Origin of the sequence: Colwellia sp. 5_MG-2023 (genome assembly GCF_030547795.1) — a bacterium.
Lineage (GTDB): Bacteria > Pseudomonadota > Gammaproteobacteria > Enterobacterales > Alteromonadaceae > Colwellia.
This window is the reverse complement of the sequence record NZ_JAUOPW010000002.1, coordinates 115343-346028: the sequence shown is the minus strand read 5'-3', so window position 1 is coordinate 346028 and position 230686 is coordinate 115343. Positions and strand designations below refer to the sequence as shown.

Annotated in this window: 198 protein-coding genes, 2 pseudogenes and 2 riboswitches (1 of these 202 only partly in view); of the genes and pseudogenes, 106 read left to right on the top strand and 94 right to left on the bottom strand. The window is 36.6% G+C overall.

Going from position 1 to position 230686, the window contains the following annotated elements; all coding sequences use genetic code 11:
* The 4 genes from gyrB to dnaA form a co-directional block, all read right to left on the bottom strand.
* Positions 1 to 1082, bottom strand: the beginning of a protein-coding gene (gyrB, locus tag Q4496_RS03080; RefSeq protein WP_215971633.1) for a DNA topoisomerase (ATP-hydrolyzing) subunit B. Its footprint begins 1363 nt before the window's first position; only the first 1082 of its 2445 coding nucleotides appear in the window; its start codon is at positions 1080 to 1082; the stop codon falls past the left edge of the window.
* 9 nt (positions 1083 to 1091) lie between these two features.
* Positions 1092 to 2285, bottom strand: coding sequence for a DNA replication/repair protein RecF (recF, locus tag Q4496_RS03075; protein ID WP_215971634.1), 1194 nt, complete (start codon positions 2283 to 2285; stop codon positions 1092 to 1094).
* A 25-nt stretch (positions 2286 to 2310) separates the two neighbouring features.
* Positions 2311 to 3414, bottom strand: coding sequence for a DNA polymerase III subunit beta (dnaN, locus tag Q4496_RS03070; protein ID WP_215971635.1), 1104 nt, complete (start codon positions 3412 to 3414; stop codon positions 2311 to 2313).
* 86 nt (positions 3415 to 3500) lie between these two features.
* Complete coding sequence (dnaA, locus tag Q4496_RS03065) at positions 3501 to 4868, bottom strand: chromosomal replication initiator protein DnaA (RefSeq protein ID WP_303601067.1); 1368 nt, start codon at positions 4866 to 4868, stop codon at positions 3501 to 3503.
* Positions 4869 to 5445: 577 nt separating this feature from the next.
* On the opposite strand from dnaA, the gene rpmH reads away from it, so the two are divergent.
* The 7 genes from rpmH to Q4496_RS03030 all read left to right on the top strand — a co-directional run bounded on the left by rpmH (position 5446) and on the right by Q4496_RS03030 (position 12267).
* On the top strand, positions 5446 to 5580 hold the full coding sequence (gene rpmH, locus Q4496_RS03060; RefSeq protein WP_033080930.1) for a 50S ribosomal protein L34: 135 nt from the start codon (positions 5446 to 5448) through the stop codon (positions 5578 to 5580).
* Between the two features lie 84 nt (positions 5581 to 5664).
* Positions 5665 to 6000 (top strand): ribonuclease P protein component, encoded by a 336-nt coding sequence (gene rnpA, locus Q4496_RS03055; protein ID WP_252727341.1) that lies wholly within the window; start codon positions 5665 to 5667, stop codon positions 5998 to 6000.
* Positions 5967 to 6215, top strand: a complete 249-nt coding sequence (gene yidD, locus Q4496_RS03050; RefSeq protein ID WP_215971638.1) for a membrane protein insertion efficiency factor YidD — start codon at positions 5967 to 5969, stop codon at positions 6213 to 6215. Before rnpA ends, yidD begins: the two co-directional genes overlap by 34 nt.
* 151 nt (positions 6216 to 6366) lie before the next feature.
* Positions 6367 to 8001: a membrane protein insertase YidC gene (yidC, locus tag Q4496_RS03045; RefSeq protein WP_215971639.1), complete on the top strand. Its 1635-nt coding sequence runs from the start codon at positions 6367 to 6369 to the stop codon at positions 7999 to 8001.
* A 145-nt stretch (positions 8002 to 8146) separates the two neighbouring features.
* Positions 8147 to 9565: a tRNA uridine-5-carboxymethylaminomethyl(34) synthesis GTPase MnmE gene (gene mnmE, locus Q4496_RS03040; protein WP_215971640.1), complete on the top strand. Its 1419-nt coding sequence runs from the start codon at positions 8147 to 8149 to the stop codon at positions 9563 to 9565.
* A 253-nt stretch (positions 9566 to 9818) separates the two neighbouring features.
* Positions 9819 to 11522 carry a DUF4158 domain-containing protein gene (locus Q4496_RS03035; RefSeq protein WP_368411050.1) on the top strand — a complete coding sequence of 568 codons (1704 nt, stop codon included), beginning with the start codon at positions 9819 to 9821 and terminating at the stop codon, positions 11520 to 11522.
* A 325-nt stretch (positions 11523 to 11847) separates the two neighbouring features.
* The gene (locus tag Q4496_RS03030) at positions 11848 to 12267 is read left to right on the top strand and encodes a hypothetical protein (protein WP_215971641.1); all 420 of its coding nucleotides are present in this window, start codon (positions 11848 to 11850) and stop codon (positions 12265 to 12267) included.
* A gap of 44 nt (positions 12268 to 12311) precedes the next feature.
* Here Q4496_RS03030 and Q4496_RS03025 read toward each other — a convergent pair whose 3' ends face one another.
* Both Q4496_RS03025 and Q4496_RS03020 read right to left on the bottom strand, forming a co-directional pair.
* The gene (locus tag Q4496_RS03025) at positions 12312 to 12599 is read right to left on the bottom strand and encodes a flagellar protein FlhE (RefSeq protein ID WP_368411049.1); all 288 of its coding nucleotides are present in this window, start codon (positions 12597 to 12599) and stop codon (positions 12312 to 12314) included.
* A 271-nt stretch (positions 12600 to 12870) separates the two neighbouring features.
* Positions 12871 to 13593 (bottom strand): autoinducer binding domain-containing protein, encoded by a 723-nt coding sequence (locus tag Q4496_RS03020; protein ID WP_303609908.1) that lies wholly within the window; start codon positions 13591 to 13593, stop codon positions 12871 to 12873.
* 263 nt (positions 13594 to 13856) lie between these two features.
* Here Q4496_RS03020 and Q4496_RS03015 point away from each other — a divergent pair.
* Positions 13857 to 14324: pseudogene (locus tag Q4496_RS03015) on the top strand (acyl-homoserine-lactone synthase); the annotation flags it as partial.
* A 113-nt stretch (positions 14325 to 14437) separates the two neighbouring features.
* Positions 14438 to 14623 (top strand): hypothetical protein, encoded by a 186-nt coding sequence (locus Q4496_RS03010; RefSeq protein ID WP_215971646.1) that lies wholly within the window; start codon positions 14438 to 14440, stop codon positions 14621 to 14623.
* Between the two features lie 77 nt (positions 14624 to 14700).
* On the opposite strand, the gene Q4496_RS03005 is transcribed toward Q4496_RS03010, so the two are convergent.
* Positions 14701 to 14937: an RNA-binding protein gene (locus Q4496_RS03005; RefSeq protein ID WP_215971647.1), complete on the bottom strand. Its 237-nt coding sequence runs from the start codon at positions 14935 to 14937 to the stop codon at positions 14701 to 14703.
* A 570-nt stretch (positions 14938 to 15507) separates the two neighbouring features.
* Here Q4496_RS03005 and Q4496_RS03000 point away from each other — a divergent pair.
* The 19 genes from Q4496_RS03000 to Q4496_RS02910 all read left to right on the top strand — a co-directional run bounded on the left by Q4496_RS03000 (position 15508) and on the right by Q4496_RS02910 (position 33377).
* Entirely contained in the window at positions 15508 to 15975 is a 468-nt protein-coding gene (locus Q4496_RS03000) for a flavodoxin domain-containing protein (protein WP_215971648.1), read from the top strand.
* A 425-nt stretch (positions 15976 to 16400) separates the two neighbouring features.
* Entirely contained in the window at positions 16401 to 18293 is a 1893-nt protein-coding gene (gene mnmG / locus Q4496_RS02995) for a tRNA uridine-5-carboxymethylaminomethyl(34) synthesis enzyme MnmG (RefSeq protein WP_215971649.1), read from the top strand.
* 27 nt (positions 18294 to 18320) lie between these two features.
* Entirely contained in the window at positions 18321 to 18947 is a 627-nt protein-coding gene (gene rsmG, locus Q4496_RS02990) for a 16S rRNA (guanine(527)-N(7))-methyltransferase RsmG (RefSeq protein ID WP_215971650.1), read from the top strand.
* Positions 18948 to 18999: 52 nt separating this feature from the next.
* On the top strand, positions 19000 to 19815 hold the full coding sequence (locus tag Q4496_RS02985) for a ParA family protein (protein WP_215971651.1): 816 nt from the start codon (positions 19000 to 19002) through the stop codon (positions 19813 to 19815).
* 35 nt (positions 19816 to 19850) lie between these two features.
* The gene (locus Q4496_RS02980; RefSeq protein WP_303601071.1) at positions 19851 to 20765 is read left to right on the top strand and encodes a ParB/RepB/Spo0J family partition protein; all 915 of its coding nucleotides are present in this window, start codon (positions 19851 to 19853) and stop codon (positions 20763 to 20765) included.
* Between the two features lie 563 nt (positions 20766 to 21328).
* Positions 21329 to 21712 (top strand): ATP synthase subunit I, encoded by a 384-nt coding sequence (locus tag Q4496_RS02975; protein WP_303609907.1) that lies wholly within the window; start codon positions 21329 to 21331, stop codon positions 21710 to 21712.
* 46 nt (positions 21713 to 21758) lie between these two features.
* Positions 21759 to 22613, top strand: coding sequence for a F0F1 ATP synthase subunit A (gene atpB / locus Q4496_RS02970; protein ID WP_215971654.1), 855 nt, complete (start codon positions 21759 to 21761; stop codon positions 22611 to 22613).
* A gap of 74 nt (positions 22614 to 22687) precedes the next feature.
* Complete coding sequence (gene atpE / locus Q4496_RS02965; protein ID WP_086745850.1) at positions 22688 to 22915, top strand: F0F1 ATP synthase subunit C; 228 nt, start codon at positions 22688 to 22690, stop codon at positions 22913 to 22915.
* A gap of 40 nt (positions 22916 to 22955) precedes the next feature.
* Positions 22956 to 23426, top strand: a complete 471-nt coding sequence (gene atpF / locus Q4496_RS02960; protein ID WP_215971655.1) for a F0F1 ATP synthase subunit B — start codon at positions 22956 to 22958, stop codon at positions 23424 to 23426.
* 12 nt (positions 23427 to 23438) lie between these two features.
* A complete protein-coding gene (gene atpH / locus Q4496_RS02955) occupies positions 23439 to 23972 on the top strand; it encodes a F0F1 ATP synthase subunit delta (RefSeq protein ID WP_215971656.1) in 534 nt (177 codons plus the stop codon).
* A gap of 15 nt (positions 23973 to 23987) precedes the next feature.
* A complete protein-coding gene (gene atpA, locus Q4496_RS02950; protein ID WP_215971657.1) occupies positions 23988 to 25529 on the top strand; it encodes a F0F1 ATP synthase subunit alpha in 1542 nt (513 codons plus the stop codon).
* Between the two features lie 38 nt (positions 25530 to 25567).
* Complete coding sequence (atpG, locus tag Q4496_RS02945; protein ID WP_215971658.1) at positions 25568 to 26431, top strand: F0F1 ATP synthase subunit gamma; 864 nt, start codon at positions 25568 to 25570, stop codon at positions 26429 to 26431.
* An 86-nt stretch (positions 26432 to 26517) separates the two neighbouring features.
* Entirely contained in the window at positions 26518 to 27903 is a 1386-nt protein-coding gene (atpD, locus tag Q4496_RS02940) for a F0F1 ATP synthase subunit beta (RefSeq protein ID WP_215971659.1), read from the top strand.
* 58 nt (positions 27904 to 27961) lie between these two features.
* Positions 27962 to 28384: a F0F1 ATP synthase subunit epsilon gene (locus Q4496_RS02935; protein WP_215971660.1), complete on the top strand. Its 423-nt coding sequence runs from the start codon at positions 27962 to 27964 to the stop codon at positions 28382 to 28384.
* Positions 28385 to 28674: 290 nt separating this feature from the next.
* Positions 28675 to 29310 (top strand): histidine phosphatase family protein, encoded by a 636-nt coding sequence (locus Q4496_RS02930; RefSeq protein WP_215971661.1) that lies wholly within the window; start codon positions 28675 to 28677, stop codon positions 29308 to 29310.
* 94 nt (positions 29311 to 29404) lie between these two features.
* Positions 29405 to 30457, top strand: coding sequence for a nicotinate-nucleotide--dimethylbenzimidazole phosphoribosyltransferase (cobT, locus tag Q4496_RS02925; RefSeq protein ID WP_303601072.1), 1053 nt, complete (start codon positions 29405 to 29407; stop codon positions 30455 to 30457).
* Between the two features lie 27 nt (positions 30458 to 30484).
* The gene (locus Q4496_RS02920) at positions 30485 to 31300 is read left to right on the top strand and encodes an adenosylcobinamide-GDP ribazoletransferase (RefSeq protein WP_303601073.1); all 816 of its coding nucleotides are present in this window, start codon (positions 30485 to 30487) and stop codon (positions 31298 to 31300) included.
* Positions 31300 to 31872 (top strand): bifunctional adenosylcobinamide kinase/adenosylcobinamide-phosphate guanylyltransferase, encoded by a 573-nt coding sequence (gene cobU / locus Q4496_RS02915; protein ID WP_215971664.1) that lies wholly within the window; start codon positions 31300 to 31302, stop codon positions 31870 to 31872. Before Q4496_RS02920 ends, cobU begins: the two co-directional genes overlap by 1 nt.
* A complete protein-coding gene (locus tag Q4496_RS02910) occupies positions 31869 to 33377 on the top strand; it encodes a cobyric acid synthase (RefSeq protein ID WP_303609906.1) in 1509 nt (502 codons plus the stop codon). The genes cobU and Q4496_RS02910 overlap by 4 nt, the downstream gene beginning before the upstream one ends.
* Before the next feature lie 112 nt (positions 33378 to 33489).
* On the opposite strand, the gene cobD is transcribed toward Q4496_RS02910, so the two are convergent.
* The 3 genes from cobD to Q4496_RS02895 form a co-directional block, all read right to left on the bottom strand.
* The gene (gene cobD / locus Q4496_RS02905) at positions 33490 to 34542 is read right to left on the bottom strand and encodes a threonine-phosphate decarboxylase CobD (RefSeq protein ID WP_215971666.1); all 1053 of its coding nucleotides are present in this window, start codon (positions 34540 to 34542) and stop codon (positions 33490 to 33492) included.
* A 100-nt stretch (positions 34543 to 34642) separates the two neighbouring features.
* Positions 34643 to 35647, bottom strand: coding sequence for a CobD/CbiB family cobalamin biosynthesis protein (locus Q4496_RS02900; RefSeq protein WP_303609905.1), 1005 nt, complete (start codon positions 35645 to 35647; stop codon positions 34643 to 34645).
* A 7-nt stretch (positions 35648 to 35654) separates the two neighbouring features.
* Complete coding sequence (locus Q4496_RS02895) at positions 35655 to 36248, bottom strand: histidine phosphatase family protein (protein ID WP_215971668.1); 594 nt, start codon at positions 36246 to 36248, stop codon at positions 35655 to 35657.
* Between the two features lie 144 nt (positions 36249 to 36392).
* Positions 36393 to 36638: riboswitch (cobalamin riboswitch) on the top strand.
* Positions 36639 to 36906: 268 nt separating this feature from the next.
* Here Q4496_RS02895 and Q4496_RS02890 point away from each other — a divergent pair.
* Entirely contained in the window at positions 36907 to 37254 is a 348-nt protein-coding gene (locus tag Q4496_RS02890) for a hypothetical protein (RefSeq protein WP_303609904.1), read from the top strand.
* Between the two features lie 169 nt (positions 37255 to 37423).
* Positions 37424 to 38074, top strand: a complete 651-nt coding sequence (gene cobO / locus Q4496_RS02885) for a cob(I)yrinic acid a,c-diamide adenosyltransferase (protein ID WP_303609916.1) — start codon at positions 37424 to 37426, stop codon at positions 38072 to 38074.
* Positions 38075 to 38149: 75 nt separating this feature from the next.
* On the opposite strand, the gene Q4496_RS02880 is transcribed toward cobO, so the two are convergent.
* Both Q4496_RS02880 and Q4496_RS02875 read right to left on the bottom strand, forming a co-directional pair.
* Positions 38150 to 39115: a DUF4862 family protein gene (locus Q4496_RS02880; protein ID WP_215971670.1), complete on the bottom strand. Its 966-nt coding sequence runs from the start codon at positions 39113 to 39115 to the stop codon at positions 38150 to 38152.
* A 155-nt stretch (positions 39116 to 39270) separates the two neighbouring features.
* Entirely contained in the window at positions 39271 to 40206 is a 936-nt protein-coding gene (locus tag Q4496_RS02875; protein ID WP_215971671.1) for a PhzF family phenazine biosynthesis protein, read from the bottom strand.
* Positions 40207 to 40582: 376 nt separating this feature from the next.
* Here Q4496_RS02875 and glmU point away from each other — a divergent pair, with 376 nt between their 5' ends.
* The 4 genes from glmU to glmS all read left to right on the top strand — a co-directional run bounded on the left by glmU (position 40583) and on the right by glmS (position 45891).
* Entirely contained in the window at positions 40583 to 41953 is a 1371-nt protein-coding gene (gene glmU / locus Q4496_RS02870) for a bifunctional UDP-N-acetylglucosamine diphosphorylase/glucosamine-1-phosphate N-acetyltransferase GlmU (protein WP_215971672.1), read from the top strand.
* 59 nt (positions 41954 to 42012) lie between these two features.
* Positions 42013 to 42765, top strand: a complete 753-nt coding sequence (locus tag Q4496_RS02865; RefSeq protein ID WP_303609903.1) for an ABC transporter substrate-binding protein — start codon at positions 42013 to 42015, stop codon at positions 42763 to 42765.
* Positions 42766 to 43269: 504 nt separating this feature from the next.
* The gene (locus Q4496_RS02860; protein WP_215971674.1) at positions 43270 to 44040 is read left to right on the top strand and encodes a DeoR/GlpR family DNA-binding transcription regulator; all 771 of its coding nucleotides are present in this window, start codon (positions 43270 to 43272) and stop codon (positions 44038 to 44040) included.
* An 18-nt stretch (positions 44041 to 44058) separates the two neighbouring features.
* Complete coding sequence (gene glmS / locus Q4496_RS02855) at positions 44059 to 45891, top strand: glutamine--fructose-6-phosphate transaminase (isomerizing) (protein WP_215971675.1); 1833 nt, start codon at positions 44059 to 44061, stop codon at positions 45889 to 45891.
* Positions 45892 to 46050: 159 nt separating this feature from the next.
* Here glmS and Q4496_RS02850 read toward each other — a convergent pair whose 3' ends face one another.
* Complete coding sequence (locus tag Q4496_RS02850; protein ID WP_303609902.1) at positions 46051 to 46644, bottom strand: glutathione S-transferase family protein; 594 nt, start codon at positions 46642 to 46644, stop codon at positions 46051 to 46053.
* Positions 46631 to 47062 carry a VOC family protein gene (locus tag Q4496_RS02845; protein WP_215971677.1) on the bottom strand — a complete coding sequence of 144 codons (432 nt, stop codon included), beginning with the start codon at positions 47060 to 47062 and terminating at the stop codon, positions 46631 to 46633. Before Q4496_RS02845 ends, Q4496_RS02850 begins: the two co-directional genes overlap by 14 nt.
* Before the next feature lie 116 nt (positions 47063 to 47178).
* Here Q4496_RS02845 and Q4496_RS02840 point away from each other — a divergent pair, with 116 nt between their 5' ends.
* Positions 47179 to 48090 (top strand): LysR family transcriptional regulator, encoded by a 912-nt coding sequence (locus Q4496_RS02840; protein WP_303609901.1) that lies wholly within the window; start codon positions 47179 to 47181, stop codon positions 48088 to 48090.
* A 248-nt stretch (positions 48091 to 48338) separates the two neighbouring features.
* Here the strand turns inward: Q4496_RS02840 and Q4496_RS02835 are convergent, their stop codons facing one another.
* The gene (locus Q4496_RS02835; RefSeq protein ID WP_252727357.1) at positions 48339 to 50333 is read right to left on the bottom strand and encodes a S9 family peptidase; all 1995 of its coding nucleotides are present in this window, start codon (positions 50331 to 50333) and stop codon (positions 48339 to 48341) included.
* Between the two features lie 440 nt (positions 50334 to 50773).
* Between Q4496_RS02835 and Q4496_RS02830 the strand changes: the two genes are divergently transcribed.
* The 6 genes from Q4496_RS02830 (at position 50774) to cyoE (ending at position 56313) form a co-directional block, all read left to right on the top strand.
* Entirely contained in the window at positions 50774 to 51184 is a 411-nt protein-coding gene (locus Q4496_RS02830; RefSeq protein ID WP_215971680.1) for a hypothetical protein, read from the top strand.
* Between the two features lie 355 nt (positions 51185 to 51539).
* Entirely contained in the window at positions 51540 to 52466 is a 927-nt protein-coding gene (gene cyoA, locus Q4496_RS02825; RefSeq protein ID WP_215971681.1) for a ubiquinol oxidase subunit II, read from the top strand.
* 2 nt (positions 52467 to 52468) lie between these two features.
* The gene (cyoB, locus tag Q4496_RS02820; protein ID WP_303609900.1) at positions 52469 to 54457 is read left to right on the top strand and encodes a cytochrome o ubiquinol oxidase subunit I; all 1989 of its coding nucleotides are present in this window, start codon (positions 52469 to 52471) and stop codon (positions 54455 to 54457) included.
* Positions 54454 to 55071, top strand: a complete 618-nt coding sequence (gene cyoC / locus Q4496_RS02815; protein WP_215971683.1) for a cytochrome o ubiquinol oxidase subunit III — start codon at positions 54454 to 54456, stop codon at positions 55069 to 55071. The genes cyoB and cyoC overlap by 4 nt, the downstream gene beginning before the upstream one ends.
* Positions 55071 to 55400: a cytochrome o ubiquinol oxidase subunit IV gene (gene cyoD, locus Q4496_RS02810; protein WP_215971684.1), complete on the top strand. Its 330-nt coding sequence runs from the start codon at positions 55071 to 55073 to the stop codon at positions 55398 to 55400. Before cyoC ends, cyoD begins: the two co-directional genes overlap by 1 nt.
* 34 nt (positions 55401 to 55434) lie before the next feature.
* Positions 55435 to 56313 (top strand): heme o synthase, encoded by an 879-nt coding sequence (gene cyoE / locus Q4496_RS02805; protein ID WP_215971685.1) that lies wholly within the window; start codon positions 55435 to 55437, stop codon positions 56311 to 56313.
* 171 nt (positions 56314 to 56484) lie between these two features.
* Here cyoE and Q4496_RS02800 read toward each other — a convergent pair whose 3' ends face one another.
* From Q4496_RS02800 to Q4496_RS02790, 3 genes are read right to left on the bottom strand one after another with little or no spacing between them, the layout of a single operon-like run.
* Positions 56485 to 57552, bottom strand: coding sequence for a DUF2955 domain-containing protein (locus tag Q4496_RS02800; protein ID WP_252727342.1), 1068 nt, complete (start codon positions 57550 to 57552; stop codon positions 56485 to 56487).
* A gap of 25 nt (positions 57553 to 57577) precedes the next feature.
* Complete coding sequence (locus Q4496_RS02795; protein WP_303601082.1) at positions 57578 to 58642, bottom strand: HlyD family secretion protein; 1065 nt, start codon at positions 58640 to 58642, stop codon at positions 57578 to 57580.
* Between the two features lie 2 nt (positions 58643 to 58644).
* The gene (locus Q4496_RS02790; protein WP_303601083.1) at positions 58645 to 59127 is read right to left on the bottom strand and encodes a MarR family winged helix-turn-helix transcriptional regulator; all 483 of its coding nucleotides are present in this window, start codon (positions 59125 to 59127) and stop codon (positions 58645 to 58647) included.
* A 247-nt stretch (positions 59128 to 59374) separates the two neighbouring features.
* Here Q4496_RS02790 and Q4496_RS02785 point away from each other — a divergent pair, with 247 nt between their 5' ends.
* Positions 59375 to 60355 carry a methylenetetrahydrofolate reductase gene (locus tag Q4496_RS02785; RefSeq protein WP_215971695.1) on the top strand — a complete coding sequence of 327 codons (981 nt, stop codon included), beginning with the start codon at positions 59375 to 59377 and terminating at the stop codon, positions 60353 to 60355.
* Between the two features lie 145 nt (positions 60356 to 60500).
* Here the strand turns inward: Q4496_RS02785 and Q4496_RS02780 are convergent, their stop codons facing one another.
* Positions 60501 to 61283: a haloacid dehalogenase type II gene (locus Q4496_RS02780; protein ID WP_215971696.1), complete on the bottom strand. Its 783-nt coding sequence runs from the start codon at positions 61281 to 61283 to the stop codon at positions 60501 to 60503.
* 263 nt (positions 61284 to 61546) lie between these two features.
* Between Q4496_RS02780 and zigA the strand changes: the two genes are divergently transcribed.
* From zigA to Q4496_RS02765, 3 genes are all read left to right on the top strand, one after another.
* Positions 61547 to 62749 (top strand): zinc metallochaperone GTPase ZigA, encoded by a 1203-nt coding sequence (gene zigA, locus Q4496_RS02775; RefSeq protein WP_303601084.1) that lies wholly within the window; start codon positions 61547 to 61549, stop codon positions 62747 to 62749.
* Positions 62749 to 63492, top strand: a complete 744-nt coding sequence (locus Q4496_RS02770) for a DUF1826 domain-containing protein (RefSeq protein WP_215971697.1) — start codon at positions 62749 to 62751, stop codon at positions 63490 to 63492. The genes zigA and Q4496_RS02770 overlap by 1 nt, the downstream gene beginning before the upstream one ends.
* Positions 63493 to 63678: 186 nt before the next feature.
* Entirely contained in the window at positions 63679 to 64698 is a 1020-nt protein-coding gene (locus Q4496_RS02765) for a hypothetical protein (protein ID WP_215971698.1), read from the top strand.
* A gap of 73 nt (positions 64699 to 64771) precedes the next feature.
* Here the strand turns inward: Q4496_RS02765 and Q4496_RS02760 are convergent, their stop codons facing one another.
* The 3 genes from Q4496_RS02760 to Q4496_RS02750 all read right to left on the bottom strand — a co-directional run bounded on the left by Q4496_RS02760 (position 64772) and on the right by Q4496_RS02750 (position 69402).
* Positions 64772 to 65227: a Fur family transcriptional regulator gene (locus Q4496_RS02760; protein ID WP_303601085.1), complete on the bottom strand. Its 456-nt coding sequence runs from the start codon at positions 65225 to 65227 to the stop codon at positions 64772 to 64774.
* A gap of 344 nt (positions 65228 to 65571) precedes the next feature.
* On the bottom strand, positions 65572 to 66945 hold the full coding sequence (locus Q4496_RS02755; RefSeq protein WP_303601086.1) for a 5-methyltetrahydrofolate--homocysteine methyltransferase: 1374 nt from the start codon (positions 66943 to 66945) through the stop codon (positions 65572 to 65574).
* A gap of 42 nt (positions 66946 to 66987) precedes the next feature.
* Positions 66988 to 69402 (bottom strand): TonB-dependent receptor, encoded by a 2415-nt coding sequence (locus Q4496_RS02750; protein WP_303601087.1) that lies wholly within the window; start codon positions 69400 to 69402, stop codon positions 66988 to 66990.
* Between the two features lie 229 nt (positions 69403 to 69631).
* Between Q4496_RS02750 and Q4496_RS02745 the strand changes: the two genes are divergently transcribed.
* Positions 69632 to 70012, top strand: coding sequence for a VOC family protein (locus tag Q4496_RS02745; protein WP_215971702.1), 381 nt, complete (start codon positions 69632 to 69634; stop codon positions 70010 to 70012).
* A gap of 79 nt (positions 70013 to 70091) precedes the next feature.
* On the opposite strand, the gene fghA is transcribed toward Q4496_RS02745, so the two are convergent.
* The gene (gene fghA, locus Q4496_RS02740; protein WP_215971703.1) at positions 70092 to 70931 is read right to left on the bottom strand and encodes an S-formylglutathione hydrolase; all 840 of its coding nucleotides are present in this window, start codon (positions 70929 to 70931) and stop codon (positions 70092 to 70094) included.
* Positions 70932 to 71004: 73 nt separating this feature from the next.
* Complete coding sequence (locus Q4496_RS02735; RefSeq protein WP_215971704.1) at positions 71005 to 72135, bottom strand: S-(hydroxymethyl)glutathione dehydrogenase/class III alcohol dehydrogenase; 1131 nt, start codon at positions 72133 to 72135, stop codon at positions 71005 to 71007.
* A 121-nt stretch (positions 72136 to 72256) separates the two neighbouring features.
* Here Q4496_RS02735 and Q4496_RS02730 point away from each other — a divergent pair, with 121 nt between their 5' ends.
* The gene (locus Q4496_RS02730) at positions 72257 to 73123 is read left to right on the top strand and encodes a LysR family transcriptional regulator (RefSeq protein ID WP_303609915.1); all 867 of its coding nucleotides are present in this window, start codon (positions 72257 to 72259) and stop codon (positions 73121 to 73123) included.
* 32 nt (positions 73124 to 73155) lie between these two features.
* On the opposite strand, the gene Q4496_RS02725 is transcribed toward Q4496_RS02730, so the two are convergent.
* Positions 73156 to 73473: a hypothetical protein gene (locus Q4496_RS02725; RefSeq protein ID WP_215971706.1), complete on the bottom strand. Its 318-nt coding sequence runs from the start codon at positions 73471 to 73473 to the stop codon at positions 73156 to 73158.
* A gap of 245 nt (positions 73474 to 73718) precedes the next feature.
* Here Q4496_RS02725 and Q4496_RS02720 point away from each other — a divergent pair, with 245 nt between their 5' ends.
* The 3 genes from Q4496_RS02720 (at position 73719) to Q4496_RS02710 (ending at position 76824) form a co-directional block, all read left to right on the top strand.
* Entirely contained in the window at positions 73719 to 74483 is a 765-nt protein-coding gene (locus Q4496_RS02720; RefSeq protein ID WP_215971707.1) for a SapC family protein, read from the top strand.
* Positions 74484 to 74618: 135 nt separating this feature from the next.
* A complete protein-coding gene (locus tag Q4496_RS02715) occupies positions 74619 to 75218 on the top strand; it encodes a YjaG family protein (protein WP_215971708.1) in 600 nt (199 codons plus the stop codon).
* 28 nt (positions 75219 to 75246) lie between these two features.
* On the top strand, positions 75247 to 76824 hold the full coding sequence (locus Q4496_RS02710; protein ID WP_215971709.1) for a serine hydrolase: 1578 nt from the start codon (positions 75247 to 75249) through the stop codon (positions 76822 to 76824).
* A 93-nt stretch (positions 76825 to 76917) separates the two neighbouring features.
* Here the strand turns inward: Q4496_RS02710 and rsmD are convergent, their stop codons facing one another.
* Positions 76918 to 77502: a 16S rRNA (guanine(966)-N(2))-methyltransferase RsmD gene (gene rsmD / locus Q4496_RS02705; RefSeq protein WP_368411048.1), complete on the bottom strand. Its 585-nt coding sequence runs from the start codon at positions 77500 to 77502 to the stop codon at positions 76918 to 76920.
* Positions 77503 to 77648: 146 nt separating this feature from the next.
* Here rsmD and ftsY point away from each other — a divergent pair, with 146 nt between their 5' ends.
* The 4 genes from ftsY (at position 77649) to rpoH (ending at position 81975) form a co-directional block, all read left to right on the top strand.
* Positions 77649 to 79142 (top strand): signal recognition particle-docking protein FtsY, encoded by a 1494-nt coding sequence (gene ftsY / locus Q4496_RS02700; protein WP_303609914.1) that lies wholly within the window; start codon positions 77649 to 77651, stop codon positions 79140 to 79142.
* A 48-nt stretch (positions 79143 to 79190) separates the two neighbouring features.
* Positions 79191 to 79889, top strand: coding sequence for a cell division ATP-binding protein FtsE (gene ftsE, locus Q4496_RS02695; RefSeq protein ID WP_215971710.1), 699 nt, complete (start codon positions 79191 to 79193; stop codon positions 79887 to 79889).
* A complete protein-coding gene (gene ftsX / locus Q4496_RS02690; RefSeq protein WP_303601089.1) occupies positions 79882 to 80859 on the top strand; it encodes a permease-like cell division protein FtsX in 978 nt (325 codons plus the stop codon). The genes ftsE and ftsX overlap by 8 nt, the downstream gene beginning before the upstream one ends.
* Before the next feature lie 261 nt (positions 80860 to 81120).
* Positions 81121 to 81975, top strand: coding sequence for an RNA polymerase sigma factor RpoH (gene rpoH, locus Q4496_RS02685; protein ID WP_215971712.1), 855 nt, complete (start codon positions 81121 to 81123; stop codon positions 81973 to 81975).
* Positions 81976 to 82360: 385 nt separating this feature from the next.
* Here rpoH and yghU read toward each other — a convergent pair whose 3' ends face one another.
* Positions 82361 to 83218 carry a glutathione-dependent disulfide-bond oxidoreductase gene (yghU, locus tag Q4496_RS02680; RefSeq protein ID WP_215971713.1) on the bottom strand — a complete coding sequence of 286 codons (858 nt, stop codon included), beginning with the start codon at positions 83216 to 83218 and terminating at the stop codon, positions 82361 to 82363.
* 36 nt (positions 83219 to 83254) lie between these two features.
* Entirely contained in the window at positions 83255 to 83806 is a 552-nt protein-coding gene (locus Q4496_RS02675; RefSeq protein ID WP_215971714.1) for a carboxymuconolactone decarboxylase family protein, read from the bottom strand.
* 379 nt (positions 83807 to 84185) lie between these two features.
* Here Q4496_RS02675 and Q4496_RS02670 point away from each other — a divergent pair, with 379 nt between their 5' ends.
* Entirely contained in the window at positions 84186 to 86108 is a 1923-nt protein-coding gene (locus Q4496_RS02670) for a class I SAM-dependent methyltransferase (protein WP_303609898.1), read from the top strand.
* A 45-nt stretch (positions 86109 to 86153) separates the two neighbouring features.
* Here the strand turns inward: Q4496_RS02670 and Q4496_RS02665 are convergent, their stop codons facing one another.
* From Q4496_RS02665 to Q4496_RS02655, 3 genes are all read right to left on the bottom strand, one after another.
* Entirely contained in the window at positions 86154 to 89354 is a 3201-nt protein-coding gene (locus Q4496_RS02665) for a DUF3427 domain-containing protein (RefSeq protein WP_303609897.1), read from the bottom strand.
* Between the two features lie 264 nt (positions 89355 to 89618).
* Entirely contained in the window at positions 89619 to 90878 is a 1260-nt protein-coding gene (gene tyrS, locus Q4496_RS02660) for a tyrosine--tRNA ligase (protein WP_303609896.1), read from the bottom strand.
* Between the two features lie 102 nt (positions 90879 to 90980).
* On the bottom strand, positions 90981 to 91775 hold the full coding sequence (locus Q4496_RS02655) for a response regulator transcription factor (protein ID WP_303609895.1): 795 nt from the start codon (positions 91773 to 91775) through the stop codon (positions 90981 to 90983).
* A 290-nt stretch (positions 91776 to 92065) separates the two neighbouring features.
* Here Q4496_RS02655 and Q4496_RS02650 point away from each other — a divergent pair, with 290 nt between their 5' ends.
* Positions 92066 to 92341, top strand: a complete 276-nt coding sequence (locus tag Q4496_RS02650) for a hypothetical protein (protein WP_303609894.1) — start codon at positions 92066 to 92068, stop codon at positions 92339 to 92341.
* 94 nt (positions 92342 to 92435) lie between these two features.
* On the opposite strand, the gene Q4496_RS02645 is transcribed toward Q4496_RS02650, so the two are convergent.
* Positions 92436 to 92954, bottom strand: coding sequence for a TetR/AcrR family transcriptional regulator (locus Q4496_RS02645; RefSeq protein WP_215971719.1), 519 nt, complete (start codon positions 92952 to 92954; stop codon positions 92436 to 92438).
* Between the two features lie 500 nt (positions 92955 to 93454).
* On the opposite strand from Q4496_RS02645, the gene Q4496_RS02640 reads away from it, so the two are divergent.
* From Q4496_RS02640 to Q4496_RS02630, 3 genes are all read left to right on the top strand, one after another.
* Positions 93455 to 93823, top strand: coding sequence for a VOC family protein (locus tag Q4496_RS02640; RefSeq protein ID WP_215971720.1), 369 nt, complete (start codon positions 93455 to 93457; stop codon positions 93821 to 93823).
* Positions 93824 to 93936: 113 nt separating this feature from the next.
* Entirely contained in the window at positions 93937 to 94629 is a 693-nt protein-coding gene (locus tag Q4496_RS02635) for a cupin domain-containing protein (protein WP_215971721.1), read from the top strand.
* Between the two features lie 230 nt (positions 94630 to 94859).
* A complete protein-coding gene (locus Q4496_RS02630) occupies positions 94860 to 95198 on the top strand; it encodes an RNA-binding S4 domain-containing protein (RefSeq protein ID WP_215971722.1) in 339 nt (112 codons plus the stop codon).
* A 107-nt stretch (positions 95199 to 95305) separates the two neighbouring features.
* Here Q4496_RS02630 and Q4496_RS02625 read toward each other — a convergent pair whose 3' ends face one another.
* The 3 genes from Q4496_RS02625 to Q4496_RS02615 form a co-directional block, all read right to left on the bottom strand.
* Entirely contained in the window at positions 95306 to 96109 is an 804-nt protein-coding gene (locus Q4496_RS02625) for an SDR family NAD(P)-dependent oxidoreductase (protein WP_303609893.1), read from the bottom strand.
* A 36-nt stretch (positions 96110 to 96145) separates the two neighbouring features.
* A complete protein-coding gene (locus Q4496_RS02620) occupies positions 96146 to 97114 on the bottom strand; it encodes an LLM class oxidoreductase (protein WP_303609892.1) in 969 nt (322 codons plus the stop codon).
* Between the two features lie 180 nt (positions 97115 to 97294).
* Complete coding sequence (locus tag Q4496_RS02615; protein ID WP_303609891.1) at positions 97295 to 98281, bottom strand: zinc-dependent alcohol dehydrogenase family protein; 987 nt, start codon at positions 98279 to 98281, stop codon at positions 97295 to 97297.
* 127 nt (positions 98282 to 98408) lie between these two features.
* Between Q4496_RS02615 and Q4496_RS02610 the strand changes: the two genes are divergently transcribed.
* From Q4496_RS02610 to Q4496_RS02600, 3 genes are all read left to right on the top strand, one after another.
* On the top strand, positions 98409 to 99299 hold the full coding sequence (locus Q4496_RS02610; protein WP_215971726.1) for a LysR family transcriptional regulator: 891 nt from the start codon (positions 98409 to 98411) through the stop codon (positions 99297 to 99299).
* Between the two features lie 88 nt (positions 99300 to 99387).
* Complete coding sequence (locus tag Q4496_RS02605; protein ID WP_303609890.1) at positions 99388 to 100974, top strand: YHYH protein; 1587 nt, start codon at positions 99388 to 99390, stop codon at positions 100972 to 100974.
* A 109-nt stretch (positions 100975 to 101083) separates the two neighbouring features.
* Positions 101084 to 101632 (top strand): hypothetical protein, encoded by a 549-nt coding sequence (locus Q4496_RS02600; protein WP_303609889.1) that lies wholly within the window; start codon positions 101084 to 101086, stop codon positions 101630 to 101632.
* A gap of 82 nt (positions 101633 to 101714) precedes the next feature.
* Here Q4496_RS02600 and Q4496_RS02595 read toward each other — a convergent pair whose 3' ends face one another.
* Positions 101715 to 102641, bottom strand: a complete 927-nt coding sequence (locus Q4496_RS02595; RefSeq protein ID WP_303609888.1) for a DMT family transporter — start codon at positions 102639 to 102641, stop codon at positions 101715 to 101717.
* Between the two features lie 101 nt (positions 102642 to 102742).
* A complete protein-coding gene (locus Q4496_RS02590; RefSeq protein ID WP_215971729.1) occupies positions 102743 to 103450 on the bottom strand; it encodes an AraC family transcriptional regulator in 708 nt (235 codons plus the stop codon).
* 178 nt (positions 103451 to 103628) lie between these two features.
* Here Q4496_RS02590 and Q4496_RS02585 point away from each other — a divergent pair, with 178 nt between their 5' ends.
* Complete coding sequence (locus Q4496_RS02585) at positions 103629 to 103859, top strand: glutaredoxin family protein (protein ID WP_215971730.1); 231 nt, start codon at positions 103629 to 103631, stop codon at positions 103857 to 103859.
* A 67-nt stretch (positions 103860 to 103926) separates the two neighbouring features.
* Here Q4496_RS02585 and Q4496_RS02580 read toward each other — a convergent pair whose 3' ends face one another.
* Positions 103927 to 104397 (bottom strand): nuclear transport factor 2 family protein, encoded by a 471-nt coding sequence (locus Q4496_RS02580; protein WP_303609887.1) that lies wholly within the window; start codon positions 104395 to 104397, stop codon positions 103927 to 103929.
* Between the two features lie 177 nt (positions 104398 to 104574).
* Here Q4496_RS02580 and Q4496_RS02575 point away from each other — a divergent pair, with 177 nt between their 5' ends.
* Positions 104575 to 105141 (top strand): TetR/AcrR family transcriptional regulator, encoded by a 567-nt coding sequence (locus tag Q4496_RS02575; protein ID WP_215971732.1) that lies wholly within the window; start codon positions 104575 to 104577, stop codon positions 105139 to 105141.
* Between the two features lie 3 nt (positions 105142 to 105144).
* Here the strand turns inward: Q4496_RS02575 and Q4496_RS02570 are convergent, their stop codons facing one another.
* The 4 genes from Q4496_RS02570 to Q4496_RS02555 form a co-directional block, all read right to left on the bottom strand.
* Positions 105145 to 106128 carry a two-component system response regulator gene (locus Q4496_RS02570; RefSeq protein ID WP_215971733.1) on the bottom strand — a complete coding sequence of 328 codons (984 nt, stop codon included), beginning with the start codon at positions 106126 to 106128 and terminating at the stop codon, positions 105145 to 105147.
* A 21-nt stretch (positions 106129 to 106149) separates the two neighbouring features.
* The gene (locus Q4496_RS02565; protein ID WP_303609886.1) at positions 106150 to 109479 is read right to left on the bottom strand and encodes an MHYT domain-containing protein; all 3330 of its coding nucleotides are present in this window, start codon (positions 109477 to 109479) and stop codon (positions 106150 to 106152) included.
* 397 nt (positions 109480 to 109876) lie between these two features.
* Positions 109877 to 110242, bottom strand: a complete 366-nt coding sequence (locus Q4496_RS02560; RefSeq protein ID WP_215971735.1) for an MliC family protein — start codon at positions 110240 to 110242, stop codon at positions 109877 to 109879.
* A 32-nt stretch (positions 110243 to 110274) separates the two neighbouring features.
* The gene (locus Q4496_RS02555; RefSeq protein WP_215971898.1) at positions 110275 to 111474 is read right to left on the bottom strand and encodes an NAD(P)/FAD-dependent oxidoreductase; all 1200 of its coding nucleotides are present in this window, start codon (positions 111472 to 111474) and stop codon (positions 110275 to 110277) included.
* A gap of 216 nt (positions 111475 to 111690) precedes the next feature.
* Here Q4496_RS02555 and Q4496_RS02550 point away from each other — a divergent pair, with 216 nt between their 5' ends.
* The 3 genes from Q4496_RS02550 (at position 111691) to Q4496_RS02540 (ending at position 114478) form a co-directional block, all read left to right on the top strand.
* Positions 111691 to 113088, top strand: coding sequence for a M28 family metallopeptidase (locus tag Q4496_RS02550; RefSeq protein ID WP_303609885.1), 1398 nt, complete (start codon positions 111691 to 111693; stop codon positions 113086 to 113088).
* Positions 113089 to 113209: 121 nt separating this feature from the next.
* Positions 113210 to 113731, top strand: coding sequence for a non-heme ferritin (gene ftnA, locus Q4496_RS02545; RefSeq protein ID WP_215971737.1), 522 nt, complete (start codon positions 113210 to 113212; stop codon positions 113729 to 113731).
* 180 nt (positions 113732 to 113911) lie between these two features.
* Complete coding sequence (locus tag Q4496_RS02540) at positions 113912 to 114478, top strand: UbiX family flavin prenyltransferase (protein ID WP_303609884.1); 567 nt, start codon at positions 113912 to 113914, stop codon at positions 114476 to 114478.
* 114 nt (positions 114479 to 114592) lie between these two features.
* On the opposite strand, the pseudogene amt reads toward Q4496_RS02540, so the two are convergent.
* A pseudogene (amt, locus tag Q4496_RS02535) lies at positions 114593 to 117661 on the bottom strand (ammonium transporter).
* Between the two features lie 730 nt (positions 117662 to 118391).
* Positions 118392 to 118877 (bottom strand): VOC family protein, encoded by a 486-nt coding sequence (locus Q4496_RS02530; protein WP_215971740.1) that lies wholly within the window; start codon positions 118875 to 118877, stop codon positions 118392 to 118394.
* Positions 118878 to 119002: 125 nt separating this feature from the next.
* On the opposite strand from Q4496_RS02530, the gene Q4496_RS02525 reads away from it, so the two are divergent.
* Together Q4496_RS02525 and Q4496_RS02520 are read left to right on the top strand one after the other, a co-directional pair.
* Complete coding sequence (locus Q4496_RS02525) at positions 119003 to 119902, top strand: LysR family transcriptional regulator (RefSeq protein ID WP_215971741.1); 900 nt, start codon at positions 119003 to 119005, stop codon at positions 119900 to 119902.
* A gap of 228 nt (positions 119903 to 120130) precedes the next feature.
* On the top strand, positions 120131 to 121006 hold the full coding sequence (locus Q4496_RS02520) for a tetratricopeptide repeat protein (protein ID WP_303609883.1): 876 nt from the start codon (positions 120131 to 120133) through the stop codon (positions 121004 to 121006).
* Between the two features lie 68 nt (positions 121007 to 121074).
* Here Q4496_RS02520 and add read toward each other — a convergent pair whose 3' ends face one another.
* Together add and Q4496_RS02510 are read right to left on the bottom strand one after the other, a co-directional pair.
* Positions 121075 to 122097 carry an adenosine deaminase gene (add, locus tag Q4496_RS02515; RefSeq protein ID WP_303609882.1) on the bottom strand — a complete coding sequence of 341 codons (1023 nt, stop codon included), beginning with the start codon at positions 122095 to 122097 and terminating at the stop codon, positions 121075 to 121077.
* Positions 122098 to 122673: 576 nt separating this feature from the next.
* Positions 122674 to 125559 (bottom strand): insulinase family protein, encoded by a 2886-nt coding sequence (locus Q4496_RS02510; protein ID WP_303609881.1) that lies wholly within the window; start codon positions 125557 to 125559, stop codon positions 122674 to 122676.
* Positions 125560 to 125945: 386 nt separating this feature from the next.
* On the opposite strand from Q4496_RS02510, the gene Q4496_RS02505 reads away from it, so the two are divergent.
* The gene (locus tag Q4496_RS02505; protein WP_303601119.1) at positions 125946 to 128264 is read left to right on the top strand and encodes a helix-turn-helix domain-containing protein; all 2319 of its coding nucleotides are present in this window, start codon (positions 125946 to 125948) and stop codon (positions 128262 to 128264) included.
* A 254-nt stretch (positions 128265 to 128518) separates the two neighbouring features.
* Here Q4496_RS02505 and Q4496_RS02500 read toward each other — a convergent pair whose 3' ends face one another.
* From Q4496_RS02500 to prlC, 5 genes are all read right to left on the bottom strand, one after another.
* Entirely contained in the window at positions 128519 to 128647 is a 129-nt protein-coding gene (locus Q4496_RS02500; RefSeq protein ID WP_289847514.1) for a hypothetical protein, read from the bottom strand.
* 81 nt (positions 128648 to 128728) lie between these two features.
* The gene (locus Q4496_RS02495) at positions 128729 to 128992 is read right to left on the bottom strand and encodes a hypothetical protein (protein ID WP_215971746.1); all 264 of its coding nucleotides are present in this window, start codon (positions 128990 to 128992) and stop codon (positions 128729 to 128731) included.
* Positions 128993 to 129594: 602 nt separating this feature from the next.
* Positions 129595 to 130323 carry a class I SAM-dependent methyltransferase gene (locus Q4496_RS02490; RefSeq protein ID WP_368411047.1) on the bottom strand — a complete coding sequence of 243 codons (729 nt, stop codon included), beginning with the start codon at positions 130321 to 130323 and terminating at the stop codon, positions 129595 to 129597.
* A 71-nt stretch (positions 130324 to 130394) separates the two neighbouring features.
* Positions 130395 to 131150 carry a DNA-3-methyladenine glycosylase I gene (locus Q4496_RS02485; protein ID WP_303609879.1) on the bottom strand — a complete coding sequence of 252 codons (756 nt, stop codon included), beginning with the start codon at positions 131148 to 131150 and terminating at the stop codon, positions 130395 to 130397.
* A 38-nt stretch (positions 131151 to 131188) separates the two neighbouring features.
* Positions 131189 to 133252: an oligopeptidase A gene (gene prlC / locus Q4496_RS02480; RefSeq protein ID WP_303609878.1), complete on the bottom strand. Its 2064-nt coding sequence runs from the start codon at positions 133250 to 133252 to the stop codon at positions 131189 to 131191.
* 218 nt (positions 133253 to 133470) lie between these two features.
* Between prlC and gorA the strand changes: the two genes are divergently transcribed.
* Positions 133471 to 134838 carry a glutathione-disulfide reductase gene (gorA, locus tag Q4496_RS02475; protein ID WP_215971750.1) on the top strand — a complete coding sequence of 456 codons (1368 nt, stop codon included), beginning with the start codon at positions 133471 to 133473 and terminating at the stop codon, positions 134836 to 134838.
* Positions 134839 to 135013: 175 nt separating this feature from the next.
* Here the strand turns inward: gorA and Q4496_RS02470 are convergent, their stop codons facing one another.
* From Q4496_RS02470 to Q4496_RS02460, 3 genes are all read right to left on the bottom strand, one after another.
* A complete protein-coding gene (locus Q4496_RS02470) occupies positions 135014 to 135271 on the bottom strand; it encodes a hypothetical protein (RefSeq protein ID WP_303609877.1) in 258 nt (85 codons plus the stop codon).
* A gap of 269 nt (positions 135272 to 135540) precedes the next feature.
* Positions 135541 to 135720 carry a hypothetical protein gene (locus Q4496_RS02465; RefSeq protein ID WP_303609876.1) on the bottom strand — a complete coding sequence of 60 codons (180 nt, stop codon included), beginning with the start codon at positions 135718 to 135720 and terminating at the stop codon, positions 135541 to 135543.
* 34 nt (positions 135721 to 135754) lie between these two features.
* Positions 135755 to 135862, bottom strand: coding sequence for a transposase (locus Q4496_RS02460; protein ID WP_215971752.1), 108 nt, complete (start codon positions 135860 to 135862; stop codon positions 135755 to 135757).
* 181 nt (positions 135863 to 136043) lie between these two features.
* Here Q4496_RS02460 and Q4496_RS02455 point away from each other — a divergent pair, with 181 nt between their 5' ends.
* From Q4496_RS02455 to Q4496_RS02440, 4 genes are all read left to right on the top strand, one after another.
* Positions 136044 to 137327: a glycerophosphodiester phosphodiesterase family protein gene (locus tag Q4496_RS02455; protein ID WP_303609875.1), complete on the top strand. Its 1284-nt coding sequence runs from the start codon at positions 136044 to 136046 to the stop codon at positions 137325 to 137327.
* A 75-nt stretch (positions 137328 to 137402) separates the two neighbouring features.
* Complete coding sequence (locus Q4496_RS02450) at positions 137403 to 137807, top strand: hypothetical protein (protein ID WP_215971754.1); 405 nt, start codon at positions 137403 to 137405, stop codon at positions 137805 to 137807.
* A 643-nt stretch (positions 137808 to 138450) separates the two neighbouring features.
* A complete protein-coding gene (polA, locus tag Q4496_RS02445; RefSeq protein ID WP_215971755.1) occupies positions 138451 to 141264 on the top strand; it encodes a DNA polymerase I in 2814 nt (937 codons plus the stop codon).
* Positions 141265 to 141592: 328 nt separating this feature from the next.
* A complete protein-coding gene (locus tag Q4496_RS02440; protein ID WP_303609874.1) occupies positions 141593 to 143104 on the top strand; it encodes a DUF3360 family protein in 1512 nt (503 codons plus the stop codon).
* 332 nt (positions 143105 to 143436) lie between these two features.
* On the opposite strand, the gene recG is transcribed toward Q4496_RS02440, so the two are convergent.
* From recG to Q4496_RS02400, 8 genes are all read right to left on the bottom strand, one after another.
* Positions 143437 to 145524, bottom strand: coding sequence for an ATP-dependent DNA helicase RecG (recG, locus tag Q4496_RS02435; protein WP_215971757.1), 2088 nt, complete (start codon positions 145522 to 145524; stop codon positions 143437 to 143439).
* Positions 145525 to 145545: 21 nt separating this feature from the next.
* Positions 145546 to 146253, bottom strand: coding sequence for a tRNA (guanosine(18)-2'-O)-methyltransferase TrmH (gene trmH, locus Q4496_RS02430; protein WP_215971758.1), 708 nt, complete (start codon positions 146251 to 146253; stop codon positions 145546 to 145548).
* 81 nt (positions 146254 to 146334) lie between these two features.
* A complete protein-coding gene (locus Q4496_RS02425) occupies positions 146335 to 146727 on the bottom strand; it encodes a RidA family protein (RefSeq protein WP_215971899.1) in 393 nt (130 codons plus the stop codon).
* 17 nt (positions 146728 to 146744) lie between these two features.
* Positions 146745 to 148853 (bottom strand): bifunctional GTP diphosphokinase/guanosine-3',5'-bis pyrophosphate 3'-pyrophosphohydrolase, encoded by a 2109-nt coding sequence (gene spoT, locus Q4496_RS02420; RefSeq protein WP_215971759.1) that lies wholly within the window; start codon positions 148851 to 148853, stop codon positions 146745 to 146747.
* Between the two features lie 148 nt (positions 148854 to 149001).
* Positions 149002 to 149289, bottom strand: coding sequence for a DNA-directed RNA polymerase subunit omega (rpoZ, locus tag Q4496_RS02415; RefSeq protein WP_159822193.1), 288 nt, complete (start codon positions 149287 to 149289; stop codon positions 149002 to 149004).
* A 99-nt stretch (positions 149290 to 149388) separates the two neighbouring features.
* Positions 149389 to 150024, bottom strand: a complete 636-nt coding sequence (gene gmk, locus Q4496_RS02410; protein ID WP_215971760.1) for a guanylate kinase — start codon at positions 150022 to 150024, stop codon at positions 149389 to 149391.
* 163 nt (positions 150025 to 150187) lie between these two features.
* Positions 150188 to 151378, bottom strand: a complete 1191-nt coding sequence (locus tag Q4496_RS02405) for an amino acid aminotransferase (protein WP_215971761.1) — start codon at positions 151376 to 151378, stop codon at positions 150188 to 150190.
* Positions 151379 to 151534: 156 nt separating this feature from the next.
* Complete coding sequence (locus Q4496_RS02400) at positions 151535 to 152245, bottom strand: DUF445 family protein (protein ID WP_215971762.1); 711 nt, start codon at positions 152243 to 152245, stop codon at positions 151535 to 151537.
* Positions 152246 to 152474: 229 nt separating this feature from the next.
* Between Q4496_RS02400 and greB the strand changes: the two genes are divergently transcribed.
* Entirely contained in the window at positions 152475 to 152942 is a 468-nt protein-coding gene (gene greB, locus Q4496_RS02395) for a transcription elongation factor GreB (RefSeq protein WP_215971763.1), read from the top strand.
* Between the two features lie 389 nt (positions 152943 to 153331).
* Here the strand turns inward: greB and Q4496_RS02390 are convergent, their stop codons facing one another.
* Genes Q4496_RS02390 through Q4496_RS02380 form a run of 3 tightly spaced genes read right to left on the bottom strand, consistent with a single transcriptional unit; the run spans position 153332 to position 157063 of the window.
* A complete protein-coding gene (locus tag Q4496_RS02390) occupies positions 153332 to 153826 on the bottom strand; it encodes a TlpA disulfide reductase family protein (protein ID WP_215971764.1) in 495 nt (164 codons plus the stop codon).
* Positions 153827 to 153829: 3 nt separating this feature from the next.
* On the bottom strand, positions 153830 to 155929 hold the full coding sequence (locus Q4496_RS02385; protein WP_215971765.1) for a glycoside hydrolase family 36 protein: 2100 nt from the start codon (positions 155927 to 155929) through the stop codon (positions 153830 to 153832).
* A gap of 36 nt (positions 155930 to 155965) precedes the next feature.
* A complete protein-coding gene (locus tag Q4496_RS02380; protein ID WP_215971766.1) occupies positions 155966 to 157063 on the bottom strand; it encodes an amidohydrolase family protein in 1098 nt (365 codons plus the stop codon).
* 682 nt (positions 157064 to 157745) lie between these two features.
* On the opposite strand from Q4496_RS02380, the gene Q4496_RS02375 reads away from it, so the two are divergent.
* On the top strand, positions 157746 to 158672 hold the full coding sequence (locus Q4496_RS02375) for an N-acetylglucosamine kinase (protein WP_215971767.1): 927 nt from the start codon (positions 157746 to 157748) through the stop codon (positions 158670 to 158672).
* Between the two features lie 113 nt (positions 158673 to 158785).
* Here Q4496_RS02375 and pgi read toward each other — a convergent pair whose 3' ends face one another.
* The 3 genes from pgi to Q4496_RS02360 all read right to left on the bottom strand — a co-directional run bounded on the left by pgi (position 158786) and on the right by Q4496_RS02360 (position 163419).
* Positions 158786 to 160432 carry a glucose-6-phosphate isomerase gene (gene pgi, locus Q4496_RS02370; protein ID WP_215971768.1) on the bottom strand — a complete coding sequence of 549 codons (1647 nt, stop codon included), beginning with the start codon at positions 160430 to 160432 and terminating at the stop codon, positions 158786 to 158788.
* Between the two features lie 190 nt (positions 160433 to 160622).
* Complete coding sequence (locus tag Q4496_RS02365) at positions 160623 to 161966, bottom strand: hypothetical protein (protein ID WP_303609873.1); 1344 nt, start codon at positions 161964 to 161966, stop codon at positions 160623 to 160625.
* Between the two features lie 181 nt (positions 161967 to 162147).
* Positions 162148 to 163419 (bottom strand): glycoside hydrolase family 27 protein, encoded by a 1272-nt coding sequence (locus tag Q4496_RS02360; RefSeq protein WP_215971770.1) that lies wholly within the window; start codon positions 163417 to 163419, stop codon positions 162148 to 162150.
* Positions 163420 to 163794: 375 nt separating this feature from the next.
* On the opposite strand from Q4496_RS02360, the gene agaR reads away from it, so the two are divergent.
* Complete coding sequence (gene agaR / locus Q4496_RS02355) at positions 163795 to 164568, top strand: transcriptional repressor AgaR (RefSeq protein WP_215971771.1); 774 nt, start codon at positions 163795 to 163797, stop codon at positions 164566 to 164568.
* A gap of 74 nt (positions 164569 to 164642) precedes the next feature.
* Here agaR and Q4496_RS02350 read toward each other — a convergent pair whose 3' ends face one another.
* Positions 164643 to 167534: a TonB-dependent receptor gene (locus Q4496_RS02350; RefSeq protein WP_303609872.1), complete on the bottom strand. Its 2892-nt coding sequence runs from the start codon at positions 167532 to 167534 to the stop codon at positions 164643 to 164645.
* Positions 167535 to 168131: 597 nt separating this feature from the next.
* Here Q4496_RS02350 and Q4496_RS02345 point away from each other — a divergent pair.
* The 3 genes from Q4496_RS02345 (at position 168132) to Q4496_RS02335 (ending at position 171778) form a co-directional block, all read left to right on the top strand.
* Positions 168132 to 169058 carry a DMT family transporter gene (locus Q4496_RS02345; protein WP_215971773.1) on the top strand — a complete coding sequence of 309 codons (927 nt, stop codon included), beginning with the start codon at positions 168132 to 168134 and terminating at the stop codon, positions 169056 to 169058.
* 303 nt (positions 169059 to 169361) lie between these two features.
* Positions 169362 to 170663 (top strand): D-tagatose-bisphosphate aldolase, class II, non-catalytic subunit, encoded by a 1302-nt coding sequence (locus Q4496_RS02340; RefSeq protein ID WP_215971774.1) that lies wholly within the window; start codon positions 169362 to 169364, stop codon positions 170661 to 170663.
* Entirely contained in the window at positions 170663 to 171778 is a 1116-nt protein-coding gene (locus Q4496_RS02335; RefSeq protein WP_303609871.1) for an SIS domain-containing protein, read from the top strand. Before Q4496_RS02340 ends, Q4496_RS02335 begins: the two co-directional genes overlap by 1 nt.
* 127 nt (positions 171779 to 171905) lie before the next feature.
* On the opposite strand, the gene Q4496_RS02330 is transcribed toward Q4496_RS02335, so the two are convergent.
* From Q4496_RS02330 to Q4496_RS02320, 3 genes are read right to left on the bottom strand one after another with little or no spacing between them, the layout of a single operon-like run.
* A complete protein-coding gene (locus tag Q4496_RS02330) occupies positions 171906 to 172421 on the bottom strand; it encodes a methylated-DNA--[protein]-cysteine S-methyltransferase (RefSeq protein ID WP_303609870.1) in 516 nt (171 codons plus the stop codon).
* A 28-nt stretch (positions 172422 to 172449) separates the two neighbouring features.
* Entirely contained in the window at positions 172450 to 172812 is a 363-nt protein-coding gene (locus tag Q4496_RS02325; RefSeq protein ID WP_215971777.1) for a carboxymuconolactone decarboxylase family protein, read from the bottom strand.
* Positions 172813 to 172829: 17 nt separating this feature from the next.
* Entirely contained in the window at positions 172830 to 173504 is a 675-nt protein-coding gene (locus Q4496_RS02320; protein WP_303609869.1) for a 3-hydroxybutyrate dehydrogenase, read from the bottom strand.
* Positions 173505 to 173792: 288 nt separating this feature from the next.
* Here Q4496_RS02320 and Q4496_RS02315 point away from each other — a divergent pair, with 288 nt between their 5' ends.
* Positions 173793 to 176180 carry a Tex family protein gene (locus Q4496_RS02315; protein ID WP_303609868.1) on the top strand — a complete coding sequence of 796 codons (2388 nt, stop codon included), beginning with the start codon at positions 173793 to 173795 and terminating at the stop codon, positions 176178 to 176180.
* Between the two features lie 454 nt (positions 176181 to 176634).
* On the opposite strand, the gene Q4496_RS02310 is transcribed toward Q4496_RS02315, so the two are convergent.
* From Q4496_RS02310 to Q4496_RS02285, 6 genes are all read right to left on the bottom strand, one after another.
* Positions 176635 to 178269, bottom strand: coding sequence for a methyl-accepting chemotaxis protein (locus Q4496_RS02310; RefSeq protein WP_215971779.1), 1635 nt, complete (start codon positions 178267 to 178269; stop codon positions 176635 to 176637).
* Positions 178270 to 178508: 239 nt separating this feature from the next.
* Positions 178509 to 179561 carry a DcaP family trimeric outer membrane transporter gene (locus Q4496_RS02305; protein WP_215971780.1) on the bottom strand — a complete coding sequence of 351 codons (1053 nt, stop codon included), beginning with the start codon at positions 179559 to 179561 and terminating at the stop codon, positions 178509 to 178511.
* Positions 179562 to 179942: 381 nt separating this feature from the next.
* Positions 179943 to 181523: a methyl-accepting chemotaxis protein gene (locus Q4496_RS02300; protein ID WP_215971781.1), complete on the bottom strand. Its 1581-nt coding sequence runs from the start codon at positions 181521 to 181523 to the stop codon at positions 179943 to 179945.
* Between the two features lie 192 nt (positions 181524 to 181715).
* Positions 181716 to 183092: a M17 family metallopeptidase gene (locus tag Q4496_RS02295; protein WP_303601140.1), complete on the bottom strand. Its 1377-nt coding sequence runs from the start codon at positions 183090 to 183092 to the stop codon at positions 181716 to 181718.
* A 260-nt stretch (positions 183093 to 183352) separates the two neighbouring features.
* Positions 183353 to 184054 (bottom strand): exonuclease domain-containing protein, encoded by a 702-nt coding sequence (locus Q4496_RS02290; protein WP_303609867.1) that lies wholly within the window; start codon positions 184052 to 184054, stop codon positions 183353 to 183355.
* Entirely contained in the window at positions 184054 to 185952 is a 1899-nt protein-coding gene (locus Q4496_RS02285; protein WP_303609866.1) for a putative nucleotidyltransferase substrate binding domain-containing protein, read from the bottom strand. The genes Q4496_RS02290 and Q4496_RS02285 overlap by 1 nt, the downstream gene beginning before the upstream one ends.
* Before the next feature lie 451 nt (positions 185953 to 186403).
* On the opposite strand from Q4496_RS02285, the gene Q4496_RS02280 reads away from it, so the two are divergent.
* The 3 genes from Q4496_RS02280 to Q4496_RS02270 all read left to right on the top strand — a co-directional run bounded on the left by Q4496_RS02280 (position 186404) and on the right by Q4496_RS02270 (position 188981).
* On the top strand, positions 186404 to 186652 hold the full coding sequence (locus Q4496_RS02280) for a DUF4212 domain-containing protein (protein ID WP_159822165.1): 249 nt from the start codon (positions 186404 to 186406) through the stop codon (positions 186650 to 186652).
* A gap of 2 nt (positions 186653 to 186654) precedes the next feature.
* Positions 186655 to 188391 (top strand): sodium:solute symporter family protein, encoded by a 1737-nt coding sequence (locus tag Q4496_RS02275; protein ID WP_215971785.1) that lies wholly within the window; start codon positions 186655 to 186657, stop codon positions 188389 to 188391.
* 149 nt (positions 188392 to 188540) lie between these two features.
* On the top strand, positions 188541 to 188981 hold the full coding sequence (locus Q4496_RS02270; protein ID WP_215971786.1) for a hypothetical protein: 441 nt from the start codon (positions 188541 to 188543) through the stop codon (positions 188979 to 188981).
* A 285-nt stretch (positions 188982 to 189266) separates the two neighbouring features.
* Here Q4496_RS02270 and Q4496_RS02265 read toward each other — a convergent pair whose 3' ends face one another.
* The 5 genes from Q4496_RS02265 to Q4496_RS02245 all read right to left on the bottom strand — a co-directional run bounded on the left by Q4496_RS02265 (position 189267) and on the right by Q4496_RS02245 (position 194291).
* On the bottom strand, positions 189267 to 190211 hold the full coding sequence (locus tag Q4496_RS02265) for a response regulator (protein ID WP_303609865.1): 945 nt from the start codon (positions 190209 to 190211) through the stop codon (positions 189267 to 189269).
* A 104-nt stretch (positions 190212 to 190315) separates the two neighbouring features.
* Positions 190316 to 191173 carry a phosphotransferase gene (locus Q4496_RS02260; protein ID WP_303609864.1) on the bottom strand — a complete coding sequence of 286 codons (858 nt, stop codon included), beginning with the start codon at positions 191171 to 191173 and terminating at the stop codon, positions 190316 to 190318.
* Between the two features lie 6 nt (positions 191174 to 191179).
* Positions 191180 to 191827 carry a nicotinamide riboside transporter PnuC gene (gene pnuC, locus Q4496_RS02255; RefSeq protein ID WP_303609863.1) on the bottom strand — a complete coding sequence of 216 codons (648 nt, stop codon included), beginning with the start codon at positions 191825 to 191827 and terminating at the stop codon, positions 191180 to 191182.
* Entirely contained in the window at positions 191827 to 192093 is a 267-nt protein-coding gene (locus tag Q4496_RS02250; RefSeq protein WP_215971790.1) for a hypothetical protein, read from the bottom strand. The genes pnuC and Q4496_RS02250 overlap by 1 nt, the downstream gene beginning before the upstream one ends.
* 74 nt (positions 192094 to 192167) lie before the next feature.
* Positions 192168 to 194291, bottom strand: a complete 2124-nt coding sequence (locus tag Q4496_RS02245) for a TonB-dependent receptor (RefSeq protein ID WP_303609862.1) — start codon at positions 194289 to 194291, stop codon at positions 192168 to 192170.
* Between the two features lie 72 nt (positions 194292 to 194363).
* Positions 194364 to 194533: riboswitch (TPP riboswitch) on the bottom strand.
* A 178-nt stretch (positions 194534 to 194711) separates the two neighbouring features.
* Here Q4496_RS02245 and Q4496_RS02240 point away from each other — a divergent pair.
* On the top strand, positions 194712 to 198176 hold the full coding sequence (locus Q4496_RS02240; RefSeq protein WP_215971792.1) for a PAS-domain containing protein: 3465 nt from the start codon (positions 194712 to 194714) through the stop codon (positions 198174 to 198176).
* Positions 198177 to 198242: 66 nt separating this feature from the next.
* Here the strand turns inward: Q4496_RS02240 and Q4496_RS02235 are convergent, their stop codons facing one another.
* From Q4496_RS02235 to coaBC, 4 genes are all read right to left on the bottom strand, one after another.
* The gene (locus Q4496_RS02235; protein ID WP_215971793.1) at positions 198243 to 198902 is read right to left on the bottom strand and encodes a response regulator transcription factor; all 660 of its coding nucleotides are present in this window, start codon (positions 198900 to 198902) and stop codon (positions 198243 to 198245) included.
* 327 nt (positions 198903 to 199229) lie between these two features.
* Positions 199230 to 200693, bottom strand: coding sequence for an aminoacyl-histidine dipeptidase (locus Q4496_RS02230; RefSeq protein WP_215971794.1), 1464 nt, complete (start codon positions 200691 to 200693; stop codon positions 199230 to 199232).
* A gap of 8 nt (positions 200694 to 200701) precedes the next feature.
* A complete protein-coding gene (gene slmA / locus Q4496_RS02225; protein WP_215971795.1) occupies positions 200702 to 201298 on the bottom strand; it encodes a nucleoid occlusion factor SlmA in 597 nt (198 codons plus the stop codon).
* A gap of 47 nt (positions 201299 to 201345) precedes the next feature.
* The gene (coaBC, locus tag Q4496_RS02220; protein ID WP_215971796.1) at positions 201346 to 202551 is read right to left on the bottom strand and encodes a bifunctional phosphopantothenoylcysteine decarboxylase/phosphopantothenate--cysteine ligase CoaBC; all 1206 of its coding nucleotides are present in this window, start codon (positions 202549 to 202551) and stop codon (positions 201346 to 201348) included.
* 102 nt (positions 202552 to 202653) lie between these two features.
* On the opposite strand from coaBC, the gene radC reads away from it, so the two are divergent.
* From radC to Q4496_RS02190, 6 genes are all read left to right on the top strand, one after another.
* Entirely contained in the window at positions 202654 to 203376 is a 723-nt protein-coding gene (gene radC / locus Q4496_RS02215; RefSeq protein WP_215971797.1) for a DNA repair protein RadC, read from the top strand.
* A 360-nt stretch (positions 203377 to 203736) separates the two neighbouring features.
* Complete coding sequence (gene rpmB / locus Q4496_RS02210) at positions 203737 to 203973, top strand: 50S ribosomal protein L28 (protein ID WP_159822134.1); 237 nt, start codon at positions 203737 to 203739, stop codon at positions 203971 to 203973.
* Positions 203974 to 203994: 21 nt separating this feature from the next.
* Positions 203995 to 204150 carry a 50S ribosomal protein L33 gene (rpmG, locus tag Q4496_RS02205; RefSeq protein ID WP_033078277.1) on the top strand — a complete coding sequence of 52 codons (156 nt, stop codon included), beginning with the start codon at positions 203995 to 203997 and terminating at the stop codon, positions 204148 to 204150.
* A gap of 201 nt (positions 204151 to 204351) precedes the next feature.
* Positions 204352 to 204840, top strand: coding sequence for a hypothetical protein (locus Q4496_RS02200; protein ID WP_215971798.1), 489 nt, complete (start codon positions 204352 to 204354; stop codon positions 204838 to 204840).
* Between the two features lie 25 nt (positions 204841 to 204865).
* Entirely contained in the window at positions 204866 to 205681 is an 816-nt protein-coding gene (gene mutM / locus Q4496_RS02195; RefSeq protein WP_215971799.1) for a bifunctional DNA-formamidopyrimidine glycosylase/DNA-(apurinic or apyrimidinic site) lyase, read from the top strand.
* 199 nt (positions 205682 to 205880) lie between these two features.
* Positions 205881 to 206678, top strand: a complete 798-nt coding sequence (locus Q4496_RS02190; RefSeq protein WP_215971800.1) for an alpha/beta fold hydrolase — start codon at positions 205881 to 205883, stop codon at positions 206676 to 206678.
* Positions 206679 to 206781: 103 nt separating this feature from the next.
* On the opposite strand, the gene coaD is transcribed toward Q4496_RS02190, so the two are convergent.
* Entirely contained in the window at positions 206782 to 207264 is a 483-nt protein-coding gene (gene coaD, locus Q4496_RS02185) for a pantetheine-phosphate adenylyltransferase (RefSeq protein ID WP_215971801.1), read from the bottom strand.
* 375 nt (positions 207265 to 207639) lie between these two features.
* On the opposite strand from coaD, the gene Q4496_RS02180 reads away from it, so the two are divergent.
* Together Q4496_RS02180 and Q4496_RS02175 are read left to right on the top strand one after the other, a co-directional pair.
* Positions 207640 to 208296, top strand: a complete 657-nt coding sequence (locus tag Q4496_RS02180; protein WP_215971802.1) for a TetR/AcrR family transcriptional regulator — start codon at positions 207640 to 207642, stop codon at positions 208294 to 208296.
* A gap of 49 nt (positions 208297 to 208345) precedes the next feature.
* The gene (locus Q4496_RS02175) at positions 208346 to 209494 is read left to right on the top strand and encodes an HDOD domain-containing protein (RefSeq protein ID WP_303609861.1); all 1149 of its coding nucleotides are present in this window, start codon (positions 208346 to 208348) and stop codon (positions 209492 to 209494) included.
* On the opposite strand, the gene Q4496_RS02170 is transcribed toward Q4496_RS02175, so the two are convergent.
* A complete protein-coding gene (locus Q4496_RS02170; protein WP_303609860.1) occupies positions 209488 to 210225 on the bottom strand; it encodes a 3-deoxy-D-manno-octulosonic acid kinase in 738 nt (245 codons plus the stop codon). The two genes, Q4496_RS02175 and Q4496_RS02170, sit on opposite strands and share 7 nt — an antisense overlap.
* On the bottom strand, positions 210222 to 211517 hold the full coding sequence (gene waaA, locus Q4496_RS02165) for a lipid IV(A) 3-deoxy-D-manno-octulosonic acid transferase (RefSeq protein ID WP_303609859.1): 1296 nt from the start codon (positions 211515 to 211517) through the stop codon (positions 210222 to 210224). The genes Q4496_RS02170 and waaA overlap by 4 nt, the downstream gene beginning before the upstream one ends.
* Positions 211518 to 211813: 296 nt before the next feature.
* Here waaA and Q4496_RS02160 point away from each other — a divergent pair, with 296 nt between their 5' ends.
* From Q4496_RS02160 to Q4496_RS02140, 5 genes are all read left to right on the top strand, one after another.
* Positions 211814 to 213022, top strand: a complete 1209-nt coding sequence (locus tag Q4496_RS02160; protein ID WP_303609858.1) for a glycine C-acetyltransferase — start codon at positions 211814 to 211816, stop codon at positions 213020 to 213022.
* A 12-nt stretch (positions 213023 to 213034) separates the two neighbouring features.
* A complete protein-coding gene (tdh, locus tag Q4496_RS02155) occupies positions 213035 to 214063 on the top strand; it encodes an L-threonine 3-dehydrogenase (protein WP_215971806.1) in 1029 nt (342 codons plus the stop codon).
* A complete protein-coding gene (gene glpE / locus Q4496_RS02150; RefSeq protein ID WP_303495277.1) occupies positions 214063 to 214395 on the top strand; it encodes a thiosulfate sulfurtransferase GlpE in 333 nt (110 codons plus the stop codon). The genes tdh and glpE overlap by 1 nt, the downstream gene beginning before the upstream one ends.
* Positions 214396 to 214405: 10 nt before the next feature.
* The gene (gene glpG / locus Q4496_RS02145) at positions 214406 to 215293 is read left to right on the top strand and encodes a rhomboid family intramembrane serine protease GlpG (protein WP_303609857.1); all 888 of its coding nucleotides are present in this window, start codon (positions 214406 to 214408) and stop codon (positions 215291 to 215293) included.
* Between the two features lie 74 nt (positions 215294 to 215367).
* Entirely contained in the window at positions 215368 to 216462 is a 1095-nt protein-coding gene (locus tag Q4496_RS02140; protein ID WP_215971808.1) for an OmpA family protein, read from the top strand.
* 116 nt (positions 216463 to 216578) lie between these two features.
* Here Q4496_RS02140 and Q4496_RS02135 read toward each other — a convergent pair whose 3' ends face one another.
* Complete coding sequence (locus tag Q4496_RS02135) at positions 216579 to 216956, bottom strand: flagellar basal body-associated FliL family protein (protein ID WP_215971809.1); 378 nt, start codon at positions 216954 to 216956, stop codon at positions 216579 to 216581.
* Positions 216957 to 217154: 198 nt separating this feature from the next.
* On the opposite strand from Q4496_RS02135, the gene Q4496_RS02130 reads away from it, so the two are divergent.
* The 5 genes from Q4496_RS02130 (at position 217155) to Q4496_RS02110 (ending at position 221723) form a co-directional block, all read left to right on the top strand.
* Complete coding sequence (locus tag Q4496_RS02130; protein WP_215971810.1) at positions 217155 to 217757, top strand: chorismate lyase; 603 nt, start codon at positions 217155 to 217157, stop codon at positions 217755 to 217757.
* Positions 217750 to 218613 (top strand): 4-hydroxybenzoate octaprenyltransferase, encoded by an 864-nt coding sequence (ubiA, locus tag Q4496_RS02125; protein ID WP_215971811.1) that lies wholly within the window; start codon positions 217750 to 217752, stop codon positions 218611 to 218613. The genes Q4496_RS02130 and ubiA overlap by 8 nt, the downstream gene beginning before the upstream one ends.
* 105 nt (positions 218614 to 218718) lie before the next feature.
* The gene (locus Q4496_RS02120; RefSeq protein WP_215971812.1) at positions 218719 to 219792 is read left to right on the top strand and encodes a TRAP transporter substrate-binding protein; all 1074 of its coding nucleotides are present in this window, start codon (positions 218719 to 218721) and stop codon (positions 219790 to 219792) included.
* A gap of 123 nt (positions 219793 to 219915) precedes the next feature.
* On the top strand, positions 219916 to 220446 hold the full coding sequence (locus Q4496_RS02115; protein WP_215971813.1) for a TRAP transporter small permease subunit: 531 nt from the start codon (positions 219916 to 219918) through the stop codon (positions 220444 to 220446).
* Complete coding sequence (locus Q4496_RS02110; protein WP_303609856.1) at positions 220443 to 221723, top strand: TRAP transporter large permease subunit; 1281 nt, start codon at positions 220443 to 220445, stop codon at positions 221721 to 221723. Before Q4496_RS02115 ends, Q4496_RS02110 begins: the two co-directional genes overlap by 4 nt.
* Before the next feature lie 139 nt (positions 221724 to 221862).
* Here Q4496_RS02110 and Q4496_RS02105 read toward each other — a convergent pair whose 3' ends face one another.
* Complete coding sequence (locus Q4496_RS02105) at positions 221863 to 223179, bottom strand: M20 family metallopeptidase (protein WP_303609855.1); 1317 nt, start codon at positions 223177 to 223179, stop codon at positions 221863 to 221865.
* Positions 223180 to 223262: 83 nt separating this feature from the next.
* On the bottom strand, positions 223263 to 223979 hold the full coding sequence (locus Q4496_RS02100; protein WP_215971816.1) for a cytochrome b/b6 domain-containing protein: 717 nt from the start codon (positions 223977 to 223979) through the stop codon (positions 223263 to 223265).
* A gap of 164 nt (positions 223980 to 224143) precedes the next feature.
* Between Q4496_RS02100 and Q4496_RS02095 the strand changes: the two genes are divergently transcribed.
* The gene (locus Q4496_RS02095; protein WP_215971817.1) at positions 224144 to 224632 is read left to right on the top strand and encodes a LuxR C-terminal-related transcriptional regulator; all 489 of its coding nucleotides are present in this window, start codon (positions 224144 to 224146) and stop codon (positions 224630 to 224632) included.
* Between the two features lie 153 nt (positions 224633 to 224785).
* Here the strand turns inward: Q4496_RS02095 and Q4496_RS02090 are convergent, their stop codons facing one another.
* Positions 224786 to 226882: an amidohydrolase family protein gene (locus tag Q4496_RS02090; RefSeq protein WP_215971818.1), complete on the bottom strand. Its 2097-nt coding sequence runs from the start codon at positions 226880 to 226882 to the stop codon at positions 224786 to 224788.
* Between the two features lie 479 nt (positions 226883 to 227361).
* Between Q4496_RS02090 and Q4496_RS02085 the strand changes: the two genes are divergently transcribed.
* Positions 227362 to 230574: an EAL domain-containing protein gene (locus Q4496_RS02085; RefSeq protein WP_303609854.1), complete on the top strand. Its 3213-nt coding sequence runs from the start codon at positions 227362 to 227364 to the stop codon at positions 230572 to 230574.
* The last annotated feature ends 112 nt before the right edge of the window (positions 230575 to 230686 follow it).

Genomic DNA, 230686 nt, shown 5'->3' with positions numbered 1-230686 from the left:
TGTTCAACTGCCGTTTTCACTTCAGAAGAAACTAGTTTATCTTTAGTTTGAGAAGAGAATTTAGGATCTGGTACTTTAACCGAAATTACAGCAGTTAAGCCTTCACGTGCATCATCACCTGAAGCGTTCGTTTCTGTACTACCACCTTTTTTGGTCTTATTAAGACCTTCTTTCACCATATAACTATTCAATGTACGAGTTAATGCCGTACGGAAACCACTTAAATGAGTACCACCATCACGCTGTGGAATATTATTAGTAAAACAGTGAATACTTTCTTGGAAACCATCATTCCATTGCATCGCCACTTCAACAACAATGCCATCGTCACGTGCTAAATCAAAATAGAAAATCTCTTCATTTACAGGTGTCTTGTTTGTATTTAAATAATCAACAAACGCTTGAATACCACCATCAAAATGGAAATGATCTTCTTTACCTTCTTCACGTTCATCAATTAAACGAATTGAGACACCTGAGTTTAAGAATGACAATTCACGAATACGTTTAACTAACAATTCATAATGAAATAAAACGTCTGTAAAAGTATCAGTGCTTGGCCAAAAACGTACCTCGGTACCTGTTTTATCACTTTCTCCAACAACAGCCAGAGGTGCTTGTGGTATGCCTATATGGTAATACTGTTCAAATAATTGCCCATCTCTGCGAATATTCAACTTTAGTTTACTACTTAAAGCATTTACTACAGAAATACCAACACCATGAAGTCCACCTGAAACTTTGTAACCTGAGTCATCTCCACCAAACTTACCACCAGCATGTAATACTGTCATGATAACTTCAGCTGCAGAAACCCCCTCTTCAGGATGTAATTCTGTTGGTATACCACGGCCATCATCTTTTACAGAAACAGAACCATCTAAATGAATAGTGACGACAATATCTTTACAATGTCCTGCCAAAGCTTCATCAATTGAGTTATCTAACACCTCAAAAACCATGTGGTGTAAACCAGTACCATCATCAGTGTCACCGATGTACATACCGGGTCTTTTTCGTACTGCATCAAGTCCTTTTAGTACTTTAATACTGGCCGAGTCATATTCATTTTCTACAGTCATAGTTTTAGCCTATTCAATTGCTGTTTCTGTTTTTAAGTCAGAATCGTTTGGAGACATCGCTGATATTTCGCCATGTTTCACGTGAAACACTTTATAATTTTCTATTGTTGTAATTGTTTTTTCATTTTCAGAGCAAACATTATTACAAATACCATCATTAAAGCGCTCAAAAAAAGGAGTTAAAACATCATTGCTAATTGCAGTAATTACCACTTGGCAATCTAATATTTCTAACGCCTTTGATAGCGCTTTACGAGAATTAATATCTAATTCTGCACCAATATCATCTATTAATAAAATTGGTTTTACTCGTTCAACTCTAGCTATTAATTTAGCTTGGGTAAAAGTTAACGCGAGTAAAAACAACTTTTGTTGACCTCTAGATAGTTGAGTCTCTAAAGGCTGTTTATCAAGGAGAAATTTCACATCAAATTTATGAGCACCATATAAACTATATCCATATTTAGCTTCACGTTCTTGATTACTAAAAAGTACTTCTTCTAATTCTCTTTTTTGTGGCCATCCTCGTAAGTATTGTACCGTTACTCTGCTCTTCAAACTTGGCAGTAGCAGTGTTAGCCAACCATCTAATTCATTAATCAAGGTTAAGCTATACTCTTCCCTTACACTAGCAACTTCAGCAGACATTTGACAGAACTGCTCAGTCCAATATGACAGCATAGCGTTAGATGCACTTGAATGATGATTTAATCTAATACAAGCATTTCTTTGTTTTAAAACTCGATTAAAGTTTTTCCATTGCTGTGCAAATGAATGTTTCACGTGAAACATGCCTAAATCGACAAACCTTCTGCGTTCCCTAGGTCCACCAAAAAAAAGTTTAAAGCTCTCTGGCGTAACAATTTGTATTGCAATATTTTTAGCTAACACTGATAAGCGATTCTGAAATTCACCATCAATTTTAATAGTTGTTGAGCCTGTACTAATATCACGACTTAATCCTAGTTGGCGATTATTTCCATCTCTAACACTAACAACAAAGTTAGTTGTCTCGTGACAAGCTAGTGCATCAAGTTTACTTGTTCTAAAAGATTTACCATGTCCTAGAAAAAAAAGTGCCTCTAATAAACTACTTTTTCCGCTACCATTATCCCCAACAAAAAAGTTTAATTGTGAGTGAAAATCAATTGTAGCATCATTTAAGTTACGAAAATTTTTGGTAACTAATTTAATAACACTCATTTAGTTAATTTCAATGGTAAACAAACTATAAGCGCATTGGCATAACAACATAAAGCGCTTCACCAGAATCTGCACCTTCAATAACAACGCTTGAATTAGCATCAGCTAAAGTAAACTTAACTTTTTCATCTTTAATCGCATTTAGTACATCAAGTACATAACTAACATTGAAACCTATTTCGAGTTCATCATATGGAAAATCTATTTCTAACTCTTCTTCTGCTTGCTCTTGCTCTGGGTTATTAGCTGTAATTTTTAATAAAGAATTTAAAAAATTTAAACGAACACCTTTAAATTTTTCATTCGATAAAATAGATGCCCGTGACAATACTTGACGTAATTTTTCTTTATCAGTAACAAATATTTTATCACCATTACGAGGTAAAACTCGACGGTAATCAGGAAAACGTCCATCAACTAATTTACTTGTAAACGAAAATTCTGAATCAATAATACGAATATGATTAGAGCCAAGATAAACTTGCACCGCTTCATCAACAGGAGCAAGCAAACGAATTATTTCTAAAATACCTTTTCGAGGAACAATAACTTGTCTTGCTGGTAGTGTTAAAGATTCATTTGAAATTTTACAAATAGCTAATCGGTGACCGTCTGTAGCAACAGATCTAATTTCATTACCTTCACTTTCGATCGACATACCATTTAAGTAATAACGAACATCTTGGTTAGCCATTGAGAAATGCGTACTTTCAATTAAGCGCAATAATTCTGATTTTAATAATTTAAACTCAACATCGCCCTTCCATTCTTCAATATTTGGAAAGTCATCAGCTGATAATGTTGATAGCGAATAGCGACTTCTGCCTGACGTTAATTTAACGCTATCATTTTCAGCATTAAAACTTATCATTGAGTTTTCAGGTAAACTTTTACAAATATCAAGTAATTTACGTGCAGGTATTGTTATTTTTCCATCTTCACCCTGATTATCTATTTCAGCATGAGCTACCATTTCAAGTTCTAAATCGGTAGCAGTCAAGGTTAACAAATGCCCTTTAACATCAAAAAGAATATTTCCTAAAATGGGTAAAGTACTTTTGCGTTCAACTGCACCAGAAACTAACAATAATGGCTTAAGTAATAATTCTCTATTAAGTGAAAATTTCATTTATCATCCTGCATTTGAGCAAATTTCTTATTATTAAATTTTAGTTGGTAAAATAATTCTATAACACTAGTGGAAAACATTAAATATTAAGACGATAAGGTTCTAATCAAATTAGAATAATCTTCTTTAATATCATGCAGTTCCTCTCTAAGAGACTTCACCTTACGACAAGCATGTAACACTGTAGTATGATCTCTTCCACCAAAAGCATCACCTATTTCTGGTAAGCTATGGTTCGTTAATTCTTTAGATAATGCCATTGCTAGCTGTCTAGGTCTAGCGACAGATCTGTTTCTTCGCTTCGAGAGCAAATCCGCTACTTTAATCTTGTAATATTCAGCCACAGTGCGTTGGATATTATCAATAGTAACAAGCTTATCTTGCAAAGCTAATAAATCTCGTAAAGCTTCTCTAACAAAATCTATAGTAATCGCTCTACCCGTGAAATTTGCATTAGCAATAACACGATTAAGCGCTCCCTCTAATTCACGTACATTTGAACGTAAACGTTTAGCAATGAAAAAAGCAACTTCATCCGCTAAGTTGATATTACTTTCTTGTCCCTTTCTTTTTAAGATAGCGACACGTGTTTCTAATTCTGGCGGTTCAATCGCAATAGTTAAGCCCCAACCGAAACGAGATTTTAATCGATCTTCAACGGCAACTTCTTTAGGGTAACGGTCACTAGTTAAGATAATTTGTTGATTGCCTTCAAGTAGCGCATTAAAAGTATGAAAAAACTCTTCTTGAGTTCTATCTTTACCAGCAAAGAATTGAATATCATCAATTAATAAAGCGTCAACACTACGATAATATTGCTTAAACTTTTCCATGGAATTATTTTGCAACGCTTTTACCATATCTTGCACAAAACGTTCTGAGTGCATATAAGCGATTTTAGCATTAGGATTATTTTGTAAAATGCCATTACCAACTGCATGTAATAAATGCGTTTTACCTAAACCAGTACCACCATAAATAAATAATGGATTATAAGCTGCACCGGGATTATCAGCAACTTGTGAAGCGGCGGCTCTTGCTAACTGGTTCGATTTACCTTCAACAAAGTTATCAAAAGTATATTTAACACGAACATTAGCCTTTTTTGGTAAATTTGTTTCCGCTTCAGCAGCGGGAGCTGATTTACTATTTGGACTAAAATTGGCGCCGGCAGAAGTCGCTGCATTTTTTTGTACAGCAGGACTTAGTGGTTTACTACCCACATCAAAACGTAAAAGGTATGAATCCCCACCATCTGTCATTGTTATTAGTTCATTGATTCTATTAACATATTTATCGCGAACCCAATCTAAAACAAAACGATTAGGTGCATATAGTGTTAATATATTATCCGTAACAACACACTGTAGTGGACGAATCCACATACTAAATTGCTGTGCTGGCAATTCTTCTTGAAGAACAGAAAGGCATCGCTGCCAAAGAGAGTGTTCCAACCAAAACTCCAAAGGAAAATATTTCATCCGCTTGTTGTTATTATCTATTTATTAAAAAAGAAGCATTAGAAAATAAACAATAAGATCGTTACTTAAAAGACAAGAAATTTTACGACTTGAAAAAGTAAAACAAACGAAAGTTTTTTATTATGTACTACCATTATCTCTATACTTATCCACAAGTGCAATATTGACAGACAACTATTCGTAATTATTTTTACAATAAACAGCTAAAGACTAGTTTAATTGGCTTATTAGTAAGGTTTTATATTAAAATTACTCAAAAATGGATTACTTACTTTTATTGCTTATACAAATAAAAAAGCAATGAATCAGTAAAAAAATACCATTTAACATCAAACCTGTGGATATTTTTACCCCGTTCGGTGAATAACATTAAAATGCAAGTCACCACAGCAGCTAAGATCCTAACGATCATCAAAGGATCTTTTAATAAATATTCAAGATAAAACATTGACAGTGAGCTGAATTAGATTTAGAATTCGGCCTCTTTTTTTAGACCTGTGTGCTCAAATGGCTTTTTTGTCAGGGCAACAACAACCGACGGATTAGCGTAATGAAAAGAACATTTCAACCTAGCGTATTAAAGCGTAAGCGTAACCACGGATTCCGTGCTCGTATGGCAACTAAAAATGGCCGTGCTGTTATAGCTCGTCGCCGTGCCAAAGGCCGTGCAAGCCTTAGTGCTTAATCTTAATTTTATTTCTAAGTTAGAAACTGAATTAAGATGGTAACCAATAAGGTTACTTATGAATTTAATCGGGAGTCACGTCTGTTGACTCCCGGTCACTTTCAATCTGTGTTTAAAAAACCTATCAGATTTGGCTCTCGCCATTTTACTATACTTATTACCCCTACTAATTTATCTGATGATTCATGTAAAAAAAATCGTCTCGGCTTAGCTATTGCTAAAAAACGTGTGAAACTTGCCGTACAACGAAATCGCATGAAAAGAATTATTAGAGAAAGCTTTCGTTTAAATCAACATGATTTACCTGCTATCGACATGGTAGTTATGGTAAAGTCCGGTATTGATCAACTCGACAATAACGAAATCAACCAAGAATTAGAAAAAATATGGCGAAAAATAATTCAGCGCCACAAAAACTAGCAATAGCTTGTATAAAAGGCTATCAGCGTTTTATTAGTCCATTATTGGGCTCTAATTGTCGATTTCAACCAACCTGCTCTACTTATGCAAACCAGGCTATAGAACGCTTTGGTGTAATAAAAGGATGTTGGTTAGCAAGCAAACGAATATTAAAATGTCACCCGTTGAATGAAGGTGGTGAAGATCCAGTTCCCCCCTTAAAAAAAGAAAAATAATATTCCTGCCTTAAAAAGCAGAACAAATTATATACGCTAATACTAAAAGAGTGTTGGTTTGCAGTTAAACCTAGTCTAAAATGCCTTGCTATAAATTACATGCGGGAGGATATAACCTCGTGCCAACCCAAAAACAAGAGAATTAAATCTTATGGAATCTCAACGCAGTCTGCTTTTTATTGCGCTTATGGTTGTTACTTACTTACTTTTTAGTCAGTGGCAAGCAGAAAATTCACCAGCAGTTGAACAACCAACTATTAGTCAAAATGCGAATAATGAACTTGCTGCAGATGCAGAATTTGTTCCTGAATCAACTGACTCATCAGCACCAATGACAAGAGATACAGCTTCAAATGCAAAATTAATTAGTATCGCTACAGATACCTTGCTAGTAAAAATTAATACGCAAGGTGGTGATATTGTTGATGCGAAGCTACTCGATTTTAATACCGAACAAGGTAATAATATTCCATATACCGTAATGCAAAACGGTAATCAAAAATATGTTGCACAATCGGGCTTAACGGGTGCTAACGGCGTAGATAGAGTTATTAAAGGCCGACCTATTTATAGTACGGTTCAAAGTAACTATGAATTGGTTGGTGACAATTTAACTGTAGATCTAACTTTTCAAGATAACAATGGTCTAAGCGTAACAAAACGCTTTTCATTTGTTGCTGGCAGTTACAGTATTGGTGTTGAATACATAATTAATAACAGCACAGCTAACAGTGTTTCAGTTCAAATGTACGGTCAACTTAAACAATCTACATTAAAAGACACTTCATCAGGTATGTTACCTACTTATCGTGGCGCTGCATTCTCTACAAGTGAAGATCGCTATGAAAAATATGATTTTGATGATATTGCAGAAACAAACTTAAATAAAACAACACCTGGTGGTTGGGTTGCAATGCTAGAGCATTACTTTGTTTCAGCTTGGGTACCAAATGCTGAAGATAACAACCAACTGTATACTAACTACAGCAACAACCAGGAAGCTGTTATTGGTTTTAAAGCACCGCCAGTAACAATAGATGCAGGCCAACAAGGCAATACCTCAGCTATTTTTTATGTTGGTCCTAAAGATCAAGCGGTACTAGAGAAAATTGCACCTAACTTAGATTTAACTATTGATTACGGTTTTTTATGGATGATTAGTCAACCATTATTCTGGTTACTATTAACAATTCAAAGCTTTGTAACAAACTGGGGTGTAGCAATTATTATCATCACTTTAATTGTTAAAGGTGGTATGTATCCGTTAACAAAAGCGCAATATACCTCAATGGCTAAAATGCGTGAATTAGCGCCGAAAATGGCACAGCTTAAAGAACGTTTTGGTGATGACAGACAAAAAATGTCTCAAGCTACCATGGAAATGTATCGTAAAGAGAAAGTAAACCCTGCTGGCGGTTGTTTACCATTATTACTACAAATGCCTATTTTCCTTGCGCTTTACTGGGTATTTTTAGAAAGTGTTGAATTACGACATGCACCGTTTGTTTTTTGGATTCAAGATTTGTCAGCAATGGACCCATACTATGTATTGCCAGTATTAATGGGTATTAGTATGTTTGTAATGCAAAAAATGCAACCAATGACTATTCAAGATCCAATGCAACAGAAAATAATGCAATACATGCCTGTTGTTTTCTCAATATTTATGGCTTGGTTCCCATCAGGATTAGTACTTTACTGGTTCGTAAGTAACATGATTTCAATTGCCCAAATGAAAGTCATTTTCAGCGGCATTGAGAAGAAGAAATTAGAAAAAGCAAGTTAACACTTCTTTGTTATAATTTTTAACTTAAGTTCATATTAATAATATAAAAGCGGTTTCTGATAAAGAAATCGCTTTTTTGTTAGTTAAAGATAAATAACGTAAAATAGCTATTATTCAAGCTCTCTATTTTTATAGGTTTAAATCAATGTCATTATTACCTAGTGGTAAATCAACTATTGCAGCACAAGCTACCGCACCTGGCCGTGGTGGTGTTGGTATTATTCGTGTATCTGGGCCTGAAGCAAAAAATGTTGCTCAAGCTATTTTGGGTAAATTGCCTGAAATTAGAAAAGCTGAATACTTACCTTTTTCAAATGCACAAAACGAAATATTAGATCAAGGTATCGCTTTATTTTTTAAAGCCCCTAATTCATTTACGGGTGAAGATGTTATAGAGTTTCAAGGTCACGGTGGTCCTGTTCTTTTAGATATGCTACTTAAAGCTATTCTAGCCTTACCTAATGTTGTTATGGCTAAACCAGGTGAGTTTAGTGAACAAGCTTTTTTAAATGACAAACTTGATTTAACCCAAGCTGAAGCAATTGCAGATTTAATCAATTCAAGTTCAGAACAAGCTGCACGCTCTGCCCTGCACTCACTTCAAGGTAATTTTTCTAAATTAGTTAACGAAATGGTAGAAAGCATTATTCATCTACGTATGTATGTTGAAGCCTCTATCGACTTTCCAGAAGAAGAAATTGACTTTCTTGCTGATAAAAAAATAGTTAACGATCTTAAAGCTATTATCAGCAAAGTTGAAAGCGTAAGAAAACAGGCACAACAAGGCAGTATTATTCGTGAAGGTATGCGTGTCGTTATAGCAGGTAGGCCTAATGCCGGAAAATCAAGTTTACTCAATGCATTGAGCGGTAAAGAAAGTGCCATTGTTACCGATATTGCTGGTACTACACGTGATGTATTAACAGAACAAATTCATATCGATGGTATGCCATTACATATTATAGACACTGCAGGTTTACGTGACAGTGATGATAGAGTTGAACAAATTGGAATTGAACGCGCTTGGCAAGAAATAAAACAAGCTGATCGCGTATTGTTAATGGTTGATGCGAGTACCAACCATAATCTTTTAGAAAGTGAACAAGATATTAAAGATTATTATCCTGAGTTTTTCGAAAAGCTACCTAATAACATCGGCCTGACCTTAGTAAGAAATAAAGCCGATTTAAACCAAGCAATTCTTGAAGATAATATTGGCTTAGCTGAATTTACAGATAAAAATAATAAAAACCATACTTCGGTAACCTTATCAGCAAAAACTGGCGCAGGCGTTGACAGCTTAAAAGAGCACTTAAAAGCGATTATGGGCTATCAAGGTAGTACTGAAGGTGGATTTATGGCTAGAAGACGTCATTTAACCGCTTTAGATAACACTCATCAGCATTTAATTACTGGTTTAGACCAATTAGAGTCTTATGTAGCTGGAGAAATTTTAGCTGAAGAATTAAGAATTTGTCAGTTAGAGCTTGATCAAATCACCGGAGAATTCACCAGTGATGACCTATTAACTAAAATATTTAGCTCTTTCTGTATTGGAAAATAGGTATATAAATAAACGTTTATACGCCATCGATATAACTTAAAAATAGCCCCTATATTAATATTTTCTCTCCCCTACAAGCATATTGCCACCTTTTAACTAAGAAGGTTAAAAGGTGGCAATATGCTTACCGTAGAAATTTCATCACGAAAACCAGCCGTTATTGGGGTTTTGTGCCCATCCCCTCGAAATGAACCTTAAGGTTATTTATTGGCCATTCATAAGTTATGATGGTGTAAAATAACTATAAAGGTCAATTATCATCACTAACCCAACCACTAAACGTATTCAAATACTTACATCGTCTGAAATAAACGAACTTTACGCTCTTCCTAACTTTAATCATACAGACAGAGAAGACTATTTTTCATTGGATAGTGAAACCCAAAAACTGGTTAATGAGCTAAGACGATTAGAAACCAGAGTATATTTTATTCTGCTATTAGGCTACTTTAGATCGCGGCCTATCATTTTTAATTTTTCATTTGAAGACGTTGTTGTTGATCTTGATTATGTCAGAACTAAATACTTTAATGGTAAAGATATGATGTTGACTGACTTACCTCGAACAACAAAAACAAAGTTGTTCAAAAAGTTACTTAGCTATACTGGCTTTTCAAATTATCATAGTAAAGTAGATAAAGAACTACTTCTTAAAAGACTCAATGATGTCGTAAAAATAAACTTAGAGCCTAGGTATGTTTTCGATGAGTGTATTGCTTATTTTGGTCAAAACAGAATAGCGCTTGCTGGTTATACAACACTACAAGACACTATCTCAACCGTTTTATCAAATGAACGAAGCCGTATTGAGCATATTCTCACTGAAAATTTAACTCAATCCACAAAAGCCATATTACTTAAATTACTTGAATCAAATAGTACCTTTACTGACCTAGCCAAATTGAAAAGAATGGCTAAAGATTTTTCGGCTAGTCAAATAGCACAAGAGTTGAAGACACATAAAACTATACGTTTACTTTACCCTGAAATTAAAGTGCTTATTGCTGAACTCAAATTATCCCCTAAAAACCTTGAATACTATGCGTCATTAGTTAAACACAAGACAGTTTATAAACTCAGAAGACACGATGACAGCCAAACTATTTTATATCTTGTTTGTTACTTATTTTTTAGGTACCGAGAAACCAATGACAATTTAGTTTCTGCTTTTATCTATATGATCAGAAAGTTAACAGAATCAGCCAAGGGCTATGCAAAACAACGTATTGTAGAAGATGTAAACATTGTTAGAACTAAATTAAAATCTGCGGGCAGTTTATTGAAGTATTTTATTGATGCTGAAATGGACGATGGTCTTAGTTTTGGTGATGTGCGTAAGAAAGCTTTTAAACTAATTCCTGCCGATAGCATTAAGCTATTAAGTGATCATTTAGATAATAATGACTTTGATGGCCGTCAGTACGAATGGCAATTCATCGATAAACAATCCAGTAAAATTAAAAAGCTTATCCGATCACTTTTTATGTCTATTGATATTGAATTCATTCATCTTAAAGACGAATTGCGTGAACAATACATCAAGGCTCACGAAGAATTAACCGCATTCAAAACAATAAAAACAATTAATCTCGATGTGGTATCTAAAAGTGAACGTGAATATATTGACCTAGTGGTAATTGACCAATCAATTGACACTGCCACTCCCACTGGTCGTTTAATATTTAACATGCTAGCGGCAATCGCAGAGTTTGAAACAGATTTACGCTCAGAAAGACAATTAGAAGGTATTGCTAAAGCGAAAGAGCACGGAGTTAAGTTTGGTCGGCCAACAAAAAGAACAGCAGAAAGAGATTTAGAAATTTATAATAAAAGGGAAAAAGGCATATCAATTGGTTTTTTAGCAAAAGAGTACGACTTGGGTTCCGCTACTATTTATAGAATATTGAATGATGTTCTTGAAAAAGTATCAACTGAAGCAACAAAATTATCTAGCTAGGCTAGGTCTCATTCATTCGAGATTTAAATGAATACTTAATTATCCTTTATTTAATCGGCAATAGTTTGCCGCTGTAAAAACATACTCCCCCCATTTGCCGTTTTATTGGCTAATATAACTGACATTTCTACCTCAAGGCGTGTTTTCATGTCTGATACTTTAAAAAACCTGTTACAAATAACAGGTACTGATTTATTGGTCTGCTACTTGCTTTAAAATCAGGGTAAGTATTGATGTTGATACACTCATAAAAAATGTAGTTTTTTTAGTAAAAAAAATTAAGGATAATGACATGATAAATTCTATTGGTTCACAGAACTATGCTGTGCAACAAACTTCCGAGGTTAAAAATTCAGTTGTACCTCCAACTGCACAGGAAACGAAAAGTTCAGGATATGTACGACATGGTTGGGATAATTTCATTCCAGATGTCGAATCAGATCCTTTATTCGCTAAAGAAATGGCTGAAGCCGTTGCATTTATACCTGATAAGTTGATGATAAATTTAAATGATGCCCCCCCACTTTCTGATCCTGCAGCGTACAAGAATTGGGCGGATATGTCTGAAGAGTTTGATAAAATCGCATCAAAAGTGACGGGGCAACGAATTGAGTTGTTCAATGAAATGAAATCAAAAGGTTCATCAGATCAAGAAATTTTTAAAGAGTTATTGTCGTTTAATCATTCACTACCAATGGATTATCAAGTTAAGTCCGGAATGACAAAAGTCGACACCTATGCTTAAAGGTTAAGCAGTAAGGTCTTCTATTGAGAAGACCTTAGAAATAGTTAATTGTAATTTACAATAACTTGATTTGTCTGCCCATAAGCGAATGGTGAAATTACACTGCCGCTTCCAGGTACTGCAAAAGCATAAATGAATTTCTTATTCGCATCTAAACCCGAAAAAGCTGTTAAACTTCCTGTTTTACTTGAGCTCACGTCCATACATGACGATGTTGTATCCCAACAAAGATAAACGACAAGACCAGAGGGAATATATGATAGATTCCAAGAGTAATTTACTACGGTAATTTGTGAACCAAAAGGTACAGAACCTACGACAGGTAGATTCAGCGTATATAGAAGGCCTGTATTAGTCAGAGATGGTCCAGTGCCGCTCTAAGCACTAGTGATCACAGCTAAAGCTAATAACGTTTTATTCATTTTCATAACAAATATCCTTATATCCATGTTAAATTTTTCCCCTAATTAATTAAGAGAAAATGTATTGAGACACTAATTTTACATCTCAATTTCTAGGGCATGATTTAACGCCCTTGATTTGTATTAAAGCAGATAAGTGTTTTCGCTAATACTGATATTTACAACAGGTATATAGAGGTAACTAGATAATATTTAGCTGAATAGCTTTGACAGCAGCAGCGGTTTTATTTGTTACATTAAGTTTATTTATCGCATTGGCAATATGAAAATTGACAGTACGCTTTGTTAAATTAAGTATTATTGCAATTTCATCAGATGTCTTGCCATCAGCACACCATTTTAACATTTCGGTTTCTCTAGCGGTAAGTGCTAAGTATGTCTCTTTAAGTATGTTTGGTAGTATTATTTCAGCGTATGAGCTTTTAAATACATTATTTAACCATATTAAAAGTGTTTGATTACATGGTGTTTTTTCTAAATATCTATCTTCATTTTCCCGTGCAACAGTGAGCATGCCAATTGAACTAGGGGTTAAAAAAGAAGATTGTGCCCATCCATACTTCAAACCATGTGCAGATGCCTCTTCCCAAAACTCAGGTTGTTCTTGTATTTGTTTATTACCCCAAACAATAGGACGAGTGGAAATCAACCCATGCTTTACCGTGGGATCTATTGCAATATAATTTTTGTCAGCATAGCGTGACTGCCATTTATTGGTGTAATTATTTTTTAATGAAAATGATGGCTTTGTAATGGGTGAGGCTATACGAACACCGTAAGCATAATAATCAAACTCTAATGCCCTAACAGCGATTAAAAGTAAGTTAAATAACTCTCGCTCGTTTGAACAATAGAGCATACTTTGCATTGTTTTCTCAAATAAATCAGGTACGTTTATTTTCATTAATCATCCTTAAGTTTAACAATCCTTTAGCTTCTTCTACAGCCAGTCGCTTGATCACTAAATCATATCACTAGCAACTGTTATTTATAACAGGCTTTTATTTGATTTTTTAGCGTAAAAAGATCCCTCATTTCAAAATATGGGTTATTTTTATGATAAATTTTACTAATGTGCTTGGTCGTCTATTACCAGAAAATCAGAAAAAAGAGTTATTTCAATATAGGTACAAAGTATTTATTGAACAGCTATGATGGGAGCTTAAAACTAAAGACAATATCGAAATAGATGAATTTGATAATGAACACACTTGTTATGTCATAGCAAAAAATAGTGAGGGTAACATCACAGGTTGCTCAAGGCTTTTACCAACAACACAACCTTACTTACTCGAATGTATTTTCCCCATGCTTTTAGAGGGTACTTCCCCACCAAAAAGCAAAGATATTTGGGAGTTATCACGTTTCACTAGCATGAATGTTAATGGCTTAAAGGACAATAACAATGGTCAAATGACAGGTGAATTGACACAGCGCTTACTTTGGGAGTCATTTGATATTGCTAAACAAAATGGAGCTAGAGGTATCGTAAGTGTATCTCCTTTAGGTATTGAGCGTTTATTGAAATCTATGGGGATCGAAGGACAAAGATTGGGTAAACCAATGAAAGTAAATGGATATAAGCTTTTTGCGTGTTACGTAGATTTTAGAAATATAGAAAACTTTCTAATTTAATGCGTTTGATTGTGGTTAATTTAAGGAAAATTAACCACAACTTGAATAAATCATATGTAACTAACAAAACCATGTGTTGGTTATAAAATAGGCTTAAGGTTCATTTCGAGGGGATGGGCACAAAACCCCTTATTCGTAATACATTTTCAGCTTTTGTTTTTTCTGAAACTAAAGAACTAGCAGTAATGATTGATAAACCAGAATTGAGTTTTAAGAACAGTAAGAAATATATTTTGATAGGTAATAAACACAGATATGAAGAGCGGTCAGGTTTATCTTATGAAATTAAAGCCGCTTAAGTTATTTTAGATCTTTATCTATACTTTATCGCGGCAATATAACTAATTTTTCTGAGGTAAGTTTCTGTTAAAACGAACTATTGTGCAACTTTTACACGAATTCTGTTTTTAGCAACTCTTGTTTCATGAAGAGCCGAAAGTGCCAATTTTGCTTCTTTCTCATCTGGCATTACCACAAAAGCAAAACCTTTTGACTTACCTGTTTCTTGATCTAAAACTAAACTACATTCAGTGACAGAGCCATGAGCAGAAAATAAAATACGAAGTTCTTGCTCTGTGGTTGAACGTGAAAGGTTACGAACTAAAAGTTTCATAATGAACCTTATGACTTGATTAAAATATTGCGTAAGTAATTGTCGCACATATTGCCCGTAGTAAGTAATGATAAATAAAAATATTAAACGGCATATTATTACACTCAGTACCTATTAGCGCTTACTTCACTACTCGCTGTTGGTAGTTTTAGACCTCATGCTACCAGCCGTTATTACATCTAGAATAAGTATATTTTCAATATCTATAAAAATATGGATAAAATTAATAGTGAATACTTACTATATAAATATATTTATAAAAATTATCTCTAACACTACTTATTTATCAATTAGCTTACTCATTACTAACAAACTTTAATAAAACTTAGCCAGTTAAAGTACCTATAAAGAAGCGATCTAAACTTTTGTACTTTGTTATTTGGATCTACTTAAGTAAGTAGTAGATCTTATTCCGGATCAAAACAACCATAAAAGACGATCCTCACAAACGGCAGTTAATTAAAATAGCCGGCCTCAATAAGTTTATCATTTAAGCTAACTCGTTCACCTTGAGCTGGTTTACGTATAAGAATACAATCATTTCATTCTTAATCATTAGATCACCTAACTATGAGCTCATTTCAAATAATTGTTGGCAGTATGCTTGGCGGCACAGAATATGTTGCTGAAGCATGTGAAGAACAGCTAAACAAACTTAACCATGACGTAAATTTACACTTAAATCCTAATTTTAATTCGATCCTTGGATCAACTTTTTCACAAGATCCTGCTAAAAAAACAACTTGGCTCGTTTGTACCTCCACTCATGGAGCTGGTGACTTTCCTGACAATATCCAAGCATTTGTTGAAGATCTTAAAAATTGTGTACAAGATCTATCCTCAATAAATTTAATTGTTATCGCTATTGGTGATTCAAATTATGATACTTTTTGCAAAGCAGGCTTTGAATTAAATAAACTATTAATATCAAAGGGTTGTAATAGTTTGTTAGATGTTAAAACTCTTGATATGAGTGAAGATATTGATCCAGAAGATCTTGCACAGCAATGGTTAAGTGAAAACAAGGATCTTTTATAAGCTACTTACACATAAGTTATCAACAAAACTTAGTGTAAAAAACGCATATTGTGGACAATTCAATGGATAAGCGGTTAATTTCATATTATTATTCCGTGTATATCTTTATGGTTTAATTACTCTGTGGATAACTAGTCCTTTTGATCACCGCTTATATGAGACTTGATCAATGTTTGATCACAAGCTTGTCATTCTCTTAACCATATAAAATAATTGAGAAAAAAACACTTACCCACAGAAAACTCGATCCTTAATAAGTAATAGTAATAAGATCTCTATAAAGATCTTATATATATTAGAGAGATCGAGTTACGATCTTTTTACGCATTTGATCGTTTCACTATTGGAAAAAAAACGGTAAAATACGTCTCCTAATTTCAGTTAAAGAAAATTTCTTTAACAACAGTTTTTTAAGGTTCAAATTTATGTGGTATCAAGAGTCGTATGATGTAATCGTTGTTGGTGGTGGCCATGCAGGCACTGAGGCTGCGCTTGCATCTGCCCGAATGGGATGTAAAACACTTTTGTTAACCCATAACATCGATACTTTAGGACAAATGTCCTGTAATCCAGCCATCGGTGGTATTGGAAAAGGACATTTAGTAAAAGAAATTGATGCTTTAGGTGGTTTAATGGCAACAGCCATTGATCATAGTGCTATTCAATTTAGAACCTTAAATGCAAGCAAAGGCCCAGCAGTAAGAGCAACTAGAGCTCAAGCAGATCGAGCGTTATACCGAACTTTCGTCCGTCAATTCTTAGAAAACCAAGAAAACTTAACTATTTTTCAACAACCTTGTGACGATCTGATCTTAGAAAATGATCGTGTTGCTGGTGTTTCAACTCAAATGGGATTGAAATTTAAAGGAAAAACAGTTGTATTAACCGTAGGAACTTTCCTTGCAGGACAGATTCATATTGGTTTAAACAATTATCAAGGCGGACGTGCAGGAGATCCTGCAAGCGTAAATTTAGCATCAAAAATGCGTGATATGCCTTTTAGAATGGATCGTTTGAAAACAGGTACTCCACCTCGTCTAGATGCAAGATCATTAGATTTTTCAGTTATGGAAGAACAACCTGGAGATTCACCACGCCCAGTGTTTTCATTTATGGGATCTGAAAAGGATCATCCAGAGCAAGTTTCTTGTTTTATTACTCATACAAATGAAAAAACACATCAATATATTCGTGAAGGTTTAGATAGATCGCCAATGTATACTGGTGTTATTGAAGGTATTGGTCCACGCTACTGCCCTTCTATTGAAGATAAAATTACTCGTTTTGCTGATAAAACTTCACATCAAATATTTGTTGAACCTGAAGGGTTAACTACTCATGAAATTTATCCAAATGGTATTTCAACGAGTTTACCTTTTGATGTACAAATGAATTTAGTACGTTCAATTAAAGGTTTTGAGAATGCTTTTATCACACGTCCAGGCTATGCCATTGAATATGATTACTTTGATCCTCGAGATTTAAAACAATCACTAGAAAGTAAGTTTATTGAAAATTTATATTTTGCTGGACAAATAAATGGTACGACAGGATATGAAGAAGCTGGTGCTCAAGGTTTAATTGCAGCAACAAATGCTGCTAATAGAGTAAAAGGTCGTGATGAATTTACCCTAGGTCGAGACCAAGCTTATATGGGCGTATTGATAGATGATTTAGCAACCTTAGGTACAAAAGAACCTTACCGTATGTTTACTTCACGTGCTGAATATCGTTTATTGTTACGTGAAGACAATGCCGATATTCGTTTAACTGAAAAAGGCCGTGAGGTTGGTTTAGTTGATGATCTTCGTTGGAAACGTTTTAACGATAAAATGGAAAATATTGAATTAGAGCGTCAACGTTTAAAAGATACATGGGTACAAAAAGATCAAAGTAATATAGACCAAGTAAATGCATTACTAAAATCGCCAATGAGTAAAGAAGCAAGTCTCGAAGATCTTATTCGTCGTCCTGAAGTACGTTATAGCGATTTAATGAAAATAGAAGGTTTAGGCCCTGCTATTGCAGATACACAAGCAGCAGAGCAAATAGAAATTCAAACTAAATATGCAGGTTATATTGATAGACAACTTGATGAAATAGCCAAGAAAAAACGTAATGAAGATACTGTTATACCTCTTGATTTTGACTATACGCAATTATCAGGATTATCAAACGAAGTTGTCGCTAAATTAAAAGATGCTCGTCCAGAAACCATTGGTAAAGCATCTAGAATTTCTGGTATTACTCCAGCAGCTATTTCGTTATTATTAGTTTACTTAAAAAAACATGGTTTACTTAGTAAAAAAATAGCGTAAGCCAATTAAAAAGTATCATTAAAAAATATGACATTAACTTCAAAACTCGAAAACTTGCTTAGTCAAACAACTTTGCAAGTTTCTCCGCAACAAGTAAACTTACTTATTCAATATGTAGAGCTTTTACATAAATGGAATAAAGCTTACAACTTAACATCAGTAAGAGATCCACAAGAAATGCTAGTTAAGCATATAATGGATAGTTTAATGGTAGGTGAAGTGTTGCATGGCAAAAACTTTATCGATGTTGGCACAGGTCCTGGTTTACCAGGTATTCCTTTAGCTATATTATTTCCTGAGAAAAATTTTGTATTATTAGATAGTTTAGGAAAAAGGATCACTTTTCTTAGACAAGTTGTATTTCAATTAAAATTGACTAATGTTCAACCGGTTAAGTCTCGTGTTGAAGATTATTCTGGTGAAACACCTTTTGATGGTGTATTAAGTAGAGCCTTTTCATCACTTAATGATATGGTGACTTGGTGTTCACATTTAGTGACTAAAGAACAAGGACAATTTTTTGCCTTAAAAGGTCAATATCCCAGTGATGAACTGACTAATTTACCTGAAAATATTAGTTTAGTTGCTAGTCATGAAATAAAGGTACCTGAACTTGTAGGCGAACGGCATGTACTTGTTTTAAAAAAGAACTAAAAAGTGTTAAAAACATTGTTTAAATAATAAATTAAATATAATAGAGGCGCTTGTGGGAAAAATAATAGCTGTTGCAAATCAAAAAGGTGGTGTTGGTAAAACAACAACTGCTGTTAATTTGGCTGCGTCTTTAGCTGCTACTAAGCGAAAAATATTATTAATCGACCTTGATCCTCAAGGCAATGCAACAATGGCCAGCGGTATTAATAAGTATGAAGTACCAGCTACTTGTTACGAATTACTTATTGAAGAAAAATCGGTTGAAGAAGTTGCACAAAAGGAAACAACTGGTTTATATGATTTAATTGCGGCTAATACCGATGTTACTGCAGCTGAAATAAAGTTAATGGAAGTATACTCTCGAGAGCATCGACTAAGAATGGCACTTGAGCCAGTAAAAGATCATTATGATTTTATTATTATTGACTGTCCACCATCATTAAATATGCTGACAGTAAATGCGATGACAGCAGCAGATTCTGTTTTAGTACCAATGCAATGTGAATATTATGCTTTAGAAGGGTTAACAGCGTTAATGGATACCATTTCAAAATTAACTTCTGTTGTTAATGATAAGCTTCATATTGAAGGTATTTTACGTACTATGTATGATCCTCGTAATCGATTAGCAAATGATGTATCTGAACAATTAAAGCGTCACTTTGGTGATAAAGTGTACCGCAGTGTTATTCCACGTAATGTACGTTTAGCCGAGGCACCAAGTTTTGGCTCACCTGTAATGTATTACGATAAGTCATCAACAGGTGCAAAAGCTTATTTAGCTTTAGCTGGTGAAGTACTACGTAAAAATAGTACGGTAAAAAATAATTCAACAAAAGCACCAAATAGCGAGCAAGTGGCTAGCTAGAGTCAAGATACTGCAGAGTAATTTCAAGGAATATTATGAGCCCAACAAAGAAAAGAGGTTTAGGCAGAGGCCTTGACGCATTACTTACGCCACAAGTAAGGCCTTCGGAACAAGAAGATAGCAGTAAAAAAAGTGACAAAAATGATGATACTATACTTAAAGATGGTGATTTAAGTAAAATAGCCATTAATAAGTTATCACCTGGTAAGTATCAGCCACGTAAGGATATGTCCGATTCTGCACTTGAAGAACTTTCATTATCCATTAAATCTCAAGGAATTATCCAACCAATTGTTGTTAGACTTATTAATACCGACAATAATGGTGACCGGTTTTACGAAATAATTGCAGGTGAGCGTCGTTGGCGTGCAGCTAAATTAGCAAAATTGACAGAAGTTCCTTGTTTAATAAAAGATGTACCTGATGAATCAGCGGTTGCAATTGCTTTAATTGAAAACATTCAACGAGAAGATTTAAATGCAATGGAAGAAGCTGTTGCCTTAGATCGTTTATTAACTGAATTTGATTTAACTCATCAAGAAGTGGCTTTAGCCGTAGGTAAATCTAGAACGGCAGTAACAAATCTTTTACGCTTAAATAATTTAAATGATGCTGTAAAAACTTTCTTAGAAAATGGTGATATTGAAATGGGTCATGCTCGTGCATTGTTAGCCCTTGATGATACATTACAAGCTGAAGCAGCAAGAACAGTAGCAACAAAAGAATTAACAGTTAGAGAAACAGAAGCACTAATTAAAAGAATTCAAAACCCGAGTGAAGAAAAGCCTGCGAAAGAAAAAGATCAAAATAGCACTAATATAGAGCAAAACTTAGCAGAAAAAATAGGTTTGAATGTTGCCGTTAGTCATAATAAAAAAGGAAAAGGTAAACTCGTTATCTCATATGCTAATTTAGCTGAATTGAATGACTTTATTTCTAAAATAAAATAATACTAACGACTATTAACTACGACCATAAAATCTAGCAGATAAAATACTAGCGAATTAAATAATTTAAGCTTGGCTTAATAAGTTTTTCGCTAGTAACTATATTCCCCTTCATTTAAAACTAGCCACTCCAGGCGATATTCTCTAAAAACTCAACCAGATAAATTACACTAAACTTTTCCTCCAAAATAAACATAGAGTAATAGTTTGCTCTTCAAATAGTATTGTAATATTCAGTAACATAAATTTTAATTACACCCCCTTAATATTCAATAAAACTCATCCGAGCAGTGATGGTGTTAAATAGGCTATTTCATCCTTTAGAATCCTTTAGTTAACTATAATTTAGTACTTTAGTTGTATTTCTCAAATCTATATTAATTATTAGCACAAATAAGGGGCGTTCATTGCCCTATTTTCTTGCAATAAAAGACAATTTAAGTATACTTGCGCAAACTTTTTAACATTAAAGTTTTTACTTTAAAAAACTCGTTGGACTACGACTATATTCGTAATGTAACAGAGATTATTGTTGATGATTTTTTAGATGAGTTTTATTAGTATATATGAGTAATAGCTTAATAAAAGCAGGGCGAAAAGTAGCTCGAACACAAATATTATTCACTATTGCTTTAATGTTAATAACAACAGTAATAATTTATTTTATATGGGGAACTGCCCATGCCAAATCAGCGTTAGTTGGTGGTGCAGTCGCAATTATACCCAATATTATTTTTGCCTTGAAAGCATTTAAATATGCAGGGGCACAGTCGTCTAGGAAAGTAGTAGAGTCTTTCTATAGCGGCGTAAAATTAAAAATGCTTTATACCGCGCTATTATTTGCGTTGGTTTTTAAATTTATGGTAATAGTACCGTCAGCATTTTTAAGTACATATTGTGTAGTAGTGTTTTTTCCACTACTACAGCCTCTGTTTTTAACAAAGCGTTGAAACAGAAGCAAAAAAATTTATAAACTTTAACTTTTGGGATAATAAAATGGCAGAAGAAGTTACTCTCTCAGGCCATATTCAGCATCATTTAACTAATGCGAAAATGTGTACAACCGATAGTGGTTTGGCATTTAATAAAGCATGTAGTGACAGTGGTTTCTGGACATGGCATATCGATACCCTAGCTTGGTCAATTGGTTTAGGGATACTGTTTTTATGGATTTTCCGTAGAGCAGCAAACAAAGCAACCACAGGTGTACCTGATAAATTTCAATGTTTCATTGAAATGGTTATTGATTTTGTTGGTGACAACGTATCTAAAACCTTCCAAGGTAAAAGTGCACTGATTGCGCCATTAGCCCTAACGATATTTGTTTGGGTCTTTTTGATGAACTTAATGGATTTAATTCCTGTTGATTTCTTACCTGCATTAGCTGGGTTTGTTGGTGAAACAGCATTCGGTATGGATTCTCATGATGTATACATGAAAATTGTACCAACAACAGATATTAATCTTACTGCGGCATTAGCTGTGGGCGTATTCTTGTTGATGATAGCTTATTCTATAAGAATCAAAGGTGTTGGTGGTTTTATTAAAGAACTTACTTTGCACCCTTTTAGTACAAATAACAAACTTGCAATGGTATTTTTAATCCCTTGTAATTTATTACTGGAAACAATCGCATTAGTCGCTAAGCCATTCTCGTTAGCACTGCGTTTATTCGGTAACTTATATGCTGGTGAGTTGATATTCATCTTAATCGGCGCTGTAGGTTTAATGCAACTTCCGTTGCACTTTGTGTGGGCTGTATTCCATATACTAGTAATTGTATTACAAGCATTCGTATTTATGATGCTAACAATCGTTTACTTAAGCATGGCAAGCTCGGACAATCATTAATTTTTAACTTTAACTTTAACTTTAATTTTTATAATTAAAAACCCTGGAGAAAAAAAATGGAACAACTATTAACAATGCCTGAAGCAATTAAGTTCATCGCTGTTGCTTTACTTATCGGTTTTGGTGCTATTGGTACTGCTATCGGTTTTGGTAACATGGGCGGAAAATTCTTAGAAGCGTGTGCACGCCAACCAGAATTAGCTCCGTCATTACAAGTTAAAATGTTCATTTTAGCTGGTTTAATCGATGCTGTAGCAATGATCGGTGTTGGTATCGCGATGGTATTATTGTTTGTACTTTAATTCCATTCTTTGAACAGCTTACTATTAAGGAGGAGCGGTTGTGAATTTAAACGCCACTCTAATTGGTGAATTAATAGCATTTATCGTTTTTGTTTGGTTCTGCATGAAATATGTATGGCCACCACTAAACAATGCTATTGAAGCTCGCCAGAAAATAATCATAGATGGTTTAGCTGCTTCAGACCGTGCTGAAAAAGACTTGGAATTAGCCCAAGAAAAAGCAACGGCCCAACTAAAAGAAGCGAAGGCGCAAGCTGCTGAAATTATTGAAGTAGCCAAAAAGCGTGAAACGCAGATAGTTGAAGAAGCTGCTGTGAAAGCAGAAGCTGAGAAATTAAAAATCTTAGCTGCTGGTCACACAGAAATTGAAACTGAACGTAACCGTGTAAAAGAAGAATTGCGTAAACAAGTCGCTATTCTAGCTGTTGCCGGTGCCGAGAAAATTCTTGAACGTTCTATCGATGCCGCAGCACATAGCGACATCTTAGATAAATTCGTCGCTGAACTTTAAGAGGATAGAGCTATGTCTGAATTGACAACCATTGCTCGTCCTTACGCTAAAGCAGCGTTTGATTTTGCTGTTGAAGCTAAAGCAATTGATAGCTGGGCAACCCAGCTAGCTTTTGCTGCTGAAGTTGCTAAAGATAAAACTATTGAAGGTTATTTATCTGGCGGGGCTTCAGTTGAGCAAGCACAAACTTTATTTTTAAATGTTTGTGGTGAGCAAGTAAACAGTGAAGGTCAGAACTTTATAAAAGTTATGGCTGAAAACAAACGTTTGTTGGTGCTACCACTGGTTCTTGAACACTTTTTAGCGTTAAAAGCTGAATTTGAACAAGAAATCACAGTAGATGTAACCTCGGCAGTAGAAATTACCGCAGAGCAAAAAACAACACTTAGCGCCGCGCTTGAAAAGCGCTTGGCACGTAAAGTAAAGCTTAATTGTAATATTGATGTAAACATCGTTTCCGGCTTAATTATTAAAGCGGGTGACACAGTTATTGATGGCTCTATCCAAGGTAAACTGAGCCGTTTATCAACAACATTACAATCTTAGATAAGGGAACAGAGCATGCAACTGAATTCCACTGAAATCGCTGAACTGATCAAAAATCGTATTGAACAGTTCAACGTTGTCAGCGAAGCTCGTAACGAAGGTACAATCGTTTCTGTAACAGACGGTATCATTCGTATCCATGGCCTTGCCGATGTAATGCAAGGTGAAATGATCGAACTTCCTGGTAGCCGTTATGCTATCGCCTTAAACCTTGACCGTGATTCGGTAGGTGCGGTAGTTATGGGACCTTATGCTGATTTAGCAGAAGGACAGAAAGTTAAAGGTACTGGCCGTATTTTGGAAGTACCTGTAGGTCGTGGTCTTTTAGGCCGCGTAGTAAATACACTTGGTGAACCAATTGATGGCAAAGGCCCAATTGAAAATGATGGCTTCTCTCCTGTAGAAGTTGTTGCTCCTGGTGTTATTGAACGTAAATCAGTTGACCAACCAGTACAAACTGGTATTAAGTCAATTGATGCTATGATTCCAATTGGTCGTGGTCAACGTGAATTAATCATTGGTGACCGTCAAATCGGTAAATCAGCGATTGCACTTGACGCTATCATTAACCAAAAGAACACTGGTATCAAAAGTATTTATGTAGCTATTGGCCAAAAAGCGTCAACAGTTGCTAATGTTGTACGTAGCTTAGAAGAGCACGGCGCATTATCAAATACTATTGTTGTTGTTGCATCAGCTTCTGAAGCAGCAGCTTTACAATACCTTGCACCTTACTCTGGTTGTTCAATGGGTGAATACTTCCGTGACCGCGGTGAAGATGCGTTGATCGTATATGATGATTTGTCTAAGCAAGCTGTTGCTTACCGTCAAATTTCATTACTACTTCGTCGTCCGCCAGGTCGTGAAGCATACCCAGGTGATGTTTTCTATCTTCATAGTCGTTTATTAGAACGTGCTGCTCGTGTAAACGAAGCGTATGTTGAAAAATTCACTAACGGTGAAGTAAAAGGTAAAACAGGTTCTTTAACTGCATTACCAATTATTGAAACACAAGCGGGTGATGTATCTGCTTTCGTACCAACTAACGTAATTTCGATTACAGATGGTCAAATATTCTTAGAGTCTGATTTATTCAACTCTGGTATTCGTCCTGCGGTAAATGCTGGTTTATCAGTATCTCGTGTTGGTGGTGCAGCGCAAACGAAAATCATCAAAAAACTTGGTGGTGGTATCCGTTTAGCACTAGCTCAATACCGTGAATTAGCAGCATTTGCTCAATTTGCATCAGATTTAGATGACGCGACTCGTGCTCAATTAGAGCATGGACAACGTGTAACTGAATTAATGAAGCAAAAGCAATACAGCCCATTATCGGTTGCTGAAACTGCTGTTTCTTTATTTGCTGCAGAAAAAGGCTTTTTGAACGACGTTGCTATTAACAAAATCAATGATTTTGAAGACGCGTTACAAAGCTACATGAACAGTGAAGCATCTGAGCTTATGGCTACTATCAACGATTCAGGTAACTACGATAAAGACATTGAAGCTGGTTTGACTAAAGCACTTGAAACTTTCAAGTCTACCCAAACTTGGTAAGACGTTTTTAATTAAGTAATCTTTTCGGAGAGAGAGTCATGGCCGTTGGTAAAGAAATAAAAACCAAAATTGCGAGTGTGAAAAACACTCAAAAGATCACAAACGCTATGGAAATGGTTGCCGCTTCTAAAATGCGTAGAGCGCAAGAAAGCATGGCAGCTTCTCGTCCATATGCGACAAATATACGTAACGTGATCGGTCATATTGCGCTTGGTAACTTAGAATATCGCCATCCTTATATGGAAGAGCGTGAAGTTAAGCGTGTTGGCTATATTGTTGTATCAACAGACCGTGGTTTGTGTGGTGGTTTAAATATTAATTTATTTAAAGAAGTGCTAGCTGACGCTGCTAAATGGCAGGGTCAAGAAGCTGAAGTTGAATTTGCGGTTGTAGGCTCAAAAGCTACTTCGTTTTTCAATAACATGGGCTCTAAAGTAACCGCACAAATATCTGGCTTAGGCGATAACCCGTCACTTACCGACTTAGTCGGTAGTGTTCAGGTTATGCTAAATGCTTATAATAACGGCGAAATTGATAAGTTGTTTATAGTGTATAACAAGTTCGTTAATACTATGACACAAGCACCAACAGTTGATCAGTTATTGCCTTTACCTAAGTCTGACGATGTAGATATTGAACATCGTTGGGATTACATATACGAACCTGATGCTAACGTGTTGTTAGATCAACTATTAGTTCGTTATGTAGAATCGCAAGTGTACCAAGGCGTGGTTGAAAACCTAGCCTGTGAACAAGCTGCCCGTATGGTAGCCATGAAAGCTGCTACAGATAATGCTGGCGACTTGATTGATGATTTACAACTGGTATACAACAAAGCGCGTCAAGCATCGATTACTCAAGAATTGGGTGAAATCGTTGCAGGTGCAGCTGCGGTTGGTTAAAGAGTAATTAACATATAACGTTTTCGTAATTTAACGACAAGCTAGCTGCGCAAAGCGTTGGTTGGCTTAAATTAAGAGGAATTAACATGAGTACAGGTAAAGTCGTCCAAATAATTGGCGCAGTTGTGGATGTTGAATTTCCACAAGATGCCGTACCTCAGGTATATCACGCAGTAAAAGTAACCGAAGGTGACCTTGCAGGTTTAGTACTTGAAGTTCAACAGCAGCTTGGTGGCGGTGTTGTACGTACTATTGCAATGGGTAGCTCAGACGGTTTGCGTCGTGGCCTGAATGTAGAAAACACAGGTGATGGTATCCAAGTACCTGTTGGTGTTGAGACTTTAGGTCGCATCATGAACGTATTAGGTGAACCTATTGATGAAGCAGGTCCAATCGGCGAGAAAGATCGTTGGGCTATTCATCGTGAAGCGCCTGCATACGCAGATCAAGCCATGTCTAACGAATTGTTAGAAACAGGTATCAAAGTAATCGATTTAGTTTGTCCATTCGCTAAGGGTGGTAAAGTTGGTCTTTTCGGTGGTGCTGGTGTTGGTAAAACAGTAAACATGATGGAACTTATCCGTAACATCGCTATTGAACACAGTGGTTACTCAGTATTTGCTGGTGTTGGTGAGCGTACACGTGAAGGTAACGATTTCTATCACGAAATGAACGATTCTAACGTACTTGATAAAGTATCATTAGTTTACGGTCAGATGAACGAGCCTCCTGGAAACCGTTTACGTGTTGCCATGACTGGTTTAACTATGGCAGAAAAATTCCGTGACGAAGGTCGTGACGTATTATTCTTCGTAGATAACATCTATCGTTATACTCTTGCGGGTACTGAAGTATCAGCGTTACTTGGTCGTATGCCATCAGCGGTTGGTTACCAACCAACACTTGCTGAAGAAATGGGTGTATTACAAGAACGTATCACTTCAACGAATAAAGGCTCTATTACGTCAATTCAAGCGGTATACGTACCTGCGGATGATTTAACGGATCCAAGTCCTGCAACTACCTTTGCTCATTTAGATGCAACAGTTGTACTTTCTCGTTCTATTGCTGAGCTAGGTATTTACCCAGCGATTGACCCACTAGATTCAACTTCTCGTCAACTTGATCCATTAGTAGTTGGTGCAGAACATTATGAAGTTGCTCGTGGTGTTCAAACAGTATTACAACGTTATAAAGAACTAAAAGATATCATCGCTATCTTAGGTATGGATGAGTTATCAGAAGAAGATAAGCAAACTGTGCATCGTGCACGTAAGATTCAACGTTTCTTATCTCAACCGTTCTTTGTTGCTGAAGTATTTACCGGTTCTCCAGGTAAATATGTATCATTAAAAGACACCATTGCAGGATTCAAAGGAATTTTAGCTGGTGAATATGATGATATGCCTGAGCAAGCGTTCTACATGGTTGGTTCTATTGACGAAGCTGTAGAGAAAGCTAATAAGATGTAATCATCTGATAAGCACTTAGGGATAACTTAAGTGCTTATTAATATAGAGGTCGAGTCAAATGGCATTATTAACTGTTAATCTGGATGTAGTAAGCGCACAGGAAAGTTTATTTTCTGGCAGTATTAAATCATTACAGATCACAGGTAGTGAAGGTGAGTTGGGTATTTTACCTGGTCACGCACCTTTACTGACCTCACTAAAACCTGGAATGGCACTTATCACTAAAAAAGATGGTAGCGAAGAAGTTATTTATCTTTCAGGTGGTATGTTAGAAGTTCAACCTAATCACATTACAGTACTTGCTGATGTTGCAACACGTGCTGGTGATTTAGATGAACAAGCAGCCATAGAAGCTAAAAAGCGTGCAGAAGAAAATATGAATGCCACTGGTATTGATGTTGATTATGCTGCAGTAGCTGCTGAATTAGCACGCGCAGTAGCGCAATTACGTGTTATTCAGGTGACTAATAAAAGAAGTTAAGCTTAACTTCCTAATTAACGTCGTAAGCTAAGGTTTAGTGAATTAAATTATAAATGCTCTGTTGCTGTAAAGTAACAGGGCATTTTTTATGTTTGTTATTTTTGAAAAACCTAAATTTTTGACAAAAAAAAGCGTCTATTAAGAAAGACGCAATAAAAACATGAAACACTAAGGGAAATAAAACTTACAACTATTAAGAGTAGTAAAATCATGAAAAGTTCCCATAAGTTAATTAATATATTTAAATCATGCATACTCTACATCTTATTTAAAACCATGGTTGATTAACATTGCTAAATTCACAACAATTACTTCCTACAGAAAGTACTGTTTATTTGTTACGACACGGTGAAATTGATACACCGGGGATTCTGGCTGGAAAAACGGATGTAGCACTTTCAGCATTTGGTTATGAACAACTATCTCTCGCTACTGACTCACTAAAATTTGTTGATCGGTGTATTAGTTCTCCTTTGGTTCGTTGTTATCAATATGCAGACTTATTTTGCCAGCAGCAAAATCTATCATTAGAAGTTGAAAGTAAACTGCAAGAAATGAATTTTGGTGATTGGGATGGTAAAAGCTATCAGTCATTATGGCAAAGAAGCGATCGCGTAGAAACTTGTACAATAGGTGATTTTTGGCAAAACCCTTGGCAGAATCAACCGCCAAATGGTGAAAGCATGACTAGTTTTACTGGGCGTATTGATCATTGGTGGGATAGTTTTTGTAATAAAAATGAGTCAAAAAATACGCTTGTTTTGACACATGCTGGTGTGATCAAACATATACTCGCTCGCGTTTTAAATTTACCTATCCCAGGAAACTCGCATATGGACTCAATAGAGGTACCTTATGCTAGCTTGATAAAAATATCTTTATATCGAGATGAAAGAGGAAAGGTTTGGTCAAAGCTTGTGTTATAAAGAATAAAACAACCTTATTTCATCTTTTCACCAAATTTGTTATTTACAATAATAGTTTACCGTTAAAACTATAAATATACTTATTGAGACTATTATGACATTTACAATTGAACCTATTACTCACCAATTTGATAATAAAATTCAAGCAATAGTTGATGGTAAAACTAAGCCATTAGGTGCGCTGGGCCAGCTCGAAACAACAGCAAAAGCAATCGCACGAGTACAATTAGCACAGTTTGAACAGCTTGAACTATTAGTTATTAACAAGCCAGCTCTTATTATTTTCGCAGGTGACCATGGGGTGGCAGCGGAAGGGGTTTCTATAGCGCCAAGTGAAGTTACCGGTCAAATGGTTGCTAACTTTGCAACTGGTGGAGCAGCGATAAGTGTTTTTTGTCGTCAACTGGGTTGGGATTTGAGTGTCGTTGATGCAGGTATCTTGCATAAACCGTCCCCAGAATTAAATGTTATTGATCAACGTCTAGGCAATATTACACAGCCTTTGCATTTGCAAGCCGCTATGACAGTAGAAACTGTGAAAGAAGGCTTTAGTAAAGCTAAATCGCTGATCAGTAAAACCAAGAAAAATGGCTGCAATTTAATTGCTTTTGGCGAGATGGGCATTGGCAATACGACATCGTCATCTGCAATCATGGCAGCTGTTATGAATATTTCTGCAGTAGAAACGGTAGGAAAGGGCACTGGCGTATCTGACGACGTTGTTAAAAAGAAACAGCAAGTAGTTGAACAAGCGCTTAAATTACATGCGGATAAATTATCAGATCCTATACAATTATTAGCGTGTTTAGGTGGCTTCGAAATAGTGCAAATTACAGGAGCAATGTTAGCTGCAGCAGAAGATAATATGCATGTAGTCGTTGATGGGTTCACTTGTACTGCCGCAGCAATGGTTGCCATACAAATAAACCCTGCAGTAAAAGACTATATGATATTTGCTCATTGCTCAGGTGAGCAAGGACATCAGAAAATGCTCACTTGGCTTACTGTAGAGCCTTTATTAAGCCTTGAATTACGTTTAGGTGAAGGTACAGGAGCAGCGTTAGCTTTACCGCTTATTCAAGCTGCTGTGGCTTTTTATAATGACATGGCTAGTTTTGAACAAGCTTCAGTAACAAAGGTAGTTTAGCGTTTAACGCATAAACTTGAGCATAAAATGACTCAAAATTTACATCAGAAAATAAAACCTCAATTAACGCTATTGTTATTGGCCGTTAGTTTTTTCACGCGCATACCTGTTCGATTACCTGCTGAAATTAGTGCAGAGCAACTTAATCAATCTAGTCGCTATTTTGCCGTAGTTGGTCTTTTGGTTGGTATCCTTTGTTCGTTAATTTATGCTATTTCCGTTGAATATTTACCAAAAGAAATTGCCGTGCTTATTGCTATGGCTGCAAGTTTATTAGTAACTGGCGCTTTTCATGAAGATGGCTGGGCAGATGTTTGGGATGGCTTTGGTGGTGGTTGGAGCATTGAGCAAAAACTGAATATTATGAAAGATAGTCGCTTAGGAACTTATGGTGCCGCAGCGTTATTTATTATTTTATTTCTAAAATATCAAAGTTTAATTTCGCTTGCATCGCCTGTTATTGCGCTTATTTTAGCAAATACCTTAAGTCGCGTAGTTGCCACCAGTTTAATTTATGATATGTCTTATGTCTCCCTTGATGCTACATCAAAAGTTAAACCGCTAGCTCAGTATTTATCGAACACAAGTTTAATGGCGTTGCTTGCCACTGGATTGATAGTGAGTTTATGGTTTCTTCCTTTGGGCGAATGTATTTTATTGTTCGTTATTTTATTTATTTTTAGAGCTTTATTAGCATTTTGGTTTAATAAGCAACTTAGTGGTTATACCGGTGATTGTTTAGGCGCAGCCCAGCAAAGTAGCGAAATTGTTATTTATTTAACGTTATTGGTGTTTGGCTATGGTGATGTCATGTTAAGTACAGGTTCAGGAGTTATTAGCTAATGTCTATTCATTTGATTTTAGGCGGTGCTCGCTCTGGTAAAAGTTCATTTGCCGAAAAGCAAGCTAAGCTCCTTGAAAGTAACACTCAGTCACAGGTTTATTATCTAGCAACAGCTCAGCCGTTAGATGGTGAAATGTTAGCGCGTATCAAGCAACACCAACAACAAAGACCTGCTCATTGGTTGTTAATTGAATCCTCTATTGAACTAGCCAAAGCGATTGAGCAGTTAGTAAAAAAACATAACAGCGAACACAAACATGGGATAACAATATTAGTTGATTGCCTTACCTTATGGTTAACAAATTGCTTATGTTCAGCTGAAAAAGATTGTTTTCAACAAGAAAAACAAGCGTTACTTAAAACTTTATCTCATTATGCACAATCAAGTGAGGTGCATTTACTGCTTGTTAGCAATGAAGTTGGTCATGGCATTGTACCTATGGGGGAGCTTTCACGAAATTTTGTTGATCAAGCGGGTTGGTTACATCAAGAAATCGCTGTAATAGCTGAGCGAGTCGATTTTATTATGGCGGGGATTCCTCTATCGCTTAAGCCGAAGGAGTACAAATGAAAACCTTAATGATACAAGGCACTACTTCTGATGCCGGTAAAAGTACGGTAGTGGCAGGGCTTTGTCGTGTTTTTGTGAATAGAGGTTTTAGTGTTGCGCCTTTTAAACCTCAAAATATGGCGCTAAATAGTGCGGTAACAGAAGATGGCGGCGAAATTGGACGAGCACAAGCATTACAAGCTATTGCTGCTAATATTGCACCGCGTGTTGATTTTAATCCTATTTTATTAAAGCCAAATAGTGATACTGGTGCGCAAGTTATTGTACACGGTAAGGCACTTTCAAATATGGAAGCGACCAGCTATCACGACTATAAAAAAGTGGCGATGAATGCAGTGGTTGAATCTCATTATCGGCTTGCACAAGAGTTTGATGTGTTAATGGTGGAAGGTGCAGGTAGTCCGGCTGAAATTAATTTGCGCGAACATGACATTGCCAATATGGGCTACGCTGAAAAAGTAGATTGTCCTGTTATTTTAGTCGCTGATATTGATCGTGGTGGAGTTTTTGCTCATTTAGTAGGGACGTTAGCATTATTGTCAGCGTCAGAGCAAGCACGGGTAAAAGGTTTTATTATTAATCGCTTTCGCGGTGATATTAAGTTACTAGAATCAGGTTTAACTTGGCTTGAAGAACGTACTGGTAAGCCTGTTTTAGGTGTTTTGCCTTATTTACATGATTTAGCGCTTGATGCTGAAGATGCGATTGCTCTTGATAATAAAGTGAGTCAAAGTAAAATTTCTATTGCGGTACCTCTATTGCCGCATATTAGTAATCATACTGATTTTGACCCATTAAGGTTAAACCCTGAAATAGATTTACGTTATGTCAAAATGGGTGAACGGATAGACAATTGCGATTTAGTTATTTTACCGGGCAGTAAAAATGTGATTTCAGACTTAGCATTTTTAAAAGCTCAAGGCTGGCAAGAGGATATTAATTGTCATTTAAGATATGGCGGTAAAGTGCTCGGTATTTGTGGTGGGTTTCAAATGCTAGGTAATAAAATATTGGATCCACTTGCGATTGAATCAACAGCTGAAGAAAATGGCGAAAGAGCTATTTCAGGCTTAGGATTAGCTGATTTTACCACGACGTTAACCGCAGAAAAAACCTTAACACAGGTTTCTGGCACACTCACCCTAGCTGGCGCTTCTTGTGAGGTTTTGGGCTATGAAATTCATTGTGGTCATTCACAAGGTGAAGCACTTAAAAAACCTTTAATAAGTGATTTGTCTGTAGGTGCGCTAAGTACAGATGGTTTTATCTCAACAGATAATCAAATTGTAGCAACCTATTTACATGGCATTTTTGATCACGGAGCAGTAACTAGCGCGATATTGCAGTGGGTTAAACAAGATCATGGTGTACAGTCTGTTATTGATATTAATCAACATAGAGAAACTCAATTAGAACGTTTAGCTGGGATATGCGAGCAATACTTGCATATGGATGATATCGAACAAATTTTAAAAGCGGGTGTTACCACTGGTAACCCCCCATAACAGCTTTCACTATCAACATGAAATTTATAAGAATTAATACGCTTCGTTAAGTGTATTCAGAGACGCCACACTTTGGTGTTATTTGATGATATTCGAGTTGGCTCTGTAACAACTAAGCGTATTCGTTATTTATATTAAGCAAAGCATTAGCCAACCGTGTAAGCTCTTCAATCTTGGCTATACCAAACCTTAATGCCTGTTTATCATCAGTTAACCGCACATAAACACCTTGTTTGCATAAGGCTATATAGTAGCTTTCAGCGCGGCTTTTACCGTTATGATTTTCTTTAAAATAAACCGTTTGAAATAGATCAGTGCCAGAGATAGTCGTTATCTGTTCCATTGGTAAATTGTCAGTGAGTAATGTCCGTAAATGTGTACTTAACGTTTTTAGTGTTTGTTGCTGCTGTGTTTGCCAGTGTTTATCTTCTAATGCTTTTTGCGCTATAAGCTGTGCAGGCCCATTAACTTGCCAAGGGCCAAGTTGTTCGTTAAATTTTGCTAACCAAGGCTCGGCACCAATTAAAAAACCAATACGAATACCGGCTAAACCAAAAAACTTGCCAAATGAGCGTAATATCAACGTGTTTTCATCATATTTACTGCCGGCGCTTGTCATTGATTGAGTGGGGCTTATTACATCAATAAAGGCTTCATCAATAATGAATAAACCATTGCGTTGAGCTAATTTTCTTTGATAGTTGAGTAGCGTAGATTTTGGGTAGAGTTGCCCCGTTGGGTTGTTCGGGTTAATTACCACTAAAACTGAATTTTCTTCAATTGTATTAATTTCAGGTAAAGTGTCTTGATACCAACATAATGTAAAGCCTGCGGTTTGCCAAGCTAAGGCATGTTCTTTATAGCCTTGCTCGGGTAAGTATACGATAGTGGAATGTTTGTTTTCTTCACGCCATAACACAGGTAAAAGTTTTATTATCGCTTGGCTGCCATTGGTTACTAGCAAGCTGTTAGCATTGTAATAACGTTTAGCTGCGTATTCTAAGTTGATATTTGATTGTGGTAATGCCTGATATAGTTGTGCTGGGATTGTTGGAATAGGGTAGCTAAATGGTGCTATACCTGTAGATAAATCTAACCAGCTTTCAGGAGCAATATTAAATTGCTTAGCCACTAATTGTAGCTGTCCACCATGAATAAGAGCCAAAATTGGTTCACCTAAAATTTAATAAATTTGAATATTAAAAGCCATGTTAACTAACCTATTATCTTCTATAAAGTTAACAGCACTAATCATACTGTTAATTTTATAGAAGATAACAAACTAGTTGATAGAAAAAAGTTAATAAAGCTAATGTAATAGCTGCCCGTTTTACTAGCGTTATACTGCGAGGTATATCCTCGATGCTGACCGAGTTGCCTAAACCTAATGTGGGTGAGGTTATTACTTTTCCATGATAAAAAGCATTACCGCCCAGTGTTATCTTCATCACAGTAGCGCCGGCTGCCATTACCCAGCCACCATTATGACTTTTATATTGATTACCTTGCTGATAGGCATTGGTAACAGATTGTTTAACATCACCTTGTATTGAATACAGTAGGGTACAAATTTTTGCTGAAAAGAATCCGAGTAAGTCATCAAGCTTAGCACTGGCATAGCCAAAATGATTAAAACGAGACGTTTTATAACCCCACATTGCATCGAGTGTATTAGCTAAACGATGCAAAATAACTAATGGTGCACCGCCTATAATATAATAAACCATTGAAGCGATAACTGAATCATGTCCATTTTCGAGCATAGATTCTACCGTTGCTCTCGACATTGCTTGTGGTGAAAGAGCGTTAGTTTCTCTACTAACAATGTAACCGGTAAAGTGGCGAGCTTTTACAAGATCTTCTGATTTCAAAGGGATGTAAATCTGCATCGCATGTTGATGTAAACTATTAAGACCAATGGCCAAATAAAGTACACTGGCATCGAGCAATATTTGCCAATACCATGCTAAATCATTAATAAATAGAAAGTAAACAATGGGAAGCGGTAATACCAATAAACACCAAGAAAATAGACCTAATAGTTTGATTTTTAAAGAAGATTTCTTAGAGTGGGGATTTTGTTTTTTATTGTTATGATTAAGTACAGACTCTATTTTATCTGCAAGCCAGCCAAAACCAACAAGATAATGGTACTTTTTAGCTTCGCCTAAGATGTTATCAAGCAGTAAAGCTAATAAAATAGTTAATGACGTAGCAAAATAAGGCGCTAATAACATTGCTTGGTTATTTATATTTTCTATCCACGACATTGTTATTTTATTTCGCTGTTACTGTTTCAGAGTGAAAATTTTTATCGTTATGATTATAGGTTAAATGAAAGATAGAGCCATTGTCGAATAATTCATAAGCATTTTGTGTTGATTGCTGACCTAGCTTCGCTAAAAAACAGCGCAACGCTTCACCATGAAAAATAACCAATAAATTTTTATTTACATTATGGATCGCGAGTCTTTGTAATGCATTATAAATGCGTGTCCCACAGTCTATGGCGCTTTCACCACCTATAGGTTTCAGTGCGGTAAATTGGTGGAAAATTTCGTCAAAATGTACTTCGTTTTTAATGTTGCTTATATAAGCACCTTGCCATTGACCTAAGTTTCGTTCGGTTATGTCATTTAGGTTAATAATAGGGATATTTAATAGCTTTTGACAGCTAATAGCTGTATTAACTGCACGACCAAGGGGGGACGAAATAATAAAGTCTATTTCTTTATTAACAATATTTTGTGCAAGTTTTTTAGACTGTTCCTTACCTAAATGCGTTAGTTCACTGTCTAATTGTCCTTGATAACGCTGGATTTCATTCCATTTCGTTTGTCCGTGACGCGCTAAATATAAGTTTGTTTTCATCTGTTTTTAATACTAATAACATCAATGATGACATTTATCATCATTTGAAAGGGCGCGTAGAGTAACTAAATCACCGTTTAGGTTCAACGCTAATATGTTTGGAACTAGTTTTGTTAGTTATTGAATAGCATGTATTTATGACGTATTATCTGGTTCGATTTAGGTGTCTTCACACGTTATTTTGATGTGTTTAACAAAATAATAACGCTCTGAAGGTGAAACGTGAAACTGGTGAAATACCAGTACTGCCCCCGCAACGGTAACTGTGAGCAGCAACAAAAACCACTGTATTGAATCGCTAAGTAGAATATTAAATTAGTGATGTATGGGAAGGTGTTGCAAATGCAATGATCAGAAGTCCGGAGACCGGCCTAATCAATGTTATTTATCACTTATAATATTATATCTGTGTTTACTTATATAAATAGCATACTCGACAACTGCGGTGGGCGGTGATTCAGAGATAAGTATATGTGCTGAAATTTGTAATATTTAACATGATTTTTCTAAATTGCAGCCTAAGGAATCTATTACTGTTTGTTTGAGCTAATCACTTATTTTTACGGATTTTTTTGCTACTAACACAGAATAACTATTCTTTTATCATTTACTGCCTTTGATTTCCAACACTGTTAACTATCTATTTAACGAGATCGTTATGAAGTTAATGAATCAAAAATTCCATTTGAATATATTTATGGCAGTATTTTCAGTATTAACCTTGTTAATGCTTGCTACGCGCACCCATCATTTCTCTAATTTTAATCATTTACCCAGTGCATCAATTGCCTTTTTTACTTCAAATGGTGGTTATTACACGTTATCTGGTAAGTTTGCTGAATTATCATGGGCAGAATATGAAACACGGGTTGATAAGTATTATTTTAAGTCCGTCTCTAATCCTGTTTTTTATATTATTTCAGCCATCGTCATTGATTTTACAATAAACCATTTATTTACCAATAAGGAGTTAAATACGAGCGTTATTGCTAACCATAAGCATTAGTGTATTTACCAAGTAACCTGAGTTTATCATTAATTATTCTTGAGAAAACTCGTTACTTTTAAGCGAATCAATAAACTGTTGTAGAAGGAACTCAATCAGTAATGATTAATAATCGTTATATGAAAAATATGCGAAAAATAAACTGTAAGTGAGAAAAACTGTGACAGATATTAATGAAAATCAGCAAAATGATAATAGGCTTCAACAACAAGATGAAGCTGCACAAATTAAAGAGCAAAAACATATTGAACGTCAGAAAAAAATTAAAGCAAAAGTTGATAGTCGTATTGCTCAAGCGACCGAAGAACGCGGGGTTTTTGTTGTAATCACAGGTAATGGTAAAGGTAAAAGTACTTCTGGTTTTGGTACTGTATTACGTGCGATTGGTCATGGTCAAAAAGCAGGTGTAGTACAGTTTATTAAAGGCGATAAGTGGGAATGTGGGGAAATGAACATTCTGAAACAATTTCCTGTGCAGCATTATGTTATGGGGACTGGGTTTACGTGGGAAACCCAAAGTACAGAAACGGATACTATCGCAGCAAAAGTAGCTTGGCAAAGAAGTAAAGAAATGTTGAGTGATGAAACCCTTAATATTGTGCTACTCGATGAAATGACCTACATGGTTAAGTATGGCTACATTGAATTAGATGAAATTATTGAAGTACTTAATAACAGGCCTAAAATGCAGCATGTGATTATTACCGGTAGAGCTTGTCATCGTAAACTTATTGAATTAGCTGATACTGTTTCAGAGGTTCAACCTATTAAACATGCCTTTAAAGCAGGGGTAAAGGCTCAGAAAGGACTTGATTGGTAAGGTTTGCTTAATAAAAACGTGTTAATTTATTTAACACGTTTGAGTTATTGCCCATTACTGCTCGTGGGTAAAAACTTATTTACTAGTCACTTTATCAAGTAACGAAAGTAAACTTGTTATATAAGAAACACGTTCATCTACACTTGCTTCATTTGGGCGTATCGCTATTTTCCCGCCAAGAAAATCAAGTTTTTCGTACGGACACTGTTCTAAAGAGCGTTTAATTTCATTAATTGTTAAGGCTGACCCCTTAGCGTAACTTGGTACATCAATCGCCTGCTCATGAGGCATATGAGTATCTCGCCATTGACCATAAGGTCCTTCAACACCTGAAGCGCCAGAAAAAATAATACCTTTTAATAAACCACAATCATAAGCTTGTTTAATATGTTGAATCGGACCTTCAACACTACGTGTTTCAATCGCAGATCGTCCCCAATTTATGCTAATACCAATATCGGTATTATGTTTACTATTAACATTTTGAATAGCTGTAATTTCATCTTCTAGTAACATAAAGCCTTTTTGAGAAGCTTGACCTTCAACGTAAGCATCACAGTGTTCAATTACAAGTTTTGCACCTTGCCAATTCCAAGATTGCATGGTTTCAAGAGATGTTTGTAATGCTTGAATAGAGGATTGTGCATCAGCAGTGATTGTGGGAGCGGTATGAATTTTAATGAAAGGTACTGCTTCCCTGTTCAAATGTGCGTTTAGTTTTACTATGGCTTGTTGTGCTTGTTGATAAAACGCGATGGCAGCTAATCGACCTTCCTCATTATTTGAGGCAATACCGAAATGAGGATTCTTTCCAAGGTTGCCCATTACACCAGGGATAGAAGTAAATACAAATTGCCACTGAGGATCAATATTTGCTAAAAACCAATCATCGTCATGGGTATGTAACTGGCCAGTAAATGGGTGTTCTAGACCTTGAATGCTTTTAATGTTTTTTAATTGTTGGTAGTAATCTGTTTCTTCATTTTTGTCCCAAGCATTGCCCGAAGGAGCGGTAGCATAAGCGCCAATAATATATTTCATATTGATTAATGTAGTCTGTGCATTTTAGAAAAGTTATTCGTTATAGCACTAGGTTTTTTGAATTGCAATCGCAAAAAGCCATTCCGCTTCACATGTAAAAACCAGGCTGTGAAATGGAATGGGTAAGTTACTTATCGATTAAAAAATCCGTTCTTTTATGAAACGTGAATTTGTCCTTCTCCCACTAATACAGCATAACCACCGACACGTATGGTTAAGTCTTTACTCTGCTTATTATCCATCTCAATGAAAAAGTGACTTTGACGACCATTATTGTCACCTCTTTGAATACCAAAAACATGTGTGCCTTTTTGTATATGAGGATGATCACAAATGTGACTAGCAAAAGCGGGAATTACACTGCCAATTGGAGGATCGTCATGGTGAGCAAAAGCAGGGCCTAGCAAACGAGCATGAAAATCAGCTGAGTTATCATCGGTATTATTAGCGAAAAGCAGGATTTCCTGTGCTAACGAACTCGGTGCTGAAGAATTACTCCAAGCGGCCTCATTGAATTTAGCTTCACGTATTGCAGTGTAAGACATAATAGGCACAATTAAATAAGGGATGCCGCAAGAAACAATTAATGGACGATAGTTATCAAAGCCTATATCTGCAGGGTTAAGTGATAACATTTCTGCTAATTCTTCAGTTGTTGGTGTGTAATAATCTATCGCAGCATGTGTGTTATAAGATTGTTGAATAATACCTATATCGCCGTTATCATTTTTCGATACATGACTGTTGATAATTTTTTCATGTCCTTTCATGGTTGAGGAAAAAGAAATAAGGTTATGGTTATCGATTAGTGGTATAGCTGTGCTTGCTAAAACATAACTTGCCGCTTGTATTGCATGAACACTACAAGGTAATTCTTTTTCTTTTGAAAACACGCGAATTTCTCGGCGATTATTTTTATCTGCCGTTTGTAAAAAAATAGTACAACTTGCATTTAGCTCTGTTGAAATTTGTTGCATTTGTCTATCAGACAAACCGCTGGCGTCAGCAAAAACAGGTAAAGGCACGCCATGAAAAGGTTGCTCAGTAAATACATCAACCATGAAGTATTTATAATTATTTAATGTGTTCATCGTTTTTCCTTAAGCGATAAGCAGAACAGCATGGCATACAGACGTATTGTCTACTCCAGTCAATTTACTTCTTAAATTCATATCTTGTTCATCACTCTATATTCAATATTGATAGTGGTGTCGCAAAAAATATACCAAGCTATTAAATAAAGGTTAACTTATTGTTTTATATTACTAATGTTTTCGTATGTTATTATTTTGTTTTCTATAATGCTTACATAGGGGGCGATAAAAAGAAAAGTCGCACATAAGCTGTGCAGGGAGATCACTCTCTGTATTTTAAAAAAAGCACATTAAATAAAATTAATAGCAAAGCGAGTGCAAAGATAGGTACAATAATAAGCATACACAATATATTTACTTGAATGGATTTATCATGTCTCTCTCTGTCGTTATTCTTGCTGCGGGTAAAGGTACTCGTATGCGCTCTTCTTTACCTAAAGTTCTCCATGTTGTCGCTGATAAGCCAATGGTGTCTCATGTTATTGATAGTGCACGCTACCTAGGCGCAAAAAATATTTATGTTGTTTATGGTTTTGGTGGCGAAACACTGAAAGCGACATTAACAGATAATGACTCAGGGAAAGATTTAACCTTCATTGAACAGAAAGAACAGTTAGGCACAGGCCATGCAGTTGATCAGGCTTCGCCATTTTTAACAGACGATGAAGATGTATTAGTCTTATATGGTGATGTACCCCTCACGAAAGTATCAACTTTAGAAAGCCTACTAGCCGCTAAACCTAGTGATGGCATGGCACTGTTAACGGTACACTTAAGTAACCCTACAGGTTATGGTCGTATTGTACGTGTTGATGAGCAAGTGGTTGGTATAGTAGAACAAAAAGATGCAACGTCAGAACAGCTAATGATTAATGAAGCTAATACTGGTATTTTGTTAGCCAATGGTGGAGATTTGAAGCGTTGGTTGAGTGGTCTTTCTAATGAAAATGCTCAAGGTGAATATTACCTAACTGACATTATCGCTGCCGCACATCATGAAGGTAAGTCGATTGCTACCGCTCACCCAGAAACAGAAGTTGAAGTTGAAGGAGCGAACAATCGAGTACAACTAGCTTCTTTAGAGCGTGCCTATCAAGCACGTTTGGCGGAAGAGTTAATGATTGAAGGAGCAAGCTTACGTGATCCTGCTCGTATTGATATTCGCGGCTCTTTAACTGTTGGTAGTGAAGTAAATATTGATATTAACTGTATTTTTGAAGGTGAAGTAAAACTCGCTAATGGTGTGAAAATTGGTGCCAACTGTATTCTTAAAAATTGCACCATTAATGAGAATGCTGAAATTAAACCCAATACCATTATTGAAGATGCTGTTATTGGTGAGAGTTGTTCAGTAGGTCCATTTGCGCGAATTCGTCCAGGCACAATAATGCATAAAGACTCACATGTGGGTAACTTTGTTGAAATGAAGAAAACCACGTTGGGTGAAGGCAGTAAAGCCGGACATTTAACTTATCTTGGCGACACACTTATTGGTAAAAAAGTTAATATAGGTGCAGGTACCATTACTTGTAATTATGACGGTGTAAATAAAGCGCAAACTATTATCAATGATCATGCCTTTATTGGCTCGAATAGTTCTTTAGTTGCCCCTGTTACTATAGGTGAAACTGCAACAGTAGGCGCAGGCTCTGTTATTGCGAAAGAAGTTGATAAAAATGATTTAGCTGTTGCACGTTCTAGACAACGTAATATACAAAACTGGCAGCGACCAGTAAAAAAATAGTTTCTCGTTAGTACTTAATGTAACTAATGACACTTTATAATACTTGAGCAAGGTTATTTATGCCGCGAAAAATTTTCATATGGTTTGTTTTTTTACTTTTTATTCAACCTTTATATTCTGTTGCAAAGGATGATATACCAGTTGAATTGCAGGTTGTTGCTAGTATTAATCCTTTACTTCAATATCCGGATGAAGGCGAAAATAAAGGCCCAACGATTGGAATTCTTAACGCAATTTTAGCCGAAGCACAGCTTGAGGCTAATGTTGCGTTTATGCCATGGGCACGAGCATTCTCAATCGCTGAAAGTAATCCTAATACAATTATCTTAAGTATGATTAGAACACCAGAGCGGGAAGATAACTTTTATTGGATAATTAAAGTGAGTCGTCCTGCGCGTGTATTTATTTCTCTAGAAAGTAATATTGAAAACCATGTTGAGACTATAGAGCAAGCAAAGGAAAAGCTTATTGCGGTAATTTTAAATTCTGCTGAGCACAAAGAGCTTATTGCTGCTGGCTTTTCTGAAAAAAAGAATTTATATATTGTTTCTTCACGTGAACAAATGGTTAAGCTATTAGCCAATGGTCGAGTTGATTTACTTTACACCGATCCAAATAATGCAAGAGTTCAGCTAGAGGCTATAAATAAGCCCAATTTAGCTATTCATTATAAAAAAATTACGATGAAAAATCAGCGTACTAGCTATATTGCTTTGAATAAAGGTACAGACAAGGCAATAGCTAAACGCTTACAACAGGCGGCAGATAAGTTCGTAAAAACACCCGAATATGCCTATTTATTGGCTAATTAATTTATTTATGGCTGAATAATAGAGTCTGTTGGTAACAAATATTCGCCAATGTAAGTGCTCTTATGTTCAATTGTAAGCCTTGTCATTTAAACTTCTGAAGTACATCTACTCTAGTACAGCATTATATATTTGGGCTGTAGAGAATTTTTGTTCAGTATAGTTTACTTTTACTAATTATACCTATCTCACTAACGATGTGATCATTTCTACTTGTTGAAATCACTAACTACATCGTTATTTATTTAATAATTAGAACAACTAGTTATTGAAATAAAAGCGTTGTATTTGGCAACTTTTTCTACATATAAAATTGTTCATTTAATTAATTAAACTGGTATTAAATCACCCGATCACCACTTCATTATTCATAAAACATTTGTTTTTTATTGCATGTCATGTAAATAATAGGTTGTCTATTTTTTAGGGGATAAATTGCAAAAGGTTTCGAAATGAAAGATAATAGCGTTCAAAGTGAAAGTTAACTGGTAATTTATCTAATACATCATGTCTAAAAGAAATACTCAACAGCGTCGTCATAGCATTATTACCGAACTTAATATCAATGGAGAAGTGAGCGTTGATAGTTTGGCTAAGCAGTTTGATATTTCAGAAGTTTCTATTAGAAAAGATTTGGCTTCACTAGAAAATAGTGGTTTGTTATTAAGGCGTTATGGTGGAGCCATAGCTTTACCTAGAGAGATTACTGAACCGAAAAGTGAAAAACTTTCTCTACAAAAGAAAGCGATTGCTAAATATGCAGCAACACTTGTTCGAGATCATAACCGTATTATTATTGATAGTGGTCAAACTACGTCTGCTCTTGTAGGTGAACTTGAAAGTAAAAAAGGTTTAGTGGTTATGACGAATGCACTTAGCATAGCTAACGAAATTCACGCCTTAGAAAATGAACCTACCTTATTGATGACCGGCGGCACTTGGGACGCCAACTCTGAAGCTTTTCAAGGACAAGTTGCAGAGCAAGTGCTTCGCTCTTATGATTTTGATCAACTATTTATTGGTGCTGATGGCATAGATATAGATCGTGGAACAACAACTTTTAATGAATTAACCGGCTTAAGTCGTGTTATGGCAGAAGTTTCCCGTGAAGTTATTGTTATGATTGAATCATATAAAATAGCAAAAAAAATACCTAACTTAGAATTAGGATGGCAACAAATACACACCCTCATCACTGATGATGATTTATCTGAATCAGTAAGATTGCAGCTAATAGCTCAAGGCGTAAACTTAATATGCGCCAAGTCAGCTAATTAAAAATAAAGGATATAAACTATGTGTGGCATAGTCGGTGCAGTAGCACAACGTGACGTAGCTGATATTTTAGTCGAAGGATTAAAACGTTTAGAGTACAGAGGTTATGATTCAGCAGGAATTGCAACCATAGATCAGCATAACAAATTAACCAGTGTTAAGCGTTTAGGTAAAGTACAGGAATTAGATCAAGCCTTACAAGAAACGCCATTATCTGGTGGCACAGGTATTGCGCATACCCGTTGGGCAACACATGGCTCTCCAAGCGAAGTAAATGCTCACCCTCACCTTTCTAGTGGCAACATCGCGGTTGTTCATAATGGTATTATTGAAAATCATGACGAATTACGTAAACAACTTCAAGGTTTAGGGTACGAGTTTATTTCTCAAACTGATACTGAAGTTATTGGCCATTTAGTTCATCATGAACTAAAAACGAGTGACACGTTATTAGCAGCAGTACAAAAAGCTGTTCAACAACTTGAAGGTGCCTACGGTACTGTTGTGATGGATAGTACAGATAAAGATCGTATTATTGTTGCACGTTCAGGTAGCCCATTAGTGATAGGTTATGGCTTAGGCGAAAACTTCATTGCTTCAGATATGATGGCCTTATTACCCGTTACTCGAAAATTTGCCTTTTTAGAAGAAGGTGATGTTGCTGAAGTTACTCGTTTTAACGTTAATATATTTGATGCTAATGGCGACCCAATCGAGCGTGAAGCAAAAGAAGCTTCGGTAAACCATGATAGTGGTGATAAAGGTGAATACCGTCACTACATGCTTAAAGAAACTTATGAACAACCTTCAGCGATTAGAAATACGTTAGAAGGGCGTTTACTAGGAACTGAACTTAATATAGAAACTTTTGGTAATGGCGCTGACGACATTTTTAAAAATGTTGAACACGTACAAATAATTGCCTGTGGTACTAGTTACCATTCAGGTATGGTTGCACGTTATTGGTTAGAAGAGCTTGCGGGTATTTCTTGTAATATCGAAATTGCGAGTGAGTTTAGATACCGTAAATCATTTGTGCCTAAAAACTCAATGATTGTAACCTTGTCACAATCAGGTGAAACAGCCGATACGTTAGCGGCTTTACGTTTAGCAAAAGAAATTGGCTACACATCAAGTTTAAGTATTTGTAACGTACCAGGTTCATCGTTAGTTCGAGAATCAGATTTATCATTTATGACAAAAGCTGGCGCTGAAATAGGTGTAGCTTCAACGAAAGCATTTACAACTCAGCTTGTTGGTTTGTTAATGATGACGCTGGCGATAGGTAAACATCACGGTATGCCGGTAGCACAACAAGAAAGTATTGCTAAATCGCTATTAACCTTACCTAACAAACTTGAAGAAGTATTAGCATTAGCGCCTTCAATTGAAGATCTTGCGGAAGATTTTGCAGATAAACAACATGCATTATTCTTAGGTCGTGGTGATCAATACCCAATTGCGATGGAAGGTGCACTTAAACTCAAAGAGATTTCTTATATTCATGCAGAAGCTTATGCCGCTGGTGAACTTAAGCATGGCCCGTTAGCCCTTATTGATGCTGAAATGCCAGTTATTGTTGTTGCACCGAAAAATGATTTAATTGAAAAATTAAAATCAAACGTAGAAGAAGTACGTGCTCGTGGTGGTTTAATGTATGTATTTGCTGATGTCGATGCACATTTTGCTAGTGACGACACGATGAAGGTTATTAACGTACCACATTGTGATGACATAATCGCACCGATTGTTTATACCTTACCACTGCAATTACTTTCATATTATGTTGCTATTATTAAAGGTACTGACGTTGATCAGCCTCGAAATTTAGCGAAATCGGTTACGGTTGAATAAGTTTGAATTTAGGGTGATTTTAACCTTGTAAATCAACAATAAAGTATCATACAGCTTAAGCTATTCTGATAAAGTAGAATAGCTTAAGCTTATTTATGAAAATTCAATATTCCTTCCTAATATTTTCAAAAATTCACATTGAACCTACCACCTATTGTGCTAATTACCAGGCATCGATATATAACCAGGTAACTGCTCTAAACGCTTCATCCATGCTTTAATATTAGTATATTCATCAACTGAAACACCACCTTCGTGTGCAATTGAAATATAAGGATAAATGGCACAATCTGCAATTGTTGGACGATTTACCGCTAACCAATCTTTGTCAGCAAGATGATTGTTGATTAACGTTAATATTCGAGTTGAACGTGCTAACGACAAAGCAAGGTCGCTTTCAACACCAAACTTTTCAATTAATCGAGAGGTATTTGGCCCATGTTGTATTTCGTTAGCTGCAACTGATAGCCATTGCATAACATCAGCTTGTAAATGCGCTTCGCTAGGCCACCATGCTTCACCACCATATTTATTCGCTAAATATACTAATATAGCTTGGCCATCTCTTAATACGACATTACCGTCTTCTAGAATTGGAATTTCGCCCCACGGGTTTAGTTTAAGTAACGTTTCTCCTTTATGCTCTCCTTGAAGATAATCAACAGGTACAATATCTAATGGAGCATTAATAAGTGATGCAAATAATCTTACTTTATAACAATTGCCTGATAGTTCTAAGTCATATAATTTCATTGTTTTTTTCCTCAGATAGTAGTTGGTTAAATTCCAGTACATTGCCGTCTGGATCACGGATAAACAAAGTCATTCTTCTCGGACCCAGTTTTTTAGGCCCCTCAGTGATTTCTATTCCTTCTTTTAATAACCAGCTTTCAAACTGACTTATGTCATTTATAACGAATGCCGGATGTGTAATCCCTGGTTGTTTAATTGCCTCATCAAGCAGCACATTTTTTCGATCTTTTGTGGTTGCGCCATTAAAAATAAGGTTAATTCTAACGCCAGCCGAGGTCATCATTTCATTGGCTTCAGCCTCTGGAATACGATAAGTTTCTTTGAATCCTAGCGATTCATAAAACTTAATAGATTGTTGTCTGTTGCTCACTCTAATTCCGACATGGTCATAGGCAATAGCAATTTGTGAATTCATCATATGTAAACCGTTTATAAGATTTTTGGTTAATTTTTAATAGATCCACTATGACATTTTGTTATTTAAAAGATAATACTGTAAATTTGACAATGATATTTTCAATAAATGAGATAATGATGGATAGATTACAATCAATGACAATGTTAATTAAAGTGGTCGAGCTTGGTAGTTTCTCTGCTGCAAGCAAAGCATTGAATGTGCCGTTACCTACATTAAGTCGGAAAGTATCTGAACTTGAAAATCAACTTGGTGTGCGAGTGCTACATAGAACAACTCGAAAGTTGTCATTAACTATTGCTGGCACTGACTATATTAGAGCCTGTAAAAGGATTATTGAACAGGTTGAAGAAGCCGAGCGTGAAGTCAAAGGTGAATATTTGGAGCCAAGAGGTGAGTTGGTTATTACTGCGCCGGTTATGTTTGGAAAAAAATATGTATTGCCTATTGTTACTGAATTTCTGTCTTTATATTCAAATATAAATGTGCAGCTCATTTTATCAGATGGAAATATGAACTTGTTTGAAAATGAAGTTGATATGGCCGTTAGAATTGGCGTTTTACCTGACAGCTCAATGATTGCGACGCAAGTGGGAAAGATTCGGATTGTTACCTGCGCAAATCAGCAAGTTTTAGCGCAACATAATCAATTATCATCGCCTTATGATTTATCTAACTTTGCATGCATCTTACTAAACACAGCAAATACTCCTCCACATTGGCGCTATTACCTTCCTGATGCTCAAATGAATATTAATATAAATATTTCATCTAGACTCACCGTTACAGATAGTGAATCTGCGGTTTCCGCTGCGATAAATGGCGTAGGGATAACGCAACAATTGCATTATCAAGTTAAAGACGCGGTAGATACCGGCGAACTGAGTATTATCTTACCGGAATTTGAACCTGAGACTGTGCCAGTACATTTAATACATAAATCTAAAAAGTATATGCCGCAAAAAATGAAAAGCTTTTTAGCTTTTGCATTACCTAAACTTAAAAGCAAAATTGGTGCGTTAACTGCGTAGTTAATAATTGATTATGTTGTTAACTATTTGAAAAATAGATAATTAATATATTTTAAAAAACCCCCTTTCAAAACACTGTGTAAGGGGGGCTTATACCAATTCCAATCAGTTTCTTCTCACTTAGCGAGAGTTAAAGGGTTTAGAGGCACAAGTTATACGTTTCAAACATAACTTAAGTACCGACATCCATGTCGGCAAGGCATTATTGATTGAAGAGAATGGTTATTCCCTTGTCAAAATCATTAGTGCTATTTATTACTGTGTTTATCAAACCACCATTGAATATAAGCTACTTTCGACATTAAGTTAGACGGTCGTTTTGTTATGCCATGTGAAGCATCAGGAATGCGTACCATGGCAGTATCAACGTCTTGTAATTTTAATGCTTGATAAAATTGCTCTGTTTCTGAAATAGGTGTGCGGTAATCGGCCTCACCAGTCAATAACATTGTTGGAGTTTTAACATTCCCTACATAGCTAATAGGTGAGCGTTTCATATAATGTTCAATGTGATCCCATGGTTTACCAGGGAACCAATAATCAGCAAAGAAAGGATAGAAATCAGCCGTTAAGACAAAGCTGATCCAATTGATAACAGGTTTGGCAACCACTGCCGCAGCAAAACGGTCTGTATGACCAACAATCCATGCTGTTAGTACGCCGCCACCAGAGCCACCAGTAACAAACAGGTTAGACTCATCAATAAACCCTTTGGCAATTAAAGCATCAACACCCGTCATTAAGTCATCAAAATCGTTACTTGGGTAATTATGATGAATGGTTTGGGCAAATTCTTTACCGTAAGAATCACTACCGCGTGGGTTCATATATAAAACAACATTACCTTTCGCTGCAAATAATTGTACTTCGGCACTAAAGTGCGGGCCATAATTAGCAACCGGTCCACCATGAATCTCTAATATAAGCGGGTACTTTTTCTTGCTATCAAACCCTGGTGGATACGCAACCCAACCTTGAATAGGCAGGCTGTCATGGCTTGATTTAAGCCAAATTTCTTCAACTTTTGCTAATTGCTTATTTCCTAAGGCATCTTCGTTTAAATGTGTTAAACGTTGGGTTTTACCGCGTTTAACTAAAGCAACATCAGCAGGGCGTTGAGTATCTGCAAAAGTTATTGCCACATCACCATCTTCACTTACATCAAAGTCACCACCTGAATAAGGACGACCAAAAGAAACACTGCCGATTCGCTCAGTAAGCACTTTGCGTTTGCCATTACGTGGTTGATAAGCAAGTACTGTTTGTCCTTCGCTGGCGTAGCTAAAGTAAACCCCCTTGGAATCGTCAGCCCATTTAATTTGGCCAACACTACGGTCAAAATCGGTAGTTAAACTTGTTGTTTTACCTGACTTTAAATCACGAATATAAAGTTGAGTATTTTCATAGTTAGTTCGCTTGTCGTCATAACCTGTATAGGCAAGATAGCGACCATTAGGGGATACTCTCGGTTGGCTATCTGGGCCAACTCTATCTGTTACAGCTGTAATGGTTAAGCTTGTTAAATCCAATGTGTATATTTCAGAGTTCGTTGGTTTAAGTTTATATTCATCGTGACGATTTGCTGAGAAATAAAGACTATTACCATCTTCAGCAAAGCTAATAGCTCCACCGTGATTAAAGTTGCCTGATGTTAATTGACGAGCATTACCGCCATTTGCATCAATGCTAAATAAGTGGCTAAAACCTGCTTTAGTATAGCCTCCGCCATCAGCACGGTAATACACTTCATCGATATATTTGGCTGGATCGGCCCAATCTGCCCCTTCAGGTTTGCCAGGCAAGTTAACTGGCGTAGCAGCTTTAGCAGGTACAAATTGACTGAATATTAGTTGTTTACCATTTGGTGACCAGTGCAAGTTACTTGGGCTTTGGGTTAAATTACTTATTTTGGCAACAGCGCCCGTTTTTAGCCATTTGATATAAATTTGGCTACTACCGTCTCGTGTGGAAATAAAAGCTAGGCGAGATTCATCAGGAGAAAGTACCGGCGAATAATCCATATGGACGCCAGATGTTAACGGTTGTAATAATGTCGAATCACTATCTACTGACCAGATATTACTGACTTTACGGTCACTTTTAATATCCATACGGTTACGGACAAAATAAACGGTTTTACCGTTATTAGTCATTTCAAGTTGATTGGCATATTCAAGATCAAAGACATTTTCAAGTTGCAGTGTGGACTCAGGTTGGCTAGCAAAGCCAGAAAAACTGACCATAGCTAAAAGCGTTAGAGGAGAGAAGATTTTCATTTTTGTTCCTTGTTATTATACAGTCTTACCATGTTATCAAGTAACAATGATTAAAAAGATACTTAGTTGCGATGAACACACATTTTTAAAAGGTTAATTACTTAGCATGATTAAATTCTCCTTTGTTATGAGAAAAGAGAAAAACATTTTCTTTACACCTCAATGCGTTATTATGATGTTGCTATTTAAATTGATTTATAAATAACAATTAAACCACGTAAGTGCATTTTTATGTAACTACCTCAAAATAGCGCTACCACAGACTAGTCACTATTTAATAACCTTGGTACAATGGCGAAATTCTAGTTTATTACACTTTTATTGATTTATGTCATTAATAATAAGTAAAAACTATAGTAAGGCTTGCTGAATTGTAAGCTAGTTAGATCACCATTAAGGTTATAGGTTTGAGCTGTAAAAACTACCCGCATACAAATACTCAATCGACTGTAAGTCAGTTGCAATTGAGTGTGCCTGTTGTTTTTTTTAGTGCAAGACTATTTACTGCTTTTAGTATTTTAATCATCAGTTCGATGATGTTATTTTGTGGTTTTATTGAAGATCTATCGGAATTAAATTATTTATTCAACGAAGGGGCTTTATCTGAGTCAATTCTTACGAATATTGTTTATTTCTTTATGCAACCAGCTATGAACGGTTGTTTACTCGTTGGTTTATATTGGTTATTTTTTATTATCTTCCCTACACATAGGGCAGGTATTGTTTTACGTAAAACAGCTTTTGCGTTTAGCGAATCTTTACAGTCTTTTATAGGCTTACACACGCACGGTTGTCGTGCACCTCCTTTATATAAATAGTTGATTACGACTTTTATTGGTTAACTGTTTAGCGCTCTAATCTGCAGCAGTATGTCTGTATTTCAACTACTTCATTATATTTTCTCACCTTTTAACAGTGGATTTTCTGCTGCTTAAAATTCGTCGAGAATAAAACTTATGTTGTTGTTTTATTTAATAAAATAACTTGTTTGAATTTAGGTTATACCATTTATATTAAGTTTTTGCTCTTGTTGTGCGATGAAAAAATAGAACAAGGTAAGGCGTTTGATTTAACGATAGCTAACTATTGTGATTATAAACAACGCAACCTTGGTTTTTTTATCAATACAAGTGGACAATAATTTAATGGCACTGGTGTTAGTAGGATATTCCATTGTTAATTCGAAACCTTTGTAATATAGCTTTAGCTAGTATAGTACTGATATTGTCAGGCTGTGAAGGCGGAGTGCTTGATCCGAAAGGGCAGGTAGGTATTGATGAAAAAAACTTAATCATTATTGCCACTGTTCTTATGTTACTTGTTGTTATCCCCGTTATTGTGATGACTTTATATTTTTCTTGGAAATATAAAGATACACGCACCCATGAAGTTTATGCTCCCAAATGGGCGCACTCTAATAAAATTGAAGCTGTCGTTTGGGCTGTTCCGATTATTATCGTTATTATTTTAGGTGTCATAACCTGGGAATCTACTCATAGGTTAGACCCTTATAAGCCGCTAGATGGTAAACATATTACCATTGAAGTGGTTTCGTTAAACTGGAAATGGTTATTCATTTATCCCGAGCAAGGTATTGCCACGGTGAATGAGTTGGTTTTTCCAGCTAATGTCCCCGTTGAATACAAAATCACGTCAGAAAGCACCATGAATTCTTTCTTTATTCCGCAATTGGGTAGTCAAATTTACTCTATGGCAGGGATGGAAACCAAGCTGCATTTAATTGCTAATGAACCCGGTACTTTTAAAGGGTTTTCTGCAAATTATAGCGGCGCCGGTTTCTCTGGAATGAAGTTTAATGCTATTGCCACACCTACCCAAGCAGATTTTGATAAATGGGTAAGTGATGTTAAAGCACAGAAAAGCACATTAACGAAAGCTGAATATTATGAGTTAGCTAAAGCCAGTGAAAACAACCCTGTAAGCTACTATGGCGATGTCGAAGAAGACTTGTTCCATACCATTATTATGAAATATATGGCTGGCATGTCAGGTATGAAAGACATGGCAAGTATGAAAAAAATGGAGCATAAAATTGATAAAAACACAGTGCAACCATCTCACATTCAAGGCGAGGAATAACTATGCCATTTTTAGGTAATTTAACGTTAGATGCCATTCCATTTCATGAACCCATTATTATGGTGACTATGGCTGTTATTGTATTCGTAGGGCTTGTGCTCTTTGCACTTATTACAAAGTATAAAAAATGGGGAATATTGTGGCGAGAATGGATCACCTCGGTTGACCATAAACGTTTAGGCGTTATGTATATTTTACTTGCTTTAATCATGCTGTTTCGTGGTTTTAGTGATGCCATTATGATGCGTTCGCAGTTAGCACTTGCCACTAGTGGTGCGGCAGGTTATCTACCGCCTGAACATTATGACCAAATATTTACGGCACATGGTGTCATTATGATCATCTTTATGGCGATGCCATTTATGGTTGGTTTAATGAACATCGTTTTGCCATTACAAATTGGTGCCCGTGATGTGGCATTTCCCTTCCTTAATAATTTGAGTTTTTGGCTAACCGCTAGTGGCGCAATATTAATTAACCTTTCACTGGTTTTTGGTGAATTTGCTAAAACAGGTTGGGTTGCCTATCCACCATTATCGGAGTTGAGCTTTAGTCCTGGGGTGGGGGTCGATTATTATATTTGGGCCTTGCAGATATCTGGACTGGGAACACTATTAACGGCGGTTAACTTTTTAGTTACCGTGTTTAAAATGCGTGCACCAGGTATGACGCTAATGAAAATGCCTATTTTTACTTGGACCTGTACTTGGGCAAATATCTTAATTGCTGCATCATTCCCAATTTTAACCGCTGTATTAGCGATGTTAACGCTTGATCGTTACATGGACTTTCACTTTTTCACTAATGATGGTGGTGGTAACGCCATGATGTACATCAATTTGTTTTGGGCTTGGGGTCACCCTGAAGTTTATATTCTAGTCTTACCTGCTTTTGGGGTTTTCTCTGAAGTTATCTCTACCTTTACAAGTAAACGTTTATTCGGCTATAAATCAATGATTTATGCAAGTGGTGCGATTTCAATTTTAGGTTTTATTGTTTGGTTACATCATTTCTTTACCATGGGATCAAGCGCCAACGTTAATGCCTTTTTTGGTGTAATGACTATGGTTATTGCCGTACCAACGGGAGTGAAACTCTTCAATTGGTTATTTACCATTTATCGTGGCCGTTTACGTACCACAGTACCTGTATTGTGGACTCTTGGTTTTATGGTGACCTTTACTGTTGGTGGTATGACAGGCGTATTGTTGGCAATTCCTGGTGCAGATTATGTGCTGCATAACAGTTTGTTTCTAATTGCGCATTTCCATAACACTATTATTGGTGGTGCAGTATTTGGTTATCTTGCAGGTTTTGCATTCTGGTTCCCAAAAGCAATGGGCTTTAAGCTCAATGAATATTGGGGAAAAGTGTCATTCTGGTGTTGGATCGTTGGCTTCTTTGTTGCCTTTATGCCGTTATATGTACTTGGCTTCTTAGGTATGACACGTCGTTTAAACCACACAAATAATCCTGATTGGAATATTTGGTTATATATTGCCGCTGTGGGTGCCGTGATTATTATGTTCGGTATTATTGCGCAAGTAATTCAATTATATGTGAGCTTTAGAGATCGTGAAGCATTAGATGACAAAACGGGAGATCCCTGGAATGGCCATACGCTTGAATGGGCAACTTCGTCACCACCACAAGCGTATAACTTTGCTGTTATTCCACATGTTGATGATATTGACGCCTGGACCGATATGAAAGAAAAAGGTCAGCATTATCAAAGTAAAGCAAGTTATAGCCCAATACATATGCCTAAAAACACATCGGCTGGTGTATTTATAGGGGCAACACTATCAGTTTTTTGCTTTGCTATGATTTGGCATATTTGGTGGTTGGCGATTGTTGGGCTTGTTGGTGCTATAGGGGTATTTATTAAACGTTGTTACAGCAATGACGTTGATTATTATGTGCAGCCTGAAGAAATAGCAAAAACAGAAGAGGCCTATAATTTAAGTGGTCGTGAAGGAGTAAAAGCATGAGTACACTTTCTGTAAACGTAGAAGCGATATCAACACACCAAGCACATGAGCATCATGACACTTCGGGTGATACCGTTTTTGGTTTTTGGTTATACCTCATGACTGATTGCTTATTATTTGCTTCATTCTTTGCGACTTATGCCGTGTTATTTATGAACACGGCGGGTGGTGTTTCTGGTAAAGATATTTTTGAATTAGATTTTGTTGCTATTGAAACCGCTGCTTTATTGGTAAGTAGTATTACTTTTGGTTTTGCCATGATTGCAGCTCATAGCCACAAGAAAGCCTTAACATTAGTATTTTTAGCGATTACCTTTTGTTTGGGGGCTGTGTTTATAGGAATGGAAATTTATGAATTTCAGCATTTAATTGCACACGGTAATGGTCCACAGCAAAGTGCTTTTCTTAGTTCATTTTTCGCCTTAGTTGGCTTACATGGTTTACACGTAACCGCTGGGTTAATTTGGATGACCATTATGATGATAGAAGTTGCTCGTCGTGGTTTAGGTAAAGCGACAGTTACCCGTTTAAGTTGTTTAAGCTTATTTTGGCATTTTTTAGATATTGTGTGGATCTGTGTATTTACGGTTGTTTACTTAATGGGGGCAATGTAATGAGCAATAATGAAACACATCATGATGCATCGCACGGTAGTGTTAAAAGCTACCTAATAGGTTTTGTATTATCGATTATTTTAACCGCGATTCCATTTTATCTAGTGATGAGTGGTGATTATTCAAAAGTGACCACACTGTGGAGTATTGTTAGCTTAGCTATCATTCAAATTTGGGTGCATTTAAAGTACTTTTTACACCTTAACTTCATTACTGAAGATGGGCGAGCCAGTAGTTTCTCGTTTTTGTTCAGTGCGCTCATTATCATTATGGTGGTTGGGTTGTCTGTTTGGATTATTTACGCATCAAACGCAATGATGATGTATTAATTGCAGCTAATAAATGTTGTTAAGAGAGGTTAACATGTTTCGTCGGTATTTAAGTGTCACTAAACCAGGCATTATTATGGGTAACTTCATCAGCGTTGCAGGGGGCTTTTTATTGGCTTCTCGTGGTGCTGTTGAACCCTGGTTAATGGCGGCAACCTTAATGGGTTTATCGTTTGTTATTGCTTCAGGTTGTGCCATTAATAACGTGATTGATAGAGATATAGATATCATTATGGCTCGAACTCGTAAGCGCGTGACAGTCACTGGTGAAATGTCTGCTATAACAGCATTAAGTCATGGTGTTATATTAGGGATTATTGGCTTTGGGTTATTAATCGCTTATACAACACCTGTAGCGGTATTTTTTGCGGCTTTTGGTTACTTTATTTATGTGGGTGTTTATAGCCTATATATGAAACGTAACTCTGTTTACGGTACTTTTGTTGGTAGTCTTTCAGGTGCGGTTCCGCCTGTTGTGGGTTACTGTGCGGTAACGGGAACGTTTGATATGCAAGCCTTAATTTTATTAGTGATGTTCTGTTTATGGCAAATGCCACATTCATATGCAATTGCCATCTTTCGCTTTAAAGATTATCAAGCGGCTAATATTCCAGTATTACCTGTGTCACAAGGTATTGATAAAGCGAAGCATCACATTGTGATGTACATTGCAATATATGCACTTGTTGTTATGTTATTGCCTATTGCTGGTTTTACCGGGGCAGCCTTTATGGCTGTTGCCTGTACAACCAGTTTCTGGTGGTTACTTATGGCCTTGCGCGGGTATCGTCGTGATATCGATATTGTTGGTTGGGCGCGTCAGGTATTTGCGTTTTCAATTATTAATATTACGGCATTAAGCATTGCAATGGCGGTTGATTATCAAAGTATTACGCCGTATATAACTTATTAAGTTCTACCAAATAAGTTGAATGATAAGCAAGAATTAAACTTAAATTAATTTATTTCGATCGATTAATTTAAGTTTTTTTGTATAAGAAATAGCGTTTTAGGTAAGGTTAAGCACTATTAATTAAAGCCGTTAGTGGTTTTTGCTCTTCAATATTTTAGCCAGTCATTTTAATCATTTATGATCTATCAAAAATCGAGTACTGACAAATTTATTTAGTAATCTATGCATTAAATAGACTACTAATAATGTTACCCCGACAGAAACAGATACCGACGTAAAACGATAAAGGCTGTTATATACTAAGTCTTGTTGAGGCGTTAAATATTGACCAAATAGAATCCCCATGGTTGTCATTGCGCCAAAGCCTGCGCCGGAGCCGCCTCCTTCAAGTGCGTGGTAGCGCGCAAATAGCATGATACTAATCCACAGAGCGATGCTAACAAACCATAATATGCCAGAATGTTGAAGTAAGATCAGTTGCCAAGCTAATCCAACATTGCATCCTACTAGTGTACCAATTGCTCGATTTAGTGCCGCACGACCAGCACCGTACCAGTTGAGAGGAAATAAAATTAATACTGAGGACACTTGTGCGGATAGCGAGTCCTGTAAATCGAGCACCTGAAAAACAACAAAAGACAAGGTCGCGACACTTGTAGCTAAAATAACTTCGTGACGACCATTACTTTTAGGTTTATTCGCTATGGGTGGTTTACCTCTTGCTTCTACATCAGGAAATATTGAGTGCATTAAAATTGCTAAAAACACGGTAGTAATGCAGGCGGTAGCGTTTGACATAACGAGATCATTTGCTGACACGTTACTGTAACTAACAAAGTGTAATTGCACAGATAAACTGACGATGCCTAGGGCTCCAAATAAAAAGTAGGGGCCTTGAGACATACATCGAAACATAAAAGCGAACATTAAAAAGACAGCAATAGTCATCGGAATCGGTTGATCACCAAGCATTCCATGTACTAGCAGTATAAATACACTCGCTACGGCCATATTGGCTAAAAACTGACGAATAATATGCGCATTGAGTACAGGTACTAAACCCAATAACAACATCGGATACACAGTAAAAAAGGTGCCGTAATTCCAGTCCATCAATTTACTAATAGTGAAACCTAAAGTCGCACCAAAAGCGACCCGTAAACATTGTTGTATTTCGTTGCCAGTAAGTGCTCTATGGGAAAGTTTCAGTATATTACTTGAGCCAGATAAGGGTTTCATTAGGATACGCTTCATGATGTTGCAGCTAGTAGACGTAATGAATAATGCTGATGATATAAGCTTGCACGTTACCTAACCAATGCGTTAGTCCTTCGCCAGGGTGTAATTGTACCGTGGCTCTGGCACCAGATGGCATCATATCGAGTAAGGCTGGCTTATCAGTGATGGTTATATGAGTACGCATATACTGTGCATCACGCACCCAACGATCTGAATTAACGGGATCAGCAAGCGAGCCGTCAGCATTTAGTTGGCCGTCTTTTATTCCTGCATCAATGGCGATTATTTTTCCATCAAATACTTGGCCAGGAAAAGCGTCAAAGATGATTGACGCTTTATTACCTATCTTTACGTTACTTAATGATTTTTCTCGAAAATCAGCGACGATGTCACCTTGTTTTAGCACTATCGCTGCAACAGGGGTACCAGCCTGAGCGTACTTTCCTGGCTGTAATTGTAAATTGGTTATGCGTCCTGACACTTCTGAACGTACGTCTGTATAGCTTAATTGTAGCTCAGCGTTTTGTAAGTTATTTCTGGCTTGACGTAATAGTAAGTTGTCACTGCCAGCGTCCCCTCTTTGAGTTTTAAGTTTTAATACGTCGGCTTTCGATGCTTCTACTTGGGCCAGTGCCGACTGATAATTAGACATAGTTTTATCATACAATTGACGAGAAACCATATTTGATTTAATTAAACGTTCTACTCGCTCAACTTCAATTTTGAGCTCGTCAACATTGGCTTCTGATACTTTTACCATCGCTTGTGCAGCGATAATCGCAGCGTCTAATTGATGGTTAGTTTGGGCAACACTTTCTAAGGCTAATTTTGCTTTATCAACAGCAATTTTATAAGGTTCTTTATCTAAACTAAACAGTAGTTGGCCTTGTTGTATGCTTTGATTATTGTTGATGTAGACCTTATTTACTTGGCCATTCACTTTGGCTGAAATATTTGCCACAGGGTGCAATACTCTAGATTGTGTACTAACCGGCATCCATAAATCGGCATATAAAAAATAGACAAAGGAAATAGCAAAGACGACAAGCGCAACATGCACCCAACGTTTAAATATTTGATCTGGAGCCATGGCTATTTCTCACCTACATGATATTTGTTAAGCATAATAGAAGCGTTTTGTTCTAGTTTTCGAAGTACCTTAAATAGTGCGTTGAGTTCATCGTTAGATATTCCTTTAGTAAGCTCTGCGCGAACCATGTTTACACTGCCGGTTAACATTTCTATGCATTCACTGCCTGCGGGGGTAAACCATAAACAATGGCATCTACCATCGCTTGGATGAGGACGTCGTTCGACTAAGTTTAAATTAACGAGTTGGTTAACCGTACGGGTTAAAGAAGGCATTTCTATACCTAATTCGGTAGCTAACATATGCTGTGAAGTCCCTTCTCCTAACATTTTAAGATTCATCATCGCTGACCATCTCGCTTCTGTCATTTCCATGGGGTTCACTGCTTGAGATATAACGCCGCGCCATAGACGAGTTACTCTACTTAGCAACCAACCTAGGCTTGGGTTATTAACATTTTGTTTATTAGGTAGTGGCTTTGACATAATAATTCTCACAATTTTCATAATACTTAGCTTGCTAAGTATTATACAGCGTTCAATTTACTTAGCAAGCTAAGTAAATTAGATGTGGCAATATTCTTTAGTATTGATGCTGGTATGAGATTATATTACACCTTCTTCTAGACGGCTAAACGTCTATTTAAAAATATAAAGTTTACTGATATACTGCTGTTCATTAATAAGCCTTCATCATCAAAATCGGCTTTCACTCATAACTTGCGAAATAATTATGCTAGAAAATGAATCAGAATTAAGAATTAGGTATAACGATAATTCCCGTGGTGTTTACTTTATTGGCACTACACCGCCAAAAAGTGACACTCCTATTGAGCAAGTAGAAGATATTGCGACTAAATTACTTGATCGTGTCAGTGATATAGATTTTGATGGGTTAATTATTTATGACATTCAAGATGAAGATTCAAGAACGAATGTTCCTCGTCCTTTTCCGTTTAAAAGTACACATGATCCACGTTTATATTCGTCATTATTAAACAAAAAATCAAAACGTCCGGTTATTACATACAAAAGTGTAGTGCAGTCAGATACTGCAGCATTTAATACTTGGGCTGATGAAGCATGGGAAAAGTTTGGTGTTCGTGATGTTGTGCTGGTGGGTAGCCCATCAAAGAATAATAAAATTAGCTTACCACTTGGTGAAGCTTACCAAACGCTGGTAGAAAATCAGAATAATTTTTTTATTGGCGGGATAACAATTGCTGAGCGCCATGCTAAAAAAGGTAATGAACACCAACGCTTAATTGAAAAGCATCAACAAGGCTGTAATTTCTTTATATCACAAGCAATTTATGACCCTCAAGCTACTATTGATATGTTGACTCGCTATGCTATCGAATGCCAACAGCAAGGCTTAAAACCACAACGTATTATTTTAACCTTTTCACCTTGTGGTAGTAAAAAAACATTAGAGTTTATTGACTGGTTAGGTGTGCGTGTTCCTGAAGCAACCAGCTTGCGTATACTTAATGCAGAAAAACCTTTATATGAGTCTATTCGCATTTGTTGTAATAGCTTACAGCAAATATTAGATGCGTTAGTCCCGTATGATTTACCACTCGGTTTAAATATTGAAAGTTTAACGAACCGTAAAGAAGAAATTGACGGTTCAATTTTACTATACAAGTTATTGCGCTCAACCATGGACAAGTACTTAGCAAGAAAGGAACTTGATAACCTGATCAAGAGTTAAAGTATCGGTGATTTTCACCCGGATTTAGTTAAATAAAAAAGCGGTTCAATTGATATTGACCGCTTTTTTATGTCTTATATTTTATGCTTAGTGTTTGAATACATTAATACCAAACAATAAATATCTACAGAATGAATATTTACTATTACTTAGTTGCCGCATTCGCTTCTAATTGGTCAACTATTTCCAGTAAATCTTTACCTGTAAGGTCTGGCTTTCCTGCTAGCGGATAAAGCGCTTTACCTGGGCGAAGAATAAAACCTGTGCGCCATCCTGCTTTTTCTGCACCCGCTATATCCCATGCATGAGCAGCAATTAACATGGCATCTTCAGGAGCAACATTCATTTGCTCTTGCGCCCATTGATAAACTTTTAAGTCAGGTTTAAAGGTTTCTAAATTTTGTACTGTTAATGAACCGTCAAAATACTCTGCTAGCTTGGCATTTTTTAGTTGAGCGGCAATACCAGCATCAGATGAGTTGGTTAATGTAATCATGGTATAACCCATTGCACGTAATCTTTTTAAGCCTTCAACTACATCAGGGTGAGGGGCTAGATCTCTAAAAGGGGTAAGTACTGCCTTACGCGCTTCTTCTTTCGTTAGTGGTATATTTTTTTGATTAGCAATCATTTCTAGTGATGCGATGCCAATTTCACCAAAGCTATTGTATTCACCAATCATATTACCCACCAAAGAATAGTGTAGCATTGTGGTAAACCAGTAAGGAACAAGCTCATCTCGTCCGCCCAAGGCTTTAGACACTGATTTACCGACATTACCAAGATCTAATAATGTTTCATTAACATCAAAGAAAATTACTTTGGGTTGTATTTTTACATCGGTGTCTAAATCTTTTGCTAGTGCGGCTTCCGAGATAAAGCTTAGTGAAATTAACAAGCTAATTAGAAAGGGTTTAAAATTTATCATTATAAAAAATGCCTATAAGGTTAAGTAGAAGGGTTATAAAATATTGTTACTGAAAAGACCTTTGGAGCATTAAATAAATTTCATTGTTTGTAGATTAAGACCTGCCTAATTGTTTCTAAATATGTATGTCGGTATGAATTTAGGTTAGAAAACATTTTTCTTCGGATAGTTAAACAAATAATTGTTGTAGGTATACTAGAAAAACATAATGATACGTTGTAACATATCGTAAAATTAGTAGGTGAATCTGAGATAAATTACATATGATTGAATATAAACTCCCCGTTACGGTACTTTCGGGTTTTCTTGGCGCAGGGAAAACAACCGTATTAAGCCATATTCTTAATAATAGAGAAGGGAAGAAAGTCGCTGTTATTGTTAATGACATGAGCGAAATAAATATTGACGCTGCTACCATTAAGAATGAAGTGTCACTTAATCGTAGTAATGAAAAACTCGTTGAAATGAGCAATGGCTGTATTTGTTGCACATTAAGAGAGGATTTATTGCTAGAAGTAAATAAATTAGCAAAAAGTGGCAATTTTGATTACCTTGTTATTGAATCGACAGGAATATCTGAGCCATTACCTGTCGCTGAAACGTTTACATTTGCAGATGAAGATGGCGTGTCATTATCAGATGTAGCCACTTTAGATACGATGGTAACCGTTGTTGATGCTGTTAATTTCTTAAAAGATTACGACCAAGCAACATATCTGCAAGACACTGAAGAGTCTCTTGGCGAGGAAGATGAGCGTAGTGTTGCTGATTTACTTGTTGATCAAGTTGAATTTGCTGATGTCATACTTATTAGTAAAACAGATTTGGTCGATAGTTCAGCTCTCAATCAGCTTATCGCTACAATTAAAGCGCTTAATACTCGCGCCAAAATAATCCCGATATCCTCAGGCAAAGTTGATATAAATGATATTTTGAATACAGGTTTGTTTGACTTTGAATTGGCGCAGCAAGCACCTGGCTGGCTTAAAGAGATGCGTGGCGAACATATACCAGAAACAGAAGAGTATGGTATTGCTAGCTTTAATTACGTCGCCCGCTCTCCATTTCATCCTGAAAAATTCTATCAATTCCTTCATAACACCGAACAATTTGGCAAGCTTATTCGTTCAAAAGGCTACTTTTGGTTGGCAACGCGTCCTCAATTTTGTGGACAATGGAGTCAAGCTGGGGGCATTGCACGATACGGTTTTGCGGGTATGTTTTGGCGGGCAATTCCCAGAGAAAACTGGCCTACAGATGAAGAATCTTTAGATGCAATTAAAGAAAAGTGGATTGAACCTTTTGGTGATATGCGCCAAGAGCTTGTTTTTATTGGTCAAAATTTAGATGAAGCAGCAATGATTACAGCACTAGATAGCTGTTTGTTATCAGAAGAAGAACTATTGAGGGGGAAAGATTACTGGTTAACCTTGCATGACCCTTTCCCAGAGTGGGAGGAAGCATAATGAATGCGATAGCCGCTACCACGACTGAATTGACCCCTGATGCGCTTAATGACAATAATGAGAAACAGGTAGTTAACACAATCACACCGAGCTCAGCAACCATCAGCTTAAAAGCAAAGGGCTCAGTAGCAGAATTTAATCCCCAAGTGCTTTCTAAGATATACCAAGAAGACATAAATATTGCTATTTGGAAGCGTGAATTATCGCCAGAGTTAGCGACAGCAGCGGCGATATTTATTAAAGAAAACACAGTGAAATCGACAAGATTAACAGTATCACCTGATGATGCCTTTGATCTGCTATGCAACGCTTTAGGTAGCGATAATGCAGCCGTAACTCTGAGTAAAGATATCGCTTTACTCGTTGATATGTTTTGTTGTTTGTTTGACCTTAAGTATGCAGGGTTACGGTTAACATTATTAGATAAGGCAATGTGTCCACGTTTTCATGTAGATCGTATACCTTGTCGCTTAGTGACAACTTATCAAGGTATTGCAAGCGAATGGCTTGAACATGCTTTGATTGATCGTACAAAACTAGGCGCTGGGAATGAAGGAAAATCAGATGAAGAGTCTGGGCTTTTTCCTGATCTGAACAATATTAATCATCTTAAGCAAGGTGATGTTGCGCTACTAAAAGGCGAAAATTGGGATGAAACCCAAGGATTTGGTTTGGTTCATCGTTCTCCTGCTGTACCAAACGGTGAGCGCCGGTTACTGCTAACACTTGATTTTATTGATTAAAATAATTATTTAATTAAGCATTGCTAGTATATTGGCTCTGTGACCTTAATATTGTTATTGTTGCAACACCATTTGGCCTAAGCGTTAGCCTTGATTTATGTGTATGGGGAATGATGAACCGTATGTGTTTTATCGTAATCCCCTTTCACTAAAACAAATAATTATTGTTTGTGTACTAGAAACATAATGACTAAAAAAATTTATTATTTATTGATTGCTGTAATTATTATCATGCTGACATTCACGGTCGGTGAGCGTTATATTGATTTAGTCGTAAATACACTTCTACCGAATATTAATGACGACAATACTACTAAGGCACTTAATCTTTCAAAAAAACAACAAGTAAAAAGTGCTGCTCAGTTGCACATGCCTGATGTTAATCAACCTCATCAAGACATTGATTCTTTTCAAATAAATCGACCAAGCTCCGTTGAACCACCAAACGTTCAATGTAAAAGACCAGAGAAGCTAGTATTAACAAATCAATACTTTCAGCTTAATACTAATCTCAACACTAAATCTGATAGCTTTACCCTTGAACTAAAAAAGAAGTTGAATACAGCTTTTCAGCATATTGAAAGATCACTTAATACTGAATTGAATCAAACAGTGTTGTTAACTATGCTCTTTAGCAGTACCCGAGCAGATTATGAAGATTTAGCCAGAAAATATAGACGTGAACCTGAAGGAACGCAGGGAATGTACATTTCCTATCATAACGTCTCTCTAATTGACGTGAAAAATTATGAGCAAGGAATTAAAGTCGGTGTTCACGAAGCCATACATGCACTTAATTATGCATATTTTGGCTACACCTTACGTTTTATTAATGAAGGCATGGCAGAGTACTACCAAGCAATATCCGAAAATGGTGATATTCAGTTATTTGATTTTACATGGTTGAAACATCGGCAATACCCCGAGCAGATATCGACCATATTGTTTTCTAAAACTGATTGGCATGGCGTTAAAACACACGAACTTTATCAGCAAAGTAAAGCTTTGTTCTATTTTTTGATGAGTAATGAAAGTGGCAGGCAAGTTCTCAGGGCAATACTAACAAAGGAAATGGAAGACCCTTGTACAGTGTTATCTGAAGATGATATTGAACAACTACTTTTTGAAGTTTACCCTAATCATCAACAAGAATTTGACTACTGGTTTGAAGACGGCCTGAACAACTTTATTAACACCAAAGCTTAATGTGTTAATTTTGCATTGCTTTTAACTTCTTGCTAAGTCCCGTGGAGTAGTAATGGCTCTTACAATAACTAAGCTATTTTTCAGAGCAGGTATTACAAATACAGTTCATTTCTAGTTGCGGGCTAACGAGTTGAAAACCTGCATTCTCAATATTCTGTTTAAGTTCATCAATGGTCGATTTGTTGATAGTAATTTCTTTAACGTCATTACACGTACCACAAATTAAGAACTGCGGTACACCATGGGCGTGATCACAGGTGATATGCGCGCAGGCGATATATTTATTCGCTAAACTTAACTTATGTACTAAGTGTTCTTTTTCAAGAAATTCTAAAATGCGGTATACCGACATCGCAGGTATTTTTTCACCAAAATCTTTCTCAAATAAATCAATTAAATCATAGGCAGAAAGCGCTTTTTCCGATTGAATAAGAGAAAATAATACTTGTTTTCTTTTCGGTGTTAAACGGGTGCCGTGTTTTTTACAATACTGCTCTGCATGTACGATAATTTCGTCAACTTTATTCATTTTTTTATCTCAAACTAATTTCATTTATCGCGTTAAGTGTTGTCGAACCTTGTTCTATTTCTATAATATCATGATCTGCGTTTGGCTAATATTAGAGAATTTAAACACTGTAACAGTAATGACAGAGAACACCTTTATTTTTTTTCAACAGAATGGTGCTTTTTGATAAATTTCTGATGTTTGAGTTAACTTACTGATTATGTGTTTTGATAAAAAATGGTGAGAATAACAGAGAGGTTATCGCTTGTTATTGATTTCATGTAGGTAAGATTTAAATAAAAAGTAGAGACGCCATCATTGTCGGTGCCTCTACTTAACTTAGTATGGTGGATAATACTTAGTGATTAATGATCGTGTGCTTCTTCAGCAATACCTAACCAAGTTATAGCACTCGCAGAAAAACCTATTTCAATATCGTCTTCAATAGTCATTGTTGCTAAGTCTATTTGAAGGATATGTTTTGCAATAGGGTCGGCCACGTATACATGATCACCATTTTGAGCGGCAGTCATACTAAATGACATATCTTCAGGCATAGTAGAAATATCTTCTTCAGAAATATCTATACTAGTTACCAACTCCCAATGTGCTTCGCCATCATGTGAATGTGAATTTAGAATGTTAAGGTAGCCTGCGCTATCTAACACTAAAAAGTATTCTGCTTCATGTGAAAAAGCATAAGAAACTGCACTAACACCCTCAGCAAGTTGCCATTCAAGTTTTTCCATCGTGTTAACTTCAGGATTAATGGCGAATAGCGAACCACCAGCAACACCAATCAATGAGTCACTTTCTTCATGACCGTAGATACTACCTATACGAGAGCTACCTACTGATTCAATATTGGCAATTTTTACAGCTTCAAATTCACCATCATGTTCATGAGCAACTAAAACTCCGTCGGTACAACCAAAAGCAATGTAATCATCGTTTTGTGATGCACCATGTAAGTCAGGACAAGTAATATCTAAAATTTGTTCTTGTTCATATTCATTGCCATGTAAATGATAAACAGCTACCTGATCAGGTAATGTACCTGCAGACGTAGTCTCAGTATCGTCACGACGAACAGTACTTAATAAATATTCATCATGAGCCAATGCTACACCGTGCATATTGATACTGTAATCAATATGCGGAAGTTCACTTGTTTCACCGCTAATATCAGTATCTTTTAACACTTCTACAGAGGCTGATACACCTGCATCGGCATTACCGTCATTAAATATAATCATTTCATCATCGCTTTTGATGATGTGGGTTGGGCTACTACCGTTTAATTGATAATCACTCATTACCGGTGCTTGTTGGTAATCGTGTAAATGCTCAACGTGATCTTCACGCCATAAGCCACTATCAATAAAGCCAACATAATCGTTATTTCTGCTGGCAATTACGGCAAAACGGTAACCCGCAGAAGCCGTTATAGCATTACCATCATAAATTAATGAAAATGTATCGAGTAGAGCACCGTCGTCTAAATCATATAAGGTTGTTGTATTACTTTCGGCAGATAACACCGCTAGTCGTCCCAATGATTCAATTGTATATTCGTCACCGTGATCATGGTCATCACCATCATCGTCATGATCATGGTCATCATCAGGTACTTCTATTGGATCTTTCTCAACAATCTTCGTTTCTGCATCGCCACAACCACTGAGAAATATTGCGGCTAAAGAGGCCGCAACTAGGTTAAGTTGAAATGATTTCTTCATAATGTATTTTCCTTAATTAAGTAAGTGTTATATGTTTTTAAACTAGAAGTAACCTCTGATACCGATAGCAAAGCTACGGCCCGGGCGAGGTGCAATATCTTTAATAAATGAAGTGTGCACCCTAGCTTCTGTGTCTGTTAGGTTGGTGCCTTTCAAGTACAGCGCAATATCATGATTCAATACTTCTAAATCGTAAGAAACACTGGCATCTACTAAGGTATAACCATCGGTTGAAGTTTCATTGATAGACGTGTTGTTTTGGTCCTGATAGCGAGTTATATCAAGATGTGCACTGATTTGTTCATTTTGATACTCGAATTGAGTACCAAATCTGAGCGGTGGTGTACGTGGTAAATCATCACCGTCTTTTACCTTAGCGCGAACATAATCTGAAAATGCTGTCGCTTTGAACGTATCATTTACTTGCCAAGCTACTTGTGCTTCGAAACCATGAAGTACTACGTCATCTGTTTGAAATAGGTAAACAGGTAGTTCAGTCTCTTCCTCATCATGATCGTGTCCATCGTCACCATGGTCATGACCACTTTCAGCATAAAGGCCAGTAAAGGTTTGATAATAGTAATTGTCTATTTGGTTGTAGAAAGCATTTAACACAAAGGCAACGTTCCCCTGTGTTTTTCTGAACGTTAAATCAATATTGTTAGCCGTTTCAAGGTCGATCACTTCATTTGATAAGCCAAGGGAAGTATTATCTTCATTAAGTGCAAATAACGACCCTATTTCATACGATCCTGTACCAATATGAGGACCAAATGACAATAACTCTGAAGCCGAAGGAGCACGTTCTGAACGTGAAATCGAAAGGCCTAAGTTATAACCTGGTGTAAATGCCCATACTAAGCCAGCCGATAAGCTTACCGGAGTGAATTTATGCTCTACTGCAAATACTTGTGTGCTGCTTGTTGTTTCATCATCGTGATCATGGTCATGGTCATGAGCGTCTTCCTCTTCTGATTCATCATGCGAATGAGCGTCTAAACTAGGAAGCAGTACGTTATCAGCGGTTATTTTTACATGTTCAATACGAGCACCAAACTGCAGTAATACGTCACCAAAGTGCTTTTCTTGCATTAAAGCGAGTGCAATAGTTTGTGCTTCTGAAGGCGGAGTAAAAGCTTCTTCTCCTTCGGCTGATACATCACTGTCTTTAAAATGGAAGCTGATACCACCATTCCAGTCGTAGAAAGGGCTTTGAATAATATCAACTTTTACTTCTTGAGTTTGATTTTCAAAGATTGTGCCTATTTGACCCGCTTCTATTTCGGCATGTTCATAGTCAGTAAAGCCACTGGCAAATTTAACTTGTTTGACCCAGTCATTGTCAATATTAAACTCACCTAATAATTGAACGCGAGTTTGCTCTAAATCAGCATAAACATTTTCACTTTCATCGCCATGTGAGTGTCCAGGAACACCGTACTCACGGTTAAATTGCTCTACAGCAACACCAACATAGCCTTGATCAAACAAATAGCTTGTACCTAAGGTGAAACCATTTGATTTTTCAGCGCTGTTTTCAACAGTAAAATCACCGCTGTCATGATCATGATCATGTTCAGCATGCTCTTCTTCAGTTTCTAATTCGGCCTCAACAGGAACTTCATAATCATTTGACTCACGCCAATACCCATCAGCATAAAAACCAAATGAATCTGTCCCAGTTGTTAGGTTAAAAGAGGCTAATTTACGATCATCAGCAGAATTATTTTCAAGTAACCACTCACCTCGAGTAGTTGAGTCAGTAGGTACGCGTCCATCAACAACGTTGATTACACCGCCAACGGCTCCGCTGCCATAAAATAAGGTTGCTGGGCCGCGCAGTACTTCAATTTGTTGTGCAGTAGAAGCTTCTGAAGCAACTGAGTGATCGGGACCAACTCTTGACACATCGCTGGCATCTAAGCCATTTTGTGCAATCATTACGCGTGGACCACTTAAGCCACGAATAATAGGGGTACTAGCAACATTGCCATGAAAGTTACTTTGAACCCCAGGCAGCTTTTCCAGACTATCACCTAATGTTGAAGCTTGTTGACGGCGTAGTGCATCACCGGCAAGTACACTAACGGGTGCTGCTGATTCCATTACTGACATATGAATAGGCGTCGCAACAATGTCTATTACTTCAATGGGAGATCGTGTTAATACAAGTGTTAAAGGGTCGGTTTTATCGTCTGATAATATTATGTCTTGATGAAGATGAGCAAAACCTTCCGCAGATATGTGGATTTCATTTTTACCAGAAGCTAGATCATGAAAAATAAAACGGCCGTTTTTATCAGTGGTCGTTGCAGCGCCAGTTCCTTCAACTCTAACCGTAGCACCAGCGATAGATTTACCATTATCATTTTTTACTTCGCCTTGGATCGTTTGTGCCAACAGACTAGTAGGTAAAAGCAAACCAATAATGGCCGCTATTCCTGAGATTTTAAACATTACATACTCCAGTGTTATTTTTTGATTACCCTTAATTAATGATATGTTATATCATAACTACTACTGGTGCAATATCATTAGATTAAAACCTTATTGGTTATTTTTTTTGTTTTACAAATATGTCATTTCAACTTGGTTGTGATGTTTTAAATATTATGAAGATGATTAGCGTGCTTAATAAAATAAGTGCTATTCTTTGGCTGAAATTTCATAACAAAGAGAAAGCTACATGTTTAGTCATATCATGATAGGTGCAAACGATGTACAAGCATCAAAAGTGTTTTACGATGCAATTTTAGGGGAGTTAGGTCATAAGCCGGGGGTTTTTGACGACCTAGGTAGATGCTTTTACTTTACTGATACAGGGATTTTTGCTTTAACGAAACCTATTGATGGTAATGAAGCTAGCCATGGTAATGGCTCTACCATTGGTTTTGCTGCAACATCTCCTGAACAAGTTAATGCATGGCATGCCGCTGGCTTAGTTAATGGTGGTGCTGTTTGTGAAGACGCGCCAGGTGTAAGAGAAGGTGGCGTTGGTAAGCTTTATCTTGCTTATCTTAAAGATCCATCAGGCAATAAAGTGTGTGCTTTATACCGAATGGGCTAAGACGGCAGCATAAATTACAAATGTGGCTTACTGCATTAAACAAAAGCCACATTTGTACTGGTTTAATAGTTATCAATAACTATAACTTGAGATAGCTAGCGTGAAAACGCAAATGTTCTTCAATAAAGCTCGCAATAAAATAGTAGCTATGATCATAACCTTCGTGCATGTGTAAATCTAAAGGGTAGCCACTTGCTTTTGCTGCTAGTTCTAACATTTCTGGTTTTAATTGCTCTATTAGAAAATTATCTGCTCCACCTTGATCGACTCTTGCAGGAACAAATTTCTGTGCTTGTCGCATTAACTCGCTAGCGTCATGTTGTTGCCATTTTTCTTTGTTTTTCCCTAAGTAAGCGGTAAAAGCTTTTTGTCCCCACGGACAATTGATAGGATTACAAATAGGGCTAAACGCCGACATTGAACTGTAACGCTCAGGATTTAGCATTGCGATGGTTAGTGCACCATGTCCACCCATAGAGTGTCCAGCAATTGCACGTTTATGGCTAACAGGAAACGTAGACTCTATCAATGAAGGAAGCTCGTTAACAATATAATCATACATTTGATAATGACTATGCCACGGTGCTTGAGTTGCATTCACATAAAAACCAGCGCCTTGACCTAAATCATAACCTTCATCATCGGCAACATTGTGTCCTCTAGGACTAGTATCAGGAGCAACAATAGCAATACCTAATTCGGCAGCTATACGTTGAGCTCCCGCTTTTTGCATAAAATTTTCATCAGAGCATGTTAGTCCAGAAAGCCAATATAATACTGGAACCTTGTCACCATTTGATGCTTGTGGTGGCAAATAAATTGCAAATCGCATATCACAATTTAATGTTGTTGATGGGTGACTATATTGCTTATGCCAACCGCCAAAGCTTTTGTTTACACTTAAATTTTCAATGGTCATGATAAAACCTTACTAGACCGTTCTTTTATTTTACACAACAAAAGAACGGACAAATGTGACTAAAATAAAACAACTATTTAGCGAAATGAATAACACTGCGAATACTCTCGCCTTTATGCATCAAGTCAAACGAGTCATTAATTTCCTCAAGGCTCATGGTGTGAGTAATAAAATCACTTAATTTGAATTCACCCGCTAAATAACGTTCAACATAGTCAGGTAATTCTGTACGACCTTTAACGCCACCAAAAGCAGTACCACGCCATACACGCCCAGTAACTAATTGGAATGGGCGAGTTGAAATTTCTTGTCCTGCGCCAGCTACACCAATAATAACTGATTCACCCCAACCTTTATGACAACACTCTAATGCAGAACGCATTAAATTCACATTACCTACACATTCAAACGAGTAATCAACACCACCATCGGTTAATTCAACAATAACGTCTTGAATAGGTTGGTCGAAGTTTTTAGGGTTAATACAATCGGTAGCACCTAACTTTTTCGCTAATTCAAATTTACTTTCGTTAATATCAATAACAATAATACGACTGGCTTTTGCCATGGTTGCACCAATAACGGCAGAAAGACCAATACCACCTAGGCCAAAAATAGCGACAGTAGCGCCTTCTTCAACTTTTGCTGTATTCATCACCGCACCCATGCCGGTGGTAACACCACAACCTAATAAGCATACTTCCTCTAATGGTGCTTCTTTATTAACTTTTGCTAATGATATTTCAGGTAATACAGTGTATTCAGAAAAGGTAGAGCAGCCCATATAATGAAAAATTGGTTGTCCGTCTTTATAAAAGCGGGTTGTGCCGTCAGGCATTAAGCCCTTACCTTGAGTTTCTCTTATTTTTTGACAAAGGTTAGTTTTACCAGATAAACAAAACTTACATTCACGACATTCTGGTGTGTATAGCGGAATAACATGATCGCCAACACTAACACTTGTTACGCCTTCACCTACTTGCTCAACAATACCACCGCCCTCATGGCCTAAAACAACAGGGAAAATACCTTCTGGATCTTCGCCTGATAAAGTAAAAGCATCGGTATGACATACGCCAGAGGCTATCACCTTAACTAATACTTCGCCTTTCTTAGGCAGCATTACATCGATTTCTTCAATTGACAGAGCTTGTTTAGGACCCCAGGCAATAGCGGCTTTTGATTTAATAAATTGATCTGACATTTTGATTCTCACAGCTTTGTTGATGATTGTTGAATAGCGAAACTAATAGCTATTATATTTGTTTCTTCAGTGATGATAATATATGTTTTTTGTAAATCACTTTTACATATAGGTAACAATGATGAAGTGGGAAGGCATTAGTGAATTTGTTCATGTTGCAGAAACAGAGAGTTTTACGCAAGCCTCAAAAAAAATGGCTATTTCTACTGCGCAAGTGAGCCGACAAGTGAGTGCGCTAGAAGTGCGCCTTGATACAAAACTATTTTATCGCACCACACGTAAGGTTTCATTAACCGAAGAAGGGCGTATTTTTTATCAGCATTGTCGTAGTGTTCTTGACGGTTTAGATGAAGCCGAACGCGCTATTTCTAACTTGCAATCAAGACCCCATGGAAAAATTAAACTCACAGCGCCAACCACTTATGGCGAACAAAAGATCATGCCCTTGGTAAATGATTTTGTGAAAAAATACGGTGATGTAGAAGTTTATGCAAACCTAAGCAATCAAAAAATAGACTTGTTAGAAGAAGGCTATGATTTGGCCATTCGTCTTGGTAAATTACCTGATTCAACCATGATGGCTAAAAAATTAGGTAAGCGAACAAATTACCTTTGTGCTTCGCCAGCTTACTTGAATCAGTATGGGGTACCACACTCTTTATCTGAGCTTAGTAAGCATAGCTGCTTATTGGGTACGTTAGATTATTGGCACTTTAGTGATGACGGAAAAGAAAAAAATATCCGAGTTACCGGAAGGTTACGTTATAACAGTGGATATAGCCTAGTAGATGCAGCACTAAAAGGATTAGGGATTGTACAGCTCCCCGACTATTACGTGCAGCAGTACTTGCAAAACGGCCAACTTATTTCAGTGCTAGATAATATGAGAGAGCTTGATGAAGGCATATGGGCACTTTATCCTCACAACCGCCATTTATCACCCAAAATTAGGTTACTGGTTGAATACTTGTCAACACATCTAACTTAGTTATAAAATTTGGGCGCTCAGCGGGTATCTCGTTATCTTCTTTTTGGCATATATTTAGGATGCAAAGATAAGTAATCACACCAGGTACTAAAATTACTAAAATTAAAGCGTGGATCTGTTGCGTTATACCAAGTTGAAGGTTGATTAGCTTGTAAGCGAAAATATATTTTATGTCCATCAATAGCAACATAACAAATTAAAGTTTCTAAGGTATTGTTTTTAATTTGTATTTCAGCTAAATTTCGGTCGTTACGTTGATGTATAAGTGAGAATTTAGGTTGGGAAAATGCTGAGGTTGCTAATACTAACATAGTAAAAGAAACCAATATTTTAACTATGTTATTAACCATGATAACCTACCTTAAACATAAATTAGTCCTTATTTTATAATAAGTTTTTTAAATAATTAGTAGAAAATTAAATTTTTAGTAAATTATTTTAAATTTGGCATTGAAAGCTAAAACAGCTGCCTCCATAACTTACTTATACCGAAAAGAACACAGTAATTAAATTCACTGATTCAATTACATTATTACAAACGTGCCCCTATATTTAAACAGTGTATAAATAGTAGCACCAAACAAGAGAATAAATCATGGCGAATTTCGTTCCAGTAAGAAAAGAACAACATCAAAACTTAAAAATTTCTAATACACGCAATATTTCACACGTAGCTGGACAAAATATTATTCCTGTTGCTGCAGCTGAGTATGCACAATCATCTGCAAGCTTCCCTCTTGTTTTTGTTAAAAACCCAGATTCTGAGCGTTTCCGTAGTGTTGCTATGCTAGGTTTAGAAGCAGGCGAGAACTTATTTTTACAAGATGATAAGTGGACAGCTTTATCAATGCCGCAAAGCATTTCAATGGTTCCTTTTTCACTAGGCTTAGATCCTGACAAAGAAAACACATTAACAGCTTGTATTGATGTTGAGAGTGAATTTGTAGGTGAAGATAAAGATTTAGCATTATTTGAAGAAGATGGTAAAGAGTCTGAAGTACTTGTTAATGTACAAAAAGCATTAGGCCGTTTATACGACAACGAAAGAATGACAGAAAACTTCATCAAAGAATTGCAAGAAAATGACTTACTGCAAGAAATTGAGCTAAACATTACTTTAGCAGCTGGTGAGAAAAAGAAATTAATTGGTATATTTACTATTAATGAAGAAAAAGTTAAAAACTTATCAGATGATAAAGTACTAGATTTCCACAAACGTGGTTTATTTGTACCAATTTATTCAATGTTAGGTTCGTTATCGCAAGTTAACAATTTAGTTAAATTACGTAACCTTTCTTCTGAAGTGAAAGTATCAAACGTACAAATTCTTCCTGTTCAAGAAGCTGCTGCAGAAAGCTAATTTCACATGAATAGTTAATATTAAAAAAGGAGCTTGTGCTCCTTTTTTGCTTCTATTGCTAAAAAATACACCTCCACTAAAGAGGGCATCTCATTTATAATGGTTGTCTTGCTGTTATCATAAATGAGAAAAAATTTGGCTATACATCTCCCTTTTGAAAAATTAAGTCATTGGCAACAAGTCGCCTTTGCTAGCGCACTATTAGAGCGCATGTTACCCAATTATCAAATGTTCAGTGAAAGTAGTCAGTTTGGTGATTATGCCATTTTGAGAAATCAACTTGATTTAGTTTGGCAGTGGTTAGATAAAAACCACGCAATTAAAATCAATGTTAATGCGCAACTGAATAAATTAGAAGAACAAACGCCTGATCCAGAAGCCTTTGACTTTTTTGGTGTTTTCCCAGCTCTTGATGTTTGTATGGCAATGATGTCTTTATTACAGCTAATACAATCTAATGGTAAAGACAAAGAGCATGAAGATATAACCAGTATTAGTCGTTTATCGCATAACAGCGTCAATTACTACGTTGAGCTGTTACTGCTTGATGAAGGCGTAACTGATGTTCAAGCTGCTGAAGTAAACGAGCATCCTTTATCGGTTTGGGAAAAAGAAACCCAAGATGAACTCTTTGACTTTTTAAAGCTTGCTGCAGAAAACAAACGCTCATGTCAGTTAGCTAAAGAAATGGTTTTATCTGAAGGCTTATCTAACCTTGGTATTGAAATAGTATAATTTAGTCTACAAAAATTTAGGTACACACATGAACTTAATACAGAAAACGCTGACAGTATTAGTGTTGTTTTCATCTTTGACGGCTCAAGCAACTAGCCAGATAGAAAAAATTAACAATATTGAAGCAACAATCAAAAAAGCAATGAAAACCTTTCAAGTGCCTGGTGTTGCGGTCGCAATTATCAAAGACAACAATGTTGTTATGAGCAAGGGCTTTGGTGTTATTGAAGCGGGCGAAAGCGATAAAGTGACACCTGATACTTTATTTGGTATCGCATCAAACACCAAAGCGATGACGGCGGCAATTTTGGCAAGCTTAGTTGATGAAGGTAAGCTAACTTGGAAAACTAAGGTGATTGATATAATCCCTGAATTTCAAATGCCTGATCCTTACGTTACCCGAGAATTCACCATTATCGATTTATTATCACATAACTCTGGTTTAGGTAAAGGTGCTGGCGATTTAATGATTTGGCCACAAACCACCTTAACTAACGCTGATGTAATTAAAGGCTTAAAACACTTACCACAAGTGTCTAGTTTTCGTAGTGAGTTTGCTTACGACAACTTAATGTATGTTATTGCTGGTGAAATTATTGCTAAATTAACTTCAATGACATGGCAAGAAGCTATTCAAGCGCGAATTTTTACACCATTAGGTATGACTAATACTCGACCAACATTTTCTCTCATTCCTAAGAATAACCACAATGTTGCACGAGCTCATGTGCCAATGGAAGGTGAGTTAACTGTTGTTGGCGGTAATTTTTTAGAAAAATTTACTTCTGCTGGTGCAGTTGCCTCAAGTGTTAGCGACATGACCTTATGGTTAAAAGCATTGTTAAACAAAGGCGCATATACAAATAGCGCTAATCAAGAAGCACGTTTATTTTCAGCAGAGCAAAGCACTGCCATGTGGCAAGCGCGTACCATTTTACCTGTGTCTGCCGCTGATACTAAACAAGATAAAACTCACTTTGCTGCTTATGGCTTAGGTTGGTTTTTAAAAGACTATCATGGTGTGAAATTAATCCATCATAGTGGTGGTATCTTGGGTATGGTGTCAAAAGTTGTTGTAGTACCAGAAGAAAACTTAGCCATGGTTATCTTAACTAATCAGCAATCAGGCGATGCATTTAATGCTATTTATTTAGAAATATTAAATGAGTACCTAGAGCTAACACCTAAAGATTGGGTAACCTATTTTCACGATAAACGAGAAGCTCAAAAAGCGAAAGAAACCGTTCGATTAGCCAAAGCAGCAGATGTCGTTAACAAAAACTCGTCTCATTCATTACGATTAAAAGCATACGCACAAATGTATACTGATAATTGGTATGGTGATATTAATGTTACTTATAAAAATAACCAGCTTAATATGCAATTTACTAATACACCTGAATTGAAAGGTAAGTTAGAGCATTATCAGTACAATACCTTTATTGTACGTTGGGATGATAGAAGTCTTGAAGCTGACGCTTTTGTTAATTTTCACTTGAATGAAGTTGGTGAAATTGAATATGTCACAATGAAAGCTGTGTCTAATGCCACAGACTTTAGTTTTGACTTTCATGACCTTAAGCTAAGACCTAACGTTAAAAACTAAAGGCCTTTAGCTGTAATTCAGTAACAAGTGCAATAAAGCACTTGTTACTGCTCAATAAACAATAGTGAATAAAAACTCACTATTGTTTATTTGTTAACTATTTTGATATAAACGATAAGCAACTTGTCCGGCAATTTTTTCTTTTAATAGCTGCCAATTGCTAGGTAATGCTTGATCACTTTCCGCTTCCATTTCTACATAAATAAGCGCTTGTTCGCTCAACCAACCCTGGTTTAATAGCTCACAAGTTTGTGAAATTAAGTTTTGTCGAAAAGGGGGATCAATAAAAACCACATCAAATTTCACCGGTGTTTGAGTTTTTAAAAACGCCAAGGTGTCTGTATTAGATACCACAATATCGTCAGACTTCAGCAATAGCTTATTCGCCGATAATTGTTTAGCTGCCGCTTTGTTCAGTTCCATTAAATGAACGTTAGCAGCTCCACGAGAAAGCGCCTCAAAACCTAGGCTACCTGCACCGGCAAAGCAATCTAAACAGTTTGCACCATGAATATAAGGCATTAACCAATTAAAGAGCGTTTCTTTCACACGGTCTGCTGTTGGCCTTAAGCCCTCTGCTGCTAATACTGGTAATTTTCGACCTTTATGCTTACCAGCAATAATACGAATGCTGCCTGATGCAGCCTTTTTCTTTTGTTGTTTTTTACCTTGACTCATATCGCTGACAGTTATCATTATTAATGCTAATATAGCGGCAATTTTACACCATAATGATATCCAAGCGAACTGAAACCTTTAGTTGAATTCGTTTAGATACAGCAATTACTCTTAGGTCAAATAAAGTGTCTAAAAAGAAAAAAGGTATGTTTGGGTGGCTAGGTTTTGGCCGAAAAGCAAAAGAAGAAACTGTTGATGAAAATAATACGCCTGCAGAACAAGCAGCTATAGAATCAGAAACTATTGATAAAAAAGAAGTTAATGAAGCTGGTGACGTTAGTGTTACTGAAGAAGTTATTGCTAAGGCAGAAGTAAAGGTTGAAGATATTCTGCCAGAGCCAGAGCCAGAGCCAGAGCCAGAGCCAGAGCCAGAGCCAGAGCCAGAGCCAGAGCCGCTCACACATAAGGAAATAGAGCCAGAGCCGCTCACACCTGCGGAAATAGAGCCACAGTCAGAGTTGCTTACCCCTAAGGAAGTAGTACCAGAGCCTATTACAGCCAAAGCTGTGGAGCTAGAACCTGAGTCTTTTACATCGGAAGAAGTAGCGGCAGAATTACCAGTCTCTACCGAAGTTGAATTGCCTGTTTCTGAAGAAGTGATAGCAACAACTGAGCCGCTTGATGAATCAGCAGATGAACCTGAAATATTAGAAACGCCTGAGGCAGTTGAAGTTCCAGCTGTTATTGAAGAAGAGAAAACAGAAGAGAAAAAAGAAGAGAAACTTGGCTTTTTTGCTCGACTGAAAAAAGGTTTAAGTAAAACACGCCAAAATTTAGGTGGTGGTTTATTTGACCTGTTCCGAGGCAAGCAAATTGATGATGATTTATTTGAAGAGCTAGAAACTCAATTACTATTGGCTGATATTGGTATTGAAACTACCATGAAAATTATTGACTCGTTAACGCAAAGTGCTAATCGTAAGCAGTTAAAAGATGCTGAAGCGCTTTACGAGTTATTAAAAGTAGAGTTAAAAAAGGTTATTGAAAAAGTTGATCAACCATTAGTTATCCCTGACAGTGATGGACCATTTGTGATGTTAATGGTTGGTGTTAACGGCGTTGGTAAAACAACAACCATTGGTAAGCTAGCAAAACAATTTCAAGCCGAAGGTAAATCGGTTATGTTAGCAGCAGGTGATACTTTTAGAGCTGCCGCAGTAGAACAATTACAAGTATGGGGCGAACGTAATAATATTCCCGTTATTGCTCAACATACCGGTGCTGATAGCGCATCAGTAATTTTTGATGCAATAAGTGCTGCTAAAGCACGTAAAATAGATGTTATTATTGCTGATACAGCAGGGCGTTTACAAAATAAAGCACACCTAATGGAAGAGCTTAAAAAAGTTGTTAGAGTAATGAAAAAACTCGATGTAAATGCTCCTCACGAAGTTATGCTAACCCTTGATGCTGGCACAGGTCAAAATGCCTTAAGTCAAACTAAGTTATTTGATGAAGCCGTTGGTTTAACTGGCTTAACCGTTACTAAATTAGACGGAACAGCTAAAGGTGGTGTGGTCTTTGCCATTGCGGATAAACATAATATTCCAATTCGCTATTTAGGTGTTGGTGAAGGTATTGATGATCTTCGTCCATTTAATGGTAATGATTTTATTGATGCTTTGTTTGTGAAAGAGTAATAAACTAAAACAAGACTTCTTTAAAAATATGCTTAAAAAACAATAATTATGATTAGCTTTAGCCATGTAAACAAAACTTATCCTGGTGGTTTTCTTGCTTTAAAACAAGTGAACTTCGAGCTACAAGCCGGTGAAATGGCCTTTCTAACAGGTCATTCAGGTGCAGGTAAAAGTACGCTCCTAAAGCTAATCTCTATGATGGAAAAACCAAGTTCGGGTAGTATATTGGTTAACAACACCGAACTTGCTAGCATTACTTATAATCAAATTCCTTATGTTCGACGTGGCATAGGCATGATTTTTCAAAGCCATAACCTACTTAAAGACCGAACCGTTTTTGATAATGTAGCCTTACCATTAATTATTGAAGGCGTTAGCCACCGAGAAATTAAAAAACGTGTTGAAACTGCGCTAGATAAAGTACATTTAAGTGCAAAACTAAAGTGTTTTCCTCATATGTTGTCAGGTGGAGAACAACAGCGGGTTGGCATTGCTCGCGCTATTGTTAATAAACCCCCCATTCTGCTTGCTGATGAACCTACTGGTAACTTAGATCCAAAATTATCCCTTGATATTATTCGCCTCTTTGAAGAATTTAATGCCGCCGGTGTTACGGTACTTATTGCGACACATGATCTTGGCTTAATTGCTCGCATGAGATATCGCACCTTAACATTAAAAGAAGGTACCATGATTAATGATGGTATTGTTGATGGTTTACAGGCACAAGGAGCGGCTTATGAGTAACAACTTACACTCAAGTGGATTAAGTCAACGAACTTCATTTTTAAGAAGCTTATTAACCTTACCTATTCGTCACTTACAACAAGCTGTGGGCAGTTTAGGTGACTTATGGCGAACACCTTTTACCTCAGTAATGACCGTGTTTGTCTTAGGTATTAGCTTAGCCTTACCAGCAACATTACATTTGTTTGTAAAAAATGCTCAGCAAGTGAGTGAACAATGGGACAGTGCATCACAAATCACGCTTTTTTTAAAATTATCCACCACAGAAAAAAGTGCAGAGAACCTAGTAAAACGTATTAAGTTATATTCGGAAGTGAGTGACGTTCGCTATATTTCTGCTCAGCAAGCGCTGAAAGAGTTTAAAATATTATCTGGTTTTGGCGAATCGTTAGAATATTTGAATGAAAATCCTTTGCCAGCAACTATTTTAGTCTCGCCTACCGAGCGTTCTAGTCAAGCCAGTGCCGCCAATGAATTATTAGCAAAACTAAAACAAGAACGTGAAGTTGATCAAGGTAAACTTGATTTAGAATGGCTAACACGTCTAGAAGCTGTAGCACGTCTTATAGAAGATATTGTGATTGGTGTTGCTTTGCTATTATGTCTGTCGGTGGTATTAATTGTAGGTAACACTATTCGCTTAGCAATTTTGAACCAAAAAGATGCGATTGCTGTAATGAAACTTGTTGGCGCAACAGACAGCTTTATCCAAAGACCTTTTTTGTATAGTGGCATGTGGTATGGGGTTTTTGGCGGATTATTATCGTGTTTATCAGTCGCAATATTGGCGCAATATTTAACTGGCTCTATCAGTGAATTAACCGATTTATATCAAAGTAATTTCCAATTACAGGGCTTAGCATTTAATGAAGCTTTATTGCTGATAGCGATAGCGGTTATTTTAGGTTTAGCAGGTAGCTATATCTCTGTACGTAAACATATTCGTGCTATTGAACCTAACGCAGAATAATCTTGATTTCACACATTATTCGTTATTAAGTTATCTTTATGTTTTTAAAATAAAAAACCGATAAAACACACTTTTTAACAAATATTTCATAAAATTAATGAAAGTTCATCTTGTTTTGCCCTATCTATTAAGATAATGTTTATGCTCGCTCAAGGTTGCTAGCAAGGCATCTATAGTTAACTAGCTTCATTTATGTTATAATTTCGAGTGAAGAAATCTTTTTTAAGTAAAAAAATTTGGTAAAAAACAGAGGTTATTTATATGAGTGATACAATGCAACTTACCGTACCACGAAGTGGCAGTATTGAATCTTACATGCAATCAGCATATAGCATTCCTATGCTTACCGCTGAAGAAGAGCAAGATCTCGCGACTCGCCTCTATAATGACAATGATTTACAAGCTGCACAAAAGCTTATTATGTCGCATTTACGTTTTGTTATTCATGTAGCTAAAGGTTATTCAGGCTATGGCTTAGCACAAGCCGATTTGGTACAAGAAGGCAACGTTGGCTTAATGAAAGCTGTTAAACGTTTTAACCCTGAGGTGGGTGTACGTTTAGTGTCATTTGCAGTTCATTGGATCAAAGCAGAAATTCATGAGTTTGTTTTAAAAAACTGGCGCATAGTTAAAGTTGCAACTACAAAAGCACAACGTAAATTATTCTTTAACCTACGTAAAAATAAAAAGCGTTTAGGTTGGTTCAGTAATGATGAAGTAAATACAGTTGCTGAAACATTAGGTGTAAGCACTAAAGATGTGTTGGAAATGGAAAATCGCATGAGCAGCCATGACCAAGCATTTGAATTGTCTTCAGACGAAGATGATGGCGCAAGTGCTGGAAACTTCTCTCCGGCGTTATATCTGGAAGATAAACAATCAGATTTAGCCGTTGAAGTAGAAAATGCTAACTGGGAAGATCATGCAAACACACGTTTATCGACAGCATTAGTTGCGTTAGATGAACGTAGCCAAGACATTATTAAAACGCGTTGGTTAGCAGAAGACAAAACAACGTTGCAAGATTTGGCTGACAAATACCAAATTTCTGCTGAACGTGTTCGTCAATTAGAGAAAAATGCGTTGAACAAGCTTAAAAGCACTATGGTTCTGTAAGCAACCTATGTAAAACTTGTTTAACATAATAAAAACCGGCATTAGCCGGTTTTTTTGTTTTTATCGTCTGTACTTACTCTTATCAATACTGTTAATACTATCGCGTTAACAGCCGTTTAAGTTGACAATTACTGGTAATATTTATGCTGAGTTGGTTAACAGCATAACTAGGTATAAATAAGGGGTAAGGCATTGTCGTTTGTTTATTCTTGCCGCGTTATTGCTGCTTTGTTATAAGCGGTAACGATGAAAACGTTATAAGGTGGTTAGGTCGCGACCAATGTGCAGAGACAAAAAAGGCAAAACAACTGTAATGTTGTTTTGCCTTAGTATTTGTTGTGCTATTTCAGCTAAGTTAATAACTTAAGTTGTTATTAAGCCCAGGTTATTCAGGCTGTAGCGCTAACACCTTATCAATGTCTTCAGCGTTGTGACGATTCTCAAGCTGTTCCCACGCTTCTCCCCAAGTTTTATTGACGATACGGCCACGTTGAAAAGCTGGACGAGCTAACATTGCTTTTGCCCAACGTTGAACATGTGTGTAATCATCTACTTGTAGGAATGTTTTAGCGCTGTAAAGCTCTCCTAACACTAGGTTGCCATACCATGGCCACGTTGCAATATCGGCGATACTTAGCTCATCACCCGCAATGAATTCATTTTTGGCTAGCTGCTTATCTAACACATCTAATTGTCGTTTAATTTCCATGGTAAAACGATCAATCGCATATTCAAATTTTTCCGGAGCATAATTATAGAAGTGTCCAAAGCCGCCACCTAAATAAGGTGCAGAGCCATGTAACCAAAATAACCAATTCATCACCTGTGCGCGCTTAACAGTGTCTTTTGGCAACAAAACATCAAACTTCTCTGCTAAGTACACTAAAATTGAGGCCGATTCAAAAACAGGCAGTGGCGTGTCATAACTGTTATCAACTAGCACTGGAATTTTAGAGTTAGGATTAATGGTTACAAAACCCGATGAAAACTGATCACCTTCACCAATTTTAATCATGTGAGCATCATATTGTGCATCTTTACCTAGTGCCAATAGCTCTTCTAGCATGATTGTTATTTTTTGGCCATTTGGCGTACCCATGGAATACAACTGTAGCGGATGTTCTCCAATAGGTAAGGCTTTATCATGTGTCGCCCCAGAAACGGGACGATTGATATTGGCCCACTTACCGCCACTTTCAGCGTCATGAGTCCAAATTTCGGGTGGTATATATTGCTCTAACATTATTGTCACTCCTAAACGTAAATATGCGTTGTAGTCTTACTTTTTAGTCCAAGCAAACTGTGCAAATGCATCATCAACAGGTGTATTGCCAATGTGATTTGTGTAGTTACTAATTACTTTTTGAGCAAGGCCTAATATAATTTCTAAAACTTGTTGTTCACCATAACCAGCTTCGTAGAATTTATTCAATTCTTCTTGCGTTACATTACCACGATTACGCACAATAATAAGCGTCATATCTAATAATGCTTGTAACTTAGCTGTTGGCATTGATTCTTGATTACGTAACGCTTCTGTTAACTCAGGATTAACCTTCATTGAATGAGCAATACCTGTATGCGCTGGTACACAATAGTGACAACCGTGCTCAACATTGATTCCTTGCCAAACAACCGTTAACTCTTCTGCATCAAATGAAGTTTCACCAAATAACTTGTGAAGTATTTGATAGCCTTCAAGTGCTTGAGGAGAGCTTGCTAAAACGCCATGTAAGTTTGGTAACATGCCGAACGCCTTTACTGAACCTTCTAATAATGGCTTGCTTGCTGCTGGTGCTGATTCAATTGTGTGCGTAGTTAATGTTGTCATAATATTTTCCTATTTGTATTGATTTATATTAATTTGTACCGATCGGTATCTGTGAATTGAATGTATTGTACCTATCGGTATGTTAAAGTCAACTTAGTTTAAAAACTTTTCGTGTTTACATTAGGCCCAGTTAACACTATTTCTTTATTAATTAAGGGATTAGATAATCAGGAATTCTTTATTTAGCGATTAATTTCATGAGCTCGACTTAAGAATTAGTTAAGGTATAGAGAAAATACAAGCAAGAAGCGAAGCAAATTAATATATTGATCTTAATAGCGTTTTAAAGAATTAACTTTGACAATACTGAGAAGGTTTGAGATTCTAACTAACATGGAAGAAAAATTTGTATGTTTCAGTGACACTTAGGGTTAAGTAATTGAACAATCGATTTTATAACGATAATGCTACAGGATTAGCGCAACAATACCTTTCCAAGTCGTTTGAAGAGGTTCACCAAAGTTGGTTGCAGCTTTTGCCATCAATAATTGAAAATCCTAATGCGCGTATTTTAGATCTTGGAGCAGGCTCAGGCCGTGATGCTAAATACTTTGCCGAACTAGCTGCCCACACTCATCAAACCAACAATAATATTCAAATTTTTGCTGTTGAACCGGCACAATCATTGGCACTTATTGGGCAAAATACGACAAAAGATATCAAGGTAAAATGGCTAGACGATTCATTACCAGCACTCACCAAGGTGACTCAACAAGAAGTTAGTTTTGATTTAATTTTACTCAGTGCTGTTTGGATGCATATTCCACCGAGTGATCGCGCTCGTTCAATACGTAAATTGGCAAACCTACTTAAACCTGGTGGCAAACTCGTTATTTCACTGCGTCATGGACAAACCGCTGACGACTACAAAACCCGAAAAATGTTTGATGTGTGTGCCGATGAATTAAAACAACTGGCTGCCGACGTTGGTTTATTTACCAAGCTAGAAACCGTAAAAGAAACAGATAAACTAGGCCGTAATCATGTTTCTTGGCAAACCGTGGTGCTGCAACTACCAGACGATGGTAGCGGCGCTTTCCCTTTTATTCGCCACGTTGCCTTAAACGACGGTAAATCTGCGACACATAAGCTCGCCTTGTTAAGAGTTTTACTGCGCATTGCTGATGGTCACCCCGGTGCTGTACTTCGTAGAGAAAGCTCACCTTTTGGTGACCGAGTTATTTTACCTGCTGGTTTAGTGGCGCTTTACTGGTGTCATCAATACAAAGATTTAATTGATGACCGGAAGCTTTTTCAAACCCCGAATAAAAACCCTAATATGGGCTTTATGAAAGCCGATGGTTGGCACAAATTAACCCACAGAACAGCATCAGATTATCGTATTGGCAACTTGTTTGTCGGTAATGATGCTATTGCACTACATAAAACATTATCGGCGGCGGTAAGTAATATTAAAAATATGCCGTGTAAATACATTACCTTTCCAAATCAAGAATCTAACAGCGACAAGCCTGTATTTGAAGTAGCCAATAGAACCGTTAAAGCGAAAGACAGCTTGTTTCTTGATTTACAATCACTTGAACAATGGGGTGAATTTTCATTACCAGAATCAACTTGGTTGGCTTTTAATCGCTACGCTTGTTGGATTGAACCTGTTTTAGTCAGCGAATGGGTGAAAACCATGGCGGGTTATGCGGGGAACAGCCAACACGCATCACCTGAAAACCAATACTATTTACATCAAGCGTTAAACTGGTTAGAGCCTGTGCGCACCACCACAGAAGTACGTAAACGTTTTGAGCAAGTAAAGCACAAGTCACCTGAAGTAGCGCAATGTGTTTGGTCGGCTAAAGCATTAAAGAATAAATTTGACATAGATCACAGCATGCCATTTTCGCGCTGGCCTAATAACGACTTATGGAATTTACTGCCCACCGATAGCGTTATCAACAATCAAAAAAGCGACCGACTACCCACTGAGCATAAGTTAACGCAATCGAAAGAACGCATTCAACATTGGTGGCAAGCAGCATGGCTTAATGATGTGACAACTGACAATAAAAAAGCCGATATAAATACAAAAGCTGCTACAACGGCACAGAAAGATGAAGTAAATGAGATGTCCGCTGGTTATGCAATCAGCACTAAGATGTTTCCTGAAACACCAGAAATCACCGCTGAAACACAAGTTGAAAACCGCCAACTTAAACGCTTTTTTGCCGAAGCGAATATTGCCCTACCGGGGTTAAACTCAGACAATGAATCAATAGATGATTTGTTTGAAGCACTGGTAATGCAGCGCGGGCGGTTGAAAGAAATGCAGCAGTTGAGGGAATGGTAGAATCAACCTCGTAAACAACTAACTTGATGAGTTTTTAATATATAATTAACCCACCGCCAGCTTAGCTGTCTCATGCCACAAATACGCTGGCATGGGGTGTTTTAATTTCCATGTAATATTCATTGGTTGGCTACCTTCATATTTTACAAAATCAACAGGGCCAAAGTTAACAAAACCCATAGTTCTACCGCTTTCATCTTTGGCTTGTTCACGTACAAATAAAATGAAAGTTTTGTTGTTTTTCTTTTGCTCGATATAACCTAAACCACGACCTGATGTTGGTTTAGCGCTATTTTGTGTTTGCCAATGGAATAAAGTCGGACTTATTGCGTAATCGTGATACATGGTGGTTGCTGTGAACTGACTTTCACATTTATTAAGGGTAACAAAAAGCAATTCAGTATTAGCATTGGCTACATTAAGCACACCTTCACGACTCGATGATTTTTTGCTAAAAGTACTATCACCAAAGGCCACAAGAATATGTTCTTTTGGATAACGAACGTGCATACTTAATGGTGTGCTATCGACAACGGTATTCTTCACTTTTGGCATCGCAAATTCATTTACGTCTAAACGGTCAATTAATAACGCAATTACTTCTGCTAACTCTGCTTGTAGTTCTGGATGTTTTAGCGCGGCTAAACTCTGTTCGATATTATCAAAACCAAGCTTATTACCTGCATTATCCCAAAAGTCGTAATGGCACATTAATGAAAGTAACTTTGCATCTTTATTGGCGTTTTCTACTGCACTTAATGAAAAATCAGCTTGAACTAATTTCTGTAAAAAACGCAAATATGAAATAGACGTACAACTTAATAAACGGTTATTAATGGCGCGATAGTAAGCAGCGTAAATATCTTTTTCTTGTTCAACAATCTCATTGTCTTTAGCTTTATTGAGTAATGTGAACCAACCACCAAACTTCCCAAGCTTCACTTTATAAATATCTTCAAGCTTGTACTGTTCATAAATATGTAAAAAGTTGGTTAGCGTTAATGGTAATGTTGTTATATGTGGGAAGTTGTTAATTAAGCTAATTAATCGATTTCTATTTAATGTCGCTCGGCTAATATTTTGTAATATCATCGCTTGTGTTTTTTCTTGCAACTCAATACGACAACCTAAAGGTAGATGAGGGAAACCTTGCTTGATCTCTTTATCAATAGATTGATTGGTTTTACCTGTTAGTGCTCTGAACTTACTTGAAAAGTCATACTCAGGCCGCGAATTGCCAACAAAATCTAAAATGGTACAACATTCTTTGTTATCGGTTAAACGTAAACCGCGCCCAAGTTGTTGCAAAAATATGGTTAAACTTTCGGTTGGTCGTAAAAACAATAAAGTATCTAGATCTGGAATATCGACACCTTCGTTAAAAATATCAACAACAAACAAAATGTTAATTTGTTTCGATTTTAACGCCTGCTGCATTACCTCGCGATCTTTGCTGTTGTCGCTGGTTAATACGCCACAAGCAATGCCTTTTAACGTGAACTTTTGCGTCATAAATGTGGCGTGTTCTTTACTGACACAAAAAGCTAATGCGCGCATTTGTGTTATGTCGGTTACGACTTCATCAAGGCTTTGTAAAATGCGTAAAACACGTTGATCGTTATGCGTATATAAATTGGTTAACTCAGCAATATCATAACGGCCTCTAGACCATGATATTTTGGTTAGGTCGGTATCATCGTCAATAGCAAAGTATTGAAACGGTGAAAGGTGTCGTTGATTGATCGCTTCTGGTAATCGAATTTCTGCCGCGATGACGTTGCAAAAATCACTTAATATATCTGTACCGTCATGGCGCTCTGGTGTTGCCGTTAAACCGAGTAATATTTTAGGGCTAAAGTGTTTTAATACTGCACGATAACTACTGGCTGAAACGTGATGTACTTCATCAATAACAATGTAGTCAAAATAATCTTCACTCAAGTTAAGTGTATCTAATTGATTACTCATTTTTGAATTTAGGCTTTGAATAGAAGCAAACAAGTGTTGGTACTTATTTGGTTTGTTATTGCCAACCCATAATTCACCAAAGCTGCTATTTTTTAAAACGCCACGGTATGCACCTTGCGCTTGTTTTAAAATTTCTTCACGATGTGCAATAAATAGAAAATTAGCTTCTGGGTTATCACGGTAAAAATTGGCAAAATCAAATGCTGAAATAATAGTTTTACCTGTGCCTGTTGCGGCAACTACTAGGTTTCGGTAGCGATTATGTAATTCACGCTCAACTTGTAACTTTTCTAATATGGTTTGCTGGTGTGAATGCGGTTTTATATCAAAGTAGAAGTTAGTTGATGTATTACTAAAACTACCTTTGGCTTCTTGAAGTGCGTTAGTTAATTTTTCACGACTTTCTATTTCACCATCAAAGTATTCAAAGTCAGGTGATTCCCAGTAGGTTTCAAAGGTACTTAACGATTTATCAATGATATGCGGAATTTCTTTAGAGGTAATTTTCAAGTTCCACTCTAAACCACTGGTTAACGCTGAATGCGATAAATTAGACGAGCCAATGTAGCCAGTATGAAAGCCCGTATTGCGCATAAACAAATAAGATTTAGCGTGTAAGCGTTCGCGGTTGGTGTTGTAACTGAGTTTTACTTCGGTATTAGGAAGAGATGCTAAAAACTCAACCGCTTTGGCGTCCGTTGCACCCATATACGAGGTGGTAATTATTTTTAATTGTTTGCCACTCCGAGTAAAAGATTCTAATTCTTTTTTAAATATACGAATGCCAGCCCACTTAATAAATGATACTAGCCAATAGATTTTGTCAGATGATTGTATTTCTCTTTTAATTTCAGTTTCTAACGAGATGCCTACATTACTGCCACAAAATAACTCACTTTGCGTTAGCCCTGTTATTGGCATGATGGCGTCAACGTATTTTGGGAGATCAGCAGAGATAGGATTAGCTTTATCAAATAGCGCGGTAAGTATTTTTCCTTGGCTGTCTAACAGGTTTTCACTAATGAGTTCTTCATCTTTAATATGAGTGCTTAGCCATTTAACGATAGTATTGGCTAAGTTAATTTGATCATGAATTCGAGTGTCACCACTAGGCACTGAGTCCATAGCTATTTCAATCAAACGGGTTAAGAATCTTGATAACCATGTTGCCGCTTCGCCAGCTTCTAGTTTTCTTTCACCAACATAAAAAGCGTCGCGGTCTAAATTACTTTCAACTAACTGCGTGATTAACTGTTCGTAAATGCCAGTTTGATTCATGAAAATCCTTCTCTATTTAATACTTCTAATTGCTTAAGGCAACGTCTTCGTCTTGTTTTTGCTGCCTTCCTTTATCGTCGGAGAATTGATACTTTGAGTTTTTTTATTTGAAGATCATGGGCTATAACTTCCTTATTACATTAAGATATCAATATACAATATATTATATGAAGCTAATTAGAACGTTAAGTATTAAATATTATTAAAACCATTAGAATCAGCTTCGTTGCAACCTAACCCCCAATATTTTTAACAATCACTAAATTACTGTTTTTTGATCAGCTTAAATTGCTTTTTGCCGCGCTGGATAATCCAAAAACGGTCAAAGAGTGGAAAGTCTAACGATGCCTCTACATGGTTGATTCGTTCGCCGTTCACTTTAATGGCATTATTGCTTATCAACTCTCTAGCAATACGCTTTGAATTAGCAAGCTTAGCGGTAACTAACAAGTCACATATATTACTATTGTGACCGACAGTGATAACATCTAACCCGTCTAGTTCAAGTTGTGTTAGCTCTGATAAGCTTAATTGCTGCACATTGCCATTAAATAACGACAAACTGATACGCATTGCACTGTTTAAACCTACTTCACCATGCACAAAATGCGTGAGTTGCTCGGCCAATATTTGCTGCGCTTTAGGTTTGCCTTTACTTAATTGATCGGTACGTTGAATTTCATCAATCTCTTCATTAGACAAGAAGGTGTAGTAACGTAGGAAGTGGTATACATCGGCATCGTCGGTGTTGAACCAAAACTGGTAAAAGGCATAAGGTGAAGTTTTGCTTGGATCAAGCCAGATTGCACCACCTTCGGTTTTACCAAACTTGGTGCCATCTGATTTAGTAATGAGTGGCAGCGTTAACCCGTACACTTTAGTTTTATTAAGGCGACGAGTTAGATCAATACCACTCACAATATTGCCCCATTGGTCGTTACCGCCTATTTGTAAACAGCAGCCAAAACGTTTATTTAGCTCTGCAAAATCAAAAGACTGTAGTAATGAGTAACTAAATTCAGTAAACGAAAGTCCTTGCTCTGGACGCAGTAATCGTTGTTTGACCGACTCTTTATTTATCATTGCGTTAACAGAGAAATGCTTACCGACATCGCGAAAGAAATCGAGTATATTCACTGAGCCAATCCACTCGGCATTGTTTTGAATGGTTAGCGGTTGTGCTAAATGTGCCGTCATTACTCCTTGTATTTGTGCAGACAATGAATCAACCCATTGTTGAACCGTTTGCTTGGTGTTTAATGACCTTTCTGTGGCTTTAAAGCTTGGATCGCCTATTAAACCCGTTGCGCCACCAATTAAGGCAATACATTGATGGCCAGCATCTTGAAATCGTTTTAGCATCAGCAACGGCACTAAGTGTCCAATATGCAAACTTCCTGCTGTTGGATCAAAGCCACAATAAACCACTTGCGGTGTTTGTAATAGGTTACCAAGTTCTTCTTGTTGGCTGATCTGAGAAATTAAACCGCGTTGGGATATATCGTTCAATAGTTGAGTGGTCATATTTTTACTCTAGCTTTAACTGTTTTATTTAAGTAATGAGTAAAGCTAGGTTAAAGAAGTTAATACATCTCAACAATGTCCCTAAAGGGATAGAGAATAGAATTAATTGCGAGCGATATGATTTAAAAACAACTGAAATAATTCACTTAACGAAGCAACGTTGAGCTGTGAATATATGCGTTTACGATGGTTTTTCACTGTGCCAATGGTTATCGACAAATGCGCGGCAACATCTTTAGAGTCATACCCTTGTACTAATAGCGCTGTTATTTCTTGCTCTCTTAACGTTAGTAGATCTTTACCAAAAGTCGCGACTCCTTCCTTGATCGCTTGGCTGATATTGCTGTGTTTAGAGCTGCCTAAAACAAAGGTGTCATGTGACCAATGCTGATGACATAACGCTTGTATTAGCGGGTAACGATTTTTTAATTGTTGCTTTTGTTGTTCGGTAAATTTTTTTTCTGTCTGCGTGTAGCCAAAGTAAATAACAACCCATCGTGCTGCATCAATACGCACCGTTAAGCCTAATTCATCTTGCCAATTGGTTTCGTGATAAAACTCTTGTTGATAGTTTTTATATTCGCCAATATCTGAGATAACGTCTTGTAAGCTATATACGCCTTCAATATTATTTTGGGTTAAAGCAATATAAAACGGGTCGTAAACAAATGAATGTATTAAATAACGCTGAAAAAGTAACTCTCGTTTAGAATCAATAGAGTCATACAAGTAGATGGGGTGTTTTCCCTGTCGATAACCAAGAATAAGCAGACAATCATAGTCGATAAAATAATCAATAAATTCAACTAGTTGTTGTGAAAAATTAACACTATTAAGCGATGTTATACATTGTGCTAACAGGTTATATTCTTTATTTGTTGAATCTAACGTCATCATTTAATCTCTTGGTATGCAGCAAAGGGTAGTAAACAAGCTTTCAGTATGGGTGTTATGTGCTGTAATTGTATCGTATCTGAGTATATTGATAAGTTTAATACCCGCTTCATTAATTAAGTGAACAATTTTATACGTATAGCGTGTTGAAATATAGCAAGTCACTGAAAAGGACAAGGAACAATTGGCTTAGGTGCTTGCTTGTTGATTGATATGTTTACAAACGTGTAACAACTACTTGAATATTCTTAATAATCTCCCCATATATTTTAGATGACCGATTAGGAGAGCAGATGGACTTATTAAATACAATTGATATAGATAGCATTGTTTATTACTGCTTGGTCGTCGTTTTTATTTTATTTATATTTCGAGGAATGTATAGGTTAGTGGTTTGGAGTAAGAGGATGCCCAAAGGAGCCTTTGTATTTCTAGCTATTTTCCCGCTAATATCTATTTTTCCAATTCCAGCCCAAGAAATCAAAAAACTGGAAAGAATAAAGCAGGAAGAAGTACAAAATGAGGATGAAAGCGGTGAACCGCCTAATGACAATAACGGTAATGTTTAACCTGATAATTTAGTAACAATAAGGCTCTTAATACGGAATATCCAAGGGTAATAGCATAACGATTGAGATCCTGAATCGAGTTCAGTATGCCCAATTATTGAGTCGCAAGTGTAAAGTAGCTATGGTCGTTTAGGGCTTTGCTAATCATCATTGCACCCTCAAGTAAACTTACTGTGGTTATTGCAGCATGAGCGGGGTTAGCTTCGCCATTGGCGGTATGTGCAGCATGTAACCAAGTTAAGTTTTTATCAAAGAAGCGTTTTACTTCAACTTGCACTTTTTCTGGTAAGCTTTCGTTTTGAGCACCTAATAATCCACATAAACACATTTTATCATCAGTTAGTAATGCACCTTTGAAAATTTGAGTGTAAATATCAATAGGGTTTTCGCCTCGTGCTTTAATGTCGTCAACATCACCTAATGCCGCTAAAAAAGCGTCGGTATATTGATGTGCTAGCTCAGCCCCTAAATCAGCTTTTGTAGGAAAGTGATAATGCACACTGGCACTCTTAATGCCTACTTCATTGGCAATTTCTCTAAAACTAAAATTGTTGTAACCGCCTTGGCGTACTTTATTTTCGGCGATTTTTAAGAGCTCTTCTTTTTTACTCATGATCATCTTCCTATGACTTGACGGGCAATTATCTAACAGTAGATTGTCCATTACAAGGCATTTTACTTTGAAGAAATTGCAGTGAATTACATTAACTTTATTAACGTAATCAAGCTAGTCAGGCTTGATGGCACTACGGATATTCAACCTTAAAAAAACACCTACCTACCAAGTGGTAGTTTGTGTGCAGCGTGAGCTTTGTTTAAGAGAATGTCAATTTTTATTGCTAATTATTAGCCTGTCTAAACCTCTGCTTGAAAGGTTTAATAATTATTTGTTTTTTATAAAATAATAAAATTAACCTTTAAATCAGGTTGTTATGTTTTGTCTTACTGGCATTTATAAGTGTTTTTTAAGAACGGATTAAAATAAATCGTTGACTACCTACTAGTAGGTAGATAATATTCCCTCGTTCGAAGCAAAATGTATTTATAAGGCTATTCCACTAACAACTTACAAATATGTTTACTCATTTAACTTATAAAATGAAGGTATTAACAATGATTGGATATACTACTATTGGTTCAAAAGACCTAGACAAAGCTGTTTCTTTTTACGATGCTTTACTTGAGCTAGTTGGCGGTAAAAGAGTAATGGAAATGGATAGAATTAAATTTTATGGAACAGAAGCTGGCGGTGCAATGTTAGCGGTATGTATTCCTCACAATAATGAAGAACAAAGTTGTGGTAATGGACAGCAAGTTGCTATTCCTGGTGGCTCTATTGAAGGTGCAAAAGCGCTTTATAATAAAGCAATTGAATTAGGCGCTACTGATGCTGGTGAACCTGGACAACGTTTTGATTTCTTCTATGGTTCATATGTTTATGATTTAGATGGAAATAAACTTTGTTTCTTCCATATGACTTAATCGTCAATAGTGAAATACACAGCAAAGGTCGATGTTTATCGACCTTTTGTTTTTATTAACTAAGTTGAGCTTAGGTTAAGTTAGGTTAGGTTAATTAAATTGAGGAACTAAAAATGAAAATTGCTGCAGATTTTAGTCAACGTGTTGTTGTGCATAGCGACTCTCTTGAATGGATTGAATCACCTATGCCGGGTGTGCATAGAAGACCCCTTGATAGAGTAGGCGCTGAAGTTGCTCGTGCGACAACCATAGTACGGTATGCGCCCGGTAGTGAATTTTCACCTCATGTACACACGGGGGGTGAAGAATTTATTGTGCTTGAGGGTATATTTCAAGACGAACATGGCAGTTTTCCTGCTGGCTCTTATATTAGAAACCCACCGCAATCTAAACATCAGCCAAGTTCAGCAACGGGTTGCGTTATATTGGTAAAGTTATGGCAGTTTCAGCCTAATGATAGAACGCATGTATGCTTGCAAACAGATTTTATGGGCAGTGTTCCCCATGCAGATTTTAAGGGAATACATGTTACTCCTTTGTATAAAGACCCTATTGAAGAAGTGAGCTTATTACATTTTGAACCGGGTGCTGAAATAACACTGAATGTAGCAAAGGGCGCTGAATTACTGGTATTGTCAGGCTCATTAAATGAGCAAAAAGATACGTTAACAAAGCATAGCTGGCTACGTGTTCCTGTACATAGTGAAATTCACGCTAAAGCGGGTAAAAAAGGTGCAAAAGTTTGGCTTAAAACCGGTCATTTAATTGATATTGAAAATCAAATTATGCGTGTGCAAAGCGCTTAATTTAACAGGTGTTTTACGATAAATTTTAAGTAAATCTGTCCGTTAGTAATCATTTAAAAATTGTTTTGATATTTAGTTTTTACCCTTGGTAACTAACGTTTTGGCGTATTCTAACATTCGTTATTTACCGGATATTCTTGTTCAGCATAAAAGTATCGTTAATATAAGTTTTATGCAATGCGTGCTAGAATAGTAATAATCTTATTTTTTAGAACCATTAGGCGTATTTCATGTCTGAACACCCAACTTTCGACATTTGTGTTGAACCGATAGAACTTTTTAAACTCCTTAAAATAGCCAATATGGTTGGTGGTGGCGAAGCTAAAACCATGATCAGTGAAGGTAATGTTTTAGTAAATAATAATGTTGTTGTTCAAAAGCGTAAAAAGATTCGTCATGGCGATATTATCGAATATAACGGTAATATTATTGAAATTGCTTATAACCCCGCCAAGAAATCAGCCGAGTTTATAAATACCGTAGTATTAGCGAGTAAAAAAGAGCAAAGAAAAAAAAGAGCTAAAAGTAAAGCACGGGCTCTTTCATCTGAAACTAATACTACCCCGTAATTAGTACGCTAAAATATTACATTCGTAAAACCTATTATCTTATAGATAATTAGGTAAAGTGATAGAAATTGCCTCAAGCACACTGTTAAAGATAGCACTAATTATTGTTAGTTTAGGTTTATAATGGTTTCTATCGCTTCAATCACGGCTGCCGATTTTTTTGGATTTAACCCATCTGGGTGTGGTTGAGAAAACTGTCCAATGTCGTTATCAAAATACTCACCGGTATGTTTAGCAATACCGTCTTCTAGTGCCATACGTACTAATATTTTAGCGCCAATACTTAAATCATGGCCTTCAAAACCAAACCCTTCTTTTACCATTTTTGAGGCAAGTAAAGATCCAGGATTAACGGCAATAACTGTTGGCCCTTCGCCATTAAGTTTGTCGGCAAGCACTTTACTCCACATAGTAATGGCTAACTTGCTTTGGGCATAAGCTTCCATGTCACTTAGTTCGGCCTTGCCAAGTAATGCTTCAATGTATACAGGTGATTGGGCAGCAGAAGAAAGGTTAATAATTCGTCCTGAATTGCCAAGTAAGGATAAAAGCGCTTGAGCAAGGCTATAGGGAGAAATAGTATTAACAACAAATCGAACATCTAATCCTTCGGGTGTTGTTGTATTACTAGCTTTAAACACACCTGCATTATTAATGAGTACATCAAGGTTTTTATGTTCATTTTTAATATCTACTATCAATTTTTTAACATCAGAAAAAGCAGATAAATCAGCTAAGTAACTGTTGATGCTTCCTGCATTGGGTATTGTCGATAATAGTTTTTTAATAGTGTTTAACTTTGCAATACTACGGCCATGTATTAATAAATCATGACCAGCCGCCGCTAAAAGCTTTGCGGTTTCTAGGCCAATACCGTCGGTTGCACCTGTGATTAGAATTACTTTTCTCATGTTGTTGCCCTTAAAATAGTAAAGTTAAGTCATAAATTAAGCAGAAAAATTGGGTAATATTTCATCTGCAATACGTTTTAATGTTGCCGGAATATTCAATTGATTAAATCGTAAGTTCAGTGCAACGTGATTTACGCCAATACTTTCTAACGAGCTTAAATAATTAATAAGATGGCGAGTTCCAATCCTAAAGCCTAGGTGAATAGGCGTTGGGGGAAAGTCTGGATCATCAACTAAATCAATATAAAGTGGCTGCATAATGGGTTGAACCGCTCTACCAGCTTCTTTTACCTTGTGTTGAAAATGATTAATCACATGAGTTTGGTCGTCAAGTTTCCTTGGGTAAGTCATCCAAGCATTACTATTCTCAGCAATCCAACTGATGTTTTGTTGGCTACTTCCCGTAATAATTAAAGGAAGCTTGTTGGAAACGGGTTTAGGCAACATATTGATGTTGCCGTCAAGCTGGCCATAGTGATTATTAAAGGCTGGCTTGTCTTGCCACATTCTTTTTATATAAGAAAAACTTTCTCGAAAACGAATGCTGCGATCGTCATATGATTCATTCAATGCAGGGTATTCTTCGGATCTATCACCAGAGGCAACGCCTAAAACTAATCGCCCTTTAGATAAAACATCGGCACTTGCCGCTGCCTTAGCAACATGGGCTGGATGCCTTGTCGGTAATACAATACTTGATACGCCAAGGGTAATGTTTTTCGTTATACCGGATAACAATCCTAAATAAACAAAAGGGTCGAATATTTGTCCGGCATCACCAAATGAAGGCACATCAAAAGGCACATCTCGCAACCATATTGATGCAAAACCTAAGTTTTCAGCGAGTTGTACACGTTCAATATGATCTTCCATGGTCGGTACAGAATTATCAGCGTAATTTTCTATAGGAATAACTAAACCAATACTTAACCGATTAGGTTTGAAAATACGATTGTAACCTCGATTAATCGAGTCAAAATCAACTTGTTCTAACGAGGTGTGCATTTCAAACTCCACTTGTGTTCATTTTATTTCTGTCAGTTTCACTTAAGAATATGGGGCAGAATTAAAAGAGTAACCTACTTAATTCTGCCCAAAAACAACTTAGGCTAAGTACCAATGCTTGCTACAAGGAAATGATTACTAATAGAGGCTTTTAGTACGCGCTTTAAGGTGAATAATTTCTTAAACGTCTACGACGACTTTACCCATGCCTTGACCACTTGAAAGGCGATCGTGTGCTTTACCTACTTCTTCTAAACGGAACGTTTGCTCATCTAACACTGGGCGTAACGCGCCAGTTTCAGCTATTCTGGTTAATGCGTTAAGAACTTGAGCATGGTTTTCACGTTTATAGTTGTGCAACATAGGGATCAACATAAATACTACATGTAATGAAAGTCCTTTAAAATGCGCAACACTTAAATCTAATTCCACCATAGCAACCGTTGAAGCAACATGACCGTTTAACGAGGCTGCGTTAAATGAATTAGTCATGTTTTCGCCACCAACAGAGTCAAAAACTACATCAAACCCATGGCCGTCGGTATGTTTAGCAACGTACTCTTCAACTGTTTCGTTTTTGTAATTAATACCTTTTGCGCCAAGCGTTTCAATTAAAGCGAGTTGTTTATCACCACCACCGGTAGCAAAAACATTAGCGCCCATATAGTTAGCAAGTTGAACAGCAATATGGCCAACACCACCTGAGCCACCATGTACTAAGACATTTTGACCCTTACTTGTATTGGCACGGGTTAATCCTTCGTAGGCAGTAATACCTACCAAAGGAATTGCAGCCGCTTCACGCATAGTTAAATTTTTTGCTTTTCTAGCGATTAAGTTGGCATCAGCAACGATGTATTCTGCCAATGTGCCAGGTAAATCGGCTAATCCACCAGCGCAGCCATAAACTTCATCCCCAACTGAAAATTGAGTAACACCTGCGCCTACTTCTGCAACGATACCTGCAAAGTCCATTCCTAATACTGCAGGTAATGGCGGAGAAAGCGGTAAATCATCGCCCATTTGACGAATCATAGTATCTACTGTATTTACACTGCTTGCTTTAATATTAACGAGAACATGGCCTGCTTTAACGTCAGGCTTTGCGATGTCTGCTACTTCAAACACTTCTGAGCCACCAAAACTTTTTATGATCATTGCTTTCATGAGATTTACCTTTTTTGATTAAGTCGTTAACTAATAGATGTTATTTAATGAAGTCAGTATATTTACTATTAATTATTTTGATAATAGGCTTAAATAAAGAATCACTTTATAGTTTTTGTTGATAATAATGAATATTGAACATCTTAAACTTTTTATTAGAATTGCCGCGACTCATAATATTAGTCTAGCTGGCAGTGAGTTACGGTTATCTCCAGCCGTTGCTAGTGCGCATATTAATAAACTAGAAGCAGAATTAGGGGTTAGATTAATTCATCGAACCACCCGCAAAGTATCACTTACTGAAGAAGGGAGAGCTTTTTTGCCACATGCAGAAGATGTGATCTCTAGTATTGAAGCCGCGCGCGCTTCAGTTGGTGCGGGTAACGCATTTCCCCGAGGCACATTACGTGTTGCAGCGCCCGCCTCTTTTGGACGAATGCATATACTGCCGGCGCTAACACAGTTTCTAACCTTATATCCCGATTTACATGTGGATTTAAAACTCTCCGATACCATAGTGGATTTGGTTGAAGGTGGCTTCGATATTGCCATTCGTAATTCTGCATTAAAAGATTCGAGTTTAATTGCTAAAAAACTTGCACCCGACACTAGAATATTATGTTCATCACCTGAGTATTTAGCCAAAAATGGAGAGCCAAAATCTCCGCAAGATTTAAATTTTCATCAATGTATTACATTAATAGGCCTAGACGATTGGGCGTTTCATACACCCAAGGGACAAGTGAACATTAAAGTGAAAGGCGTATTAAGAACCGATAATGGTGAAGCTGTTCGAGATGCTTGTGTTAATGGTTTAGGTCTTACCATTAGTTCTAAATGGAGTGTTTATAAACATCTACAAAGCGGAGAACTTGTTCAAATACTTGATAAATATCCCATTGCGACTGATACAGCAATTTGGGCTGTTTATCCTAGCTCTAGGTTGCTTGCGCCAAAAGTTAGAGCTTTTATCGATTATTTTGCGGACTATTTTGGCGATAACCCTTATTGGGACTAATTTATTTATCACTTCCACATTTTTTCCACATTGTTTGCACATTTTATGGTTAGACTTCTTTTAAATTACCTTTATAAATAAATTTTGTATGAAAAAATCAATGTTGATGTTGGCGTTAATTCCTATGTTGGGATTAACCGCCTGTGGTGGTAGTGATTCAAGTGATTCGGATGATTCAACTGCACCAGTGGAAATTATTAATGAAGTGCCTGTCGTAAATGCTGGAGCCGATCAAACGGTTACATCAGCGCAAGAAGTGACTATTACTGCGTCTATCTCAGATGATGACGAAATTGTTGCCACTTGGAGCCAAACCGCTGGCACTACTGTTACGATAACCCAGGTTGATAGTACTACTATTACTTTTACAGCTCCTGAGCTTGAAAGCCAAGAAGTACTTACATTTGAACTAACAGTAGATGACGGCACTAATGCGGTTGTATCTGATAGTATTGAAATTACTGTTAATCCGCAAACCACAACTACTGTACCAAGTTTATCAAGTTGGATAATTAATAATGAACTCAGCTCGGAAAAAATTTCTTCAACCTCAGGCAGTGTTTTAGTAAACGTACAAGTTGCTGAAATGGTTACGGTAGTTGAAGATAGTGTGGATGTTGAATATGCGTATGTTGAAACAACGGGTATTCCTAAGTACGACGTAACGATCACCGAATCTATTGTAGAACAACTTAATCAACGTCCTAAAGCTGCTACCGATTTTAGCTCTGGCAGTACTTCAGCCGTAGCTGGACAAGTAGTTACCTTTGGTGAAGACATTGGTTACAACAGTAGTACTGAAAACTGTTTAGATACAGGTGGAGATGGTTACTGGCCTCCAGGTCCAGGCTGTCCTACTGAACAAACAACTCAAGCTTACTTCCCTGCAGAGCCAACAGTAATAGATGAAACTGAAGAAGCGTGTGAAACCGGTTTAGGTAAAATTGGTTTGATGGTTAATGGTACCAGTATTTATAACTGGGGCGATGGCATGAGCGAAGGCAATAACGTTTGGTATAGCCTAGCACCTGTTGCAGAGCAGTACGATGTTGATATTTGTGGTGGTCATGCGGCACAAGGTGATTATCATCATCATTTTTATACTAGTTGTTTAGCTACCTTAGTAGGTGATAGCAGCGATGCGCATTCTCCAATTTATGGTTTTGCTGCTGACGGTTATCCACTTTATGGACCATATGAAAGTGCGAATACTTTAGCGGTTAGTGGTTGGAAAATTCGTGATTACGGTTTAGATGCAAGTGAAGGTGGTTGTAGTACTGAAGGTGAAAGAAGCTGTATTTTAGTTGACCCTGCTGATATTTCTCAAGGTGTTGAAACCGTAGCAAATGGCCCAGCTATTGGTGAGAGTGTAACTACTTTATCTGGTAACGTTTTAGCAGCAGACGATGGTTATTTTTATGAAGATTACTATTATGCTAACGAAACAGTCACAGGCGCTCAGTTAGATAAGCATAATGGTCACGATACTAACGATGGTAAAGGTTATCACTATCATATTACGTTAACACAAGATGCAGACGGTACATTAATACCTGCGTATCCTTATACGATAGGGCCAGATTTTAAAGGCGAACTTGCCACTAATTCTATCAGTCAGTGTGCTACTTCCGCAGCGGGTGGAGGTCCTCCAGGTGGCGGTCCTCCAAACGGATAATTCCTTCTTGAAGTCAAAAATTAACGTAGGGGTAATGCCTCTGCGTTAATCTTATTTTGTAACTGTATTGATATAGTATGTTTAAATTTTAGGTGAAGTTATCCAAGTTATGATGAAAAATTATTTTGTTATTTTAGTAATGATATTGGCTGCTAGCATAGGTGAAAGCAAAGCGCAGTCGGTAAGTAATGAACAAACTAAACCGATGCAAATGGATCATTCGCATTTACCTATTGCGGTGCCAACCAATGTAAAAGAGCCAGCATTAAGTTTGGTATTAAATAAAGATGCAATGTCGGGCTATAACCTACACCTTAAAATACAACGCTATCATTTAACACCGCCACCAAATGGCGTTTCTAGTATGGCAGATCTTATGTCTGTATCTATCGATAAACAAAGCGGCTTTGTTGAAGGTCATGCGCATTTATATATAAACGGCATAAAAATTCAGCGTGTATATGGATTAGATGTGCATTTACCTGATGAACACTTTAAAGAAGGGATAAATACAGTATCGGTAACATTGAACAATCATGGTCATATGTATTGGACAGCTCAGGATAAAAAAATTGTCTCGACACTTTATATTGACAGTAATGCACCTGAGAAGGTTAAACATAAATTTGAAAGCTTTCCGGTAAAAGATGACGACTAATTTACTAAGGTAAAGCGCTCTCATATAGTACAGCGAGGCTATTAACTCACGGCTATTATGTCTAGAGCGATTTAAAGCGAATTTACATGGCTTGACCAATCGGTTGAGATACCATTTTAGGTTTTATAGTTTGCATTAATAGACATAATGAAACTAATACAAAACCTAGCCAGCCAATTACTTTGAACCTTTCTCCAATGATAAAAATGGCGAGTAGAGTGGCAACCATAGGTTCAATTAATGTTATGAGTGTCGCTTTACTTGCTGCAATAAAATTCAAGCCAAAACCGAACAGTAGGTAGCCTAAAAACATTGGAATTACCGCTATATACAACGATACCATAGCATTAGTTGTGCTTGAAAATAAGTTATCACCGGTAAACCATAATGAAGGGAGTAACAGTAGCGCCGCACAACCAAACAACCCTGACATTGACGATTGTGAATGAATACCTCTTTCAATTAAACGCTTTGCTGCCCATGAATAACTTGCATAAGCCAATCCTGCAATACAACCTAAAAGAATACCTACACTCTGCTGCTGAAGACTGTAGGTAGCATTATGGTGTTGCTCTGTGCCTAAAGTTAATAACGTAATACCTATAGCGCCAATGAAAAAGCTACACATCCATTGAAATGATATGCTTTTTTTACTAATTATACATTCAAGGATGGCGGCAAAAAAAGGGGCTGTAGCGATAGAAACAACCGTGCCAATAGCAACACCCGACAAACGCATAGAGGTATAAAATGCTAACGGATAGATAGCAACAGCAGCGGCACCAAAAAGTAATACGCTAGGTTGCTTAAGCATAAGTTTATAGTCAATAAGTAACTTTTTGCGCGCGCTGACAACAAGCAGTACACCACCTATCCCCATTGAGAATGCACCAATAGCTAAAGCACTTACATTGGGTGAATAGCTTGCTGCAATACCTGTGGTTCCCCAAAGAAAACTAGCAATAATAATCGCAATAACACCCGTAAAATTTTCGTGATGAATGTCCATAATGAAACCTGTAGATAATAACTTCAAGACAGAAATAGTATGCTAATTATGAAGGTTATTTTTAACAATTAAGACGCAATAGTTAACAATTCAGACTAAGTTTACTTTTTGAATTTGGTAGGCGATAAGCCAAAGTATTGTGAAAATTTCCGGCTAAATGTTGAGGGCTCTTTATAACCGATCTTTTCACCAATAATGTGTAATGGGTAATCTGTGTGGGTAAGCAAAGCTTGGGCTTTTTCCATCCGAAGTTTTGTTACATACTTCATTACGCTCATACCTGTTTGTTGCTTAAATATTTTTTTGAACTGTGTCTCACTTAGAAAAGCTGATTCGGCCAAACGCTTTATTTTAAGGTGATCAGCAATATTATTTTCTATAAAGGATATTGCCATACCAATGCGATTGTCTACTTTTGGCAATAACGCTTGTTCTGCCAGTAGTAAACTAAATAATTCGAACATTGCCTGCTCTAGTTGGGCATTAACTGTGTTTTCTAGTTGGTTTTCAATAAAAGTTAAGTAACTTCTAAGCGATGTATTAATTGTAAAAACCAGGCATTGTGAAGATGAAATATTAAACGGGAGGCTTTCCATGTCTACGACTACAAATCGAGCTTCACTATCGGCTGTGAACAAGTGTTCTTCGTTGGCTTTAACTACGACACACTCACTGGGTGCAACTTTACCACTGAAGTTACCTACAGATATGTTTATCACGCCCCGTAAAGGTAAAACCAATTGATGAAAAGAATGTGAATGCAGGGTTGGTTTTGTACTGTACGAACGAATGGATAATAAGTTTTTCATAATAGTAAATAATGTACGGTCTATTTTATCCTTATTGCAGTTATACATAGTAGAGTAATAGATAATAAAGGGAAGGATTAGTTTTTATCTATAATTGATGGTCCAGTTAATTCATTTTTGTTTTTTGTTGAGACTTCAGTAAAATAGTGAGTCTTTAATAGCTCGGTAAAGGTTAGCGATGAAACGCGTTGTTTTATATATTTCAGATAAATGTCCTCATTGTCGTGAAGCGAAAAAGTATTTAGATGATAATGGCATTAAATACCGATTGACCAATGCAAAAATGCAACGTGGTAGAAAAGAGCTTGATGCTATTGGTGCTCGCTCTGTTCCGGCACTAAAAATTGGCAATGAAGTAATGATTGGTTGGAATTTAGCAAATTTTAAGAAAATTTATGGTGCTGGTTAATACGCAATATTAGATAATTGAGTAATCAATACGAATATAGTTATTGATTACTCTTTAAGCTTATTAGTTATAGCCCTAGCTCAGTCAAACTAGGAAAATCATCTGGGCGAATTTTACCTTGCCAGGTAAATAAACGATCTTTTTCTTCAATAGCTAAATCGTTAATACAAGCATAACGATTTTTCATTAAGCCAAATTCATCAAATTCCCAGTTTTCATTGCCATATGCACGAAACCATTGACCTTCCGAATTTTTATACTCATAAGCGTAACGAACGGCAATACGGTTTTCGGTAAAAGCCCAAAGCTCTTTAATTAATTTATAGTCTATTTCTTTTTGCCATTTTTCAGTTAAGAACTCGACAATTTCATCTCTGCCATTAACAAAACTTGAACGGTTTCTCCATTGACTGTCTACGGTATAAGCCAAAGATACTTTTTGTGGATCTTTATTGTTCCAACCATTTTCTGCAGCTCTTACTTTTTCTACTGCGCTTTTTGCTGTAAATGGTGGTAAAGGTGGGCGTGTATTTTCCATACTAACTCCAATGATTGATTTAATTTGCTTTAATAACCCAATAAACAATGTCGCGAAGTATACAGACTTGTCTACCTGGTTGAGTCATAGTAGACAAGTCTGTATACTTGTGCAATATTTTATTTATCACCAAGTTAATTAGTTAGTTAACTACTTCATTCACAGTAAGAATCTAAAATGAAACAAATAGATAAGCGTCAACAACTAGTAAATACTGCGTTAAAGTTATTTTATAAAAAAGGTATTCATGCGGTAGGAATTAATGAAATTTTGGTAGAATCAGGTGTTGCTAAAAAAACCTTATATCATCACTTTACCAGTAAAGAAGCGTTAATTCAGGCTTGTATTGCTGAGCGAGATCACAGCTTTATGACATGGTTTATCCAAAAGTGTAATGATAACAGCTCAACTGAAATCTTTATTAAGCAAGTATTTGATGCGTTAGATGAGTGGATTAATGATAAATCAGTGGAGTTAGGGTCATTCAGTGGCTGTTTTTTTGTCAATTCTGCAGCAGAATATAGCGATCATCAAAATGAAATCAAAAAATTATGTTTGCAGCACAAAACACATATTAAGCATTTTTTCGAACAACAACTTGAACCATTAATACCCGATAAGAATCAGCTTAATTCGCTGGTAGGGTTATTATTGTTACTCAAAGAGGGTTGTATTAATTGCGCACATGTAATGGGAGACAAACAATCTGCTTTAAAAGCAAAGGCGCTCGCGTTAGTTTTTTAAGGGTTAATCTTTCCAGCGCTGCTTTATTTCAATAACTTTATCTAATTGCTGTATAAATAAGTCGACCAATTCAGGGTCAAAGTGTTTGCCCTTTTGCGCTTGAATAAATTCGACCGCTTTTTCTACTGACCAGGCCTCTTTGTATGGACGAACGCTAGTTAACGCGTCAAATACATCAGCTAAGGCAACAATACGGCCAGAACGTGGGATATCTGTGCCTTTTAATTGATTGGGATAACCAGTACCATCCCACTTTTCGTGATGAGTCATTGAGACTATTTTAGCGAGTTCAATTAGATCTGAATCCGACTCACCTAAAATTTCAGCGCCAATTTCAGGATGCTTTTTCATTATCTCAAACTCTTCCTCGGTAAGCTTACCTGGTTTGAGCATGATGCTATCTGGAATACCAATTTTACCAATATCGTGCATTGGTGCCGCATGGAATAAGTTGTCAGCTTCTTTTTCTGTATAACCGTAAGCGAGGGCTATTATTCTTGAGTAATGGCTCATGCGCATAACATGCATGCCAGTTTCGTTATCTTTGTATTCGGATGCACGGCCTAAACGTTGTATTACTTGTAGTCTGGTGCGCTTTAGCTCTTCTGCATCAACTAGTGATAAGTGTGTTTTTACGCGTGCTCTTACGACAGGCGGGCTAACAGGTTTGGCAATGTAGTCTACAGCACCTAGGTTAAGACCTTTTGCTTCGTCTTCAGTGTCGTTTAATGCCGTCACAAAAATGATAGGAATTGATTTATATGAAGGATCACCTTTAAGGGTTTCACAGACTTCATAACCGGTCATTCCTGGCATCATAACGTCGAGTAAAATTAAATCGGGTTTGTCTTTTTTAATTAAACGTAAAGCCTCTTCGCCACTTTTAGCGAAAGTAAGCTTATAAGTATCACTAAGAATATTATTTAATACTTTTAAATTAGTCGGTTCGTCGTCTACCACTAATACATTTTGTTTGCATAATTCCATGTTCTTTCTCTGTAAAATAATTTAAATGGCCGACTTCAAGGTATCGCTTAATACGCTGATTCGATTAGCCGCGACTTCAAAATCAAAGTCATTGCAGGCTGAAATTATGTCTTTTATTTCCTTTGAGTGGGTTGAAGACATGCTTTCTAATGCTTCTAGTAAGCTCTCGTCAAACTCATTGTGTTGTACATGTTGTTCAAGTTGCAATAGCATTGTGTAAAGTTCTTGCAGGGAAACTTCTTCACCACCTGAATCGGTTATTGCATTATTTGCTGTCCCCATTTTATTAGAACAGTCAATTAATGAATTAATTTCAAGCTGAATAGCGTCTGTTGCTGTAGCCGCTTCCTCAGTTAATTCATGTAGACTTGCTTGTTCTAAGTCACTAAACATGGTCATTAACCGATTAAGGGCTAAGTTACCGGTAACTCCTTTGTACTTGTGAGCAATCGCTTTTAGTGCCGGCCAATCGCTGTTATTACGTAGTAGTGTTAGTGCTGCAATATCTTCTTCCGATTGCTGAAGGAAACGTATTATTTCATTAAATAGGGTAGTTTTATTGCCCCATAAAGCAATGCCTTTATCTAAATCAACTCTCAACTGCTCAGTAGGAATAACAACGGCTGGTTCAGGCATTATGTTTTCTGAGTCGAGCGTACGTGCTATTTCGCTGATAAGCTGATTTACATCGATTGGTTTGTTGGCAAAACCATTCATATCTGCTTCTACAGCCGATCTTTTATCTTGCGGCAATACACTGGCAGTTAAGGCAATAATTGGGAGTTTTGGTAAATCATTTGCTTGCTCAAATTCACGTCGTTTTATCGAGGCTGTTAGTCCGTCCATGACAGGCATTTGTATATCCATTAGCACTACATCAAAACAGTCGTTTTCCATTTTCAATAGTGCTTGTTCGCCATTACGCGCAACAGATACAGTATGATGGTGACGTTTTAGCACTAAGCTTAATAGGTCTATATTCTGCTCAATATCATCAACTACCAATATGCTAAGTGGTGGTAATTCAGCATGTGCTTGAACAACTTGTTTTTTAGCTGAAGCTTTAACTACTTTAATTGGAATACTAAACTCAAAGGTTGACCCTTGACCTTCCTCACTTTGTGCTGAAATGGTACCACCCATTAATTCGACAAGTTGTTTACTGATTGTTGTTCCTAAACCTGTACCACCAAAGCGACGACTCATTGATTCATCTGCTTGAGCAAAGGCATCAAAGATTGTTGCTAACTGTGGCGGTGTCATACCAATACCTGTATCTGTGATTGAAAAATGTAGCGTATCGGGCTTGGTATTGTGGATATCAATAGTAATGCTGCCTTGTTCAGTAAACTTAATTGAGTTACCGACAAGATTAGTTAACACTTGTCTTATTCTATCTGGTACACCGTTGTAAAAACGTTGCGCAGTTTTGTCGATATTTAGGTTAATAGCCAAGCCTTTATTTTGTGCTTGTAACCATAATGTTGATACAACAGAATCTACTTCTTCTACTAATGAAAAGTCTCTATATTCTAATTGAAATTTACCTTTGTCTAATTTAGCGCTATCGAGCACATCATTGAGAATATGTAATAGTGATTTCGCTGACTGATTGATGGTATTTAGGTGCTTACGATGACTTTGTTCAAGCTCTTCATCTAACAAAATATCACTGAAGCCTATAATGGCGTTCATGGGGGTGCGAATTTCATGACTCATGTTGGCTAGGAATGCCGAACGTGTTGCGGCTGCTTGTTCAGCTTTTTCTTTCGAGGCAACAAGGGCTGATTCCATAGTTTTACGTTCGGTAATATCCATGATGAAGCCGTCAAAATACACGTCGTTAGTTACTTCGTCTTTGATGGTTCTGCCATAAGCTAAGACCCATTTTTCTTTTTTATATCGGTCAATAACTCTGATTTCAACTTGAAATCCTTCAGGGTGATATAAGTTAGTATCTTCAATGATCTTCATATCATCTGGGTGTACAAAATCGCCCACACGGCACTTAGGCTCAGGTAGTAAAAAATCTTGTGCGGGGTAACCTAGCAAGTTTTCTATTTCGTCATTAATAAAAAGGCTTGGCCAGTGAATATCATCTTTATTACGATAGACAACACCAGGAATGTTCGATACTAATGAGCGTAATTTAGCTTCTTCTTGACGTAATTTATTTTCCATCGATTTGCGTTCACGTAAGTCGGAAATAAAGGCTACGAACATGTGTTGATTGTTAAGTTCGACATGCCCAATACCGAGTCGCATAGGAATAAGTTCACCACTTTTGGTTAGTGCTTCAACTTCTCGTCCAGAGCCAATAATTTTTTTCTCACGTGTTTTTATATAATTATCAATATAACTATCGTGATGAGCTTGATCAGGCATAGGCACAACCATTTTTACATTTTGCCCTATCATCTCTTCTCTAGACCAACCTAACAACGTTGATACCGCATTGTTGACGCTAATAATTATTCCTTTTTCATCTATTGTGATTATGCCATCAATCGCGGTATCCATTGTCGCAATTAGGCGACGTTCATTATTTGCTGCAATGAGTGTTTGGTCTTTGTAGCGCATGATTAAATTTGCTGCGAGCACTGAGAAAATGATAGTTAAAGTAATCGCGGTGATGATCATCGCAAGATAAATAGACACTTCGCTAGTTTGCTTAGAAAGCTCAAAACCAGGTGGTAATACAAAGCGAGCCGCAGCCATACCAGTATAATGCATACTCGAAATTGCAGCGCCCATAACGAAGCTTGAAATGATGGTTTTTATGTAATTATTTAACCAGTGAATTTTAGTGTTTTTTAAGCCAAACCTAATCCATAAAGCTAGAGTTGCTAGCGCTACTGCAACTAAAATAGAGATAGCAAATATAGTGAAGTTGTAGCGTAATAATGGCGCCATTTCCATCGCCGCCATACCAACATAGTGCATGGTTCCAATACCGGAACCCACTAATACACCACCTAAAGCTAACTGCTGAAATTTTACTTCATCACGAATAATAATATTCAGTGCTATCCATGAGGCGGCAATGGCTGGAATGAGGGATAAAACAGTCAGGTTAAATTGATAGGAAACCGTGGTACAGAGCTCTACTGCTAGCATACCAATAAAGTGCATTGACCAAATACCCGCACCTAAGGCAAAGCTACCAATGAATAATGAAAAATGTTTTCGACGTGGGTTGGCATTGGCTGCTTGTGCAGCCACTTGAAACCCCATAAAGGAGGCAATAATAGCGATAGACACAGATAGAATAACTAGCCATGGATTAAACGACGTGGTAACAAAAAGATTGTAATCGTCATATAGAAAGAGCTCAGTAATTTGGTTTGGCATATATGTTTGACTCAACTAGGGAAAAATACAGAGATATCTCTAGATTACCAAGAATTCATTGTCGTTAATAAAGGGGCAATTTTAAATGGCACTGACCTATAACTAACAAGGTTATATCATTGGAATATGATGATTTCGATACTGTTATTTAAATAATGGTTTTTTTGTACGCTTTTTGCAAGTTTTTTGGCATGAAATTGTGAAAGCGCTTACTCGTAAGAAGTAAGTATCGGCAGGTGGTAAGACTTCTTTAGCTCTTTAGGCAATAAAAAATGAGCAATTAGCGATATCTATCTATAGTATTGATTATTCATTGATTAATAACTGAGAGTGACATCAGTTTTGCTATAGATTTTATTATCGCTATATTAAATATTCTATTTATTCTTAGGCTCGTTTATTGTAATTGACATGAAATACTGAACTTTTTATTAGTGCCTGAAAGCATACTGATGTGCCCGTAATCAGCCTTGGTATGCCATTCGTAGGTGATGTTGTTGCTAGATTTATTAATATAGCGAGCGCCAGAGGCAGATACTGCTTGGTAAAAATGTAATGCTTTTTTATCAACCTTAAGCTCAGACAGACTAATGTCTATGGTTGCTTCAGTCCCGTTTTTTGAATACAGCACTTTTATTAAACCTTTATCTGTACAACTAAAAATATAGGACTTAGTCGCTATATCCTTAGGCAGGCTAAGGGTCTTTACTGTACATGCACAAAGCAAAAAAACGAGGGTGGAAATGATAAATGTTTGTTTCATGGTTTTGTTCATTTTTATTATTGCATATTCACTTAAACAGCTTGTCCGCAAGCTACACCACTAGCCCAACAAAATTGGAAGTTATAGCCACCTAAGAATCCAGTGACATCAATGACTTCACCAATAAAAAATAAGCCGGCGCAATGCTTTGCTTCAAAGGTCTTTGACGAGAGTTCGTCAGTGTTCACACCGCCTAAGGTAACTTCTGCTGTTCTATAACCTTCCGTGCCATTCGGTTTTATTTGCCAGTGATGCAAGTACTTACTTAGCGCGTTAATATCAGCATGACTGAGTTGGTTGATAGCTTTGTCAGTAATTATTGTGGCGCAGATATCGTCTTGCATTATTACTTCTACGAAGCGTTTAGGCAGTATCGTCGCCAGTAAATTTTTAACAGATTTTTGCGCTTGGTGTTCACGCCAATCGTTAATGGTATCTGTTAGTTGTTGGTTGGGCAGTAAATCAATTGTAATGGCTTGGCCTGCCCGCCAAAAGGATGAAATTTGTAATATTGCAGGGCCAGATAAACCGCGGTGTGTGAAGAGAATGTTTTCTCTAAAACTGGTGCCATCTTCGCTAGTAACGTTACAGTCAATACTGATGCCAGATAAGCCATCAAAGCGTTTTTTGTCATGTTCATGTAAGGTGAATGGCACTAAGGCTGCCGTAGTTGGTAATACGTTTAAACCAAATTGTTCAGCAATTTTGTAGCCAATGGGTGAAGCACCCAGTTTTGGCATTGTTAAACCGCCTGAGGCCACAACTAAAGATTGGCATTGGTATTCTTTGTCTGACGTTTTTACTAAATAGGTTTTATCGTCATTTTGGCTAACAGAGAGTACTTCAGTACGTAAATTTAGGGTAACACCTGCCCATTCGCATTCTGTAAGCAATACATTAACAATGTCTTGAGCGCTATCATCACAAAAAAGTTGTCCTAAGGTTTTATGATGATAGTTAACGCCATGACGATCGACTAACTCAATAAAATCATCAGCACTATAACGGCTTAAAGCTGATTTAACAAAATGAGGATTTTGGCATATATAATTGCTTGGTGTTGTATTTTGATTGGTAAAATTACAACGGCCACCACCGCTGATTAAAATTTTTCGGCCAGCTTTTTTACCCATATCAACTACGGTAACGGTGCGACCACGGTATCCAGCACTAGCAGCACACATTAAGCCAGCCGCACCAGCGCCAATAATTAAAACATCAGTATGGGTTATAGTCATTTTTAAACTTGCTATTTTAGGGGATATATTTCGATGAAGAAGGGCGATAATAGCACAGAAATGCCATTCTGCGCTGTTCTTGTGTCGTCAGTTTATTGGTGATAAATTAATGGCTAATGACGAAGTTTGGCAAAAGTTATTGAATTTTAATTACATTTTAGTGCATGCCTTGTTTCTTGCCTTTTTGAAAAAACTCAATAGGAATGTTAGATGAATATAAAAACCTTGTATAAAGTTAGTTTGTTGCCGCTTGTTATTGTTGCTAGCCACTCATTGGCGAGTGATATTTCTACAACAACATCAACTGGCCCAGTGGATAATGAACAACTTCATAAAATAGCCAGTGAAGTATCTGCGAATCGTATTGAACAAGATATTAAAAAATTAGTAGGTTTTGGTACTCGCCATACTTTGTCGGAAACAGAGTCAACTACTAGAGGTATTGGCGCAGCACGTCGGTGGATTAAATCTGAGTTTGATAAAATCTCTGCCGAATGTGGTGGGTGTCTTACGGTTTACTATCAATCTGAAACCATTAGCGGTGAAAAGCGGATTCCAGATCCTACTGAGGTTGTGAGTGTTATTGCTATTCAAAAAGGTGTGTCTGATCCTAACCGTTATGTAGTTATGTCGGGTGATATTGATTCTAGAGTGTCTGATGTGATGAATTTTACTTCAGATTCTCCCGGTGCTAATGATAATGCATCAGGCTTAGCTGGAACGATTGAAGCTGCGCGAGTACTGTCGAAATATAAATTTCAGGGGAGTATTATTTATGCTGCTTTAGCGGGCGAAGAGCAAGGGTTATTTGGCGGACAAATAATGGCCAAGCAAGCGCTGAAAGATGGCTGGCGAATTAAAGCTGTTTTAAATAATGACATGATTGGCAATATTGAAGGTGTTAATGGTGTTATAAACAATACGACTGCCCGTATTTTTTCTGAAGGAACTCGCCCAACAGAAACGGCTAGTGAAGCTAAAAGTAGACGATTTACGGGTGGCGAAGTTGACTCACCTAGTCGTAATTTAGCACGTTATATAGATCGTATTGCCGATCAATACATTCCTAATTTAGATACCATGATGATTTACCGATTAGACCGATTTGGCCGCGGAGGACACCATAGACCGTTTAATCAAGTGGGTTTTCCGGCAATAAGAATTATGGAAACTAACGAAAATTATAACCGTCAACATCAAGACTTACGTACTGAAAATGGTATTGTTTATGGTGATACGCTTGATGGCGTTAATTTTGAATATGCGGCAAAATTAACGTCGCTTAACGCTGTTTCTTTAGCCTCAATGGCGATGGCACCAACCCCTCCGGCAGATGTTAAAATAGCGGGTACGGTAAAGCCGGATACAACACTTTCTTGGTCGCTGCCATTAGCTTCAGAAAATCCGCAACTTGTTGGTTTTAAAATTTACTGGCGTTTTACTGATGCTTCACAGTGGCAATTTAGCCGATTCGTGGGTAACGTAAATGAATTTACGTTAAAAAATGTTGTCATTGATAATTATTTCTTTGGTGTGGCGAGTGTTGCTGCAGACGGAACAGAAAGTCCGGTTGTTTTCCCTGGTGCAGCAGGTAGCTTTGGCGACTAGATTGAATAGCTAACTATTTCAAATGTAAAATAATGTTGTTCATGCCAGTCATAGATTTTTTTTTGTAGTAAAACGTGTAAAATGCAGGAAAAGAATTTAATAAATGTAACGGAGTAGGTATATGTTGGCAGCTACAATGGTTGAAAAGCTAAACGAACAAATAAATTTAGAGTTTTTTTCATCGAACCTTTATTTACAAATGAGTGCTTGGTGTGAAGATCGAGGTTTTGAAGGTGCTGCTGAATTTATGCAAAAGCATGCTGATGAAGAAATGGGCCACATGAAACGTTTATTTACTTACGTAAGTGAAACGGGCGCTTTACCTATTATTGGGACTATTGAAGCGCCTAAAGTTGATTTTGACTCGTTAGGTGACGTGTTTCGTGAAACTTATGAACATGAACAATTAGTGACTAAGGCGATTAATGAACTAGCGCACACTGCTTTTACTTCACAAGACTATTCAACATTTAACTTTTTACAGTGGTATGTTTCAGAGCAACATGAAGAAGAAAAGTTGTTCAAAGGCATTTTAGATAAAATAGATATGGTTGGCGAAGATGGTAAAGCTTTATTCTTTATTGACAAAGATTTAGCTGAGCTTGCTAAAGGTGCAGCGCCAAGTATTATGCAAACAGCTTAATAAAGCGCAGTAATCCTTAAATATGCTTTTCTTTAGACGTTGAAGCAGTGGTTTACCACGTTCAACGTCATCATTTTATTATTTACTATAATCACATCATTAAAACACAATTAATTGAAATCTATTTCTGTATTTTTTGCGTATATTAATCACTGTTTTTGTTTTCAAGAGGTTTTTTTCATGCGTTTAGTCATTGGTATAAGCGGCTCAAGTGGTGTGATTTACGGCATTCGCTTATTAGAAATGCTTAAAAAAATTGAGGGGGTAGAAACGCATTTAGTGATGAGCTCATATGCGCGACTTAATATTAGCATTGAAACAGAGCATTCGCTTAAATATGTTGAAGATTTAGCTGATGTTGTGCATAACAATAAGAATCAAGCTGCAAATATTTCTAGTGGTTCATTTAAAGTTGACGGTATGATCGTCGCACCATGTTCGATGAAAACACTCTCAGCCATTGTTAATTCTTATGCGGATAGTTTAATAGTGCGCGCAGCGGATGTAACACTGAAAGAGCGACGGAAATTAGTGTTAATGCCTAGAGAAGTGCCTTTGCATACAGGTCACTGCAAGCTAATGTATGAAGCTTCTCAATTGGGCGCTATTATCGCTCCCCCTATGCCAGCGTTTTATAATAAACCACAAACGGTAGATGATATTATTAACCATAGTGTGTCAAGGGTGCTTGATTTGTTTGATATCGACACAGGTACAACTAAGCGTTGGGCAGGGCAAAAGTCTTAATACGGGATCTTTTACAGCATAACATATGGGATTCTGAGTCAAGCTCAGAATGACGAAACTGCTCTGAAGGATAGGAGCTTCTTATCATGACGGAAGTTTCTCAGCGTGGCTATGTTAGTTTAGGCTAATGGGCTTTAGCTCGGTTAATGAAGGTCCATTATGTTTGGCTAGTAGCATTTCAACTCTCGCTAAAGGCAAAGGTTTATAAAAATAGTAGCCTTGAAATACATGACAACCTAACTCTATTAATGTTGATGCTTGTGATTCAGTTTCTACACCTTCTGCAACAACCGATAATCCCATCACTGAAGCTAAGTGAATAATGGCAGAGCAAATCTCACGATCTTCATCAATATCGCTGCATTCCTGTACGAAAGAACGATCAATTTTCAGGGTGTCTATCGGTAATCGTTTAAGGTAATTTAATGACGAATACCCAGTACCAAAATCATCAATTGATATGGTAACACCAAGTTTTTTGATATCTGAAAGTACACTGACACATTGCTCAATATCATGTATTAATACATGTTCAGTAATTTCAATATCTAACCATTTCCCCTGAATATTATTTTTCTTTAACTGTTGTTCTAGGTAGTGTAAGAAGTTTTCTGAAAGTATATGTCTCTCTGAAATATTAACCGATAAGGGAACAATATTAAGTCCTTCTGATAACCACTTACGCTGTTGTTCTATTGCGGTTTAAAGAACAAACTCACCGAGTTCATTTATCAAATTACTTTCTTCAGCAATGGAAATAAAGTCAGAAGGAAGAATTTCACCTTTTTCAGGATGTTCCCATCGAATAAGGGCTTCTAAACCAATGATATTGTCGGCGTTGATACTAATTTTTGGCTGATAAACTAGGGTAAATTGATTTTTTTCAATACCTTGTTTAATTTCATGCTCATAGTTAAGAGTTTTAGCCGCTTCTTTACCCATACGTTTATCATAAACTTTATAAGTATCTCGGCCGTCATCTTTAGCTTTATACATTGCAATATCAGCATTTTGAATTAAGTCATCTGCGTTGATTAGGCCTTTGGATGATATAGCAACACCAATACTAGTTTGAATTTCATAGCCTTTATTATTGATTTCAATGGGTGTTCTCATTTTTTCCAATATTTGTTTAGCTTTGTTCCTAATAATATTGTCATCAAGTTTGCCTGTTACAATAAAGATAAATTCATCGCCACCCCAACGTGAAATAATGTCGTTGTCTCTAGAGACATCATTTAAACGACGAGCGACCTCACATAATAATTTATCACCAGCCTTATGGCCTAATGTGTCATTAATTTTTTTAAATTTGTCTAAATCTAAAAAATATAAACCGACATCTAGATTATTTTTTTGTGAAACTTTAATGGCAATGGAAAGCTCTTTCATCATATGAGCGCGATTGGATAAGCCCGTTAACGGGTCTTTATAAGCTAAAAATTGTAACCGTGATTTAAGCTTTAAATCTTTAGCTATGTCACGAATGTGCAGGGTATATTCTGTTTTATATTTATTACCTAATTTGGCGCTTGTTATGGTTATTTCTGCAGGAAAAACTTCATTAGTAGCGCGTTTAATTTCCATTGTGGTTCGTCGATTTAGTATTAAGCCTTCAGGAGTGGTGAAGGCATGTTCAATACTATCAACTACTCTTTGTTTATCTTTATCTAAAACAAAAAGATCGGCAAAACGCTCGCCTTTAACGTGTTTTTTTAATGCGCCTAGTGTGCGTTCAGCAGAAGGGTTAAATTCGATGATCAAGCCACGCCAATCAATAATGATAATACAATCCATAGAAGAGTCTAAAATGGAGCTTTTACGCTTTTCACTCACTTTAAATTGTCCTATTGCTTCATCGCGACTTGTCATTTCACTGCTTACGCGCTGAATTACTTGATTATACTTACTGGCTATTTGTCCTACTTCGGTGAAGGGTTCTTCTTTGACGGGGCTGGTAAAATCTCCTTTGCTCTGTTGGTGTTCCATATCAGTCAGCAGATCGATTAATTCTGTACTGGCTTTATGTTCAGTAATATTTAATCCTTTGCTTTCATCTGCTAACGAAACTCTTAAAGGAGAATAAAAGTTGATTATTCGAATTAAGGCATAACTTAGCGTAAAGCTATATAAACCAATAACAACAATACCAATAGCTTGCGCAAGTAATTGTGCACCAATACTTAACTCAGTATCTCCAAACAAAGCGACGGCTAAAGTCCCCCAAATACCAGCGAAAAGATGAGCAGGAACAACCCCTAGAGCATCATCTATTTCTAATTTTTCAAACCATAAATTGCCCTGGTACATAATAATGCTGCCAATAACGGCAATGAATGCAGCTTCAGCAGGTTCAACAATATGACATGCAGCGGTCACTGAAACTAACCCAGCAATAATACCGTTTAAGGTAATACTAATATTAAGATATTTATCACGGTAATAACTAATAGCTGTTACCGTAAGTCCTCCCCATACTGCGGCAAGCATAGTATTTAATATGATTTTTGGCACACTCTCATCAAATGTTAATGTGCTACCGCCATTAAAGCCGAACCAACCAAACCAAATAAGAAAAACACCAAAAGCAGCCATGGGTATATTATTGCCAGAAGGGAATAAGTGACCTTTAGTAAAACGACCTGTACGTGGACCAATAACTAATATTGCGGCTAATGCCACCCAACCACCAACAGAATGAACGACTGTAGAGCCGGCAAAATCAATAAAGCCTAATGCCTCTAACCAGCCGGTATTTTTATCATTAAATGCGCTTGCCCATGCCCAATGACCAATAATAGGGTAAATGATAGTACTCAAAATTACGGTAATGTAGGCATAACCAATAAATGTCATACGCTCTGCTACTGCACCAGAGGTTAAAGTTGCTGCTGTTCCGCAAAACATAAGTTGAAAAAGAAAAAATGCAATCTGAAAAGCAGTATGCTCGCTACTAAAAACAAAGCCGCTTAAACCAATAATACCCATGAATGAATCACCAAACATGAAGCCAAAACCAATTAACCAAAATACAGAGGCGGATAAAATAAAATCAATAATGTTTTTTGCCGCGACATTGATATTATTTTTACTACGGGTGCGACCACTCTCTAAGCAGAGAAAACCTGCTTGCATAGCAAAAACAAATAAGGCAGATATTATCAGCCATAGATTATCAATCATAATATTCCCTTTGTAGTCAGTAACTTTTTATCATAGGGCACAGCGCTATGACTAAATAATTCGGGATGTGGCAATACTTTACGTCGAATCAAAGTATTTTATTTTCACTGTTCTGTTATGGTTAATTAGAACGTTTTGTATTGTGGATAAGGCTGACCAGAGCGTGAAAACCTGGTTACAGTCTACCTTTGCTTTCTCCTTATGACGCCCTATCGCTTAGTCGTAATAGAAATTTTGTTGGAGTTAGTTGGTGAGCAAACAACATATAACCTTATATTTTATGAGTGCTCTCTATGCACTATTTATAGAAAAAGCAATAACAGTGCCATATTTATAAGAGAGATAAAAAACATAAAAGATATGCTTTAAAGCAACTACTTAATTCTGTTTTCTGCTCTTTATTTGAGTGGCAGCAGACAATTTCGTCTAATGCCAAACTTTTATTAATGAGTAACATTAGGCAAACTTTACAAGTTTAGTCGTAGAGTGTTTGTGCTCTAAAATTGAGCGTAATGTATAGTTTTGGTGCACTAAGTTATAATTGTCGAGGCTCAGATATTGTTGTGTAGTGACTTGATATGAAATAATTTTATAAGTAAATATTTTGAGTTGATGCACGAATTTAAGCAAGCGATGCAGCTAAAGCACCAATTAATAGATAAAATTGTTTAGCTGTCGCTGTTAAGTGCGAAAGGGTTCTGTTTTTACCACGAACCCTGTAGTCTATTTATTATTCATAATCGGTAGCGTAAGTTTCTTCATATGAGTGTGAGTAAAGCTCAAATAAATTACCAAATGGGTCTTCGAGGTAAACCATTTTAGCCTGTTTGCTATCATCTTCTGGGTGGTATCGCATAATGTCCATTCTCACTTTGCCACCAAATTTTACTGTACGCTCAATCACACTTTGAAAGTCATCACTTTGCAGACAAAAGTGAAAAATTCCCAGTCGAGTAAAATCAACTTCATGACGTTCCTGTCGGTCTTTCATTTCAAATAGCTCTACGCCAATGCCATCAGTTGTTACTAGATGAGCAATGTTAAAGCCTTTGAATCCCTCACCAAAAACAGCAATACACATTTTACCGATAGCCGTTTCACGCTCCTCAAGCACTTTAGTATTATTCATTACAATTTTCAGCTCAAGTGCCTTTGTGTAGAACTCAACAGCCTTATCCATGTCGCCAACCATAATGCCTACGTGATTCATTTTCATCATTTACTCCAAACGTTGTTGTTTATGCGTTACTTAATTTGATAGCGTTATTTTATGATAGGAGGTTTATTATTTAAAATTATCAATTATAATCAAAATGATAATTTTAAATAATGGTGTTTAAGATGCTAAACCCAACTTGGTTGAAGACCTTTGTGACGCTTATTGATACTGGTCACTTTACTAAAACTGCTGATAAGCTATTTATGACACAGCCCGGTGTTAGCCAACACATAAATAAGCTTGAAAAGGCTTGTGGTCAGGCTCTTATTCAGCGAGATAAAAAAAGCTTCGATCTGACCGAGCAAGGGTTATTGGTTTATCAATACGCTGAACAGCTAGTAAAAAATGAACACGAATTACTAGAGCAACTCGGTTTTGATAATCCCTTTGTTGGCCATTGTCGATTAGCTTGCTCAGGTGCGCTGGCTTTGATGCTTTATCCCAAATTATTGGAGATACAAGTAGCACATTCACAGCTGATTGTTCAGTTAAAAGCTGCTCCTAACCATCAAATATTACATGAAATACAAAATGGAATAACTGATCTAGGTATTGTCACCGATGTGCCAAATAGTAGTTTATTCGATATACAAGAAATAGGTCGTGAACAGCTGTGTTTAGTGTTGCCTGCTAATGTTGAAATTGAAGATGATAGTGGTGACTTGTTAACCAAGCTTGGCCTTATTAATCACCCCGATGCCAAACATTATTTATCTTTGTATTTTGAACAAAGTCACGAATCAGATTTTAGTCACTTGAGTATTGAGCAGCTCCCTGTGACCGGTTATGTTAATCAAATTAGCCAAATATTAGAGCCTGTAGCGAAAGGGTTAGGTTTTACCGTATTGCCTAAAAGCGCCGTTGATATGTTCCAAGAGCCTCAGCGTTTAAAGGTATTTCAGCCTCAAAAACCCGTAATAGAAACCCTATACAGGGTAAAAAAGAGAAATAGAGTGTTACCCGCCCGTTTTGAAACCATGATATCAACACTACAAGGGCACTTTGATAACTTGTCTTGTTGAATATTTAGATTTTTAACTAGCTAAACAATAAGATATTAATATAGTTTTATTAAAAACCATGACATTAATATTACGAAGAGGCAGCTATATTAAATGGCTAGTTATATCGGGTGTTGTAGTAAATAACCGATAAATACAGGAAAATTGTCTTTTTTCCTTGTTAGTCGTTATTATATTTTATTCAAGCTCTGACACTTAAATTAATAGCGAAGTATAGGGATAAACTTTATGTATGTTAATAAAGCTATTACAGTACAAAGAACCTTTAGGTTTCCTCAAGTAACTACTGCATTTAAAGTGATTTTTTTCTTATTCTTATGTGTGGCTTTATCGTTAGCTTTTTTAGTGTATAAAAGCGACAATATTGAAGAAGAGCAAACTTTAGCTATTATTTCTAAGCCGAAAATCAATGATATTTACTTCTTAGACTTTAGGTTGTTAAGTGACAAATTGCGACCTAATGAAAAATATAGAATTGCCAAGGTAGTCGATATTACTGGTGATATAATCACCTTGCTTTATGGTCGTTTTTTCTATCAATATCAGAATGCAGCAGTTAATAGTATTCAATATGGGCAATTAAGATATAAAGATTATTTTGAGTCTAAAAGATATGATATCCCGCTTAGTACAATTAAAACTATGTATAGTAATCAAGCTATTTATTTAGCCAAAAGACCGATAAGAAATAGGTTGTTTGGTAACTTCGTCAGCCCAGATAAGCCAAAAGAAACAAATAATTATTTAATTTATGGCAAAGAAGAAAATAGTAAAGGTGAAGCCTTCTTAATAGAACAGTTTAGCGAAACTAATTTAAAAACTGCTTTTGAGTTTTTTCAGGATTCATCTAAGTTGGGGTATGCGAAAGGGCAGGTTAACCTTGCAGAAATGTATATCAATGGACAGCATGTTGAAAAGGACTTTAATCAAGCCCTTTATTGGCTCAAGCAAGCATCGTTACAAAGTTATAAACCTGCAATTTTAAAATATGGAATAATTTGCAAGCAGATTGAGTCATGTAACATTGTTGACTTTTATCAAGAATTAACGGCTTCTGGTGTTAATATCAAGGTAAGAAAACTAGACTTTAAACTTAGTCAATAAAGTCTAAATTGTCATTTTAAAAGTCATACAATACGTGGTTTTTGTCTTTATCGCTTGCTACTTTATATTTAATGTAAATGCTGTGACTTGTATTCACTTACATAGTGTTGTAATTGTTGCAAATAATCCTCTTTGGTAGCGTCATCTATCCAAGCTACTTTAAATGCGTTACTTACGAGTGTAATTATTTGCTCTTGAGAGAATTTTCCTTCTTTTTGAAGTTCAATCAGGTTCTCATTTAAATAAGCTCTAAAATAGGCTGGATCATCTGAATTAATGGTGACTAACATTTCTTTGGCCAGCATTTGATGTATTTCATCAGAAGTGAGTGATTGCACAACAAATTGGTTCGATACTGGACACACGGTTAGTCCTAAGTCTTTTTCTTTAATGAGCTCAGATAATTCATTGCTTTCTAAAGAGTTAATTCCATGATCAATACGGTCAACCTGTACTTCATTAATACATTGCTTAATATGTACTAATGTATTTTTTTGATTAACATCGCAGTGCATTGTGAGCTTTAAACCCCATTTTTTTGCTTCAGAAAATACTTCATAAAATTTACTTGGTGGGTTATTTCTTTCATCAGAATCTAAACCGACACCAACTAACCAATCTAGATGTGGTTTTGCTAATACTAAATGCTGCATAGCGGATTCAGCACTCATATCGCGTAAAAAGCACATAATTAACTGACTTTTAATGCCTAAGTTTTTCTCAGCATCAACTTGCGCTTTGTGGATACCGGTAATAATTGTCTCAAAGCTTATCCCTCTCACGGTATGTGCTTGTGGATCGAAGAATATCTCAACATATAAGATTTCTTGGCTTCTCGCTTTACTTAAATATTGATATGTCAATTGATAGAAGTCATCTTCTTCTATCAGCACATTCATGCCTGCGTAATAAATGGCTAAAAAAGAAGGCAGATCATTAAAATCGTAAGCAGCAACTAACTCATCAGGCGTTTTATAACTTAATTTGACATCATTTTTCTTGGCCAGTGCAAAGCTTAATTCTGGCTCAAGTGTACCCTCAATGTGTACGTGTAATTCAGCTTTTGGCATGTTTTCAATAAAACGTTGCATGTAATCATTACTCTCTATTCATTTAATTAGTAATGAATAAGCAAACATGATACCAACAGCGCAGCGCTTTAGTTACTAGTATAGCTAGTTTATATTGGTGATTAGTGTGAGAATAAATGCACTAAAAAAGAGTACACGCACTGTGTTAGTGCGATATTTAGGACTAATGTTTAACAGAAATATTTGTCGCTATAACCATAGACTGATGTAACCATACAGTGACAAATAAATTCAATTAAAACGCACGACAAGTTAATCATGTAATAAAATTAAATGATTAAGGGGGAGCTTCAAGTGATTAAATTTATACTTTGGTTTCTAGCCAAAAGCTGACGTTAGCTTTTGTTAAACCATGATCATGTTTAGAGTAATATTAACAGGGATTCTCTGCTCGCTTGTGAGACTGGTTTAAGGCCATTTGAAAATGCTCCTTAGTTAGTGTAATTGGTATTATTGGTTAAACCTAAAATTTTCACATAAAAAATGCCAGTCAAGTTCATTGACTGGCATTTTAGTACTATGATAAATATTATTTACAACAATGGTAAGTACTTATATCAATAATAATCATAAACTTTATTTTTGATAATCAACCTTTTTAGCAACCGTTGCAGCATCTTGAATAACTATTTGATTAGCTAACGTTGCGAAAGGCTTATCTTGATATTTAGTGCCACGTAACTGCACATTCACGCGTGCAGCATTAGGGTTAGCCAATGTAGCTTTATAGAAATTTTTAATATCAGTTAAACTAACGCTTTTTACTTGCTCAATTAATTTAGCTTTTGAGTCATAGTTCCAGTTCTCTTTTTCCCAATCTGAAAACATAGGTGAAATTTCTTGATATAAATTTTTAGGCGCTTGTGTAAGACTCACTAATACGCCATCTTTAATTTTATCAAAGCTCTCTTGCGTTAAAGCATCAAGCAATACTTTATATTCAACATTAAATCTATCGAAGCGCGCTTGTGCTGCCGTTAAATCTAGCACTGGTGACTGTATATAAAGCCCAATACCTGCGTAGTTATCCATCGCCATATCAGTAGCTCCTACCGCATAACCAAGTTGCTCTTCAGTACGTAACTGATTAGAAGCTTCAAAAGTAAAGTGATTAGCTAACACTTTTGCTGTCGCAAGTGATCGGTACCCTGCTTTTGCATGAAAATACACATCAAGTAAAGCAATATCTGCTGCAGCAATATCTTGTTGGTAGCTTAATACTTGCCCTGATTTTGGTTTCAAATACACGTTTTTAGCATAACTTGTGGTTTTTTTATCCGTGCCTAAAGCCTTACTAACAAGTACTGCTACTTGTTTTAAATCTTTTTGACTGTAATTACCAAAAGCAAAAATTCTTGGTTGGTTGTTTTTAGTTACTTGAGCAACTATTTTATTAAAATCAGTTAACATCATAACATTAGCCGCTTCAATTAATGCGCTATTTTCAAATTGATCTTTCCTAACTACTTTAGTGAAAGCACCACCAATTTGACGAACAGCAAACTGCTTTTGAATGTTAGCAATATCGCGCATATAACGATCTTTTGCTTGTAAGAAACTTTGCTCATCAACATTTGGCGTCAAATCTGTTAATAAGCTATTTAATAACGTACTTTGTTTGTCAGTAAAACCATCAACAAATAATGTCATGCCTTTACCTGCTGAGGCTTTAGTACTAATACCTGCAGCTTGCGCTTCAGACATTAACAAGCTTTGCTTTAAATTATAAACGTCTTGCCAAATAGCTAATGCTACTTGCGTATTTATATTAGCAATGGCTTCACCGCTATTAATATCAACTTTGATAATACCTTTAGGCTGTTCAGCGAATAACTGACTTGGGTAATGCCAAATTTTCACACCATTATGCTCAACTTTTAATTCAGGTTTTTGTTGGTTTGAATTTTGTGGTTTTATATCGAAATTTTCAGGTAATAAGCGATTTACTAACGGTAAAGAAAGTACTGTAGTTACGTTGTTTTTCCAGCTAGCTATTTCATCAGCGCCAATATCTTCAATACGATATTCACCTTGATAAAAGTGTTGTTTTTCAGTTACTTTTTCATTTTTACTCACATACCAAATACGTAATGTTTCTGGCGTTAATTGACTGAGTACATTTTCAATAGCTTGTGCGTCAAATTGCCCGTAATAATAAGGCGCATTAATCGCATAATTGGTTGAGTAATCTTGCATGCTATCAACCAAATTAGCGACATAGTTAAATTCATCACCTTTCTCTAAAAAGCGGAATTCGTTATCTAAAGCTGTTTTTATTTCTTTATAGTATTTTTCATCAACACCTTTCGCTTTTATTAGGTCAATGTATTGCATAATCATAGCTACTATTTCATCACGATTTGCCATACCATCATCTGTTAAATCTAATGTGATACTGAATTCACCATAATTACCGTAATGATTGGCAGAAGCGCCTGCATCTAATGAACTTATCCAACCTTTAGCTTTTAAAATTTGTGCTGGTGTACCCGGCATATCTGAGCCAAGCAAATATGAAATAAAATGATTAGGTTTAACGGTAAACTGACTCATATTATTAGCAATGGTAAAGTCTAATTTTAGTTGCTTAATATCTTGATTCGGTTTGAAATAAACTTTTTTACTACCTACTTTAGTAAAGTCTAGTGTTTGTTTAATTTCTGGTTTTTCAATATTTTTATCAATTATACTACTAAAGTGCTTAGTTGCTAAGGCTTCCATTTCATCTAATGGTAAGTTACTGACCATTGAAACTTTCATAATATTTGATGAATAGTATTTATTATAAAAATCGACAGTTTCTTTATGTAAGTTACTATTTTCTTTATCAGATAGCGTTTCTAAATTACCAATTAAAAATCGGTTAGCTGCATGTTCACCCATCATGCTACGTGACAATTTAAACTGTGCAAAAAAGTCTAACTCACCACGCATAGACCATTCTGAATTAACCGCATTACGCTCTTTGTCTGTATATTCAGGGTAAAACTTTGGTGATTTGAAAAAGTCAGAAAACCTATCAAGAGTTTCATCAAAAGCGTTATTATTCACCTTAAACATATAGTTGGTATAAGTTAACCATGTTGACGCATTTAAAGTTCCGCCATTCTCTTTGAGAAACTCAGAATACTCACTAGTTTCAGGGTATTTTTCAGTACCCAAAAATAGTAAGTGCTCAAGGTAATGCGCTAAACCTTGCTGTTCCATAGGGTCTTGTAATAAGCCTACACCAACATTTAATGCTGCTGCTGATTTTTTAGTTGTAGGGTCTGAAACCAATATCACTTCAATGTTATTACTTAGCTTAACGGTACGATAATCTCGTTGATCATTAGGGCTTACTGCAAGGTTTGTTAATGGCGCTAATACTGTAGTTGCTGCATTATTTTGCGTAGAAGGTGTTTGAGAACACGCGGTCATCATAACAAGCGCAATAGCACTGAGTGTGAATGTTTTTTTCATGTTTTTTTCCCTTGAAATATGAATAAATCAAGCTAACTATAGTATTGCTATTTAGCGTACCATTTACTTATTTGTTGTTAGCTTGAATAATTTGACTGATTATAATTATGTTAACAACCGCTATTTTACCAAAAAGATTGACTAAGTCGCTTACCAAAGCATTAGGATTCTATTCATCACTAAAATAAAAAACAACCCTTTGAAAATAAACAGTAAAAACAAACAAGCACAATAAAAACAGTGAATATTGACATCATAGAAGTAAACCTTATCAAAAGCTTATAATTCAATAACATTTCGAATTAACCTATTAATTAATCTATTTTTATTGCGTTATTGTTATTGAAATGTTAATTTTCATTCTTGGTTATTTCTAGTAATAAAATGTGCAATATAAACTTGGTCCTTGGTTACTTTTACCTGCTCGCTGTATAATATCTTCAAAGGTTATTGAAAGAGAGTTAGATCCGCTCAGCTTTAAATTAATAACCTACTTTATCAGTCAGCCTGATCGCATTATTCCTCGCCAAGAGCTAGTAGAGAATGTATGGCAACAGAGTTTTGTTGATGATAATGCAATTAATCGTGCGATATCAGAACTTAGAAAGCAGTTAACTCATCCTGAGCATAAAGCCCCTTTAATCAAAACGCATTACCGTAAAGGCTACTCTCTCACAGTAACACCAAAAAAAGTCATTAATGACGCTGAAAATATCACCGCTCATACCGCGGTAACTACAGACTTAGCTACCGATTTGGATACCACTCAAATCACAACAAATGAAGTGTTAGATAATAGCAATGACATAAAAGAAAAATCGCCTAAAGTAATAAACACTGAAAGTACTATTACGGCGAATACAACTCAAACCAAAACACTAAAACCTGCTATTAAATTTTCTTCTTATCGTTGGTTATTAATATTACTGGTATTGTTACTGACCATTAATCTTTTTATCGACTTTAATATCGACGTTAAGGTAGTTAACGATGAACCTAACACGCCATTGGCAATCACAACGCAGACGAATAAGAGTGATATTGAAACATTACAAAAAATAACGCCTGTTATAGCAAAAAATGTAAATATTACCGCCGCAACATGGAATATAGGCTCTGAAACACATCCTTTAGTTTCGCCAGATAAAAATATTTTTGCATATACAAATAAAAATAACGGCATAACCAGTAGTTATATAAAAAGCTTAAGTAACCAACAAGAAATAAAACTCACTTATAACGATTTGCATATAAGCGCTATGTCGTGGCAGCCTAACAGTCGTATTTTACTGGTCGAAACTACTGATTTAAAATCTCAGTGCCACTACGCAACGTTTGATTTGAGTAATATTAACAATATTCCAGAACCGCGGCTTATCAAAGAGTGTGATAAGCAAGCACGTAGCATGGCGCAGTTAAGTATTGACGGTAATACCATGTTTTATATTGAATTAGATGAAAAAAAGCTAGGACAGGAAATATACCAATATAATATTAAAACCCAAAAAAGCACAGTATTAGTTCCTTCTGGTGATGCTCAATATGGTGTAACTAACATGCTTATTTCACCTAACGGTAAACAATTACTTTACCGTTGGTATGAACGAAATAGTCCCGCAAAGCTTTATTTACTGGATATTGCGACACGTGAGCAACGCGTACTATATGAGCAAGCCGAAGAATTATCGAGTGTAACAATCGCCTGGCTGCCTGACGGCGAACATATTGGGGTATTACAAGAAAAAACATTAAGTTTTATTAATATTCACAATCGAGCTTTGAATTCAATAGAGCTACCAATAAAAAAATATTTAAGTCGAATGAGCTTCCTCGATAGCAATCAACTGTTTTCATCTGAGGCTGCTAGCACACAAGCACAAGTGGCCCAAATTGATAATATATTTTCAAAAGGTGAAAAAAAGGTAACTATGCTCCATCGTTCTGATAGTAACGACTATTACCCTACTTACTCTAGAAAACAGCAAAACTCACATTATTTTATCTCTAGTAGAACAAATCAATATCAAATTTGGCAAGCTGATGACAGTACAGAAAAGCAAATTAGTAATTTTTCAACAGAAGAACAACAGGCTATTTACGTTTTAGTCTTATCAGACAATGAAGAGTACTTATTATTTAATCGTAATAATCAACTTGAATTTATTGATTTAAAAACAGGAGTATTACATAGCATACCTGAATTAGATCAAGCTAAAGTAAGTAGTTATGTATGGTCAAATAACGATAAAACTATTCTTTATTCCACAATAAAAGATAAAGTAAGTCAAATATGGCAATTTAATTTGCTCACAAGAGAAAATACACAGCTAACATTTGAAGGTGGTCAAAAATTACTTAAAAATGAGCGAGGAGAGGTTTTTTATATTAATGATAATACATTATTTAACTTAACGTATGAGCAAGATAAAAATACGCAGAATGCGTTTACCAAGAAAATAACGATTACACTAGCTCAGTGTTGGTGTTCAATTGCTTTGCGCGATGATTATTTTTATAGCCTTGGCGATCCTTTATCATTAGCAAGAATGCATATATTAACAGGTGAAGTAGAAGAAATAGCCTTGCCTCAAGATTCAATGGGCATAGTTCTAAAAGCTGCATCTAACAAGCTTTTAACCACACTAACTAATGAAAGAAGTACACAAGTACAACGCATTTCTTGGTCTGCTACACCGTTGCCCTAACCATAGCCAGTAGCGGCTCTGCGAGCGTATCACCATTCAGGTATAGTGTACCTTTGTGTAAACGATACCTGCGTTCAAGGAGCGCTTAAATTCAACTATCAGCACTATCTGGGTTCATTAAAGTATTCCATGCGAGTGCTCAACTCTGGTCACACAATACGATGTATCTGATAAGCTGATTTTTTGTGAACGGGCCTTTGCATAACAGTATCTACACTTCGCTAAGTAAGGCTCATTAAAATGTCAGCAAACTATTATGGATGGCCTGATAAACTTGTACCGCTGACATAAATAACATCGCTATTTTTTGAAACTTTCCATACAGAAGACTCTGCGCTAGCGGTATTAGCAAAAGTAATACTTGCACATAAGCTAGCTAGCACCGTCACTTTTTATGGTAAATATTACATAACATTCCCTTTATTTTACGATTTAAAATAGGCTTGCTGCCCTAATTATTGAATTTATTTACTTGAAGTTGGCAATAGCAACGTTGCTAGTGTTTGGCTTTGGCTTGTTGTTATATTCGTTTGATTTTCCGCTACAACATCCGCAATAATTTTAGGCATAGTCGATTCAATATCGACTTTTGCAGACTTAATTAGTTGATATTTTTGTTCATTTGTTATTTGAGCACCAATTGCCGATTGACAAAATGATGCTAATAAAATGGCAAAGCTAACCATTGCTAATTTGTTATGGATTGCTGAATTAATACTATTGATCATGATAAAGTCTTTCTCTATTTAGAGTAATTAAATGATAGAAATATAAGTAGCCATAGCAATTACTCACGAGCCTTTATTACCCAGAAGAGTTAAGTGCTGTTGACGAGTACAAGATTAAATAGATTACTAAAGAATGTCGCTTATCAAAGCCATAGCAATATATTCATGAGATCAATAAAATATAAACGACTGATATTAAACAATTTAAATAAAACCTTATCAAAACATTATTAGAGAAAAATAACTAATCAGTTGAATTACGCAGAAAAAGTAATATGAGGAGACTGTATAATTGAGCTGTTAACACCTCTATATCTGATAAATATACCCAAACCACTTGAATATGCCGTTTCAGAGCTAAGCTAGGAAATTAGCTCAAGGCGCAGTACGAAGACAATGGTTATTCCCTTATCAAAATCAATAACGCAGCATAAAGCGTTTCTAAACCAGCCCTTGCATAAGGTTGAGCAAATCATACTCTGCGTTACATTTCTTTTTCAGGGAACAACCCTTCATAAAAAAATGAGCCTTGATAATGAATCGCTCAGACATACTGAAACGAGCATCTTCAAGTGGAACGGGTATCCATGTGCTCAAGTGTTTTAAACTTTTGGTATCGCTCGCTTAACATAAACATCGAATCTGTTTTTCTTCATTTTGATTGAAGTACTTGGTTTAATATTGTTAAGTGGTGGCGCATAGCTAGGGCGTTTAACTACCACGCGATATTTAGCTAGGGCTAAGGCAGGTTCAAGTAGTGCATCTGCATCGAGGTCTTCACCTACTAATGATTGAAATACGCGCATTTCTTTTTTTACTGCCGCTGATTTTTCACGGTGTGGGTACATAGGATCAAGATAAACCACATCGACTTGCTGTGCTAAGTCCATGTTTTCAATCGATGAAGCATGCACAAGTGTCATGCGGTTAGCTATTTCACTTACTTCGCTGTTGAGTTTTGCGCGTTCTATGCCATCATCGAGTAAAGCTGCCACTATCGGCATACGCTCCATTAAGGTGACTTGGCAACCTAAGCCCGCTAGCACAAAAGCATCTCTGCCAAGGCCAGCAGTGGCATCTAACACATGTGGCGTAAAACCGTGTTTTAGTCCAACGGCTTTTGCAATATCTTGACCTCGGCCACCGCCAAACTTTCTGCGGTGAGCAGTAGCGCCTTCAACAAAATCGACTTTAACGCCACCTAGTTTCGGTTCGTCTAATTTTAACAGCTCTAAGGCTTGTTGATTAAGCTGTAATAGAAAATGTAACTGTGGTTGTTTATTGGCTGCTGCCGCATCGCCTATGTAGTTTAGGTTCCATTTCTTGGCAATACGTTTACATTGATCGCTGTTAACGGCATCACAATACGCTACAGCAACATTTGGGAGGAGTGAATTAGTCATTAAGCTTGTACAACATGAACGTAATTATCGCCACTAGCAAGCGCGATTAAACGGCTTAATTGAGTAAGACTGTAACCCGACTCTTGTTGTAGCTGATTAAAGTAAGTTTGAATGGCCGTTAAGCTTTTTTTACTTTGTAAGCCACCATCAATCACTTTTTGAGCTCTGAGATAAGCTTCAACGTCTGAACTAAGAATAAAAGTGTCTTTGCCTAGCAAGCGTAAAGCATAAGGGCCGGTATTCCCGCCAAGGCGTTTACCGTGTTTTTTCAAAAAAGTCCATAAACCAATGATATCGGTAGTTGGCCACTCGGCAATAAACTGAGCAAAGCTGGTATTATGTTCTGTTTGGTGTTCAAAAATCATTTGCGCATTGGCTTGAATAGTTTTTACTTTGTTGTAATTGCGAATTATTTTAGGATCGGCAGCCTTTTTCTCTAACATTTCTTCAGGCATCATTAACACTTTTTCAATGTTGAAATTGAAAAAGCTGTCTTCAAAGTCTGGCCATTTATTTTCTACCACACGCCAAACAAAACCTGATTTAAAAATTTGTTTGGTAAAAGCCGATAAAATACGGTCATCAGTTAAATTTGACACATTTTCTTGAGCAGCACTATCAGGCAATAATTTTTTGCCAACAATTTTTTGGCCAAGTAATACTTCCAACGCATGCGTGCCACCTTTTCTTTCTGCAGCACGCTGGTATAAATGGCTAAATTTTTCTGTGGTATTAATGTGTGTATCTATAGTCATTATTTTTGTTCAGCTTATATTTCAGTTTATGCTTTAATTTATGTTTTAATACCGCAGTGACGTAGCAAGGCTTCTATTTCTGGCGGTCTACCTCTGAACGCTTTAAATAATTCGCTTGGCTCTTTACTACCGCCTTTTTCAAGAATATTGGTTAAAAAGGCTTGTCCGGTATCTGTATTGAAAATGCCTTGCTCCTCAAATAAACCAAAAGCATCGGCAGATAATACTTCTGCCCATTTATAGCTGTAATAGCCTGCAGCATAACCACCTGCAAATATATGGCTGAAACCGTGTTGGAAACGATTAAATTCAGGTGCTTTAACTACAGCATATTGTTCGCGTACTTTATTTAACGCATCTTGAATGTAGGTGTTGTTATTTTCTGCATCAGGCTGGTAATTAGCATGCATAGTAAAATCAAAAATACTGAATTCTAATTGACGTAGCATTTGCATCGCCGACTGAAAGTTTTTCGCGGCTAACATTTTATCAAGCATTTCTTGTGGTAATGGCTCGCCTGTTTCAAAGTGCCCTGATATAAAAGCAAGTGCTTCTGGCTGCCAGCACCAGTTTTCTAAAAATTGACTTGGTAACTCAACTGCATCCCAAGGAACACCACTAATACCTGAGACACCACTTACATTAATTTGTGTCAGCATATGATGTAAACCGTGACCAAACTCATGGAAAAGAGTAACTACTTCATCATGAGTGAAAAGTGCAGGTGTATCACCAATAGGGCCATTAAAATTACAAGTGAGGTAAGCAACAGGATATTGAATATCGCCGTTAGCTAATTGCTGACGACCAACACATTCATCCATCCACGCACCACCACGCTTTTTAGCACGAGCATATAAGTCTAAGTAGAAGCTGCCGCGTAATTCACCGGCTTTATCGAAAACGTCATAAAAAGACACATCTTTATGCCAGGTATCTACATTTTCACGTACTTTAATTGTTAAACCAAATAGTTTATGAACAACGTCGAATAAGCCATTGACTACTTTGTCTTTCGGGAAATAAGGGCGTAGTTCTTCGTCAGAAATAGCATAACGACTATGTTTTAATTTTTCACTGTAATAAGCTAAATCCCAAGCCTGCAGCTCGGTTTGGTTATATTCACTTTGTGCAAAGTCTGTTAACTCTTGCATGTCTTGTTCGCCTTGATGCTGAGACTTTACTGCTAGTCCTTGCAAAAAGCTCATTACTTCATCGGTACTATTCGCCATTTTAGTGGCTAGAGATTTTTCACCGTAGTTAGAGAAACCAAGTAAGTTTGCCAGTTCATGACGTAGTGCTAACGTTTCATTCATGATGGCACTATTATCAAACTCTCCTGCATTAGGTCCTTGATCGGAAGCACGGGTAACAAAGGCGCTGTACATCTTTTCACGTAAATCACGATTATCGCAATAGGTCATAACTGGTAAATAGCTAGGAAAATCTAGCGTAAATGAATAACCTGTTTCGTCTTTGCTTTCTGCTAAGGCTTTAGCAGCAGCTAGCGCACTTTTAGGTAATCCAGACAAATCTTTTTCATCTGTAATATTTACAGTGAAGGCGTGAGTCGCATCTAAAACATTATTACTATAATTTGAGCTTAAGTCTGATAAGCGGCTCACAATTTCGCCGTAACGTTTTTTATCTTCATCATTAAGGGCGATGCCTGATAATTTAAAGTCACGTAGGGCATTAGTGATAACTTTTTGTTGAGCGGTATCTAAATTTTTAAATGATTCACCATCTTTTAAGCTTTGGTAGGCTTGGTATAATTTTTGGTTTTGACCAACAAAAGTACCGTATTCTGATAATAAAGGTAAGCAAGACTCGTAAGCTTCACGCAATTCATCACTGCTTAGTACGGAATTCATATGAGAAACGGGTGACCATAATTTAGATAAAACGTCATCTACCTCGTCTATTGGTAAAACTAAATTTTCCCATGTAAACAATGTGTTATTGCTTAATGTGTCACTAATGACTTTTTTACAATCAGCTATAGCTTGCTCTACCGCAGGCTTAATATGCGCTGGTTTTATTTGTGAGAAGGCAGGTAAATCAAGATTTTTTATAGCTTGCGGTAATAAAGGATTAGTCATAATAGTCAGTATAAATAGATGAACGATACTAAAGTATGTGATGACAAATATTCAATATTCAAGTGAAATTTACTTAGCGATGACAATTGTGCAGCCAATTCATCACAAATTTTTGATTAATTTGTTATTGTTGAGTGAGAAATTCAATTGAATAATTGTGTTTTATCCCCAGATATAACAACATAAGCAATATAAATTAACTTTTTTTGGAACATACAATGACACAACATTTTGATTACTTAGCAATAGGCGCGGGTAGTGGTGGAATCGCATCAGCGAATAGAGCCGCACGATTAGGTAAAAAGGCCGCGGTGATAGAAGCACAATATATAGGTGGCACTTGTGTAAATGTTGGCTGTGTTCCTAAAAAAGCGATGTGGTATGCAGGACAAATTAGTGATGCATTAAAATATGCTCACGATTATGGTTTTAATTTAGGTGATTTTAAAATAGAAAATAACGGCTTTGATTGGGGTCGTTTGGTTAAAAACCGAGAAGCTTACATTGAGCGTATTCATGCTGCTTATCAGCGTGGTTTTGATGCTAATGATGTTACTGTTATTCAAGGTTTTGCTAAATTTGTAGACAAAAATACGGTAGAGGTTGATGGTACTTTATATACTGCAGATCATATCACTATTGCTACTGGAGGCCGTCCGTCAATTCCAAACATTGAAGGTGCTGAATTTGGTCTTAATTCTGATGGATTTTTTGCGCTAACAGAGCAACCTAAATCAGTCGCGGTTATTGGTGCTGGTTATATTGCAGTTGAATTAGCGGGTGTTTTTCATGGTTTGGGTACAGAAACACATTTATTAGTTAGAAATGAGAAACCATTACGTACGTTTGATGAAATGCTAAGTGATACCTTAGTTGAGCAAATGGCAAAACATGGTCCAACGTTACATAATCACAGTACACCTGAACGTATTGAAAAATTAGCTGACGGACAATTGGTAGTACACCTTACCAATGGCAAGTCTATTGGCCCTGTAGAGCAAGTAGTGTGGGCTATTGGTAGAGAGCCAGCAACTGATAATATCAATTTAGACCTTGCAGGCGTAGAGCTTGATAAACGAGGCTTCATCGTAACTGATAAATATCAAAACACTAACGTACCAGGTATTTATGCCGTAGGCGATAATACGGGGCGTGCACAGCTGACTCCCGTTGCAGTGGCAGCAGGCCGACGTTTATGTGAACGTTTGTTTAACAACAAACCTGACCTACATTTAGACTATACAGGTATTGCTACCGTAGTATTCAGTCATCCCGTTATTGGTACGGTTGGTTTAACAGAAAAAGAAGCTATTGAAGAATATGGTGAAGCGAATGTCACTGTGTATAACTCACAGTTTACAGCACTTTACCAAGCAGTGACGGAAGATTATCGTGACCCTACTCGTATGAAACTTATTTGTGCTGGTGCTGAAGAAAAAGTGGTTGGTTTACATAGCATTGGTTTTGGCAGTGATGAGTTACTACAAGGCTTTGCAGTGGCAATGAAAATGGGCGCAACTAAAGCTGATTTTGATAACACCATTGCAATTCATCCTACGTCAGCAGAAGAGTTTGTTACCCTATAGGGTTTATGCTGAAAATAAGTGTTTAAAAAGGATAGTTCGGTTCTCTATTTGAGCTATCCTCAGCTTTTCCCATCATATTGAACCTCCTTTACTCTATACCCCTTTGTTATTCTGAGCCGCACTAGATCATCCTAAAGTCCCACACCGTCATCCTGAACTTGATTCTATCTCTTGATCACAAGTCGAAAGATAGGCTCATTTCATAACCCTCAACAAGCATATCCAATTTTTTCCACCCTTCCCATAATGCTTCCCAACCGACAATATTATTATTTTTACTATTTTGCCAGCCACCTAATTTACCTAATGAGAGGTAAGCCCACTCTACGCTTGGCGTGAAGTTTTTCGCTGCCTTCTTGCTTTCAGTCTTAGCCCATAATAGCCGCCATTGAAGGCTGTTAAATATGCCGGTACACTTTTCTTTTGCAAGCATTCTATCGCGACCAACTTCTCGTAGCTCAAGTCCATAATAGCAGTGCGTTGTTTACGTCCTCCGCGTTGCGCAACAACCACATCATAAGTCCCGCAAGGCGTTATATCTTCAGCATAATCATACAATCGAGCACCATTTTCTAAAGGTCTATTAAACGTGGCTCTAACAAGATATCGTTGATTATTATCAACTTTATATTGAAGGTATTCGATAATATCAGCCTCTCTATCACACAGTGAAATGGTTTTATTGATGGTGTCACCTAGTCGTTAAGACATATTTTCAGAGGCTGTTATCCACTTATAACTTTCTTTCTCTTCAAAGGGGCGGTTAGCTCGCGTTTTTCTACAGCCAAAAGTGTCCGTATCACGCACCCATCTATTTTGCTCAATAAGCCCTAACGTTTTATTTGAATCGGCATCAACCATCAAAATCGAATGGATAAGCATACCTTTCGCCTTTGCGTTTATTGAATTACCGATATTACTTGCCAACTTTGCACTTAATTAAACGCTTTGTTCTTCTAGGGTCACCAAGCTCGCTACGGCCAAATGTAAAATTAGCCCATTCATTAACATCTGAAATAAACATACGCATCACCTAAATATATTATTTTTAGATCAGATCAACAAAAAGCTATTTAGTTCCCTTCTTGTGTATAAGAGATAGAACTTGATTCAGGATCTCGAGTATTCATTAAACTGCCATAATTATTATCTATTCTGCAGAATATTAAGTAATATTTTATTAAGCGTAAATACAAGGTTCAGCTATGTTTATCTGTTTTCTTAAAAAATACAAATTTGTTCTTTTTTTAGTCGCTTCTTTTGTTTTAGCGGGCTGTAGTCGTCATGTTACCAACCCAATCAATGAAGTAAGCAACAATGTGGTGGATAAAGTTGTTGCTAAAGTAGGGGTAAGACCCTTATTTTTAATTAACGAAATGCAAGACAGTGAGTTAAAAACCAAATTAGAGCAGTGTAAAAACAATACCTTTTATCGTTCTGATTTTTCAATAGGGCATCGTGGCGCTCCGCTGTTATTTCCAGAGCATACTCGAGAGTCTTATCAAGCCGCGATAGACTCAGGGGCGGGCATAGTAGAGTGTGATGTTACTTTTACTTCAGACCAAGCCTTAGTCTGTCGTCATTCTCAATGCGACTTAGCAACCACAACAAATATATTGGCTATCCCTGAACTTGCCAAACAATGTTCACAGCCCTTTACTCCAGCCGATCCAATTAATGGTATTGTTGCCAGCGCTATGTGTTGTACTAGTGATATTACACTAGCGCAATTTAAAACACTTAAAGGAAAAATGGATGGTGCCAATACCCAAGCTACCACGGTAGAAGAATACTTGGCGGGTACACCAAATTGGCGAACAGATCTGTACTCGGGCAAAGGCACATTAATGACGCATGCTGAAAGTATCGATATGTTTAAAAAAGCAGGGGTTAAAATGTCACCTGAATTAAAATCTGCCAGTGTAAAAATGCCTTTTAACGGTTTTAGTCAAGCCGATTATGCACAAAAAATGTTAAACGAATATATAGCTGCGGGCGTTCCGGCTGATCAAGTGTACCCACAATCATTTAATCTGGCGGATGTAAAATATTGGATAACGCAGACACCGTTATTTGGTAAACAAGCTATATTTCTTGATGAAAGAAATATAGCGGCTGATTTTGATCCTGATAACCCAAAGACGTGGGTACCTAGTATGCAGGAATTAAAAAATCAAGGTGTTGAATATATAGCACCGCCTTTATGGATGTTAGTAACATTAGACTCTCAAGGGACAATCATTCCATCACCATATGCCAAGGCCGCTAAAGCTGCAGAACTTAAGATTATTACGTGGTCACTTGAACGGTCAGGTTTGCTTGCTAATGGTGGAGGTTGGTATTACCAAAGCATAACAGAGGCAATAAGTAGCGAAGCTGATGTACTGGTGTTGTTAGATGTTTTAGCAAAGCAGGTAGGTGTCGTCGGTGTATTTTCGGATTGGCCGGCAACGGTGACTTATTATGCAAATTGTATGGCGATGGATTAGTAGCAATTATAGGTTTGTAGGAATTAAGGTATCATTCCCATTTATTTTTAATGTTGCGATGGAATAACTGAATAAATGATTTCAAAAAAAGTAAGAGAGCTATTTTCCTCACTAATGGAAGCTGGCGATGGCTCACCTGTTTCTTATGATATTGAAACTGAGCAGTACACTGGTTATTTTAATGAATCGGTTGTTAACAAGTTTGTAGATGAAGGTGTGGTAGAGCTTGTACATAATGATGATGGGTTGGTTTGTTTGAGGCTTATTAATAGAGAAGACTTTTTAAGTGGTTTTGCATCAGGTGTTAACGAAGCGCGCTTAGGGCGAGATCAATATTATGCAGATTACAATGCAAGTCCCTTCGCTTTTTCGATAGGCTATGAACATTTTTTATATATGAATAAAAAGCCTAAGTTACTTATTGGTTATATTTGTCACGGATTTATCAATGAGACAACAGGTGAAGTACACAACCAATAGTCTCAAGCTGAAGATAGTTTGATGCTAGGTTAGGTTCGCAAAATTGAATGCGTAAATTATCACGATAAATAAGTATTATGTATAAACAGATTTTATCATGCTGTTATGGGGAAAAATTGCGTGATAAAATATCCAGACTAAGTGGGAAAAATTTATATTCTCACCTATATCATCGTTAATTTTTGAAAATAAAAAATAATTTTTCATCGCTAAAATTTAATAGTTAGTTTGAAAGTCTTGTTACTAAAGGCTTATATTTTTTTGTTATTTTAATTGGTAATAAATCCTTAAAAAAAGTTTAACAATGTACTGGTAAAGCTGTGGAATTCTGATAATCTCTGTTGACGTTAGTTGCTTGGTTGCTGTTTATATAATCAAAAACGTCACGTAGATAAATTTATTTATCCACAAAAATAAAAATAAAAAATATTGTGCATTAAAAAGATCTCGTTCCTATCTTTTTTCAATAAAATCATTAACATGAATATAATCACCAGAATAGTGACAATCACTTTTCTGGCGCTTTTTTATGCTTATTAACAAAGTTATCCACATTCATCTTGTGACAAATGTCATAGTGTAGTAGAGCTATAGCGCGCTTTATGGCATCCTTACGCTATATTATTGTTTAGACAAATTTCTTATGACAACTTCGACAGAAAATTCACCATTATCACCTTTAATTCTAGTGGATGGTTCTTCGTATTTATTCCGCGCTTATCATGTTCCATATTTACAAGCTTTATCAACAGCGAGTGGTCAACCGACGGGAGCGATCACTGGTGTTTTGAATATGATCCGTAGTTTAAAAAAAGACTACCCAAACGGCAATGTAGTCGTAATTTTTGATGCGAAAGGGAAGACTTTTCGTAACGATCTATATCCTGAATATAAAGCAAATCGTCCACCAATGCCGGATGAATTACGTACGCAAATAGCTCCTTTACATAATATTATTAGTGCTATGGGGTTGCCGTTATTGGTTATTCCAGGAGTTGAGGCCGACGATGTTATTGGTACTTTAGCTAAACAAGCGAGTGAGCAAGGTATAGAAACCGTGATCTCAACGGGCGATAAAGACATGGCACAATTAGTCACGCCTCATGTACGTTTGATCAACACAATGACAGCGGTTGAATTAGATGAAGCAGGTGTAAGTGAAAAATTTGGTGTTCGACCGGATCAAATAATCGACTATCTTGCGTTGATGGGGGATAAAGTTGATAACATTCCCGGCGTAGTTAAGTGTGGCCCTAAAACAGCAGTAAAATGGTTAACTGAACATGGCACACTAGATGAAGTGATCGCTAATGCTGATAAGGTTAAAGGTAAAATAGGTGAAAACTTACGAGAGGCACTTGATCAACTGCCACTTTCATACCTGTTAGCGACAATCAAATGTGATGTGGAATTAGAGCAAAGTGTCGAGCAATTACAACCAACAGAACCAGACGTTGAAGCACTCACTTCACTTTATCAAGAGTTTGAGCTAAAGCGCTTGTTAGCTGATCTAGGTAAAGAAAGCGGTAATAGTAAAAGTGAGCAAGTAGTCAGTAGTTCCATTAATAAAGCTTCTAAAGATAGCGTAATAGATACACCAATTAGTAAAGCAGATCAGGTTGATGTTACTTCAACAGAAGTCTCCGATGCTAAATACGATATTATTTTAGATAAAATCAGCTTTAATGCGTGGTTAGAAAAACTTAAAGGTTGCACTGCTTTTGCTTTTGATACTGAAACGACCAGTGTTGATTATATGAAAGCAGAGTTGGTAGGTTTATCGTTTGCGATAGAATCAGGAATAGCAGCTTATGTACCATTGGCTCATGATTATATCGATGCACCTTACCAATTAGATTTAGATTGGGTGTTAGCACAATTAAAACCTCTACTAGAAAGTACTGAGATTAAAAAAATTGGTCAGAATTTAAAATACGATGCTAATGTTTTAAGCCATTATGATATTCAATTACAAGGTGCGGCATTCGATACTATGTTGGAGTCGTATTGTTATAATAGCGTCGCAACCCGACATAATATGGATGCATTATCACTTAAATATCTAGACTATAAAACGGTATCGTTTGAAGATGTTGCAGGCAAAGGTGCGAAGCAGTTAACCTTCAATCAAATAGATATTGAAAAAGCGGGTTATTACGCTGCAGAAGATGCTGATATTACTTTACGTTTGCATCAAGCTATTTTTCCTGCGCTTGAACAACTACCGGAACAATTAAGTGTTTATAATGAGATTGAAATGCCATTAATGCCTGTGTTGGCAAAAATGGAGCAAACGGGGGTTTTAATAGACTGTGACGTACTTGATCAACAAAGCCACAGTATTGGTCAACGCTTAAATGAGTTAGAGATTGAGGCGCATAACCTAGCAGGAAAAAGTTTTAACTTAGGGTCGCCTAAGCAATTACAACAAATATTATTTGAAGAATTAAAAATACCGGTTATTAAGAAAACGCCTAAAGGCGCGCCTTCTACTGCGGAAGAGGTATTGCAAGAGTTAGCGTTGGATTATCCTTTACCAAAAGTTATCTTAGAAAACCGCGGGTTAAGTAAATTAAAGTCTACTTATACCGATAAGCTACCTTTAATGGTGAGCACTAAAACAGGTCGCGTGCATACTTCGTATCATCAAGCTGTCACTGCAACTGGACGTTTATCGTCAACCGATCCTAATCTACAGAACATTCCTATTCGTAGCGAACAAGGCCGTAAAATTCGCCAAGCGTTTATCGCGCCAACAAACTATAAAATTGTTGCTATTGATTATTCTCAAATTGAATTACGTATTATGGCGCATTTATCTAACGACAAAGGCTTAGTGACTGCCTTTAGCGAAGGTAAAGATATTCATAAAGCAACAGCCGCTGAAATTTTTTCAGTTGAATTAGACGAGGTTACAACGGATCAACGTCGTAGCGCTAAGGCGATTAACTTTGGCTTAATTTATGGCATGTCGGCTTTTGGTTTAGCAAAACAGTTAGGCATAGGCCGTCAACAGGCACAAGAATATCAAGATAAATACTTCCAACGTTACCCTGGTGTTTTAACATATATGGAAGAGACTCGCGAGCAAGCTAGTGAGCAAGGCTATGTTGAAACTTTATATGGTCGCCGTTTATATTTACCTGAGATCAAATCAAAAAATGGTATGCGAAGAAAAGGAGCTGAACGTGCTGCTATTAACGCACCTATGCAAGGCACAGCAGCTGATATCATCAAAAAAGCCATGCTTGATGTTTCTGTGTGGTTGAATGAAAAAAATGATGACCGGGTAAAAATGACGATGCAAGTACACGATGAATTAATTTTTGAAATACATCAAGACATTGTGGAAGAGGTGACTGCTAAATTAGTCGATCTGATGAATAATGCGGTAACATTAAGCGTGCCATTAATTGCTGAAGCGGGGGTAGGTGATAACTGGGATGAAGCGCATTAGTCTTATTTATTCCACATCGCTTTAACTGCTATATTCGTATTCTATGAAAAATCGGCCGCTTGCGGTCGATCATTCTGTGCCGACTCTTAGTAAAAAAATCCTATCTATACTAATAACTAATGCCTATAAAAAATAATCGAAGGCTAAAGCAGGTTAAAAAATATTCAGATGTAAAAATTAGGTTGTTTTAGCAGCAAATTCCTTAGGTACTACGACTAATGATTGAGTTTTTTTGGCTATTGTTGTTAGCAATAATAACCATGTTGATATAGGATATCGGGCTTAAATGCATTAGCACTCTCTCTAGTTCGTGAACAAAGGAAAAACAATGGACCAAACGTCTAAATCCATACCCGATAAGAAAACACAACCCCCAATAAAAGCCGATGAACTGAATTACGAGCAACAACACAAATCTAGTTCGTCATTTAATACTCGAGAAGAATACTTAGAACACGAATTACAAATTATGTCACCTAAACGCTGGCGACCTAATTTGCCTTTTAGAGATTATCGATTTGAATTAGAAGATAGTATACCGGCAATGGCCGCTACTATTGGTAAAGTGGTTATGGTGGGTGCAATTGCTGCAACATTTGCTGCCCCTCTTGGACTTGGTGACGGTTTTGTCTTAGAAAACGTACGTTATGAGTTGTTAATTGCAGCTATTTTTATTGTTCTTTTCTCCGGTTTTTTACTGCCTACGGCTAACTTAGCTGGTACTCATGGCCCTCTTATTCCTCTTATTCCTATTGTGGTTGCTGCTGGTGGTCACCCGATGGCGTTTGGTTTGCTCATTGGTGTATTTGGTTTGATTTTGGCTATTAGTAAAGGCGGCAGTATGCTGGCAAACCTAACGAGTAAAGGGGTTTGTGGTGGTCTATTACTGTATCTTGGGTTTGTAGGCACAATTTCACAAGTGAAGAAAATGTTCGCTTGGGGTGAAGACATTGGTATGACGCACATTCCTTTTGTGGTCATTTTTAGTACTATTCTATTGTATGCATTACTTGAACATAAAGGAAAACGTTGGTTAGCAGTACCATTGAGCTGCATACTAGGTGGCACGCTTGCTTTTGCTTTAGGCGCACCTTTTGAATTTGTCACTAGCCCTGGTTTACCAAACATGAACCCAATGTATTGGTGGGGCGAGAATACCGGTTGGATGCTTGGTTTACCAACGGTAGAAAGCTTTATCGTTGTACTACCATTTGCTATTTTAGCGGTAGCTATGTGGTCTCCTGACTTCTTGGGTCACCAAGTATTCCAAAAAATTAGTTATCCAGAGCGTACTGAAAAAGTACAAATGAATATTGATGATACTATGGTAAGTGCCTCTATTCGCCAAACATTCGGTTCTATTTTAGGTGGCGCTAACTTTGCTTCATCATGGGGTACCTATATGGTACCTGCTGCTATCGCTAAACGCCCAATCCCTGCTGGTGCTTTACTAACCGCTTTGTTCTGTGTAATTGCGGGTGTTTGGGGGTATCCTATGGATTTAGCAATATGGCAACCGGTGCTGTGTGTTGCATTAATTGTAGGAGTATTCATCCCGTTGCTTGAAGCTGGCATGGAAATGACGCGTGAAGGTAAAACGACTCAATCAGCGGCAATCGTTGTATTCTCTTCTGCACTTGTTAACCCTGCTTTTGGTTGGGCACTTACTATATTACTTGATAACCTTGGCTTGATTGGGTGTAAAGAGCGTAGTTCGGAACTAAGTAAAATGAACCGTTGGATTATTCCAGGTGTGATGTTTGTTTTATTAACGACAGTAATGGCTTTGGTAGGCTTGCTACCGGGTATTCCTGCTTTAATTCCTAGTTTCCGCCACTAATTTATTTGAACATTGAAGCACAGCCAAATTTTTTGGCTGTGCTAAAAATTTTTAAATTAATTTGCAAGTTTTTATCATGTGATTATTTCTACTTGTTAAAATTACCAACTATATCGTTATTTATTGAATAATTAGAACAACTAGTTATTGAGAAAATGCCAATCTATTAATAGGTTGGCATTTTTTGTGTTTTAAAGCAACCTTTCTAAGCACTAAGTCTTAAGCTAACGTTGAAGTTAAGGTGAAGTCTTTTTCAATTATGTGTGGCGGGCTCTCTTAGCAGCACTTAGAGTGGGAAATAAATTGATTAAAATGGCGATAAGTAGGTATTTTTAGGCGTTTGAATAACGCTCTTTATTACCAAGCCAACGTTGGATAAGTGCTTGAGCACACTCAGGATTTTGGCGTGATAACAAGTAAGCTTTTTGTTTAATGTCAGGAATCAGGTAGCCATCACGTATTAAATCAGCAATTCTCAATTCAGCTAAGCCTGTTTGACGTGTACCAAGTAATTCTCCGGGCCCTCTAATTTCTAAATCTTTTTCAGCAATAACAAAACCATCATTACTCTCTCTTAGTACGGCTAAACGTTTGGTCGCTGTTTTAGAAAGAGGGGCTTTATAGAGTAATACACAGTGAGAAGCGACAGAGCCACGCCCTACACGCCCTCTTAGTTGGTGTAGTTGTGCTAAACCTAAACGTTCAGGGTTTTCTATCACCATTAAGCTAGCGTTTGGTACATCTACGCCAACTTCAATGACGGTTGTTGCGATAAGGAGGTGGCTTTTACCTGCTTTAAAGTCATCCATCACTGCTTGTTTTTCATCGGCTTTCATTCGGCCATGAACTAAGCCTACTTTTAATTCAGGTAATTGTTCTTGTAAATGAATAGCAGTATCTTCGGCTGCTTGGCATTGTAAAACTTCCGATTCTTCAATTAGTGTACATACCCAATAAGCTTGGCGATTATCGTTAACACAACCTTCGCGTATACGTTCAATTACATTATCTCGCCGTGTGTCGGGTAGAGCAACGGTATTGATAGGAGTACGACCAGGGGGTAATTCATCAATAACTGAGGTATCTAAATCAGCATAAGCAGTCATGGCTAAGGTTCTAGGAATAGGCGTGGCTGTCATGATAAGTTGATGAGGGTAGTTGTTATCAAATACGCCTTTTTCTCGTAAGGATAAGCGTTGATGCACGCCAAATTTGTGTTGTTCATCGATAATAATCAGTACTAGTTTATTAAAAATCACCTCGGCTTGAAAAAGGGCGTGGGTGCCAATCACCATTTGCATTTCACCACTGGCAATTTTTTCTAATGCTAAGCGTCTTGCTTTAGCTTTGGTTTTTCCTGCTAACCAACCGACAGAGACATCTAAGGGGTTAAACCAATTAGCAAAGTTAATGGCGTGTTGCTCGGCTAAAATCTCTGTAGGTGCCATTAAAGCAACCTGGTAGCCTTGTTTGATTGCATCGAGTGCAGCTAACGCTGCAACAAGCGTTTTGCCTGAGCCAACATCACCTTGTACTAACCGCATCATAGGCTGTGCTTTGGCTAAATCATTTTTTATTTCGTTTACTACCCGTGATTGGGCATTAGTCGGTGAAAAAGGCAGGGTTTTTAAGAATGCTTGCGCTATTTTTTTATTATCTTTAATAGCAATTGCTTGATGAACGTCACTGTTTTGTCTTAGCTTTAACATACTCAAATTATGAGCGAGTAATTCTTCTTTAATTAACCTAACCTGTGCCGGATGTTTACCGTTTTCAAGTTCGCTAGTAGAAGCTTCTGGCGGTGGACGATGAATAATGGCGAGTGCTTGTGCGAGAGAATACTTTTCGTCAAACAATGTTGTTGGTAATAACTCTTCTACTTGCCCACGTTGTAAGCGAATAAGTGCCTGATCGGTTAAATTACGAAGTGATATCTGTTTTAAACCGTCAGTTGTAGGGTAAACCGGTGTTAAGGTTTCCTCTGCTGGGGTTAGCGCTCTATCGTCATCAAGTGATTTGTATTCAGGATGTACTATTTGATAACCGCGTGGCCCTCGTTTTATTTCACCATAGCAGCGAATGGTTCGACCTATACTAAGGCTGTTTTTTAGACTGGCAGAAAAACTGAAAAAACAAAGTTGAATATCACTTGTGCCATCGTTTAAGGTTACCACTAACATACGACGTTTGCCGTGCGTGATTTGGCTATCAGTGATGTCACCAATAATGTTGGTATGTGTACCAGGTAAGCAATCTCGAATAGTGCTTATTCTTGTGCGATCTTCATAACGCAGTGGCAAATGAAATAATAGATCTTGCACTGACAGCAAACCGAGTTTTTCAAGTTTAGCTGCCATACTTGGCCCTACACCTTTAAGAGTAGATAGGGCTACTTGTGATAATTGAGTAAGTGCTTCCATTATAGTGACAGTTTCTAGTGTTTAGTCATCAATATGTTGCCAAGCTTTTTTGTTCATTTGCATTTTTTGCCACCAGTCGTCGTCAGCAATAATTTGTCCTTCAATATCTATTTCAGGATAAGGTAAGCCTTTGCGTTGACAAGCTTCAGCAAAAATTGGGTGCCCACCTTCAAACAATGTACGTTGACGTCTTTCATTACTCAACCGAGGTGTATCATACATGCCAGCCATTTGTCTTTGACGTTGGGCTTCATATAAGACAACTGAACAAGCAACAGAAACGTTTAAAGATTGCACCATGCCAACCATTGGAATGACAATATCCTGATCAGCTAAATCAAGCGCAGCTTGTGATGCGCCAAATTTTTCTTGCCCTAAAATAATTGCAGTTGGTTTAGTATAATCAACTTCACGGTAATCAACGGCAGTATCAGACAAATTAGTAACTAGCACTTGCATACCTTGTGCTTTTAAAGCGGCAATAGCTTCTGCGGTTTGATGATAATTATGGACATCAATCCAGTTTTGACTACCAGCGGCGCTACCACCACGGACTTCTGCTTCTTCACTTTTCCATACAGCATGTACATCGCTTACGCCAACGGCGTCACAAGTACGCACAACAGCTGCTAGATTATGGGTTTTATGCACACCTTCCATACAAACAGTAAGGTCTGGTTGGCGTTTATCTAGCATGGTATTAATACGTTGAAGTCTTTCTGGAGTCATAGTTTTTCAAATAATAAAGTGGTAATTCTAAACGGACGATATTTTGTCGGTTAGGCTAAATTTTGATTAATAAATAATATCTTAGCTTAAGCTAGGTAATTCCATAATCCCATCGATTTCAATCTCGACATCTTTTGGTAGTTTTGAAATTTGAATAGCCGCACGTGCTGGGTAAGGCTTTTGAAAATATGTTGCCATAATTTCATTAACCGTCGCAAAGTTACTTAGGTCGGTCATAAAAATATTTACTTTTACCATGTCATTAATAGAGCCGCCTGCTGCTTCGCATACTGCTGACAGGTTTTTAAATACTTGCTCGGTTTGTTCGCTAAAGCCACCTTCTATAACTTCCATGGTTTCAGGGATAAGTGGGATTTGTCCTGATAAATAAACGGTATTGTTGACTTTTACTGCTTGGCTGTAAGTACCAATAGCACTAGGTGCTTGAGTTGTTGAAATGATGCTTTTCATTATATTTCCTTTGCTTATATTTATTTATTTCGAATGACGCGTTGTACGTGCACCATTACTTTTATTTTACGAATAATATCGGCTAAATGGATTCTATCACGACAGGTGATTTCTAGATCCATTACATATAACCCAGCTTCTTTCTCACCTGAATTCAAGCTATTGATATTTGAGCCACATTTAGCAATAACCGTGGTTAGCATTGCTAATGAACCTTGGTGATTAATTATTTCAATTCTTAGTTTAGCGATAAACTCTTTGTCTATATCTTTATCCCACTTCACTGGAAATAAAGCACCTGGCTCGTGCCCTTTAATATTACGACAACCTTGTTGATGTACCATTAAACCTTTACCAGGGCTAAGGTAAGCGAGAATAACGTCGCCAGGAATTGGACGGCAACACTTACCATAGCTAACTAACATACCTTCGGTGCCTTTTATTGGCATTTTGGCTTTGTGTGTTACAGGAGGGAGTTCGCTGTCTTCAGTGAATTCATCTGTTAAGCGTCTAGCAATACCAATACTTAATGCATTACCTAAGCCTATATTAGTGAGTAACTCATCAAAGGATTTATTGCCACTTTGTTTAACAACTTCGGCAATTTTCTCTTTACTAATATCTTCAAGTTTCACTTTACCCAAGGCATGGCTTAATAAGCGGCTACCTAATGTTTTCGATTCAGTTTGTTCTCTGCTACGAAGGTAAGTTCTGATTTGTAATCTTGCTTTGGCAGTAACCACAAAATTGAGCCAGGTGGCATTTGGTCTTGCGGCGGCGGAAGTGATAACTTCAATTGTTTGGCCCGAATCTAAAGGTTGACTCATAGGGTAAGGTTTACGGTCGACTTTAACCCCGACACAAGAGTTACCTATATCAGTATGAACTGCGTAGGCAAAATCAACGGCTGTAGCACCCATTGGAAGTTCGATAATACGGCCTTCTGGGGTGAATACATAAATTTCTTCTGGGAAAAGATCTGATTTAACATTCTCAATAAATTCAAACGAGCTACCGGCGCTTTGCTGAAGTTCTAATAAACTCTGCATCCAACGACGAGCTTTCATTTGTGCAGTAGTGTCTGATTGATCGCTTCCTTCTTTGTATAACCAGTGTGCAGCTACCCCTTTGTCTGCCATTTGATCCATATCTTTGGTACGAATCTGCACTTCTACTGGAATACCATGTGGGCCTATCAGTGAGGTGTGCAGCGAACGATAACCATTTGTTTTAGGGATAGCGATATAATCTTTAAAACGGCCTTCTATCGGTTTGAATAAGTTATGCATAGCGCCTAAAGCGCGATAACAGTCGTCAATGCTGTCGTCTACAATAACGCGGAAAGCGTATATATCCATCACTTCATTGAACATTAGTTCCTTGTTCAACATTTTACGATAGATAGAATATAAGTGCTTTTCACGCCCTAAAATTTGTGCGGATATATTACTTTCTTTTAAGCGACCAGCAGCTTCTTCTTGTATATTATCAATAATTGCTTTTCGATTACCACGGGCACTTTTTACGGCCGATTTTAGTGCTCTTGAACGCATTGGATAAAGTGCTTGGAAGCCTAAAAGTTCTAACTCATTTTTTATATCGTGAATACCAAGGCGATTGGCTATTGGGGCATATATTTCAAGTGTTTCTCGGGCGATACGACGGCGTTTATCAGGTCTTAGTGAGCCTAATGTACGCATGTTGTGTGTTCGATCCGCTAATTTGATTAAGATAACGCGAATATCTTGCACCATGGCGAGTACCATTTTGCGAAAGTTTTCCGCTTGCATTTCTTCTTTATTATCAAATTTTAATTTGTCTAGTTTACTAACACCTTCAACTAGCTCTGCCACTGTGTGGCCAAATAGCTCGGCTAACTCATCTTTAGTAACGTTGGTATCTTCAATTACATCATGAAGTAGTGCTGCCATTAAGGTTTCATGATCTAAATGCATATGGGCTAAATTTAGCGCGACTGCAACTGGGTGAGTAATATAAGGATCACCGCTAGAGCGCATTTGCCCATCGTGTGCTTCTCTTGCCACTATGTAGGCATGTTTAAGCAGATCAACTTGTACTTTTGATAGATAGGTTGAGCTTAATTCTTTTAATGGTTCAAATAGATACACCTATCACTCCAAATTAATGTTAAAACAACTTGATTTATTAGAATACGTGGCTTTAAGGCAAATGCAAAGCAATAAAAAACGCGTAACTATTAAAGAATAGATTACGCGCTTTCAAGTGGATCAAAAATAAACTAAATAAGTTTTATTTTTAACCTAATTCTTGTGTTTGACTACCCACAATTGCAGCAACAGCATCTAACTCAGCAGTATCTTGCTGAATCTGTTGTTGGCGATCTGAGGAATCCATTACATCAGTGGTGATTAAACCCGCTTCGATTTCACGCAAAGCTAATACCGTTGGTTTGTCATTTTCAATATCAACCAAAGGTGTTTTACCGCCAGTTGCAATTTGACGAGCACGACGTGATGCAACTAACACCAAATCAAAACGATTACCGACTTTTTCTACGGCATCTTCAACAGTTACGCGAGCCATGTGGTCACTCCAACTTAAAATTCATAAAATAGCGCTGCATTTTACGCAGTACGAGGTCATTTAGCAAGCAAAAGCCGTGCTGAGATAGAAAATTTCCAGTTATTCACCTACTAATTCATCAAGTAGTGTTTTATGTTGAACCATTTGTTGGCTGCACTTGAGGCGTTGATTATTTACGATAGTGGTGAGATCAGCTAATGCTTGCTGAAAGTCATCATTAATTACAATGTAATCAAATTCTTGAAAATGTGAGCACTCTTGTTGAGCTTGAGCCATACGACTCGCTATTATCTCTTCACTATCTTGACCGCGGCCACGTAAGCGTTTTTCTAATTCTTGTCGAGATGGCGGGCTAATAAATATGGTGGTGACTGATGGCTTTTTCATTCGTACTTGTTGTGCACCTTGCCAGTCAATATCGAGAAATACATCAATACCTTGAGCAAGTTGAGCATCAATAGCGGCTTCTGAAGTGCCATAATAATTACCAAACACTTCTGCATATTCATAGAAAGCATTTTGTTTAATTTGAGTTTTAAAGTTTTCTACAGAAACAAAATGATAATGCTCACCATCGTTTTCACCAGGGCGAGGTGCCCGAGTTGTGTGGGAAACAGAAACTTGCATGGGTCTTGATGGTGTTTCTTTGCCTTGTTCAAGTAGTGCTTTAATTAAGCTCGATTTACCTGCACCACTTGGAGCTGAAAGAATGAATAAGTTACCAGAAGCCGTCACAATGTTTTCCTTTGTTTTATGAGATAGAAGTTAACTGAAAAGTTAAATGAAAAAGTACATTCAAGACTTAATATGCCTTAAATGAAAAAGGCTAAGCTCTATTTTACTCTATTAGAATAAAAAAAACCTAGCCTTGATGATAAATAATAATTTATCGGTTTACTTATAATACCTTAGCAATTGATTGTGCTAAGTAGTCAATATTACTTTTAGCAATACCTGCGATACTCATGCGGCTAGAGCCAACCATATAAATGCTGTATTCATCTTGTAATTGTTGAACTTGCGCTGGTGTTATTCCTAAGAAAGAAAACATACCAGCTTGTTTAGTAATAAAGCTAAAATCACGAGTCACGCCATTTTCAATGAGTTTATCAACAATAAGTTGGCGGTTACCATTTATGCGATTACGCATTTCTGCTAATTCAACATACCATTCATTGCGTAGTTCATCAGAAGTTAAAATAGTTTCAACCAATGCCGCACCGTGAGCTGGAGGCATAGAATAAATCACACGCACCACACTTAACACAACAGAGTAGGCAATGTCTGCTTGTACACTTGATTCACCGATAACAGTACAAGCGCCAATACGCTCACGATATAAACCAAAATTCTTTGAACAAGAGCTACAAACTACCATTTCGTTTACTGATGCTGCCATTAAACGCAAGCCGTAAGCGTCTTCGTCTAAGCCTTGCCCAAATCCTTGGTATGCCATATCGATAACGGGTGTAAAACCTACCGATTTTGCTACCTCAGCCACTTGTTGCCATTGTTCGTTGTTTAAGTCCATACCACTTGGATTATGACAACAGGCATGTAGTAACACGGCATCATCTGCTGAAACTTGCTTAAGGGCAGTTAACATACCATCAAAATCTAGTGTTTTATTGTCGTAATCGTAATAAGGGTAGGTTTTTACCGTTAAACCAGCCGCTTCAAATAACCCAGTATGGTTTGCCCATGTAGGATTACTTACCCAAATAGTCGCACCGGCTTTACATGACTTAATAAACTCAGCAGCGACACGCAATGCACCTGTTCCTCCGGGAGTAGAAACAGTGCGAGCACGGTGTTCATTTAATACTTTATGATCTTCGCCAAAAATAAGCTTACTCATTTCATCATTGAAAAGTGTTGAGCCTGTTGGGCCTAAGTAAACTTTACTGGTTTCGGTATCAGTACGATGTTGCTCTGCTTTTTTCACGCAATTAAGCACAGTGGTTTCACCGGCTTCATTTTTATAAACACCAACACCCAAATCAATTTTTTGAGGATTGGTGTCTTCGCGATATTTAGCTAATAGACCTAAAATAGGATCGGCAGGAGAAGTTTTTAAGCTAGCAAACATGACTGAAATTTACCTTATAAGTACGGGGCTGAATTTGATTATGCAAACCCCAGAAATAGAAAAAGCAGCATAGCTCAAAATCACAGCAAAATTAAGGGTTTTTGTTTAATGTTTAAGACTATTTTTTAACTTTAGATGATAGATCTTTTATAAGGCTTAAAAATTAGTAGTTAGTGCTGCAATTAAACCAATGATACCACCGAAAATACCACCCCAAACGACCAACCAGCCTAGGTGTTTTTTTATCATCGCTTGAATGATTTCTTTCACTAACTGAGGGGTTAATTCATTAAGACGTTTTTCAATTATATCGCTGACTTTAGCTTGTAGGTTTTCAATCATGTCAGGCTGTTCTAATTCTTCACGCAGTAACGTAGTAAATTGTTCACTTTGGCTAATTTCTTGAATTGATACTTTCATCTTCTCTATAAAAGGCGTTTTCATTGGTTGAAGTGCTTCGCTACCGCCAACCATGGCTAACATAGGCGCGAATGATGAATTTTCTATTACGGCAACTAAGTTGTTAAAAGCAGGAGTTAAGTCGATTTTTTCAATAACGTTTGTTAAGTCTATACTGGTAGCCGCTCCAGAGCCGTTTGATAAAAAACGGTCGATATTTTCCTTAGTGAAAAACTGCTCCATCATTAATTGGCGGATAGCGAGTTTAAAATCTTCGAAACGTGCGGGAATTACCCCAGAACCATACAATAATGGCACTTTTTCAAAAAGCATATGTATAGCAAGCCAGTTAGTTATGGCGCCAGATAGAGCAAATAATCCAACGGTATATAAAATATGATTACCGAGATATAAACCTAATAAAGTACTTATTAAGGCAATAAAATTGGTGATAATACTTTTATTCATTGAAGGCTCCATGATTAGGTGTTGGGTTTAGCGTGTTATTCTCACTATTATTTTAGCAAGGTAAATTCGATGCTATGATAGCATTGAATCCTCTTAGCTAGAATAATACCAATAGTAATAATTGAGATAAAATAATGTCTTATTCAATGATTGATAAATCGTTGTCAATGCTAGGTATCTGCTAAGTGCTAATGAGTAGCTGATAAGTAAATTACAAGGTTAGTCCAACGTGAAAACAAATTTAATTACCCGTGAAGGTTTTGAACTACTGCAAAAAGAATTAACACACCTTTGGAAGGTGGAGCGCCCTGAAACAACCAGAAAAGTTTCTTGGGCGGCGAGCTTAGGTGACCGATCAGAAAATGCGGACTATCAATATAATAAAAAGCGCCTAAGAGAGATTGATCGTCGAGTTCGATATTTAACCAAGCGACTCGAAGATATTAAAGTCATTGATTACAATGCACAGCAAGCAGGAAAAGTTTTTTTTGGTGCATGGGTTGAACTGGAAAATGAAGAGGGTGAGCAGCTTAAGTTTAAAATAGTTGGCCCTGATGAAATTTTTGGTCGTAATGATTATATTTCTATTGATTCACCAATGGCACGGGCTTTATTAAAAAAAGAAATAGATGATGAAGCGGTTGTGAGAACGCCTTCTGGGGAAAAATATTGGACGGTATTAAGCATTAATTATTAACATTTAAGCGTTGGTTAAAATCACATCGTTTTCTACTCCACTAAAGTACCATCCAGCTTTTAATCGTTGTTGAGCGTGATTTAGGTTACTTGGTTTTATATTACTTGAGAGTATAACCACACAATAATGTGATGAAGCATAGCAATTGCTTAGTAATTAGTAAGTCGTTCATTTTTGCTGTGTAATAGCTTTAATTGGCTTAGGTACAAGGTTGATTGGTTTGACAGGTTACTATTGTGATTAGCAAGGGAGTTCCGATAGTCCTTGCTAATCTTGGCATAGTCATATTGGTTAAGCTAAATGAGTTTAACGTCTCTGTCTTTAATCCAACTTATTTATATTTCCTGAACTAGTGTAAAACTTCAATTGTTTTACCCAAATGATCGGATTCAAAATTCAGAAACAAGTTTATCAACCATTGCTTCAAGGTAGTTCTCTTGGGCTTTATCAAAACCTAAATTTTTGACCCGAACATTGCCTTTTTTACCTATTAAATAACCTGTGGGCATAGCGAATATGTTATAGATTTGACCAATATTACTATTGTCGCCTTTTAAAACCGGGTATGAAACCGGAAATTGAGCTAAAAACTTTTTTGCATCCTCAGGGGTTTGCTCAAGGTTAATGGCTATAACTTCAAAACCTTTATCTGCATACTGTGCTTGCAATTTATTTAGAAAAGGAAATGATCGGCGGCATGGAATGCACCATGACGCCCAAAAATCAATATATACTACTCTGCCCTTATAGTCAGACAAGGTGACCTTTTCTTTACCTTCTAATAAGGGCAGGGTAAATGCAGGGGCAGCATCATTAACCGCTAATGATTCGGCTATACAAAATGACGATATTAAGTAAAGTAGCATACATATCAGTAGTTTCATCTGTTATTTACTCACTACAGGCGATAACTCTATGAGTAAATAGCCTTTAAATTTAGTCGTTAATGTAGCTGATGATGCGTCAACTGTTCCTAATACTACATTATTTATATAGTCTTTTATTTGATACTTACCAGGCGTTAAGCCACGTAATTCAAGTTCACCTTGCCAGTCATCATAATAGAATGCGTAATACATATTGGCTCCTTTTCTAATGGCATGGGTTTCAGGTATATCAAACCCAATATCATATAATTCACCTAGGTAAACACCCTTAGGTAGCATTTTCTCTTTGTATACCGTTATCCATTTTGTCCATGTTTTTTCTGTTTCGTCATCAAGTGCATATGCTGCACCAGCACCTTTTGAACCAGGCATAGTAAACTTAGTGCCAACAATTGCGCCTATACCAACAGAAGATGCAAAATCATTAGCATTATCACTTAGTTCAACATGATCACCATAGTATGGTGCAGAATCACCCATTAACCCTTTTAAAGTTTTACCTTTATGACGTACTTGCCAAGAAGTAAGAGGATCTGAACTAACTGTTTGGTTCATATAGGGTAAGTTATGGAAAGCATAGGAGGTACCACAAGGGCAAATTTCAATAACTGCTTCAGGGTTTATCTCTTTAGCTGTTTTAAATATTTCTTCCCAATATTCGCCTAACTTTTCTACTGATTCTTCTGGATATGCATGATTATGTGCAGGGTTATAGCAAGGAGCAACACCATTTAAATGCTGACCATCAATTTTTAAACCTTCGTAGCCCCATTCGCCTAACATTTTTCTAACAAGTTGTTTACTGTGTTCAATCGTTCCTTCATAAGCTGGACAAAGGTAAAAACTATTCCACCACGTAATGTCTTGTACAGCACCGTTTTTATCGAGTAGTAACATATCTGAATGTTCATGCAACAAATCTGTGCCTGGATCAACTGCTAAAGGCGCCCACCATAATTTAGCTTTAAGTCCAGCATCATTAATTTTCTTAACGAAGCTTTGCATGTCTTTATCGCCATTTGGGAATTTTTTACGGTCTAAGTACCAATCGCCTTCGGCTGTTTGCCACCCATCATCAAGTACAGCCCATTCTAATCCCATGTTTTTTGCTTTTTTTAAGGTACCGAGTACTTCATCAACATTAAAGTTACGTTCATACCCCCAAGCACACCAAACAGGATCATAAGCAGAGTCTGGTACATCAGCCATTTTTAAGCCTTTATCCGCCATAACCTTACGATAATTTTTAAGCGTTGCGTAATAATCTTTATTATGTATATTGACAAATGTTTGAATGGTCTTGAGCGTTTCGCCTATTTTTAATTCATTACCTTTTTCTAATTCTATATGAATAGTTGCTCCGCGCTTTTCTTGTTTATAACTAAGCGGTAAGGAAACTAATTTTGGTGATGTCTCAGCGTGACCGACTGCAATACCAATATCTTGTCGCCATAAATCTACAACAGCTGTACCTCCACCATAATCTGATGAATTCATGCCCATATAGTTTTGTTGGCTATACCCTGGGTTTATCGCGGTTATCCAATCGCGTCGATCTGCATAGGAAGCACCCTGATATGACCAAAAATCAGGCTGTGTTGTGCTTTTCGTTTTAGGGGCTAATAGTGAGTAATGGTTATTAACCCATTTGGTAATTTTAATGCTGTTTTCACTTGTATTTGTATAACTAACATCAAAAAATACCATGGTAGGGTAACGTTCATATATGCTCACAATTGTTTTCTTTATAAGCCCTTCACTTGATAAACCATTTAATGTTATTTGTGTTCCAGCGCCTAATTCATTGTTGACTTTTTGGACGCTTTTCTCAATAAAATTAAAATCAGAAATGATTTTATTCTCAAGAGTTACTACATATTCACTAGGCTGCATATCGCCTAATGACATCATGTTTCCTTTTATGTTTCCTGAAACTTTACTGTGTAACTGGTTATTAAATGAAATTGTAATATCTTTAGTTTTTACTGAGTATACAATATCTTCTTCTGTATTTGGGGTGCTAGACTGCTTTGCGCAGCTAACAAGAGAGCAAAGACTAATTGCAAAAATGAGTAAGCTGTAAGCATAATTTTTTTTCATTTTTAACCTCTAAAATATTATGTATGTTGAATGTTATTATGTTTTTGGAGCTAGATTGAAAAATCGAATAGCATTTTTAGCATATAAATTATCAATGACATTTTTCGGTAACGCTAAACTTATGATTTCACCGTCGACTTCTGGTACGGAAATAGTTTGGTTACTAGTTAAATATTGCCAATCTTCGAGCCATTTTTTATGTGCTTGTGATTTGAACTGGGCATCACTTACTGTTGGAGAATGGGTTAAATCTGTGGCATATAAAATACGGTTTTGATATTTAATAAAGAAATTACGTACTTTACTTCTATCCAGTGTAGATTGATATTGAATTTGTCCCATTCTTGCGGCTAAATCAACCACGGCATCGGGATAAGTATCTAAAAATATTGAGATTTGGTCGACACTCCACTCTAAACTAGCTAAATGAGCGCCCATAAATTGCAGTGTAGGATGATTGTTAAGCATATTGTTACGTGCTTGCATTTGGTCTTCATAGCTAGGCATCTCAGGGTGAAGATACATATGATATTGTGGATGAGCAGTAAAATATTGTTTATCATTATTTACCGTCATTTGACTAACAGGAAGCCAACAGTTTTTTGGTTCACCTTGATGACCAATAAGTGGTATATGAATATCTGTTAAATGTTTAAAAATAGGCGTAAAAAGAGGATCATCAATCATGATGAGGTTTTGTTTATTGTCTTTTTCTGCCATCCCAATATTTTTCCAAACCTTGACAGCAACCGCACCTTCTCCAATTTCGGCATCTATACGCTTAATAACATTATTTTTCCACTGTCCATTGTTAGACCCTTCCATAGAGAAAGTCGTTGCAAAGTAGAAATTATTTGGATGTTCTTTCGCAAATTGGTGGGCAATATCTGCTTGCTTATCAATATTCGGAAAATCTTGGTAGTCAACATTAATAGAAAGCAATTTCATATTGTCATTTTTTGCTTGCATAATAAATGCAGTAGATGAGTTATTTGCATGTACATGCGCATCAATTTTTTTTACTGCATAGTAATCAACCATGGTGTAATACTGATTATTTAAATTACTATTAGGGGTTGAACAGGCAGCAAGAGCCTGTGTGATAACGGAAATTGCTACTAAGTATTTTTTCATAATAATCTCTTGATATAAATTTAGTACTTTATTCGTTATTAGGTTTTATCTTTATGTTATATAGGCAATAAATGGGCTACAGCAACATGACTGAAAAAAGGTTTTTAGTATAAGAAGAGAATAAAGTCATATATTAGCTTAATGCATGGGATGTACTGCTAATATTGTTGGCTTTATTGTCGCTGTTACTAAAGAATAATATCATACTGAAGGATATTGAAAGCGCTGTCAACAAAAAGAAAGTTACTGAAGGTTTTTGTGCAGGTTGATATAAGATTAATATGAACTTTTATACTTGGATATCATCTATTGAAAGATAATGAAAGCCTAAAGTGATTTACTTTTAAATTTAGTTGTTTCATACTCCTGTTTATATTTCGAAAGCATCCATCTAAATATTTTATCGGGGGATTACTCCGTTACTTCACGAAAGACTAGTGCTTAATTCTTTAAATACAGTTCTTATCACTATATGAGTAGGTTATAGCCCATCATTTAGACATGAATTTTTCAGGATTAACGAATGTTAAATGAATGCAATATATGGTTGTTGTATTCAAGTTTATAATTTTTTGACATGTATTAAATGTCCCTACTATTTTATATCGTAGTAATGAGCATTTTTTAGTATGTAGATATTCATAAGTTTAAAAGATATGAATAATATAAGAGGAGATATATTGTGTATTACTTAGGGGTTGACGGTGGCGGAACCAAAACTGCATTTGTGTTATTGGATCAGCAGCGTAATGTAGTAGCGACCCATGAACTCGGAACCTGTTATCATGTTGAAGTCGGTTTGGAAGGTGCGCAATCGATTCTTCAGTCAGGTGTTTTAGCATTACTTGAACAAGTCTCAGGATCAATTGACGATATTATTTTTGCTTTTTTCGGTTTACCGGCATACGGCGAAGATAGCGAATTAATTAACCAAATAGATGCTTTGCCTTCAAGTTTTATGAGTGCAGAAAAGTATCAATGTGATAATGATATGGTCAATGGTTGGGCTGCAGCCTTTGACTGTGCTGACGGTATTAATATTGTCGCAGGTACTGGCTCTATCGCTTATGGTGTAAACCAAACGAAAACTGCTCGTTGTGGTGGCTGGGGGGAAGTTTTTAGCGATGAAGGCTCTGCTTATTGGGTGGGGCGTAAAGGTTTACAAGTATTTACAAAAATGAGTGATGGTCGGTTAAGTAAAGGTCCTTTGTATGATATTTTAAAATCTACTTTGGATTTTGATTATGATTTAGATATAACGGCGCTTGTTCTTTGTCATTGGAATTCTGAGCGTAGTAAAATAGCTGCTGTTTCGGCGTTAGTCTATCAAGCAGCCTCAGAAGGCGATCAGCATGCCATTGCAATTTTGGCAGAAGCCGCTAATGAATTAGCTGACATAGTAGAAGGCACAACAAAATCATTAGCATTTAAAGACGAAGATATTATCAAAGTGTCATACTCTGGCGGTATCTTTAATGCTGGGAAGTTTGTATTAGACCCTTTTGTTAAAGCTTTAGAGCGCTTGCCAAATCATTATAAAGTTTACGAGCCATTATGCAGTCCAGTTATTGGTGCGGCTCTATATGCAGAAAAGTTATCGACGTTATAAAGTTAAATGTTATTGGTTAACATAAATTAACCTAACGGATAATATCGAAAGTGCTACATAGTAAAATTGAAAATATGTAGCACTGTCTATACTAGTTTAAATCATACACTGGCCTAAATCTTTCGCTCGGTCATATAATATTCTATTAACCCTTGAGTTGAGCTATCATGATTTGTATTTACTTCACTCTTTTGTAGCTCAAGTTGTATTTTATTTGCTAAACCTTTTCCTAACTCAACACCCCATTGATCAAATGAACATATTTTAAGGATAATGCCCTGTACAAAAATCTTATGTTCATAGAGTGCAATTAAGCTACCGAGTGTTTTAGGTGATAATTGTTTCATTAAAATAGAATTAGTAGGGCGGTTACCTTGGTGCACTTTATGGGGTGCTACTTTATTAATATATTCTTGTGTTCTACCTTTCGCTTTCAGGTCTTCTCGTACTTGAGCTTCATCAACCCCTTTCATTAATGCTTGGGTTTGTGCAAAAAAGTTAGCCATTAATGTTTCATGGTGACCATCAACAGGTGTTACACTTTCGATAGAGCCTATAAAGTCAGCAGGCACAACATTATTACTTTGATGCAAGTATTGATAAAAAGCATGCTGTCCATTAATTCCTAGTTCACCCCAAATGGTTGGTACGGTAGGGTAGTCAATTTTATCACCATCCCAAGAAACTGATTTACCATTACTTTCCATTTCAGCTTGTTGCATATAAGCTGAAAACATATGTAGATTTTGATCGTAAGGTAAAATAGCTTGTGATTGAGCGCCTAAGAAAGTGCAGTTCCAAATACTTAATAAAGCGAGTAATACTGGTGCATTTTCTTTTAATGGCGCATGATAGAAGTGCTCATCTAGTTCATGAGCGCCAGCAAGTAACTCGGTGAACTTTTCAAAACCTAAATCAATAGCAATAGGTAATCCGATAGCAGACCATAAGGAAAATCTACCACCAACCCAATCCCACATATCAAAAATATTTTCTTCGAGAATACCAAATTCAATGGCATTTACCTTGTTAGAAGACACCGCTATAAAGTGTTTCTCTACAGCGCTAGAGTCAAACGATGATGCTACCAACCACTTCATCGCGGTTTGAGCATTAGTAATGGTTTCAGTTGTGGTAAAGGTTTTACTAGAAACAATAAAAAGTACTTGCTCAGGGTTTAACGGTTTTAAAATATTTGCGATTTGTGTACCGTCAACGTTAGAAACATAATGTGTATTAACACTGTTATCACTATAGCCCTTAAGAGCTTCTGTGACCATTTGTGGACCTAAATTTGAGCCACCAACACCAATGTTTACAACATCAGTGATGCGCTTTCCTGAATAACCTAACCATTCACCCTTGCGCACTTTATCACTAAATTTTTTTATTTTTTCGAGCGATTTTGTTACATTCGACGTAATGTTTTTTTCAAAGGTATCGGTATTTTTAGTTACCGAGCCACGTAATGCCGTATGCAATACCGCGCGCTCTTCTGTTTTGTTAATGGCAGTACCATTAAACATTTTCTCACGCCATTGTTGTACTTCACAATCATCAGCTAACAGTGTTAATAAAGACATAGTCTCTGTTGTTATGATGTTTTTAGAGTAGTCGAGTATAAAAGGGGTTAATTTTATAGAAAATTCATTGAAACGACTGGGATTTTTAGCAAACAAGTCATTCATATGTTGATCTTTCATGTCTTTTGCATGAGCAACCAATTTTTTCCAGCTTTCTAAATTTGTTCTGCTTTTCATTTTTTTACCTTTAAAAATTAGGTGATTATATTGTTGAGTTGATTCTTACATGATCTTTTATTACGCAAAGAAAGGTGGCTACATTGATATACAAGGTCAATTGAAATGTAGCAAAATAGTCACGTTATATAGAGCTTTTCATCGGTACTTCATGTGTATTTTATTTTGTGATGTGTACTTTATTAACTCTCTATAAGTTAGCGTCGAATTGAATAATTTGACCTGGAACTAAACGATCACTTTCAATGGTCAAAATAGGGTTATCACCGCCGATAGCAACATCAAAAACTTTGCTTTCGTTAGGTAATAATCCTTTAAGAGATGCACTTGAACGAACACCGTTTACAGTGGCATAAGCATCATAATATATAGGTGCTATACCTATATTTTTGATAACGACTTTGCTGGCTACACTAGACGAGGCGAATGCCTCAACTTTGAATTTATACCCTGTGGCCATTGCTGCATCTTTGATACGGCTAGGTGTTTGATACGAAGACTGGTTATTACCTATAATATAACTAATATGGTACAGGCTAGCGAAGTACTCGAAGCTTTTTCCATAAGAGCCTTGATTTGGATTTAACACGTTCATTTGGTCATAGTCAGAATAGTAGCTAAATTCTCCACCTGCAGGATTTGTTTTATATCTATTTTCGCCAAAGAATAACCAATTCGCACGGTTATATTCATCATCACTAGTAGAATGCATTTTATGCATAAATGAATCGTCAAATAGGCCAAAATTAAGTGCCTGTAAATCAGGGGCTGCAGCTATAGGCGTGTAATTATGGTCAGCAGCATCAATAGAAAATGACCAAAGCAGTTGCTTGAACTCTTGATGTAAATGCTTCAAAAAGTCAGTTTGAAATGCTTTTGAGGGAAAATTTTGACCTAGATTTACAGGACCATCATATAAATGATATTCAGCATAAGAGCCAAATCCTACTTGTAAGAAAGCAATTCTAGGATCGTTGTCGTATTGCTTAGCAAAGGCACTAAAAAAATCTAATGTAAACTCCTCTAGCCCTTTAAAGCTCCAATCAGGTAAGTATGTGTTGCGTCCTTCTACTAGTGCTATTGTTGAATTATAATCAGGTGTTGTTTCTATATATTTAGGTACTGAGCTTTGTGTTTTTCCAGGGTAAGTATAACGAAAGCGTAATATGGCTTGATGACCCCTTTGCTCTATATTTGTTAACAAACTATCAATGCTTGTCCAATCATACATACCTTTTTCATTAACAACATCGGCGTAAATAACATAAGCATATTCAAGCTGCACGTTATCTCCTAAGTCGTCTAATGTTGTTAAATTATCAGCCCAATACACGATCCCTGTCATCGGTTGTACTCGATCGATGGATGATTGTAATGGTATAGAGCGAAATGAAAGCTCTGTATTATCAATGTGAGTGTTTGCATCACCTGAAGAGGAGTCACCACAAGCATTAAGGAGTAGCAATAAATAAAAAATCGTAAAAAAATGAATTATATTAGTATATTTTTTTTTACTGTAATTTTTAGCTTTCATAAAACTCTCAAAGTAAATGAAATCAACAATATTTGGTGTTGTTACGCTTGGTTATTGTTAACTATAATTTTGCGGTATATATTTTTTATGGAAGAGGCTCAATTGTATTTAAACACTTGTACTATAATATTCATTGAAAGAACCATGCGATTTTTCGCATGGTTTAATCGTTAAATAATACTTATTTAGTTGGATAAATTCTCAACACTATGGCTTCGTGAGAAATAACTTCGTCAGTGTAACTTTCTGGAAAATTGCCCATATCTTTGTGTTTCCAAAGATCTCTAACATGGACTTCTTTCCAATCTAGACCAAGTTCTTGTTTCCAGTTAATAGAAATATTTTCTGTTTCACTGCCTCTGTTCAGCATAGCTATAGCCCAACTTCCATCTGCCATTGGTTTGGCTAATATATGAATTTTCCCTTCTTTTTTAACCGTTTTTGCTTGTTTACCCAATGGATCTTGATTTAAGGCTATTACTTCCCGGTTAGTCAGTGTTTTTAACGTATAAGTATCAAGATCACGTACATCGGTCCCAGTTAAAAGAGGGGTAGATAAGATTGACCATAAACTGAAGTGGGCACGATATTCAACGTTAGAGGCACCTGCGCCAACAAGCTCTTTACTTTCACCGTTAAGACCTACAATTAACATATCAAAATCATTCCATTGACCTGGCTTATTGTATCCTTCTAACCCTTGGCCTCTATCTAACATATCTAGCACATCAAAATAATAACCCTCTCTATTCTCTGGGTAGTCGAAGTCATCCGAAATGTCTTGGCCAATTCTCCAATGGTTTGCACCTATATCACCAGCCCATTGCCAAATATTTTGCCAACCACAATGACAAGCATGTAATACGATATCTTTAGGGTTTTCAATCAAGGGTTTAGACATTTTGTAAAAAGCTTCTTTTAGTTCTTCTTTACTTGCGTCTTTATGAGAGCAGCAGCTATCATATTTTAGGTGGTCTACACCCCATGATGCGAACATGTCGGCATCTTGTTTTTCATACCCTTCACTACCTGAGTAGCCTGCACATGTGGTTTGTCCAGGACCAGAATAAATTCCTAACTTCATTCCGTTTTCATGAGCGTAATCGGCTAAATATTTTATCCCTCTAGGGAATTTCTCTTTATCAAAATCTAAGGGTTTATTCTTACGGTTCCCCTTATCTTGTTGCCAACCATCATCTAAATTAACGTAAATATAGCCGGCGTCTTTCATACCATTGTTTACCATTGCATCGATAGTTTCGATAATCAATTGTTCATTTATCTCTACGCCAAATTGATTCCAGCTGCTCCACCCCATTGGAGGTGTTTTGGCGAGACCATTATTGAGTTTTTCAAAAATATGGTCACTACTATCCGCTTGAGCATTCACGGTTAGAGTAAATAATATAAAGACAGATATTATAAAAATACGAGATGTTGCCATAAGTTTCATATACTTTCCAAAAATGGTTGATATTAATTTATTTAAGATAAAATATACTAATCGAAAACAAATGAAAGGTAAAGGGCGGGAGTGGTAATATGAAAAATTTACCATTAATGTAAAACTTACAACTAATAAAAGTGACAAGGTTAATTGTATAACCACCTGTTATTATTATAAAAAATTATCTTTGATTTATTGTTTTTTAGCATGTCTTTAATTGTTACTGAAGGGTATTGAAGGCATATGTAAGAAGAAATACTTGATTTATATGGTTAAAATAGAAATTTTGATTAAAATAAGGTCTTCATTATCTTTCGTTGATGCGTTACTCGATTACTGTTAAAATACTAACTATTAAATAAAAAATATAGTAACTTAAATATGCTTAATACTATTGAAAGACGCCAGAAAATTATTGATAAAGTAAATGAGTTAAGCCGTGTCGACGTAGCACAATTGGCTAGTGAGTTTGATGTTTCGACTGTTACGATAAGAACTGACTTAAATGACCTCAGTAAAAGACGATTATTAATTAGATCTCGAGGCGGCGCTGTTGCAATTAGTAAGATAACTAAAGAATTATCAGTAAAAGAAAAGCATTGCAAAAACTCTCACATTAAAGAAAAGTTGGCCGAAGCCGCTGTACAGTTAATAAATAATGATGAGTTAATAATACTTGATTCCGGCACCACTACCGAAGAAATAGCCAAGTTATTGCAGAACCATGAAAATCTAGTTGTAATGACTAATGGTTTAAATATAGCCACTGAGCTTTCTCATTTACAAAACTCAGAAGTGCTAATGACTGGTGGAACGTTAAGACAAAAGTCATTATCGTTTTATGGACGTCAAGCAGAAGCGAGCCTTAATAATCTTCGCTTTGATAAAGTGATTTTAGGTGTGGATGGTGTGGAAATATCTTCAGGTTTCACGACACATTTTGAACATGAAGCAACATTAAATCGTTTAATGTGTAATATTTCAAAAGAAGTTATTGTTGTTACCGATTCTTCTAAGTTCGGGAGAAGTGGATTATATATCATCGATTCGCTTGATTCAATTGATATACTCATCACGGACAATAAGATTCCTTCTCAATATATAGACTATTTTCAATCAAAAAACGTTAAGCTAATTATTATTGATGTTGATTAACATTTTTATTTTAATAGTGTAAGAATATAAAGGAGCTAATATTTTCATATCAGCTCCTTTTTATTTTTTAGGTCTTAAAACTTATATCTAATGCCTACACTATAACTCCGGCCCCATTCAGAGTAGCCACCAGAGCCTGTTAAGCTTGTTGAGCCGTTGTATCCTTGCCAGCCATCATCTAAAAGATTATCAATTTGAACAAAAGTCTCTAAGCCTTCAGATATATAGAAGGTCGCAGAGGCTGATGCCCAAGTAGAAGCTGTTGCAATCGCTTTATACGTACTTTCAGTTATACCGTCAGCATTAGGAGCATTTAATGATGACCAATGAGAGGTTACAAAGCTTTCGGTGTGATCAGCGGATAAGCTTAAACTCATGTAGTCGTTATTATACATTAAGCTAAGTGAATACGCTGTGTCAGGAATTCCGGCTAATACGCCAATAACATAACCATCTACAATAGACTCTGTATCAATATAGGTATAATTGGCGACAACGCCAAAGCCAGACTCAAAAAAGTGTTGCATGGCAAATTCATAACCTAATACTTTAGCTTGGTCTAAATTTAGCGGTTGATTTACCCCAAATACGACATCTTCAAAACCTTGAGGATCCCATGGTCGAGGGTTATTTACACTGTAAACTGGCGCATCTTCTCTGTTGTTGACGTAAACATCTTGCCCTCCTTGAACGAAACCATCGATATCTTTGTAAAATAGTGCCGCTGATAGCGATGAGCCTTTTTGATAATACCATTCAATAGAGACATCGACTTGTTCAGCCGTAACAGGTGTTAAGTCAGGGTTACCAAGCTTGTTAATGGTGTATTCGCCCCAAGTGGAAGGGGATGTATCTATTTGTGTTGACAGTTTATCAATTTCTGCTCTTGCCATTACTTCTGCGTAAGAAAAACGCACAATTAATTCATCAGAAAATTCGAATTGCAAATTAACTGATGGTAATAATTCACTATAGTCATTACTAATTGAAATAGGTGTTCTCTCACCATGGACAACGATATGTGTCCATATATCGGCGGGTGATTGATCAATATAAGCAATTGGCCAATCCCAACCTGTTGAGGTAGTTTCAGTTTGAACGTAGCGAAGCCCAATATTACCTGAAACGTTTACTGAATCGAATTCATGACTAAAATCAGCTTCTAGGTAAAGAGCAATCGTTTCTTCTGCAACTGCACCAGACAAATCTGAATTCCATGTAGGAAAAAGTGCGTCTGAATAATCATCCACATAAGGTACGCCTGTGACAGGATCTATGATATTTGGATTGCCATCAGCGGCCCTAACGCCATTGAAAGCTTGTTCAACATCAAAAATAGCAAACTCTCGAGGGAAATCACCACCTACATTGTCTAAGAAGTTATCGAAAGGAAAAGCTTGAACAACATCAACACCCACATCTGACCATGAAAATGGAGCACCGCTATATAAAGACATAGAAGAAACGTTATCAAGTTGTGTACGTTCTTTTGTACGTTTATTATAAACAATACCGGTATGAATATTATTAACAATAGGCATATCTAAAAAGAGATCATATTTAAGTGAGGCACCAATCACTTCATCTTCTATGTCAACTCCTTCTAGTTTGGTGAAATGAGGACCAAATTGGCTATTCTCTACTAAATCACTAACTTCACTAATGCCTGCTGTATTATCAATGAAATTGAGATCAATACTGGGAAGCTCTCCTGGTGCTAATGTCACTCTGGATGTTGTTGAACCAGCAACGGATGCTAAAGGAACTGAAACAACAAATCTATCCTTACCACCTGCTTCACGTTTTGCATTTGATAAATATAAGTCACCGCTAAGTACTGAGTTTTTTGTTAAGTTATATTTAGCGTTGAGGCCTAAGTTTAAAGTGTCAACCACACGATGTTCTTCTAAAGTCACTAATTGTGGCACTAAGTTATCAACGGTTAACCCTGTAATTAAAATACCGTCAGGATTTAATTCAGTTGTTGGTCCTCCGTATTCTACATCTCTCCAATTTGAAGAGTCGGGAAAATAATAAGACTCTGTATAGCCTTTCACCGGTGTATCTAAGCGAGTGAACAGGGCGTCAACTACAATATCTAAGTCATCATTAGGGCGATATTGAAAAGCTGCTGAAATAGCTGTCCGTTCTTTATTTTCTTCGTATGCTGTGTAAGCGATAGTGCCGGGAAAAACTAATTCTCTATCTGCTGCATCATTCGTGTCGCCATCACCATTACGATCCCAGTTCCAGTTATCTGCTGATGCGGCATTAAAGTTATTATCTGATAATGAATCTGTTCGTGTAGGTGTTCTACTATAAAGGGCAGAGAATAAAATTCCCATGGTGTCGTCAGCAAAGGTGTGCGAGCCTACACCGGTCATTTTATAACCATATTTTTCAGCTTGATCGCCATACTGGCCTGTGAAAGAAGCCGATCCATGTGTGCCTAGATTGTCAAAAGGTCGTGCGGTAACAAGGTTGACTGCACCACCAATACTGCCTTCTAATTGTGAAGCTTTGCTCGACTTTAAAACCCAAGCCTCTGAAATAACTTCTGCTGGCAATACATCAAAAGCAAATTCACGACCACTTGAGTCAGTTGCCATAATGCGTTCATTAATCGTAACAATACTAAATTCGGGCCCTAAACCTCGAATATTAACGCCTTTACCCTCACCACCACTGGTTCTATCGATGGTAACACCGGTTATGTGCGATAATGAGTCAGCAACGTTAGCATCAGGGAATGCACCTAATTCACTTGCGGTAATTCCATCCATTATAGAATCAGCATCACGCTTATAATCTAATGCTTTTATTAAACCTGATTGAGAAGAAGTAACTGTAATTACTTCCATATCGCTTTCAGACTGTTTTTGATTTTCAGCTGAATAAGCGGTATTCGTACAAAAAAACAGGCCAATTGCTACTGTTAACGCATTCTTTACAAATATATCCTTCATGACTTCATGCCTTAATATTTATTTTAATTCAATGTTTTTTTTGTTTTATTTGTAACATTAAAACAGTAACAAAAGAGAATGTATCTTTCAAGTTCCTTCATAGTGTCTGTTTTTAGTTTTCTTTATTTACGTTTTTTTGGGGGGGGATCTCTTTATTACTTGAATAGCTGGGGTCATGTCAAAGTTATAATGAATACTTATCACTATAATATTTTTAATAGTGAAATAACATTTGCTGCTAGAAGCTTTATAAGAAGGAGAAGTAATACAGTATTGTCTCTAATTTATTCAAGCCTCGTTACCTTTCATTTTTTAACTAACAATAATATATGAAGCTTTCGTTTGTTGTCATAAGTCGTAGGGTGATGTAGTATGAAATAATCAGTAAATAATGAAGCGTATAACAAGGTATTTAAATGGCATTGGTTATCGAGTTAAGCCCACTAATGCATAACGATAATGCTTCAAGCCGTTATACATTAGGTTGGTTAAATAGAAAGTAAGTAAAATATAAGTTAAAAGAATGGGTTATCATTTTTGTTAAAAATAATTAACTTATTTTGAAAATTTTACATAATTCATAATAAGAGGTAAATAATGAGTACAACTGATGTTGATAAAGGAAAGCACGTAGGTGTATTAAAAACAAAAAATAGTAAGTATAGCTGGTTGACGTTTTCAATAATCACTATAACGCTATGGGGAACATGGGGAGCATTGATTTCTATTCCTGAGCAGAATAATTTTCCTGCAGAGCTTGGTTTTATAATGTGGGCTTTATCCATGATAGTACCAGCGTTTTTTGCATTAAAAAGTGTGGATTGGAAATTAAATACAGGAAAGTTTTCAATAATATTTGGCAGTATTATTGGCTTACTCGGCGGTGTAGGACAGCTCATTTTATATTCAGGTGCAATTGCCAATGGTCCTGCGTATTTAATCTTTCCAATAATTGCTTTAGCACCTGTTGTCACTATTATTATGTCGCTGATTTTTCTAAAAGAAAGAGCAGGAGTAAAAGGCTGGCTTGGTATTGCGCTAGCAATAATTGCTGTGCCATTCTTAAATTACTCTGAAGCAGGAGCGGGTGGAGAACATTCTGGTTGGTTGATCTTTGCATTATTAGTTTTTCTTGCTTGGGGGGTTCAAGGTTACTTTATAAAGTATGCTAATGAAAAAATAGAAGCCGAAAGCATTTTCTTTTATATGGCACTTACTAGTTTACTGCTTTGCCCGGTTGCGTGGTTAATGGTTGATACGCCAATGGCCGCTAATTGGCATTGGGATGGGGCTGGATTAGCTTTTACTATTGGTTTATTAAACTCTTTTGGAGCATTATTTTTAGTATTCGCTTTTCGATATGGAAAAGCGATTGTTGTTAGCCCTCTTGTGAATTGCTTGCCGCCTATTATTACCAGTATCCTTTCATTAATAATGCTTTCGGTATTACCAACACTTGTTGTGGGGATTGGTATGTTGATTGCGTTGATTTCAGCGTATTTCTTGGCTTTTGATGAGTCATAAAAATACCTAGGTTGTTGGTGAAATTATAGTTAAGCTAGTAACCATTAGCTTATATTAACCTAATGAATATATAGGGTATTTTTTGTTAAATAATGATTTATTTATATTTTAATATTGTTTATTGCAATAAAACTCAACATGCCTAGCTCAATAGGAAATTAGTTAAGTTTCTTGCGTGGTTAATAAAGTAAATGTAAATAAATAGATAAAAAAACAAAAGCATTTGAAAAGATGTGTAAACAATGTTAGATTTCACTTTTTAATAAATGATTATTGGATTTCTAGTTTACCTTAAGGCTTTTTATGAATGAAATAACACAGATAATGACAGACAACAAGAATGGTATTCCACGTGGTATTTATTCTGTATGTAGCGCTCATCCGACAGTAATAGAAGCAGCATTGCTTCAGGGCGTTGAAGATAATTCTCCTGTGCTTATAGAAGCGACAGCAAATCAGGTTAATCAATTTGGTGGCTACACCAATATGAAGCCTGCTGACTTTACCGTTTTTGTAAAAAAAATCGCTGAAAAGGTTAAATTTCCGATAGCTAACATCATTTTTGGTGGCGATCATTTAGGGCCAACTTGTTGGACTAGTGATACAGCAACTGATGCGATGGAAAAATCAAAGCAATTGATCGAAAGTTATGTTGCTGCTGGTTTTAAAAAAATTCATTTAGACACCAGCATGCAATGTGTGGATGACTTAGCACCTCTTTCAGATGAGACAGTTGCTAAGCGAGCTGCGATACTTTGTAAAGTAGCTGAAGAAACAGCGATACGTGAATTTGGTAAATCAGATATTTTATATATTGTGGGTACTGAAGTACCTCCACCAGGCGGTGCTAAAGAAGAAATCGATACCTTAGAAGTTACCCCTGTAAGTAATGTTAAAGAAACAATTAGTGTTCATGAAGCTGAGTTTTTAGCAAAAGGCTTAAATGACGCTTGGACACGAGTGATTGGGTTAGTTGTTCAACCCGGTGTAGAGTTTGATAACTTTACTGTCTTTAAATATGACGCAGAAAAAGCTAAACCATTAAAAAGTTTTGGGGCTAGCATGCCAAGGCTGGTATTTGAAGCACACTCTACAGATTATCAACCTCCTGAAGCATATAAAGCATTAGTGCAAGATCATTTTGCTATTTTAAAAGTGGGACCTCAACTTACTTTTGCTCTTCGAGAATCGCTTTTTGCATTAAGTTTTATTGAGCAAGAGTTAGTAGATAATGTTTCACTATCAAATCTACGTGAAGTTTGTGAAACCGTTATGTTAGAGAATCCAAATGGCTGGGATAAATTTTATCCACATGACCAAAACAATTTAGCAACTTATAGACGTTATAGTTTTAGTGATCGTATTCGCTATTATTGGAATAATGAAGTCATTGAGAAAGCAATAGATAAGTTATTTGAAAACCTTAAAGGCATTGAGATTCCATTGCCTTTATTGAGTCAATTTATGCCAAAGCAATATGATGCTGTAATAGCTGGCAAGCTTAATAATTCACCTAAAGCTTTAGTGTTAAATAATATTATGCAAGTGACTAAAATATATGCGGATGCATGTCACTTTCAAACAACATCAAGAGTAAAAAAATAATGAATGAGTACTTATCAATATCTACCGAGAGCTTAAAGAAAAACAATGCTTTTTGGACGGCAAAAGAAATAACACAACAACCTGAGTGTTGGTCAATTACCCGTGATTTAGTACGTAATAATGATGAATTAGCACCTTGGTTAGAAAGTGTTTTGGCAAAAGAAAATTTACGTATCATTCTAACGGGTGCCGGTACATCTGCCTATGTTGGTGAGGCATTAGCACCGCATTTAACGAAAGCATGTAACCGTTTAGTTGAGGCTGTAAGTACTACGGATATTGTATCAAGTCCTGATCAGTACCTCATTAGCAGTATTCCTACGTTACTAGTATCATATGGGCGTTCAGGTGATAGCCCTGAAAGTGTTGCTGCGATTAAACTAGCAGATCAAGTACTTGATGATTGTTACCATTTGGTCATCACGTGTAATGAAGATGGCAGTCTTGCTAGGTATGCCAATGAGTCTGAAAAAGCATTCAGTGTTTTAATGCCAAGCCAATCACTTGATCAAAGTTTTGCAATGACCAGTAGTTTTACTTCAATGTATGTTGCGACACTCGCTATTTTTGCTGCAGATGATAAGCAGTTAGCTTTTGCTATTGACGCAGCACAACATGTGATTGAAACATTGTGCCCAACAATACAAGACATTAGTCAGCTGAATAATACCAAACAAATTTTCTTAGGCTCTGCAGCACTTTCTGGAATGGCAAAAGAAGCATCGTTAAAATATTTAGAATTAACTGCCGGTAAAATAGGTTGTTTTTGTGAAAGTTCTTTGGGTTTTCGACACGGACCGAAATCGAACGTTGATGAGAAGAGTATCATCATAATGCTTGACTCAAATGATGAATATATTAGTCATTATGATAATGATATGGTCAATGAGTTAACTGCCAATGCTATTGCGATGAAAGTGGTTACATTAAAGGGCCTTTTACCAGAAGTGCCTGACGATCTTAGTGATGTATGGCTTGGGCTACCTTATATTGTTATTTGCCAAATACTGTCGTTCTATAAATCATTATCTTTAAATTTCACCCCAGACAATCCTTGCCCTACTGGTGAAGTGAATCGTGTTGTTCAAGGTGTAAATCTTTATCCTTTCGGATAAGTAGCATTCACATCAAAATGGTTTTAGCAAACAATGGTACGGCTTTGTTTAAAAGTCTGCCATTAAAATAAAAACATCAATCATCATGATTGGTGTTTTTTTGTATAAAGTCATAATGTAGTGAAGACTACTTTAATTCAAACTCTTGTTTGTTTTGTACTTCCTTTTGTTCTAAATTTAACAACCAAGCTTTTCTTTCTAAGCCTCCGGCATAACCGGTTAAGCTGCCATCTTTACCTATCACGCGATGGCAAGGAATAATAATAGAAATAGGGTTCGCACCATTGGCAGCACCAACGGCTCGCACTGCTTTAATATTATCCATTAATTCGGCTTGTTCACTGTAATAACGAGTTTCGCCATAGGGGATCTTTTGTAACGCCTGCCAGGCTTGTTGTCTAAATGACGTTCCTTGAGGGGCTAAAGGTAAGTTAAATGTACTTCTTTTACCGTCAAAATATTGAGAGAGCTGTTTTTTGGCTAATAGTGTTATTTCGTTTTCTTGATAAATATCGGTATTCATTAATTCAATATCTTTAACGCGATCGGTAAATTTAACCCGATAAATAGCATCATGATCGGAAAAAATGGCAAGGTCGCCTAATGGTGTCGGTAAAATACTCAAAAAGAAGTTATTAGTCATAACAATGATATGCCTTAGTAAAGTTGATCTAGTGGTTGTTGAGTATTTCTTTGGCCGCTCGAAAGGCTTCTTGTGCTGCAGGAGCACCGCAATATACGGCACTATGAAGAATTACTTCACGTATTTCTTCCATTGTCGCACCGTTATTTAGCGCGCCTCGAATATGACCTTTTAATTCTTGTGGTGTTCTTAAGGCGGCAAGCATGGCAATGGTAACTAAACTGCGGGTTTTAAGGTCTATACCGCTTCGTTGCCAAGTTGACCCCCAACCATGATCATTAATAAAATCTTGCATAGGTTGAGTGAACTCATCAGCATTATTTAAAGCCCGATCAACAAATTCCTCGCCCATTACTTGTCGACGTATTTTTTCACCTTTAGTTATTGTCATCTTCAATTCTCTTTACATTATTGTGCAGTCCAAGCACCATCCATCGGTAAAGATGAGCCTGTTATACTGCGAGCACTATTACTACATAAGAATAAAATAAATTCACCAATTTGGCGAGGATCCATCATTTCAGGTAATGGTTGCTTTGCCGTGACTAAATTATATTTAGCTTGTTCAAATTCAACATCTTGTTTCTGTGCTATTTCATTAATTTGGTTATTAATTAATGGGGTATCGACCCATCCTGGACAAATAGCATTGACAGTAATACCTTGTTCAGCGCACTCGAGTGCTACTGCTTTTGTTAAACCGACAATACCGTGCTTAGCTGCTACGTAAGCTGATTTATTCAATGATGCAACTAAACCATGAACTGAAGCAATATTAATTATACGGCCCCAGCCATTATTTTTCATGTTAGGTAATGACTGTTGAATAGTATGAAATGCAGCGGTTAAATTAATTGCGATAATAGCATTCCATTTATCTTCAGGAAAGGTAGCTATGCTTTCAGTATGCTGAATACCAGCATTGTTAATTAAAATATCAATTGAACCCATAACCTCTAAAGCATTATGTATAAAAGCTGAAATTTCATGAGAGTCCATGAGATTCGCCTTGTCAAACATAGTTTTTATATGATATTTTTTTGAGAATTTTTCTGCTAATTGTTCGCCTTCTGCTTGACTCATTAAACCATGAGTAAATATCACGAGTAAAAAATTGGTATGTCCATATACCGAAAACGAAGGAAACCAAGGTGATTCTTGTCATTTTAAAGTGTTTATTACTCAGCATATTAACTGGTATAGGTTATTTAATATTTAGCACCATAGTGCTACATACTCTTTTTGATACACTTATATTTTGTTCAAAAGTAGTTAAATGCATATTTAGTAGTTATTCGACAAAGCGACTTTCTGGTATGATTTGCCATTATTGGAAAATACTTATTTATTTAACGTTGGAACTGTAAATCAATGTCAGCTATTGCCGAGCAAATCAGTGAGCAAATTGCTCAAGAACTTAAAGTTAAAACCTCTCAAATTAATGCCGCTATTAACTTATTAGATGATGGGGCAACCGTACCTTTTATTGCTCGTTATAGAAAAGAGGCTACCGAAGGTTTAGATGATAATCACTTGCGTGAACTCGCAACTCGATTGGTTTACCTTCGTGATTTAGAAGCTCGACGCCAAGTTATTTTAACCAGCATAAAACAGCAGGATAAATTGACTGCAGAATTAGCTACACAGATTAACAGTGCTGATAATAAAACCCGATTAGAAGATTTATATTTACCTTACAAGCCTAAGCGTCGCACCAAAGGGCAAATTGCTATTGAAGCAGGCATTGAGCCATTAGCGACTAGTCTTTTTAATAATTGGCAGTTAGATCCTGAACAAGAAGCGCATGCTTACTTAGGTAAGGTCGCTATCAAGAATGCTGGTTTTGATGATGTTGAAGCGATTTTGGCGGGCGCTAGTGCTATTTTAGCCGAGCGTTTTAGTGAAGACGCTAACCTATTACAAAAACTACGTAGCCATATCCTTAAGCAAGCGCATTTAACAAGTAAAGTTGTGAAAGGTAAAGAAAAAGAAGGTACTAAGTTTAGAGATTATTTCGACCATAGTGAAAAATTAAAAACAGTCCCTTCACATCGTATGCTTGCAATGTTGCGTGGCCGTAATGAGGGTTTTTTGCAGTTAAAAATTGATGTTGATCCTAGTCAGGAAAAAAATGCAGTTTCCAGTGCTGAACAAGTTATTAATGATCATTTAACATTGCGTTTAACACAGCAAAAAGCGGCTAGCTTTTTAACCAGTACTGTGCGTTTAGCGTGGAAAAGTAAGTTGAGCGTTAGTTTAAGTAATGAAATTTTAACACAGTTACGTGAGCAAGCTGAGCAACAGGCAATTAAAGTGTTTGCCGAAAATTTATCAGACTTATTAATGGCAGCACCTGCAGGGGCGAAAGTAACACTAGGATTAGATCCCGGTTTACGTACAGGTTGTAAAATTGCCATTGTAGATGCCACGGGTAAATTACTACATACCACCACTATTTTTCCTCACGCTCCACAAAATCATTGGGATAAATCAGTACGTACTTTGGTTAATATATGTCGTCAACATAAGGTTGAATTAATTGCTATTGGTAATGGCACTGGATCCCGTGAGAGTGATAAATTAGTTAGTGATGTTATTGCGCAATTTGACTCTACTACGGGATTAGCGAAACCGAAAAAAATGATAGTAAGCGAAGCCGGGGCGTCGGTTTATTCTGCCTCTGAATTTGCCGCGAAAGAATTTCCAGACCTTGATGTTTCAATACGTGGCGCAGTGTCTATCGCAAGACGTTTACAAGATCCCTTAGCTGAACTAGTTAAGATTGACCCAAAAGCTATTGGTGTAGGTCAATATCAGCATGATGTGAGTCAAAGCCAGTTAAGTAAAAGTTTGGATGATGTTGTAGAAGATTGTGTAAATGCTGTTGGTGTTGATTTAAATTCAGCATCTGTGGCATTGTTAACTCGCGTTGCTGGCTTAAATAAAACGATGGCGAATAATATTGTACAGTTTCGTGATGAACAGGGCGCTTTTAGTAATAGAAAACAATTAAAGAAAGTCGCTCGTTTAGGGCCAAAAGCTTTTGAACAAGCGGCTGGATTTTTACGTATTAGTGGTGGTGACAATCCACTTGACCAGTGTGCTGTTCATCCAGAAACTTACCCTATTGTAGAAAGCATTATTAAGCAGCTTAATATTGATAGTGCCAATTTACTTAATAGCGCAGAGCAATTACAGAAAGTTAATATCAGTGAATTAGTAACTGAGCAATTTGGTGAAGTGACGATTAAAGAAATTATTAAAGAGTTAGTCAAGCCAAACAGAGATCCAAGACCTGAATTTAAAACAGCGACTTTTGTTGATGGTGTTAATAACATAACTGACTTAGAAGTTGGTATGGTGCTTGAAGGGGTTGTTTCCAACGTTGCTAATTTTGGTGCATTTGTTGACGTAGGTGTGCATCAAGATGGTTTAGTACATATTTCGGCAATTACTGATAAATTTATTAGTGATCCACGAGAAATCATCAAAGCTGGTGAAATAGTTAAAGTTAAAGTCGTGGAGGTTGATGCTGCTCGCAAGCGTATTAGCTTAACTATGCGTTTAGATGATAGTGTCAGTAAGAGCGATGGTAGTTCTCAGGCAAAGCATGAAAAGACAAGTAGTCAATATAAGCCTAAAAGTAACAAGTCTCAAGAAGCTGCGCCAAGAAAGCAACATAAGCCTAAAAGTCAAAAAGTAGAAAACGCTGTAATGGGTAATGCTTTTGCCGATGCTTTTGCCAAATTGAAAAAGTAAATTTGTCCTGAATTTAGTTATCTAATTAAGCCATTTAGAATAATCTTTAAGTGGCTTAATACCTTTTTGACGCTGTTAGCGTTGCAACTATTCCCCCAAAAATCGAGTAAAGATAACATTACTAAGAATGGATTATTGCCATTCAATATTTTCGCGCCTAAAAAAATTTAAAATAAATGAAAATAATAGTTGACAATGTAAATGCAAATCATTATCATTTCTATATTGGTTGAGGCAAATGAATGCTCTCTCAGGCGCTTTAACTAATGGAGTAAGGCAGTAGCTTGGTGGTTATGCTTCAGGACACATAATCATCAAGTTTCTTCTTTGCACCTTGATTCAACTTATTCCTTTGGGTCAGTCGATTAAAAATTTTTGATGGTTTTACCAGTACTTACAATTTGTAAGTACTGGTTTTTTTTATTTTACCGATTTATTATTTATCTTGTATCAATTAGAACTTAAATCGTCCAACTACCTCTGACATGCTATGGCTACTGGCTCTTAGCTCCGAACTAGCATCTAAAAGTGACTCTGATGTTGCTAGCGATTCATCTGTCATTCCGGCTAAATCATTAATACGTAAATTGACTTCATCAGCGGCTTGAGTTTGTTGCTCTGTTGCACGTGCTATTTGAGTATTCATTTCTGAAATAAGTTCCATTAGTTTATCTATTTCAGATAAAGCATCATTAGCTTTACTCGTTTGTTCTACAGTTTGGTTAGAAATGTCTTGGCTAACTTGTACTGCAGCTACTGCTTCTTGTGCACCTGCCTGCAACTTTTGAATCATTTGCTGAATTTCATTAGTACTTTGTTCTGTTCTATTCGCAAGTGTTCGTACTTCATCAGCAACGACAGCAAAGCCACGACCTTGTTCTCCGGCTCTAGCTGCTTCAATAGCAGCATTGAGTGCTAATAAATTGGTTTGCTCGGCAATACCGCGAATTACATCAAGTACCGAACCAATATTGTCACTTTCAGCCGCAAGGCTAGTTACCACTTGTGAAACACCATCAATATTAGTTGATAAAGACTGCATTTGGGTTATGGTGTTTGCAATGATTTCTTTCCCGTGATTTGTGTTATTTTGTGCGTCATTGGCGGCATTTTCAGCAGCAGATGCATTATTACTTACATCACGTATTTGTGACGTCATTTGCTCCATTGCCGTTGCGACTTGTGTAGTTATATCACTTTGGTTTTGTGTTAATAACTGTGCGCTTTCGCTGGCATCTGCAACTGACTGAGCACGGCTAAGTACAATATTAGCGTTGTTTGCTACATCGGCAAGGGAATCACGCATTTTAGTCGTAAACTCATTAAAATAGTGTGCTAAACGTGAAATCTCATCTTGTGCCTTTTCATCTAACGTGCGGGTTAAGTCGCCATCTCCTTCAGCAATATCTTTCATTAAGTCAGAGGCTTCGTGAGTAGGTGTGATAATACTTTTGCCGATAATATAACCAAGAAGGGTTATCAATAGTATTAAGATGAAGACATAAATCAGTAATGAATTTCGTTGAGTTTCAAATATAGTATCTACATCATCAATATAGGTACCTGAGCCAATAATCCATTGCCAAGGCGTGAATCCTTTAACAAATGATATTTTATTTACTGGCTGGTCGATACCAGGCTTCGGCCATTTGTAAGGGACAAAGCCTTCACCTTTGTCTCGCACAATATTAACCATATTAATAAATAGAAGAGTTCCATCAGGATCTTTTGTGGTACCAACATCTTTGCCATTAAGTGCAGGTGTTATCGGGTGCATAATTATGCGAGGTGTAAAATCATTTATCCAAAAATAATTACCGTCTTCATATCTCAAGCTATTAAGTACTTCCATTGCTTGCTTTTTAGCTTGTTCTTCATTTAATAAGCCATCGTTTTGTTGTTGATGAAAATGTTCTACTACACCATAGGCAGTTTCAACAACTTGCTGATTAGTATTATATTTTTGTTTTAATAATGATTGATATGCTTGAGATAAGCTAATTGAGCTTAGAATGATAAAACCAGATAAAACCAAGGCTATAAGTAATATTAAGCGCTGTTGGATAGTAAATTTACGTAAAAGTCGCATAGAAACCTCTTTTATAGAAAAGCTATTAAGTTTTAGTATAGACCTTTATAGATCTAATCTACATAGAAATAGCAGCGATATCAGTCATTTTCATGATAATTATAGTACTGATTAATAGAGTTGGAGAGATGATTTTGAAGATTGTTATTTTCTGAAAAAGAGGAAGCAAATGCTTCCTCAAAACAACCTCAACTCGAGGTTGATTAACGCAAGTTAATATAGTTATTAGTGGTTAAGCGCTATAAAACGTATTTAGCTGACAGTTGTAGGTATGTTGAATCTCTGTCAACTTCATCCATTTCAAAGTTACCAATTTCAGCACCAAATGAAAGCTGTTTAGTGATATCTTTAAATAAGTTAACAGCCACGTGATTGCGTTTAGTATCAGCTAAATCGGCATCTGTGCTGCCATAAAATACTGTTGAGCGCATATCGTCAGTCCAAAAATGACGGTAAGCCATCATAAATGAAGTGGTTTTTTCAGCTTTCTCGCCGACTAAATCTCTAGCAGCAACTACACCAACGTAACGACCAGTGTTACCACCATGTACTTGAAAACGGAAATCATCTTTACCAACAGTTTTAATGCGACCGGCAATACCGAAACCTAAAGCAGATTCTGTACTACCACCTACGGTATTTAATTGACGTGCCAAACCAGACACTGAAACGTTACCCCAATCACCTTTAAAAGTATATTTAGCAATGAAGTCAGGAATAGAATCTTGGCTGCTATCGCCTTTGTCAGAATGTGGATTTTCTAATGATAATTGTAAACCACCGTTGGTATAACGAATTTGACCTTGTCTGATGAAAGCAGAAGCATTGAGTGGTCCACCGAAATCAGCGGCTTCAGCTAAAGAGCTAGTGTTTTGGAACGTTGTCCAAGTTTGACCTACTAATATGTTTTTATATTGAATAAATGCATGGCGCAAACGCGGATTTGATGAGTTAGATACTATTTCATTACCACCACCTGAAACGGCGTCACCATAAAAGTCCATTTCAATAAAGCCGGTAACATCGCCATGTACATATTTAGTATTAAAGCGAGTTTCATTTACTGCAATACCAAAATTAGAGGTGCCACCTTCTGCGACTGAGCCACTACCGTACCAATAATCTGTTGGAGAAACATCACCATCGGTGTAGCGAGCATCAACTTTAATATAACCGCCAAAAGTCAATTTATCATTGTCAGAAAGATCGAAGGTGTAACCTGCATTTGCAGCGCCCGCCATCGTTAAAAGACCTATTGCTAACAAGGTTTTACTTTTTTGAATTTTAAACATTATGCTTCCCCATTTTATCTGCCTAAGGCAATATTATTTGTTGTATTAATTATTTTTATTATAAAAATAGATTTTTGTCTCTACTTTCCGATATGGCATGGATTAAGTGTTCATTCGAGTCTTAAGGTAAAATTAATATCTACTTAAAGAAATTAGACATAAGTCTAAAGAGAAGATTTTTAACCTTATACTTTAGTCTAGCGTATCAGTATTAAATAAATTATTGTTGCGGTAAAGATAATTATATTACAGCAGTATGTGTTTCTATTTTGATTGGGTTTGATAACTCAAGCATTAATGCTAAGCATGTTATGAGCTATCAATTAATATAGTTACTTACCGGTGGTAAAGTGCATTGGATAGAATAATAAATACCATTTATTATTTTGCTTTAAAACCGATTCTGAAGCCGCCCCAATGTTTGCCATTTATAAAAATAGGCGCGGATACATCATGCATGATTTCACCAGTGTCACGTTTGTAAGTTTGTAATAAAAACTTGTCGGTGTGTTGGCCACAACGTATGCCTGTTGGGTCGGTAAATAATCGTTTGGTTCTATTATTAACCATGTCAGTTTCAGGATTACCGGTTAGCGGCTTAGAGAAACATTTGTTATGCGTTGGAAAATAGCCATTAATATCAACGGCACCGGCATAAATCATATCACTGAATTCTTGCAACAAGGGCTCTTGAATTTGAGGTAGGTATTGATCTGTAAAGCTATCAAAACTTGTTGTGAATTTTTCAGGAACACTATTACCTAGAGGTTTATAATTAAAGTCAAAAAGTTGTTGCTGTGATATTTTATTAGCGGCAATACTTTGTTCAAAAAGTTCGCCGACTTTTTGAGCTGCTAATTCAGCCTGCTTACACATGTTATGGATTGGCGTGTCGTTATCAAATTCTGACAGATATACGAAAATAGATTCCGTACTATTAGACAGTGTTTGGGCTTGTGTTGAAATATGCTGAGTCTCACGGCTTTTATCAACGAGAAAGTCATGTAAACTCACAACAGAGGTGGATATTTCGGCAGCGGCTAAATCTTGTTCTTGGAGTGCATGACTAATTTGGTTACTAGCTGCGGATGAATCAGCCATTAAGTTATCTATATCAGTAAATGATTGTGACAAATCTTGTAAGGTAGTAACTACACTGTCTGTTTGACTCACAATTGTAGTCATAACCGTGGTAGTTTCATTCGTTTCTTGACTAATTTGTTTGAGCATTTCGCCTATTTGCTGAGTAGCATCAGCCGTTTTAGCAGCTAAAGCTCTAACTTCATCGGCTACAACAGCAAACCCTCGACCTTGATCTCCTGCTCTAGCGGCTTCAATTGCTGCATTTAATGCTAATAAATTTGTTTGAGAAGATATACCATCAATTACATCAGTAATACTTTGTATTTCAAGTGCTTTTTGTTCAAGTGATTGAATTTTACTTGAGGCGCTATTGACTGATTCGCTAAGTAAATTAACAACAGAAATATTATCATGTAATTGTTGTGAACTTGATGAACTGGCATTCATGGCTTGGCTTGCTTGTTGTGAAGCGAGCTCAGCATTATCATGTATTTGCTTGCTATTCATTGACATTTCTTCAGCTGCGGTGGCTAGACGGTCAACATCGTCACTGGATTTTTCTATAGCTTCACTTAATTTCGTAAGAAAGAAGCTAATCTCGGCAGAGTTGATTGCCAATTCACTAACTTGGCTTCCCATTTTTTCGCCAATATTTGTGAAGTGATTTGAGGTGTGTTGTGATGTGTCTGTTGAGGTGTTATCTAAAGCAGGTTGGCTTTTTTTGGTGATAATGAATAGTGATATAAAGCTGATACTTGCAATGGCTATTGTCGATAATAATAAGGAGGAAAATATATAGGCACTCAAATAGTGAATAGTTCCGATAGATAGAGATAGCAAAATTGCTAATAGCATGTCAGATATCAATTTATTATTCATTATTATTATCCTTAAGTAACTAAGAAGACTCTATTTCTTTTAGCATAGCAGAATATAATAGAAGAATAACTTTCAGCAATAGGACTTTAGTTGGAATAAATTTAATCAAATTGAGCTAAAGTCATATTGCTGGATTGCTTAGTAAAAATAGTGTGAATAAGTGCTAGTGAACACACTATTTTTACTTGATAGTTAATTGTATTTTATTTGTAAATAGTCAAACACAGCTCGAATACCAAAGGCTTCACCTCCTAGAGGACGACCCGAGAGGGGACGAACATTAAAGGCCATAACGTCAAAATGTACCCAATTAGTTTCTTTACTGATAAATTTTTGTAAATATAACGCAGCCGTAATAGCGCCACCAAAAGGACCTGAAGAGCAGTTGGTCATGTCAGCTATGCTACTTTTAAATAAATCATTATAAGGTTGGTACAAAGGCATACGCCATACAGGATCGCTGATTTTGCTGCCAGCGTTGGTTATACCCTCTGCAATCTCGTCGTTTGTTGAGAAAAATCCTGGTAATTCAGTACCCAAAGCAACACGCATTGCACCAGTTAAGGTAGCAAAATCAATAATTAAGTCAGGCTTATCATTTTCTGCTTCAGCTAAAGCATCACAAAGTACTAATCGCCCTTCAGCATCAGTATTGTCTATTTCAACCGTTAATCCTTTGCGAGTGGTAATAACATCGCCAGGGCGCATGGCATTACTAGAAACTGCATTTTCGACAGCAGGAATAAGGACACGTAAATAAATAGGAAGATCATGAGACATAATTAAGCGTGCTAAGCCTAAAACATGTGCGGCACCGCCCATATCTTTTTTCATATTACGCATACCAGCAGATGGTTTTAAATCTAGGCCACCACTATCAAAACAGACACCTTTACCTACTAGTGTAATTTGTGGGTGCTGCTTATTACCCCATGTGAAGTCAATTAAACGTGGTTGATTGGCGCTTGCTCGACCTACGGCATGTATCGTGGGATAATTTTGAGTCAGTAAATCATCGCCAATAATTTGTGATAGCTTTCCACCAAAGCTATCAACTAATGACTGCGCAGTATCGCCAAGGTTTTCAGGCATCATATCGGCAGCAGGAGTATTTACTAAATCTCTTACTAAGGCTGTGGCTTCAGCGTATTTAATCGCATTACTTACTAATGTTGGTTCTTCGACAGTAAGGCTAGGCAGTTTTTTTTCTTTATGATCTGTTTTATATGAGGAAAATTGATAAGCGCCGATTAACCAAGCAAAGCATATGGCTTGTTGGTGCTCTGGTGTAGCTTCTAGCTTGTATTGGCCTGATGGCAGCTGAGTGATTAAGTTACCACAAGAAAAATAATGGCTGGCATCATCAACGACAAAAATAGCTTGGGATAATGAACCTTCAGTACCAACAGAGAAACTTGGCAATAACGCAAGGCCTTCACCTTGATAGCTGGTTTTTTCTAACCAGTTTTGAGCACTCTGGTTTTGTGATTTTAGCCATTGTGCATAAGTGGATTTTTCTAGAATAGTGAGTGGAGTGCCAGTATTTCCAACGTTAAGTAATGAGTTCATGTGGGTCCTTTAGTGATATCCATCGAAGAGCATTTAAAATTCAAATGGAATTTTGCTGCGTAAGATAAATTGGGTGTATAAGATCAACTCAGCGGTAAGCCTAAGTTATCATCATTAATTGATTGTAACTTATACCGACCATGCTGACTAAGTGATTTTTATCAATGGCTTAAATATCGCATAAAATCGTTAGCGTCAATCTAAATGTTGGTGAAATATCGGTCAATCTTTGAGTAGTTTACACCGCTTTTATTACAAAACTATAAGAGGATGTCTTTTAGCTGTACTGTTGCATTTTTACTGTTGTCATTAATCTGTGCAAGTAACAATTCAGCCGTAGCGATAGCATCATTAAGCGCATTGTGCCCGTGGTGATCAGGCAATTGATATTTTTGACGCAAGTTTGATAAGCGTAGCTCTGATGGGTCATACGATACATCACGTTTATCTAATTTACGTTTAGCTATCACTAAGGTATCTATGATGGGGAAGTCAGGTGCTAACCCATAAAGTTCAAGGCAGGCTTGTTGTAAAAATTGTCGCTCTATTCGAGCGAAATGTACTAACATTACTTTACCTGTTAATGCTGTTAATAGCTTTTTAACGACAAGCTCCAAAGGCTGACCTTGCTCTTTCTGGTCATCGGTAATTTGATGAATAATAACATTACTTTCTTTTAATCTTGTTGTTGTGTTTATGATTTGGTGATAACAGGAGTTCAGTTTTATTTGCTCTTGCTCCATTGCAACGAATCCAATACTAAGCAGTTTATCTTTTTTCGCGTCTAGCCCCGTAGTCTCGAAGTCTACAGCTAAAATCCCTAACTCATGGATAGGTGTCTCTAATGACGGAAAAGGGGTTGATAAAAAGTCTTTTAACGGCCCTTCAGGCGCTTTTGTTAATAACCGTTTCCGTTTTGCTTCATAGCCTGAAATATAGTTGATTAACGCACCTATTGGCATTAGAAGTTTGCCTGTCTTGAATCTTGTAGTGTTTTAATAACTTTAAAAGCGTCTTTTAGGTGCTCACGTTCTAATTTGGATAACTCTTTCGGTGAAAGGTAATTATCAGGTTCAATATCTTTTGTTAATTGATTTGCTTGATGTTTTACACGTAATATTCCTAAAAATTCGTATGCATCTATTAGGTTGTCTGCCGATGATCGAGTTATAGCTGCTGAGCCTGCAGCTTGTTTTATACGCTCAATGGTATTAACAGCACTAATACCCTGAGATAGAGCATAAATACGAGCAAGATCGACAATAGGAGCAATGCCATTATGTTTAAGATCTAACGTGGCTTTGTGCTTGCCATTTTGTTTTAGAACAAAATCTCTAAAAAAGCCAAGAGGAGGACGTAAAGCTAATGCATTTTTAGATAAATGGGCAATAAACAAACTGCTATTTTGTGTTTTTTTAAGCAAATTAGTGCGAACATTGTCAAGTAAGCTTGTATCACCGCAAATTGTTTCTAAGTCAAAAAAGACACTTGAATTCAATAAGGCTTCTGGACTGGGAGTGTCAATCCAACCATCAAAGTATTTTTGCCAATTTTTTACCGGTTGTCGCCATTTGTCATTGGTTGCCATAATATAACCCGGACAGTAAATAAAGCCACAGTCGGCTAAACCATCACAAACAAAATGAGCCAAACTTTCAAACCAAGCGTCATCGCTTGGCTTCATAGAGTCGCAAATAATGATGGCGTTGTCTTGATCTGAATGGGCGAGTTGTTCTTGTCGTGCTTGTGAGCCAGCAGCCAACCATGCATAGGGAACTGGTGGTGGTCCAAGCTTTGCTTCGGCCATTTCAATAAGGCGTTTGGTAAAGGACATAGTAATAGCGCTAATACTTTTGCCAACATGATCAGCACTGGCCCCTAATTTTGCTAAGCGTATTTGTAATTTAGGTAGTAAAGCACTCACTTCTATTAACTGTTCTAAACTTTTAGCTTTATGAATAATGCTAGAGAAATTAACCGTATTATGACCTTCATTATTCATTAAATCTGTCACCGTTACCATGCCCACGACTTCACCTTGGTTGGTAACTGGTAAGTGTTGTATATGTTTCGCTGTCATGGTCATTAATGCATCGTAAGCATTGTTTTTTATATCAATAGTACTCATTTCTCGAGTCATTATTTCAGCGATACTTGTTGTAATGGGTAAACCTTCTGCAACACAGCGCCGACGTATGTCTTTATCGGTCACTATCCCCACGCAGCTTTTGTTATCTAGTACCACTAAGCAAGTATAACCTTGCTCTGTCATTTGTATGGCGGCTTGTTGGATGCTTTGACTAGCGTCGATACCTGCAACAGGAGAGTGATAGAAGTTGCTTACAGGCATATTCATTAAGGTAGAGGAGATAATGGCTTCTTCATTGATTTTAGACATTTTCTTCTTTAATCGTTCAGCAGAATTGTGGTTAAAATAGTCACTAATACTTGGATATTTTTCACCTATGTCTCTCAATATTTGAGCATCTAAACTATAAACTAAGCTATCTTCATCGGTTTTTACACGCTGCTCTGTTAAGAGCGGAGTATTATTTTCGTTTCCACTAATTTCATCTGTGTTGCTTATCGGTTGCAATTTCTGTTTGCAAAATTCGGTGCATAAATCGCCTTCACCTAAGCGTGAAATTAATTCGTTACTACTGGAAAGGCAGCTTAAGGCACCTTTACGAACAATATACAGACGTGCTTCATTCACGCCTTTTGGAGGAAGGAACTCATCTTTTCGTACATAATTAATAGCTAGTTCTCTAATTAAACGCGCTAAAGCAGGTTGTGGCAAACTGTCAAACGGCGGAATACTTTGGATGAAGCTATAAATTTCAGAAAGTTCAGTGTCCATATTGATTACCTGTATACGCTCTTGTTGGATAGGATTAAGCATTGATATAGCCAAGCAAATTGTAAAAGCGTTTGTCTAATTCGCAAGGTAACCATGATAATTTAGAGTGGTGCTGGTAGCTAGTCAACCATTGAAGTGACAATGTAGACTAAAGTTGCACTTGTACTATTATTCGCTCTTGAAGCCCCTAAAATACTGACCAACGTATGTTGTTGATATACCAATTCATTAGCTAAATTATTGATTTAGACTAAAGTTTAATACCCGAAAAAATGAAAGCTTGCTAGATTTGATGATAGTTGAAGTTGAATATGGATTTTTGTCTTTATTAATAATAATGACTACTGACTAAAATCTATATCCATACTTTTACTGAAATTATTACAATAAAAGCCTTATAAAAATACACATTAACGTGAAATAAGGGCTACAACATCGCTAGGAGACTATTGTGGAGAATAAAGAAACTTATTGGTCGGAAAATCTTCGCCTAATCTTTATATGTCTTGCAATCTGGTTTGCAGTTTCATTTGGGTTAGGTTTATTACTGGTAGAGCCGCTTAATGAAATTCGTCTAGGTGGGTACAAACTTGGTTTTTGGTTTGCACAGCAAGGTTCTATTTACTCATTTCTTGCCTTAATTTTTTGGTATGGCGTGAAAATGAATAAGCTTGATAAAAAATATCAGGCGGAGGGTTAGGCATGGAAGAGTTAAAACTATATACATATATTGCTGTATTTGGCACATTTGCCTTATATTTCGGCATCGCTTGGTGGGCACGTGCAGGCTCAACGAGTGACTTCTACGTAGCAGGTGGCGGTATCAGCCCGATGCAAAATGGTATGGCAATTGGTGCCGATTGGATGAGTGCAGCGTCATTTATTTCAATGGCAGGTATGATTGCTTTCATGGGGTATGGTGGTTCAGTTTTCTTAATGGGTTGGACAGGTGGCTATGTACTACTAGCCATGTTACTTGCTCCTTACATGCGTAAGCATGGAAAATTCACAGTACCGGAATTCATCTTCGATCGATATTATTCTAAAACTGCACGTATTGTTGCGGTGGTTTGTTTAATTATTGCTTCGTTGACTTACATTATTGGTCAAATGAAGGGTGTTGGTGTAGCTTTCTCTCGCTTCTTAGAAGTAGATTACGGCTTAGGCTTAGGCATCGGTATGGCTGTTGTTTGGGTATATGCAGTACTTGGTGGTATGAAAGGTATTACTTATACACAAATTGCACAATATGTAGTAATGATTTTTGCTTATACGATTCCTGCTGTATTTATTTCATTACAACTAACAGGTAATCCTATTCCACAATTAGGTTTAGGTAGTACATTAGCTGATGGTAGCGGTGTTTACTTATTAGATAAGCTAGACATGGTGGTAACTGATTTAGGCTTTAAAGAATATACAACAAGTAGTTTAGGCGGTACATTAAATATGTTCGCTTACACTATGTCACTTATGATTGGTACTGCGGGTCTTCCTCATGTAATTATGCGCTTCTTTACTGTTCCTTCAGTTAAAGCGGCACGTTCTTCTGCAGGTTACGCACTAATATTTATTGGTTTACTTTATACTGTAGCTCCAGCAGTTGGCGCAATGGCTCGTTTGAACTTAATGAATACTATTGAACCTACAGCAGGTGAAAACCTTGTTTATGATGAACGCCCACAATGGTTTAAAGATTGGGAGCAAACAGGTTTATTGAAATTTGAAGATAAGAATGGCGATGGTAAAATTCAATATTCTGCCGATAAAGTAACAAATGAAATGGTTACTGTTGATAACGATATTATGGTACTAGCTAATCCAGCAATCGCTAATTTACCAAACTGGGTAATTGCTTTGGTAGCCGCAGGTGGTTTAGCTGCTGCACTGTCAACCGCAGCCGGTTTATTACTTGCGATATCATCCTCAATCTCTCATGATTTAATGAAGGGTGTTTTAACTCCTGATTTATCAGAGAAAAATGAGTTATTGGCCGGGCGTATTGTAATGACTATTGCGATACTGGTTTCAGGCTACCTTGGTTTACATCCACCTGGATTTGCCGCGGGTACTGTTGCCTTAGCCTTTGGTTTAGCAGCATCAAGTATTTTCCCAGCATTAATGATGGGTATATTCTCTAAGAAAATGAGTGGTACTGCAGCTGTTTCGGGTATGATTGCAGGTATTGGTGTAACTATGCTGTATGTATTCCAACATAAAGGTATTATGTTTATTCCAGGCACTTCATTCTTAGGTGATATGGGTCCTAATTGGTTCTTTGGTATCTCGCCTAATGCTTTTGGTGCGGTTGGTGCTTTAGTTAACTTTGCAGTGGCTTTTGTTTTACTTAAAGTGACTGGACCAGCGCCAGATCATATTCAAGATATGGTAGAAAACATGCGTATACCAGGCGATGTTAGTGCAGCACACGTTCACTAAAATTAATAACTCGAAATTTAATTATTGAATTTCGAGTTAAGTCTGAATAAATAAAAGGCTAGACGACAATTTTGTACAGAGTCGTCTAGCCTTTTCTGTTAAATTAACCTCCTTGTGAAATTAGAAGAATTAATTAAGAAGAAATAAATATGAATAGACACCTTAAAGTTGCTTTTATGGTCGCCCCTTTTCTTTCTATACTAGGTTATATTGGCGCTGACTATTACAATGAAAGTAAAGCAGCCGTTAATAAAATAATTCAGTTAGTACCGGAAGGTCATTGTGATGTTATTAATCACAGTTGCGTATTAAAGTCAGGCGAATTCAAGGTTAATATTTCGGATAAAGACGGAATAACTGAAGTTAATTCTACTTTCCCTCTAGATAGCGCAACACTTTTTTTAGTGGATGATGCCGAGCAAATCACCCCTTATCTTTTAGGCATGAAAGAGAGCCCTTATTATTGGAAAAATGAAACAGCGTTAAGAAGCTTCACTGCTAATAAAGGAGATAGTTATAAATTGCGTTTAATTGCTAAAATAAAAGGTGGGCAGTATATTGCAGAGTTTTACACGCAAACAGTAAAGTAGGCCATACCTGCTTATAACTATTTTAATCGTAACTTATTTTTGAGTTGGAATGCTTACATTTGCCATTGTTTTTATAAGTAGCTCAACAATGCGATTAAAGTCTCTTTCGTTATAATTCTATTGTATTAAAATTAATCCGAGTATCGCTGGTGTATTTAGCAAAGAGACACTCTACTATAGGTTATTAACCTGTAATATTAATTTAGGTGCCACACAGGCATAAATAATAAGCCAGTTTATGTAAATTAGTTAAACTGGCTGTTTATCTTTTCTTTTAAATAACTTTTAAATAACTTTTAAATATGACTTTATGATTTCAGCGCCATTGTCTGCTTGAATTGGCTTAAAAATAAAACCAGAAACACCATGTTGTTCACACTGCTTAACTAACGTTTGGTCAGTGACAGATGACAGCATGACTACTGGTACGTTATAGCCCTTTTCTCGAATGATTTTTAATGCTTCATCACCATTCATTTCGCCCATAACAACATCCATAAACATAAAGTCGGGCGATTCATTTTCTACCATGGTTAATGCACTAGTACCATCGTCAGCTTCAATGACATTCTCATATCCTAGGCTATTTAGAAAACGTTTTAATGCTTTTCGAATCATAGCACTATCGTCAACTAGTAATATTTTATTGTTTGTTGGTAATGGGGTAGTGTGCGGGTTAGCAATACCTGTACTTTCTTCACGTTTGGTTGTGTTAGTTTGGAAACTTACATCGCGAATGAGCAGGTTGAAATAATATCGGCCAACACCTTCAACAGTTATAGGTACAGTGACAATTTCTTTAACGCCGTCTAAATACTTCTCCATTTCATCAAAGTTATGCAGAAAGTAAGGGCTTGAAAAATTAAACTCTAAATTATGACGACTGAGTAAATCAGTAGAGCGACCAACAATAGTGTTACCCCATTCAGCTAGAGCATTGCTAAGTTCTTCATTTATTTCGCTATAATCATATTTTTCATTAAACATAGTTTCGCATACTGAGTTGCCTATTGCGATGGCAGTCTCTGGGTAATGATGCATCATAATCACGCCATTAATACAGCCACTCACCTCAGAGCAAACGGCATAGCCTTTGAACCTAAAGTCTTCTACCTTATCCATGAAAGCATCTGCAGAAGAGCCTGACAGATGAGCCATTGCCTTTAAGCTTGCAATAGATTCATTGATAAAAGGATGTAAAGCCACCTTGTAAATAGTTTCTACGGACATAAATGAGATCCAATTGTTTGTGTGAAATAGATATAGGGTTACAGTTAAACTACTCGAACTATTGTAGCTTTGCAATGTGTTCATCACATGAGCTTGATGAAGGATTAAATGTTAAAGAAGAGGTTTTGCTGAAAAGGAAGGTGTTGCCATTGTTGTTTGGCTAGGTGAACAAACTGTTGAAGATTAGACTTATTGTATGCTTGCGCATACCAAAGACCATTAATAAAGTAACAAAATTGCAGATAGTCTTTTACTCGTGTTTGATTAATATCACCATGAATATGCTTTTGGTATAGTTTAATAACTAGGGATAATTTATCTTCATTGAGGTTATTTACTGCAACTAGCATGGCTAGATCATATTCAGCTGGCGCTAAGCACACACATTCATAATCAACTAAATATGCGGTTTGATCTAATGACAGAACTATATTACTAAAATTAATATCGCCATGGCAACAAACGAGGTTTGTGTGACCCTTACTAGTTGTATCGGCTGTGGCGTTAAGTGAGGTAATTATGTCTTTACTGCAGCGCAGAAGGGCGTTCTGTTGTTGAGTTGAAAATTGTTGCGCTAAAAATGCTTGTTCATTCATGAAAGAACCAATAACATTTTCTGGTACTTGCTTGTTTACATTAACTTTTAATTGATGGCATTGTGCCATTAATTTAGTCGCAAGCATTATTTTTTTATCAAGGGTTTCTTGCGCTAAAGATAAGTTATCTCCAGCGATAAACTCTGTAATGAGCCAATGATTATCGTGATAAATTACGCTTGGGCTGATATTTTTTGACGCAGCATATATATTGACAAGTGGTTCGTCAGTAGTAGTGACCTGTTTAGCAAAAAAACATTTATTATCCGCAAATACTTGGTAGCATTGGCTACTTAACCCTGCTGTGATTGGCACAATAGCATCGACAGTCTTAAAACAGGCTAATGTACTTAGTGGTGGCAGCATAATAATTTAACTATTTACTCTGTGTTTTATTGCTATGCGATTGCCCAAATATAGACTGCGCCATTTGAAATAACCCCAGGTGGCAATAAATGTATAAAGGATAAATAAAACAGCGGTTGGCGTTAAATCTTTTTCAATATACAAATAAATTGATGCAGCATCTATTGCTATCCAGTAAAGCCAATTCTCGAGTACTTTTTGAGCGACCAAATAGGTAGCAAATACAGCAAATACTGTCGTAAAGGTATCAAGATAGGGGAAATCTGCAGGGGTATAGTTCGCCATGATATACCCTAATGCTAAGGCAATAAAGGTTAATACTAAGCAAGCTTTCACGTGAAAACTAAATTGCCAAGAAACAATGTCTAAAGGGGGCGAACTCTGTTCATTTTTTGTTGGTGTACGTTGTTGCCAAGCCCAATACCCATAAACAGCCATCACTAAATAATAAATACTTAAAGCGCTATCCATCAATAGTAATACGTCATAGAACACATAAGTATAGATTGCGGTGCTGATTAACGCAGCAGGCCAACACCATATTGAACCTGCTGCAGCTAATAAAACATAAGCAAGTGCTAGTAGCATTGCTACTAGCTCAAGCCAAGGTAAACTTTCAGCATAAGTAATAAAACTGATGAGTAAGTCAGACATTAACTTTCAGCTTCCGGCTGTGCATGATGACCACTGATAAATTTACACACAAAAACAGCTGCGCCAGTAGTGCTATGAACTCGTTTGATTTCAGCCATTACTTTATTCATTGCTAAATCATAGTCACCAAATACTTGAGTACTCATGCCATTAGTAACAACCTCTAAACCCTCTGTATCACGAAGACGTCTAATAAAAGCCCAAATTTCGCTTTTATATTGGTCTTCGGCCAATGGATATAAACTTAATTCGATAGAGATATTCATAAAAATCCTATAATTATAAATGGTCGTTCATATGTAATCTGAACGCGGTGTATTTACCCTGTTATCGTTAGTTATTAGAATTGGTAATCGAACGTTATACCAAAAACTAAAGGTTCAGATAGTTGTGTATATGCTTTATCTTTATATCCATCTCGTGGATCATTACCAAAATAGAAACCACGATTAGTATAGTTTTCATCAGCTAAATTACGTGCCCAAATTTTAACTTGGTAGTCATCCTGTAAATAAGTGATAGAAGCATTGATTAACTCAACAGATTTAGATCTTTCATTATGGCTATCAGAGTAATAAAACCCATCTTTACCATCAAGAGAAATATTAACTAACCAGTATTCACTAGGATAAAGGTTCACACCAAGGTTAAATTGATAATTTGGCGCATGTGCTTGTTGACGACCATCTAAAGATACACCGTCGGCATTGATGAAATCATTAAATTCGGTATCAAGTAAACCTAGCGCACCATAAAGCTCAAACTGTTCGTTAATTTGCCAGTTTGCTTCAATTTCAACACCTATATTTGATCCTGTAGCGGCATTGCCAAGATATGAAATAAACTCAGAGCTGGCATCTTCACGAACTATGGTTTGTGAACTTTTAACTTGAACATCGGTTCTGTCCATATAAAAAACAGCAGTACGAATAAACGCTGAATTATCGAGTAAGGAAAGCTTGTAACCTAATTCATAATTGATTAAATATTCCGGCTCAAAGGTTCGTAAGTCATCAGGCAAGCTACCATCGGTATTTGCACCACCTGCTTTATACCCTCTGTTGATTGAACCATACCAAAAAGCATCATCATTTTGTTGGTAACTAAGGACTACCTTACCTCCAACTATGGTATCGTCAGGACTGTCATTAAAACCATCTGAGTTAAAGTAATCAGCAGTACGCTGTTCAATTCTAATACCTGACGTTAGTTGCCATTGTTCGTTTAATTGAGTATCAAGTTGACCATAAATAGCAATAGATTGGCTGTCAAATGTTGATGTGTAGTCATTTGATAAGTATGTATATTGACGCTTTAAATCTGCATCATCTTGCTTGAAATAGAGACCAGTAACCCAAGATGTTGTACCATTGAATAATGCACTTTCTTTATTTGATAATGCTCGTAATTCAATCGTTTGGGTCGACTTATCACGAAAGTAATAATCGGTAAAAGAATATTCATAATAAGCATAATCTTGATTTTCAATATTTTCAGGTGCGGAAATACCAACATAAGCCCAGTCTTCATCAAAGCCATAGGTTAAATCAGAGTCTGCATGGCTTAATAAGGTAACCAAGGTAAAATTGTCAAAACCTTCATAGGTAAATTTTGCGGCTAAAGCGCTTGTTTCTTGCTGATCAACACCAGGTTGATCAGATAATGTTTGACGATTATTATCTAATGAAAAAGCATCAAAGCCATTGTCAAAGTCAAAATGAAAGGCCGATAAGTCAATGGTTAAGTCATCACTTGCTTGTATTGATAATTTGCCTCTCAGGCTTAATTCATCTCTGTTATTGGTGTCACTTTTGTTTAAATAAGTATTGTCAATAAAGCCATCACTTTGGTATTTATTTACCGATAAACGATAATTAACTGCATCTGAAGCTGGACCCGAAAGCGCCACGCCTAAACCATAGCTATGATAATTGCCAGCATCTAGTTTTATGTTACCTTCAAATTCATCTGTCGGTGCCTTGGTGGTAATATTAAACATGCCCGCGAGCGCATTTGCACCAAAGCGAGTGCCTTGAGGGCCGCGAAATACTTCGACCTGTTGAACATCAAAAAGGGTTGCAATACTACCAATACCAGTAAAGTCTATGCCGTCAATAATCATGCCCACAGATGGGTTAATAGGTTCATTGTATTGGCTACGTTCACCAATGCCACGAATTTGATAATAACGTGCACGTTGAGAGCCACTAGCGAAATTAACGTTGGGAATAATAGCGGCTAATTCTTCAAGATTTTGAGCATTACGTTGCTGTATTTCTAGATCAGTTAACACTGATAATGCGCTAGGAGTATTTAATAAGTTTTGCTGCCTGAAATCACTAGTAACGGTAATCGTTTCTAAGGCTGTTTTTTCTTCTTGAGCATGAACGTGCAAACTCATTAAGGGAGTTGAAAGTACTAAAGAAGCAATTGCTAAAGTAAGCGTGGATTTGGTAAAATTCATAAAGATCTCATAAGTATTAAATCAAGTTATACTATGGGATCCGGCACTGGGAGGTTGTCTAAGGTAGACTGTGATGCGATCACTAACCATTCCTACGCCGGTTATATTAATCGCTAAAGTTATTTTAGTGACTAATTCCCGTCCAGGTTCAAAGGGTTTGTTGAAATCATCAACATCTCAGCAGCTATTTATTTTATTACTATCGAAAGTAAGGAAATAAAACCGCACTCCTTGGTTCGAGGCGCAGTCTAGCAAGATTTTAATAATAATGCTTAGCTATTTAGTAAAAGAGTGCGATAACTTTTTAATTATTTAGCTAAAGGTCGTATTTATTCAGCTGTTACTTTGTCGGTATATTGATAAAGTATCGTATTCAAATCGGATAGAACTATTTCTATCCATTAATATCAGAGAAGCGTAATGTTCCCCAATTGGCAATTAGTTAGTATTAGTTTAATTTACATTTGCTTACTCTTCATCATTGCTTTTTTAGGTGATAAGTACCGTAACCAACTGGCCAAAAAAGGGCAAAGTGCTATTTATGCGCTGACACTCGGTGTTTATTGTACGTCATGGAGCTTTTTAGGTACGGCAGGGCAAGCATCAACAAATTTTTTATCACATATACCGATTTACCTTGGCCCTACCTTGCTTTTTGTTTTTGCTTGGCCGTTTATTCAACGTATTATTCGTATTAGTTTAAAGCTAAACCTCACCTCTATTGCAGATTTGCTCGCTTCTCGATTCGGTAAATCACACAACCTCGCTATTATTGTCACGATTGTTTCCTTCGTTGGAACCATGCCATATATTGCGCTTCAGTTAAAAGCTATGGTGTATACCTTCCAGCAATTACAGGTCGATCAAAGTTTAAGTAGTTGGCATATTGGTTTGGTGATCAGTATTGTCTTGTCTATATTTACTATTTTATTTGGCATCCGAAATATTGATGTAACTGAGCGGCATCCTGGAGTGATGTTGGCGATTGCTTTTGAGTCATTGGTGAAAATTATTGCCTTTTTAGCCGTAAGTTTATTTGTATGCTTTTCATTATTTGATTCGCCACTTGATATTTGGCAGCAGTCTAATGCAACAGTGAAAATGGAGCAGCAAATAAATGTAGGTAATATTAGCTCAATGTTGGCAATGTTGGTGATTGTGATGGCGGCATTTCTTTCGTTACCAAGGCAGTTTCAAGTAATGGTAGTAGAGCTAAGATCTAACAAAGATACTTGGCTAGGCCGACGTGTATTTCCACTATACTTATTAATTTTTGCTTTTTTTGCTGCCCCTCTAGGGCTTGCTGGACAGTTACTATTAGGCGATACAGTTTCTTCTGATATGTATGTATTGTTTTTACCTAGTATTGGTGATCAAACTTGGCTAACACTTTTTACTTTTCTGGGTGCAGTTTCAGCAGCTAGTTCTATGGTGATTATTTCAGCGATTGCTTTGAGTACCATGCTCAGTAATGAAATTATTTTTCCTTTACTTTATCGCAGACAAAAAGTTGCTCAAACTAATTACGATAATTTTAGAAGACGGTTATTAAATATACGTAAATTGCTGATATTATTTGTAATAATGTCTGGATATGGGGTGTTTAGTCTGGCATCGACTGACACATTATCTTCATCAGGTGAAGTGGCTTTTGGGGCGTTCGCACAATTAACACCAGCTCTAGTTGTTGCTTTTTATTGGCGAAGAGCGAGTTTAGTTGGGGTATATGCAGGGATTTTAGTTGGCTTTATATTGTGGTTAACTTTAAACTTTTTGCCTCAGTTTGGTTTATATTCAACTCCTTTTGCTGAAGGACTTTTATCTTCTAAATCAACGGCGACACTTTTTAGTTTATCGGCAAATATTATTGTGATGTGGGCATTGTCACAAATCAGCCGTCAAAGTGTTCAAGAACGCGTTCAGGCCTCATTATTTCTAGAATGGCAATCACCTACATTATTGAAAGTAGAAAAGAAGCGACAATTAGATGTGAGCGAATTAGAATTACTTGCCTCGCGTTTCGTGGGTGAAAGTAAAGCGAAATCAAGTTTTAGTTTGTTCCAATCGTCACACAATAAAAAACAATTAGGTAATGCTAAATATAATCAATTATTACTACAGCAAACTGAAAATACATTAGCGTTGGTGATGGGAGCATCTTCCGCACGCTTAGTATTATCTTCAGCACTTGATGGTCGGGATATTGCTTTAGATGAAATAGCGGTATTGGTAGAAGATGCTTCGAGTCAAAAACAAGAGTTTTCTCAGAATTTACTGCAAAGCGCGATAGAAAATGCCAGTGAAGGTATTTCTATTGTTGATGAAGAGCTAAAACTTGTGGCATGGAACAAAAAGTATTTAGATTTATTCGATTACCCTCCTGAACTTGTCAAAATAGGTAGTCCTATTGAAGCGTTAATTCGTCATAATGTTAAACGTGGTTTGTGTGGCGCGGGAGATATTGATAATCAGGTTTTTAGACGATTAGAGTATTTACGAAAAGGTAGTCCACATAGCTCAGAAAGACAGCACGCTAATGGTCAAACTATTCTTATTGAAGGTAATCCATTACCAGGTGGTGGTTTTGTTATGCTATTTTCTGATATCACAGCGTATCGTCAAGCTGAACAAGTATTAAAAGAAGCTAACTTAGATCTTGAAACACGAGTTTATGAGCGTACATTAACCCTAGCAAAAACCAATGAAGCACTTGCTAAAGCCCATGAAAAAGCTGAACAGGCACATATTAAAAAGAGCCAATATTTAAAAGCATGCAGTCATGATCTTATGCAACCCCTAGAGGCAGCTCGCTTATTTACTTCGGCCTTAACGGAGCAAAAAGACTTAACCTTTGAGCAACAAAGACAAGTGGACAATATTGATAAGTCGCTTAGGGCTGCAAACGATTTATTAGCTGATTTAGCCGAAATTGCTCGTTTAGAAAGTGGCAATATTAAGCCGCATATTGAGGTATTTTCTTTAAATGAATTGTTTGATGACTTAGAGCAAGAATTTGCTGCGTTAGCTATTGAACAAAATGTTGAATTTAGATTGGTGGCAACTAAAACTTGGGTCAAGTCTGATAAGCACTTACTTCGACGTATTATTCAAAACCTTGTCGGTAATGCCTTTAGATATGCGAGCCCAGGTAAGGTGTTGTTAGGGGCGAGAATATCAAATAATGATGTGGTTATTCAAGTGCTTGATAATGGACCTGGTATTCCATTGGAAAAACAAGTCTTAGTATTTGAGCAATTTACTCAATTAGATACACCAACAAGCCAGTCATCTCGAGGCTTGGGGTTAGGATTAAATATTACGCAATCTTTGGTGCAACTACTAGGTCATTCTCTAAGTTTGCAATCAAGGGAGATGCAAGGCTGTAAATTTTCTATTTCGGTTGAAAGATCGAGCCAAGTAATAGCGCAACCGCAGTTAGCTACCCCAATAAAGAATATGGGTTTAAAAGGTATTACCGTATTATGTATAGATAATGATCCCGACGTGTTAAGCGGTATGGTTGAGTTATTGTCTGCGTGGCAATGTAATATACTTGCTGCTGATTCTCGAGAAACAGCATTAATAGAGTTTGCTAATCATCAAAGTGATATTGATATTTTGTTGGTTGATTATCAACTAGGTTACCATGAAGGTTTACCTGTAGGAGAGCAAGCGGATGGCCTAACATTAATTGCTGATATGCGACGTGATTGTAATCACTATATACCAGCAATATTAATTACAGCCACAACAGAGATTGGTATTGAAAATAAAGCAAAAAATGCTGATGTAGGCTTTATGCGAAAACTAGTAAAACCGGCTGCGCTGAGAGCGTTAATGAGTGCCAAACTGGCGCAGAAGTTACAAGTAGATTACGGCGATTAACTTGTTGCTGAAACAACTAATGTTTACTTATTTTGCACGGCTGGTTAATGGTCAATCGGGTATTCGTTATGATTGATCAAAACCTGTTTCAGCTAAATTTAGTTGAGAGATAGCGATAACTGCTTGTGTTCTATTACGCACATCGAGCTTACGAAATATGGCTGTAGCATGCGCTTTGATCGTTGCTTCAGAAACATTAAGATCATAGGCAATTTGTTTATTTAGTAAACCTTGAGCAAACATCATTAAAATACGGTATTGTTGCTGAGTTAAGCTGGCAACGCGTTCCGCTATATCTGTTGTGTCGGTGTTTGCTGAAGTCGCTTGAAATGAAGCAGGTAACCAAATATCACCAGATAAAACGGTCATAATCGCGGTAAAAATATCATCAACGGGTGTTGATTTTGGAATAAAGCCCGCTGCGCCATAACCCATTGCTTTACCAATAGTATTTTGATCTTCATGAGCGGAAACGACAACAACAGGAATTTGCGGAAAATGATTTCTAACGTGAATTAAGGTACTAAAACCGTGAGCACCAGGAATATTTAAATCTAATAGCAACAAGTCACTTTCGTTATTATTTTGTAACTGTTGTTCAAGCTCTGCTATGGTTTCCGCTTCAAGCCAAATTGTTTGACTTAACTTATTCCGTAAGGTTCCCAATAAAGCCTGTCTAAATAAAGGGTGATCATCAGCAATTATTATTTTTTGTGGCTGAATCATAGAAAAGTCCTATTTTAATTGTTCTCCTATTCTAACGGAAAATTGGCTAATGACCAATGTTACTTTTAAGTTAATATGGATAGGGAGAAATCCCACCTATATTAATACCAATCTCACCAACCATGTGATCATTTCTACTTGCTAAAATCACCAACTGAAACGTTATTTATTTAATAATTAGAACAACTAGTTATCGAAATAAATGCCTTATATTTGGCAATTTTTTTTAGGTATAAAATTGTTCACTTAATTAATGAAACTGGTATAACTTAATATTGAAGCCCCAAAGTTAGATCTTTTTTGGGGCGAGTGAATTGCTAAGGTTGATTATTTTTTTGGGGCTTTTGCTAACACAGCGGTTAATAGTTGCCAATATTGTTCAACTGTAGCAATTTCAATTTTCTCATCAGGTGAATGAGGAAATTTAATGGTTGGCCCTATTGATACCATATCCCAATGTGGATAAGGCTTTTTAAATAATCCACACTCTAAACCTGCATGAATTACCATGACAGCTGGCACTTTATTAAATAGCTCTTCATATGTCTCACTGACTGTTTTCATAATGGCTGAATCTGGGTTTGGTTTCCAGCCTGGATATGCACCACTAAATTTAATACTCGCATCAGCTAGCTCAAATACGGATTGCACCGTACGTTGTGTTTCTAAACGACCATCATCATGTAAACTTCGAATAAGTACTAGGGCAGTAAAGTTTTTACCTCGTGTACGTACAACACCTAAATTTAATGACGTTTCAACGATACCTTCAATATCATCACTCATTCGAATAACACCATTAGGGCATGCATTTAACGCACGTAGTATTTGATGTTGTGTTGTGCTACTCCAACATTGTTCAAATTCTTCTGGTGAAATAAGCAGCATATCAATATCCGTTTCAATGACGCTTAAATTGTGTTGAATTGTTGTTAAATATTGAGCTAGTTGCTCTTTTAATGCTGGTACGTCTGTTGTAGGTATAACAAAGCTTGCATTTGCTTCACGCGGAATAGCGTTACGTAAACTGCCACCATTTAGCTCAGTTAAACGTAGCTCGAATCTATTACTTGCTTCAAGTAAAAAGCGTACTAAGAGTTTATTTGCATTTGCTCTGCCGGTATCGATATCAACGCCGGAATGCCCGCCCTTTAAACCAGAGATCGATAAGTTAAATGCTTGATAATTTGCGGGTACGTCATCAAAATCTAATTTAAAAGTTGCTGTACCATCAATACCACCAGCACAGCCCATATAAACTTCGCCCTCTTGCTCAGAATCAGTATTAATTAAAATATCGCCATCTAACCAACCAGACTCAAGACCAAAAGCACCAGACATACCCGCTTCTTCATCAATAGTGACTAAAACTTCAAGTGGGCCATGAGCAATATCATCGCTAGCTAAAATAGCTAAAGCTGATGCTAAGCCAACGCCATTGTCAGCACCTAAAGTAGTGCCTTCAGCTGTAACCCAATCACCACTTTCAATAACATAAGGTTTAATCGGATCGGTTAAAAAATCATGTACGGTATCATTATTTTTTTGTGGCACCATATCCATGTGAGCTTGTAGAATGATGCCTTGGCGATCTTCCATACCTTTTGTAGCTGGTTTTTTAATAAAAAGATTTCCCACGGCATCTTCTTTAATGGATAAATTAAGCTCTGCTGCCCAACTTTGAATCCAAGCCGAAATTTTTTGCTCATGTTTTGATGGGTGAGGGATGCTGCAAATTTTTTCGAATAATTGCCATAAACCTTCAGGTTTAAGATGTGATAATGTAGACATGTTTTTCCTTATTTGCTCGCCATTAAAAATTGCCATTGCTCATTGAAGTTACTGCTAGGTTTTTTGTCAAAGCCAGATCGTACATATTGGCTGATCTTTCCTTCAGCAAAAGCCACTAAAATGTTAGCAAGCGCTTGTTCGTTAATGGTGAATGTTTTACCTTCGCGTAATTTTCGTTCACGCAATATTTGTTTAAATTGTGATTCAAGTTTTTCAAAAAATTGGTGAACTCGAACGCGTAAACGTTCATTTTCACCCATGAGAGCATCACCTGATAAAATGCGGCACATGCCTGGATTTCGCTCAGCAAAAACCAATAACACATGAAGTACATGATGACAGCGCACTAGTGTTTCTTTGTGATCGGTTAAAATTAAGTTAATTCTAGAAAAAACAGATTCTTCAATAAAATCGATTAACCCTTCAAACATACGTGCTTTAGATGGAAAGTGTCGATACAAAGCCGCTTCTGATACGCCTACTTCCGCTGCAAGTTTTGCGGTTGTAATACGTTGACCAGGGCTTGACTGTAACATCAGCGCTAAACACTCTAATATTTGTTGTTTCCGACTAATCTTTTGTGGGCTTTTGGGGCTAGCTGGCATAGTAAGAAGATTCTCTATTATTTATTGTTTTTGTTAGGTATTGTTACTTATTTTTGTTTTGCTAAATAATGCTGATTAATTAAAGAGACTAATTTTTGAGCCACTATTTGTTTGTTGGCTAACGGAATATCTGTTTTATCAATAGTACTATATAGGGTTAACGCATTATCATTACTGTTAAAGCCTTGACCTGATTTTGCTACATCATTAGCAGCTATTAAGTCTAAATTTTTACGTATTAGTTTACCACGAGCGTACTGCTCCACATTTTGTGTTTCAGCTGCGAAACCTACCATAAATGGTTTGTTATCTAAATGCGCTACATCAGCAACAATATCGTGATTTTTCACTAATTCAAGTTGCATAGCATCATTATTTTTTTTGATTTTTTGTGTCGCTATGTGTGCAACTCGGTAATCAGCAACGGCAGCACAAGCAACAAAAGTTGTACATTGGGGAGCAAATTTTAATGCTTGTTCATGCATTTCATCAGCACTGTTTACGTTAATCAACTGGCTTCCAACAGGCGCTTTAATGTTAACGGGTCCTGAAATTAAGGTGACAGTAGCACCTGCACGTAAGGCAGCTTGAGCAATGGCATAACCCATTTTACCTGAACTGTGATTAGAGATATAACGCACAGGATCTATCGCTTCACGTGTTGGACCTGCAGTAATCACCCAATGCTGTCCTTGTAAATATTTATCCGTACAAAAATCACTCGCTAAAGTGACTAATTCATCCACATCGAGCATACGACCTAAGCCGACATCACCACAGGCTTGCTCACCACTACCTGGTCCCCAAATTTGTACATCACGCTCGCTCAAGGTTTTTATATTGGCTTGTGTTGCTAATGCGTGCCACATTTGTTGATTCATCGCCGGGGCAATCGCGATAGGTGCGCTAGTGGCTAAACAAATAGTTGTAAGTAAGTCATTTGCTATACCTGCAGTCATACGTGCAATAATATCTGCAGTTGCAGGGGCTATGATAATTAAGTCAGCCCATTTGGCTAGCTCTATGTGTCCCATGGCTAGTTCGGCTGCTGTATCTAGTAAACTATCTGCAACGGCATTGCCCGAAACAGCTTGTAACGTTAGTGGCGTGATAAATGCTTTTGCACCTTCGGTCATAACAACCCGAATATCAGCACCTTGTTCTTTTAATCGACGGACTAATTCTGGGATTTTATAAGCGGCAATCCCTCCGCTGATACCTAGAACAATTTTTTTGTCCTGTAGAATTTGCATAATCTGCTAATCTTAAACTGATGAATAATATTATTAATACGATAGCATTTATTCGCACTATTTGAAAAATAATCATTAACAAAAACAGCAAGGAAGCCGACTATGTGTAAATTAGATAAAGCATCGTCCCATGACGCAAATGATCGAACACTAAAACATTGGCCAAGTTCAGAGCGGCCTAGAGAAAAACTACTGGCACTTGGTGCAGCGAGTTTAAGTGATGCTGAGTTGCTTGCTATTTTTTTAAGAACAGGTGTTAAAGGGTGTAACGTTGTTGATTTGTCTAGAAACCTGTTAGTCAATTTTGGGAGTTTAGGGAATGTTTTTCGGGCGAATCAAAAAGAATTTTGTCATCACCATGGCTTAGGCAGTGCTAAATACGTACAGCTGCAAGCTTGTTTAGAAATGTCAAAACGATATTTAGCAGAAAAACTAGTACAGCAGGGCAATGCTATAACATCGTCACAAGCAACGAAAGATTATTTAGCAAGTGAACTGAGGAATGAAACAAGGGAAGTTTTTGCTGTTCTTTTTTTGGATAACCAGCACCAGGTCTTGAAATTTGAACGATTATTCTTGGGGACGCTAAATGCCGCAGCAGTTTATCCTAGAGTTGTTGTTGAGCAAGCCTTAGCTCATCATGCCGCAGCGGTTATTTTATGCCATAATCACCCGTCAGGCATTGCTGAGGCGAGTGTTGCCGATAAACAGATAACACAAAAACTTGAACAGGCACTGCAACTAATTGATGTGAAAGTGTTAGATCATATGATTGTTGCAGGAAATCAATGTTATTCATTTGCAGAGCATGGTGAAATTGTTTAATTTTTAGCGATGAAACTTGTATTAATTGGACAATTATTTACTAAAAAATAGCAAGCTAAAAGTAAATTTTAGGTAAATCAGGTGCTAATTAACATCATTTATTTTATAAAAACTATCATTAAAAAGCGTTTATTTTATATTTTTGCATATAAATAGCGCATATTTCGATAGTTGTGTGTATTCTAGCCTATTGATTAATAAGAATTTAAAATATCAAATGCGCTTTTTTATAGCTTTTTATTTTTAGTACTAGTATTAATTATTCAGTTTCTCTATAATATGCCACCTTTTTCAGGATCCCGAGGCGACGGTCTTGGGGAAAATATAGCTCGAGCTGAAATTAATTTTGGAGTGACTCAAATGTCTAAAGTTTGCCAAGTAACAGGCAAGAAACCAGTCGTAGGGAACAACCGTTCTCACGCAAGAAACGCGACTCGTCGTCGTTTTTTACCAAACCTTCAATCTCACCGTTTTTGGGTAGAGAGTGAAAATCGTTTCGTTAAATTACGTTTAACTCCGAAAGGAATGCGTATTATCGATAAGAAAGGTATTGATGCAGTATTAACTGATATCCGTGCCCGTGGCGAAAAAGTTTAAAAACTTTTCTAGGAGAATATTATGCGTGATAAGATTCGTTTAGTTTCTAGTGCCGGTACAGGTCATTTTTATACTACTGATAAGAATAAAAAGACTATGCCAGAGAAAATGGAAATCAAAAAATTTGATCCAAAAGCTCGTAAGCACGTAATCTATAAAGAAGCTAAAATTAAGTAATTAATTTTTACTTTGTTAAAATAAAAAACCCAGTTTAACTGGGTTTTTTTATGCCCGTAATTAATGAAATAGTCATTAAGGTTAGCCTCAATAGTAGCCCTGTTTAATTTATCCTCCGCATATAAAAATAGTCCTAATGTTCTTTTATGGTTATTATTTCAGTATGATGTCAGTCATCTTTATTTTACCAATGTATGAGTAATGAAACTTTCTAAAACGGCATGGAATAATGTCATTATATTTTCAGTAATGATTATTATTTTAATCATTAACACCACCAATAATCGACTATTCCCAGAGACAGACACTAATGATGAATTAATATTACCTGAGCATAGCGTGATATTAACGTTGTCTATTGCCTTTCCCAATAATACATCAGTAGTATTTGAGCGTGTTGCTAGAGCTTGGAAAACAAATAGCCAAGGGGTTTTAGTCGATTTAACTAATCAGCAAATAGACCAAATGATGTTTGCATGGCAGCAAGGTAGCGGCTTAATGCAAGCGTCAGATATTGTTATTGAGGGGCAAGAAAGTATTGAAATAAGCATTGGTATCGCAGGAGTTGAGCAGGAGCAGTTATTCAGGTTGTATCCTTTAGTAGAGCAGCTGTTAGTGTATAATCAACAGAAGAAAATATGGTTAGCTTTACCTGCTACCATGAAGCATCAACTTATACCTCTGTTTTGAGGTAGCCTAAGTATCATGAGAGTATATGCCTGAATTACCTGAAGTAGAAGTGTGCCGTTTAGGGATTAGTCCGCACATTATAAATAATGAAGTGTCTAAGGTGGTTGTTCGTAATGCGAAGTTACGATGGCCTATTCCTGATGATTTACAAAAACTTATAGGATTAAATGTTAAAAGTGTTGACCGACGTGCTAAGTATTTATTACTGCGTTTTGACACGGGAAGTCTACTTTTACATTTGGGTATGTCAGGTACACTTCGTGTGATTGATAAAGAGGTACCTGTTGCTAAGCACGATCACTTCGATCTGGTGTTTGCCAATGGGGTCGTATTACGCTTAAATGATCCTCGGCGTTTTGGCGCCGTTTTGTGGTTTGATGAGCATTATGATTCTCAGGGGCTATTAAGTAAGCTAGGGCCAGAGCCACTCACCGATGATTTTGGTCACGATTATTTATTTAATAAAGCTAAAAAGAGAAAAGTACCCATTAAAACTTTTTTAATGAATAATCATGTAGTGGTGGGCGTTGGTAATATTTATGCTAATGAAGCGTTATTTTTAGCGGGTATTTTACCTACAGCGCTAGCAGGAAGTATTAGCCGACAGCGTTATAATCGGTTAACCGATATTATAAAGCAAGTGCTTGCTGCTGCGATTGAGCAAGGGGGTACTACCTTAAAAGATTTTACTCAAGCTGATGGCCGACCTGGATATTTTGCTCAATCATTATTTGTTTATGGCCGAGCAGGAGAAGCTTGTTTAACTTGTAAAGAAACATTGTTAGAAGTTAGGCAGTCAAATAGAAGCTCGGTATATTGTCCTAATTGTCAGCAAGACTAGACTGTAGTTGATTAGTACATCTTACGGCTTTATGAGTTAGTCTTGAACGGTTAATGGCGGATCGTTTTAGCATAACCAAGTTTATAATAATTTGTTTATTGCAAGGTCTTTGAAAACAGAACTTATTAAGAGATTTCTTAAAAAGTTAGTTATACTGACGACAATTAAGCGCGTCATAATAAGGTATGTGATTGTAAGAATGAGTAAATCAATTCTTTTTCATCGTATTATTCCACATAAAACCAGTAAAATATGGGTTGTTTTTGTCCATGGTGCCGGCGGAAGTTCGGCAATTTGGTTTCGTCAACTTAGAGTTTATCAGAAAGACTATAATGTTCTTTTACTCGATCTTCGTGGCCATGGAAAATCTACCCATTTAGTACAAACTTTTGTCGACAGTAATTACTCTTTTAATAAAGTATCTGAAGATATTATTGATGTATTAGATCATAACAATATCGTTTGTGCACATTTTGTTGGTATCTCATTAGGTACCATTATTATTCGTAATATTGCAGAAATCGCACCTGAATATGTATCAAGTATGGTGTTAGGAGGGGCTATTACTCGCTTTAATACCCGCAGCAATACACTAGTTTACTTAGGAAATATCTTTAAACATTGTTTGCCGTATATGTGGTTGTATCGTTTGTTTGCGTTTATTATGATGCCAAAAAAGCGTCATAAAGAATCTCGTCTGTTATTTGTGCGTGAAGCTAAATTATTGTGTCAAAAAGAATTTATTAGATGGTTTAAACTGGCTATGGATGTAAACCCTTTGATGCGTTACTTTAAGGAAAAAGAGATCGATATACCTATTCTTTATATTATGGGCAAAGAGGATCATATGTTTTTAGGGCCTGTCAAAGAGATGGTAAAGCGCCATAAAAATAGTTTGCTACATACTATCCAACAATGTGGACATGTTTGTAATGTGGAGCAGCCAGATAGCTTTAATCAACATTCATTAGCCTTTATTGCAAAACAAGGTTGTTAGTAAAGCAACATTGTTAGAAACTAGGCAGTCAAATAGAATCTCAGTATATTGCCCTAATTATCAGCCAAACATACCTAAGAGCATAATAGTGTGAAAAGTCAGATCAGTTTAAGATGGCTTTTTTTAATGCATCTTGAACAATAGGGTGAACAAATTGGCTGACATCCCCTTTATGTAAAACGACTTCTTTTACTAATGTTGATGAAATAAAAGAGTTACCTTCTGAAGGTGTTAAAAAGACACTTTCTAAATCAGGTGATAAACGGCGATTCATATTTGCTAATTGGAATTCATATTCAAAATCTGATACTGCACGTAAGCCACGAATTAAAACTTTTGCTTGATGGTGCTTAGCAAAGTCGACCAATAAACCACTAAAGCCAACAACGGTAACATTGTCTAAGTCTTTAGTTATTTGTTGTATCATTTCAACACGTTGTTCAAGTGTAAAGCGTGGCTTTTTACTTGGGCTTGAAGCAACACCAATAATCACCTCACCAAATAACAGGCTAGCACGTAAAATCAAGTCTGAATGCCCATTTGTAACGGGATCGAATGTGCCAGGGTAAATTGCTTTTATGCTCATGTTTTAAGTTTCATTTATTGGTGAATACTAGGCATTGTAATGGTTTAGTTAAGTTTCTTACAAGCATTAACCGTTTAAATATTATAAAACTAATCAATAGTCGTTATGGGGTTTGATATAGGCGCTGTATGCAAGTAGGGTATTAGAGAATATTCTACAGAACAATACTCTCTCCATTAATGCGTCGTCTCTTAAGTTCTTTAACTATTTACATAGATCAAGTTGTTACTTAATACGTAATCTGAACCTTGATTTAGATCGTCTATAAGTTAAAGTATTTACTCAAAAAGGTTTCAAGTTCAATGTATTTTGATAGTATGATAGATATGTAAAACTATTTAAATTACCTTAAATTAGAAGGAAGAAGTAGCCTCTATGAAAACCCGCGATAAGATAATTCAGGCAAGCATTATATTATTTAATAAGCACGGAGAGCGAAATGTCACCACAAATCATATTGCAGCACATTTAGGTATTAGCCCTGGTAATTTGTATTATCATTTTCGGAATAAAGAAGACATTATTTTGTCTATTTATGAGGAATATGCAAGTAATTTACTGCTTGATACTATTCCCAAAGTGAGTAATGAGGTAAAACCACTTGATGCCATCATTCTTTATATGGATGCGGTATTTCAAATGATGATGAAGTTTAGATTCTTCTATAGCAATTTACCCGTATTGTTAGATAAAAATCCAAGTTTACGAGAAAAATATGTTGAGGTTCAACATTCAATCGCTGAACGGGTAAGTCAGTTACTAATGTCTTTAAAAGATGCTGGTATTGTTGATTTTAATGATGATGATTTAACCGACATAGTCAGTATTTTACGTATTATTAATACATTTTGGTTAAGCTTTTATCAAACACAAAATATGGTTAATGAAATAAATGACTCGGTATTCTATCAAGGCGTGCTTAAAATATTAGTTATTTTAAAACCTTATACTACAGAAGCAGCAATGCCTGAGTTAATAAAAGCGAGAGATATGTATCAACAGCGTTGCAAAGATGCCTTGGTTACATTATAAAGACAGTATGTTAGATTTATAATGCTAACGACTAGAATAGGATATTCAAATGTCTTTGGAAACAGTAATTTCAATCAGTATCTTAGGGCTATTATCTTATTTTATTTGGCGCTTAAATAATCCTCGTCGCACTCCTAAAAATAGAGGGAGTGTGACCAAAAATAATATTAACCGTAAACCTTTGTTACCTTCTAGGCAAGATGATCAAGAGCATAGCCTAGAGGGAATAACTAACGTTGCAACAAAGCTTGAATTTGAACTACCAGAGGAGTTTCTAGAATTCGAATTATTGTTTGCTGAAGAACTTACGGCCGAGCAACAGCATACAGCTAAAAATATTACGGAATCATTTCGGAAGCCACACCCATTATTATTGCCATTGATTCAAGGTGGATTTGAGCCAAGTGAACTGTTTGACTTAATAAAAACCGATGCCGAAATGACTGCTAAAATTTTGAATGCTGTTAATTCACCATTATTTTCTTTGCGTCAACCTATTACTAATATTAATCACGCTATTATTTTTTTAGGTATTACACAAGTTAAAAATATCGCAACACAACTCGCTGTGCAGCAAGATTCGCATTTAACTGATAAAGCGCAGAATGCCGCGTATAAAAAACTATGGACTGCAAGCTATTTGGCTAGTGCCTTTGGTTTGATTCTAGCAACAGAAATGAATGTGGAAAATTCAGCAGAGCTATCAACACATTGTTTACTCTCTTATTTAGGTGACCTCGCCATTTTGTCTTATCGCCCAGCGATGGCTGATGTTTACTTAAAGAATTATGGTTTATTTGAGCGTACTAAGGTTTTTCAGCATGTTATTGGTGTTAATAGCGCGGTATTAGGTAAACGTTTAGCTCAACAATGGCAATTACCGCAATCTATTGAAAAAGGTATAGCTTATAGCTTATTACCTTTAGCTAATAATACCGCTGATATAGCTATATCTAGTGAAGAATTACAGCAGGTTTCTTTGTGTTATATTGCCTGTCGTTTAGCTGATTTAGTGGCATTTGGTGGGTTAAGAAATATATCAGAATATAAAGAATTAAGCTTTGAGGTGATGGGGAAAGTAGAATTTTATTACACCCAAGATATCATTAAAATGGCTCGACTTGATAAAATTAATACCCTGATTACGGATATTAATTTTAGAAAAAAAATCAATAAAGTTATAGAGCAGGCTTATTGATTATAACCTGCTAATAATGCATCCCAATGACTTTCTTGCCAGTAAAAATTAGAAAGTTTTTTTTGCTCTTTGCGGAAAGAGCGCAGTAACCGCTGCATATTATTCTGTTGCCAACGGGTGCTAACTGCTTTTAGCTCACCTTGATCAAAATCGATTAACCAAGCTTTATTATTATTATCAATTAAAATATTGTGCGCATTTAAGTCGTGGTGATAAATACCTTGTGAGTGAAAACGACGAATCGTTTCGCCAATATTAAACCATAAATCATCACTTATTACTTTTTGGGTTAAAATGGCCACCAAATCTTGGGCGTTTTCAATGCGACTGCTCAGTAAATCTGCGCGATAAAGTAAACCTTGGCGTATCACCCGGTAAGCAATCGGTTTGGGTGCAGGCAATGCTAATGTTTGCATATGAGCTAATAAAGAAAACTCTCGATCTGCACGGGTATGTTTTAGAGCGGTGAAGAAGTAACTATCATTAACTATTTTACCAATTAAGCCACCACGATAATAATGACGCAAAACCCATTGCTTGTCTTGTATGCTGGATTGATATTGAATAAACCAAGTTGTGCCTCGACCTTGCGCTGATCCGGTAATGGCATTGTTTTCTTGCCAATATTCAGCGGTAAGCATTTCTGGAGTGAAATCTTCAATTTCATTTCGATTAAAAAGACAGTACGTATTTCCGTCTTTAAAAGGTGCTAATTGTATCATGTTACTCATATTACTAATTCCTTCACTTGAGCTAACGTTCGTGTACTCGCTCCTTGATTATTAAGTACTACCTTATGTGCTTGTGATCCGAGTAGTTGAGCTGCTTGTGTATTATTTAGTAGATGTATGACGGCTTGCGCTAATGCTTGTTGATTTTTATTTTCTAGAATAGGTAATTGTATAATTCCGTTATTTTTTTGTAATTGTAGTAAAATATCAGTGAAATTTTTCATGTCGTTACCCACAATAATGGGTTTTTTGAATAACGCTGGCTCTAATGGGTTATGTCCTCCAATATCACTAAAACTGCCACCCATAGTAACAATATCTGCAAGAGCATAAGCAGCCATTAACTCCCCCAAGGTATCGAGTAGCCATATATTATGATTTGTCACTTGTTCATTTTCACTGCGTTTAGCGAGTGAGTAACCTTGATTAATGCAAAGTTTGGCGACTGAACTAAAGCGTTCTGGATGCCTTGGTACAAGTACCAATAGAAGTTGAGGAAATTTTTCTTGGATTACGTTATATGCGGCCAATGCTATTTCTTCATCACCTTGATGTGTACTTGCCACTAACCAAATGGGTCTATGTGGCGGTAGAAATTGTGCTAGGGTTCTTTGTTTATCTTCAGTTGTTGCATTAAGGCTAATATCAAATTTGAGATTGCCAGATACTTGGCATCGGTCACTCTCTGCTCCTAATTGCAGGAAGTTATCTAAATTGTCATGGCTTTGGCACAATATTTTATCAAAATGGTTTAACGTTGGGGTGATCAGCGTACTAATTTTTTGATAACTTTTCATTGAGTTGGCAGATAATCGCCCATTAATTAGCAAGAGTTTTATTCTTTTGTTGGCGCATTGACTGATTAAATTAGGCCATAATTCTGTTTCCATAAAAATCATTAATTGTGGTTGTAAGCGATTTAAAAATAATGAGGTGCAAGGCAAAATATCAAGCGGTAGAAAAGTATGTTGCACGCGTGAGCCAAAATGTTTTTTTACTTGTGCAGAGCCGGTAGGGGTAAAAGTAGTGATGGTAATAGGGTACGTTGGATATTGCTGTAATAATAGCTCTACAAAAGGAGTTATCGCGATTACTTCTCCAACGCTAGCTGCATGAACGACAATCCCTTTAGTGTTTTGTTTGTTCAATAATATAGCGCTAGAGGTGAAACCGAAACGCTCACTTAAACGTTGGCGATATTGTGAGTTACTAAAGGAGCGAATTAAGAGAGCCAATAATATAATAGGCGTTAGTAATAGTAGTAAGATTCGATAGATTAGTAACGCAAACATAAATTGTTCTACATAAATTGAACGGCAGTAAATTTATGTTTTATTATACCTAAGTTTACTTAAATAAGTTCACTTAAATACTGATGAATATGAAAAGTGTAAGTTTACAAAACAAAAAAAATTATTTTGTATTTACCGGTTTAAATTTAATGTTAGCGGATAGTACGTCGTAATTATAATTTTACATTGCCTCTCTTTTTTACAAAATATTGTTCAGTGGGTGACTCTGTATAAGTTAGCGTAAGTGCGTACAATTAACACATTCATAATTTATCTATCAATGTAGGGTTTTTCGTATGTCTAAAGATAATTCGACAACTTTTTGTAACCATATTCAAGAACAAATTACACAAGTTAAAGCGGAAGGTTTGTACAAAGCAGAGCGTATAATTACTACTGCACAACAGGCTCAAATAGCTGTTAATACCGGTGAAGAGGTTATTAATTTCTGTGCCAATAATTATTTAGGTTTGGCGAACAATGCTAACCTTATTGCGGCTGCAAAAGCAGGGTTAGATGAACACGGTTTTGGTATGGCCTCAGTACGTTTTATTTGTGGTACACAAGATATTCATAAAACATTAGAGCAGGGTATTAGCGAATTTTTAGGCATGGAAGATACTATTCTATATTCTTCTTGTTTTGATGCTAATGCTGGGTTGTTTGAAACATTATTAGGTTCAGAAGATGCCATTATTAGTGATGCGCTTAATCATGCCTCAATTATTGATGGTGTGCGTTTATGTAAAGCAAAACGTTTTCGTTATGCCAATAATGATATGGCGGCATTAGAGCAAAGTTTAATTGAAGCTGATGCGGCTGGCGCACGTTTTAAATTAATTGCTACAGACGGTGTTTTTTCTATGGATGGTGTTATCGCTAACCTTAAGGGTATTTGTGATTTAGCAGACAAATACAATGCTATGGTGATGGTTGATGATTCACATGCTGTTGGTTTTGTTGGTGAAAATGGTCGAGGTAGTCATGAGTATTGTGAGGTAATGGGTCGTGTTGATATTATCACCGGTACATTAGGTAAAGCGATGGGCGGTGCTTCAGGCGGCTATACTTCAGCGAAAAAAGAAGTGATTGAATGGCTACGTCAACGTTCACGTCCCTACTTATTTTCAAACTCTTTGGCTCCTGCCATTGTTAATGCGTCTATACAGGTCTTGCAATTATTGGCACAAGGTGGTGAGTTGCGCAAAACGCTAAAAGAAAATACGGCATATTTTCGCAGCAATATGGAAGCTGCGGGCTTTACTTGTGCAGGTGCCGATCATGCTATTGTCCCGGTAATGTTAGGTGATGCAGCGGTAGCTAGTGAAATGGCAAATAGACTACTCGCAGAGGGTATATATGTGATTGGTTTTTCTTTCCCTGTTGTGCCAAAAGGCCAAGCACGTATTCGTACGCAAATTTCAGCGGCGCACACTAAAGCGCAACTAGATCAAGCTATTTCAGCCTTTACTCGTATTGGTAAAGAAATGAATGTGATTAGTTAAGGAATAAAAATTATGAAATCATTATCAAAATCCAAAGCAGAGCAAGGAATTTGGCTAACAGACACAGATAAGCCTGAAATGGGGCATAATGATCTGTTAATTAAAATTAAAAAAACTGCTATTTGTGGTACCGACATTCATATCTATAATTGGGATGAGTGGGCGCAAGGCACTATTCCTGTACCTATGGTTGTTGGTCATGAATATGCGGGTGAGGTCGTTGGCATTGGGCAAGAAGTAAAAGGTTTTGCGTTAGGTGATCGTGTTTCAGGAGAGGGGCATATTACTTGTGGCCATTGTCGAAACTGCCGAGGTGGACGCACACACTTATGTCGTAATACTGTGGGTGTTGGTGTTAATCGTGCAGGCTCTTTTGCGGAATATTTAGTGATTCCTGCTTATAACGCCTTTAAATTACCAGATGAAATTTCTGACGATTTAGCTGCTATTTTTGACCCTTTCGGTAACGCTGTACATACCGCCTTATCATTTGATTTAGTTGGTGAAGATGTCTTAATTACCGGCGCTGGCCCTATTGGTATCATGGCTGCGGCTGTTGCTAAGCATGTTGGTGCGCGTCATGTCGTTATTACTGATATTAATGAATATCGTTTAGAACTGGCTGAAAAAATGGGCGTTACACGTGCTGTTAATGTATCTAAAGAAAACTTAAAAGATGTGATGAATGACTTAGGTATGACAGAAGGTTTTGATGTTGGATTAGAAATGTCAGGTGTACCATCAGCATTTACAAGTATGTTAGACAATATGAATAATGGTGGTAAAATCGCCATGCTAGGCATTCCAGGCAAAGACATGGCGATTGATTGGAGCCAAATAATTTTTAAAGGTTTAACGATTAAAGGAATTTATGGTCGTGAAATGTTTGAAACTTGGTATAAAATGGCTAGTCTTATACAATCTGGTTTAGACTTATCGCCTATTATTACCCATCATTATGCGATTGATGATTTTCAAAAAGGGTTTGATGTGATGCGTTCTGGTAAATCAGGTAAAGTTATTTTAAATTGGGAGTTCTAGTGACAGATAATCAATCAAGTTTTAAACATATGCAAGTTGATGAATTACATGCGGTATTAGAGAGTAAAAGCCATGTTGTGGTAGATATACGAGACGAAACATCATTTTCAAATGGTCGGATAACAGATGCACTTCATTTAACGAATGAAAATTTAGCTGATTTTGTCCGAGATGCTGATCTTGATGCACCTGTTGTTGTATGTTGTTATCACGGACATTCTAGTCAACAAGCTGCACAATTTTTGTTGAGCCAAGATTTTACCGATGTATATTCTCTTGATGGTGGCTTTACGCAGTGGCAATTACAATATCCCGATAATATCGCTCGCTAAGGGTTAATCAATGCTTGAAGATCAAAGCTTAAAGGCTTTAGTTCAGTTAGAACAACATAATGTTGCTTTACTGTTTGCTAATTATTTAGTCACATTAGGCATTGATGCTAAAGTGGTTGCCGAAACGGTTATTACGGATACTGGTGAGAGTAAGCAAGGCTATACCGTATATTGTCAGCAAGATAAAAAAGAGCAAGCGCACATTGAATTTGAGAACTTTATTAAAAAGCCTTTTGATCAAAAATATCAGCAGGCTGCTTGGCATCATGGTGAAACTGTTAGTGTAAAAAGTGGTGATTTGACCCTGCTAAAGAGCTTTCGAGAAAGTTTTCTTGCGCATGCCGGCGTTGTGACCTTAGTAGTATTCATTCTTTGTTGGTTTGTTTATTTAGGGAGCAATTTAGGCTGGGCGCGCGATCTTTTTACCCTACTGCAGTTTTACCCTAAATTATCATTAGATGCTTTTATTACAGAGCCTTGGCGTATTATTGGCCCAGCATTTTTCCACTTTTCATTATTGCACATAGTGTTCAATACTATGTGGTGGTGGCAACTGGGTGGTAGTATTGAAAAAGAATTAGGCAAAGGAACGTTAATTAATTTGTTATTAGTTTCTGCTATTTTTTCTAATTTAGGACAATTTGTTGTTTCAGGTGCCAATTTTGGTGGTTTGTCTGGTGTTGTTTATGCGTTAGTAGGTTTTGTGTGGTGGTATGGTTATTTAGCACCAGAGAGAGGACTGTCGTTATCTAAACCTATTATTGGTTTCTTATTGTTTTGGCTAGTTTTAGGCTTTCTTGACATATTACCAGTGAATGTCGCTAATACAGCGCATTTATTAGGGCTTATTTCAGGGTGTTTGCTAGCGGTTTACAGTGTTAAATTTGTTAAGAATTAGTGTGCATTCCTTAAAAAAACTGTTAAAATGCGCCGAATTATTATACACGCTACATTTAACATGGAAATTAAATTATGAATAAGTTACAAGGCTTAAAAGCAGTACTTCTCTCTTCTCCTCTTCTTCTAACAAATGCATTTGCAGCAGATAAAACTCCACTAGCGGAAGATCTTGTTGGTAAGTTTTATGGTGGTGCGCATTTACTTTATATTGATACTGATGATGGCCGTAAACTTTCTGATCCATTAAAAGCGTCAGACCCGTATGCGACTAAAGGTCACGGTGCTGGTTTTGGTGCTGAGATTGGTTACCGTTTTACTGAGTCTGTAGAAGCTCGATTATCTTTTAGCCAAATTAATATTGATAAAGATAATAGTTTTTATGATAAGCCTTATGTAGCTGATATTTCTGCTTTGTACTTCCCAGAAAAAGAAAGCTTTTATGTTGTAGGCGGATTAGGCTATTTAGATATCGGTCAAGCAAAAGAATCTGTAAATTTAGGTGTTGGTTACCGTCACTACCTTAGTGAAAATACAGCGGTTTATCTTGAAGGTAAAGGCCATTATGAATTTTCAGATCACCATCAAGAAGGTAGTGCTCGTTTAGGTGTTATTTATTTCTTTGGTAGTGATAATAAATCAACACCTGTAAGAAATAAAAAGGCATCAACGACTGCAGCTGTTGCTCCAATTGTTGCTTCAGACACAGACAATGATGGCGTGACAGATAACAATGATCGTTGTCCAAGCACTCCTACTACTGATAAAGTAGATCAATACGGTTGTACTATCTTTACTGAAGAAACAAGCAGAATGAGCTTATTAGTTAATTTTGACAATAATAAGTCTACTGTTAAAGCAGAGTATTTATCAGAAATTAAAAAAATGTCTGATTTCCTAACGACTTACCCTGAAGTTTCTTTAGTAATTGAAGGCCACACTTCAAAAGTAGGTAGTGCTGCGTATAACAAAAAAATCTCACAGCAACGTGCTGATGCAATTGTTGACGTATTAGTTAATCAATTTAATATTGATAGTGATCGTTTATCTGCTGTAGGTTACGGTGAAGAAAACTTGCTTGATTCAGGTGATGATAAAGCAGCACATGCGAAAAACCGTCGCATAGAAGCGAAAGTTTCAGCAACTAAACAAGTTCCTGTTAGTCGCTAAAAACAGGTTGTTTTATTAGGTATTATTATCTAAACAGACAAAAGCCAAAGTGTGAACTTTGGCTTTTTTGTTTGTAGAACTAAGGGTATTTATTAAATTGGGTTAGCTTAACTCGCCTAATTATCTAACCATTGCGTGAATAAAAGCTTTTTAATTAACGGTTGACCTGTTTCTTGTGTTAATAACTCTTTTACTTTTTCTTCGCATTTCAGCAGTATCTCAGCACGGCCTTTAATCGATTTTATTTTTTCTTCAGGCTGTTTGCCGATAATATCAATAATGGCATCGCGTAATAATGCAGAATGATGCTCAACAATTTCTATATTTTGGCTAGGTACCATTAACTCAACAGTTAGGCGTACGTAACCCATTTTTTTCTTTAGAGGGATATAATTGGTGACTATGTCTGGTTCAAAGCCGAAATAGGCATAATCCACTGCCTTAGTGCTTAAAGGCATTAACAAACAAGTTCCAATCAACAAATATTTAAGCATAATGTTTACTTCTTAGAGTACATCAGTAGAAAATTAGAGACATTACTTATCATAACCTGAAATTAAATTTTTTCCTGAAAAAAGTCATTTTTTTTTAATCTTTTACTTTCAAGGTAAAATGAGTTCGGGCAAAAACAATGGTATTATCAATCGGGCTTTCACTTTTAGATTAATTTAGTTTAATTTGGTTTTTAGTTTATGAATTTTAAATCGTTTTTTCCTGTTACCTTGTCGAGTTTTTGGCATGATGCTAATGATAGCTTCATTGATGAAAATTTAAAAAGTTGGTTGCTTGATCCTGCTTCACTCACTTTACGTCTCAAGTCCCATTGTCATCAGTTTAGAGTGGAGCTTCTAGGTCAGAAAGTTGAAAAGTGCCAAGAAAGTGAAGCGGTCGACCTTATTCTTGCTGGAGAAGAAGTGTTAGTGCGAGAAGTTTTACTTTATTGTGATGATAAACCTCAAGTTTTTGCGCGAAGTTTACTACCATTGTCGAGTTTAACGGGGGCGGAACAGGCCTTAGCTAACTTAGGAACAAAGTCATTAGGACAAGTTATGTTTAATAACCCTTCTCTGAAAAGGAAAACCATTGAAGTTGCAGAGTTTGATGCCACTAGTACCGTTAGTCAGTTAGCTAATAAGTTACCAGGAGCGAGACAACCTTTAATATCGGCAAACAATCTTTGGGGGCGACGTTCAATATTTATTTTAGAAAATAAACCTTTGATGGTATCAGAGGTATTTTTACCTGGCGCATTCGCTTACCAACAAATAGACAAGCCAGGAGATAACTATGTTTAGTAGATCAAAACAAAAGTGGCAAGCAATCAAATTAATTACCCGTATGGATAAGCCTATTGGTACTTATTTATTACTATGGCCAACTTATTGGGCGTTATGGATTGCTAGTGATGGTTGGCCTAACTTCTATTTGTTACTTGTTTTTAGTCTTGGTGTATTTGTTATGCGTAGTGCCGGTTGCGTCATTAATGATATTGCTGATATGAAAATTGATGGTAAGGTTGAACGAACTAAAAATAGACCTTTAATTACAGGGTTAATTAGCAAAGAAGAAGCGATAAGTTTGTTTGGCCTGCTTATTGGTATTGCTTTAGGCTTAGTATTAACTTTAAGTTTACCAACAATTTATTTATCAATAGTGGCGTTGTTGTTAGCTTCTTCATATCCATTTATGAAGCGATATACCCAGTTACCACAAGTTGTTTTAGGTGCTGCTTTTAGTTGGGGAATGATTATGGCTTTTTCCGAGGCGCAAGGAGAGGTTCCGTTAGTTGCATGGCTACTTTTTAGTGCTAATGTTTTATGGACGGTTGCATACGATACTATGTATGCCATGGTAGACAAGGATGATGACTTAAAGATTGGCGTAAAGTCGACTGCTATTTTATTTGGTGAACATGACAAACGTATTATCGCTTTTTTGCAATTACTGGTTTTAGGGCTTTTGTTTACCGTTGGTGAGTTATTAGCATTTGGTTGGCCTTATCAATTAAGTCTGATTATTGCCGCAGGTTTATTTAGCTATCAACAGATGTTAATTAATGATCGTAAGCGTGAGCGATGCTTCCAAGCTTTTCTACATAATCATTGGGTTGGCATGGCGATTTTTATTGGTATTTGTATTGAATATTTATAGGTTTTTTATAATTAAAGACTAAAGTCTTGTTTACTTTTTGAACTCGAGTTGCTATTAAATAGATTCAATAATAAAAAAATGATTCTAATTAATTCGGGGAAGGGAATGAAAAAATCAATATTGTTAACACTACTGCTTGTATTGTCGTTAGGGGTTTCAGGAATAGTAAATGCTGCAGACGGTAAGGTTTATCGTTGGAAATTAGCTGAAACTTGGGGGCCAAACTTTCCTGTTTTTGGTGATACCACTAAAAACTTAGCTAAGATAGTAAAGGAAATGTCAGATGGTCGTTTGATTATCCGTGTTGACTCAGCTAACAAACATAAATCACCATTAGGTGTTTTTGACTTTGTTAAAAGTGGTCAATATCAAATGGCGCATTCTGGCTCTTACTATTGGAAAGGAAAAAACTTCAACACATTATTTTTCACTACAATACCTTTTGGTATGACAGCACCAGAACAATATGCTTGGTTCTATCATGGTGGTGGCATGGAGTTAATGAAAAAAGTTTACGACCAGTATGGTATTCTATCTTTTCCAGGCGGTAATACTGGTAACCAAATGGGGGGCTGGTTTAAAAAAGAAATAAATACTGTTGAAGATCTTAAGGGATTAAAAATGCGTATTCCTGGTTTTGCCGGTGAGGTTTTAGCAAAATTAGGCGCCAAACCAACCAATATTCCTCCAGGTGAGCTTTATACTGCACTTGAGCGTAACACCATTGATGCTCTTGAATGGGTAGGTCCTTCGTTAGACTTACGTATGGGGTTCCATAAAATAGCTCCATATTACTATACCGGTTGGCATGAGCCTGCAACTGAACTGCAGTTTATGGTAAATGAGAAAGCTTATAATTCATTACCAAAAGATTTACAAAAAATCTTAACAATAGCAATGAAGACTGCTGCTTATGATATGTATATTCAGTCATATCACGAGAGTGCAATTAATTTAGCATCACTTAAAAAAGATTACCCTAATGTAAAAATGCGCTCTTTTCCTAAAGATGTCATGAATGCGATTCAGGAAGCAAATAATGAGTTGCTAAATGAATTTGCTGCGAAAGATCCTATGACAGCAGAAATTTTAAAATCTCTAACGGAGTATGAAGATAAAGCAAGGGCATGGACTAATTTGTCTGATCGCGCTTATCTTGACAACTTCGACGCTAAGTAAGTCGTAAATAGTTAAAAATATATTGCAGATGTCTTTACTTAGTATAGTCATCTGCTTTTTTTGTTGGGGTTTACCAACATTAGTTTGTAAATTTGTATGAGTATTAATCATGAGAATTATTAGATGAATTTCACGTTAAAAGTCATAGGTAAAATTATTGATGCACTTGGTAATTTTTGTAGCATATTAATGTTACTCATGATTATGAATGTTTTTTATGATGTGGTTAAACGTTACTTTTTCAATGACGTTAGCATTGGTATGCAAGAATTAGAGTGGCACTTGTTTGCTGCCATGTTTATGTTTGGTATCGCTTACACTTTAAAAGAAGATGCACACGTGCGAGTCGATATTTTTTATGATCGAATGTCTGCGCGTAAGCAAGCAATTATTAATCTTTTTGGCAGTTTATGCCTTGCCTTACCAATCACCATAGTTATTCTCTATTACAGCATAGATTATACGCTAGGCGCCTATCAGATGAATGAAGGTAGTGCTGATCCTGGTGGACTGCCTTATCGATGGATTGTACGTTCTGTTATTCCAATTTCATCAGTTTTTCTTATTATGTCTATTATTTACATGGCATTGAATAGCGTTCGCACCTTAATTACACCTGTGCTAGTCACCTATAAAGAAGGAGATGACTCATGACGGGTTTAGTTCTTTTTGGTATCGCACTAATTTGTTTATTTTTAGGTTACTCGGTTGCTTTTACGTTTGCAGGTGTTTCTCTAATTGTTGGTGTTTATGTTTTAGGGTTTGAGTTATTTGAATTTATGCCGTATCGCATAATGAGCATTATGGAAAACACCATTTTAATGGCCGTCCCTATGTTTATTTTTATGGGTATAGTGCTACAAAAAACTGGCTTAGCTGAACGCTTATTGGAATCAGCTGCGAAATTGTTTGGTGGTATTCCTGGTGGTGTTGCTGTTTCAACTATTGTTGTTGGTGCTTTACTGGCCGCTTCAACTGGTGTTGTTGGTGCAAGTGTAGTTGCTATGGGCGTTATTTCCTTGCCTGTTATGTTGAAGAACAATTACCATCAACCAACTGCTGCTGGTGTTATTTGTGCGTCTGGTACGTTAGGGCAAATCATTCCTCCTTCTATTATTTTAATTATTCTAGGTGATGTAATGGGGGTGCCGGTAGGCGACTTATTCCGCGCTGCAATAATACCTGGCATGTTATTAGTGGTTTTTTATACTGTATATATTTTAGTTTTAGGTCAGTTTAAGCCTGATTTTATGCCACCTATAGAGGTAAATGAAAGCAAACGCGAATTATTGATGCAAGCATTAAAAGATATTGTGCCACCTATGATACTTATTTTGATTGTGTTGGGTTCAATCTTTGCTGGTATAGCGACACCTACTGAATCGGCTGCTATCGGTGCTGTTGGAGCAATAATATTATCGATATTGTATAGAAGCTTTTCTTTTTCTAAGTTACATGAAGTGTCAAAAGAAACGGTTAAGGTAACCTCAATGGTCTTTGCTGTTTTAATTGGTGCAACTGCATTTTCGATGGTATTTAGTTATTCAGGCAGTGAGTATCTTATTGAAGATTTCTTTTTAGAATTGCCTGGTGGAACATGGACTTTTATCGCTTTTGCGATGATTGCCATTTTAATCCTAGGCTTTTTTATTGATTTTATCGAAATTGCTTTTTTAGTGGTGCCAATTTTATTACCAGTGGCTATCGCGTTAGACATTAACTTAGTGTGGTTTGCGATTTTAATATCGATGAATTTACAAACATCCTTCCTAACACCGCCTTTTGGTTTTAGTTTATTCTATTTGAAAGGAGTCGCGCCTAAATGGATGAAAACCACGACTATTTATAAAGGTGTTATTCCTTTTATTCTTATGCAAATTTTAGTGTTGTTATTAGTATTAATCTTTCCTGAGCATTTGATTTTTTCTTAGTGAAGGTAACGATAATAGTGCTAGCAATAAAAAGGTGCCAAAAAATAATTTTTTGGCACCTTTTTATAGATATTTTGGATATGTAAAACATCAGTTTGAATTAATACCGTTATTTAATCGCCGTAACTAAATCGCGCTATTATTGCTTTTGCAGCAGTTTCGTCGCGTTTTCTGTCATACCAATAACACCAGTTAAAATAGTTGGTTTTGCATCAGGTGCAAACTTGCCAGAATGAAGAGAAGGTAAAGCATTATTATTTTTCTTGGCCTCTTTATATTGAGTAGGGTTTACCGTACCTAACCATAATAATGTACTTGGTATTTTTTCTTTAGTACGTCCATAACGAGAAAAATCTTCTCCAGCCATAACAGGAGGAACTACAACAATGTTGTCTTTACCTAATACCTGTTCAAGGTTATTGACCACTTGTTGGGTGAATTCTGGTTGATTATAAACGGCAGGAGTATATTCTTCTTTTACAATCACCTTAGGCAGAAGTTCATCTGGTATTCCCGCTGTTTTTGCAATGCCATGGCTTATCTGTTCAATACGTTTAAGTAAAAAGTTACGAGATTCATCGGAATAAGATCGCACTGTTAATTGCAGTTTAACTTCGTTACCAATAATGTTGTGTTTTGTACCGCCATGAATAGACCCAACAGTTATTACGGCAGATTCAAGAGGTGATATTTCACGGCTGACAATGGTTTGAAGTTTAATGACTATTTCTGAAGCCATCACCACAGGATCTATTGTGTTATGAGGATATGCGCCATGGCCACCAATACCTTTAATTAATATATCGACGGAATCAACATTTGCCATCGCATATCCTTTGATGTAACCGATTTTTCCTGCAGGTAAATCAGCGGAAACATGCATAGCGATATTATAATCAGGCAATGGAAACTTTTTATATAAACCTTCAGCCAACATTTGTTTAGCGCCATAGCCTATTTCTTCTCCAGGCTGCGCTATTAGCATTAAAGTACCTTGCCATTGATCTTTATGTTGTACCATTTGTTTTGCGGTACCTAGCAATACCGTCATATGCATGTCATGTCCACAAGCGTGCATTACAGGAATAGATAGACCTGCTGTATCATTAAAAGTAGCGACACTTGCATAAGGGAGCCCTGTTTCTTCTAACACAGGTAGTCCATCAGTATCTGCTCTAAGCATTATTGTTGGCCCCGTGCCATTTTTTAAAATGGCGACTAAACCTGTTCCAGCAATGCCTTCAGTAACGTCATAACCATACTTTTTTAATTCTTTTGCTAAAAAAGTAGCTGTATTTACTTCATGTTTTGAGAGTTCAGGTGTTTGATGTAAATGATGATAAATCTTTTCTAAATTCGGCAATTCATTTTGAATTGATTTGTTTAGAACGTCAGCATTAGCGAAAAATGTTAACTGTGATACGATAAAAATAAAAGTGAACGTATGTTTTTTCAAAATACTGTACCTGCTTTGTTGACTTGGTATAAAGCCTCAATTATGTATTGAGACAATGAATTTAAAGTCTATCAGAAAAGCAATTATTTTTCTGAATGCTCTTTGGGAAGGTATTTATAGCCAGTAACCATGGCAGATACGAGCGCTGTTTTCTCTCTTCTTTCAGCAATGATTACACCTAAGATATGTAAAGGAATCAGAAATAGTAGGCCGTAAAATGCATAAACATGGGCTGTAATAAAAGGGCTGCGTATAGCCCGCATTTCTGTGTAGGCTTTTTCATCAATATTCACTTTTGAATAAGGTTGTATTGCTTCAATGTTTTGTTTATCAATAGCGATACTTTGGGCAAAATACTTGCCAAATGGAGGGTAGTAAATATCTGTTCCTGCAATAACTAAACCTGAAACCATTTGAACAAACATCAATGATAGCAAGGCGAATACCATCAATTTTCCTGCGGGATTATGTCCTTTATAAACAGCTTGTTTATGTTGCTTGAAATCAATTAACTCTTTTGAAAAACCTTTGTTAAAAGGTAATACTTTGCTCCATCGCTCATGTGCTTTACCGATAAAACCAATAATTAATCTAAAAATAAGGTTGATAGCAAAAACATAACCAAGATAAACATGAATTGTTTTTAGTAATATTTTTCCATCAGTAGATACGCCTAACGATTTAGCATTAAAAATGATTAAACCTACAGCGATGAGTAGAGTTATGGAGATCACATTGACCCAATGAAAAAGGCGAACATTTCGACTCCACACAAAAACTGGTTCACGTTTACTATTCATATTAACCTCTCAATATATTGTTTATAATATCCAAAATGATTTTATGCTTTAAGTATCTCTTTTATCCGATTATAAATCATTGGGCATTCGTTAGTTTTTTCTTTTTATAACGCTATAGTACATTTGTCTATTGTATTTTTAGCTATCTGATATTTAGGCTTTTTATGAGAAATATACTCATCACTATAATGTTAATTACTATTATGGTTTTAAATTTTTTTGATGTCCTCTTTGATATTTCCATGGGGGCGCCTAGTTGGCATATTATTTCAGAAAGCTTGATTGTAATAGTGTCAGGCATTGGCGCAATCCTGTTAATTAAAGATATTAATGAAAAAATATCTAATATATCGACATTAAAAAAAGCATTAATGGTTTCCGACGATAAGCTGAAAAACATTTCAGATGAAATGAAAAATGCTCGTTATGAGTACGGTGTTGTTATTCATAATCAATTCAACGAGTGGTCACTCACTCCCAGTGAAAAAGAAGTCGGTATGTTATTACTGAAGGGCTTGAGTTTTAAAGAGATTAGCGCAGTTAGAAATACCAAAGAAAAAACAGTTCGACAACAAGCTTCTATTCTTTATAGTAAAGCTAATGTTGAAGGAAGGCATGAATTTTCAGCATGGTTTTTAGAAGATTTTATTTAATAAAAATATGTTATTTGAGTTATGGCGATTATAGAGTTTTACTAAGCACCACATTAAGTGGTGCATTGATACTTAGCCAACAGTGCTCTCTATAATGATGAGAATAGTTAAATACATCATTTGGTTAATATTGTCGTTATATAAAAATTCCAGTTAGTTATTATACTCGTCACCTTCAAAAACCTTTGGTATTGTGGTGAATGGCTTAATACCAAACTCAGGGTAAACTTCACTAGGAAAATAAATAGCACCATCTTTTGAAACCATGGATACTGTTTTTATCGCGCGTAAGTCAGCAAGAGGATTGCCTGGCACTAAGAAAAAATCGGCTAACTTTCCTACTTCAATGCTACCAAGTTGATCGCCATAGCCTAAATAATTAGCCATATCATACGAGCCTCGGCGTAAAACTTCAGCGTTAGACATACCTATTTTTTTAAAAAGTTCTAGCTCTCTATGCAGCTCAAAAGCACCACCTAAATCGGTGCCAGGTACTAGGAAAATTCCTTTTTTGTGCATTAAGGTCAGTGTTTCAATAATTTTTTCAAAAGCCAGTTGGTAAGCAATATCTTCTGCTTTATCTGCAACATTTAATAGTGCTATTTTGGCATTTCTTTGAACGCCGACAGGCATATTATCGATATAATCTTGAGTGCCAATGCGAGTTTCACCATTTCTCGCTGTTAGGCCAAACTCATGAATGACGATAGTAGGATCAACGGCAATATTTTTTTCGACCATAGTATTTAAGGTTTTTTGTACTTTTTTGCTATTGAGATCTAAGTCGACAAAGCGTTTCATGCCAGTAATGCGATAAAGTGTTCGAGTATCTTCATCCCGCTCTAGTACCCAGCTGAGCATGCCTTGATTGATATGGGTAATTTCATCGTAACCTGCGGCAATCATATCATCAACAGTTGAGAATGCTGGAATATGCCCAGTAACACGCATACCATGATTTTTAGCGGCTTTTGCCATGGCGGGCACCCATTCACCGTTAATTGAACTGTATACTTTTATTTGAAAGTATCCGCCTTTTTCACCATACATGTTTACAAGATCAACCGCTTCTTGTTCAGTTGATGCTATTTCGCCCGTAGCTGCTGAAAATTCGCTTTTACCTTCAATAAAGCCACTTTTAGTAATACGTGGACCAATGATTGTATTGTTTTCAATTTTATTAATTAACGGGTCGAGTATTTCTATTTCGTTCCCCATGTCTCTTACTGATGTTACACCAGCCATAACATTAAGTAGGGCATCGTTATCGCTCATGTGACCATGCATTTCATATAAACCAGGAATTAATGTGCCGCCATTACCATCAATTAATACTTCGCCATCTTTAGCTGCATTAATTGATGACTCAATAGCTATAATTTTGTTATTTTGAATTAACACTGATTGAGAGGATGTGAGTTGCAAGTTAATAGGGTTAAAAATTTTAACATTATTAATACGAACGGGTTTTTTATATTGGTGTGTTGTTTTTTTAGCTATTTTTTCAAATCGATTTGCGTTTAAGCTAGTGGCTAAATCACTTAATACTTTATTTTGTTTTTCAAACCCTTCACGAATAACTACAAAACGCGGAGATAAATAAGCAAGCATATGTTGGTTTTCATCAAGGGCAATATAACTAGGATCGAGTTCAATACCATTGATGGCATAAATCACAGTATTGGCTATGTTGTTATTAATATCGCCAAGTTTAACAGTGTCGACTGGAGTGATGGTTAATTTGCCAGAAGGAAGTGCGGGTAATGATTTACTTGTTTGATTTAGTAATGCTTTAGCATATATGAAAAGTGAATATGGGCTTGAGTTTTGTGCAATATATATTGCAGCATCGTTAAACTCGGTACTACCTTTTTCAGCGGAACTCAGCCAATTTGCCATATTACCTTGTAAGTTAAACTGTTCATTCACTTCATTACCAAAAACCGTTTTTCCTGTAATGCGCCAGTCAGTCGGTAATCCCATATCTGTTAAGGTTAGTGTTTCTTTACTGCTAGCACCACGACCATTATTGCTAAATGAAAAGTCGATATTGATATTTTTTTTATCTCGGTTTACTAATAGTTTGCCAACATCTGTTCCTCCAAATATGACACTAAACTTTTCTTGCTTAGGCAGTGAGTTTGGTACTGTATTTTCTGATTTATATGGTTGAGCGCATCCAGCGATTGTTATCAGCATAATACTACCGATAAATGCTTGGATAGATTTCATTGATATTTGAATATACATAAGAATGTCTATTGTTATGAGGTTCAGAATATTAAGAATAAGCGCTATGAATGCTCTAAGCAACTTAATGTTACAAATGAGCTTGTTACTGTGTTTGTACATAATGACGAGTAAACACTCAATTGGTGTGCAAATTAAGCATTAAAACGTCGTATTAGTTGAAGGAGATCAAACTTAAGCGCTCATTATCTTGCTAGAGTTAATGGCTTAATGCGCTAGTTGATTTTCTATTTTGGTTTACATTGTAATTTTTTGTTTTTGTACAATACTGAATATGTAAGCTAAACAATAAATTGCTTCCTATTAAGACAATACTTGGATATAGCGCTTAATTGAAAGTTAAATTTGCAAAGCTCCTTATAACTGAAATGTATTGCAACTTAAAAAATGGTTAGGTTTCTTATAGTGAAGTATTTGTTACTGATATTTACGTCCTTAATAATGGTCGACTTGTCAGCTATGTTATTTAGGTCATGAATATGAAACAACGACAGATTATGGTAAACCAGACACAACAAAATAAAAGTAGACTAGATCTAGTTTTAGAGCAAAGTGGCATTGGGCGTTGGGAACTTATTCTTAGTGACTTATCTTCTTATCGTTCGTTAAGGCATGACATAATATTTGGTTATAGTTCATTACTGCCAAAGTGGACCTATGGAATGTTTCTTGAGCACATTATTCCGGAAGAAAGGGATTATGTTGATAAAAAATTTCAAGAAGCAAGGGAAAATAAAACAGATTGGTATCTTGAATGCCAAATTATGCGAAAAGATGGTGAAATTCGTAGTATTTTGGTTTCCGGAGGCTATACATTTGATATCAATGGGCAAACCAAAGCGATGTCAGGGATAGTTCAAGATATTACCGAATTAAAACAAGTTGGTATTAATCTATTACGCCAGAGTGCTGAACTAGAAAGTTTATTTAATGCGCTGCCTGACACTTATTTTCGTATGATGTCTGATGGCACTATTCTAGACTGCCGTACACAAAATAAAGATAAATTATATAAAAACCCTCAAAGTTTTATTGGCCAACGAATGCAAGATGTTTTACCTAAAAAAATAGGCAAGATATTTCAAGAAAAAATTGAAAAGCTCTCACAAGTAAACAAATTCACTGCTTTTAAATATGAATTAATGCTCAACAGTCAGGTTATGCATTTTGATGCTCGTATCAATATCATTCCTCATAATGGCCAGCTTATTTGTGTTATTCGTGATGTAACTGAAGAAGTTAAGTCGAAAGAGTCGTTAGCAGATAGTGAACAATTATTTCGTAGTATTTTTGAACAAGCTGCTATTGGAGTCGCTCTGATAAGTGCCAAAGAAGGTAAGTTCATCCGTATTAATCAACGGTTTTGCGACATGCTCGGCTATAGTGTTGATGAGATGGTAAATGAAAAGCACTTTACCGAACTTACCCATCCAGATGACTTACTAAATAGTATTGGTAGTCGGGAAAAAATACTGAATGGTTCACAACGTGAAGTGACGATAGAAAAACGTTATATTCACAAAAATGGTCATATTATTTGGGTGAAGTTGACAATCTCCCCCACTTGGCAAGTTGGGGAACAACCTCATAGTCATATTGTTGTTGTTCAAGATATTACTAAACGTAAGAAAAATGAAGAGAAACTCCAGTTGTTAGCGAGAGTTTTTAGCGATACCCATGAAGGCATTATGATTACCGACGCCAATCAGGTGATTGTTGATGTGAATCCGGCATTCATTAAAATAACTGGCTATAGCCATGAAGATGTTATTGGTAAGTCACCAAGAATTTTAAGCTCGGGAAAGCAAAGTTCGCAGTTTTATGCACAGATGTGGCAGTCAATCATAGAGCATGGACATTGGAAAGGTGAAGTATGGAATAGAAACAAACAGGGGGTGCTATATTCTGAGTTGCTCAATATCTCATCACTAACCAATGATGATGACGAAGTTACGCATTATGTTGCTGTTTTTTCTGATATTACCAGTATTAAACATCAGCAAGATAAACTTAACTTAATGGCGCATTATGATGTACTCACCAATTTACCCAATAGAGCTTTATTTGTTGACCGTTTTCATCAATCGATTGCACATAGCAAAAGAACTGGGCATCAATTGGCTGTTTGTTTTCTTGATCTAGATGACTTTAAGCCTGTAAATGATAATTATGGTCATGAAGCGGGCGATCATTTATTAATTGAGGTTGCAAAGCGCATCACTAGTTGTATTAGGGAAGAGGATACTGTGTCTCGTCAAGGAGGGGATGAATTTGCTATTCTCTTAAATGACATTAAATCAGCGTCACAATATGAATCAACTATGCAGCGTATTCATCAAGCTTTAGCTTTACCTTATTTTATTGATGGTATTCAACATAATATTACTGCTTCGAGTGGGATTACCTTATATCCTTTAGATGATGGTGATATTGATACTTTATTACGACATGCTGATCACGCTATGTATCAATCTAAACTATCGGGTAAGCATCGCTCTGTATTGTACAGCCCAGATTCAGATCAACGTATAATTGAAAAGAACCTACAATTAGAAGAAATAGAGCAGGCTTTAGCTAATGGTGAGTTTCAATTGTACTATCAGCCTAAAGTGAATATGCTAACAGGTGATGTGTTCGGTGTTGAAGCTTTAATACGCTGGTTTCACCCAGAAAAAGGATTAATTCCACCGCTAGACTTTTTACCTGATATTGATGGTACCTCGTTAGAATGCGTTCTTGGCGATTGGGTTATAAATGAGGCACTGCAGCAGCTTGCTAAATGGCAATTACAAGGCATTGAACTTGAAGTAAGTGTTAATATATCATCAAACCATCTGCACTCACCTTCATTTTTTAGTGTGCTTGAAGCATCCTTAGCGGCGTATCCTTCTATAAATGCACAATTTTTGCAATTAGAAATATTAGAGAGTTCAGCGTTAGGTGATTTAAATACGATTACAAATATTATTGAGAAGTGCCAAAAAAGATTAGGTGTTGGTGCGTCTTTAGATGATTTTGGTACAGGTTATTCTTCGTTAACTCACCTAAGGAGCCTACCGATTAATACTATTAAAATTGATCAGAGTTTTGTTCGAGATATGCTTGATGATCCAAGTGACTATTCAATTATTGATGGTGTTATTTCCCTAACGAAATCATTTAATCGCCAAGTTATCGCTGAAGGTGTTGAAACAACTAATCATGGCTTAATGTTACTATTAATGGGATGTGAGCAAGCACAAGGTTATGGAATAGCTAAACCTATGCCTGCTGAAGATTTATGTTCGTGGCTTAAAGATTATGTTCCAAATCAGCGTTGGTTGCTTTGTGGAAATAAACAACTTAATAGTAAAGAAAGCAGTATCGAGATATTTACGCTAATTACCTCGCAGTGGCGAAATCGATTTAGAAATAAAATATTATCACCACCTGAAGACGATAAACCTTGGCCAAACCTTAATCTTAAAGAGTGTCACTGTGGGAATTGGATTCGCTTGAAAATTCAAGAACAGTTATTTGATAAGAGGTCATTATTGCAACTTGAGCAAGCTCATGATGATGCTCATGTGATTGCTCAAGAAATACAGCATAAATATCAATCAGGAGATATAAAGTCGGCACGTGCTAATTTAATAGCTTTTGAATTAGCTTTTAATGTGATGGGGGATATTACAAGTATATTAAATACTTAAGTGAAGTTATGATACTGGTTTATATAAATAACCATATACTGTCAATCTCAACCCTGTAACAATCTCTGCCGAAAGTACTCAAAAAGAACAAATATTCATAGTTGTCTTTTAT

Excerpts from the sequence above, each read along its gene's own strand:
- recF (WP_215971634.1), bottom strand. The coding sequence starts at position 2,285 with ATGAGTGTTATTAAATTAGTTACCAAAAATTTTCGTAACTTAAATGAT.
- dnaN (WP_215971635.1), bottom strand. The coding sequence starts at position 3,414 with ATGAAATTTTCACTTAATAGAGAATTATTACTTAAGCCATTATTGTTA.
- rpmH (WP_033080930.1), top strand. The coding sequence starts at position 5,446 with ATGAAAAGAACATTTCAACCTAGCGTATTAAAGCGTAAGCGTAACCAC.
- yidD (WP_215971638.1), top strand. The coding sequence starts at position 5,967 with ATGGCGAAAAATAATTCAGCGCCACAAAAACTAGCAATAGCTTGTATA.
- yidC (WP_215971639.1), top strand. The coding sequence starts at position 6,367 with ATGGAATCTCAACGCAGTCTGCTTTTTATTGCGCTTATGGTTGTTACT.
- mnmE (WP_215971640.1), top strand. The coding sequence starts at position 8,147 with ATGTCATTATTACCTAGTGGTAAATCAACTATTGCAGCACAAGCTACC.
- Q4496_RS03020 (WP_303609908.1), bottom strand. The coding sequence starts at position 13,593 with ATGAAAATAAACGTACCTGATTTATTTGAGAAAACAATGCAAAGTATG.
- Q4496_RS03010 (WP_215971646.1), top strand. The coding sequence starts at position 14,438 with ATGGGCACAAAACCCCTTATTCGTAATACATTTTCAGCTTTTGTTTTT.
- Q4496_RS03005 (WP_215971647.1), bottom strand. The coding sequence starts at position 14,937 with ATGAAACTTTTAGTTCGTAACCTTTCACGTTCAACCACAGAGCAAGAA.
- Q4496_RS03000 (WP_215971648.1), top strand. The coding sequence starts at position 15,508 with ATGAGCTCATTTCAAATAATTGTTGGCAGTATGCTTGGCGGCACAGAA.
- mnmG (WP_215971649.1), top strand. The coding sequence starts at position 16,401 with ATGTGGTATCAAGAGTCGTATGATGTAATCGTTGTTGGTGGTGGCCAT.
- rsmG (WP_215971650.1), top strand. The coding sequence starts at position 18,321 with ATGACATTAACTTCAAAACTCGAAAACTTGCTTAGTCAAACAACTTTG.
- Q4496_RS02980 (WP_303601071.1), top strand. The coding sequence starts at position 19,851 with ATGAGCCCAACAAAGAAAAGAGGTTTAGGCAGAGGCCTTGACGCATTA.
- Q4496_RS02975 (WP_303609907.1), top strand. The coding sequence starts at position 21,329 with ATGAGTAATAGCTTAATAAAAGCAGGGCGAAAAGTAGCTCGAACACAA.
- atpB (WP_215971654.1), top strand. The coding sequence starts at position 21,759 with ATGGCAGAAGAAGTTACTCTCTCAGGCCATATTCAGCATCATTTAACT.
- atpE (WP_086745850.1), top strand. The coding sequence starts at position 22,688 with ATGCCTGAAGCAATTAAGTTCATCGCTGTTGCTTTACTTATCGGTTTT.
- atpH (WP_215971656.1), top strand. The coding sequence starts at position 23,439 with ATGTCTGAATTGACAACCATTGCTCGTCCTTACGCTAAAGCAGCGTTT.
- atpA (WP_215971657.1), top strand. The coding sequence starts at position 23,988 with ATGCAACTGAATTCCACTGAAATCGCTGAACTGATCAAAAATCGTATT.
- atpG (WP_215971658.1), top strand. The coding sequence starts at position 25,568 with ATGGCCGTTGGTAAAGAAATAAAAACCAAAATTGCGAGTGTGAAAAAC.
- atpD (WP_215971659.1), top strand. The coding sequence starts at position 26,518 with ATGAGTACAGGTAAAGTCGTCCAAATAATTGGCGCAGTTGTGGATGTT.
- Q4496_RS02935 (WP_215971660.1), top strand. The coding sequence starts at position 27,962 with ATGGCATTATTAACTGTTAATCTGGATGTAGTAAGCGCACAGGAAAGT.
- cobT (WP_303601072.1), top strand. The coding sequence starts at position 29,405 with ATGACATTTACAATTGAACCTATTACTCACCAATTTGATAATAAAATT.
- Q4496_RS02920 (WP_303601073.1), top strand. The coding sequence starts at position 30,485 with ATGACTCAAAATTTACATCAGAAAATAAAACCTCAATTAACGCTATTG.
- cobU (WP_215971664.1), top strand. The coding sequence starts at position 31,300 with ATGTCTATTCATTTGATTTTAGGCGGTGCTCGCTCTGGTAAAAGTTCA.
- Q4496_RS02910 (WP_303609906.1), top strand. The coding sequence starts at position 31,869 with ATGAAAACCTTAATGATACAAGGCACTACTTCTGATGCCGGTAAAAGT.
- Q4496_RS02900 (WP_303609905.1), bottom strand. The coding sequence starts at position 35,647 with ATGTCGTGGATAGAAAATATAAATAACCAAGCAATGTTATTAGCGCCT.
- Q4496_RS02895 (WP_215971668.1), bottom strand. The coding sequence starts at position 36,248 with ATGAAAACAAACTTATATTTAGCGCGTCACGGACAAACGAAATGGAAT.
- Q4496_RS02890 (WP_303609904.1), top strand. The coding sequence starts at position 36,907 with ATGAAGTTAATGAATCAAAAATTCCATTTGAATATATTTATGGCAGTA.
- Q4496_RS02880 (WP_215971670.1), bottom strand. The coding sequence starts at position 39,115 with ATGAAATATATTATTGGCGCTTATGCTACCGCTCCTTCGGGCAATGCT.
- Q4496_RS02875 (WP_215971671.1), bottom strand. The coding sequence starts at position 40,206 with ATGAACACATTAAATAATTATAAATACTTCATGGTTGATGTATTTACT.
- glmU (WP_215971672.1), top strand. The coding sequence starts at position 40,583 with ATGTCTCTCTCTGTCGTTATTCTTGCTGCGGGTAAAGGTACTCGTATG.
- Q4496_RS02865 (WP_303609903.1), top strand. The coding sequence starts at position 42,013 with ATGCCGCGAAAAATTTTCATATGGTTTGTTTTTTTACTTTTTATTCAA.
- Q4496_RS02860 (WP_215971674.1), top strand. The coding sequence starts at position 43,270 with ATGTCTAAAAGAAATACTCAACAGCGTCGTCATAGCATTATTACCGAA.
- glmS (WP_215971675.1), top strand. The coding sequence starts at position 44,059 with ATGTGTGGCATAGTCGGTGCAGTAGCACAACGTGACGTAGCTGATATT.
- Q4496_RS02850 (WP_303609902.1), bottom strand. The coding sequence starts at position 46,644 with ATGAAATTATATGACTTAGAACTATCAGGCAATTGTTATAAAGTAAGA.
- Q4496_RS02845 (WP_215971677.1), bottom strand. The coding sequence starts at position 47,062 with ATGATGAATTCACAAATTGCTATTGCCTATGACCATGTCGGAATTAGA.
- Q4496_RS02840 (WP_303609901.1), top strand. The coding sequence starts at position 47,179 with ATGGATAGATTACAATCAATGACAATGTTAATTAAAGTGGTCGAGCTT.
- Q4496_RS02835 (WP_252727357.1), bottom strand. The coding sequence starts at position 50,333 with ATGGTCAGTTTTTCTGGCTTTGCTAGCCAACCTGAGTCCACACTGCAA.
- cyoB (WP_303609900.1), top strand. The coding sequence starts at position 52,469 with ATGCCATTTTTAGGTAATTTAACGTTAGATGCCATTCCATTTCATGAA.
- cyoC (WP_215971683.1), top strand. The coding sequence starts at position 54,454 with ATGAGTACACTTTCTGTAAACGTAGAAGCGATATCAACACACCAAGCA.
- cyoD (WP_215971684.1), top strand. The coding sequence starts at position 55,071 with ATGAGCAATAATGAAACACATCATGATGCATCGCACGGTAGTGTTAAA.
- cyoE (WP_215971685.1), top strand. The coding sequence starts at position 55,435 with ATGTTTCGTCGGTATTTAAGTGTCACTAAACCAGGCATTATTATGGGT.
- Q4496_RS02800 (WP_252727342.1), bottom strand. The coding sequence starts at position 57,552 with ATGAAACCCTTATCTGGCTCAAGTAATATACTGAAACTTTCCCATAGA.
- Q4496_RS02795 (WP_303601082.1), bottom strand. The coding sequence starts at position 58,642 with ATGGCTCCAGATCAAATATTTAAACGTTGGGTGCATGTTGCGCTTGTC.
- Q4496_RS02790 (WP_303601083.1), bottom strand. The coding sequence starts at position 59,127 with ATGTCAAAGCCACTACCTAATAAACAAAATGTTAATAACCCAAGCCTA.
- Q4496_RS02785 (WP_215971695.1), top strand. The coding sequence starts at position 59,375 with ATGCTAGAAAATGAATCAGAATTAAGAATTAGGTATAACGATAATTCC.
- Q4496_RS02780 (WP_215971696.1), bottom strand. The coding sequence starts at position 61,283 with ATGATAAATTTTAAACCCTTTCTAATTAGCTTGTTAATTTCACTAAGC.
- zigA (WP_303601084.1), top strand. The coding sequence starts at position 61,547 with ATGATTGAATATAAACTCCCCGTTACGGTACTTTCGGGTTTTCTTGGC.
- Q4496_RS02770 (WP_215971697.1), top strand. The coding sequence starts at position 62,749 with ATGAATGCGATAGCCGCTACCACGACTGAATTGACCCCTGATGCGCTT.
- Q4496_RS02765 (WP_215971698.1), top strand. The coding sequence starts at position 63,679 with ATGACTAAAAAAATTTATTATTTATTGATTGCTGTAATTATTATCATG.
- Q4496_RS02760 (WP_303601085.1), bottom strand. The coding sequence starts at position 65,227 with ATGAATAAAGTTGACGAAATTATCGTACATGCAGAGCAGTATTGTAAA.
- Q4496_RS02755 (WP_303601086.1), bottom strand. The coding sequence starts at position 66,945 with ATGAAGAAATCATTTCAACTTAACCTAGTTGCGGCCTCTTTAGCCGCA.
- Q4496_RS02750 (WP_303601087.1), bottom strand. The coding sequence starts at position 69,402 with ATGTTTAAAATCTCAGGAATAGCGGCCATTATTGGTTTGCTTTTACCT.
- Q4496_RS02745 (WP_215971702.1), top strand. The coding sequence starts at position 69,632 with ATGTTTAGTCATATCATGATAGGTGCAAACGATGTACAAGCATCAAAA.
- fghA (WP_215971703.1), bottom strand. The coding sequence starts at position 70,931 with ATGACCATTGAAAATTTAAGTGTAAACAAAAGCTTTGGCGGTTGGCAT.
- Q4496_RS02735 (WP_215971704.1), bottom strand. The coding sequence starts at position 72,135 with ATGTCAGATCAATTTATTAAATCAAAAGCCGCTATTGCCTGGGGTCCT.
- Q4496_RS02730 (WP_303609915.1), top strand. The coding sequence starts at position 72,257 with ATGAAGTGGGAAGGCATTAGTGAATTTGTTCATGTTGCAGAAACAGAG.
- Q4496_RS02725 (WP_215971706.1), bottom strand. The coding sequence starts at position 73,473 with ATGGTTAATAACATAGTTAAAATATTGGTTTCTTTTACTATGTTAGTA.
- Q4496_RS02720 (WP_215971707.1), top strand. The coding sequence starts at position 73,719 with ATGGCGAATTTCGTTCCAGTAAGAAAAGAACAACATCAAAACTTAAAA.
- Q4496_RS02710 (WP_215971709.1), top strand. The coding sequence starts at position 75,247 with ATGAACTTAATACAGAAAACGCTGACAGTATTAGTGTTGTTTTCATCT.
- rsmD (WP_368411048.1), bottom strand. The coding sequence starts at position 77,502 with ATGAGTCAAGGTAAAAAACAACAAAAGAAAAAGGCTGCATCAGGCAGC.
- ftsY (WP_303609914.1), top strand. The coding sequence starts at position 77,649 with ATGTTTGGGTGGCTAGGTTTTGGCCGAAAAGCAAAAGAAGAAACTGTT.
- ftsE (WP_215971710.1), top strand. The coding sequence starts at position 79,191 with ATGATTAGCTTTAGCCATGTAAACAAAACTTATCCTGGTGGTTTTCTT.
- ftsX (WP_303601089.1), top strand. The coding sequence starts at position 79,882 with ATGAGTAACAACTTACACTCAAGTGGATTAAGTCAACGAACTTCATTT.
- rpoH (WP_215971712.1), top strand. The coding sequence starts at position 81,121 with ATGAGTGATACAATGCAACTTACCGTACCACGAAGTGGCAGTATTGAA.
- yghU (WP_215971713.1), bottom strand. The coding sequence starts at position 83,218 with ATGTTAGAGCAATATATACCACCCGAAATTTGGACTCATGACGCTGAA.
- Q4496_RS02675 (WP_215971714.1), bottom strand. The coding sequence starts at position 83,806 with ATGACAACATTAACTACGCACACAATTGAATCAGCACCAGCAGCAAGC.
- Q4496_RS02665 (WP_303609897.1), bottom strand. The coding sequence starts at position 89,354 with ATGAATCAAACTGGCATTTACGAACAGTTAATCACGCAGTTAGTTGAA.
- tyrS (WP_303609896.1), bottom strand. The coding sequence starts at position 90,878 with ATGACCACTCAACTATTGAACGATATATCCCAACGCGGTTTAATTTCT.
- Q4496_RS02655 (WP_303609895.1), bottom strand. The coding sequence starts at position 91,775 with ATGATGACGTTAGATTCAACAAATAAAGAATATAACCTGTTAGCACAA.
- Q4496_RS02650 (WP_303609894.1), top strand. The coding sequence starts at position 92,066 with ATGGACTTATTAAATACAATTGATATAGATAGCATTGTTTATTACTGC.
- Q4496_RS02645 (WP_215971719.1), bottom strand. The coding sequence starts at position 92,954 with ATGAGTAAAAAAGAAGAGCTCTTAAAAATCGCCGAAAATAAAGTACGC.
- Q4496_RS02640 (WP_215971720.1), top strand. The coding sequence starts at position 93,455 with ATGATTGGATATACTACTATTGGTTCAAAAGACCTAGACAAAGCTGTT.
- Q4496_RS02635 (WP_215971721.1), top strand. The coding sequence starts at position 93,937 with ATGAAAATTGCTGCAGATTTTAGTCAACGTGTTGTTGTGCATAGCGAC.
- Q4496_RS02630 (WP_215971722.1), top strand. The coding sequence starts at position 94,860 with ATGTCTGAACACCCAACTTTCGACATTTGTGTTGAACCGATAGAACTT.
- Q4496_RS02625 (WP_303609893.1), bottom strand. The coding sequence starts at position 96,109 with ATGAGAAAAGTAATTCTAATCACAGGTGCAACCGACGGTATTGGCCTA.
- Q4496_RS02620 (WP_303609892.1), bottom strand. The coding sequence starts at position 97,114 with ATGCACACCTCGTTAGAACAAGTTGATTTTGACTCGATTAATCGAGGT.
- Q4496_RS02615 (WP_303609891.1), bottom strand. The coding sequence starts at position 98,281 with ATGAAAGCAATGATCATAAAAAGTTTTGGTGGCTCAGAAGTGTTTGAA.
- Q4496_RS02610 (WP_215971726.1), top strand. The coding sequence starts at position 98,409 with ATGAATATTGAACATCTTAAACTTTTTATTAGAATTGCCGCGACTCAT.
- Q4496_RS02605 (WP_303609890.1), top strand. The coding sequence starts at position 99,388 with ATGAAAAAATCAATGTTGATGTTGGCGTTAATTCCTATGTTGGGATTA.
- Q4496_RS02600 (WP_303609889.1), top strand. The coding sequence starts at position 101,084 with ATGATGAAAAATTATTTTGTTATTTTAGTAATGATATTGGCTGCTAGC.
- Q4496_RS02595 (WP_303609888.1), bottom strand. The coding sequence starts at position 102,641 with ATGGACATTCATCACGAAAATTTTACGGGTGTTATTGCGATTATTATT.
- Q4496_RS02590 (WP_215971729.1), bottom strand. The coding sequence starts at position 103,450 with ATGAAAAACTTATTATCCATTCGTTCGTACAGTACAAAACCAACCCTG.
- Q4496_RS02585 (WP_215971730.1), top strand. The coding sequence starts at position 103,629 with ATGAAACGCGTTGTTTTATATATTTCAGATAAATGTCCTCATTGTCGT.
- Q4496_RS02580 (WP_303609887.1), bottom strand. The coding sequence starts at position 104,397 with ATGGAAAATACACGCCCACCTTTACCACCATTTACAGCAAAAAGCGCA.
- Q4496_RS02575 (WP_215971732.1), top strand. The coding sequence starts at position 104,575 with ATGAAACAAATAGATAAGCGTCAACAACTAGTAAATACTGCGTTAAAG.
- Q4496_RS02570 (WP_215971733.1), bottom strand. The coding sequence starts at position 106,128 with ATGGAATTATGCAAACAAAATGTATTAGTGGTAGACGACGAACCGACT.
- Q4496_RS02565 (WP_303609886.1), bottom strand. The coding sequence starts at position 109,479 with ATGCCAAACCAAATTACTGAGCTCTTTCTATATGACGATTACAATCTT.
- Q4496_RS02560 (WP_215971735.1), bottom strand. The coding sequence starts at position 110,242 with ATGAAACAAACATTTATCATTTCCACCCTCGTTTTTTTGCTTTGTGCA.
- Q4496_RS02550 (WP_303609885.1), top strand. The coding sequence starts at position 111,691 with ATGAATATAAAAACCTTGTATAAAGTTAGTTTGTTGCCGCTTGTTATT.
- ftnA (WP_215971737.1), top strand. The coding sequence starts at position 113,210 with ATGTTGGCAGCTACAATGGTTGAAAAGCTAAACGAACAAATAAATTTA.
- Q4496_RS02540 (WP_303609884.1), top strand. The coding sequence starts at position 113,912 with ATGCGTTTAGTCATTGGTATAAGCGGCTCAAGTGGTGTGATTTACGGC.
- Q4496_RS02530 (WP_215971740.1), bottom strand. The coding sequence starts at position 118,877 with ATGAAAATGAATCACGTAGGCATTATGGTTGGCGACATGGATAAGGCT.
- Q4496_RS02525 (WP_215971741.1), top strand. The coding sequence starts at position 119,003 with ATGCTAAACCCAACTTGGTTGAAGACCTTTGTGACGCTTATTGATACT.
- Q4496_RS02520 (WP_303609883.1), top strand. The coding sequence starts at position 120,131 with ATGTATGTTAATAAAGCTATTACAGTACAAAGAACCTTTAGGTTTCCT.
- add (WP_303609882.1), bottom strand. The coding sequence starts at position 122,097 with ATGCAACGTTTTATTGAAAACATGCCAAAAGCTGAATTACACGTACAC.
- Q4496_RS02510 (WP_303609881.1), bottom strand. The coding sequence starts at position 125,559 with ATGAAAAAAACATTCACACTCAGTGCTATTGCGCTTGTTATGATGACC.
- Q4496_RS02495 (WP_215971746.1), bottom strand. The coding sequence starts at position 128,992 with ATGATCAATAGTATTAATTCAGCAATCCATAACAAATTAGCAATGGTT.
- Q4496_RS02485 (WP_303609879.1), bottom strand. The coding sequence starts at position 131,150 with ATGACTATAGATACACACATTAATACCACAGAAAAATTTAGCCATTTA.
- prlC (WP_303609878.1), bottom strand. The coding sequence starts at position 133,252 with ATGACTAATCCTTTATTACCGCAAGCTATAAAAAATCTTGATTTACCT.
- gorA (WP_215971750.1), top strand. The coding sequence starts at position 133,471 with ATGACACAACATTTTGATTACTTAGCAATAGGCGCGGGTAGTGGTGGA.
- Q4496_RS02470 (WP_303609877.1), bottom strand. The coding sequence starts at position 135,271 with ATGCTTGCAAAAGAAAAGTGTACCGGCATATTTAACAGCCTTCAATGG.
- Q4496_RS02465 (WP_303609876.1), bottom strand. The coding sequence starts at position 135,720 with ATGCTTATCCATTCGATTTTGATGGTTGATGCCGATTCAAATAAAACG.
- Q4496_RS02460 (WP_215971752.1), bottom strand. The coding sequence starts at position 135,862 with ATGTTTATTTCAGATGTTAATGAATGGGCTAATTTTACATTTGGCCGT.
- Q4496_RS02455 (WP_303609875.1), top strand. The coding sequence starts at position 136,044 with ATGTTTATCTGTTTTCTTAAAAAATACAAATTTGTTCTTTTTTTAGTC.
- Q4496_RS02450 (WP_215971754.1), top strand. The coding sequence starts at position 137,403 with ATGATTTCAAAAAAAGTAAGAGAGCTATTTTCCTCACTAATGGAAGCT.
- polA (WP_215971755.1), top strand. The coding sequence starts at position 138,451 with ATGACAACTTCGACAGAAAATTCACCATTATCACCTTTAATTCTAGTG.
- Q4496_RS02440 (WP_303609874.1), top strand. The coding sequence starts at position 141,593 with ATGGACCAAACGTCTAAATCCATACCCGATAAGAAAACACAACCCCCA.
- recG (WP_215971757.1), bottom strand. The coding sequence starts at position 145,524 with ATGGAAGCACTTACTCAATTATCACAAGTAGCCCTATCTACTCTTAAA.
- trmH (WP_215971758.1), bottom strand. The coding sequence starts at position 146,253 with ATGACTCCAGAAAGACTTCAACGTATTAATACCATGCTAGATAAACGC.
- rpoZ (WP_159822193.1), bottom strand. The coding sequence starts at position 149,289 with ATGGCTCGCGTAACTGTTGAAGATGCCGTAGAAAAAGTCGGTAATCGT.
- Q4496_RS02405 (WP_215971761.1), bottom strand. The coding sequence starts at position 151,378 with ATGTTTGCTAGCTTAAAAACTTCTCCTGCCGATCCTATTTTAGGTCTA.
- Q4496_RS02400 (WP_215971762.1), bottom strand. The coding sequence starts at position 152,245 with ATGAATAAAAGTATTATCACCAATTTTATTGCCTTAATAAGTACTTTA.
- Q4496_RS02390 (WP_215971764.1), bottom strand. The coding sequence starts at position 153,826 with ATGAAACTACTGATATGTATGCTACTTTACTTAATATCGTCATTTTGT.
- Q4496_RS02385 (WP_215971765.1), bottom strand. The coding sequence starts at position 155,929 with ATGAAAAAAAATTATGCTTACAGCTTACTCATTTTTGCAATTAGTCTT.
- Q4496_RS02380 (WP_215971766.1), bottom strand. The coding sequence starts at position 157,063 with ATGAAAAAATACTTAGTAGCAATTTCCGTTATCACACAGGCTCTTGCT.
- pgi (WP_215971768.1), bottom strand. The coding sequence starts at position 160,432 with ATGAAAAGCAGAACAAATTTAGAAAGCTGGAAAAAATTGGTTGCTCAT.
- Q4496_RS02365 (WP_303609873.1), bottom strand. The coding sequence starts at position 161,966 with ATGAAAGCTAAAAATTACAGTAAAAAAAAATATACTAATATAATTCAT.
- Q4496_RS02360 (WP_215971770.1), bottom strand. The coding sequence starts at position 163,419 with ATGAAACTTATGGCAACATCTCGTATTTTTATAATATCTGTCTTTATA.
- agaR (WP_215971771.1), top strand. The coding sequence starts at position 163,795 with ATGCTTAATACTATTGAAAGACGCCAGAAAATTATTGATAAAGTAAAT.
- Q4496_RS02350 (WP_303609872.1), bottom strand. The coding sequence starts at position 167,534 with ATGAAGGATATATTTGTAAAGAATGCGTTAACAGTAGCAATTGGCCTG.
- Q4496_RS02345 (WP_215971773.1), top strand. The coding sequence starts at position 168,132 with ATGAGTACAACTGATGTTGATAAAGGAAAGCACGTAGGTGTATTAAAA.
- Q4496_RS02340 (WP_215971774.1), top strand. The coding sequence starts at position 169,362 with ATGAATGAAATAACACAGATAATGACAGACAACAAGAATGGTATTCCA.
- Q4496_RS02335 (WP_303609871.1), top strand. The coding sequence starts at position 170,663 with ATGAATGAGTACTTATCAATATCTACCGAGAGCTTAAAGAAAAACAAT.
- Q4496_RS02330 (WP_303609870.1), bottom strand. The coding sequence starts at position 172,421 with ATGACTAATAACTTCTTTTTGAGTATTTTACCGACACCATTAGGCGAC.
- Q4496_RS02325 (WP_215971777.1), bottom strand. The coding sequence starts at position 172,812 with ATGACAATAACTAAAGGTGAAAAAATACGTCGACAAGTAATGGGCGAG.
- Q4496_RS02320 (WP_303609869.1), bottom strand. The coding sequence starts at position 173,504 with ATGAGTCAAGCAGAAGGCGAACAATTAGCAGAAAAATTCTCAAAAAAA.
- Q4496_RS02315 (WP_303609868.1), top strand. The coding sequence starts at position 173,793 with ATGTCAGCTATTGCCGAGCAAATCAGTGAGCAAATTGCTCAAGAACTT.
- Q4496_RS02310 (WP_215971779.1), bottom strand. The coding sequence starts at position 178,269 with ATGCGACTTTTACGTAAATTTACTATCCAACAGCGCTTAATATTACTT.
- Q4496_RS02305 (WP_215971780.1), bottom strand. The coding sequence starts at position 179,561 with ATGTTTAAAATTCAAAAAAGTAAAACCTTGTTAGCAATAGGTCTTTTA.
- Q4496_RS02300 (WP_215971781.1), bottom strand. The coding sequence starts at position 181,523 with ATGAATAATAAATTGATATCTGACATGCTATTAGCAATTTTGCTATCT.
- Q4496_RS02295 (WP_303601140.1), bottom strand. The coding sequence starts at position 183,092 with ATGAACTCATTACTTAACGTTGGAAATACTGGCACTCCACTCACTATT.
- Q4496_RS02290 (WP_303609867.1), bottom strand. The coding sequence starts at position 184,054 with ATGCCAATAGGTGCGTTAATCAACTATATTTCAGGCTATGAAGCAAAA.
- Q4496_RS02285 (WP_303609866.1), bottom strand. The coding sequence starts at position 185,952 with ATGGACACTGAACTTTCTGAAATTTATAGCTTCATCCAAAGTATTCCG.
- Q4496_RS02275 (WP_215971785.1), top strand. The coding sequence starts at position 186,655 with ATGGAAGAGTTAAAACTATATACATATATTGCTGTATTTGGCACATTT.
- Q4496_RS02270 (WP_215971786.1), top strand. The coding sequence starts at position 188,541 with ATGAATAGACACCTTAAAGTTGCTTTTATGGTCGCCCCTTTTCTTTCT.
- Q4496_RS02265 (WP_303609865.1), bottom strand. The coding sequence starts at position 190,211 with ATGTCCGTAGAAACTATTTACAAGGTGGCTTTACATCCTTTTATCAAT.
- Q4496_RS02260 (WP_303609864.1), bottom strand. The coding sequence starts at position 191,173 with ATGCTGCCACCACTAAGTACATTAGCCTGTTTTAAGACTGTCGATGCT.
- pnuC (WP_303609863.1), bottom strand. The coding sequence starts at position 191,827 with ATGTCTGACTTACTCATCAGTTTTATTACTTATGCTGAAAGTTTACCT.
- Q4496_RS02250 (WP_215971790.1), bottom strand. The coding sequence starts at position 192,093 with ATGAATATCTCTATCGAATTAAGTTTATATCCATTGGCCGAAGACCAA.
- Q4496_RS02245 (WP_303609862.1), bottom strand. The coding sequence starts at position 194,291 with ATGAATTTTACCAAATCCACGCTTACTTTAGCAATTGCTTCTTTAGTA.
- Q4496_RS02240 (WP_215971792.1), top strand. The coding sequence starts at position 194,712 with ATGTTCCCCAATTGGCAATTAGTTAGTATTAGTTTAATTTACATTTGC.
- Q4496_RS02235 (WP_215971793.1), bottom strand. The coding sequence starts at position 198,902 with ATGATTCAGCCACAAAAAATAATAATTGCTGATGATCACCCTTTATTT.
- Q4496_RS02230 (WP_215971794.1), bottom strand. The coding sequence starts at position 200,693 with ATGTCTACATTATCACATCTTAAACCTGAAGGTTTATGGCAATTATTC.
- slmA (WP_215971795.1), bottom strand. The coding sequence starts at position 201,298 with ATGCCAGCTAGCCCCAAAAGCCCACAAAAGATTAGTCGGAAACAACAA.
- coaBC (WP_215971796.1), bottom strand. The coding sequence starts at position 202,551 with ATGCAAATTCTACAGGACAAAAAAATTGTTCTAGGTATCAGCGGAGGG.
- radC (WP_215971797.1), top strand. The coding sequence starts at position 202,654 with ATGTGTAAATTAGATAAAGCATCGTCCCATGACGCAAATGATCGAACA.
- rpmB (WP_159822134.1), top strand. The coding sequence starts at position 203,737 with ATGTCTAAAGTTTGCCAAGTAACAGGCAAGAAACCAGTCGTAGGGAAC.
- rpmG (WP_033078277.1), top strand. The coding sequence starts at position 203,995 with ATGCGTGATAAGATTCGTTTAGTTTCTAGTGCCGGTACAGGTCATTTT.
- Q4496_RS02200 (WP_215971798.1), top strand. The coding sequence starts at position 204,352 with ATGAAACTTTCTAAAACGGCATGGAATAATGTCATTATATTTTCAGTA.
- mutM (WP_215971799.1), top strand. The coding sequence starts at position 204,866 with ATGCCTGAATTACCTGAAGTAGAAGTGTGCCGTTTAGGGATTAGTCCG.
- Q4496_RS02190 (WP_215971800.1), top strand. The coding sequence starts at position 205,881 with ATGAGTAAATCAATTCTTTTTCATCGTATTATTCCACATAAAACCAGT.
- coaD (WP_215971801.1), bottom strand. The coding sequence starts at position 207,264 with ATGAGCATAAAAGCAATTTACCCTGGCACATTCGATCCCGTTACAAAT.
- Q4496_RS02180 (WP_215971802.1), top strand. The coding sequence starts at position 207,640 with ATGAAAACCCGCGATAAGATAATTCAGGCAAGCATTATATTATTTAAT.
- Q4496_RS02175 (WP_303609861.1), top strand. The coding sequence starts at position 208,346 with ATGTCTTTGGAAACAGTAATTTCAATCAGTATCTTAGGGCTATTATCT.
- Q4496_RS02170 (WP_303609860.1), bottom strand. The coding sequence starts at position 210,225 with ATGAGTAACATGATACAATTAGCACCTTTTAAAGACGGAAATACGTAC.
- waaA (WP_303609859.1), bottom strand. The coding sequence starts at position 211,517 with ATGTTTGCGTTACTAATCTATCGAATCTTACTACTATTACTAACGCCT.
- Q4496_RS02160 (WP_303609858.1), top strand. The coding sequence starts at position 211,814 with ATGTCTAAAGATAATTCGACAACTTTTTGTAACCATATTCAAGAACAA.
- tdh (WP_215971806.1), top strand. The coding sequence starts at position 213,035 with ATGAAATCATTATCAAAATCCAAAGCAGAGCAAGGAATTTGGCTAACA.
- glpG (WP_303609857.1), top strand. The coding sequence starts at position 214,406 with ATGCTTGAAGATCAAAGCTTAAAGGCTTTAGTTCAGTTAGAACAACAT.
- Q4496_RS02140 (WP_215971808.1), top strand. The coding sequence starts at position 215,368 with ATGAATAAGTTACAAGGCTTAAAAGCAGTACTTCTCTCTTCTCCTCTT.
- Q4496_RS02135 (WP_215971809.1), bottom strand. The coding sequence starts at position 216,956 with ATGCTTAAATATTTGTTGATTGGAACTTGTTTGTTAATGCCTTTAAGC.
- Q4496_RS02130 (WP_215971810.1), top strand. The coding sequence starts at position 217,155 with ATGAATTTTAAATCGTTTTTTCCTGTTACCTTGTCGAGTTTTTGGCAT.
- ubiA (WP_215971811.1), top strand. The coding sequence starts at position 217,750 with ATGTTTAGTAGATCAAAACAAAAGTGGCAAGCAATCAAATTAATTACC.
- Q4496_RS02120 (WP_215971812.1), top strand. The coding sequence starts at position 218,719 with ATGAAAAAATCAATATTGTTAACACTACTGCTTGTATTGTCGTTAGGG.
- Q4496_RS02115 (WP_215971813.1), top strand. The coding sequence starts at position 219,916 with ATGAATTTCACGTTAAAAGTCATAGGTAAAATTATTGATGCACTTGGT.
- Q4496_RS02110 (WP_303609856.1), top strand. The coding sequence starts at position 220,443 with ATGACGGGTTTAGTTCTTTTTGGTATCGCACTAATTTGTTTATTTTTA.
- Q4496_RS02100 (WP_215971816.1), bottom strand. The coding sequence starts at position 223,979 with ATGAATAGTAAACGTGAACCAGTTTTTGTGTGGAGTCGAAATGTTCGC.
- Q4496_RS02095 (WP_215971817.1), top strand. The coding sequence starts at position 224,144 with ATGAGAAATATACTCATCACTATAATGTTAATTACTATTATGGTTTTA.
- Q4496_RS02090 (WP_215971818.1), bottom strand. The coding sequence starts at position 226,882 with ATGTATATTCAAATATCAATGAAATCTATCCAAGCATTTATCGGTAGT.
- Q4496_RS02085 (WP_303609854.1), top strand. The coding sequence starts at position 227,362 with ATGAAACAACGACAGATTATGGTAAACCAGACACAACAAAATAAAAGT.